Consider the following 217,491-nt stretch of genomic DNA (forward strand, 5'->3'; position numbering starts at 1 on the left):
TCGAGATCGCAGCTCCGGACAGCCCCGTTCCGCTGAGCTGACACGCTCACAGCGAGTCACCAACTTGGGTTGACAACTCCATTGGGAATCCTTTCCGTCCGACGTGATCAACGAGCTAGGCCGCCGCAAGTTCGCACCACACGAACTTCCCCCGGTTCCCGAACCGGGCCGACGGCTGCCAGCCCCAGTAGTCCGCACACGCCCTGACCAGCGCCAGCCCCCGCCCCTCCTCCACCAGCTCGGCGACCTGCTCCAACGGCCGCGGAGGCTCCGGCGGCCCCGGGTCCGTGTCCCACGCCCCGATCCACACCACCCCCTCCGGCGAGCGACGCACCCTCAACGCCGCCGGCCCCTTCGTATGCCGCACCGCGTTCGAGACCAGCTCCGTCGCCAACAGCTCCGCCGTGTCCACCAGGCCAGTCAACCCGTGCAGGGTCAGGATCAGACGCAGAGTGCGGCGACAGACAGTCACCGCTCTGAGGTCGTTCGGGATGTAGAGCGTGTAGTCCCAGCTATCGGGCATGCGTCAACTCCGTTCAGAGACAAGGGAATGCGCGCGCGGTGGCATTGCCGCACCCGGCATGACAGGACGGAGCGGTGCGCTTCCGCTGCGTGTGCGTCGCGTGACTGACGGTAGGGCTCAAATTTGGTCCCGTGCAAGTCGTCCCGTAATCTCACCCCTGAACGAGTCACTCCCTCCCGGCAGTTGGGTATCTCAGGAGGAGCCATGCCACGCAGGCAGCAGGCGAGTGCACGTCAGCAGCGCCTAGGCGCCGAGCTGCGGAAACTTCGTGAGGCCGCGGGACTCAAGGGGCGCGAGGCCGCCGCGCTGCTCGGGACCGACTCCGCGCAGGTAAGTCAGATCGAGGCCGGCCTCGCAGGGGTCAGCAAGGTGCGCATACGGCGGATTGCGGCGCAGTACGCCTGCACGGACCAGGAGTTGGTCGATGCGCTGGCCGCAATGGCCGTCGGCCGGACGCAGGGTTGGTGGGAGGAGTACCGAGGCCTCCTCCCGACGTCGTTCCTGGATCTGTCGGAGTTGGAGCACCATGCCGCTTACCGATGGGACGTGGAATTCCTTTACGTCCCCGGGCTTCTTCAGACGGAGGAGTACGCTCGGGCGCTCTTCTCGTCCCGCGTTCCCGAACTGCCTGAGGAGGAGCTGGAGTTGCGGGTCCAGCACCGGATGCAGCGGCGGTCCATCCTTGGGAAGGGGCGGTTGATCCCGTACGACGCCTTGGTTCACGAGGCAGCGTTGCGCATCATGGTCGGCAGCCGCGCTGCGTCACGGGCCCAACTCGTTCGCGTCCTGCAGCTCTCCGAGGCGGACCATGTCACTGTGCGAGTGATCCCCTTCGATCGGGAGCACTTCACCGACGTCGGTGCCGCCATGGTGTACGCGGGCGGTGCCGTTCCGAAGCTGGACACCGTCGTACGCGATGGGCCTCACGGCACCGTCTTCATCGACTCCGAAGCGCAGTTGGGCGTGTTCCGAACACACTTCCGTAGACTGCAAGCAGTGTCACTTGACCCTGAGCGATCGCGTGACTTCATCCACAGGCTGTCAAAGGAGCTGTGAGGCACTCATGGCCAACCGCGATCACTGGCGCAAGTCGTCCTACTCCGGCGGCGGCGACGGCAACGCCTGCGTGGAGATAGCCGACCGCCGGACCCGCATAGCCATCCGCGACTCCAAGACCCCGGCCAGAGCAACCCTCACCTTCCCGACCGCAGCCTTCACCCCCTTCATAGACGCCCTGAAGGACACTCGCCCCTGACCCCGGCCGGGATCACAGGCCCGGCCGCCGCCGGGCGACGAGGGCCGCGATGTCGTCGTCGAGCGCGCCGCCGCTGTAGGCGATCAGGTCGCGGTGGAGATGGTCGAGGAGCTGGTGGGGGGCCTCGCCGCCCCACGAGCGGACGCGTTCGGCAAGGGGGTAGAAGGTGCCGGACCGGTCGCGGGTCTCGGTGACCCCGTCGGTGTACAGCAGAAGTTGGTCTCCGGGGTGGAAGGGGGTGAGGTCGACGTGGTAGCCGTCGCTCACCAGGTCGCCGAGGTTGAGCGGCGGCGAGGGAGCGGCGGGCTGCAGCTCTCGTACCTCGCCGCGGTGCAGCAGCAGTGGGGGAGGGTGGCCGCAGGTGAGGGTCCGGACGACCGGTTCGTCGTCCGGGATCTCGGCGAGGAGCGCGGTGGCGAAACGTTCGGCGACGACCTCCGAGCCGGGGACCTCCGGGTACTTGGCGGCGTTGCGACTCACGCTCGTCTCCAGGCGGCAGGCGAGGTGGGGCAGGTCGGGCGCGTCGTGGGCGTTCTCGCGGAAGGCGCTGAGCAGCATCGCCGCCGCCTGCATCGCGAGCAGGCCCTTGCCGCGTACGTCGCCGATGAGCAGCCGTACGCCGTGCGGGGTGCGGATCGCCTCGTACAGGTCGCCGCCGATCCGGGCTTCCGCCGCAGCAGCCAGGTACAGACTCTCGAGTGTGACGTGACCGAGGTGCCGTGGAATCGGATGCAGCACCGCCAGCTGGGCGGTCTCGGCCACTGAGCGGACCTGGACCAGCTGATGGGCGCGTCGGTCCAGCAGGCGGTTGAAGAAGACGGCGAACGCCGCGATCGCCACGAGGGTGGCCAGCTCGGAGTAGGCGGTCGCATCCCGCAGTGCGTCGAAGTCGGCCATCAGGCCGAGGAAGATGCCGCACGCGCCCACCCCGGTGAGCACGGTCGCCCACAGGGGCAGCAGTGCGGCGCCGGAGATCATGGCTGTGGCGAGGAAGGCGTCCGGCCTGACGGCACGGGGTGTGAAGAGGCCGATGAGCAGGCCGATGAGCAGCAGCAGAGTGGGCAGGAGGGGCAGCAGCCTGCCCCGCACACCAGCGCTCCGCGGGACTCCGCGTTTCTCAGGAGACCTCGCCATCATGCCGCTCCCCACGGTCACACGGGTCGGGTGCAGCCCAGGTCCGGAAGTCCGGCAACCGATTTGGGTAATTTTATCGCTTCTCGCCCGCGGTCCCCGAGCATCGCGTGAGGTGGTGGTGACGCACAGGCATCACAGGGTGGCGGGTGCCGAGGGCCGACCGATCCGAACGAAACCGCCTAGAGCAGCCCGGACCCCGCCAGGAACTTCCCCACCTTCGCCACCTCGTCCCCGGACAGCGGCACCTGCGGCTCCGCCGTCACCGGGCAGTCGATGATCCCGCGCAGGTGCAGTGCCGCCTTGAACGCGCCGATCGCCGACGAGCTGCCGCCCATCCGTGCCGGGGCCCCGACGCCGACCATGCCGAACAGCGTGCACAGCCGTTCCTGCTCGCTCCGGGCGCCCTCCCAGTCGCCCGCCCGGGCGGCGCGGTAGAGGCGGACGTAGCCGTGCGGGTCGACGTTGCCGAGGCCCGGCACCACGCCGTCGGCGCCGAGTGCCAGGGCCGAGTCGACGATCAGCTCGGAGCCGGTCAGCACGCTGAAGGCGGGGTGGGCGCGGGCACCGGTGACGACTTCACGGAAGGCGGCCAGGTCGCCGCTGGAGTCCTTCAGGCCTGCCAGTACGCCGTCGGAGGCGAGGCCCAGCACCAGCTCGGCTGGGAGCTTGGTGTGCACAGCGGACGGGATGTCGTAGGCGACCACCGGGACGGGGCTCGCGGCCGCGATACGGCGGTAGTGGTGGACGATCTCGGCGGGGTGGGTGCGGGCGTAGAAGGGGGCGGTGACGACGACCGCCCGGGCGCCGGCCGTGGTGACCGCCGAGACGTGGTCGAGGACGCGCGGGGTGGTCATGTCGATGGCCCCGGCGAGAACGGGCAGCTGACCGGCCACGTGGCCGACGACCGCCTCGACCACCAGCCTGCGCTGCGTGTCGGTCAGGAAGGCCGCCTCCGAGGTCGAGCCGAGCAGGAACAGCCCGTGCACCCCGCCCTCCACCAGGTGCTCCACCAGCCTGAGCAGCGAGGGGACGTCCACCTCGCGGTCCGGTGTCAGGGGGGTGCAGACGGGCGGTACGACACCGGTCAGCGGGGCGGGAAAGGTCATTCAGGGCTCCTGGCGTGCTAGGTCACGGGTCGACTCGTCCTCCTCCACAGGATGGTGGCAGCGGAATCGGTGTCCGGGCCGCGACGCGGCCGAGAAGTCCGGCATCGAACCCGCGCAGACCTCGTCCGCCTTCCAGCAGCGGGTGCGGAAGGGGCAGCCGCTCGGCGGGCGGGTCGCCGACGGCACCGGGCCGGTCAGCGGGATCGGGTCGATGGGGTCGAGCAGGCCGGGCGTGGCCGAGAACAGGGCGCGGGTGTACGGGTGCCGGGCCTGGCCGGTGACCCGGGCGGCCGGGGTCTCCTCCACGATCCGGCCCAGGTACATGGTGATCACCCGGTCGCTCATCCGCCGTACGGTCTGGATGTCGTGCGAGACGAACACCAGGGCGAGGCCGAGGCGTTCCTTCAGGTCCAGGAGCAGGTTGAGGATCTGTGCGCGGACCGAGACGTCCAGGGCGCTCGTCGGCTCGTCCGCGACCACCAGGCCGGGGTCCAGAGCGAGGGCGCGGGCGATGGCGACGCGCTGCCGCTGGCCGCCGGAGAGCTGCCCGGGCAGCGCGTCGGCGAGGGCCCGGGGGAGGCCCACCAGGGCCATGAGTTCCCGCACCCGGTCGTCCCGTTCGGCCTTGGTGCCGCGTCCGTGGACGTCCAGCGGGTCGCGCAGGACCCTGCGCACCGTCAGCCGGCGGTTCAGGGCCGTCGCCGGGTCCTGGAAGATCATGCCGGTGCCCGCGCCGACCGCGGCCCGGCGTTCGGCGGGCGGCATCGACCACAGGTCCCGGCCCCGGAACGACACCGTCCCGGAGGTCGGCCGCTCGATGCCCACCAGCACCTTCGCCAGCGTCGACTTCCCGCACCCCGACTCGCCGACCACCCCGACCGTCTCGCCGGGCGCCACGGTGAGATCGGCGCCGGTCAGGGCGTACACCCGGTCGCGGGTGAACAGGCCGCCGCTGCGGGCCTTGTGGACGACGTGCGCGTCCCGGACTTCCACGACAGCGGTCACTGCAGCGCCTCCTCACTCTCCGCCGACGTCAGCTGCACCGCCGGGTGGTGGCAGGCGGCGGTGTGGACGGGCGTTCCCGCGAGAGCGGGCGCGGTCGTGCGGCACACCTCGGTCGCCAGCGGGCAGCGGTCGGCGAAGCGGCAGCCCGCCGGGAAGTCGGCGGGGGACGGCACGACACCCTTGATCTGCGTCATCCGCTCCTCGGCGGACTCCAGCGAGAGCACGCTCCCGAGCAGGCCGCGCGTGTAGTGGTGGGCCGGTGCCTCCACCAGGTCCGCGGTCACACCCGTCTCCACGATCTGCCCGCCGTACATCACCACCACCCGGTCGGTGATGTCGGCGACCAGCGCCAGGTCGTGCGAGACGAGGATCAGCGCGAAGCCCAGTTCCGCACGCAGCCGCAGCAGCAGGTCCATGACCTGGGCCTGCACCGTGACGTCCAGGGCGGTGGTCGGCTCGTCGGCGACGATCAGCCGGGGCTCGCGCGACAGGGCCATGGCGATCAGGACGCGTTGGCGCTGGCCGCCGGAGAGTTCGTGCGGGTAGCTGCGCAGGGTGCGCTCGGGGTCGAGGCCGACCAGCGAGAGCAGCTCGTGCGGGCCGCGTCGGCCGCCGCGCCGGACGAGCTGTCCCAGCTGGGCGCGGATGGTCATCGCCGGGTTCAGCGAGGACAGGGCGTCCTGGTAGACCATCGCCATCTCGTGGCCGAGCAGCCGCCGTCGTACCCGCATCGGCTCGGCGAGCAGGTCCCGTTGCCCGAAGCGCACCTGCCCGCGCACCTGGGCCTCCTTCGGCTGCAGGCCCATGACGGTGAGCGCGGTCAGCGACTTGCCGCAGCCCGACTCGCCGACCAGGCCCAGCACCTCGCCGGGGTGCACCTCGAAGCTGACCCCGTCCACGATGTCCACGCCGCGGTGCCGGCCCGGGAAGCCGATGGCGAGGTTCTCCACCGCGAGCACCGGCTGACCGCCGCCGGCCGGCCGGGGCCGGGCCCGCGCGCGCAGCCGCCGGGCGGCGTCGGTCAGGCCGGGCAGCGGGAGCACCTCGCCGGTGCCGGGTTCCGCCGTCTCCAGGTGGTCGTCGGGCGTCGCCACCTCCCGGGCCGCCGGGGCCGCCCAGGCGTCCGAGACGCCCTCGGAGAGGATGTTCAGGGACAGGACGGTGAGCAGGATCAGCAGCCCGGGAAAGACGGTCGCCCACCAGCCGCCGGTCAGCACCATGTTCTTGCCGTCGGCGATGACACTGCCCCAGGACGGGTCCGGGGGCCGCACGCCCGCGCCGATGAAGGACAGCGACGCCTCGAAGACGATGGCCTCGGCGACCTGGACCGTGCAGAACACCAGGACCGGGGCGGCACAGTTGACGGCCACGTGGCGCAGCACGATGTGCGGGGTGCGGGCGCCGATCACGCGTTCCGCGGTGACGTAGTCCTCCCCGTACTGGTCGAGCACGTTGGCCCGCACCACCCGGGCGACCGGTGGCGTGAACAGGAAGGCGATCGCGCAGATCAGCACGTTGATCCCGCCGCCGAAGACGGCGACCAGCACGGCCGCGAGCGCGATGCCCGGGAACGCCATCACCACGTCCAGGCAGCGCATCAGCGTCTCGTCCACGGACTTGCGGGAGGTGGCGGCGAACGCCCCGACGACCGCGCCCACGACGAGTGCGAGCGCGGTCGCGCCCAGCCCGATCGCCAGCGACCAGCGGGCGCCGTACATCAGCCGGCTGAGGATGTCCCGGCCGAGGCTGTCCTGGCCCATCCAGTGCGCGGCCGACGGATGTCCGGTGCCGTCGACCGGGTCCTGCTGGTCGAGCGGATCGTGCGGGGCGAGCACGGGGGCGAGCACCGCGACCAGGACGACCAGAGCCAGGAAGCAGACGGCGACCTTCGACAGCGGCGGCAGCCGGCGCCGGCCGCGGAGCCGGACGCCGGGCCGGGAGAGCCGCTCGGTGAGCTCGGCGCGCGTGACCATCAGGCCGCCCTCAGACGTGGGTTGACGAGCAGGTAGAGGATGTCGATGACGAGGTTGACGACGACGAACCCGGTCGCGGTGGTCAGTACGACCCCTTGGACGACGGCCGGGTCGCCGTTCTGCACGGCGTCGATCATCAGCTTGCCCATGCCGGGCAGCGAGAAGATCGTCTCGATGACGACGGCACCGCCGAGCAGATAACCGACCCGCAGACCGAGCACGGTGAGCGGATTGACCAGGGCGTTTCTGAGGACGTTCCGGCCCACGACCACCCGGGGCGGCAGCCCGCTGCCGATCGCGGTGCGCACGTAGTCCTTGTCCAGCTCCTCCACCACCGACGTCCGCACGATCCGGGTCAGCTGGGCGGCCACCGGCAGGGACAGCGCGAAGGCGGGCAGGGCCATGGTCCTCAGCCAGCCGGTGAAGGAGTCGGCCGGGTTGATGTAGCCGCCGGTCGGGAACCAGCCCCGGTCCACCGCCAGGTACTGGATCATCAGCAGCGCCAGCCAGAAGCCGGGCGCGGCGACCCCGACGAGGGAGACGACGCGGATGACCTGGTCCGGCAGCCGGTCGCGGTACACGGCGGCGGTGACGCCACCCGCCAGCGCCAGGACGACCGCGAGGCCGAGGCCGAGGAAGGTCAGCTGGAGGGTGAGCGGCAGCGCGGTGGTGACCTGGTCGACGACCGGGGCCCGGGTCAGGGCGCTGGTGCCCAGGTCGCCGTGGAGCAGGTCGCCGACGAAGTGGACGTAGCGCACCGGGAGCGGGTCCAGCAGGCCGTTGCGCTCCCGGAAGTCGTGCAGCTGCTGCGGGGTCGGGTTCGCGCCCTGGAAGAACGCGGACGCCGGGTCGACGTCCGAGAACCGCATCACCAGGAACACGAACAGCACGATCCCGAGCAGCAGCGGCACGAGCAGGGTGACGCGGCGGAGCAGGATCCGTACGACAGCCGTCATGCCGTCAGGTCCACTGGGCTTGCAGGAGGTTGATGCCCGGGTAGGGCTGCGGCCTTATACCCGTGAGCTTGCGCGGGTCCCAGGCGGTCATCAGCTCGTTGTGGACGACCGGGTAGAGCACGGCCTGCTCGGCGACGACGTCGACGTAGTCCTGGATCATCGCCTTCTTCCTCGCCGGGTCCGGCTCCCGGGTCGCCCGGTCCATGTCCTTGAAGAGCTGCTTGGCGACCGGGTTGCCGGCCCACCGCGTGTACTGCATCCACAGGTTCTGGGGGCCGTAGTTGTAGTGCATGATCAGGTCGGCGTCGAGCCCGAACTGGTTGGGGTTCGAGGCCGCGGCCACCACCTGGTAGTCCTGCTTCTGGTCCATCTTGGTGAACACGGCCGTGGTCTCCTGCGGGGCCAGCGTCGTCTCCACGCCGATCGCGTCCCAGGAGGACTTGACGGTCGGCAGACAGTCCACGATCCAGCTGACGTTCACGGCGAGGATCTCGATCTTCAGGCCCTTGACCCCGGCGGCCTTCAGCAGTGCCCTCGCCTTCCCGGGGTCGTAGTCGTAGACGGTCCTGGCCCGCCGGTAGCCGGGGTTGGCCTCGTCGAGGAACGACGACGCGGGCTTTCCGTGCCCCTTCAGCGCGACCTGCACCATCTTCTCGGTGTCGATCGCGTAGTGCAGTGCCTGCCGCACCCGCACGTCGTCGAAGGGCTTGTGCCTGGTGTTGAACATCAGGAACAGGTTGTTCATCCCGGCGCCGCCCGCGACCTTCAGACCGCCCTGCTCCAGGCGGGGGATGTTGGCGTAGGGGATGTTGTCGGCGATCTGCGCGCCCGCGCCGGTGCCGGAGATCTTGGCCACGCGCGGGGCCGCGTCCACGATCGTCAGCCAGTTCATCCGCTTGAAGGCGGGCCTGCGCGGGCCGTTGTAGGCCGCGAACGCCTCGAAGGTGGTGTTCGACTTCGGGTGGTGCGCGGTCTGCCGGTACGGCCCAGAGCCCACCGCGAGACCCTTGATCGCGTCGTCCCAGGCGCCGGGCCTGGAGAACACGTGCTTGGGCATGATCTTGGCCAGCGTCAGCCGGGCGATCCCGTCCGGGAAGGGGAACTTCAGGACCAGCTCGACGGTCCTCGCGTCGACCTTGCGTGCCTCCTGCAGCCAGCTGACGAAGAAGCCCTTGGCGAGGGTCTGGGTCTTCGGGTCGAGGATCCGGTCGAAGACGAAGACGACGTCGTCGGCGGTGACCGGCTTCCCGTCGTGGAAGGTCGCACCGGACCGCAGCGTGAACCGCCAGGTCGTGGCGTTCGGGTCCTTCGGCACCTCGGTGGCGAGCGCCGGGTACGGCACCCGGGAGATCGGGTCGGTGTCCAGCAGCCCCTCGTAGATGTGGTTGTTCGCGGCCATGGCGAACGCCGACGCCGTCTGCGTCGGGTCCCAGCTGCCGTCGTTGCCGTACCCGATCACCGCGGTCAGCGTGCGGTTCCTGCCGCTGCCCCCGCTCCCGGTGTCGTTCGTGGACTCCGGGCCGGCGGAGCAGCCCGCCAGCACCGGCGGAAGGGCGGCGGCCGCGCCCAGGGCCCCCGTGTACTTCAGGAACGACCGGCGGCGCGGTGCCGGCACGTCGTGGGTCACGTCGTCGCGCACGGTTCCTCCAGCGAGGTCGGGGGGAGGGGGAGGTACGACGTCCTACGTCCGATCGGTCAGCGTGACCATAAGAGCGCCTGTGGGGGCGGTCAAGAGATCGCACACGAATGGCGTAGCCGCCACAGGTCACACCAATGACGGGGTGAAATCGCCTCGGCAGGAGGTGAGTTGACGCAGCTCACCGGGCGGCGTGGGACGCACTGCGCAGGGCAGACTCCGGTCGAGTCTAGGCACGCTGGGCCACCAGTGGCATGCGAAGAGTGAAATTGCCGGGGGCAGGGGAGCCACCGGAGGTGGACGCGATGAAACTCCCCGTCGGCTCCTGTGCCGTCGACACCCGTACCGGACGCCTCGGCATCGTCATGGGGCACGAAGGGCCGTACGTCCAGCTGCGACCGTACGGCGGCGGGCGGGAGTGGGACGCGAGACCGGAGGCCGTCCGCCGGGCCACCCAGGCCGAGCGGCTGAGCGCGGCCACGGCCCACGCCAATGCACGCAGCCGCGGAGAGGTGCCTTGAAGAGAGCGGGCAGAATGGAGCCATGAGTCTGTTCCGGGACGACGGCATCGTCCCTCGCACCCAGAAGCTCGGGGAAGCGGACCGCATCATGCTGTGCTGTCCCGGGGGTCTACCCCCGGACCCCCGGCCGACGGCAAGTGAGGGCCGGCTGTGAGTCTGTTCCGCGACGACGGCATCGTCCTTCGTACCCAGAAGCTCGGAGAAGCGGACCGCATCATCACGCTGCTCACGCGCGGTCACGGGCGGGTGCGTGCCGTGGCCCGTGGGGTGCGGCGGACCAAGTCGAAGTTCGGGGCCCGGCTGGAGCCGTTCTCCCACGTCGACGTGCAGTTCTTCGCGCGGGGCAGTGAGCTGGTCGGGCGCGGGCTGCCACTGTGCACGCAGAGTGAGACGATCGCTCCGTACGGTGGCGGGATCGTGACCGACTACGCGCGCTACACCGCCGGCACGGCCATGCTGGAGACCGCCGAGCGGTTCACGGACCACGAGGGCGAGCCTGCCGTGCAGCAGTACCTGCTGCTGGTGGGCGCCCTGCGCACGCTCGCCCGGGGCGAGCACGCCCCGAACCTCGTCCTCGACGCCTTCCTGCTGCGCTCGCTGGCCGTCAACGGCTACGCGCCCAGTTTCGGCGACTGCGCCAAGTGCGGAATGCCCGGTCCGAACCGCTTCTTCTCGGTGGCCTCCGGCGGCTCCGTCTGCGTCGACTGCCGGGTGCCCGGCAGCGTCGTACCCTCGCCGCAGACCCTGGTACTCCTCGGCGCGCTGCTTACGGGAGACTGGGAGACGGCGGACGCGTGCGAGGCGCGCCACGTCCGGGAGGGCAGCGGGCTGGTGTCCGCCTATCTGCACTGGCATCTGGAGCGCGGACTGCGCTCCCTGCGGTACGTGGAACAGTGAGCAAGGGAGACGAGAAGCACATGGTCGTACGCGGGATCCTGGGACGTCAGCGCCGCGAGTACAAGTCGCCGGAGCCGCACCCGTCCGGCGCCCGCGCACCGAAGCTCCCGGGCGAGCTGGTGCCGAACCACGTGGCGATCGTCATGGACGGCAACGGCCGCTGGGCCAAGGAGCGCGGGCTGCCCCGCACCGAGGGCCACAAGGTCGGCGCCGAGCGGGTGCTCGACGTGCTGCAGGGCTCCATCGAGGTCGGCGTCCGCAACATCTCCCTGTACGCCTTCTCGACCGAGAACTGGAAGCGCTCGCCCGACGAGGTCCGCTTCCTGATGAACTTCAACCGCGACTTCATCCGCAAGACCCGCGACCAGCTCGACGAGCTGGGCATCCGGGTCCGCTGGGTGGGCCGGATGCCCAAGCTGTGGAAGTCGGTCGCCAAGGAGCTGCAGGTCGCCCAGGAGCAGACCAAGGGCAACGACCTGCTCACGCTGTACTTCTGCATGAACTACGGCGGCCGCGCCGAGATCGCCGACGCCGCGCAGGCGCTCGCCGAGGACGTGAAGGCGGGCCGCCTCGACCCCTCCAAGGTCAACGAGAAGACCCTCCAGAAGTACATGTACTACCCGGACATGCCGGACGTGGACCTGTTCCTGCGCCCCAGCGGCGAGCAGCGCACCTCCAACTACCTGCTCTGGCAGAGCGCGTACGCCGAGATGGTCTTCCAGGACGTGCTGTGGCCGGACTTCGACCGCCGCGACCTGTGGCGGGCCTGCATGGAGTTCGCCTCCCGCGACCGCCGCTTCGGCGGAGCCGTCCCGAACGAGGAACTCCTCGCCATGGAAGCCGCGATCAAGGGTGACGACGCCACTTCGTAGCCACCGGCGGTTCACCCGGGCCGCCGAGGATGCGGGACTCATGAGACGTCTCACGCCTGTCCTCGCCCTCGGCGCCCTCCTGCTCACCGCGCTGCCGGCCCACGCGTCCGACGGTCCCGCGCACCGGGACTCCTACGGCACCAAGGCGCCCTACGTGCCCGGGCAGAACCCGCGCACCTACCAGCGGACCCCCGCCGGTTACACCCCCGTCTTCACCGAGAACGTCTCCCGGCACGGCTCCCGGGCCGCCACGGACAGCGAGGACGGCGACCTCGTCCTCGCCCTGTGGGACAAGGCGCAGGAGCAGGGACAACTCACCCGCAAGGGCCAGGAGTTCGGACCGGCGGTACGGGCCCTGCAGGCCGCCATGTCGCAGGTCGGCCACGGCAACCTCAGCGGACGCGGCAAGCAGGAACTGAAGGACACGGCCGCGCGCATGCAGCAGCGGCTGCCCTCCCTGTTCGGGAAGATCGCCGCGGACGGCGAGAAGATCGACGTGGTCAGCTCCGGCCAGGGCCGGGCCGTCGACAGCGGCAACACCTTCGCGGGCGCGCTCGCCGAGGCCGACCCGGCGCTGGGGCCGCTGATCGGGCCCACCCGCACCGACAAGGACCTGCTGTACTTCCACAAGGCGGCGGGCGGCGCTGCCTACCGCGACTACATCGCGCACGACCAGCGTCTCGCGGACACCCTGAAGTCGATCACCGACCAGCCCCGGACGCACGAGGTCGCCCGCAGCGTCCTGCGCAGGATCTTCGAGGACGACTTCGTCGAGGGGATCGCCGACCAGGTCCCGGCCGCGCAGGCCGTCTACAACCTGTACGCCATCGCGCCCGCGATGAGCGAGGAGAGCCCCGACGGGCAGGGCTGGGGCATGGAGCGGTACGTCTCCCGCTCCGACGCGGCCTGGTTCGGGTACCTGAGCGACGCCGAGGACTTCTACGAGAAGGGTCCCGGCTTCGCGGACAGCGACATCACGTACAAGATGGCCGGCGTCCTCCTGGACGACTTCTTCAAGCAGGTGGAGGCCAAGCGGGACGGCACGAGCGACCTCGGCGCCGAACTGCGCTTCACCCACGCCGAGGAGATCATCCCGCTGGCCGCGCTGATGGGCCTGCCCGGCAGCACCGACCCGGCGAAGCCCGGGGAGCCGTACACCTACGCCGGCAACCCCTGGCGCGGCGCCTCCGTGGCCCCCCTGGGCGCCAACATCCAGTGGGACGTCTTCCGCAACGGCGACGACTACCTGGTCCGCATGCTCTACAACGAGAAGGAGACGGCGTTCAAGGCGGGCTGCCGCCCGATCGCCGAGGGCAGCAAGTTCTACGACCTGGACGAGCTGGAGCGCTGCTTCGGGCGTGGCTGAAAGCTGCCTGTACGATCCCGCCTCATGGTCATGGACATGGGGCGGGACGCCGAACAGGGCGTGGTCGAGCTGGCGTACCAGCCGGTCGCGGGGGATTTCGCGGGGGCACTGCGGGAGCGCAAGCGGTTCAACCGGGTGGGGCGGATCCGGAAGTCGGCCCTGGTCGTGCTGGCCGTCACCTGGGTGCTGAACGTCGCGCTCGCGCTCCCCGACGGCGACCCCGACTGGTTCCTGCTGATCTACCTGCCTCTGGCCGTGGGACTGCTGCTCCTCATACCTCGGTTGCAGGCCCGCCAGCTCATGAAGGTCGTCGCCCGCAACGGGGTGCACCGCGTGACCGTCACGGACGCCGGGCTGACGATGACCACCGACAACAGCACGACGTCGGTCAACTGGGCCGCCCAGCCGTGCTACCGCGAGACCAAGGACGCCTTCTTCACCTTCAGCGACGACAAGAACGCCACCTGCTTCACCGTGCTGCCCAAGCGCGGCCTGCGCAACCCCGCCGACGCGGACAGGCTGCGGGAGATACTCGACCGCAACCTGACTCGGGCCTGAGCCTCAGTTCCCGGCGGAGGCGCAGTCCGCGCACGTACCGAAGATCTCCACGGTGTGCGCCACGTTGACGTAGCCGTGTTCCGCCGCGATGGCCTCGGCCCACTTCTCCACCGCGGGGCCCTCGACCTCGACCGCCTTGCCGCAGCCGCGGCAGACGAGGTGGTGGTGGTGTTCGCCGGAGGAGCAGCGGCGGTAGACGGACTCGCCGTCCGAGGTGCGCAGGACGTCGACCTCACCGGCGTCGGCGAGGGACTGCAGGGTGCGGTAGACCGTGGTCAGACCGACCGAGTCGCCCTTGTGCTTGAGCATGTCGTGCAGTTCCTGCGCGCTGCGGAACTCGGCCACCTCGTCGAGGGCCGCCGCCACGGCTGCGCGCTGCCGGGTGGAGCGGCCCTTCACGGGCGGTCCAGCGGTCGTCACCGTCGTCTCCTCACGTCTCGCGTCTGCCCGGGCCATTGTGCCAGCCCGGGCTGTGCGCGGTCAGGCGCCGACCTCGTCGGCCGCCCCTCGCGTGGCCGGAATCGAGCACTCGGCGGGGTCGCCCGTGGGCTGAGCCGCGGCGGACGCGCGGGCGCGTCGGCGGGCCAGTGGGGTGGCCAGGGCGGTGAGGACGACGAACGCTGCGATGGTCAGCAGGACGATCGTCGCACCGGGCGGAACGTCCTGGTAGAACGAGGTGACCGTGCCGCCGATCGACACGGTGACACCGATGGCGACGGCGATCGCGAAGGTCGCGGCGAAGCTGCGGGTGAGCTGCTGCGCGGCGGCGACCGGTACGACCATGAGCGCGGAGACCAGGATCAGGCCGACCACCCGCATGGCGACGGTCACCGTGACCGCCGCCGTGACGGCGGTGAGCAGGTTCAGGGCGCGCACCGGCAGCCCGGTGACCCGGGCGAACTCCTCGTCCTGGCTGACCGCGAAGAGCTGGCGGCGCAGTCCGAGCGTCACGGCGACCACGAACGCGGCGAGGAGCATGATCGCTGTCACGTCCGAGGGGGCGACCGTCGACAGCGAGCCGAACAGGTACGACATCAGATTGGCGTTGGAGCCGCCCGGAGCGATGTTCACGAACATCACGCCGCCGGCCATGCCGCCGTAGAAGAGCATCGCGAGGGCGATGTCGCCGCGGGTTTTTCCGTACCAGCGGATCAGTTCCATCAGCACCGAGCCGAGCGCGGAGACGGCGGTGGCCATCCAGACCGGCGAGGCGTTCAGCAGGAAGCCGAGGCCGACGCCGGTCATCGCCACGTGCCCGATGCCGTCGCCCATCAGGGGCTGGCGGCGCTGGACGAGGTAGATGCCGATGGCGGGCGCGGTGATGCCGACCAGGACGGCGGCGATGAGCGCCCGCTGCATGAAGGCATAGTCGAGGAGGTCCATCAGCTCAGCAGTCCCGTGCGGAGAGGTTCGGTGCCCGCGGGTGCGTGCGGGTGTACGTGGTCGTGGCCGGGCAGCGCGTGCTGGCCGACCGCCTGCGGGGGCGGGCCGTCGTGCAGCACACAGCCGTCGCGCAGGACGACCGCCCGGTCGATCAGGGGCTCGAGCGGGCCCAGCTCGTGCAGGACCAGCAGGACCGTCGTACCCGCCGCGACCTGCTCGCGGAGTGTGTGCGCGAGCACCTCCTGGCTGGCCAGGTCGACGCCCGCCATCGGCTCGTCCATGATCAGCAGCCGGGGCTCGGCGACCAGGGCGCGGGCGATCAGCACCCGCTGGTGCTGGCCGCCGGAGAGCGCGGTCACCGAGTCCTTGGCGCGGTCCGCCATGCCGACCAGCTCCAGGGCGCGCTGTACGGCCGCCCGGTCCGCCTTGCGGAAGACGCCGAAGCGGGTGCGGGCCAGCCGGCCCGAGGAGACGATCTCGGTCACCGTGGCCGGGACGCCGCCCGCGGCCGTGGTGCGCTGCGGTACATACCCCACGCGCGCCCAGTCCCGGAAGCTGCTGCGCGGGGTGCCGAACAGCTCGATCGTGCCGCCGCTGACCGGCACCTGGCCGATGATGCTGCGCACGGCCGTCGACTTGCCGGAGCCGTTCGCGCCGAGCAGCGCGAGGACCTCTCCGCTGTGCACGGTGAGGTCGATGCCGCGCAGGACCGGGCGCGAGCCGAGTTCCGCGCTCACGCCGCGCATGGCGATGACGGGCTCGCCCATGGTGGTCTCCTCCGTGCCGGTCACTTGGCGCCCAGGGCCTGCTGGAGCGCCTTGAGGTTGGCCTCCTGGACCGAGAAGTAGTCGGTGCCCCGGGACTTCTTCGTGATGCCCTCGAGCGGGTCGAGGACGTCCGTGCGCAGGCCCGCGTCACCCGCGACGGTCTTCGCGGTCTTGTCGCTGACGAGCGTCTCGTAGAAGACGGTGGTGACGCCGTCGGCCTTGGCCATCGTCTCCAGGTCCTTCACGCGCGCGGCGCTGGGCTCGGACTCGGGGTCGAGGCCGTTGATGGCCTCCTCGGTGAGGCCGTAGCGCTCGGCGAGGTAGCCGAAGGCGGCGTGCGTGGTGATGAAGACCTTCGTCTTGGTGTGCGCGAGGCTCTGCTTGAACTCGAAGTTCAGGGCGTCCAGCTTCCCGACCAGGTTCGCGGTGTTCTTCCGGTAGTCGGCCGCGTGCTTCGGGTCGGCCTTCTCGAAGGCCTTGCCCACGCCCTCGGCGACCTGGGCGTAGCGCACCGGGTCGAGCCAGATGTGCGGGTCCTTGCCGCCGGACTCCTCGCCCTCGTGCGTGTCGTGCGCGGCGGCGTGGCCGCCGACCTCGTTGCCGTGCTCCTCCAGCGTGGTCAGGGAGGCCGCGTCGATCTTCGTCCGCACCGGGGACTGGGCCACCGCCTGGTCGACGGAGGGCTGGAGGTTCTTCAGGTACAGGACCGCGTCGGACTCCTCGAGCCCGGCGATCTGCTGCGGGCTGATCTCCAGGTCGTGCGGCTCCTGGCCGGGGGAGGTCAGCGTGGTGACGTGGACGCGGCTGCCGCCGATCTGCTCGGCGAGGAAGGCCATCGGGTAGAACGACGCGACGACGTCGAACTTGCTCGTGTTGCCCGCGGCGCTCGCGCCGGAGCAGGCGGAGAGGGTGGCGAGGCCGAGGACGGTGACCGCGGTCGTCGCCACCGCGGGTATGAGCTGTCGTCGTACGTTCATGACAGTCATTTTCAACAAACATGGAAACCGTTGTCAACAAGCCCTGTCAGGGGTCCGAGATGGGGGGCCGATTTGGCCGTGGGGGAGCCTGCGCCGGTAACCTGAATCATTCGCTGGAAGCATCTCGCTTCAACGCCCGTCGTCGTAATGAAGAGAGCACCGTGGCCGCCGACAAGATCGACACCATCGTCAGCCTGAGCAAGCGCCGTGGCTTCGTTTTCCCCTGCAGTGAGATCTACGGCGGACAGCGTGCCGCCTGGGACTACGGACCGCTGGGTGTCGAGCTCAAGGAGAACATCAAGCGCCAGTGGTGGCGCTACATGGTGACGTCGCGCGAGGACGTGGTCGGTATCGACTCGTCCGTCATCCTGGCTTCCGAGGTCTGGGTCGCCTCCGGCCACGTCGCCACCTTCACGGACCCGCTGACCGAGTGCACCTCGTGTCACAAGCGGTTCCGCGCGGACCACCTCGAGGAGGCGTACGAGGAGAAGAAGGGCCACGCCCCGGCGAACGGCCTGGCCGACATCAACTGCCCGAACTGCGGCAACAAGGGCCAGTTCACCGAGCCCAAGCAGTTCTCGGGTCTGCTCTCCACCCACCTCGGCCCGACCCAGGACTCCGGCTCCGTCGCCTACCTGCGTCCCGAGACCGCGCAGGGCATCTTCACCAACTTCGCCCAGGTCCAGACCACCTCGCGCCGCAAGCCGCCGTTCGGCATCGCGCAGATGGGCAAGTCCTTCCGCAACGAGATCACGCCCGGCAACTTCATCTTCCGGACCCGCGAGTTCGAGCAGATGGAGATGGAGTTCTTCGTCAAGCCGGGCGAGGACGAGAAGTGGCAGGAGTACTGGATGGAGCAGCGCTGGAACTGGTACACCGGCCTGGGTCTCCGTGAGGAGAACATGCGCTGGTACGAGCACCCGCAGGAGAAGCTCTCCCACTACTCCAAGCGCACCGCCGACATCGAGTACCGCTTCCAGTTCGGCGGCAGCGAGTGGGGCGAGCTGGAGGGTGTCGCCAACCGGACCGACTACGACCTCGGCGCCCACTCCAAGGCCTCCGGCCAGGACCTCTCCTACTTCGACCAGGAGGCCGGCGAGCGCTGGACGCCGTACGTCATCGAGCCCGCGGCCGGTGTCGGCCGCACGATGCTGGCCTTCCTGCTCGACGCCTACGTCGAGGACGAGGCGCCGAACGCCAAGGGCAAGATGGAGAAGCGCACGGTGCTGCGCCTCGACCACCGTCTGGCCCCGGTGAAGGTCGCGGTGCTCCCGCTGTCCCGCAACCCCGAGCTGTCCCCGAAGGCCAAGGGCCTCGCCCACGCGCTGCGTCAGTACTGGAACATCGAGTTCGACGACGCGGGCGCCATCGGCCGCCGCTACCGTCGCCAGGACGAGATCGGTACGCCGTACTGCGTCACCGTCGACTTCGACACCCTCGAGGACAATGCGGTGACGGTCCGTGAGCGTGACTCCATGAAGCAGGAGCGCGTGTCGCTGGACCAGATCGAGGGCTACCTCGCCAGCCGCCTGCTGGGCTGCTGACCCCAAGCCCGTCCCGGTGCCGGGTCCCTGTTCACAGGGGCCCGGCACCGCTGCGTTTCACAGGTCCAGGTCCACGAACAGCGCCGCGTGGTCCGAGGCCGCGTTGCCCTTCGACGTGACGGTGTCGAAGGACTTGATGCCCTTTGCGAAGATTCCCCGGGTCTCCACCCCGACGTGCTGCACCTCGGGCCACAACGACGGCGGCAGCAGTATGTAGTCGAGCTTGTCCTGCTCGCTCCTGCACTCACCGTGGGTGCCCGGCACTCCGCGATAGGCGTGATGGCTCATCACGTCACGCAGACCCGTTTCCCCCAGTTCCACGGCCGGCGCGCTGTTCGGGTCGTCGTTGAGGTCTCCGGCGACGACGACGTACGGGGTGCGCTCCAGTGCGGCCTGGTAGATCTCCGCGACCCGCCTGGCCTGGGCCAGCCGCAGTTCCGGATCGTCCTGGAACTTGCTCTTGAGATGGTTGCCGAGGAGCACGAGGGGGGATCCGTCGAGCCGGATCTCGAACTCGGGGCAGTCACGGCTGAAGAGGCGCTGGTCGGGGCGTTCCGGGTTGGTGTCGAAGATGTGGGTCCGCACGGACGTGATCGGGTGACGGCTGAGGATCCCGACGTCGATGCCCCGGGCGTCGTTGCCGTCGATCAGCAGGTTGTACGGGTACGGCCGCCTGCCCAGCGCCCCGGCCAGGACCTGCGTGTTGAAGCGCTCCAGGGTGAGCCGGTCCTCGACCTCCGCCGTGAGCAGGATGTCCGCGTCGACCTCGGAGACCACCCGGCCGGTGTTGCGCACCACGTCCAGATCGAGGTCGTCCTGGCCCAGTTCGGCCCAACCGGCCCATCCGGAGCGGCCGTCGGCGGTGATCTCGACGGTGGTGTCCTTCCCCGAGCCGTGCGTCCTGAACAGCCCGGAGCCCGCGCCCGGGCGGGACTGGTTCACGAAGATCAGCGGCGGGTTCACCGGGTCGATGGCGTACGCCCGGTGCTTCTGGATGAGCCCGGCGATCTCCGCCTTGTCGGCGGCCTGATACACCGGCAGGTCGAGGAGGGTGACCAACCTGGCGAAGTCGCTGAGGACTTCCTCGCGCTTGGCCGTGTCCGAGAGGCGGAACGCCGTGGGCCGGCGGAAGAGGTTCTCCATGTTGAAGGTGGCGATACGGATGCTCATCGCGGGCCTCCTCGGCGGCGCGAGAGCACCGCACGGCCGACGGCAGGCGCCGCCTGAGAGACTGCTCGCCGGCAGTTCCATTCTCCGAGCCCCGGCGAACCGTGTCCAACGGAGCCGGTCTTCCGAATTGGTCCTCCATGAAGGCCCGGGATTGGCCCTGTCCGGGCATCGCCCGGGTCACCAGGGTGGCCTCATGAGCCTTGCCTTTCTGCTGACCACCCTGGTGGTCGTCGCCACCCCCGGTACCGGCGTCGTCTACACCCTCGCCGCCGCCCTCTCCCACGGCCGCCGCGCGAGTGTCGTCGCCGCCTTCGCCTGCACGCTCGGGATCGTCCCGCACGTTCTCGCCACCGTCACCGGGCTCGCCGCGCTCCTGAACGCGAGCGCCGCCGCCTTCCAGATCCTCAAGTACGCCGGTGTCGCCTACCTGTTGTACATGGCGTGGGCCACGCTGCGGGACAAGGAGGCGATCGTCGTCGAGCGGGACAGCGGGCCCCGGTCGGCGGCGCGGGTGATCGTCCGGGGCGTGCTGGTCAATGTGCTCAACCCCAAGCTGACGATCTTCTTCTTCGCCTTCCTGCCCCAGTTCGTCAGCCCCGACGAGCCGCACGCCCTACCGCGCATGCTGGGCCTGAGCGGTGTCTTCATGCTGCTGACCTTCGTCGTCTTCGCCCTGTACGGCGTCCTGGCCGCCTCCGTGCGCGACCGTGTCACCTCGCGCCCGAAGGTCATGGCCTGGCTGCGGCGGAGCTTCGCGGGTTCCTTCCTCGCCCTCGGTGCCAAGCTCGCCCTCACGGCTCGGTAGCGGAGGTCGGTCCTGTCGGCACCGCTCGCTCAGCGGCCCTGAAGCGCCTTCACGTTGTCGCCGAAGGTCCAGTTCTTCGAGCCGTCCCAGTTGACCGACCAGGTCATCAGGCCCTTGAGTGAACTGCCGTAGTGCTTCCAGGCCTGGGAGACCAGGGACGCTGACATGTAGCCGCCGCCCGCGCCCGGCTGCGCCGGCAGCCCCGGCACCTGCTTGTCGTAGGGCACCTTGACGGTGGTGCCCTGCACCACCAGGCCCTTGTCGAGGCAGTCGGTCTGGGCGGTGAAGCCCGCGACGGTGCCCGCCGAGTAGGAGTCGCCCGAGCAGCCGTACATGCTGCCGTTGTAGTACTGCATGTTCAGCCACCACAGCCGGCCGTTGTCGGCGTACTTCTTGATGATCGGCAGGTACGCGCCCCAGATCGAGCCGTAGGTGATGCTGCCGCCGGTGACGTAGGCGGTCTCCGGGGCCATCGTCAGGCCGAAGCCGGACGGCATCCGGGCGAGAACGCCGTCGATGATGCGGATCAGATTGGCCTGGGACGTCGACAACTGGGAGATGTTCCCGCTGCCCACCAGCCCCGTCTCGATGTCGATGTCGATGCCGTCGAAGTTGTACTTCTTCAGGATCGGGACGATGGTCGCCACGAACCGGTCGGCGACCGCGCTCGAGGAGAGGTCGATGCCGGCCGCCGCGCCGCCGATCGACAGCAGGATGGTCTGGCCGGACGCCTTGGCCGCGCACATCTCGGCGGGCGTGGCCACCTTCACGCCGCTGTCCATGCCGTCCTCCCACAGGGCCGTGCCGTCCGAACGGATGACCGGGAAGGCCGCGTTGACGACGTTGTAGCCGTGCGCGGGGATGCGGGAGTCGGTGATGGGGGTCCAACCGAAGGGCGGATGAACGCCGTTGGCCGAGCCGTCCCAGTTCTCCCAGTAGCCCTGGAGCACCTTTCCGGCCGGGCGGGACTTCAGCGCGCAGGTGTCGGCGGCCGAGGCGGTGGGGGCGGCGGCGATCGCGAGGGGGGCGAGGACGGCCGTGGTGAGCGCTGCGGTGAGCAGCCCGAGCGTGCGGCGGAGCATGCGGATCCTCCCGGTGGGGGTGCGGCGAGGTGTCGTAGGCATGTCGGTGCGTCGTCCCGTGGGGGTGCACTGTCCATGACAGTGCATGTGGTCCAGACCTCTAGTCAATAGGTCTGGACCAAGTGGCTCCAGGAGGGGCTGACAACTATGGACTGACAGATATTGAAATCTGTCAGCTGTCATGACAGGGTGGAGGCCATGACGATGCGAACCCGAACCCTCGGAACCACCGGCCCCCAGGTCTCCGCCCTCGGCCTCGGCTGCATGGGCATGTCCGCGTTGTACGGCGACGCCGACCGCGCGGAGTCCGTCGCCACCATCCACGCCGCCCTGGAGGCGGGCGTGACGCTGCTGGACACCGGCGACTTCTACGGCATGGGCCACAACGAGATGCTGATCGGCGAGGCCCTGCGCTCCGCGCCCGCCGCCCGGCGCGAGCAGGCACAGGTCAGCGTGAAGTTCGGCGCCCTGCGCGGCCCCGACGGCGGCTGGACCGGCTACGACGGCCGGCCCGCCGCGGTGAGGAACTTCGCCGCCTACTCGCTGCAGCGCCTCGGCGTCGACCACATCGACGTCTACCGGATCGCCCGCCTCGACCCGGACGTGCCGATCGAGGAGACCGTCGGCGCGATCGCCGAACTGATCGAGCAGGGGTACGTCCGGCACGTCGGCCTGAGCGAGGTCGGCGCCGAAACCGTCCGGCGGGCCGCCGCCACCGCGCCGATCGCGGACCTGCAGATCGAGTACTCGCTCATCTCCCGCGGGATCGAGCAGTCGATCCTGCCGACCACCCGTGAGCTGGGCATCTCCGTCACCGCGTACGGAGTCCTCTCCCGCGGCCTGATCTCCGGCCACTTCTCCCGCGACCGGCAGCTGGCGGCGAACGACTTCCGCGCCTACTCGCCCCGCTTCCAGGGCGACAACCTCCAGCACAACCTGAACCTGGTCGACGCGCTCCGCAAGATCGCCGAGCAGAAGGGCGTGACGGTCGCGCAGATCGCCATCGCCTGGGTGCTCACCCGTGGCGAGGACATCGTGCCGCTGATCGGCGCCCGCACCCGCGAGCGGCTGAGCGAGTCGCTGGGCGCGCTGGACGTGACCCTGGACGAGTCCGACCTGACGGCGATCGAGCAGGCCGTACCGGCGGACGCCGCGGCCGGCGACCGCTACCCGGCCGCCGCCATGGCTCACCTCGACAGCGAGCGCTGACCATGACGCCGGGTACGGTCTAGCCATGGCACCGCCCACCGAGACCCTGACCGCCGAGCGCATCCTCGAAGCGACCGAGGAGGTGCTGCGCCGCCACGGCCCGGCCAAGGCCACCGTGGTCGACGTGGCCCGCGCGCTCGGCGTCAGCCACGGCAGCGTCTACCGGCACTTCCGTACCAAGGCGGCGCTGCGTGAGGCGGTGACCAAGCGGTGGCTGGACCGGACCTCGCAGCAGCTCGCCGGCATCGTCGCCGCGGACGGCTCTCCCGAGGACCGGCTGCGGGCCTGGCTCGCGGCCCTGTTCGAGGCCAAGCGGCACAAGGCGGGCGACGACCCGGAGCTGTTCCGGACGTACACGGTGCTGACCGAGGAGAACGTCGCGGCGGTCGGCGAGCACATCACCGACCTCACCGCCCAGCTCACCCGGATCATCCAGGACGGCGTCGCCGCCGGCGCCTTCACCGCCCCCGGCCCGGCCGCCACCGCCCGCGCGGTCTTCCAGGCCACCGGCCGCTTCCACGACCCGGGCTACGCGCGCGAGTGGCGGCAGCCCGGAGTCGAGGAGGAGTTCACCGCGGTGGTGGACCTGCTGCTGCGCGGTCTGCTCACCTGACGGTGACTTTGAGGATCTTGTCGAGCTGGTAGCCGTTCCGGTCGGTGCCGAGCCACAGCTCGTTCGTGCCGGGGACCTTGGCGAGGGCGCGCAGCTTCCCGTAGGCGCCGTTGTAGAACGCGGTCAGCCTGCCGACGCTCCGTCCGTCGGCATTGATCGGCAGCCGCCACAGCCGCTCTCCGCGCAGCGTCGACGCGTAGACGGAGTTGTCGACGACGGCCAACTGGGCGGGCACGCCTCCGTCGCCCGGCTTCCACACCGCCTTGGGGTTGGTCATGCCCGCGGCGGAGCAGCCGCCCTCGCAGGCGGGCCAGCCGTAGTCGGCGCCCGGCTGGATCAGATTGAGTTCGTCCCAGGTGTCCGCGCCGATCTCGGACTCCCACAGCCTGCCCCGGGCGTCCCAGGCCAGACCCTGCGGGTTGCGGTGGCCGAGGCTGTAGACACGGTTGCCGAACGGGTTGCCGGGCGCCGCGGCGCCGGTCCTGGTGATGCGCAGGATCTTCCCGTTGAGCGAGTTCCTGTCCTGCGCCAGGGCGCCCTCGCGGGCGTCGCCGGTCGTGACGTACAGGTATCCGTCGGGGCCGAAGGCGATACGCCCGCCGTTGTGGTCGCCGCCCCGCCGGATCCCGCCGAGGACGACCGTGTAGCCGCTGAGCGAGGTGCCGTCGAAGCGCATCTTCACGACCCGCGTGCCCTCGGCGGCCGTGTGGACGAAGAACACGTCCCGGTCCGTCGTCCCGTTCCAGGTGGGGGAGGGGGCGACGCCCAGCAGCCCGCCGTTGCCCACGCCGGCGCCGGCGGTGCCGTTGACCGTGTTCGGCACCGCACCCACCTTCTTCTTGGAGCCGTCACGCCCCTGGAGCCACACCGTGGAGCTGTGGCGCTCCGTCACCAGCGCCCTCTTTCCGCCGGGCAGGAAGGAGATGCCCCACGGCTCCGTCCAGCCTGCGGAGAGAGTGGAGGCCCCGGCCGGCGCACTGCCGCCGGCCGGGGCCCGGGCCGCCACGGCCGCCGGCGCCCACTGCACGGTGCAGGCGGCGAGGACGGCGGTGGCGGTGGTGAGGGCGGCTGCGCCCGGGCGGACACGGTGCACTGAATGCGCCAAACGTGACATCAGGTTCCCTTTTCTGACGAGGTGTAGGGAAATGCCATTGGAGTATCGAAGGCCCGCGGACAGGCGGGCCACCTGAACTCCCCCAACCGGAGGCCACTCGTTCCCCGCACGGACGAAGCTCCCTAGGTCCTGTCGTCAAATTCCCGTCGTCGCCCGAAGGGCGGCCTCGCGGCGTCTGGTGCGTGCTCTCGGCGTGCCGGGCGGAAGTCCTCGTACTGGACGTACTTGGGCTTTCGCCCGGTGCGGCGAGAGTGCGTGCCAGGCGTCGTGGGGCAGACGGGAATTTGACGACAGGGCCTAGCCCCCTGCCGTGCACCTCCAGAAGTCCCGCATCAGTGGTGTCGGGGTCGGGTCGGCCATGCCCACCTGGGTCAGGAGCAGCGTGATCGTGCCGGTGGCGGGGACGAGGTGGGCCGTGGTCCCGGTGCCGCCGACCCAGCCGTAGCGGCCGGGCACGTTCCAGGGGTCGCCCGGAGTGACGTCGACCTGGCCGCCGTAGCCCCAGCCCTGCCCCTCCAGGAAGAGCCGGCCGATCTCCCGCTGGGGGGCGCTGAGGTGATTGCTCGTCATCCGGCTCACCGAGGTGGGCGACAGCAGCCGCCGTCCGTTCGCCTCACCGGCACCCAGCAGCATGCGGGCGAAGGCCAGGTAGTCGTCGGCCGTCGAGGCGAGACCCCCGCCGCCGGACGGGAAGGCGGGCATCCGGCTCCACTCGCCGTCCGGGGTGTCCGCGACCTCCAGGGCGCCGCCGGTGCCCTGCCGGTAGTACGTGGTGAACCGGTCCCGTCTGTCCGCGGGCACCTCGAACGCCGTGTCCGTCATGCCGAGCGGCTCGAAGACGCGCTCGGCCAGGAACTCCGGGAGGCCACGGCCCGACACCCGCGCGATCAGCACCCCCTGCAGATCGGAGCAGGTGCCGTACAGCCAGGCCTCGCCCGGCTGGTACAGCAGCGGCACCCGGGCCAGGTCTGCCAGCCAGACGTCCGGGGCCGGACAGGCCTGCGGGGCACGGCCGTCCTTCTGGACCTCGAACAGGGCCCGCACCGCCGGCAGGGCGAAGTCGGAGGGGAAACCCCAGCCGGCCCGGGAGGAGAGCAGGTCCTCCACCGTGATCGGACGGGCCGCCGGCACCAGGTCCTCCGGCGGGCTCGCGGGCGTCCGCACGGCCATCGGCGCCGCCAGCTCCGGCAGCCACTCGGCCACCGGATCGTCGAGACCGATCCGGCCGTCCTCGACCAGCATCAGCACCGCCGCCGCGGTCACCGGCTTGGTGATCGAGGCGATCCGGAAGAGGGAGTCCCGCGCCATCGGAGCCGAACCGCCGGCGTCCGCGTGGCCGACGGTCACCACCTCCACCTCGTCCCCGCGGGCGACCAGGGCCACCGCGCCGGGCACGGTCCCGTCGTCCACGTACCGGTGCAGGGTGTCGTGCAGTGCGGTCATGGCCCTCGGACCTCCGGTCAGCCGTCGTCGTCCGTACGACTCCTGCCACCGCCGGAAGTCATCGCCCGGGCCGGCCGTCAGCGGGACGGCTGCCCGCTGCCCGCCGGGTCCACCGTCGCCTGATGGGCCTCGGCCAGATGCTCCTCCGCCTTCAGCCAGGGCAGGAACTGGACGCTTCTGCGCCAGCCGCAGGTGTCGCATCTGATCGTGCGCTGCACGCCCGTGCGCCGCACCCGGACCACGTGCTCCCGGCCGTGCTGGTCCCAGCGGCTGACCTTGCTCGTGCTGTTGTCCTGCGGCATGACGCCTCCCCGCGTCCGGCACACCTCGACGCCAGGAGTGTGCAGCAGGAACAACATCGACAGGGAGACGTTCGCGGCGAGTTGACCGAGCCGTGTCCCGGCTCAGCCGACCGTGCGGGGCAGCCGCAGGCTGAGCAGACCGGTCAGGACGATCCCGGCCAGCTGTACCAGCAGGGTGATGACCAGCGCGTCCCGCATGCCCTGGTGCGGCACGAGGGTGAGGAAGAGGGTGCCGAGGGTGGCCACGCCCAGGGCGAGCGCGGACTGCTGGGTGGTCACCATCACACCGCTGCCGACACCCGCCCGGTCCGGCGGCATCTCGGACATCACGATCCGCATCAGGTTGGGGAGCTGCAGCGCCTGCCCGGCCCCGGCCACGGCCGCGCCCGGCAGCAGCGAGCCGAAGTCCAGATGCGGCCAGTCGCGCCAGGCGGCCAGGACGATCAGCAGCACGCCCACGCCCTGCACGGCGGCGCCGGCGGTGACCGCCCGGGTGCCGAACCGGGCGATGAGACGCGGCCCGGCGAGCGAGACGAACAGGAACACCACGGCCATCGGCACGAGCGCGAGCCCCGCCCGCACCGGCCCGAGCCCGGCGCCCTGCTGCAGCGCCAGCGCGATCACGAACATGAACCCGCTGAACCCGATCGAGAACGGCAGCATCAGCACCAGCCCCCGCCGCAGCGACGCATGCGCGAACAGGCTCGGCGGCACCAGCGGCGTCCGCCCGCGCCGGTCCGCCCGCCGTTCCACCGCGTAGAACGCGGCCGCGGCGATCGGGAACGCGGCCAGCGACAGCCACGTCCACAGCGGCCAGCCCGTCGCCCGGCCCTCGGTGAGCGGGGCCAGCAGGGTCAGCAGGGACACCGCGAGCAGGACGGTGCCGGGCCCGTCGACGGGCTCCGGGCGCTGTGACCGGGTCTCCGGTACGAACCGCACGGCCAGCACCAGCCCCAGCAGCACCACCGGCACATTGACGAGAAAGATCGACCGCCACCCGCTCCCGGCGATGTCCGCGGCGACCAGCACACCACCGAGGATCTGCCCCGCCACCATCGACAGCCCGGCCGTGGCGCCGTACAGACTCATGGCCCTGGCCCGCCGGCCGCCGCTCGTCGCGGCCTGGATCGTGGCGAGCACCTGCGGCAGCATGGCCGCCGCCGACGCGCCCTGCGCGACCCGCGCCGCGACCAGGCTCCAGGCCCCCGGGGCCAGCCCGCACGCCAGCGAGGTCAGCCCGAAGGCGGCCATACCGCCGAGGAACAGCCGCCGCCGCCCGAACAGGTCCCCGAGCCGCCCGCCGAGCACGAGCAGCACGGCGTAGGCGACCCCGTACCCGGCCACGACCAGTTCGAGCACGGCCTCACCCGCGGCGAGATCGGCACCGATGGTGGGCAGGGCGACATTGACGATGAAGAAGTCGACCAGCGGCAGCGCCGCGGCCAGCAGAACGGTGAACAGCCCCGGCCCGCTCAGCACGGGGGATTGCGCCCGGGTACGGACGGCGGTGGTCGTGACGGTCTCTGTCATGCCTCCGAGCCTGCGCGCGGCCTCAGACTGGTACCAGAGCCTTCTTGTCCTGGTACAAGAACCACCTGGAAACAGTTTCCGCGCGACGGCACCCTGGAGGCATGACCACGATGGCTCAGGAGACCGCCGCCCCGGTGACACGGGGTTCGGAGATCCGCCGGCACGAGCTTGCCGCCTTTCTGCGCAGCAGGCGCGAGCGCATCCCGCCCGAGCAGGTCGGGCTGCCCCGCGGCACCCGGCGCCGCACCCCCGGTCTGCGCCGGGAGGAGGTCGCCCAGCTCTCCGCGGTCGGCGTCACCTGGTACACCTGGCTGGAGCAGGCCCGCGACATCCAGGTCTCCGTGCAGGTACTGGACGCCCTGGCCCGCTCCCTGATGCTGGACGCCAGCGAGCGCGCCCACCTGTTCCAGCTGGCCGGTGCCACCGACCCGACCCCGGCCGCGAGCTGCCCCAGCGTCACCCCGGCCCTGCGCGAGGTGCTCCGCACCCTGGAGCCGATCCCGGCCTGCGTCCAGAACAGCCGCTACGACATCCTCGCCTACAACCGCACCTACGCCCGTCTCCTGGGCGACCTGGACGCGATCCCGCCCGAGGACCGCAACTGCATGCTCCTCGTGCACACCAACTCCGACTGGCGCGCGGCCATCGTGCACCTGGAGGACTCCCAGCGCCTGATGGCCGCCCGCCTGCGCGCCGCCATGGCCGGCCACCTGGGCGAGCCCGCCTGGAAGATGCTCCTCAAGCGCCTGATGACGGTGTCACCCGAGTTCCGCGAGAACTGGGAGCGCTACGAGGTGGTGGGCACCCGCACCAAGACCAAGGAGTTCCTCAACCCGTACGTGGGCCACCTGACCCTGGAGCACACGGATCTGTGGCTGGGCCCGGAGGCGGGGGCGAGGATGATCACCTACTCCCCGAAGAACGAGGAGACCCGGGAGCGCCTGGAGAAGCTGCTCGAAATGGCCCGGGGCGAGATGACGTCCTGAGTCGCAGCGCCGCAGCTAGGCACGCTCAGAAGCCCCCACAACCTGTCGCACCTCGGCCGAGGACAGGGTCTCGGCCGTACGCTCGGCGGTCCGCCGGGCCCACCGCCCACTGCTGACCAGACCGAGCACCAGCACGGCCAGTCCACAGGCCGTCAGAATCCACCAGCCGGGCCGGGCCGCGGACACGAACGTGTCCTTGTACGACGACGAGCCGACCCCCGCGGCGAGGACCGCGCCCACTATCGCCACGCCCAGCGTCTGCCCCAGCTGTCTGCTGGTGGAGGCGACGGCGGCCGCGACCCCCGCCTGAGCCCGGGGCATCCCCGACACCGCCGTGTTCGTGATCGGCGCGTTCACGAACCCGAACCCGATCCCGAACAGCACGTACCCGGCGAAGAGCGTGGCATCGGAGGTCTCCGCCTCGAACGCGGCGAACAGCAGCCCGCTCGCGGTCATCGCGGCGCCGGCCACCAGCAACGGCAACCGCGGGCCGCGGCTGCCCACCAGCCGTCCGGACAGCGGCGCGCACAGGAACGTCGGCCCGGCCAGCGGCAGCATCCACAGGCCCGCGTGCAGGGCGTCGAGGCCGCGCACGTTCTGCAGGTACAGCGTGGACAGGAACAGGAAGCCGCCCAGCGCGGCGAAGGCGCTGATCGCGATCACGGTGGCCCCGCTGAACGGAGCGGAGCGGAAGAAGCGCAGGTCGATGAGGGGTTCGGCGCGCCGGGGCTCGTACCAGAGCAGTGCCAGCAGCGCGGCACAGGCCACCGCGGCGAACGGCAGGACCGTGCCGGGCCCGGAGTCCGGAGCCTCGATGATCGCGTACGTCAGCGAGCCGAACAGGGCGATCACCAGCACCTGGCCGACCGGGTCGGGGCGGCGGGGCCTGGGTGCGCGGGACTCGGGGACGAAACGCAGGGTGAGCAGCAGGGCGGCGAGGCCGACCGGGAGGTTGACCCAGAAGATCGAGCGCCAGCCGACCGACTCCACCAGCAGGCCGCCGGCGATGGGGCCGGCCGCCATGGAGATACCGACCACGCCGCCCCAGACGCCGATCGCGCGGGCGCGCTCGCGTGCGTCGGTGAAGGTGTTGGTGATGATCGACATGGCGACCGGGTTGAGCATCGAGCCGCCGACCGCCTGGACCATGCGGAAGGCGACCAGCAGCTCCAGGCTCGGCGCGAGGGAGCACAGCAGGGAGCCGATAGAGAAGACGACCAGGCCCGCCATGAACACCTTCCGGCGGCCGATCCGGTCGGCCGTGGAGCCCGCGAGCATCAGCAGCGAGGCCAGCACCAGCGTGTAGGCGTCGATCGTCCACTGCAGACCGGAGGTGGGGGCGTTCAGATCCCGCTGCAGCGAGGGCAGCGCCACGTTCAGGACGGTGTTGTCGAGGCTCACGATCAGCAGGCTCATGCAGCAGATCGCGAGTACGAGCAGACGTCGGCGGTGACTGAGCTCGGGCATGGGTCTCATCGTACGCCGATTTCGATAGTGCGTCTAACTAATGAGCGTTACACGATCATGGTGATCACGGCGATTATGGCGAGGACGCAGGGGGTGGCTCCGGCGGCTCGCGGAGCTGTCCGGCGGGTGAGGGACAATGGGTCCTTGCCTGTTGTCGCAGCCCGTCCCGGAGTCGTCTGATGACCCACCCGCTCACCATCGGCCCGCACGCCGTCGTGCCGCCCGTCGTGCTCGCACCCATGGCGGGGATCACCAACGCGCCCTTCCGCACGCTGTGCCGGGAGTTCAGCGGCGGCAAGGGGCTGTTCGTCAGCGAGATGATCACGACTCGCGCGCTGGTCGAGCGCAACGAGAAGACCATGCAGCTGATCCACTTCGACGCGACCGAGACGCCGCGCTCGATCCAGCTGTACGGCGTCGACCCGGCGACCGTCGGCAAGGCCGTCCGCATGATCGCCGAGGAGGACCTGGCCGACCACATCGACCTGAACTTCGGCTGCCCGGTCCCGAAGGTGACGCGCAAGGGCGGCGGCTCGGCCCTGCCCTACAAGCGGAACCTGCTGCGCGCGATCCTGCGCGAGGCGGTCTCCGGCGCGGGCGACCTCCCGGTCACGATGAAGATGCGCAAGGGCATCGACGACGAACACATCACCTTCCTCGACGCCGGCCGCATCGCCGTCGAGGAGGGGGTCACGGCGATCGCGCTGCATGGTCGTACGGCCGCCCAGCACTACGGCGGCACGGCCGACTGGGACGCCATCGCCCGCCTGAAGGAACACGTCCCGGAGATCCCGGTGCTCGGCAACGGCGACATCTGGTCGGCGCAGGACGCGCTGCGGATGGTGCGGGAGACCGGCTGCGACGGCGTGGTCGTCGGGCGGGGCTGCCTGGGCCGGCCCTGGCTCTTCGCCGACCTGGTGGCCGCGTTCGAGGGCCGCACGGAAGACATCGAGCGGCCCACGCTCCGCGAGGTGGCCGACATCATGGTCCGGCACGCCACCCTCCTCGGCGAGTGGATCGGCGACGAGTCGAAGGGCGTCGTCGACTTCCGCAAGCACGTGGCCTGGTACCTGAAGGGCTTCTCGGTCGGCTCCGAGATGCGCAAGCGTCTCGCGATCACGTCCTCGCTGCAGGAGCTGCGGGCCGGCCTGGACGAGCTGGACCTCGACCAGGCCTGGCCGGCCGGCGCGGACGGCCCCCGCGGCCGCACGTCCGGCAACAACCGAGTGGTGCTGCCGGACGGCTGGCTGAAGGACCCGTACGACTGCGCGGGCGTCAGCGAGGACGCGGAGCTGGACACCTCCGGGGGCTGACCCCGGAGCCGGTCTCAGCCGTTCTTCGGGTGCGGGGTCGAGCCGTATGCCGTCAGGAAGCGGTCGCGGAACGCGCTCATCTTCCAGACCGGGGCACTGTGCGCGGGGCGGAGGCCGTCCGTCCAGCCCCAGCCGGCGATCTTGTCCAGGACCTTCGGGTCCTTGGCGACGATCGAGATCGGCACGTCACGGCTGGCGTGGTTGCCGCTGACCCGGGCGATCGGCTGGTGGTCGCCGAGGAAGACCAGCACGGTGTCGTCGGTGCCGTAGCGCTCCAGCCACTCGGTCAGCGCGGTCACCGAGTACTGGATCGACTTGCCGTACTCCTCGCGGGACTTGGTGGTGTCGGCGATGACGTCGGCCGGCTTGTTGCCCGCTGCCTGGATGCCCTTGAAGATCGAGCCGTCGCCCAGCTGGTCCCAGCCGACCATCTTCGGGATCGGCGCCCACGGCTGGTGGCTGGAGGTCAGGATGATCTCCGACATCATCGGCTTGTCGTGCTTCCTGCCGTGCACCCGCTGCTGGAACTGCTCGAGCGCGTACTGGTCAGGCATGGTCGACCAGCTGAACTTCGGTCCCTTGTAGCCGAGTTCGAAGGCGTTGTAGACCTTGTCGAGGCCGTAGAAGCTCTGCTCCGGCCAGGCCTTCTGCACGCCCGGCATCACACCGACCGTGTTCCAGGCGCCCGTCTTCTTGAAGGCCTTGGTGAGGCTGAGGTGGTCGCTCGCCATGACGGTGCGGTAGCGCTGCTGGTTGTTGATCCACAGCCCCGACAGCGTGGTGGAGTGCCCGAGCCAGCTGCTGCCGCCGTAGGTCGCCGAGGTCAGCCAGCCGCTCTTGGCGTGGTAGCCGGCCTTGGCGATGGCCTTGGTGCGCGCGTCCAGGGTGCTGTCGACGCCGGGCGCCATGATCGGGTCCTCGATGGCGCTGCGGCCGTAGCTCTCGATGAACGTGAAGATCATGTCCTTGCCGCGCAGGTCGGGCACGAGCTGGGAGGCGGGGGTGTTGCCGAAGGCGTCCACCTTGGCCACCTTCTGGAACTCCGCCTCGTCCCGCAGGGTGTCCGCCACCCGGCGGGCCTGGATCTTCACACCGGCGGCCGTGCGGTCCGAGGCGATCGGCACGCCGGAGATCTGCAGGCCGAGCGAGGAGCAGGTGATCCAGACGACGCCCGCGACCAGCGTGCCGCGGGTCGCGGTGCCGGTGTGCCGGGCGAGCAGGTTGCTCAGCCGGACCGTGGACAGCGCCAGCAGCACGAACAGCAGCAGGATCACCGCGATCAGACCGGCGGTGGCGGCGAGTGTGGCCGTGCGGCCCAGCGAGTCCTCCAGGTACGACTGCGCGTCGCCGAGCAGGCTCCAGTCGAGAACCAGGTTGAAGCTGCGGCCGAGATACTGGTTGAACCCCATGTCGAGCAGGTTCAGCACGGTCATCGCGCCGAGCGCGACCCCGGACACGGCGGCCAGCACGATCCGGGGCCGGCGCGGCAGGGCGAGCATCAGCGCGGCGCCGATGACGGCCTCTCCCGGTATGCGCAGGAACTTCTCGGGCCCGAGCCGGACGACACTGTTGGGCATCACGAGCGCGGCGACCACGAGGAGCGTGGCCAGCACGTTGACGCTCACGGAGAGGACCTGCGCGGCAGTCGGGTGCGCCTCCCGCCAGCGCCGCGTCCGCGAGGACCAGAACACCCGACTGCGGCGGGCCGGGCGGGGGGTGGCTTCTTCGGCGGGCTGCTCGGGGGCGTCCTTCCGGGCGTCCGCACGGGATTCCTCGACGGTTTCCGCGGCGGTGGCCTCGGGCGCATCCGAACCCGTTTCCGCCAGGGTTGCAGCGGCGGGCTTCTCGGCGGCTTCCTCGGGCGCTTCCGTGGAGGTTTCCGGGGTGGCTTGAGCGGTTGCTGCCGCGCCGGTTTCCGTCAGGGGTGCAGCGGCGGTTCCCTCGGGCGCTTCCGCCACGGTTTGCGGGGCAGCTTCGGTGGGCGCTTCCGCCAGGGTGTCCGGGGCAGCTTCAGCGGGTGCTTCCGCTGTGGGTTCCACCGGGGTTTTTGCCGGGGCTTCCTCGGCGATCCGGCCGGTGGCTTCCCGGGGTGCTTCCCCGGGCGCTTCCTCGGCTATGGAGTCCGCGACCGTGGCTGCCGGTGCGGGCTCTTCACGGAGGTCTTCCGCGGTCTCCGTCGTGCCGGCGGCTTTCGCCGCCGGCGTTCGCTCGTCGTCCCGTTCGTCGAGGACAGCCTCGGCTCCCCCTGCCGTACTCGATGACTGGCGCGTGCTCGTGTGCTGAGGCAACCCGGAGGTCCTTCCGTGCGAGACCCGTGACGGAGTCGGCGGGCCACGCTGGGGAGGCTGGACAGGGCCGGATGAACCCCGGCCCGCCTGGCCCGCCGTCATCCGGTACGGCCCGCCCGAGTCCGCTGTTCACGGCCCTCGGCAAACACCGGGCAAACGCCCGGTCAAAGTCCCTTCTCTCGCCGCGACTAGGCTCCGCCGACCGCCGTGAGCAGCGCGAGCGGCGCCGCCGCCGAACGGGATTCGCGGATGCACGCGTGCGGGTATGGAACGGGCACGGGATGGGTGTCGCGGCCGTAGCCCGCCAGCACCTCGGGCAGCCGGTGTCCGGCGGCCGTCGCCGCGTCGACCAGGGCGTGCGCCACCGTACGGGCCTCGTCGTGCAGGCCGTAGCGGGCCAGACCCAGCGTGATCAGCGCGTTGTCGTGCGGCCAGACCGAACCCCGGTGGTAGGAGAGCGGGTGGTACGCCGGCTGGCCGGAGGCGAGGGTGCGGACGCCCCAGCCGGAGAAGAAGTCCGGTTCCAGCAGCCGCCGGCCGACGACCTCGCCGTACTCCTTGTCCAGCAGCCCCGACCACAGCAGATGCCCCGCGTCCGAGGCCAGCGCGTCGACCTGGTGGCCCTCCCCGTCCAGCGCGAGCGCCGGGAAGGAGCGATCCTCCATCCAGAAGTCCCGCTGGAAGCGGTCCCGGAGATCGGCCGCCGCCTGCTCCAGCAGGGCGGCGTACGTCTCGTCGGCCCACACCGTGCGCGCCACCCACGCCGTGCGGCGCAGCGCGTCGTACGCGTAGCCCTGGGCGCCCGCCGCCATCACCGCGCCGGTGGGCCGGGTGCCGTCGGACCAGCAGATCGCGCCGGGGGAGTCCTTCCAGTTCTGGTTGGCGAGGCCCCCCTCGTCGGCGCGGTAGACGAGATAGCCGCGAGAGGTCAGCCCGCCGTGGTCCAGCATCCAGCCGATCGCCGCGCGGGCGTGCGGTTCGAGGCGGCGGGCCAGGACGGCGTCGCCGGTCTGTTCGACGTACGCCCCGAGCAGGATCAGGAACAGCGGGGTCGCGTCGACCGAGCCGTAGTACCGCCCGAACGGCACCTGCCCGAAGTGCGCCAGCTCGCCGTGCCGCACCTCGTGCACGATCTTGCCGGGCTGGGCGACCCGGGACACCGCGGTCCCGGTCGCCTGGGTGGCGGCCAGCGCGGGCAGGGTGGCCGCGGCCAGCTGAGGGCGGTACTGCAGGGCGAACAGGGCGGTGAGCAGGGCGTCCCGGCCGAGCAGGGTGAGGAACCAGGGGGCGCCCGCCGCCGGGACGCGCAGTTCCTCGCCGTCCGGTCCGGTCGCCGGGACCTGCAGCGCGGCCAGGTCGGACAGGCCGCGGGCGCAGGCCGCCGCCAGCTCCGGCCAGCCGGTCGGGAAGGCCACTCCCTCCACGAACCTCTCCTCCAGCGCGAGGACCTGCTCGTTCACCGAGGCGGGGGAGCGCGGCACGCGCAGGGCCCGCCTGTCGCCGTGCGGGCGGGCCATCACGCGCAGCACCAGCTCGGTCGTGCCGTGGGGTTCCAGGTCCAGGGTCCACACCAGGCGGCGCGCACCGGTGCCGGTCTCCTCGACGGCTTCGGGCGCGGGGTCGGCCGTGATGGTCGTACAGGACCGCCATTCGGCCCGCCGGTAGGTGAACTCGATGCCGTCGTCGAGGACGTGGCGGGAGCGTACGGCGCCTGCCTTGACGTAGGTGCGGTGGTCGGCGCGCAGCTCGAACTGGTCGGTGAAGTCGGCGTCGGCGGTGATGGCGAGCCGGACGGTGGTGGGCGCGGGACGGTTGCTGGTCACCCGCAGGGACTCGACGAACGAGCTGTCGCCGACGGCCTGTTCACGGAAGAGGGTGTGTGCGGGCGGCTCCTGCCGGCCGCCGCGCGGCACCAGCACGCACCGGGTCGTGTCGCCGTCCGTGACCGGCGTGAGCACCTCGGGCACCGCGCCGTCGACGGTGAGCTGCCAGCGGCTGAGGTGCCGGGCGTCCCGTACGAATAACCCGTCCGGGGAGCCGCCGCCCCGCACCCCGCTGATGTCGCCCCGGTCGCCCACGGCGGCGAACGTCGCCCCGTGCACGAGCAGATGATGCCGGTCCGTCATGCCCGGTCCCCTCCCTTGTCACTTCTGTCGAACGTGCCGGGGCCCGTGGGGGACACGCCGTGTCCCACGGGCCGGTGGAGCAGGTCGAGCGTGAGTGCGGCGGTCCAGCCGAAGCCGGTCGCGCCGCATGCCTCGCCGGTGTACGGGTCGACGTACTCGGCGAAGCCGGTGGCCCCGGCGAGGCTCAGCACCGCCTCCCGCAGCGCGTCGGCCCGCTCCCGGTCGCCGTGCGTGCGCAGCCCGCGCTCCAGCAGCCAGCTCGTGTTGAACCAGGCCGGGCCCCGCCAGTACCGGTGCGGGTCGAAGGCCTCACCGAGGAGGTCGTAGCTCGGCACCAGCCTGGTGTCGCTGCCGAGCCCGAAGTGCGGGCCGCCGAGCGTACGGACGAGGGTCGCGACCAGCTCGCGCGCTAGGCCGGGGAGGAGGAGCGGGACGAGGCCGGAGACGCTGCGCTCGGGAACCAGCCCGCCGCCCCGCAGGTCCCGGCACAGGAACATCCCGCTGGCCGGGTCCCACAGCCGCTCGGCCAGGGCCGCCGTCAGCCGTTCGGCGCGCGCGTGGCGGGCGGTGCCGGGCGCGCCCAGTTCCCCGGCGATCCGCGCCAGCGCATGCTCGGAGGCGATGAGGAGGGCGTTGAACGCCGGGTCCTCGACGGCGAACTCGGCGTGCCCGTCGGCGTACCCGGCGTCCCGGTAGTCCGAGGCCAGCCGTACGTACCGCCCGTAGTCCAGATCCGTCGGCCGGTCCTCGGCGGCGCCGTGGTCGAGGTCGGCGCGCCGGAAGGAGCGGGCCGGGGCCGGGGTCACGCGGGCCAGCGGGGCGTCCCAGCAGGGGCTGTTGTCCATTCCCTGCTCCCAGGGGTGCACGACCGACACCAGACCGCCCCCGCCCAGGTCCCGCCGGTGCAGCAGATACCGGTGCCAGGCGGCCAGCCGCGGATACACCCCCGCGAGGAAGCCGCGCGCCCGCGACAGACCGGGGTCGGCGCAGTGCACCAGCCAGGCCGCCAGCGCGTGCACCGGTGGCTGCACGATGCCGGAGGTCTGTACGGTGCGCGGGGCGCCCGCAGCACGCCCCGCGGTCGAGGAGCGCCAGAAGTCGGGGCTCGGGAAGTACGCGTCGAGGCGTACGGAGGGGTTGAAGACGATGTGCGGGACGCGCCCGTCGCCCCACTGGGCCGCCAGCAGCGTCTCCAGCTCCGTCTGCGCCCGCAGCGGCGAGAGGTGCCTGAGGCCGATCGCGATGAACGCCGAGTCCCACGACCACTGGTGCGGATACAGGCTCCGGGAGGGCACGGTCGAGCTGCCCGTCCAGTTCGCCTCCAGCACCTCGGCGGCCCTGACGTGCAGGGATGTGTACGCGGCCGGCGGATCGTATGCGATCTCGCGCTCCGTGACACGGGCAGTGAGCTGGGCAGTGCGATCCACTCGGGGCTCCCCGAAGACATCCGGCCGACCGGGTTTGGTTGTGGCTACCGCAGGGTTACGTCTATTTAACACGCAAAACTCAATATGTAAGGCAAACTTGAGAAACACAAGGGGGTGTGCATGACCGGACGGCCCGGCAGAACCGGCAAGGCCACGAAGGGCAGCAGTCAGGCCAGCGCCGGCGATCTGCTCGAACTGGTGCGCAGCGGGCGAGCCGTGACCCGCGGCGCGCTCCAGCAGGCCACCGGACTCTCCCGTGCCACCGTCGGCCAGCGCCTCGACCGGCTGTTCCGGGCCGGCTGGCTGCGCGAGGGCGCCGGCGGCCCGGTCGACTCGCCGCTCGGCGGGCGCCCCTCGATCACCCTGGAGTTCGACGACGCCCACGCGATCGTGCTCGCCGCCGACCTCGACACCCGGCACGCCCGGGCGGCCGTCCTCACCCTGACCGGCGAGATACTCGCCGAACACTCCGGCACCCTGGCCGTCGAGGACGGACCCGAGGCCGTCCTGGGCGAACTCGGCCGCTGGTTCGGCGAGCTGCTGGTCAAGGCGGGGCACCGGGCGGAGGAGGTGTGCGGCATCGGGCTCGCGGTGCCCGGTCCTGTGGACAGCGAGACCGGCCGGGTGGTGCAGCCGCCGATCATGCCGGGCTGGGACGGCTACGACATACGGGGCCGCCTCTCCCGCGCCTTCACCGAGCACACCGGCGCCCCCGCGGTCCCGGTGCTGGTGGACAACGATGCCAACCTCATGGCCTACGGCGAACAGCGCACCGGACACCCCGACTGCTCGGCATTCGTGCTGGTCAAGGTGTCCACGGGTATCGGCGCCGGAGTCGTCGTCGACGGCTCGATCTTCCGGGGCGTCGACGGCGGGGCGGGCGACATCGGACACATTCGGGTGGGCGCCGAGGCGCTGTGCCGGTGCGGTTCGTACGGCTGTCTCGCCGCCGTCGCCAGCGGTGGCGCCGTGGCCCGGCGGCTGGCCGAGTCCGGGGTGCCGGCCGCGTCCGGCTCGGACGTGCGGGACCTGCTGGCCGCCGGGCACCCGGAGGCGGCCGCACTGGCCCGGGAGGCCGGGCGCCAGGTGGGGGACGTGCTGGCGACGGTCGTGACCCTGCTCAACCCCGGCGTCCTGATGATCGCCGGGGATCTGGCCGGAACCCCCTTCCTCACCGGTGTCCGGGAGCTGCTCTACCAGCGGGCGCTGCCCCGCTCCACCGCCCACCTGGACGTCGTGACGTCCCGGCTGGGTGAGCGGGCCGGGCTGCTGGGCGCCGGGGCGCTGGTCGTGGAGCATCTGTACGCGCCGGAGCGGGTGGAGGCGCGACTCCTCGCACTGGGCGTGTGACGTGTGCGTTTCCCTCTGTTTCCGGTCTCAGATGACGTCCGCATGGTGAAATCCGGCCCGCTGTGGCAGCGTGATTCTCGCCACCCTTGATAAGGGTTGCGCTCAGATGAGCGGATCATGAGCGACTGCACTTCTCCAAGGGGTGGCACTCCGTGCCACCCCTTGATCGTTCATCGATCGAAATCAGATGTGCTGTAGGTGCGCTCACCTGAGCGGAAAAACGGCCCTGTGGGCCTCGCTGTCTTCAAGAAGTGAAAACATCAGCCGCGCTCTGCTTGTCAAGCTTTGACTTTCGATCCACTGGCGGACGACTGGTTACAGGCCCATGACGCACAAGTGGACGTACCCAGGCGCCTTCGATCTGGGTATGTTCCTCGCCGTCAGGGCAGCCACCGCGGCCTCAAGGAGTCGAGACCCGTGTCGGAAAACAAAGAACCCCACGTAGCGAAGTTCGTTTACGACTTCACCGAGGGCAACAAGGACCTCAAGGACCTCCTCGGCGGCAAGGGTGCCAACCTCGCCGAGATGACCAACCTGGGTCTTCCGGTCCCTCCCGGCTTCACCATCACCACGGAGGCCTGCAAGGTCTACCTGGAGAGCGGTGAGGAGCCCGCGGCACTGCGTGACGAGGTGAGTGCGCACCTCGACGCCCTCGAGCAGAACATGGGCAAGAAGCTCGGCCAGGCCGACGACCCGCTGCTGGTCTCCGTCCGCTCCGGCGCGAAGTTCTCCATGCCCGGCATGATGGACACGGTCCTGAACATCGGCCTCTCCGACAAGTCGGTCCAGGGCCTGGCCAAGCAGGCCGGCGACGACCGCTTCGCGTGGGACTCCTACCGCCGTCTCATCCAGATGTTCGGCAAGACCGTCCTCGGCGTCGACGGCGAGCTCTTCGAGGAGGCCCTCGAGGCGGCCAAGGCGGCCAAGAAGGTCACCGTGGACACGGACCTCGAAGCGGCCGACCTGAAGAAGCTGGTCACCAAGTTCAAGAAGATCGTCAAGACCGAGGCCGGCCGGGACTTCCCGCAGGACCCGCGCGAGCAGATGGACCTCGCCATCGAGGCGGTCTTCAACTCGTGGAACACCGACCGCGCCAAGCTCTACCGCCGCCAGGAGCGCATCCCCGGTGACCTGGGCACCGCGGTGAACGTCTGCTCCATGGTCTTCGGCAACCTGGGCCCCGACTCCGGCACCGGCGTCGCCTTCACCCGCGACCCCGCCTCGGGCCACCAGGGCGTCTACGGCGACTACCTCCAGAACGCCCAGGGCGAGGACGTGGTCGCGGGCATCCGCAACACGGTCCCGCTCGCGGAGCTGGAGTCGATCGACAAGAAGTCGTACGACCAGCTCATGCAGATCATGGAGATCCTGGAGAACCACTACAAGGATCTCTGCGACATCGAGTTCACCATCGAGCGCGGCCAGCTCTGGATGCTCCAGACCCGAGTCGGCAAGCGCACCGCCGGTGCCGCCTTCCGCATCGCCACCCAGCTGGTGGACCAGGGCCTGATCGACGAGACCGAGGCGCTGCAGCGCGTCACCGGCGCCCAGCTGGCGCAGCTGATGTTCCCGCGCTTCGACGAGCACGCCAAGGCCGAGCAGGTCGGCCGGGGCATCGCGGCCTCGCCGGGCGCCGCGGTCGGCAAGGCGGTCTTCGACTCGTACACCGCGGTGAAGTGGTCCCGCTCGGGCGAGAAGGTCATCCTGGTCCGCCGGGAGACCAACCCCGACGACCTCGACGGCATGATCGCGGCCGAGGGCATCCTGACCTCCCGCGGTGGCAAGACCTCCCACGCGGCCGTCGTCGCGCGCGGCATGGGCAAGACCTGTGTCTGTGGCGCCGAGGAGCTGGAGGTCGACACCAAGCGCCGCCGTATGACGGTCCCCGGCGGTCACGTCGTCGAGGAAGGCGACCTGATCTCCATCGACGGGTCGAGCGGCAAGGTGTACCTCGGTGAGGTCCCGGTGGTCCCGTCCCCCGTGGTGGAGTACTTCGAGGGCCGGATGCACCCGGGCGCCGACGACGCCGACGAGCTGGTCGAGGCCGTGCACCGCATGATGGCCTTCGCCGACCGCAAGCGCCGCCTGCGGGTGCGCGCCAACGCGGACAACGCCGAGGACGCGCTGCGCGCCCGTCGCTTCGGCGCGCAGGGCATCGGCCTGTGCCGTACCGAGCACATGTTCCTCGGTGAGCGCCGCGAGATGGTCGAGAAGCTGATCCTCGCGGACACCGAGGAGGTGCGTGAGGCCGCCCTGCGGGAGCTGCTGCCCCTGCAGAAGAAGGACTTCGTCGAGCTGTTCGAGGCGATGGACGGCCTGCCCGTGACCATCCGCCTCCTCGACCCGCCGCTGCACGAGTTCCTGCCCGACATCACGGAGCTGTCGGTCCGTGTCGCCCTGGCCGAGTCCCGCCAGGAGCCGCACGAGAACGAGCTGCGGCTGCTCCAGGCGGTCCACCGCCTGCACGAGCAGAACCCGATGCTGGGTCTGCGCGGTGTCCGCCTCGGCCTGGTCATCCCCGGTCTGTTCACGATGCAGGTCCGCGCCATCGCCGAGGCCGCGGCCGAGCGCAAGAACGGCAAGGGCGACCCGCGCGCCGAGATCATGATCCCGCTCGTCGGCACGGTCCAGGAGCTGGAGATCGTCCGCGAGGAGGCCGACCAGGTCATCGCCGAGGTCGAGGCGGCCACCGGCACCCGGCTGAAGCTGGCGATCGGCACCATGATCGAGCTGCCGCGAGCGGCCCTCACGGCCGGCCAGATCGCCGAGGCGGCGGAGTTCTTCTCCTTCGGCACGAACGACCTGACCCAGACGGTGTGGGGCTTCAGCCGCGACGACGTGGAGGCCTCGTTCTTCACGGCCTACCTGGAGAAGGGCATCTTCGGCGTCAGCCCCTTCGAGACGATCGACAAGGACGGCGTCGGCTCCCTGGTGAAGGCGGCGGCGAAGGCGGGCCGCGAGACCCGTCCCGACCTGAAGCTCGGCGTCTGCGGCGAGCACGGCGGTGACCCCGAGTCGGTCCACTTCTTCCACGAGGCCGGCCTGGACTACGTCTCCTGCTCCCCGTTCCGCATCCCGGTCGCCCGCCTCGAGGCAGGCCGCGCGGCCACCCAGTCGGAGGGCAGCGACCACCGCTGACCCCCGCCGGAGGCCCGGCCCCTGCGCCCGGCCTTCCCCGACCCCGGAGCCGCCGTCGGTCCCCGACCCTCAGACCGATCGGCGGCGGCTCCGGCGCACGAGAAGGAGGGGCGCCACCCTGTGCGGGGGTGGCGCCCTTCCGTGCATCGTCTGGAGAGACGGTCGAGCTACGTCGCTGAGCGGGCCAGATGGCGATTGCCGGCGCTGGTTGCCGTTGATCCTGCGTGACGTTGCTGTGCCCTGGGTGTGCCCTCCAGGAGCTGGCCGGGTCCCGCCTGCCGACGGTCGGCAGCTCTACAACGGGCTGGGTCCGCTATCCGTGACCTCGGGGTCTGTTCCAGGTCTGCTCTGTGCCGCGAACAGCCGGTGGCCGGGGTGGGTGCGCGGGTACGGTCGGGGTGATGGATCCGGCCGTGTTCGAGGGGGCTTTGGTGGCGGGCGGGGAGGCGCGGTACGGCGCTGAGGGCGGGGATCACGTCGATTTCCGCCGTGGTGTGTTCACTGGTCCGGTCACGGGCAAGGGCGATCACCATCACGGCGACCACCATCACTACTACGGGGCCCGGCGGCCTGCGGCCGGGTGGCCGCATCAGGTGGGGGTGATCCCGCCGAGGGCGGGCTGTTTCCAGCCCCGGGCCGAGGTGGTGCGGCTGCGTGAAGCACTGGCGGGTGGCCGGGCCGCGGTCCTGGTGGGGCAGGACACGGTGCGTGGTCAGGTGCTGGCCGGGATGGGCGGGGTGGGCAAGACCCAGCTGGCCGCGGACTATGCCCGCACGGCCTGGCAGGCCGGTGAGCTGGACGTGCTGGTGTGGATCACCGCGAGCAACGCCACTGCGGCCGCGTCCGGGTATGCGCAGGCTGCCGTGGAACTCTTGGGCGCCGATCCGGCGGACCGGGAGACGGCCGCGCGCGCGTTTCTGGCCTGGCTGGAGCCCAAGGCGAACGCCGAGCCGTGCCGGTGGCTGGTCGTGCTCGACGACGTGACGGACCCGGCCGATCTGAACGGTCTGTGGCCGCCGGCCGGTCCGTACGGCCGGACCCTGGTCACCACCCGTCGGCAGGATGCCGCCCTGGCCCTGGCCGGCCGCCTGATCAAAGTCGGCCTGTTCACCGAGGCCGAGTCCCTCGCCTACCTCAATGCCACATTGGGTGCATGCGAGCGCCGTGAGCCGGATGAACAGCTCGCCGCGCTCGCCCAGGACTTAGGGCATCTGCCGCTCGCGTTGTCGCAGGCGGCCGCCTATCTCATCGACGCCGGTATCAGCGCCGCCGCCTACCGGCGGCTGCTGGCCGACCGTAGTGCCTCGCTGACCGATGCAGCCCCCGAGGTCCTCCCCGACGGCCAGACCCAGACCGCGGCGGCGGCCTGGTCGCTGTCCGTCGAGCGCGCCGACACCCTGCGCCCGGTGGGTCTGGCCCGCCCGATGCTCCAGCTCGCCGCGTTCCTCAGCCCCAACGGCATCCCCCAAACCGTCCTGACCGGCGAACCCGCCCTCACCCACCTGACCCGGCACCGCAACACTCCCGTGTCCGTGACTGCGGACGAGGCAGTCGGTGCGCTGCGGGCGCTGGGCCGGCTCAGCCTCATCGACCACACCCCCGCCACCCCCCACCAGGCCGTCCGCGTCCACCAGCTCATCCAGCGCGCCATCCGTGACACGCTCACCCCCGGCCGGCACGACCAGCTCGCCCGCACCACCGCCGACGCCCTGACCATGGCCTGGCCCGCCATCGAACGGGACACCGAACTCGCCCAGGCCCTGCGCGCCAACACCACCACCCTCACCCGCACCGCCGAAGACGCCCTCCACCGGCCCGACGTGCATGCGGTGCTGTACCTGGCCGGACGCAGCCTCGGCGAGGCCGGTCAGGTCACCGCCGCCACAGCCCATTTCCAGCGCCTGACCGAAACCACCGGCCACCGCCTGGGCCCCGACCACCCCGACACCCTGACCGCCCGCCACAACCTCGCCTACTGGCGGGGGGAGGCGGGGGACGCGGCCGGTGCCGCTGCCTCGTTCGAGCAGCTGCTGGCCGACCGGCTGCGGGTGCTGGGCGAGGACCACCCCGACACCCTGGCCACCCGCCACGAGCTCGCCCGGTGGCGGGGGGAGACGGGGGACGCGGCCAGTGCCGCTGCCGCGTTCGAGCAGCTGCTGGCCGACCGGCTGCGGGTGCAGGGTGAGGACCACCCCGACACCCTGGCCACCCGCAACGAGCTCGCCCACTGGCGGGGAAAGGCGGGGGACGCGGCTGGCGCCGCTGCCGGGTTCGAGCAGCTGCTGGCCGACCGGCTGCGGGTGCAGGGTGAGGACCACCCCCACACCCTGACCGCCCGCAGCAACCTTGCCCGGTGGCGGGCGGAGGCGGGGGACGCGGCCGGCGCCGCAGCCGCGCTCGAGCAGCTGCTGGCCGACCGGCTGCGGGTGCTGGGCGAGGACCACCCCCACACCCTGACCACCCGTCACAACCTCGCCCACCTTCTGGGCGAGACAGGAGACCCGGCCGGCGCCGGAGCCGCGCTCGAGGAGCTGCTGGCCGACCGGCTGCGGGTGTTGGGTAAGGACCACCCCCGCACCTTGACCACCCGCAACAACCTCGCCCACTGGCGGGGGGAGGCGGGCGACGCGGCCGGCGCCGCAGCCGCGTACGAGCAGCTGCTGGCCGACCAGCTGCGGGTGCAGGGTGAGGACCACCCCCACGCCTTGGCCACCCGCAACAACCTCGCTCACTGGCGGGGGGAGGCGGGGGACGCGGCCGGCGCCGCTGCCGCGTTCGAGCAGCTGCTGGCCGACCAGCTGCGGGTACTGGGTGAGGACCACCCCGACACCCTGACCACCCGCAACAACCTCGCCCACTGGCGGGGGAAGGCGGGAGAGACACCCCACGCCTGAGGGTCCCGTTGCCCTCCGGGGACGCCGCTCCTCACGGCCTCGCACTACGGCGGCTTTCAGGACCGCCGCGGCCTTGCGCTGCCCCCGTTCCCTGACCTGCACTGATGCCCCAAACTAGCCATGGGAGCGGTACGTTGGCCCAGAGATGGTCCACGGCGTGGACGGCGAACGCCCATGAGGCTGACGCTGGGGTCTCCCCCCAGGGGGCACGGGTCCCGGTATTCGTCAGTGCTCGCTGGTGGCGATGTAGGTGCCGTGCCAGGTGTGGTCCCACACGGCGCCGGTGGAAGCGTTGACCGACAGCATTCCGTTGATCTTCCCGGAGCGCACGGTGTGCAGGGTGTAGTAGCCCGGGAACGCCTCTGCCTCACCGGCGGTCAGGCCGCTGCCCTGGTCGCGCAGCCACTGCTGAGCGCGGTCCTGGGCCTGCTCGCGGGAGAGCCGGGGCTGGGTCCGGCCGCGGGGGTGCATGCCGTAGTCGGTGTTCCACATCATCGCCGGGCCGTACTCGATCCCGGTGTCACCGTCGGCCGGGTCGACGAGGATCTCGGTGGCCGGCTTCCCCGAGGGGGTCTCCAGTTCGGCGTAGAAGTTCTTCGAGAACTGCATGACCTCGCCGACGCGCAGGTTGAGCAAGCCGGCGAAGGCGTCGGCGCGCTGTCGGGCCTGGTCCATGGTCTTCACCGGGGTGCCGTTGCCGCGCTGCCAGTAGCGACCGCCCATCATGCCGGGCCCCCACGAGCAGTCGTTGCCCATCATGCCCGACCCCATGCCGGGCCCCCACGAATCCCAGTCGTCCCAGTTGTCGCCCGACGTGCCCGACCTCCAGCAGTCGCTGCCGGAGAGGCTTGGCGCGGCGGCCGGGCGGAGGGAGGCGCCCCTGGAGGCGCTGTCGCCCGCCGCGCATCCGGCGGCCAGCGTGCCCGCCAGCGCGAGGGCCGCGAGCGCGGCAGCGGTCCGCCTGTTCGTACTGGGCATGATCATCACCCCTTCGGGCTGTCCCTGCCGCGACCGCCCGACCCGGCGGACGCGGGTCTGTTGCATTCAGCCTCCCGCCAGGCGCGGGAACCGCCCAGGGGCCGTCCGGGCCCACCGGTGCACCGACCGGCCTGCGCATGCAGCGAGAAAGATGATCTTCGGCACTTCTACGCCTCAGCGCTGATCAAGAACGGCCCGTCGGGGCGGCACCCTGTGCGCGGGTGCCGCCCTCTGGTGCTGCTCGACGGTGCTGTCAGATGGTGCCGTCGTTGTTGACCGGGCCGACCTGGAAGCTGTTGGAGCAGATGGTCCAGCGAGCCGGGACGAGGGCCGCCGTGTGCGAGGCCGGCGGGTAGATCCGCAGGTAGGTGCCGGTGCGCAGACAGGGCCCGCCGACGGGGCCGTTGGTGGTGCGGATGACCGCGCCGGTGGAGTGGGCGGGGGCGAGCGTCACCGTCGAGTAGGACTCGCCGGTGCGGGTGGCGGCGGGTCCGATCTGCCGGTGTGCGGTGTCCAGCGCGCTGACGCCCGGGTAGCCGCGCAGCGCGCACTTGGTGGTGCTGGTGTTGGTGAACCGGATGGTCCAGTAGAGAGAACCGGCCGCACCCTCCTTGCGGCCCATGGAGAGGTAGAGGTCGCTCGTGGAGCAGGTACGGACCCCGGCCGACGCCTGCGCCGCCGCCGAGGTCACGCCCCAGGCGGCCCCGCCGGCCGTGAGCCCGGCGAGCGCCGCGGTCAGCAGGGCGACCGTGCCGCGACGGGACAAGTGGTGAGAGAACAGAGACATGGCGCATCCGCCTCCAATGAAGGTCATTGTGTTGGATGCGCCTTCGCCCGGAAAAGTTGTGCCGTTCACCGGGAAAACTCCGGCACGGCCGGGGCTCACCACCCCTCCACACCCGACGCGAGACGCCGGTGCCACCACGGTTCTGTCGGTGTCGCCAGTGGGTCGGGGAGTGTGAGGCGCAGGTAGCGGTGGTCCAGGGGGGTCAGTGTGCGTTGCAGTTCGGCTCGTGCGCGGGGTGGCAGCAGGGGCAGGATCTCGGCCAGGGCGTCCCGGGCCTCGCGTACGTCGTCGAGGGCGCAGCCCGGGCAGCCGGCGCAGTAGGACTCGCGGGGGTAGCGAGGGCGGCGTCCCGGTGGGTGGAGGAACGCACGGTAGCGCCGCAGGGCGGTCTCGGTCGCGCCGGGTGAGAACCAGCGGCCGGGGGAGAGGCGTTCCGCGCGGTGGATGGCGAGGCTGGTGCGGCCGGACAGGCCGGGTATGCGGGCCGGAGGGGGCCCTTCCCGGACGCGGGGGCCCGGAGTGGTTCGGTGGGCGCCGCGCAGGGCGCCGGGCCGGTTACGCGGCATCGGCCTTTCGGGGTGCGGTCATGAACTCCATGATGCCTCAAGGGGCTTCGTGGCCTCATCGCGGGTTCTGAGGGGGCGCAGAGTGCGGTCCGGGGGCCGCGGCAGGCGCAGGGACTTCGCCCGTCGCCGGGTGCAGGCGGCACGGCGTCGGGGCAACCGTCGGGCTCGCGCCTACGCTGGACCCCTCAGCCCAGGGCCGAGCTGTCGGTCCGTCCCACGAGTGCCGCCTGGAGGAGCCCCATGGGCTGGACCGCGCAGGACATCCCCGCCCAGACCGGCCGCCTGGCCGTCGTCACCGGAGCCAACAGCGGCCTCGGCTACGTCACCGCGCGGGAGCTGGCCCGCAAGGGAGCCCGGGTGGTGCTCGCGTGCCGGAGTGAGGCGCGGGGGCGTGACGCCGGGGAGCGGATCGTGGCGGAGGTGCCGGGGGCCGAGGTCGAGGTGGAGCGGCTGGACCTCGGGGACCTGGCGTCCGTGCGGGACTTCGCGGACCGGGTGTCGTACGAGCGGATCGACCTGCTCGTCAACAACGCCGGCGTGATGGCGCCGCCGTACGGGACGACCGCCGACGGGTTCGAGACGCAGTTCGGGGTCAATCACCTTGGGCACTTCGCCCTCACCGGGCTGCTGCTGCCCGCCCTGCTCGCCACCCCGGGCGCCCGCGTCGTGACCGTCTCCAGCATGATGCACGCCCTCGCCAACATCGACATCAACGACCTCAACAGCGAGCGCAGGTACCGGCGTTGGGTCGCCTACGCCCGCTCCAAGACCGCCAACCTCCTGTTCACGCACGAGTTGTCGTGGCGGCTGACCAGGCACCACGCCGACCTCGTCGCGGCCACCGCCCACCCCGGGTACGCCGCCACCAACCTCCAGACCGCCGGGCCGCGCGCCGAGGGGCGCAGGGGCGCCGAGCGGGCCATGGAGATCGGCAACCGGGTCTTCGCCCAGCCGGCGGAGGCGGGCGCGCTGCCCACGCTGTACGCGGCGACCGCGGCCGGCGTACGGCCGGACACCTTCTTCGGGCCCTCGTTCGCGATGTGGCGGGGCGCGCCCGTGCCGTCCTGGCGGGCGCCCTGGACGCTCAACGACGAGGTGGCGAGCATGCTCTGGGACGCCTCGGTGCAGCTGACAGGTGTGGAATTCGGCGCTCTCAAGGTGTGACACACCGTCGCAACACCCCCCTTCGTAATCCCGGCGCATGGTTGATCGTTGGGCCGTGCAACGACGACCGACGTCAGGGGGCACACGATGAGGAGCATCAGCCGTAGGACGCTGCTGACGGCAGGCGCGGGCGCCGGACTGCTCACGGCGTGCGGGGCCGACAACGGGCGCGGGGGCGGCTCGGGTCCGGCGCTGTCGCAGTGGTACCACCAGTACGGCGAGGCCGGCACCCAGCAGGCCGTGCAGCGGTACGCCGCCGCGTACGAGAAGGCCGACGTCGCCGTGCAGTGGCGGCCGGGCGACTACGACCAGCAGACCGCCGCCGCCCTGCTCACCGACTCCGGGCCGGACGTCTTCGAGGGCAGCCCCACGCTCGACCAGATCCAGGGCGGCCAGGTCGTCGACCTCACCGATCTCCTCGACGGCGTCGAGGACGACTTCAACCCGGCCGTTCTCACGCCCAAGACGCACGACGGGAAGATCTGGGGCATCCCCCAGGTCGTCGACACACAGCTGCTCTACTACCGCAGAAGTCTGCTCGCGGACGCGGGAGTCGAGCCGCCCACCACCCTGGACGCCCTCGTCGACGCCGCGAGGAGACTCACCGGCAGGACGGTCAAGGGGCTCTTCCTCGGCAACGACGGGGGAGCGGGGGCACTCGGTGCAACGCCCCTCTACGCGGCGGGACTTCGGCTCGTCACCGACGACGGCAGGGTCGGCTTCGACGACCCCTCCGCCGCCCGCACCCTCGGCAAGCTCCGCCGGCTCTACGCCGACGGGTCCCTCCTCCTGGGCGCACCCGCCGACTGGTCCGACCCCTCCGCCTTCCTCCAGGGCCTGACCGCCATGCAGTGGTCCGGGCTGTGGGCGCTGCCCCAGGTGCGGAAGGCCTTCGGTGACGACTTCGGGGTGCTGCCCTTCCCGAAGGACGGCGGCGCCGGCCGGCCCGCCGTTCCCGTCGGTGCGTACGGTGCCGTCGTCAGCGCGCGCAGCAGGCGGCAGGAGGCCGCCAAGGCGTACGTGAAGTGGCTGTGGGTCGAACGCACCGACTTCCAGGAGGACTTCGCCCTCTCCTACGGCTTCCACATCCCCGCCCGGCTCTCCCTCGCCAGGAAGGCCACCAGGCTGAAGTCGGGCGCGGCCGCGGACGCCGTCCGCTTCACCACCGAGCACGGCTACGCCCAGCCACTGCTGTGGACCCCGGCCTGCCAGATCGCCTACCAGGACGCGCTCAGCCGGATCATCAAGGGCGGTGCCGGTCCGGAGAGCGAACTGCGGGCCGTCGTAGGGAAGGTGTCGGCCGAGCTCGACCGGGTGAAGAAGAACGCGAAGAAGGCGTCGTGAGCCGGCGCAACGGTCTGTGGTTCTGGGTCTTCGTCGGGCCCTTCGCCCTCGGCCTCGCCCTCTTCACCTACGTTCCGCTGCTCTGGAGCGTGGCGCTCAGCTTCTTCGACGCGCACAACACCGTCACGCCGACGCACTTCGTCGGGCTGGACAACTACACGGCGATGACGGGTGACGACGCGTTCGTCGACAGCCTGCGGACCTTCCTCGTCTTCACCGCGTTCATCGTGCCCGTCACGTACGTGTTCTCCCTCTCCCTCGCGCTGATGGTCAACCGGCTCACCCGCGCCCGGGCCTTCTTCCGGTCCGTGTTCTTCCTGCCCGCCGCGTGCAGTTATGTCGTCGCGGCGCTCGTATGGAAGATGTCCCTGTTCAACGGGGTGCGGTTCGGGCTCGCGAACACCGTGCTGGGGTGGTTCGGCGGTGATCCCGTCGCCTGGCTCTCCACCACCGAGCCGCCCTGGTACTGGCTGGTCATCGTCACCGTACGGCTGTGGCTGCAAGCCGGGTTCTACATGATTCTCTTCCTCGCCGGGCTGCAGCGGATCGACCCCGCGCTGTACGAGGCGGCCGCCGTGGACGGGGCCCGGCCGGGCTGGACCGTGCTGCGGCACATCACGCTGCCCCAGTTGCGGGCCACCTCGGTCGCGGTGGTACTGCTGCTCGTCGTCAGCGCCTTCCAGGCCTTCGACGAGTTCTACAACCTGCTGTCCGACGCCAGGGGGTATCCGCCGTACGCCCGGCCGCCGCTGGTCTACCTCTACTACACCGCCCTCGGACAGGGGCAGAACCTCGGGCTCGGCAGCGCGGGGGCGGTGATCCTCGCACTGGTCGTCGCCGTGGTCACCGTGGGACAGGCGCGGTGGCTGCGGCTGGGGAGGACGGACGCCGATGGATGACGCCCTGGTGCGGGCCGGGCGGGCACTGCGGCTGGTGCTGCTGATCGCGCTCGCCCTGCTCTTCCTGATCCCCTTCTATCTGCTGGTCCGCAACGGCCTGTCGAGCGAGCAGGACATCACCTCACCGGAATGGACCTTCCTGCCGGGGGAGTTGAGGTGGGGGAACGTCCGGGAACTGTTCGACGATCCCTCCGTGCCCTTCGCGCGTTCCCTCCTCAACTCCGCGCTGATCGCCGTCGCGGCCACGCTCGGCACCCTCCTCCTCGCCTCCCTCGCCGGCTACGGCCTCGCCCGCATCCCGTACCGGCACGCGAACAAGGTCTTCCACGCCGTCCTCGGCACCCTCCTGGTCCCGGCCGCCGTGACGTTCGTGCCGAGTTTCGTGCTGGTGTCCTCGCTGGGCTGGATCTCCACGCTCCGCGGACTGGTCGTCCCGACGCTGTTCTCGGCCTTCGCCTGCTTCGTCTTCCGGCAGTACTTCCTCGGTTTTCCCCGGGAGCTGGAGGACGCGGCACAGGTCGACGGGCTCGGGCACTGGCGTACGTACTGGCTGGTGGTCGTGCCGAACACCCGGCCGGTGTTCGCCGCCGTCGGGACCATCGTCTTCCTCGGCGCGTGGAACTCGTTCCTGTGGCCGCTGGTCATCGGGCAGGACCAGAGCGCCTGGACCGTGCAGGTGGCGCTGTCCTCCTTCACGACGTCCCAGGTGATCCGGCTGCACGAGCTGTTCGTGGCCGCCGCCGTGTCGATCCTGCCGCTGCTTGCGGTGTTCCTGTGCCTGCAGCGGTGGATCGTGGCAGGGGTGGAGCGGTCGGGGATCGACTAGGGCCCGTATGGTTCCGGGCATGCGGTGCTGGATATGCGGCTCGGACCGGCTGAGTCCGGTCGGGGAACTCAGCTCGGGTGAGCGGTGGGGCGAACGCCTTCGGCTCAAGTTCCGCCGCCCGGGACTCCTCAAGCCCCGGCCGGTGTTCGACGCCGGGCTCGCCCGGGCCTGCCGGGACTGCGGAGCCCTGTTTCCGTTCCTCGACGAGTACGCCCGGCGGGAGCTGGACGCGGTGGCCGACGAGCTGACCGACGTCGAGGGGGCCGGGACGCACCACTACGGGGAGTCCGAGGGCTCCGGCCCGTGAACCCGCGTGCTCACAGTGAGCCGCCGCTGTCCACCACCAGGTCGGTGCCGACGACCGAGGCCGCGTCGTCGGAGGCCAGGTAGAGGACGGCGGCGGCGACCTCCTCGGTGGTGGAGATCCGGCCGAGCGGGAGGGTGGCCTTCGCGCGCTCGGTGCGGTCGGCGTCCGTCTCGCCGGCGCGCAGCGACATCGAGGTGGCGGTGGCGCCCGGGCTGACCACGTTGATGCGGACGCCGTCGCCGATGTGGTCCAGGGCGGCGCCCCGGCTGAGGGCGGTCACGGCGGCCTTGGTCGCCGAATAGGCGGCGGCTCCGGCGGAGGTGGCGTGCAGGCCGAACGTGGAGGACACGTTCACGATCGCGCCGCCCGACGGCTGGGTGCGCATCCGGCGGATCTGGGCCTGCAGGGCCAGGTGGACGCCGGTGACGTTGGTCGCGAGCTGGGTGTGCCAGTCCTCCTCCGGCAGTTCGGCGAGAGGCTGCCCGCCCCGGAAGACGCCGGCGTTGTTGACGGCCACGTCCAGCGAGCCGAAGGACTCGACGGCGGCCCGGACCAGCGCCTCCGCGTCGCCGGACCGGGAGACGTCGGCGGTCACCGCGAGGGCCTTGCCGCCCTGCTCCTCGATCAGCCGGACGGTCTCGTCCAGGGGCTCCCGCCTGCGCCCGGCGACGACGACACGCGCCCCCTGCGCGGCGAACGCGAGGGCGACGGCCCGTCCGATGCCGGAGCCGGCGCCGGTGACGAGGGCGGTCCTGCCGGTGAAACGGGTGGCGGTCATGATCTCCCCTTTTTCTTGACCGATCGGTTCAGTTTGAGGACGGGAAAAGGGCCCTCTCGAGGAGGGCTGTGCGTCAGTCCAGCAGGGTCAGCGCCTGCTCCGCCGCGTCCCGCACGCGCGCCGGGTCCGCGGACGCCTTGCCGACGACCCGCAGGCCCTGCATCAGCACCAGCAGTGTGCGGGACAGGGCGAGCGGGTCGCGGTCGGACGGCAGCTCGCCCTGGGCCCGGGCGCGGACCAGCGTGGTGTGCAGGACCGTCTCCAGGTGGTCCCAGTTGCGCTCCACGCGCCGGGCGGCGGCCGGATCGTGCGGGGCCAGCTCGGCCGCCGTGTTGGTGACCAGGCAGCCGCTGCGGCGCAGTTCCCCGTGGGCCGCCTCGTCCGCGTAGCGCCGTACGACCGCTCGGACGGCCGGCAGCGCCGGGCCCGGCTGGGACAGCTCGTGCACGATCCGCGCGAGTCCGGACTGCTCGTACCGGTCGAACGCCTTCAGGTACAGCTCGTGCTTGCTGCCGAACGTCGCGTACAGGCTCGCCCTGCCGATGCCCAGGTGCTCGACCAGGTCGCTCATCGACGTCGCCTCGTAGCCGCGCCGCCAGAACAGCTCCAGGGCCGACTGCAGCGCGGCGTCGGGGTCGAATTCCTTCGTCCTGGCCATGCACCGCAGCCTAGGCATTTCTGGAACGACCGGTCAAGCGATCTGGCTGCTACGACGTCCGTGCGGCGGCCCGGCCCCTGCAGAGGAGCGTGCGCAGGCGGTCCGGGAGCTCGGGGCCGTGGGCGCGGGGGGTGCACAGGGGCAGTGCGCCGGTGCGGCCGTCGCGGCCGGTGGCCGTTCCCGGTGCCGTGTGGCCCGGTGCCGTGTGACCCGGGGCCGGTTTCGTGGCGCGGCCGGGCAGGGCCTGGACACGGCCGACGGCGTTGCCGAGCAGCTCCGTGAACCACAGGTGCCGGTCGGGGCCGGCCGCGATCTGGAAGGGAACCTTGTCCACGGCGTCCGGCACCGGGAACTCGGTGATCCGGCCGTCCGGTGTCACCCGGCCGACGCCGCTGGACTGTTCGGCGAACCAGAGGTTGCCGTCGGGTCCTTGGGTGATGCCGTCCGGGCCGGCGTCGGCGGACGGCAGCGGGAACTTCGTGATGTGTCCCGCGTGGTCGATCCGCCCCACCGCGTCGGCGCCGGGAGCGGTGAACCACATGGCGCCGGGGCCCGCGGTGATGTCGAAGGGGAAGTCGTAGTCGCCCAGGGGGAATTCGGTGACCCGGCCGGCCCTGTCGACCCGGCCGATCCTGCCGCTGATCGTCTCGGTGAACCACACGGTGCCGTCCGGCCCGGCGGCGATGCGGTAGGGGTCGCTGTCCGGCGTCGGGATCGGGTACTCGGTCACGGTGCCGTCGGGTGCCCGCCGCCCGATCCTGTTGGTCCCGGATTCGGTGAACCACACCGCGCCGTCGGGTGCGCTGGTGATGCCGGTCGGGGCGCTGTTCGCGGTCGGCAGCGGGAACTCGGTCACCTGGCCCTTCGTGGTGATCCGGCCGATCTTGTTGCCGAAGATCTCGGTGAACCACAGGGCGCCGTCGCGTCCCCGGGTGATGTCGAAGGGAAAGCTGTCCGGGGTCGGGACCGCGTAGTCGGTGACGGTGCCGCCGGTCGTGATGCGCCCGATCCTGGACGCCCCCGACTCGGTGAACCACAGTGCCCCGTCCGCCCCCGCCGTGATGGCGGCGGGGAAGCTGTCGGCGGTGGTGGTGATCGGGTACTCCGTCACATCCCCCGTGCCGGCCCGGGCGGGGGCGGCCACCGCCGTGGCGCCGATCAGGCCGCTGACGAACGCCGTGATCAGCCGGGGCGTACGTCGTCGAGACCTCGGACGGTCGGGCATGGGGGCAACCCTTCTCCAGGAACACCGAATCCGGACAGGCGGCCAGGAATCTGACTGTATGTCCGGATTCAGACTAGGGTTCGCCTCCGGGCCGCACGAGTCGGCTGATCCAAGCGGCTGACCGGCTCCAGGCCAGGCGGGTCCGCACGGAGCTCGTCAGGCGCTCGGCAACAGCGCCTTCAGGTGCTCCGCACAGCGCTCTCAGGTGCTCCGCACCTGGTAGGCCGTCACCCGCACCGACTCGTCGTCCAGACACTGCCCGGACTCCAGGTCGAAGCGCTGCTTGAGCAGCGGGGACGCCACGAACGGGCGGCCCCGGTGGGTGCCGGTCAGGCCGCGGGAGAGGACAGCCGCGCCGCCGAACGGGTCGCGGTTGTCGATGCCGTACAGCCGGCCGCCGCGGTCGCGGAACAGGGCGACCTGGCGGCCGTCCGGCAGCAGGGCGGCCACACCACGGCCGGGCAGCAGCCGGCTCAGGTCGCAGACCGTGAACCACGCGCCCTCCGGGGAATCCAGCCGGATCTGAACCTTCAGGTCGGTCGTCTCGGGTGCCAGGGTCATCGCTGGGCGCTTCCTTCCAGGGGGCGGTGGCCGATGGTCAGCAGCGGCAGGTCGGGCTTGATCTGGTCGCGCTCGGGCACGAAGCCGACGACCGGGTCGGGGGTGTCCGGCGCGTTGACGAAGGACACGAACCGGGCGAGCTTCTCGGGATCGCTGATGGTGGTCGCCCACTCGTCGGCGTAGTGGGCCACGTGGTCCGCCATCAGGGACTCCAGCTCCTCGCAGATGCCGAGGGAGTCCTCCACCACCACGTCGCGCACATGGTCCAGACCCCCGGGGATCCGCTCCAGCCAGGTCGAGGTGCGCTCCAGCCGGTCGGCGGTGCGGATGTAGAACATCAGGAACCGGTCGATCAGACGGACCAGCTCGGCGTCCGACAGGTCCTGGGCCAGCAGGTCCGCGTGGCGCGGGGTGGCGCCGCCGTTGCCGCCGACGTACAGGTTCCAGCCGTTGGAGGTGGCGATCACGCCGAAGTCCTTCGACTGGGCCTCCGCGCACTCGCGGGCGCAGCCGGAGACCGCCGACTTGAGCTTGTGCGGGGAGCGCAGGCCCCGGTAGCGCAGCTCCAGGTCGATCGCCATGCGGACCGAGTCCTGGACGCCGTAGCGGCACCAGGTCTGCCCGACACAGGACTTCACCGTGCGCAGCGCCTTGCCGTAGGCGTGGCCCGACTCGAAGCCGGCGTCCACCAGGCGGGTCCAGATCAGCGGGAGCTGCTCGACCCGGGCGCCGAACATGTCGATCCGCTGACCGCCGGTGATCTTCGTGTAGAGCCCGAAGTCGCGGGCGATCTCACCGATCACGATCAGGCCCTCGGGGGTGATCTCACCGCCGGGGATGCGCGGGACGACCGAGTACGAGCCGTTCTTCTGCAGGTTGGCGAGGAAGTGGTCGTTGCTGTCCTGCAGGGCCGCCTGCTCATCGTCCAGGACGTAGCCGCTCACGCCGATCGAGGGGGCGAGGGAGGCGATGACCGACCCCACCGCCGGCTTGCAGACCTCGCAGCCGTCGCCGCCCCGGGCGTCCTCGCGGCCGTAGCGGTCGAGGAGGTCCTGGTAGGTGCTGATGCGCAGGGCGAGGACGATCTCGTACAGCTCCTCGCGGGTCTGGGAGAAGCAGCCGCACAGACCCTTGTCGACCTCGACGCCGGAGGCCTCCAGTTCGGCGGTGACCAGCTGGCCGAGCACCTTGACGCAACTTCCGCAGCCCGTGCCGGCCTTGGTGCACTTCTTCACCTCGGGCACGGTCGTGCAGCTGTGGCCGGTGACCGCGCCACGGATCGTGCCCTTGGAGACGTTGTGGCAGGAACAGATGATGGCCTCGTCGGGCAGTGCGGACGGGCCGAGCTGGGCCCCCGAGCCCGCTCCGGCGGGCAGGACGAGCGACTCGGGGGAGACGGGCGGGACGGAGCCGGTCAGGGCGCGCAGGGTGCCGTAGGCGTCCGCGTCGCCGACCAGGATGCCGCCCAGCAGCGTGCCGTCCCGGCCGATGACCAGCTTCTTGTAGAGGCCTGCGCGGGAGTCGGAGTAGACGACGTCCAGGCAGTCCTCGGTGGTGCCGTGCGCGTCACCGAAGGAGGCCACGTCCACGCCGAGCAGCTTCAGCTTGGTGGACAGGTCGGCGCCGGTGAACGTCGGCTGATCGGTCTCGTCGGCGGCGATGGCGGCCGCCGCGGTCTCCGCCTGCTCGTAGCCGGGCGCGACCAGGCCGTACACCCGGCCGTCCGCGGCCAGCGCGCACTCGCCGATCGCGAACACGTGCGGGTCGGAGACGGTACGGCACTGCTCGTCGACCGTGATGCCGCCGCGCTCGCCCACGGTCAGGCCGCAGTCGCGGGCCAGCTGGTCACGGGGGCGGACACCGGCGCTGAACACCACCAGGTCGGTGGCCAGCTCCGAGCCGTCGGACAGCTTCATGCCGGTGACGGCGCCGGCCTCGTCGACCACGATCTCCTGGGTGCCCACGCCCGTGTGGACGGTCAGGCCCATGTCCTCGATGGTGCGCAGCAGAGCCGCGCCGCCGCCCTCGTCGACCTGCACCGGCATCAGGCGCGGTGCGAACTCCACGATGTGGGAGGTGAGTCCGAGACCCTTCAGCGCGCCGGCCGCCTCGAGCCCCAGCAGACCGCCGCCCACCACGGCACCCACCTGGGCCTTCGCCTTCGCGTACGCCTCGATCGCGAGCAGGTCCTCGATCGTGCGGTAGACGAAGCAGCCCTCGGCGTCCTTGCCCGGGACCGGCGGCACGAAGGGGTAGGAGCCGGTGGCGAGGACGAGGGTGTCGTACTCGAAGACCTGGCCGGACCTCGCCGTGACCTTCCGCGCCGCGCGGTCGATCGTCTCCGCCGGGTCGCCGACGTACAGCTCGATGCCGTGCGCCTCGATGAACTCCGTGTCGGTCATGGAGAGTTCCTCGGGTGTCCGGCCCGAGAAGTACGAGGTGAGGGCGACGCGGTCGTACGCGGGACGGGGTTCCTCGCACAGCACGACCACGCGGTGCGTGGCGGTCAGGCCGCGCTCGCCGAGTGCTTCGAGGAAGCGCTGGCCGACCATGCCGTGGCCGACGAGCACGATCGTGGGGGTGGCCCCCGGGGTGGCGGTCATTCAGGAGCCTCCATCGTTGGTGAGCAGGTGCAGCAGAGAGCCTTCGTCGGGGAGCGGCTCTGCTCCCTCCCAGGCGCGGGCGAGTGCGCCGACGGTGCCGAGTTCACCGACGAGCACCCCGCCGACCAGGCGGTCGTCGCGGACGACGACCTTGCGGTAGGTGCCCCGGGTGGCGTCGGCCAGCTGCACGACGTCGTCGCCGGGGCGGGGCTCGGTCTCGCCGAACGCGGCGAGGTCGAAGGGGGAGGCGCGGCCGGTGAGGGTCAGCCGGGTCAGCGCGCGGGTGCCGGTGTACCGGGCGTGCGGGGCGCCCGCGAGCAGTTCGGCGAGCAGCTCGGCCTGTTCGAGGGCCGGGGCGGCGAGGCCGTAGACCGTGCCGTCGTGTTCGGCGCAGTCGCCGATGGCGTGGATGTGCGGGTCGGCGGTGCGCAGCTCGTCGTCGACGAGGACGCCCCTGCGGACGGCGAGGCCCGCCTGCTCCGCCAGACCGGCGCGCGGCCGCACCCCGCAGGCGAGGACCACGAGGTCGGCGTCGAGGGCGTACCCGTCGGCCATCTCCACCGAGCGGACCGCGCCGCCGACGCAGCGCACGTCCCGCACCCGGCACTCGGTGTGCACCTCGACGCCCAGGTCCAGCAGGTGCCGCAGGACCAGCCGGGAGGCGTTCGGGTCGAGCTGGCGTTCCATCAGCCGCTCGGCCTGCTGGGCGAGCACCACCTGCGCGCCGCGCACGGCCAGCGCGCGGGCCGCGGAGACCCCGAGCAGCCCGCCGCCGATGACGACCGCCCGCACGCCCGGGCGTACCGCCTTGGACAGGCCCAGGCAGTCGTCCATCGTGCGGAACGCGTGCACGCCCTCCGGGAGCTGGTGGTCCGCCGTGAACAGGCCGCGCAGCGGCGGCAGCACGGGGTTGGAGCCGGTGGCCAGCACCAGCGTGTCGTATGCGATCGACGAGCCGTCGGCGCAGTGCAGCTGCCGCGCGGTGCGGTCGATGCCGGTGACCCGGGTGCGCACCAGGCCGCCGGGCGCCGGGAGGGAGATCACCTCCGGGGCGTACCGGCCGGCCAGCACCTCGGCGAGCAGCACCCGGTTGTACGGCCGGTGCTCCTCGTCGCCGACGAGCAGCGCGGGCGTGCCCAGCTCGCCGAGCCGCCGGGCGAGCCGTACGCCCGCGAGGCCGGCGCCGATCACCACCACATGCGTATTCGAGGTCATGCAAAGGAGCGTGCGGCCCCGACGTTACCCGGCCGCATCACTCCTGTTTCCCGTGAGGAACGCTGCCCTCAGCGGGGGCGGACCGGCGGTGTGAGGGTCCCGTGCGCGTACCTCGGAGCGCCGTGAGGGTCAGCGGCTGCCCGTCAGATGGGCGAAGACCACCACGTTGCCCTGGTAGCCGGTGGCCCGCGAATAGGCGCCGCCGCAGGTGATGACCCGCAGCTCGGGGCGCCTGGCCGCGCCGTACACCTTCTCGTCGGGGAAGTTGCGGGCCGCGTACACCTCCACCGCGTCCACGGTGAACACGGCAGTGCTGTTGTCCTCGCGGTCCACCTCGATGACGGCGCCCCGCTTCAGGCCGCCGAGGTTGTAGAAGACGGCGGGGCCCTCGGTGTTGTCGACGTGGCCCGCGACGATCGCGGTGCCCGTCTCGCCGGGCGTGGTGCCGGCCTCGTACCAGCCGGCGAGGTTCTTCTCCGCGGCGGGCGGTACGTCCAGACTTCCGGCGCTGGTGAGCGCGAGGCCCATGAGCGGGGCGCTCACCCTGATCGCGGGGATGCGGATCCGGGTGGGCGGGGACGGATCGAGCGCGGGCGCCGTGAGCCGTTCCTCGCCCGGGTCGGGGCGGCCCTCGGCGGCCGTCGGCTGCGGGGGCGCGTGCGTCGCGGATCCCGTGCCGAGCAGCCACACCGCCGCGCCGAGGGCCACGACGGTGACCGCGGTTATCGCGGTGTCCCCGATCCTTCGCATACGAAACCCTCTCCGGAGGCGAACCTCCCGCGAGGCGGGACCTGGGTGGAGTCCTGGAAGGGATCCCGTCAAAGGGACCCCCGTCCCCCTCCGGGCCACGAGGGGCATCGGACCCGGAGGGGGCGGGACTTGCGGTACCGGCGGACGGACAGCGGAGGGTGTCCGTCAGATCCCGTCGCCTCTCGCCCGGCGATGCAGGAGCCAGGTACCGCCCGCGGCGGCGACGGCCAGAGCCGCCACACCCGCCGTGGTATGCACGGGGTCGGTGCCGAGTGCGCCGCCGACCCCCGTCTTCACGCTTCCCCGCGGCTGCACCTGCTCGTGCGCCGCGCCCAATGCCACGACCAGGTCGCCCGTGACCTGCTTGGTGCCCTCCGCGCACTGCGCGACGATCTCGTACGTCCCCGGCTGCGCGCTCGGTGGCACCCGGAACTGTCCGATCGCCTCGCCCTCGTGCGTACTCGGCGCCAGCGGGAAGGTGCCGGCGCCGACCGCGCCCGCGTCACCGACCGCCGTGCCCCGGTCCCCGCAGGCCGCCGTGTTCACGGTGACCTGGCTGCCGGGCATGGTGGTGGACGGGTACACCTGCAGACTGCCGGTCTCGCCGTAGGCCGGTGCCGTGGCGAGTCCTGCCGCGGCGACGGCGAGCGCGGTACCGGTCAGCAGACGGGCGGTGCGTCGCATGGTGCTCCCCAGGGCTGGTCCGACTCGTTGATCCGACTCGTACAGGGGGCGCGGCCCCTGCCCTTCCGAGGAAAGTCGCACTCGGGCCCTGCCGCTTCCTGACGGTGCGTCAGAAATGCGATGAACGGGTGGCGCCCACGGCCCCCGCACGGGCTAGCCGGGACGAATTCCGGCAGGTCATGGAGGTGCGCGAGAACAAGTATGAAAAGAACACAAATGGCTCCGCGCTCGAGTGTGAACGGGTGACCGGGCGACCGGCGCACTGCGCCCCACGGATCGTCAGACCTGTCCAACCACCCCCGGGGCAGGGGTACCTGACTTGGCGGGACCAGGGGGTTTCGTTTGGATCAGGTCGGATCGGGCCGCGGCGTCCGGTGCGGTGCATCGCAAGGCGGAGGAGCACCCGCGTACTGGGCGTACTCGGGTGGTCCGACAACGCGGCGAGGTGTCGTGCCGGGCGTCGCGGACCCGGGCTGATCCAAACGAAACCCCCTAGCGCGGCAGGCGCTGGGCCAGTCCGTCGAGGACGACGTCCAGGCCGTAGTCGAACTTGGCCTCGCGCTGCCGTGCGGGGTCGGCGGTGGCGGCATCGGTGGAGGCGTAGGAGGCGGCGAGGTTGCTGTGCTCTGCCGCGGCCTGCTGGGCGGCGGGCAGCAGGCGGGCGACGAACTCGGCCTCGGTCTGCCCCGAGCGGGCGACCGTGGTGAGCCAGGCGGCCTCGGTGGTGCTCATGCCGATCACGTACGCGAGCAGTGCGCTGATCGCTCCCTCGGGGTCGGGGAAGCCGGTCTCGACGAACAGGGCGGCGAGCCGTTCGTTGAGGGCCATCAGGTTGGGGCCCAGATAGGCGAGTCCCGCCTGGCCCATGACCGTGGAGAGCCAGGGGTGTCGCAGGGCGGTGGCGCGGAAGGCGTGTGCGGTCTCGGCGGCGGCCGCCCGCCAGTCGGGGCTGTCGGCGGGCGGGACCCGGATCTCGGCGGCGACCTCGTCCACGGCCAGCTCCATCAGCTCGTCCTTGGTGGCCACGTGCCGGTACAGGGAGGTCGCGCCGGCGTTCAGCCGGGCGCCGAGCTTGCGCATGCTGAGCGCCTCGATGCCGTCGGCGTCCAGCACGGCGATGGCCTCGCGGACGATCGCGTCCCGGCTGAGGGAGGGCTGGTCGGGCTCGCGCCGCTGCCGGGCCCAGACGGAGGGGATCGGGTTCGGCTCGGTCCTTGCGGCCATCGGCGGACTCCTCTGTGTGCGTACGTCGTTCGCATCAAGCGTACAGAGTTCAAGGGTTGCGCACACTGTTCCGGCCTGCGTACAGTGTTCGCATCGAACGGAACAGTGTTCGCGACATCGGAACGCTGTACGCAGCACGGCGTACGGCGACACAAGGGGGAACTCCCATGGAAGCCCGCAACCCACGTCGCTGGTGGATCCTCGTCGTGCTCTGCCTGAGCACGCTGGTCCTGGTGGTCGACAGCATGGCGCTCACCGTCGCGGTGCCCGCGATGACCGAGGACCTCGGCGCGAGTGCCCAGGCCGTCCAGTGGATCCTCGACTCCTACGTCCTGGTCTTCGCCGGCCTGCTGCTCACCTCCGGCAGCCTCGGCGACCGCTTCGGCCGCCGGAAGGTGATGCTGATCGGCCTGCTGCTGTTCGGCGCCGCCTCACTGGCCGGCACGTTCGCCGCCGACCCCGGCCAGGTGATCGCGGTCCGCGTGGCGATGGGCGTCGGCGGGGCGCTGATCATGCCGTCCACCCTCTCCATCCTCATCACCGTCTTCGACGAGGAGGAGCGCGGCAGGGCGATGGCGGCGTGGGGTTCGGTGTCGATGCTCGGCCTGGTCGGCAGCCCGGTGCTGGGCGGTGTGCTGGTCGACCACTTCTCCTGGCACTCGATCTTCTTCCTCAACGTCCCCGTGGTCGCGCTGGCCGTCCTCGCCGGTGTGACCCTGATGCCGGAGTCGAAGGCCCCCTGGCAGAAGGCCGATCCGCTGGGCGCGGTGCTGTCCGCGGCCGGGATGACCGCGCTGGTCTGGTGGATCATCGAGATCCCGCAGCACGGTGCCTTCGGCGGCCGCTCACTGGTCAGCCTGTCGGTCGCGGCCGGCGCGCTCGCCGCCTTCGTGGTCTGGGAGAACGTCACCGAGTCCCCGATGGTCCCGCTGGTCCTCTTCAAGCACCGCAACTTCACCGGTGGTTCGCTCTCCCTGGCCCTGGTCCAGATCGGCAACGGCGGCCTGCTGCTGGTCCTCACCCAGTACCTGCAGTTCGTCCTCGGCTACTCGGCCATCAAGGCGGGCCTGGCCTTCCTGCCGCTGGCCGTGACCGCGATCGTCGGCAACACCGTGGGTGTGAAGGTGGCCGCGAAGATCGGCAACCGCTTGGTGATCCTGACCGGCATGCTGATCATGGTGGCCTGCTTCGCCCTGCTGACCACGGTCGACGCGGGCTCCGGCTTCACCGTCCCGGCGATCGCCCTCGGCCTCCTCGGCCTCGGTGCCGGTGCGGCCATGCCGGCCGCGGTCGGCGCCCTGATGGGCACCATCCCGGCGGACAAGGCAGGCGTCGGCTCGGCCCTCAACGACACCGTCCAGCAGGCCGGTACCGCCCTCGGTATCGCGATCCTCGGCTCGCTGCTCTCCAGCGGCTACACCGGCCGGATGCCCGCCGACGCCCCCGCCCAGGCCCGCCAGTCCATCGCCGGTGCCGTCGCCGCGGCCCACCCGGGCCTCCTCGGCACCGCCCGCGAGGCCTTCACCTCGTCGATGTCCACCACCTTCGCGCTCAGCGCCCTCGGGGTTCTGGCGGCGGCGGTCCTGGCCACGGTGGTGATGCGGGACGCCGAGCCGGAGCAGCCCGTCGAATCCCCTTCCCGGGAGCAGGAGTTGGCGGTCTGACCGGAGCGCACACCAGAAGGCCGGTGCCCGGACGGGCACCGGCCTCGTGGTGTTCCAGGGGCTCAGCTCACGTTGACCGCGCTCCAGGCCGCAGCCACCGCGTTGTACTCCGCACTCCCCGCGCCGTAGAGGTCCTTGGCCGCGCTGAGGGTGGCCGTGCGGGCGCCCTTGTAGTTCGTGGAGGACGTCATGTAGACCGTCAGCGCCCGGTACCAGATCTTGCCGACCTTGTCCCGGCCGATGCCGGTGACCGTCGAGCCGTTGTAGGTCGGCGAGTCGTAGCTGACCCCGTTGATGGTCTTCGCGCCGCTGCCCTCCGCGAGCAGGTACGCGAAGTGGTTGGCGACACCCGAGGAGTAGTGGACGTCGAGGTTCCCGACCGACGAGCTCCAGTAGTCGGCGGAGTTCCCGTCCTTGGACGGCTTGTCCATGAAGCGCAGGGCGGGCTTGCCGAAGCCGGACTTCACGATCTTCTCGCCGATGAGGTAGTCACCGGGGTCGGACGGGTTGTTGGCGTACCACTCGACCATCGTGCCGAGGATGTCGGAGGTGGCCTCGTTGAGTCCGCCGGACTCGCCCGAGTAGGTCAGCCCGGCCGTCTTCGAGGTCACGCCGTGGGACATCTCGTGCCCGGCCACGTCCAGCGCGACCAGCGGCCCGAAGGTGCTGCCGTCACCGTCGCCGTACGTCATGCAGAAGCAGCTGTCGTCCCAGAACGCGTTGTTGTAGTTGTTGCCGTAGTGGACGCGGTTGTACGAGCCCTTGCCGTCGCCCGCGATGCCGCTGCGGCCCTGGACGTTCTTGTAGTAGTCCCAGGTCTCGTTGGTGCCGTACTGGGCGTCGACGGCGGCCGAGGAGCGGTCGGAGTTGGCGCCCGTGCCCCAGTGGTTGTCGGCGTCCGTGAACAGGGTCGCGGGCGCCCGGCTGAAGCAGATGCCGAAGAAGCACAGGTCGGTCTTGTTCTCCGCGTCACCGGTGTAGGTGTTGCCGCGGGTCGGGTCCTTCAGCTGGTACGACGACCCGGACTGGGTCGTCTCCAGCGGCACGGTCCCGCCGTACAGCGACTTGCCGTCGCCGGTGGCCGTCTCGATGCTGTCCCAGGCGTCGATCTGGGCGCCGGTGCGGGCGTCGGTCAGCACGGTCCGGGCGACCGGGTTGCCGAGCGAGTCCTGGCCGACGGCGTTGGTGCGCCAGGCGAGCTTCGGCGCGCCGTGCAGCGCGTCGACGATCAGCTCGGGCCTGGCCTTCAGGTTCTTCAGCGCGTCACCGAGGTTGACGGCGCGCAGCGCGTTCACCGCGAGGTCGGCGGCCTTGGGGCCGGACACCTTGGGGACGATCGAGGACAGGGCGATCCGGCTCCGGGTCGCCCGGTCGGCGCTGCGGAAGGCGCCGCTCGGAGCGAGGTGGACCACGAAGTCGCCGCCGAGCACCGGGAGTCGGTGGTAGGTGCGCTCGTAGCGGACGTGCTGGGTGCCGTTCCGGTCGACGATCACGTCCCGGACGCTGGTGTCCTGGGCGGAGGTCAGGCCCAGGCTCGCGGCGTGCGCCACGAGGGCCGAGGCCGCGTTCGCGATGGCTCCGGCGCGCGTCGGCCGGACGTCGGCGTGGGCGGCGGGGGAGAGCGCGGCGGCCAGCAGGGTCGCGGTGGTGGCGGCGACGCCGGCGGTGGCGAGACGACGGGTTCCTCGGACGTGCAGACGTATCCGACTCATCTGTCTCCTTGGGGAGGCGCCTTCGAGGCGTGGGGGCGAGGCGTGGGGATGGCGCTGAGTTCGACTGAGATTTAAGAGGCCATGACATGTCATGTCCATAGCGGCGTCATGGAGATGTGTGCGGAGTCGAAGGGGGTACAGAATCGTTTCCGTGATCACCCCGGACCCGCGAGACGCGCTCCCCTTCTTCGTCTACGGCACCCTTCGCCCCGGCGAGCCCAACCACGACCTGTTCCTGCGCGGCCGCACGCACACGGAGGAACCGGCCCGCCTCCCGGACGCGGTGCTCTACGACGGCCCCGGCTACCCCTACGCCGTCGAGGCCCCCGGGGAAGCGGTCAGCGGCGACCTGGTCACCGCGCTCCCGGAGGCCTACGCCCGCTTGCTCGCGGAACTGGACCGGCTGGAGGAGTACGCCCCCGGCGACCCGCGCAACCTGTACGAGCGCGTCGCCCGCGACGTCGTACGCGCCGACGGCACGGCAGCCCGGGCCTGGGTCTACGTGGCCGCGCCGCGCATCGCCGCCCGGCTGCGGGCCCGGGGGCGGCTGATAGCGGGCGGGGACTGGCTCGCCCGCCGCTGACTCAGCCCAGCAGCCGCAGCCCCTCGGGCACGGCGATCCCGAACTCCTCCTCCACCACGCGCCGCGCCTGAGCCTCGTCGGCGAGCGTGCGCTCGGCCACCGTGCCGTCCGCCCGGGTCTCGACCAGCCGGTCGCCGTCGAGGGCGAGGTGCCGTTCGGGAGTCGTCCGCTGCAGATAGGGGCGGTGGGTGAAGGGGGAGCGCGGGTTGGTGCCGACGTGCCAGTTGAACACCTCGAAGTCGGGCGCGACGAACGGCTCCAGGGTGAACGCGTACTGGCTCACCCAGTCCCGCGCTTCCCGGTCGTACGTCTGCAGCGCCCACAGCTCAAGCGGCCCGCCGTGCGGCAGATGCACGAACCGGTGCCGGCGCCCCGCACCCTCGAACTCCTCGCCGACGGCCAGCGGCACCGGCGCCAGCAGCGCCCCGGCCGCCCCGAACCCGACGTCCGCCAGGTACGGCCGCGGCTCACCCGGCACCTCCACCCGCAGCGTCATGTGCGTACGCGGCCGGCTCTCGGGCTCCTCCGCACCGAGGACGACCCGGCCCGCCAGCCCGGTCACGCCGAAGCCGAGCGCTTCCAGGGCCAGCCTGAGCAAGGTGTTGTGCTCGTAGCAGTAGCCACCGCGCCGACCTCGGACGATCTTGGCCATCAGATCCCCCGGGGCGAGGGACGGAGCCCTGCCGGACAGCGGGTCCAGATTCTCGAAGGGCAGGGACAGCGCATGGGCCAGGTGCACGCCCCGCAGGGTCGGGAGATCGGCCCGCCTGCCCCCCTTCCATCCGATGCGCTCCAGGTAGGCGTCGAGGTCGAACTGCTCGGTGTCGGACATACCGCGAACCTACGCGAGCCCCACCCGCAGCCACCGCGTCCCGCGGACGGAACCGCACTACTCCGGTGGACCTAGGGCTCGCGTCACCCGGGCCTGACGGCCTCCACCCGCACCGCACACGTCTTGAACTCCGGCATCCGTGAAGTCGGGTCCAGGGCCGGGTTGGTGAGGGTGTTGGCGCGGCCCTCGCCCGGCCAGTGGAAGGGCATGAAGACGGTGTCCGGGCGGATGGCGGTGGTGATGCGGGCGGGTGCCACGGCCCGGCCGCGCCGGGAGACCACCGCCAGCGGATCGCCCTCGGCCGCCCCGAGCCGGGCCGCCAGACGCGGGTGCAGCTCCACGAACGGGCCGGGCGCGGCCGCGTTCAGCTCCGCGACCCGCCGCGTCTGCGCGCCGGACTGGTACTGCGACACCACCCGGCCGGTCGTCAGCAGCAGCGGATACTCCGCGTCCGGCTCCTCCGCACTCGCCCGGTGCGTCACGGGCACGAACCGCGCCCGGCCGTCCGCGGTGGCGAACCGGTCCAGGAAGAGACGCGGGGTTCCCGGATGCACGGAGGTCCCGGCGTCCTGGGCCGGATCGTCGGGGAGCGCGTCGAGCACCGCGTCCTCGCCGTCCTCGGCAGCCGCGTCCGGCACCGACGGACACGGCCAGAACACCCCGTTCTCCTCCGCCAGCCGCCGGTAGGTGATGCCCGAGTAGTCCGCAGGGCCGCCCGCGCTGGCCCGGCGCAGCTCCTCGAAGACCTCCTCGGGGTCGGTCGGGAAGCCCTTCTCCACGCCCAGCCGGACGGCCAGCTCGTGCAGGACGTGCAGGTCGCTGTGGACCTCCGGCGGCGGGGCGACCGCCTGCCGGCGCAGCAGCACCCTGCCCTCCAGGCTGGTCGTCGTGCCCGTCTCCTCGGCCCACTGGGTGACCGGCAGCACGACGTCCGCCAGCTCCGCGGTCTCCGACAGCACGACGTCCGCCACGGCGAGGAAGTCCAGCGACCGCAGCCGCTCCTCGACATGGGCCGCCCGCGGCGCCGACACCACCGGGTTGGACCCCATCAGCAGCAGGGTCCGGATGTCCGTGCCGAGCGCGTCCAGCAGCTCGTACGCGCTGCGCCCGGGCCCGGGCAGCGAGTCGGGGTCCACGCCCCACACCCCGGCCACGTGCCGCCGCGCCGCCGGGTCGTCCAGTTTGCGGTAGCCGGGCAACTGGTCCGCCTTCTGGCCGTGTTCCCGCCCGCCCTGCCCGTTGCCCTGCCCGGTCAGACAGCCGTACCCGGACAGCGGCCGGCCCGCGCGGCCGGTCGCCAGGCACAGGTTGATCCACGCGCCCACTGTGTCGGTCCCCTTGGCCTGCTGCTCCGGCCCGCGCGCCGTCAGCACCATCGCCGACTCCGGCTCGCAGAACAGCCGTACCGCCTCCCGCAGTTGTGGCACGGACACCCCCGTGATCCGCTCCACGTACTCCGGCCAGTGGGCCATCGCCGCCGCCCGGGCCTCCGCCCAGCCGGACGTGCGCTCCCGGATGTACGCCTCGTCCGTCCGGCCCTCCGCCACCACCAGATGCAACAGGCCGAGCGCCAGTGCCAGATCCGTGCCCGGACGGGGCGCCAGGTGCAGGTCCGCCTGCTCGGCGGTCCGCGTGCGCCGCGGGTCCACGACGATCAGCGTGCCGCCGTTGTCCCGCAGCTCGCTGAAGAAGCGCAGCGACGGCGGCATGGTCTCGGCGAGGTTGGAACCGACGAGGATCACGCACCCGGTCCTCGGGACGTCCTCCAGCGGGAACGGCAGCCCCCGGTCCAGACCGAACGCCTTCGTACCGGCGGCCGCCGCCGAGGACATGCAGAAGCGGCCGTTGTAGTCGATCTGCGAGGTGCCCAGCACCACCCGAGCGAACTTGCCGAGCGTGTACGCCTTCTCGTTCGTCAGCCCGCCCCCGCCGAACACCCCCAGCGCGTCGGGGCCGTACCGCTCCCGCACCGTCCCGAGCCGCTCCGCGATCAGGTCGAGCGCCGCCTCCCAGGAGGCGGGCACCAGCCGGCCGCCGGACCGCACCAGCGGCGAGGTCAGCCGCACCGCCGACGACAGCACCGCCGGAGCCGTACGCCCCTTGCCGCACAGCGCGCCCCGGTTCACCGGGAAGTCCGCGCGTTCGGTCACCTCGACGCCCCCCTGCGGCAGGGGCGTGATGTTCATCCCGCACTGCAGGGCGCAGTACGGGCAGTGGGTGGGCGTCGAGGTGGTCTCCATGCCGACCAGGGTGCTTCGGGCGTGTTACGTCCCGTGAGGCTCCCTGTTACACGGCCGGGAAGCCGGCCTCCCCGCGCCGGTGCGCGCACCGTGAGGCGGCCCTCAGCGCCCCGCGGCGAGCGCCCGCGCCACCCCGGACTCCTTCGGCCCGAGGAACGTCGGATCGGGACGGAACACCGCGTCCAGCGCCGCCTTGCCCGCCGCGAACACCTCGCGCGTGCCCCCGTAGTACCAGGTCGCATCGTGCTTGGCGGCGACCCCGATCCCGTACGAGTCCACCCCCGCGGCCTCGCACAGCGCCACCGCCCGCCGGATGTGGAACCCCTGGCTGATCAGCACCGCCCGGTCCACCCCGAAGATCTTCCTGGCCCGCACACAGGAGTCCCAGGTGTCGAACCCCGCGTAGTCGCTGACGATCCGGTCGCCCGGCACCCCGTGCTTCTCGAGGTAGGCGCGCATGGCGTCCGGCTCGTCGTAGTCCTTGCGGCTGTTGTCCCCGGTGACCAGCACGACCTTGATCCGGCCCGCCCGGTACAGCTTCGCCGCCGCGTCCAGCCGGTGCGCGAGATACGGCGACGGCTCCCCGTCCCACAGCCCGGCCCCGAACACCACGGCGACGTCGGTGCGCGGCACGTCCGCCGTCGTCCGCAGCCGGTCCGCCGTCGACACGTACAGCCAGGTGGCCGGCAGCAGCGCCAGCACACACACGGCCATCACGGCCTGCACCAGCCGCCGCTGCCCCCGGCGCGTGCGCGGCAGCCGCGGTCGACGGATCTTCATGAAGTCTCCCGGTGATCGGTCCCCAAGGGATCGGTTCCGACCTTGGAGGACGCACGGGGCACGGATCCGGTTCGCCTCACATCGAGCATCCGTGCGAAGTGAACGCACGGAAAATACCCGTGACGGCCCGGCAACGGCGGCGCAACCTCCCGGGGCCAGGATCCTTCCATGACGGCGTCGAACCCTCCCCGCGACGAGCCCCGCATCCACCTCGACAGCACGGCGCACATCATGAACAGCATCAGCAGCCAGCTCGCCGGCCGGCTCCGGCTCGTCCCGCCGATCGGCCGTCGCCGCCCGGCCCAGCCCGCCCTGGTCCTGGTCGCCCACGGCAGCCGCGACCCGCGCGCGCTCGACACCGTACGGGCCCTGACGGACCGGGTACGCGGACTGCGCCCCGCCCTTCCCGTCCACCTGGGCCACATCGAGCTGAACGAGCCCCTGCTCCCCGACACCCTCGCCGCCCTCGGCGACACCCCCGCCGTCCTCGTCCCGCTGCTCCTCGGCCGCGGCTACCACGTCAAGCAGGACATCCCCGAGATGGCCGCCGCCGCACCCGCCCGCACCCGCGTGGCCGCCCCCCTCGGCCCCCACCTGCTCCTGGCCGACGCCCTGCACACCCGTCTGACCGAGGCCGGCTGGCCCGCCACCATGGACGCCGCCATGCGCCGCTCGACCGCGGTGGTCCTCGCGGCGGCGGGCTCCCGCGACCCCGACTCGGCCACCGACACCCGCCGCACGGCCCGCCTCCTCGCCGACCGCCTCGGCGTCCCGGTGGTCCCCGCGTACGCCTCGGCGGCGACGCCCACGATCGGGACGGCCCTGCACGCCCTGGCCGCGAGGGGCCGCCACAGAGTGGCGATCGCCTCCTGCTTCACGGCCCCCGGCCGCTTCGCGGCCCAGTGCGCGGCCCAGGCCCCCTGGCTGGCCTCCGCCCCGCTCGGAGCCCAGGAGCCGATGGCCCGGCTGATCCTGCACCGCTACGACCGGAGCCTCACGGCATGGTCGGCGGAAGCTGCCTAGGTCCTGTCGTCAAATTCCCGTCGTCGCCCGAAGGGCGGCCTCGCGGCGTCTGGTGCGTGCTCTCGGCGTGCCGGGCGGAAGTCCTCGTACTGGACGTACTTGGGCTTTCGCCCGGTGCGGCGAGAGTGCGTGCCAGGCGTCGTGGGGCAGACGGGAATTTGACGACAGGGCCTAGGGGAGGGGGTTGAGGCGAGCCCTGAGCAGGCAGAACTCATTGCCCTCGGGGTCGGCCAGAACGTGCCAGGACTCCTCGCCGGTCTGGCCGATGTCGGCCGGACGCGCCCCGAGCTTCAGCAGGCGTTCGAGCTCGGCGTCCTGATCGCGGTCGGTGGCGTTGACGTCGATGTGCAGCCGGGACTTCCCCTGCTCCGGCTCGTCCCTGCGGCTGAGGAAGATCGTCGGCTGCGGGCCGCCGAATCCTTCGCGCGGCCCGATCTCGATGCTGCCGTCCTCTTCGCGGCCGAGCACCACGAAGTCCAGGACCTCACACCAGAACCGCGCCAGCACCTCGGGGTCGCGGCAACCGAGCACGAGCTCACCGATACGACATGCCATGGACGAAACCTGCTCTCAGCGTGGTGACTGCCGGGGCGGCCGCGCACGGAGCCCCCGGGCTCCCCGCAGTGGGAACGCGCTCGAGACCGTACTCGGCGAGGTGATCAGGCGCGAAGGGTTTTGGGGCCGGACGAGCCCCGGGGGCGCGGGGAACCGCGCGACCGGCCACCACGCAGCCGCACCCGCGGCACAACCCGACTCGGCCGACGAGCAGCCACCCGGCACCCCCCATTTGTCACTGCCGACCCTTACTGTCGAATCATGGAAGGCACCGCACCCCTCGACAGCTACGACCCGACGTCCGTCGAACGCTGGGCCCCCGAACCCGACAAACGCCCAGGCCGCACCGCCTTCCAGCGCGACCGCGCCCGCATCCTCCACTCCGCGGCCCTGCGCCGCCTCGCGGGCAAGACCCAGGTGGTCACCCCGGGGACCCGCACCCAGGCATGGGACGCCAGCCCCCGCACCCGCCTCACCCACTCCCTCGAGTGCGCCCAGGTGGGCCGCGAGCTGGGCGCGGCCCTCGGCTGCGACCCCGACCTGGTGGAGGCGGCCTGCCTCTCGCACGACCTGGGCCACCCGCCCTTCGGCCACAACGGCGAGGTCGCGCTGAACGAATTCGCCGACGACTGCGGCGGTTTCGAGGGCAACGCCCAGTCCCTGAGGCTCCTCACCCGCATCGAGCCCAAGCGCTTCACCCCCGAAGGCTCCGTCGGCCTCAACCTCACCCGCGCCGCCCTGGACGCCGCCACCAAGTACCCCTGGCAGCGCGGCGACCGCCCCACCGACCCGGCGTCCCCCAAGTTCGGCGTGTACGAGGACGACCGCCCGGTCTTCGACTGGGTCCGCAAGACCGCCCCCGGCACCCGCACCTGCTTCGAGGCCCAGGTCATGGACTGGTCGGACGACGTGGCCTACTCCGTGCACGACGTCGAGGACGGACTGCACGCGGGCCACATCGACCCCAACTGCCTGCACGCGGAGCCCGAGCGGCAGGCGGTGTTCGAGGTGGCCGTCGGCCGCTACGTCCCCGCGGACACCGACCCGGCGGAGCTGGCCGCCGCCCTCGACCGCCTCCAGGACGCGGAGTGGTGGCCGCACGGCTACGACGGCACCGCGGTCGCCCAGGCCCGCCTCAAGGACGCCACCAGCCAGCTCATCGGCCGGTTCTGCCTGGCCGCCGAGACCGCCACCCGCGCCGCGTACGGCACCGGCCGGCTCACCCGCTACGGCGCAGAACTCGTCGTACCCCGCGAGACCCGCATGGAGTGCGCGGTGCTGAAGGCGGTCGCCGACCGGTACGTCATGCAGCGCGCCGAGCAGGAGCGGCTCCGTGCCGACCAGCGGGTGGTCGTCGCCGAGCTGGCCGAGGCACTCACCGCCCGCGCGCCGGACGGTCTGGAGCCCCAGTTCCGGGCGCTGTTCGAGGAGGCACCCGACGACCACGCGCGCAAGCGGGTGATCGTCGACCAGATCGCCTCCCTCACCGACGCCTCCGCACGCTCGCTGCACGCCAGACTGACGGGGCATATGTGAGAGGAACGTGACCCGGGGTGGCCTGATCGGGGCACTCCCTCTTCCCGCAGCACGCCGCGTGCGGGACGCTCGCATGTGGCGGCACCCTTACGAGGAGGCATCAAGTGGTCGACGCGGATCAGACATTCGTCATCGTCGGAGGCGGTCTCGCCGGCGCGAAGGCGGCCGAGACGCTCCGGGCGGAGGGCTTCAGCGGCCGGGTGATACTGATCTGCGACGAGCGTGACCACCCGTACGAGCGACCGCCCCTGTCCAAGGGCTTCCTGCTCGGCAAGGAGGAGCGCGACAGCGTTTTCGTGCACGAGCCGGCCTGGTACGCGCAGAACGACGTCGAGCTGCACCTCGGCCAGACCGTCGACCGGATCGACCGTGTCGCGAAGACCGTCCGCTTCGGCGACGACGGCACCCTCGTCCACTACGACAAGCTCCTGCTCGCCACCGGCGCGGAGCCCCGCCGCCTCGACATCCCCGGCACCGGCCTCGTGGGCGTCCACCATCTGCGCCGCCTCGCCCACGCCGAGCGGCTCAAGGGCGTCCTCCAGCGCCTCGGCCGGGACAACGGGCACCTCGTGATCGCGGGCGCCGGCTGGATCGGCCTGGAGGTCGCGGCCGCGGCCCGCGAGTACGGCGCCGAGGTCACCGTCATCGAACCGCACCCGACCCCACTGCACAGCGTGCTCGGCCCGGAGCTGGGCAACGTCTTCGCCGAGCTGCACCGCGAGCACGGCGTCCGCTTCCGCTTCGGCGTCCGGCTCACCGAGATCGTCGGCCAGGACGGCATGGTCCTCGCGGTGCGCACCGACGACGGCGAGGAGCACCCGGCGCACGCCGTCCTCGCGGCGATCGGCGCGGCGCCGCGGGCCGCGCTCGCGGAGTCGGCGGGGCTGGAGATCGCCGACCGGGCGCACGGCGGCGGTGTCGTCGTGGACGAGCGGCTGTGCACCTCCGACCCGGACATCCACGCGGCCGGGGACGTCGCCGCGTTCCCGCTGGCGCTCTTCGGCACCCGGATCCGGGTCGAGCACTGGGCCAACGCCCTCAACGGCGGCCCTGCCGCCGCCCGCGCCATGCTCGGCAGCGACCTCGTCTACGACCGGCTCCCCTACTTCTTCACCGACCAGTACGACCTCGGGATGGAGTACAGCGGCTGGGCGCCGCCGGGCTCCTACGACCAGGTCATCATCCGGGGCGATGCGGGCAAGCGGGAGTTCATCGCGTTCTGGATCAAGGAGGGGCGCGTCCTGGCCGGGATGAACGTGAACGTGTGGGATGTCACAGAGCAGATCCAGAACCTGATCCGCTCCCAGGCCCAGGTGAACACGGAGTCGCTGGCGGACCCGCACATTCCGCTCGAAAGCCTCGTCTCATGAGTGTCGGTCCGCCCCCGTAGAATCACCTCGTGGCAGGACGGATCAACGACGAGGACGTGAAGGCGGTACGGGACGCGGTCCCGATCGACGCCGTGGTCTCCGAGTACCTCCAGCTGCGCAACGCCGGTGGCGGCAACCTCAAGGGGCTGTGCCCCTTCCACGACGAGAAGTCGCCGTCCTTCCAGGTCAGCCCGAGCAAGGGACTCTTCCACTGCTTCGGCTGTCAGGAGGGCGGCGACACCCTCACCTTCGTCATGAAGGTGGACCACCTCTCCTTCTCGGAGGCGGTCGAGCGCCTGGCCGCCCAGGCCGGCATCACGCTGCGCTACGAGGAGGGCGGGTACAACCCCGCCCACCAGCGCGGCGAGCGCATCCGCCTGGTCGAGGCACACAAGATCGCCGCCCAGTGGTACGCCGAGCAGCTCGCCACCAGCCCCGAGGCCGAGACCGGCCGGATCTTCCTCGCCGAGCGCGGCTTCGACCAGGCCGCCGCCGTCCACTTCGGCGTCGGCTACAGCCCCCAGGGCTGGGACCACCTCACCCGCTACCTGCGCGGCAAGGGCTTCACGGACAAGGAGCTGGTCCTGTCCGGGCTGTCGCAGGAGGGCCGCCGCGGTCCCATCGACCGGTTCCGGGGCCGCCTGATGTGGCCCATCCGGGACATCGGCGGCGAGGTCGTCGGCTTCGGCGCCCGCAAGCTGTACGAGGCGGACAACGGCCCGAAGTACCTGAACACGCCCGATACGGCGATCTACAAGAAGTCCCAGGTCCTGTACGGCATCGACCTCGCCAAGCAGAACATCGCCAAGGCCAGCCGGGCCGTCGTCGTCGAGGGCTACACGGATGTCATGGCCTGCCATCTGGCCGGTGTGACGACGGCCATCGCCACCTGCGGTACGGCCTTCGGCGGCGACCACATCAAGATCCTCCGCCGGCTCCTCATGGACAACGGCTCGGCCCGGGTGATCTTCACCTTCGACGGCGACGCGGCCGGCCAGAAGGCGGCCCTGCGTGCTTTCGAGGACGATCAGAAGTTCGCCGCCGAGACCTACATCGCGATCGCGCCCGACGGCATGGACCCCTGCGAGCTGCGCCTGGCCAAGGGTGACGAGGCGGTCGCCGACCTGGCCGAACCCCGCACCCCGCTCTTCGAGTTCGCGCTGCGCCAGATCGTCAGCCGCTACGACCTCGACACCCCGGCCGGCCGCGCGGCCGCCCTGGACGAGGCCGCGCCGATCGTGGCCCGCATCAAGAACAGCGGCGCCCAGCACGAGGTGGCCGTCGAACTCGCCGGCATGCTCGGCATCCTCGACACCCAGTTCGTGGTCAAGCGCGTGGCACAGCTGGCCCGCTGGGCCCGCGAGCGCGGCGGCAAGGGACCGGTCCCCTCGTCTTTGAAGCCGTACGAGACCGCCCCCCGGCCCGCTTCCGGGGGCCCCGCGCTCCAGCTCCGCAATCCCGTCTTCGCCACCGAGCGTGAACTTCTCAAGCTCGCCCTGCAGCGCCCGGAACTGGTCTCCCCGGCCTTCGACGCGTATGGCGTCGACGAGTTCACCGCCGCCCCGTACGCTGCCGTGCGCCAGGCCATCCTGGACGCGGGTGGCGCCGAGTACGGCATGCAGGACGCGCAGGAGTACCTGATGCGGGTCCGCGAGGCGGCTCCTGAGGACACGGTCCGCGCCATGGTCACCGAACTGGCCGTGGAAGCGATCATGCGCAGGGCGGTCGACGAGAACTACGCCGGTGAGCAGCTCGTGACCGTACGCCGCCGTGCCGTGGAGCGCCGTGTCCAGGAGATCCAGATCACCGTCAGACGGCTGGAGGCGGGGGGCGACCCGGCCCAGCTGGCCGCGGCACGGAACGAACTGTGGGTCCTGCAGCAGTACGACCAAGCCCTAAAGACGCGGGGCCCCGCCGCCCTCTGAGGTGTCCTCGAACGCCGGTGCCACCGCCCGCACCAGCCGCTCCGCGAACTCCTGCCCCCGCTCGGCGAACTGCGGGTACTCGGTGACGAAGTGCTGCCACTCCGCGTGCCCGGCGGCCTGTACGACCTCTGCCAGGGGGATCGGCCGCTCCAGCGAGGGGTTCGGCCACTCGCCCGACTCCCGGACCACCTCCTGCAGCAGCTCGTGGGAGAGCGGATGGCGCTCGGCGAGGAGGACCGCGTCGTACAAGTCCTTGCCCTGCGGGTGGATGTCTGTGATCAGCCACATGAGCTTCCAGGCGAGAGACAGCCCGGGCGTCGCGGCGAGCAGGGTCGCGCCGCCCGGCAGCTCCACGGGCTCGGGCGCCTGCGGCAGCCGTTCGTTGAAGACGAAGTCGAGCTGGACGTGCCCGCCGGGCAGCCCGGGTGCCGACCAGGGCAGGACCACACGGCGGCCGGGCACCCTCTCGTAGGTCCAGATGTCCTCCACGACGGCCTTCCGCGCCGAGAAGCGAACGGCGCCTTCCCGGGCCTCGGCTGCCTCCGCGATGCCGTCGAGCATGCGGGCGGTGCGCTCCTCGTCGATCCGCCAGGCGGCCGGTACGACGACGAAGTCCAGGTCACCGGGGTCTCGGGCGGACTGCCCGAACCACATCGACATCAGCATGCTGCCGCGCAGCACCAGCGCCTCGGCCCACTCGGATTCCGAGATCGAGGCCAGCACGAGATGCAGCGCCTGCCGACGGGCCGTACGCCATGCCTCGCCGCGCGCCGGGTCGGTGAAAACGGGGTCGGTGGCCCGGTAGGCGTTCTGGTACTGCTTCAGGGCCGGCTCGAAGACAGGCCGCTGTGTCACTCCGCCGCCGGGCACCCAGGTCAGCGTCCGGGGCAGATCCTTCGCCTGTCGCGTCGCCTCGTCCAGCGGCTCGTGCGGGATCTCCTCACTGCGATATCCGAACTCCCGCCATGTTCCGCTCATCCGCGCACCCCCTGGGACACCGGCTCCTCGAGCCACCCCTCGTCCACCGACTCGTCACTGTCGTGGAGCACGAACTCCCGCTCCACGGACAGCACGTCGAACCCGTCCAGCTCCGCCAGCAGCCGCTCCAGCGCCCGCCCCGCGGCCTCGTCCGCCACGCCCCGGCAGCGCTGCGTCACGAACCGCTCGTGCCGTCCGCCCCGCTGCACCCGCCGGGCGTTCCACGACAGGTGCGCGCCGTGCGGGACGACCCGTGCGGTCAGTGCGCCGAGGTCGGTGTCCGCGTCCAGCAGCAGCTTCACGTGGTGCTCGAAATACTGTCCGGCGGACCACCCGTCCCCACACGGCCCGGCCGGCACCTCCGGCGCCCACGGCACCGACTCGATCTTCACCCGGACCGGCACGAAACCGTCCGCCCGCAGCGCCGCCACGGTCCGCTCCGCCCGCGCCGACTCCTCGGCGTACGACGTCGATCCGGCGAGGGTGAGCATCGGCTGCTGCCGCATCCGGCCGCGGGCCAGCACGATGTGCGTCAGCTTCAGCCCCGCGGCAGCCGCCCAGACGCTCAGCCGCTCCGCCTCGGCGGGGGCCGCGCAGTCGACGGTCACATGGGTTTCGTACAGGAGTCCGGACACCGGGAGATCGTCGCAGACCGGCCGGGGTGCGGCACCCGGGTTTCCGACCCTGGTCACCAACCGGTCACGAGCCGGATGCAAAAAGTCACCGCAAGCCCCTCGTGGCGGAGATGTGTCTTCCCCCACACTGGGGGCGGTGCCGAGTCCCCAGGGCCTGTCCAGGAGCGCAGGCCGTCGACTCTCCGCTCCCGAAGTACCGCTGCCGCACACCTTGAGCAGCGATCATCCTGGAGGTCGCCCCCGTGCAGACCCAGACCCTCAGCCAGACCGACAGCAGCACCAGCAGCACCGCCGACGAGTCGGACGCCGAGTCCGACGTCCTCGTGGCCGTGCCCCCGCAGGGTCGCGCCCTCGGACACCCGGAAGGCGCCCCCGAGCCCGCGGAGCCGTCCGCCGAGGCGCTGCGTGAGGAACCGGACGAGCCCGAAGCGGCGGAGGAAGCCCCCGAACCCGTCGAGGCCCCGCCCGCCGCCCGCGCCGACACCGGCGGGCCGTCCTCGGACCTGTTCCGGCAGTACCTGCGCGAGATCGGCCGCATCCCGCTGCTCACCGCGGCCGAGGAGGTCGAACTCGCCCGCCGGGTGGAGGCGGGGCTGTTCGCCGAGGAGAAGCTCGGCAGCGCTGCCGACCTGGACAGTCGGCTCGCGCTCGACCTGGACCGGCTCGTCGTCATGGGCCGGATGGCCAAGCGCCGCCTCATCGAGGCCAACCTGCGGCTCGTGGTCTCCGTCGCCAAGCGGTACGTCGGCCGCGGTCTGACCATGCTCGACCTGGTGCAGGAGGGCAACCTCGGGCTCATCCGGGCCGTGGAGAAGTTCGACTACGCCCGCGGCTACAAGTTCTCCACCTACGCCACCTGGTGGATCCGGCAGGCCATGTCCCGCGCCCTGGCCGACCAGGCCCGCACCATCCGGGTCCCCGTGCACGTGGTGGAGCTGATCAACCGGGTCGTCCGGGTCCAGCGCCGCATGCTCCAGGAACGCGGCTACGAGCCGGCACCGGAAGAGGTCGCCGCGCATCTGGACCTGCCCCCCGAGCGGGTCGGCGAGGTGCTGCGCCTGGCCCAGGAGCCGGTGTCCCTGCACGCCCCGGTCGGCGAGGAGGACGACGTCGCGCTCGGCGACCTCATCGAGGACGGCGACGCCACGAGTCCTGTCGAGTCGGCGGCGTTCCTGCTGCTCCGCGAGCACCTGGAGGCCGTGCTCTCCACCCTCGGCGAGCGGGAGCGCAAGGTCGTCCAGCTCCGCTACGGCCTGGCCGACGGCCGCCCGCGCACCCTGGAGGAGATAGGGCGCCTGTTCGGCGTGACCAGGGAACGGATACGGCAGATCGAGTCGAAGACGCTGAACAAGCTCAGGGACCACGCCTTCGCGGACCAGTTGCGGGGATACCTGGACTGAGGGGGCCGCCCACCTGGCGTGAGCGACCCCCCGGGATTCAGTCGACCTCGGCCACGGCCTGCGCGAACTGGGCCTTGTACAGCCGCGCGTACGCGCCGTCCGCCGCCAACAGCTCCGTGTGGGCGCCCTGTTCGACGATCGAGCCGTTCTCCATCACCAGGATCGTGTCGGCGTCCCGGATGGTGGAGAGCCGGTGTGCGATGACGAACGAGGTCCGCCCGTGGGCGAGTTTGGCCATCGCCTTCTGGATCAGCACCTCGGTGCGGGTGTCGACGGAGCTGGTCGCCTCGTCCAGCACCAGGATCGTCGGGTCGGACAGGAACGCCCGCGCGATGGTGATGAGCTGCTTCTCACCGGCGCTGACCCCCGTGCCCTCGTCGTCGATCACGGTGTCGTACCCCTCGGGCAGGGTGCGGATGAAGCGGTCCGCGTGGGCCGCCCGCGCCGCCTCCTCGATCTCACCCCGGGTGACCTCGCGCGAGGCGCCGTACGCGATGTTGTCCGCGATGCTGCCGCCGAACAGCCAGGTGTCCTGCAGCACCATGCCGATCCCGGAGCGCAGTTCGTCCCGGGACATCTTCCGGATGTCCACGCCGTCCAGGGTGATCCGGCCGCCCGAGACGTCGTAGAACCGCATCAGCAGGTTGACCAGCGTGGTCTTGCCGGCCCCGGTCGGGCCGACGATCGCCACGGTCTGACCGGGCTCCACCGTCAGCGACAGGTCCTCGATCAGAGGCTTCTCCGGGTCGTACCGGAAGGACACGCCCTCCAGCGCCACCCGTCCGCGCAGTTCCGCCGGCCGCTCGCCCGGTACCGGATCCGCCTCCTGCTCCTCCGCGTCCAGGAGTTCGAAGATCCGCTCGGCCGAGGCGACACCCGACTGCACCAGGTTCGCCATCGACGCGACCTGCGTCAGCGGCATCGAGAACTGCCGCGAGTACTGGATGAAGGCCTGCACGTCACCGATGGACAGTGCGCCCGACGCGACCCTGAGGCCACCGACGACCGCCACCAGCACGTAGTTCAGGTTCGACACGAACATCATCAGCGGCTGCATCACACCGCTGTTGAACTGCGCCCTGAACCCGGCCTCGTACAGCGCCTCGTTCTGCTCGGCGAACTGCTTCGCCGACTCCTGCTGCCGCCCGAACACCTTCACCAGGGTGTGCCCGGTGTACATCTCCTCGACGTGCGCGTTCAGCTTGCCGGTGGTGCGCCACTGCTGCACGAAGTGCGGCTGCGACCGCTTGCCGACCCGGGTGGCGACCACGAACGACAGCGGCACCGTCACCAGCGCGACCAGCGCGAGGATCCAGGAGACCCAGAACATCATCACGAGCACGCCGATGATGGTCAGCACCGAGTTGATCAGCTGCCCCATCGACTGCTGGAGCGTCTGCCCGATGTTGTCGATGTCGTTGGTGGCCCGCGAGAGAACCTCGCCGCGCTGGCGCTTGTCGAAGTACGACAGCGGCAGCCGGGACAGCTTCTTCTGCACGTCCTCGCGCATCCGGTACATCGTGCGGTTCACGGCCCGGTTGACCAGCCGGGTGGCGACCGCCATCAGCACACCGGCGACCAGGAAGGTGCCCAGCGCGAGCAGCAGGACGTTCCCGACGGCATCGAAGTCGATGCCCTTGCCGGGGGTGAAGTCGGTGCTCTTCAGCATGTCCGCGATGGAGCCCCGGCCCCGCTCGCGCATCGACTGGAGCACCTGCTCCTTGGTGGCCCCGGCCGGCATCCGCCGGCCGATGATGCCGGCGAACACCAGGTCGGTGGCCCTGCCGAGGATCTTCGGGCCGATCACGCTCAGGGCGACGCTGACGACCACGCACAGCAGCAGGGCGTAGATGGTGACCCGTTCGGGCCTGAACCGGGCGACGAGCCGTTTGCCCGACCCCTTGAAGTCCATCGAGCGCTGGTCGGGGCCGCCCCCGGCCATCATGCGTCCCATGGGCCCGGCCATCAGGCAGCCTCCGCTTCCGTGAGCTGGGAGAGAACGATCTCCCGGTACGTCTCGTTGCCCGCCATCAGCTCGTGGTGCCGGCCGGTGCCGACCACCAGGCCCTCGTCCAGCACGACGATCCGGTCCGCGTCCCGGATGGTCGCCACACGCTGGGCGACGATGACGACGGTCGCCTCGGCGGTCTCCTGGGCGAGAGCCGAGCGCAGCGCCGCGTCCGTCGCGTAGTCGAGCGCGGAGAAGGAGTCGTCGAAGAGGTAGATCTCCGGGCGCTGCACGAGGGTGCGGGCGATGGCGAGGCGCTGGCGCTGACCGCCCGACACGTTCGTGCCGCCCTGCGCGATCGGCGCGCCCAGGCCGCCCTCCAGCTTCTGTACGAAGTCCTTGGCCTGCGCCACCTCGAGCGCGTGCCACAGTTCCTCGTCGGTGGCGTCCGGGTTGCCGTAGCGCAGGTTGGTCGCGACCGTCCCCGCGAACAGATACGGCTTCTGCGGCACGAGCCCGACGGTCTTCGCGAGCAGCGCCGGCTCGACCTGCTGGACGTCCACACCGTCCACCAGGACCTCGCCCTCGGTGGCGTCGAACAGCCGCGGGACCAGACCGAGCAGCGTCGACTTGCCGCTGCCGGTCGAGCCGATGACGGCGGTCGTCTCGCCCGGCCTGGCCACCAGCTCGATGGACTTCAGCACCGGCTCCTCGGCACCCGGATAGCGGAAGCCCGCGCCCCGGATCTCCAGATGCCCGTGCCGGCGCAGCTCGACGACCGGGGAGAGCGGCGGCACCACGCTCGAGTCGGTGTCCAGGACCTCCTGGATGCGCTCGGCGCACACCTCCGCGCGCGGCACCATCATGAACATGAAGGTGGCCATCATCACGGACATGACGATCTGCATCAGATAGGCGAGGAACGCGGTCAGGTCGCCGATCTGCATTCCGCCGCTGTCGATGCGGTGCGCGCCGAACCACACCACCGCGATCGACGACAGGTTCACCACCGTCATGACGATCGGGAACATCAGCGCGAGCATCCGGCCGGTGGCCAGCTGCATCTCGGTCAGGTCGCCGTTCGCCTTCCCGAACCGGCCCTGCTCGTACTCGTCCCGGACGAAGGCGCGGATCACCCGGTTGCCGGTGATCTGCTCGCGCAGCACCCGGTTCACCGTGTCCAGACGGACCTGCATGGCCCGGAACAGCGGTCGCAGCCGGCGCACGATCAGCGTCACGGAGATGCCGAGCACGGGCACGACGGCGACGAGCACCGCGGACAGCGGCACGTCCAGGCCGAGCGCCAGCACGATCCCGCCGACACACATGATGGGCGCCGACACCATCAGCGTGAACGTCATCAGGGCCAGCATCTGGACCTGCTGCACGTCGTTGGTCGTACGGGTGATGAGTGAGGGCGCCCCGAAGTGACCCACCTCACGCGAGGAGAAGGACTGCACCCGGTCGAACACGGCGCCGCGCACGTCCCGGCCGAGGGCGGAGGCGGTGCGGGCGCCGTAGTACACGGCACCGATGTTGCAGACGACCTGGGCCAGCGAGATGCCGATCATCAGGGCGCCGAAGGACAGGATGTAACCCGTGTCCCCCTTCACGACGCCGTTGTCGATGATGTGGGCGTTGAGTGTGGGCAGGTAGAGGGTGGCGCAGGTCTGCAGGAACTGCAGCAGCACCAGAAGAGCTATGGGTTTCCTGTAGGGCCTGAGGTAGGTCCGCAGAAGTCGTATGAGCACGCTACGTCTCTCGGAGTCGGCGGTGGAGGCTGGACGGTTGCCCCTGGCCCCTATCGTCGAACACTCCACCCGCGTTACCTCAACCGATTAACCCAACAGCGGTGCCCGTACGGCCTTATGGGTTTGCAGCGCTATGGGCGAAATGCCCCGGGATGGGTCTGCTCCCGCACGGACACGAACTGCTGCCGCACGGCCTGCCCCACAGCCAGTTGGTCGCCCGGCTCCAGAACCTGCGCGGCCGGCCCCGGCCAGCCCGGCGGGGTGCGCGGGTCGAGTGTGCCCTGCGACACGCCGATCGCCCACGCGGCCTGCCGGGCCGCGCCGATCGCCGCGTAGTCCGCGGGCTGCGGTACGACGACCTGCGCGCCGAACAGCGAGGGCGCCGCGGCCTGCACGGCGGGCAGCTCGGCGGCCTGGCCCAGCAGGAAGACCCGCCGCACCTCCACGCCGCGCCCGCGCAGCACGTCCAGCGCGTCGGCCAGCCCGCACAGCATGCCCTCGAACGAGGCCCGCGCCAGATGCTCGGGCTTCATCGACTCGCGCCGCAGCCCGGCGAGCGTCCCGGCGGTGTGCGGCAGGCTCGGCGTCCGCTCGCCCTCCAGGTACGGCAGGAGCACCAGCCCGTGCGACCCCGGAGTCGACTTCATCGCCAGCTCGGACAGGCTCTCCAGGTCCGGCAGGCCGAGGAGTTCGGCGGTGCCGCGCAGGGTGCGCACGGCGTTCAGGGTGGTGACGACCGGCAGGTGCATGCCGGTGGCGTCGGCGAGGGACGTGATCATCCCGGTCTGGTCGGCGAGTGCCTCCGGGTGCACGGCCATCACGGACCCGGAGGCCCCGAGCGACACGACCGCGTCGCCGAGCCCGATCCCGAGCCCGAACGCGGCCGCCATGGTCTCCCCGGTGCCGGCCGAGATCAGCAGCCCCTCCGGGGTCGTGCCGGCCGCGTCCGCCGGGCCGATCACCTCGGGCAGCATCGCCTGGTGGCCGAGCGCCAGCTCGACCAGGTCGGGCCGGTAGCCGCCGGTGCCGGCGGACCAGTACCCGGTGCCGGAGGCTCCGCCGCGGTCGGTGGTCCGGCGCACGGGCCGCCCCAGCAGCTGCCACACCAGCCAGTCGTGCGCCTGCAGCAGGGCGGCGATCCGGTGCGCGTTCTCGGGTTCGTTCTTCGCGAGCCAGCGCAGCTTGGTCACCGGCTGTGCGGCCTGTGGCACACAGCCGACCGCCTGCGCCCAGGCCTCCCGGCCGCCGAGCGCGTCGATGAGGTCGGCCGCCGCGACCTGTGCCCGCTTGTCACCGCCGACCAGCGCCGGACGCACGGTGTTGCCCTGTGCGTCCAGCGGGACCAGCGCGTTCTGCTGCGAGGAGACACCGATGGCCTGCACGCCCTCCAGCAGGCCGCCTCCCGCGGCCTCGCCCAGGGACAGCAGCCAGGCCTGCGGATCCACGTCGCTGGGCCGCCCGCCCGCGCCGTCCGGTGCCTCCACCGGATGCGGGGCGTACCCCTGCCTGAGTACGGCGCCCGTGTCGGCGTCACAGACGACGATGCGCGTGAAATCGGGCGAGCTGTCCAACCCGGCGACTATCCCCATGTCCGAAATTCTGCCGCATCGGCGCGCTTGGTTTGGCCGTGGGCGCCGAGGGAGTTGCTGTCCCCGGCCGGGCGTGGGCGCGGCTACGTGTTGCTGGTGCCCCAGTCGTCCTCCGGGAAGCCGTTGGTGTTGCGCTCGCGGAGCGAGCGGACGCGTTGGGTCACCGACTCGGGGACATGGTCCCCGACCTTGTGGGTGACCGTGTGGAAGGCCTTGCCCGCGTAGACACGGCCCTGCTGGGCGGCGGTCTCCGCGGTGTTGCGTACGGCTGGGTTCTGCGCGATCTGACGAGCGGACTTCTTCAGCTGCTCGTAGCGCTCGCGCCCGGCCCTCGTGCCGAGTACGTAACCGAGGGCCAGTCCGGCGACGAACGTGAGCCGGTAGCGCATGGCTGCCACCTTTCCCTGGGGTAGGTCTGTGGTGCGGCGTCGGGACCGGGGGGAACCGATTGGCGGAGCACCCCCCTGCTTGCGCTAATGTATGTGTCGCAGCGAGCGACCGCCGCCTGGTGAACACCCAGGTAGGTACGTTCGATGCAACGAGGCGATCCTCCGTAGCTCAATTGGCAGAGCAGCCGGCTGTTAACCGGCAGGTTACTGGTTCGAGTCCAGTCGGGGGAGCTTCGGTCCTCCGTAGCTCAATTGGCAGAGCAGCCGGCTGTTAACCGGCAGGTTACTGGTTCGAGTCCAGTCGGGGGAGCACGCTGAACGAGGACCCTTCGGGGTCCTTTTTCATGCCCGCGGGAACCACGGTGCACGCGCCGAAGTCCTTCAAGGTCAGGAAGCAGCGCAGAAGCCGACCATCCGAAGCAGGAGATCGTATGAGCGGCTATGCTGCGGCAGACGGCGCGCACACATGTACGCGACACGCCGCTATGGGGCGGTAGCTCAGCCGGTTAGAGCAGCGGACTCATAATCCGTCGGCCGTGGGTTCGAGTCCCACCCGCCCCACCAGGCGCCGCAGGCGCAGAAACGATGTGACGTCTCCGGACGTCAGGACGGTGGCCGACACGCCGAGGCGGCGGCCACCGCTCACCCGCCCGGGCCAGGATCGGCGAGACCGCCGTAGCCCGCGATTCAACCCGCAGCGGTGAATGTCCGTCGAATTGGCAGTGCATTGTTCGCGGCTATTGCCGGGCGCTTTCCGGTGCGCAGAACCCTTTCCTGGTCCGATCCTGCCCGGTGCCCGCGGCGCCCGCGGTGCCCGCGGCGCCCGTGCGGGCCGCTGGAGCAGCTCGTCGAGGGTGGTGCGGTCGGGGCGGCCGTCCTCGGCCCACGGAGCCGGGACGGAGCGGCTGGACGTCCATCGGACAGCCGATCGGCCGACCCCGCCCGGCGGCATACTGTGCGCATGGAACGCATAGGGGGCTACCTCGTCGAGCGGAAGCTCGGTGAGGGAGGGATGGGGACCGTCTTTCTCGCGCGGACGCGGGGCGGCCGGGCGGTCGCGCTGAAGGTCGCCAAGGCCGAGCTGGCGGCGGACCCGGTCTTCCGCGAGCGCTTCCGCAGCGAGGTCGAGGCGGCCCGTATGGTCGGCGGCTTCCACACGGCGCCGGTGGTGGACGCGGACGTCGACGGCGACCCCCTGTGGCTGGCGACCGCCTACATCCCCGGCCCCACCCTCGCCGCCCGGCTCGCCGCCCAGGGCGCCATGGACGAGCAGCAGTTGCGGTCGCTGGCCGCCGCCCTCGCCGAAGCGCTGGAGTCCATCCACTCCCGCGGTCTGGTGCACCGTGATCTCAAGCCCGGCAACATCATCATGGCCGAGGACGGGCCGCGGGTCCTCGACTTCGGCATCGCCCGGGCCGTCGAGTCCACCCGCCTCACCGCCACCGGCACCGCCTTCGGCACACCCGGCTTCCTCGCCCCCGAACAGGCCCTGGGCAACGATGTGACCGGCGCCGCCGACGTGTTCGCCCTCGGCGCCGTCCTGGTCGCCGCGGCCGGCGGCAGCGCCTGGGGCGAGGGCACGCCCATGGGGCTGATGTACCGCTCCGTGCACGAGCCGCCGAACGTGTCCGCCGTACCCGCCGCGCTGGTCGACCTGGTGTCGGCATGCCTGGCCAAGGACCCCGCGGACCGGCCGACACCCACCGGACTGCTGGACCGGCTGACCGGGGAGCCACCGGACCGGACCCCGCCGGCCGCGACGCCGTACACCCCGACGGTCGCCGCGCCCGCGACGCCTCCGCACGCCCGGGCGGCACCGCCCGCGTCGTCCTGGACGCCTCCGCACCAGGCGGCGACGCCCGCCCGGCCCGCGATGTCCCCGCACCTCCCCCTGCAGCCCGCGACCCCGCCGCAGGTTCCGTACGGCTTCGGGCCGCCGCTTCCGTACGGCGCGCCGGAGGTCGAGTTCACCGACCGGGATTCCCGGGTCGTGGTGAACGCGACCGGGGTGGTCCTCGAAGTCGCCGGTGCCGCGGCGGACTTCGAGTGGGCGGAGATCGCCGGTGTCGTACGAACGCCCTCCCCGCGCGGCAGCCGGCTCACCGTGACGGTGCGGCTGTGGGACGGCGGTGTGTACTCCTGCGAGCTGAACGCCCGCCGCTCGGCCCGGCTCACCGAATGGATCGCCCACCTCGACCACGTCCTCGGCTGCTACCTGGCCGGCCGGTAGCCGTTCAAGAACCAATACGTGGCCTGTACTTGGCTTGGACATGCCCTGTGCTGGGCACGCACCTCCTACGGGAGCTGCCGAAGGGGCGGTGCCGGCAGTAGGAGGGCGTCATGGACCGTCGGATCCGGGTACGTGTCATTCGTCGGCCCGCCGCCCCGCGTGGGCAGGAGATCGACCGCAGGACGCCCTCGGGGCGCATCCTGCCGTACTGATGACCTGAAGAACGAGGAAGCCCGCCCGCGCGGGGCACCGCGGGCAGGGCACGAACCGCCGGGCCGTCTCAGGCGGCCAGCGGGTCGAGCAGCAGCGGATCGACGCGGCCCTCCAGCATGGCCCCGAGACCCTCTACGGCGCACAGGTCGGGCCGTTCGGCGATGTGCACCGGAACCCCGGTCGCCTGCCGCAGCATCTGGTCCAGGCCGGGCAGCAGCGCCGAGCCGCCGACCAGCACGATCCCGCGGTCGGCGACGTCGGCCACCAGGTCGGGCGGGCATTCGCGCAGCACCTTGCCGATCCCGTCCAGGACGGCCGTCAGCGGGGTCTGGATGGCGTCGCGCACGGCGGCGGTGTCGACGTGCACGCTGCGCGCGAGCCCCGTGGCCACGTCCCGCCCGTGGATCTCCGTCCAGGCCGGACCGTGCGAGGTGAGCCCGTTGCCCGACAGGGCGAGCTGCAGCGGCCGTACGGCCTGGCTGGGCAGCATCAGCTCGTGCTCGTGCCGCAGATGCTGCACGATCGCGTTGTCCACGGCCTCACCGCCCACCGGGATCCGCTCGGCGACCACGATGGATCCCAGCGACAGCACCGCCACCTGTGTGGCCGCCGCCCCGCACACCATGATCATCGTGGCCTCGGGCCGCTCCACGGGCAGCCCGCACCCCACCGCGGCCGCGACGAGCGTGTCCACCAGCTCCACCCGCCGCGCACCCAGCCCGACCAGCGTCTCGATCGTCGCCCGCAGGGCCAGCGGGTCCGCGCCGTGCGGGGTGCAGGCCGCCGCGCGCAGCCGGGGCTTGCGGCGCAGCGCCCTGCGCATCTTGTCGCCGAGCAGGTGACGCAGCATGCGCTGGGCCATCTCGATGTCGACGATCGTGCCGCCGGAGACGGGCCGCTGGACGCTGATGTAGGCCGGCGTCTTCCCGGTCATCTGCTCCGCGAACTCGCCCACCGCGATGAGGCCACCGGTACGAATGTTCACGGCCGCGACCGAGGGCTGGTCGACGACGAGACCGGCACCCTTCACATACACCCGGGTACGGGCCGCACCCAGATCGACGGCGAAGTGGCAACGGCGCAGCTGGTCCAGACTGACGGTCACGGCAGATCCTCCCGAGTGCGCAGGCCTTGCGGCCGGACGGCGGCTTCTTTCGATCCTCCGGGGGAATTCGGCGGCGCGCCTTCGGGAGGGGGCCGGGCGGGGCGCGGCTGAATGGGGGGTTTCAGAGAGAGCGGGCGGCTTCCAGGAGAGGCTCCAGGGACGAGACGGTGACGTCGCCGCCCTCCTCGCGCAGCCGCCGGCGCCCGGCGGAGGTGGGGGCGTATCCGACGAAGGGGAGACCGAGCTGCTGGGCGGCGGTGAGCTCGGCGATCGAGGAGCTGATCAGGAGGCCCGCGGCGACCGGTGTGCCCTGGGAGTCCAGAGCGCGCTGGAGGCAGTCGGGGTGGGGCATCAGCAGGCCGAGGTCGTCGTGGCGGCTGTGGATCCCCGCCAGGGGCAGGCGGTAGGGCTCCAGGTAGCGGTGGACGGCCTGTGCGCCCACGTCCGTCACCACGCTGACGCGCCGGCCGGAATGGTGCAGGGCGCGGACGAGCGCGACGGAGCGGTGCGTCGTGGGCGCGTCCGGAACGGCATCCAGTTCGAGGTCGTCGAGGCGTGCCCGCAGCTGGGGGCCGAGCGGGTCACGGGCGAAGGCGCGCAGCAGGTCCAGCGGATGCACGAACGTCTCCCGGCCGGCGGTGCCCGCGACGGCCGGCGGGCGGCCCCGCAGCGCGTGTTCGGGGTCACGGTGCTCGACGACGACGGACAGCAGGTCGAGGGCCGCCGCACGTGCCGTCTGCGCGGAGAACAGCCGGGCGAGGGGACCGTCGAAGCCGATCAGCACGGTTTCGGCGTCGGCGAGCACGGACGACAGCCGGCGCGGCGACGCAGCCGACTGCTCCGGCACCGGCGCGGCCGTCCCCTCCGGGGCCAGCTGCACGGCGTACGACACCGACAGCCCCGGCACCGGCCAGTTGCCCACTCCCGCGTTCACCGCCCGCTGGGCCGCGCCGGCACGGCGCAGCGGATGGCCGCGGGTGATGCGCTCCGCCGCGTCACGCAGATGCTCCAGCAGAATCCCGGAGATGCCGTCGGTCTCACCGCGGACGAAGGCGACCGGGTCGTCGACATGCCAGGACAGCTCCACCACGGCGGTGAACGCGCCCTTGCCGGAGCTGGGCAGGGACATCGTGTGACGGGCCTGCTGCGGGGTGAGGTCGACCGAGTAGCAGGTCACCGGGCGGGGCGGCCGCGTGCCGTACGGCCGGACCGGGTCGAGCAGGGTGAACGGGCCGTCCTGCTGGGAGTGGACGACGGCCGTGCGGCCCGGGGTGGGGACGCCGAGCTGGTGCAGGTCGTGCGTGATGAAGGGGCCCTGGACCAGGTCGTGTTCCACCGGTTCGGCGGACGCCGGCAGCAGGAGGCAGTACCAGCCGCTCGGCGGGGTGTCCGTGGCGTCGTCGGGAAACAGCGGTCTGAAGCGCACGGACCCCTGGGCGGCGGAACTTGCCGCGAAGTCCTCGTACAAGGCGGGCGGTACGACCACCACCACGTCCCAGGCCGCGCTCGGCGTCCGGTCGTAGGACTGCGGCCCGAACGTCACCTGGAGACGCGGACGATCGGCCGGCCGGGCGAGCGCATGGGGGAGTTCACGCAGGACGGCCACCAGGACGGGGAGCAGAAAGACGCCGGGCTCGATACGCACCAGGTAGCCGTCCGGGCGGACGAGCACCGCGTACTGGCGGGGAGTGAGGGAGCCGCGCGCGAGGATCTCGTGCACCGTGGCTTCGAGGGTGATACGGGCTTCGGGGCGGCCGGCGAGTTCGTCGGTCCTGAAGTAGATCTCCGGGCGGTTCTCCGGCTCTGCGGCCAGGGCACCGAGCGTACGGCGGAGGGCGTTGAGGTCGTCCCGGGTGTGCCGGGCGACCGGTCCCGGAACGCCGTCGAGCGGCTCGCCCCGCCACAGCCCCAGCGCCTCCTGCGCCAGCAGGCGGCTGCGCGCCGGGTCTCCGGCGGTGCGGGACCGCTGGGCCTCGTCGGCCAGGCGGCGGACGCGGAAGACGTCGTAGTCGTCATGGCCGGACACACGGTCCAGCCGCAGGGCGTATCCGCCCTCTACGGTCACCGCGTCCGGCCCGAGCAGGTGACGCAGCCGGCTGAGGTATGTGTCCAGGAGGTCACGTGAGCCGTGGCGGTCGGGCGGCCCCCAGAGCCCGGTGGCCAGCTCGTCGTGCGTGGCGGGCTCGCCGTGGTGGAGCAACAGCACACACAGCAGCGCCTGTTCTTCGGGGTGGTCGAGGGCGAGGGGCACTCCGTCCCGGGTGACGCGGAGCGGGCCGAGGAGGGAGAAGCCGAGGGTGCGCTCCCGGTGCGGGGGCAGACGGAGGAGCCGGTCGGCGCCGCACAGCTGGGTCTCCAGGCTGTCGGAGAGGAGTTCCGTGACGGCCGTGTCCAGTTCCTCCTCCAGCTGCCGGGGAAGAGGCAAGTTCTCCGGAGGCAGCGGGTGTTGCCGAACGCCGGACGGGCCCCGGTGCATGGCGCGCACGATGTGCCCCAGCACCCGTAGATCGTCCCCGCGGCCTCCGATGCCGAAGGAACTGACGTCCAGGACCGGTCCGCGCGGTGTGAGGATGACGTGCGACGCGACCAGCCCCCCATGCGGCCCCGCCTGCGCGTGCAGGGCGTTCACGGCCTCGACGAGAGAGGGGACGAGGGCGACGAGTTCGCCTGTGGGCAGGCCGTGCGGTGCGCTCCTGAGCCGCTGGTACAGACTCCGGCCGTCAAGGAACTCCCGGACCAGGTAGGGGACATCGCCCTCCGTGCCGCAATCCCTGACGGCCGCGATCCCGGGATGGTCGACCTGGCTGAGCCGCTGGGCGATGTCCGCGAAGCCGATACGGAGCCAGTCCGGCGGACGCAGGTACAGCCGCACCAGGACCGTCTCGTCCCCCCGCCGGGTGTCTTGGGCGACCCAGTCCGTGCCCTGCGATCCTGTCGGTCTGACCAGCAGGTACCGCCCCGCGAACAGCCCGCCCCGCCCGGCGGGCTCGGACAGGCGCCGCAGGCTGTCCTGGCTGACCGTCGCGAACGCCTCGCCGTCCACGTCGGTGCCGGTGCCCGACGGCGCCGCCGTCGAAGCCCGGAACTCGCCCGGCGCCCGCCCCGCTCGCCGGTCGATCGGTTCGCCGATGCGGTCCAGGAGTTCGGTGGTGCGATGGCGGGCGGTGCGCGGCAGGCTGAGCAGGAGCAGGTCCCGCACACCGTCCCGGAAGGCGTAGGAGCCGGGCGGGCCGCCGGGGACCGCGGCGAGCATGCCGCTGAGGATGACCTCGGCCAGGTGCTGGGGGCGCGGATCCGGTTCCAGGGCGGCCTGGACCAGGCGCATGACGGGCAGGTCGGGGCGGCCCACCGCGAGATGGCCGGCCAGCCGGAACGCCTCCGGGGAGGCGGTCGCGCGGAACCGCAGGACCAGCTCCTCGGCGGACAGCAGACCGACGTCCGTACGGTCACCGGAGCGGGCCGGCAGCGGGCGGCCCAACTCGGCGACCGCGGCCGGGAACTGAGCCCCGCCGGCGGTCGTGAGCAGCGCGGCCCAGTGCGCCAGCCACGCCGGCTCGGACTCCAGCACGGGCACGGGCACGGGGGCGGGGCCGAAGGTGCCATGGAGACCCCTCGGCCCGTGCGGCACCGCCCTGTCGCACGGCACCGTGGAGTCGTAGGACTCGTGGTGCTCGTGCTGCTCGCGCCGTTCGTACGGCGTGAACGTGAGCGTCGCCGCCGGGGCCGCGGGGTGCGGTGCCGACAGCCGGCCCGGCGTCGTCGGCAGGGCCGTGTCCCGCCACAGGCGTTCCGGGAGCGGCTGTACGACGGCCAGGGGCATCCGGTGCGCCCAGCGGAGCAGGCTCTCGTACCAGATGGCGCCGGCGGGGCCCTCCCGCCACTGCGGGCCCATGCAGTCGCTGATCACGAGGGTGACCGTGCGGCCGTCGGCGGGGGCGTGCGCGCCGTGGCCGTGGACCGTGCCGTCGGGTGCGGCGCGCAGCAGCGTCACGGTGCGGAAGATGCCCGACTGGGCGAGCGCCGTGTGCAGTTCGTGGACGAGGGGCCGCCACACGGGCATCGTCGGCCCGGTGTCGTACACCAGGTTCAGCCGCAGCCAGCGCTCCTGGGCGGGGCGCAGCACCGGCAGCCAGAACTCCGGGGCCGCGCCGAGACGGGCGATGCGGTCGGCCGTGGCCCGTTCGTCCAGCCGGTGACCGGAGGGGGCGTCGGTACGGCGCTTGAGGGGGCGCAGTGCACGTTGCAGACCCAGCGGGTGGCGGAGCATCGGGGGCGCCGGTGCCAGCAGGGAGGTGTGCCCGCCCGGCGCGGAGGGGGCCCGGGACGGCAGGTGGAGCGGGACGCGGGGCGGATCGTGGGGTGCGGGCGGGGCGGGCTCAGGGGCCGCCGGGGATTCCTCCTGCCCGGGCGGGGATTCCTCCCGCGCGGGCCGGGGCTGCTCCTGCGGCAGGTCCGGGGCGGGCTCCGCGGCCGGGAGGGCCGGCCGCTCCTCGTCGCCCGGACCCAGCTGCCGGGCCAGCCAGAGCAGTTCCGCCAGCTCCAGCGGGGTCGGGCGCACGCCGTCCGCCGCCGTGGCCAGGACGTCGGCCAGGCGGGCGAGCGGGTCCGGGGAGCCGATGGGGGTCCCCCCGCGCGAGCGGAGCCGAGCGTGGGGGAGGTCAGAAGGCATCGGAGCGCTGGGCCTCGCCGAGATAGGGCATGAGCTGTTCCGCCAGCTCGGCCAGGGAGTCCGCCGGCAGGTCGGAGGAGCGGGCCAGGTAGATCGCGTTGAGCAACTGGTCGGTGGCCAGGTCGCCGCCGCTCGCCCGGGACAGGAACCGGTCGATCAGGTCCTGTGCGTAGCCGCCGGGTTCGCCGTCGAAGTGGGCGCGGACGATGTCGGCGAGATGCGAGTCGTCGGGCCGGCGCAGCCGCAGGGTGACGCAGCGCCGCAGGAAGGCGGGCGGGAACTCGCGCTCGCCGTTGCTGGTGAGGACGACGAAGGGGAAGGCCCGGCAGCGGACCCGGCCGCGTGCGACCGGCACGCGTTCGTGGGTGCCGTCGACCATGACCATGGCCTTCGGGTCCTCGTCCCCGGGCCCGGACGACCGGACCAGCTCGGGGATCTCGTACTGGCCTTCCTCGAGGACGTTCAGCAGGTCGTTGGGCAGGTCCAGGTCGCTCTTGTCGATCTCGTCGATGAGCAGGGCGCGGGGGCGGGCGTACGGGAGGAGCGCGGTGCCGAGGGGACCGAGGCGCAGATGGTCCTCGATACCGGATTCGGGTGCGGTGCTGCCACGGGTCCCGGTGGCCGCCGCCTGGCGGGCCGCGTACAGGCGGGAGAGGGGGTCGTACTGGTACAGGCCGTCGTGCAGGGTGCTGCGGCTGGTGACGTTCCAGCGCAGGACCGGGCCGAGCTTCAGCTCGCGGGCCACCGCGTAGGCCAGGGAGGACTTGCCGGTGCCGGGCGGGCCGGTGACGAGGAGGGGGCGGCGCAGGTAGAGGGCCGCGTTGACCAGCTGGACGGTCTGCGCGGTGGCCCGGTAGGTCGCGGCACGGTGGGCGCGGTCGGGTGAGGTGGCCGCGGTGTCGGCATCGTCGGCGGGCGTGTCCAGCCCGGGGCCGCCGTCGAAGGCCCGCCAGGGCGGGGGAGCGGGCAGCTCGGTGATGCCGTCGTGCGGCTCCTTCGTACCGGTGTACACGGGCCACAGGGGCATGGGTTCGTTCTCCGTGGGGGTGTTCAGGCGACGGGGGTGTGCAGGCTGGCCGGGGGTTCGGGGAAGCAGCGCGGGTCGTCCCACAGGAGCTGGACCTCCCGGGCCCAGTGCCGGCCCGGGTCGTCGGCGGCCTCCACCTCCTCCCGCAACGCCTGGATGAGACGGGGAAGTTCGGCGGGCGAGGCGCCGCGCAGGTACGGGACGAGTCCGTCGAGGAAGGCGGTACCCGCGCAGGGCGTGCCGTGGTCGGCGCCGGGGCAGCCCGTGCGCGGCCAGAGGAGGACGGGGACCGGGGTGTTCAGACCCGCCTCGAAGTGGTCCGGCGCGGCGACGGGCGGGGTGGCGTACAGCGCCAGCTCGGCCTCCGTGTCCCGGAGCCGCTTGCGCAGGCCGGCCGGGCGCTCCCGGTTGCCGCAGTCGACGCGGTGCACGGCCGGGGACGTGAGCCCGGTCCCCGCCTTCTGCCACTTCTTGCCCAGTTGGTGGCGCAGGCGGGCGCTGCGGTGGCGGGACCGGTCCGCGACGACCAGGGGGTGGGCGCAGCCCAGGGGCGTGGAGTCGTCGGGACCGCACTCCCATTGGGCGACCGGCTCGTTCAGCCACTCACGCGGCAGTACGAACGTGATCAACTCGTCGGCCCCGGGGGCCAGGTGGGTGAACGCCTCGTCCACACACTCCTGTACGTAGGCCCGTACACGGGCCCGGGGCAGCCGGACGGCGCCCACGGGCCGGCGCAGTCCGTCGCGGTACGCGGACACCTCGACCGTGACCTGGTCGGCGCCGGCGCCGCTGCGGTCCAGCTCGACCAGGATGGGGGACCAGGAGACCGCGGCGGAGGCAGCGGGAGCGGACAGCAGCTCCTCCAGCCGGTCGGCGAACCTCGTCACCGCGTCCGGGTCCTCGACCTCCCAGTGCACATACCCGGCCGCCGACCGCACGGAAGCGAAGCCGTCCGGGGGCAGCGGCGGGCCGAAGGGACCCACGGCGTCCAGGTACAGCCGGTCCGGGTCGCAGTCCAGAGCGGCGTCCGCCGCCCGTCGCACCAGCCCGTACAGCCGCCTCGCCGCGTCGGGGGAGTCCCCGTGGGCCGGGACCAGCTCGCCGAAGCCCGGCCAGTGGCGGGCCAGCACCTCCGTGGGCAGCATCCGGGCGACCCGTACGCCGTGCTCGCCGGCCACCTGCGCGATCATGCCGACCACCCTGCCGTCCGGGAGGGTGGCCGCGGCCCCGCTGAAGCCGTGCGTCAGCGGCTGCCCGTGTGCCGTGACGGCCTCCAGCTGCACCCACTCGCCGGCGATCCGGGTGGCGGACACGGCCCGGTACTCGGCCAGCTGCCCCTCGTCGTACCCGTCCGGGAACCCGTAGGCGACCAGGACCTGGGTGGCGAGCGCGAGTTCGATGCCCGGGGGAGCGAACCGGGCGGCGCTCAGCGGCACTTCATCGGCCAGTTCGAGCACGGCGAGGTCGCCCGGGTCGGTCACGCCGCCCGCCCAGCCGCCGTGCGCCGACACGGCCGCCGGCAGCACACCGAGGTCCGGCCGGTTCGGGAACGACACCGTCAGCAGCCCAGGCTCACTGTCCCGCACGACGTGCGCGCAGGTCAGCACCGTACGGGGGGCCACCAGAAAACCCGCCCCCGCGACCGCGCCCCGGTACTCGATCCGGGCGTGCCAGGCGTTCCTGCTCATGACCCGGGGGCCGGCTCCGGATCCGCGTCTGCGGCGGCAGCCGGTCTCGCGTCCTTCGAGGACCAGCTCAACTTGACCACCAGCTGCCCCTCCGCCGCCCCCTTGGCGATGACCGCGCCCGCCTCCGCGCTCAGCTTCACGCCGAACTCCAGCTCCACGGAGTCGGGTCGCAGTGTGCCGTCGCGGAAGACGCGGAGGGCGGACTGGGCCGCCGAGCGGACGCCGTCCAGGGTGCCCTCGAAGGTGCGGGCGGCCTGCGCCGCCGGGCCGCCGTTCTCGCCGCGGGAGACCAGCCGGGTGCCGCTCGCGCCGTCCGTGGCCTCCACCACGACGACGGCGCCGTCCTCCGTGGTGAATTCCATCAGCTTGTTCATGGCGTCTTACCCCCGTGTTCCTGATCGACCGCCAGGTCCATTGTTGCGGACGGGGAGCGAGGCTGTCCCCGGTTCGATTTGCGCCGCGCGTCGCCGGTGGCGGGAATCCGCCAGGACGCCTTTCCGCCACCGACGGTCAACACCCCTGCAACACAAGGCACATGACACTCGTCCCAGCACTCGACGCACTCGACACGAGAAGAGGCGTGGATGACCAGAGGACCAGTCAGAAGCGGGGCGGCGCTGCTCGCGACGGGGCTCGTGATCGCCCTGTCGCCGACCGCCCCGGCGGTCGCGCAGCAGGCCGCCACCGCGGCCCTGCGCACCGCCGACGCCGCCACCACCGTCACCCTCGTCACCGGCGACCGGGTGACCGTCACCGACCTCGGGCAGGGGAGGAGGACGGTCGCCGTGCAGCGGCCCCGAGGGGCCACGGGTGCCGTACGGACGCAAGTGAGCAACGGCGACATCAGCGTCGTACCGGACGAGGCGCTGCCCCATCTGCGGGCCGGCACCCTGGACCGGCGGCTGTTCGACGTGAGCGGGCTGATCCGGCAGGGGCTCACGGACGCCAAGGCCGACGCGCTGCCGCTGATCGTGACCTACGGGAAGGGAGCGCGGGCCGTCACCCCGGGCGGGGCCGAGCGGACCCGGACGCTGCCCAGCCTGCGGGGGGCCGCCGTCGAGGCGGAACGGGGGCGTGCCTTCTGGCGGTCCTTCACGCTCCGGCACAGTGTCGGCAAGGTCTGGCTCGACGGACGGGTCAAGGCCGACATGGCCGAGAGCAACGCGCAGATCGGTACCCGGGCCGCCTGGGACGCGGGGCTCACCGGCAAGGGCGTCACGGTCGCCGTCCTCGACACCGGTGCCGACCTGAGCCACCCCGACCTGACCGGCCGGGTCGCCGCCACCAAGAGCTTCGTCGACGGGCAGGAGGTCGCCGACCGCAACGGGCACGGCACCCACGTCACCTCCACCGTCGGCGGCAGCGGAGCCGCCTCGGACGGCAAGGAGAAGGGGGTCGCGCCCGAGGCCGCCCTCGCCGTCGGCAAGGTGCTCAGCGACCAGGGCTCGGGCAGCGAGTCCCAGATCATCGCGGGCATGGAGTGGGCGGCGCGGGACGTGCACGCCCGGGTGATCTCCATGAGTCTGGGCTCGACCGAGGCCAGCGACGGCACCGACCCCATGGCCCAGGCGGTGAACACCCTCTCGAAGGAGACCGGGGCCCTCTTCGTCATCGCCGCAGGCAACACCGGTGCCCAGTCCTCCATCGGCTCGCCCGGCGCCGCCGACGCGGCCCTCACCGTCGGCGCGGTGGACTCCGCCGACCAGGCCGCCTACTTCACCAGCGCCGGACCCCGGTACGGCGACAACGCCCTGAAGCCGGACATCTCGGCGCCCGGCGTCGACATCCTCGCCGCCCGCTCCCAGCTCGTCCCCGGCAGCGGCTCCTACACCTCGATGAGCGGTACGTCCATGGCGACCCCGCATGTCGCGGGAGTGGCGGCCCTGCTCGCCCAGGAGCATCCCGACTGGACCGGCGCGCAGTTGAAGGACGCGCTGATGTCCAGCAGCCGGCAGCTCGACGCCTCCGCCTATCAACTGGGTGCGGGGCGGGTGAGCGTGCCCGACGTCGTGAAGGCCCGCGTCACTGCCACCGGCAGCGCCGACCTCGGCTTCTACGGCTGGCCCTACGAGGCGAACCAGCCGGTCACTCGGACCCTCACCTACCGCAACTCGTCCGACGAGGACGTCCGGTTGAAGCTGTCCGTGCAGGGCGGGCCGGACGGCGCTGCCGCTCTCGCCGACTCCTCGCTCACCGTGCCCGCGCACGGCACCGCCTCCACCACCGTCACCGGTGACGGGGCGAAGGCGCCGGTCGGGGAGAGCAGCGGGCAGATCGTGGCCACCGGGCCGGCCGGGACCGTGCTCGCGCACACCGTGTTCGGGCTGGTCAAGGAAGAGGAGCGGTACACGCTCACCGTGCGCGTGAAGGACCGCGACGGCGCGTCCACCGCCGCCGACCTCGCCGTGCAGCGGCTCGCCGCGGGCGAGGACGCCCAGCCCGCGCACGTCGGTGACTCCGGCACCCTGAAGCTGCGCCTGAAGCCGGGCACGTACAGCCTGGCCTCCTTCCTCGACGTGCGCGGCAGCCACGGCGCCGACTCGCTCGGCCTCGGCTTCCTCGCCGCCCCCGAGATCACTCTCGACCGGGACCGCGAGGTCACCCTGGACGGCAGGAAGCTGCGGGAGGTCAGGGCCGGTGTCGGCCGGCGCACCGAGACCCGTCAGCTGCTCATGGAGTACGACCGGACCGCGAACGGCGCCGACCTGTTCGGCGCGGTCCAGGTGCCCCTGACCTACGACAGCGTCTTCGCCGCGCCCACCGCGAAGGTCGCCCGGGGCGGCTTCGAGTACCGGACCGTGTGGCGGCTGGCCAAGCCGCTGCTCGAGGTCCAGGGGACGGGCGAGGCGACCGTGCAGGCGGGCGGCACGCTCATCGAGGGGCGCACCAGGCTGCCGCTGGCCGACGTCGGGGACGGGCCGTTCACCGGGGTGGCGGGCAAGGCGGTGCTCGCGCACCTCGCCGACGGCGCCGACCCGGCCGCGCTGGCCCAGGCCGCCCAGGACGCGGGCGCCAAGGCGCTGTTCGTGACGGACGACGCCCCCGGCCGGCTGATGGCCTGGTGGGGCACGGACGACAACGCCGAACGGCCACTGCAGATCGCCACGGTGAACAGGGCCGACGCGGCGCGGCTGCGGGCGGCGGGACACGTCGACATGGTCGGCACCCGTAACTCGCCCTACGTGTACGACCTGTCCGAGGGGCACCCGGGCGCGATCCCGGACCGGGACCTCACCTACGCCCCTTCGCGACACCAACTGGCCGCCGTACACGTGAAGTTCCACGCGGCCCGGCCGGTGAGCGGCGGCGAGTTCCGGTACTCGATCACCGGCACCTTCCCGATCGGGCTCGGCTTCCAGGAGCGCGTCGACCTGCCCGCCGAGCGGACCGACTACGTCTCCACCGGCCCCGGCCAGCTGTGGCACGAGTCCGTCACCGCCCGTGACGGGGCGCTGGAGGAGCGCAGCGGTCTGGTGCGGTACGACGGCGGGTCGCGCCCGGAGCTGAACTGGTTCCGTCCGGTGTGGCACCCGTGGCTGGGCACCGGCCTGGGCTGGGGGCAGCAACGGGCCGGGAACCAGATCCAGTTGAACACCCCGGGCTGGGGCGACTCCGGGCCCGACCACACCGGCTTCGGCGACGTGTGGAGCGACGGCAGCGGGATGAGCCAGACCACCGCCGTCTACCTGGACGGCACGCTGGTCGACCGCCGCAAGAGCTCCGGTGTCTACGTGTGGGACGCGCCCGCCGACGAGCACACCTACAAGGTGGTCACCGACACCGCCCTGGACGTCGGCCAGTGGCGGCCCGCCACCGAGGGCCACACCGAGTGGACCTTCCGGTCCGCGGCCACCCCGGAGGACCGCTGGACCTACCTGCCGCTGATCAACCTCGCCTTCGACGTCGACACCGACCTCGCGGGCAGGGTGCGCGGCGGACAGCGCGTCCCGGTCCGGATGGGCGCCGAGTACGTGGCGAAGGCGGCCGGCACCGGAACCCTCGGCGGCGGCCGGCTGGAGGTGTCGTACGACGACGGCACGACCTGGCGGACGGTCCCCCTGACCACCGGCCCGGGCACCTCCTGGCGTGGCACGCTGACCGTGCCGCGCGGCGCCGCCCATGTCTCCCTGCGGGCCTCGGCCCACGACGACAGGGGCGGCTCGGTGACCCAGGAGGTCATCCGGGCGGTGGCCGTGCGGTAGCTCAGGGCCGGGGGTGGTCCGCGGTGGCGGTGATGTCGACGATGCCGCGGACCACCCCCAGCTCCACCAGGTCCTGGGGCCGGATGCGCAGCTGCCCCGCGGTCGCCTCCACCTCCCCGGGCGGGCGCTTGAGGATCGCCGCGGCGAGTTCCGGGGCGATCACCGAGAAGTAACTGTCCGGCGTGGCCCAGGTGTTGTCGGGAGCGGCCAGCGCGAGCGCCCCGCCGGAGCCGCCCTCGCCGATCACGAGCGTGGTGACCGGAACCCGGGCGGCGGCCACCGCCCCGAACACGTCGGCGATCGCCGCCCCGGCGCCCTGCCGCTCCGCCTCGGCGTCGTTGGCCGCACCCGGTGTGTCCACCAGCGTCAGCACCGGGACGTCGAGCCGGTCCGCGAGCCGGATCAGCCGGGCCGCGGTGCGGTATCCGGCGGGCCGGGTGGCCGCCCCGGTCTGCGCCGCGTACGCCACGGTGCGGCCGTCCCGCTCGCCGAACCCGCACAGCATGCCGTCGGGATCCGTACCGCCGCAGCGGTCGCCGCCGAGCGAGACCCGGTGGGTGAAATAGGCGTCCAAGTAAGCCTGTGCGCGAGGGCGTTCGGGGGAGCGGGCACGGCGGACGGCCTCCCAGCCGGTGCCCGGGAGGTCCGGGGCACCGAGGGCCCGTGGTGCCGGGGCCTCCGCCGCCGGGGTGGTGAGCAGCCGAAGCCAGCGCCCCAGCGTCTCGCGCAGCTCCTCGGGGCGTACCACCGCGTCCGCCGACCCCACCGCCACCTGCGCCTCGGCCGTGTAGGCGGCCGGGTCCGCGTCCGGGGGCCGGACCCGGGAGCCCGCGAAGCCCACCTGGGCGCCCGGGAGTGCCAGGATCACATCGGCTCCGGCGCCGAGGGTGGCCCAGCCGCCGCCGGTCGTGGGGTCCCACAGCACCGCGATCTGCGGCAGGCCCGCCTCCCGGGTGAGCACCGACTCGCGGGCCACGCGCTGCAGCTGGGTGAGTGCCAGCATGCCCTCCTGCATCCGGCTGCCGCCGGTGGCGACCAGCGGCACGACCGGGAGCCGGTGGGCGCGGGCGTGGTGGTAGGCCGCCTCCAGGCGGTCGCCGGTGCGTTCGCCCAGGGAACCGCCGAGGAAGCCGAACTCGAACGCGATCAGCACGGCCCGGGTGCCCCCGACGCTCGCGGTGCCGCAGACGACGGACTCCTCCTCGCCGGTGCGCTCGGCGGCACGGGCGCGCGAGGCGTCGTAGCCCTCCCAGCCGAGCGGGCCGTCCGCCTGCGGTGCCCTTATCAGGCCGGGGAGTTCAGCGAAGGTCGACTCGTCCGCGACCAGGGCCAGGATCTCCCGCGCCGACAGTCGCTCAGGCATCGGCCACCAGCGCCCGCTTCATGATCTTCCCCATGTCGTTGCGCGGGAGCGCGTCCAGGTAGTGGACCACGCGCGGCCGCTTGTGCGGCGCCAGCCGGCGGGCCACATGGCCGGCCAGCTCCTCGGCGGCGGGCGGCGCCTGCGGGTCCGCCGGGACGATCCACGCCACGATCCGCTCGCCCAGGTCCGCGTCCGGCTCCCCGGTGACCGCGGCCTCCCGCACCCCCGGATGCTCCAGCAGCGCGTTCTCGATCTCGCCCGCCCCGATCTTGTAACCGCCGCTCTTGATCAGGTCGGTGGCCTTGCGCCCGACGATCCGGACGTATCCGTCGCTCTCCCGCACCGCCATGTCGCCGGTGCGGAACCAGCCGTCGGCGGTGAAGGCGGCGGCGGTCGCGTCGGGCCGGTTGAGGTACTCGGTGAACAGGTTCGGGCCGCGCACCTGGATCTCGCCGACGGTCTCCCCGTCCGGCGCGGCCACCTCCGTGCCGTCCTCCTCCACCAGCCGCAGCTCGACCCCGGGCAGCGGCACACCGACGGTCCCCGCACGGGCCTCCCCGTCGGCCCGCACGCTGGTGTTCATCAGGGTCTCCGTCATGCCGTAGCGCTCGATCACCCGCCGGCCGGTCGCGGCCGCGATCCGCTCGTGGTCGTGCACGGGCAGCGCGGCCGAGCCGGAGACCAGCAGCCGGGCCCCGGCCAGGGCCTTGGCCAGCTCCGGGTCGTCCGGGAGGGCCTCGGCGATGCGGTGGTACATCGTCGGCACCCCGAACAGCATGGTCGCGCCGCCGTTCAGCTCCCGGGCCACGGCCTCGGTGCCGAACCGCCCCAGGTGCCGCACCGAGCCGCCGCGCCGCAGCGGGCCGAGGACGCCCAGCACGAGCCCGTGCACATGGAACAGGGGCAGCCCGTGCACCAGTACGTCGTCCCCGGTCCACTGCCAGGCGTCGGCGAGCGCGTCCAGGGTCGCGGCGAGCGCCCGGCGCGGAATGACCGCACCCTTGGGCGGGCCGGTGGTGCCGGAGGTGTAGACGACCAGCGCCGGGTCACCGGCCGAGGCCACCTCCTCCGGGACGGTGCCCGCCTCGGACGCGTCCACGTCGAGCCGGGCCAACTCCGCGAGCGCTTCCGGAAGTTCCGCGCCCGGCGCCGCCAGGATCAGGTCCGGCGCGCTGTCGTGCACGATGTGCGCCAGCTCCTTCTCGCCCGACTTGGGGTTGAGCGGCACCGCGGCCACCCCGGCGAGCAGCGCGCCCGTCACCGCCACGGCGGTCTCCAGCTCCGGGGTCGCCCACACGGCCACCCGGCCCGCGCCGCGGATCCGCGTCGCGAGCGCGCCCGCCGCGCCCGCGAGCCCGCCGTACGTCAACGACCGTTCGCCGAACCGCAGGGCGACTCTCCCCCGGACTTCGTCCGGGGGGACACCCATCTCGCTGCGCTCACCGGGACCGTCCGCCAGGGCGGGAAAGAGGGAGGACACGCGGCGCACTCCTTGGCTGTCGGAAAAGCTCTCGGAAAGGCTCTCGGAAAAGCTCTCGGCACCCTTCCTACACCAGGAGTCTCGTCCCCACGACCGTGCTCAGGTCGGGTGCGAGCCGCAGTTCCGTCGCGCGGAGGGCGGGATGTTCCAGCCAGTGCAGCCGGGCGAGGTCGGGCCCGCCCCCGTGCAGCGGAGGCCAGCCGGTCGCCGGGGTGAAGTCGTCGACGACGACCGTCCCGCCCGGCGCGAGCAGCCGCTCGACGTCGGCGGGCGCGTCCCCGGGCACCTTGCCCTGCCCGCCGCCGTCGAGCACGAGGAGGTCGAAGGGGGCGTACTCCTCGATGCGCCGCCAGTCGCCGGTGAGCACGGTGACCTCGGGGCGGTCGGCGAACACCCCGGCGGCGAGCCGGGCCCGCTCGTGGTCCCGCTCCACGCTGTACAGCTGCACTCCCGGGGCAGCTCCCGAGGCCAGCCAGGCCAGGCCGACGCCCAGCCCCGTCCCCGTCTCCCCGATCCGGGCCCGGGCACCGCCCGCCAGGGCGTGCAGCAGGCGGCCCTGTTCGGGGCGGCAGGAGCAGGGGAAGCCGGAGGCGCGGGCGGCGGTCAGGGCGTCCCGCACGAGGGGCGGGACGTCGTCCGCGCCGGTGTACGCGTCAGTGCCGAGTATCGCCATACGACCACTACTACCCGACGGACACGGGTGGCCGGGTGGGCAGAACGACATCAGCGACGACACAGCTCACGTTGTCAGGGCCGCCGGCCGCGTTGGCCTCTGCGATCAGCGCGGGAACGGCGTCCTCCAGAGCGAGCAGCTCCTTGATCCGGGAGTCCGGCACCACGCCGGTCAGCCCGTCGGAGCACAGCAGATAACGGTCACCGACCCGAGCCTCGTGCAGCCGCAGATCCGGAACCGGGGCCATGCCGCCGCCGAGAGCCTTCAGCAGCAGAGCACGCTGCGGATGGCTCTCCGCCTCCTCCGGCGTCAGCCGCCCCTCGTCGATCAGGGACTGCACGACACTGTGGTCGTGGGTGATCCGGAACAGCTCCCCGTCCCGCAGCAGATAGGCCCGTGAGTCCCCGATGTGCACGAGCGCCAGCTTCGTTCCGGTCCACAGCAGCGCGGTCAGCGTGGTGCCGACGTCCTCGCCTTCGCCCGCCAGGTCCTGGACCGCCTCACCGGCGGAGCGCACCGCGTCCTCCAGCAGGTTCAGCACGCTGCCGGCCGCGATCTCCTCTCCCTCGTCCAGAAACCTCAGCGCCTCCACGGCCGCGCTGCTCGCCGGTGCCCCCGCCGGCCCGAACCCGTCGGCCACGGCGAGCAGCCTGCGGCCCGCGTACACCGTGTCCTGGTTGGCGGGGCGGACCTGCCCACGGTCGGAGTGGGCGGAATAACGCAGTTCCAGCATGGTGGTGTGATCCCTTCTCGACTCACCGGTCAGCTGGTCGACGAGGAACGCGGCGAGATCCCGCCGTGCGGCCGTCTCCGCCTCGACCCGCGCCCAGTACGCCCGGATCTCCGCCGCGGCATCCGGCGGGTCCAGCGCGCACACGGCGCGGATCTCGGCCAGCGGCATGCCCAGCCGCCGCAGCCAGGCCACGAGCCGGGCCTGCCGAAGCTGCCCGGCGGCGTAGTACCGGTACCCGGTGCCGGGGTCGACCCGGGCCGGCCGCAGCAACTCCAGCTGGTCGTACAGCCGCAGCGCCTTGGGCGACAGCCGGCTCGCCCTGGCGAAGGCACCGATCGTCAGCAGTTCCATGAGGCTCCTCGCGTTCCCCGTCTTCCGCCACCGATGCTGGGGCTTCACCAAAGGTGAAGGTCAAATGCGCTGTCGTGGTTCCTCCGCCGCTTGTTAGCCTCACAGCCGATCGAACCGTCGTACGACAGGGAGCCCGCCGTGCCCCGAATAGCGCTCGCCACCTACGACCCCGGAGCCGAGCCGGCCAAGGACAGCGACCTGCCGGTGCTGGTGCGGGCGCTGACGGACGCCGGGGCCGAGGCGGAGGCCAGGCACTGGGACGACCCGGACGCCGACTGGGGCGCCTACGACCTGGTCGTCATCCGGTCGACCTGGGACTACAGCTGGCGCGCCGAGGAGTTCGCGGCGTGGGTGGAGCGGGTCGGCGCCGTGACGCGTCTGGCCAATCCGCCCGCCGTGGTGCGCTGGAACTCCGACAAGCGCTACCTCGGCGAGCTGGCGGCGGCCGGTGTGCCGACCGTACCCACGCGCTACATCGCTCCCGGCGAGCCCGCCGACCTGCCCGACGGCCACGAGTACGTGATCAAGCCGACCTCCGGCGCGGGGGCCCGGTTCGCCGCCCGCTACACCCCCGCCGAGCAGGAGACGGCCGTACGCCAGCTGGCGCGGATGCACGCGGAGGGCTTCACCGCGATGGTGCAGCCGTACGTGCGGAACATCGACGTCAGCGGGGAGCGGGCGCTGCAGTTCTTCGGCGGCGGCCTCCTGCACGCCAGCCGCAAGGGCGCCGTCCTGTCCTCCGGCACCCCGTACGACGCCGACAAGGTCGCCCACCCCGATCTGGAGCCCTGGCAGCCCACGGACGAGGAACTCGCCGTGGCCGAGAAGGCGTTGACGGCCGTACCCGGCGCACCGGGGCTGCTGTACGCGCGCGTGGACCTCGTGGACGGGGAGGACGGACAGCCCAGGGTGATGGAGCTGGAGCTGGTCGAGCCCAACCTGTTCCTGTTCCTGCACCCGGCCTCGCTGCCGCGCGTCACGGAGGCGATCCTGGCGGCGGCCGCGACGGCCTAGGGCTGCCCGGCGCATCAGGCCCGGGCCGATCGGACCGAGGCTCGGCAGGCCTCGGCGTACGCCCGGACCAGGGGCTGTTCCCCGTCCTCGCGGCGCCAGGCCAGGGCGTAGCGGCTGGGGCCGATGCCCCGGACCGGGCGGGTGGTGACGCCGCCCAGGCTGATCAGCGCGGTGTTGCCCTCGGCGAGCAGGCAGACGCCGAGGCCGGCCACCAGTGCCTCGTACGTCTCCTCCGCCCCGGCGATCTCCGCGCCGATGCGGGGCGGGCGGCCCGCCCGGGCGTCCAGGGCGAGCCAGTAGTCGCGCAGCGGGCCGGCGGTCCTCGGCAGGGCGAGGAACGGTTCGTCGAGCAGGTCCGCGAAGTCGATCTCGGCGCGGGCCGCGAGCGGGTGCGTGTCGGGAAGGGCGACCAGACGGGGCTCCTCGGCCAGCACCGTCCAGGCGTAGCGCTCCGGGTCGGGCAGCGGCAGCCACACGAAGGCGACGTCCGCGCTGCCGTCCGCGAGGCCCGCCGTCGGGTCCTCCCAGCTCACCTGGCGCAGCCGGGTGCCGGCCCCGGGGTGCGCGGCGGTGAAACGGGAGCGGATGGCCGGCAGCAGTCCGCCCCGGCCGGGACTGGTGCTCATGCCCACCACCAGCGTGCTGCGCTGCGCCGCCTTGGCCGCCTCCACCGCGGCCGCGCCCTCCTCCCACGCGGCCAGCACCAGCCGGGCGTGTGGCAGCAGCGCCTCACCCACGGCCGTCAGCGCCACCCCGTGCTGATCGCGCTGCAGCAGTTCGGCCCCCAACTGGCGCTCCAGCGCCCGGATCTGCTTGCTGAGCGCGGGCTGTGACACGTACAGCTGCTCGGCGGCGCGCGTGAAGTGCAGCTCCTCGGCGACCGCGACGAAGTAGCGCAGGTCCCGGGCGTGGACGTCCATCGTCATAACCATTGGCTATCACCATGTGTCTTGGACGGGCAACGGCATCCGGCGGCAGGCTGGTTCGTGTCAGAAAGCAGCAGGAACTACGGGGAGTTGCCGTGAACAAGGTATGGCTGGTGACCGGTGCGAGCAGCGGCTTCGGGCGGGCGATCACACAGGCGGCGGTCGCCGCGGGCGATGTGGTGGTCGGCGCGGCCCGGCGGCCCGGGGCGCTGGACGACCTGGTGGCCGCGCATCCCGACCAGGTGGAGGCGCTGCGGCTGGACGTCACGACGCGGCCGCGATCGAGGAGGCCGTACGGGACGTGGTGGCCCGGCACGGGCGGATCGACGTGCTGGTGAACAACGCGGGCCGCACCCATGTCGGCGCCGTCGAGGAGACCACGGACCAGGAGCTGCGGGACCTGTTCGACCTGCACGTGTTCGGTCCGGCGGCCCTGGTGCGGGCGGTGCTGCCGCACATGCGGGAGCGGCGCTCCGGCGCGATCGTGCAGATGAGCAGCATGGGCGGGCAGATGTCCTTCGCGGGTTTCGGGGCGTACAGCGGTACGAAGTTCGCGCTGGAGGGCATGTCCGAGGCGCTCGCGGACGAGGTGCGGGAGTTCGGCGTCAAGGTGCTGATCGTGGAGCCGGGAGGGTTCCGGACCTCGCTGATGGAGCCCGCCCGGGCCGGGGTCAGCGCGGACAGCGGGGTGTACGCCAGGGTGAGCGAGACCCGCGGGTTCGTCGCGGGCGGCGACGGTACGCAGCCCGGTGACCCCGCCAAGGCGGCGGCCCTCATCCTGGCCGCGCTGGAGGCGGAGCGGACCCCGCTGCGGCTGCCGCTCGGCGACGACGGGGTGAGTGCCGTCCTGACCCACCTCGACCAGGTCCGCGAGGACGTCACGGCCTGGGAGAAGCAGGCCAGGGCGACGGCCTTCGACGCGTAGGTCCGCGGGGATCCGCTACGTGCGGATCGCGGTCCGCTGGAGCAGCCCCCAGGTGAACTCGGCGACGACCTCGTGCCGTACGCCGTCCCGGTCCGGAGCGGTGAAGGCCAGACCCCAGCGGGTGGGGGCCGTGCCCTCCAGCGGGCGGGCGGGGGCGAAGGCGCGGGCGGCCTCGTCCACCGTGCAGGACCACGGGGTGAGGTCGTCCAGGGTGCGCAGCGCCGGGGCCGGGGCGCCCGGCGCGCGTACCAGCCACTCGTTCCAGACCGCGCCGTCGGGGGAGACCAGCACCTCGAAGCGCAGACCGGGCCAGAGGGGCAGCGCCCACTGCCGGGCCTCGCAGTCGACGTCGCCGAGGCGGCGCCGGACGACGGCCTCGGGCTCCCCGAGGACCGAGCGGTACCGGGCGGCCGCGGACCGCGACCTCGGCGACCGGACCATCGCCTGCCACCGCTTGTTGGTCTCCCGCATGTCCGCGAGCGACGCGCCGAGCGTGCGCCGGGCGTCCTCGACCAGGTCCGGGTTGTGGTCCGCCATGCGGCGCAGCAGCACCAGCTGGAAGTCGAGTTGCATGGACCCATGGTGCCCGGCTCGTTCCCGACCATTGCCCGCGCACCCGACGATGACTAGCCTGTGTTCGTCATGCCGATCGCCTGTTGAAATCTCGAACATAGGCGCTTAGACCCAAGGGAGGGGGCCGGACGTGGGACGTCTCGTGCCTGCCGTGACCCGGGCTCTCGACATTCTTGAGCTGTTCCTGGACGGGGACGGGACGCTCTCCGCCCCCGACATCGTGCGCAAGCTGCAGCTGCCGCGCACCACCGTGCACGAGCTGGTCACCACGCTCGCCGCACGCTCGTACATCGTGCAGGTGCCGGGACAGCCCGGACGGTACCGGCTCGGCGTACGCCCGTACCAGCTCGGCAGCCGCTACGCCGAGCAGCTCGACCTCGCGGCCGAGGGCCAGCAGGTGGCCCGCTCGGTCGCGGAGACCTGCGACGAGACGGTCCACGTGGCCATCCTCGAGGGCACCGACGTCATCTACATCGCCAAGGTCGACTCCACGCACGCCGTGCGCATGGTCTCGGCCGCCGGCCGCCGGCTGCCCGCCCACTGCACCTCCGTCGGCAAGATGCTGCTGGCCTCGCTGCCGGAGCAGGAGCTGGCGGCGCGGATCCCGGACGGCGCCGAGCTGACCGCGATGACGCCCAACAGCATCACCGATCCGGCCGCGCTGCGCGAGGCCCTTGCGGAGATCCGGCAGCGGGGCATCGCGGTGGAGAGCCGCGAGTCCAACCCGGACGTGTCGTGCGTGGCCGCACCCGTGCACGACCGCGCGGGCCACGTGGTCGCCGCCCTGTCCATCTCGGTCCCCATGATCCGCTGGAGCGACGAGCGGATGGCCGAGCTGGAGGAGCTGGTCGTGAAGGGCGCGGCGGAGCTGTCGGAGCGCCTCGGCCACCGGAGCGTGGCATGACGTCGTACGAGGTCGCCGTGCGGGCGGAGGCGGCGCTCGGCGAGGGCCCCACCTGGGACCCGGCAACGGGGCGCCTCATCTGGGTCGACGTCCTGGGCATGCGTGTCCACACCTACGACCCCTCCTCCGGCCGCCGCACGATCCGTACGACGGAACAGCACGTCGGCGCGGCGAAACCCCGCGCGGGCGGCGGCCTGGCGCTGAACCTGCGCGACGGCGTCGGGCTCCTCGACCCCGACGACACTTTTCGCTGGCTCCACCACGAGCCGGTCCCCGGCCGTCGCGCGAACGACGCGGCCGTCGCTCCCGACGGGTCCCTCTGGGCGGGCACGATGCGCTACGACGAGGCGACGGGGGGCGGCACGCTGTCCCGCCTCACAGGCGCCGGGGAGACACGGCTCGCGCTCCCCGGCGTCACCGTCAGCAACGGCATCGGCTGGAGCCCCGACGGCCGCCTCATGTACTACGCCGACACCCCGACCCGGCGCGTGGACGTCTTCGACCACGACACCGAGGGCATCCGCAACCGGCGCACGCTGGTCGAGATCGAGCAGGACGCCGGCTTCCCCGACGGCCTGACGGTCGACGCGGAGGGCTGTGTGTGGGTGGCGCTCTGGGACGGGGGAGCGGTCCGCCGCTACACGCCGTCCGGCGACCTGGACCGCGTACTCACCCTGCCCACCCCGCGTACGACGGCCTGCACGTTCGGCGGCCCGGACCTGACCGACCTGTACATCACGACAGCTCGCACAGGACTGCCGGCACCGCACCCGGTGTCGGGTTCGGTACTGGTGATTCCGGGTGCGGGCAAGGGCCTGCCCCAACCGGCGTTCGCCGGCTGAGCGGTACTGGGGTGCTGCGACTCCCCGGGGGTGCGGGGAACTGCGCGACCAGCCCTCACCGGCCCGCGGCCTACGAAACCCCCGCAGCCTTCCGCTCCTCAACAGTCAGCGGCGGCCCACCGAGCGGGGGCTTCAGGGGCCCCACCGCGGCAGCGACCAGCATGCTCGGGGTCAGCAGGGACTCCGCGCCCCGCTGCAGAGCCGTCACGTCCGTGACCCGGCGGGCGATGCGGCCGTTGCCCGTCGCGGTGTACAGGAGGCGGTCGACGTAGGCGGACAGGAGGCGGTCCCGGAGCGTGGGGCCCGTCTCGGTCGCGCCGGGGTAGAAGACGTCCGCCCCGATGGCCAGGTCCCAGGCCGCCCGTACCGTCCGCCCCACCGCCTTCTGGATGTGACGGGAGAGGCCGGGGGTGTCCAGCGCAGGGCCCTGACGGCGGACCACGTCCCGCAACGCCAGGGCCGACTGGGCCGACACCGCCATCCCGTGGCCGTACAGGGGATTCAGTGCGCACACCGCGTCCCCGAGGACCACGAAGTTCTCGGGCCACACCGGCATCCGCTCGAAGAAGTGGCGCCGGTTCGCGGTGGTCCGGGTCAGCGCCACCTCGGTCAGCGGCTCCGCGTTCGCCAGCAGCTCGCCGATGATCGGATGGCGCAGCTCCTCGCGGGCGTACCGGGCGAAGTCGTCCGCGGTCGTGGGCATTTCGTCGCCTCGGCCGCCGAACAGCGTGACGATCCACTTGCCGTCCTCGACCGGCATCAGCGCGCCCCCGCGCCCGGTCCCCGTGCCCCGCGGATCGGGCTCGATGTTGACGACGGGGAAGCCGTCCCGCGCCGCCTGGTCGGGCGCCCTGAACAGCCGGCTGGCGTACACCAGCCCGGAGTCGACCTCCCGCCGCTCCGGTCCGGGCAGCCCCAGCCCGGCCAGCCAGTGGGAGGCGCGGGAGCCGCGTCCGGTGGCGTCCACGACGAGGCCGGCCGGCAGGGTGCGCTCAGCGTTGTCGCGGTCCCGGATCCGTACCCCGGTCACCGCCGCGTCCGTGCCCGTGAGGGCGACCGCCTCGGCCCGCTCCACCAGCTCGATGTCCCCGTCGGCCAGCACGAGTTGCCGTACCACCCAGTCCAGCAGGTCCCGGCTGGCCGGCAGCATGAACGCCGACTCGGCCCACCGCCGGTACCAGCCGTGCGGTGACAGGGCCACCATGTCCGTGGTCATCGGCACCCGGCTCACCCCGGCCGCCCGCAGCCGCCCGATCGCCCCGGGCAGCAGCTGCTCCAGCGCCCGCGCCCCTCCCGACCACAGCTGGTGCACGTGCCGGGCCTGCGGCAGTCCCCTGCGCGGTTCGGGACCCGAGGGCAGGGCGTCGCGCTCGACCACGGTCACCCGGGCACCCGTCGAGGCCAGGGCGCGGGCCGCGAGCAGACCGGCGAGAGAGCCGCCGAGCACGACGGCGACGGGCTTGCGTTCAGTCATGTACGGCAACGCTCTCTGCTGGGACGGCCGCACGCGCGCGAACCGCCTCGATGTCGTCGGGACGGCGCAGGGCCCGGGAGACGGCCCCGATCTCCTGGAGCAGGCTCGTGGTGTCGGGTCCGGCGGCCGGCTCGGACGGCTCGGGGTCACGGGCCTTCGTCTCGATCGCGTCGAGGATGCTCACCGCGGCCGCCAGCGCCCGGGCCCGGGCCGGCGGATGCCCGAGGTCGAGCGCGGCGTCGTACGACCGCCTGCTCAGGCCGGTGTCGATGTGCCGGGCCAGCGGCAGCAGCACGTCCCGGATGAACGTCTCGCGGCGGGTCAGCCGCAACTCGGGCGTGGCCCGCAGCACGAACGGCACGCCCTCCCCGCTCGTGGACCGCATCAGCTGGTACAGCGGCCGCAGTTCGCGGTGGGCGAGCCGGACCATCCAGCGGTCGTGCAAGTACTGGCCGGCGTGCGGCAGGATGAAGCCGACGGCGATCAGGATGGCGGACAGGGCGGCGACCGGCGGGGCGAGGTTGGTGCTCAGCCAGTCCAGGTCCTGCCCGAACCAGCGCGCGATGACGGCGATCAGCTTGCTCGCGTCGAAGATCAGGTTCAGTACGTAGCCCGCGCCCAGCAGCTTCAGCCCCCAGCGCAGCCACGCGTCCAGGCCCTCGGTGCGCACCCAGTTCCAGATCAGCCTGGAAGTGACCAGACAGGCCGCGGCGTGCGCGACGAGGTAGAGCAGGATCTCCTCGCGCATGAACGGGGTGGTGGCGTAGTACGTGTCCAGGTCCCGCAGCCGCTCCACGGGCGCGTCGGCGAGCAGGAACAGCACCCACAGCGCGACGACCACCCCGGAGTACACCGAGACGACCCAGCGCATCGCGCGCCGGGTGGCGGCCGAGCGGTCGGACAGGCCGTTGCGCCAGGTGATGATCAGCAGCAGACAGGACCCGCAGAACGCGGTGATCAGCGAATAGCACCAGGGCGCCGAGACGTTGGGGACGCCGGTGAGCCGGTTGACGGCGGCGATCGTGGACGGGGTGCAGAACACGAACACCCCGCAGGCGAGCAGCAGCAGTCCGCCGACCGCGCGCAGCAGCGGGTCCCGCCACAGCCGGATGATCGTGGGCAGTTTGATCACCAGGGCCGCGGTGAGCACCGCCGTGGGGATCCAGAAGGAGATGTAGAACTCGCTGAGGAAGTCCGAGGGGTCGAGTGCCAGCAGGGTCACCGTGCGGCTCCCCCTTTTCCGGCCGCTCGGTTCGCCCGGTCGCGTCCGCGGTAGCCGAGGGAGCGCTGGACCGGATCGAGCGGCGCCTCGGTGCCCGGACCGGTGAGAGAGGACCGGAACAGGGTGGCCAGGCGGTGGCCGAAGTCGTCGGCCTCGGCCTCGTCCACCTCGCGGGAGCCGTTGCGGGCGGCCACCGTCAGGACCATGTCGCGCCGGCGGTGCTCGCCCGCGAGTGCGCGGGCCGCCGCGGCCCCGGCGAGGTGGTGGTGCCGGTGCCCGGCGTGCAGGTGCCACAACTCGTGGCCGAGTATCACCAGTTGCTGCAGGGCTTCGGCCCGTTCCTCCACGATGACCAGGTCGAAGTCCTGGAACTCCACCCACAGGCCGGTGACCTCGATCTCGTCCGGGAAGCGCTCGAAGCGCAGCTCCACCGGCCGTCCGGACCGCCGTACGGTCATCTCCTCGCACAGCGCCCGGCACAACTCCCGCACGCCGTCGGGTTGTTGTGGCCGCGCGCGGACGGCGGTGGCGAGGCCGGCGGCCAGGGTGCGCATCGCCGGGCCCGAACGGGAGCCGCACAGCCATGCGGCCAGCCGCGCCGCCCGCTGCCGCGCACCCGCGATGGTCATCGGTCCCCCTTCTCGCCGCCGGTGTGCGGTTCGTCCGAGCGTACGCGCCTGGATGTGTCCGCGTCAGGTGATCGGGCGAGCGTCGTTCAACGCGGAACGACCACCTCCGCCCCCGTGGCGAGCGAAAGTCTGCGTCCAACCCATTGACGCGCAAGCGCTTCGATTCTACGGTCCGTTCGACGCTACGGGCAGCATTCGATATCCCGAACGATGGCACGTTCGGCTGGACGAGCAACGGCTGGCCGGAGCTTCAGGGGCGCGGGGAACTGCGCGCCCAGCCCCCACGCACCCGCACCCGCCGACGATCGACAAGCCACCCACCCCGAAAGGCGACCATGCGCACCGCCCGCTTCACGCTGGACCCCGCCTTCGCCATCGGCGAAGTGAACCCCCGCCTCTTCGGCTCCTTCGTGGAACACCTCGGCCGCTGCGTCTACACCGGCATCTTCGAGCCCGACCACCCCACGGCCGACGCCGAAGGCCTCCGCACCGACGTGCTCGACCTGGTGCGCGAACTCGGAGTGACCACCATCCGCTACCCCGGCGGCAACTTCGTCTCCGGCTACAAGTGGGAGGACTCCGTCGGCCCGGTGGAGGAGCGCCCCCGCCGCCTCGACCTCGCCTGGCACTCCACCGAGACCAACCGCTTCGGCCTCTCCGAGTACATCGCGTTCGTGCGGAAGCTCGGCCCCCGCGCCGAACCCATGATGGCCGTCAACCTGGGCACCCGCTCGGTCGCCGAGGCCCTCGAACTCCAGGAGTACGCCAACCACTCCGGCGGCACGGCGCTCTCCGACCTCCGGGCGGCCCACGGCGACAAGGACCCCTTCGGGATCAGACTCTGGTGCCTCGGCAACGAGATGGACGGCCCCTGGCAGACCGGCCACAAGACGGCCGAGGAGTACGGCCGGGCCGCCGCCGAGACGGCCCGGGCCATGCGCCAGATCGACCCGTCCGTGGAACTGGTGGTCTGCGGCTCCTCCAACCAGTCCATGTCCACGTTCGCCGCCTGGGAGGCGACCGTCCTGCAGGAGACGTACGAGCTGGTCGACCACATCTCCCTGCACGCCTACTACGAGCCGGCCGACGGCGACCTGGACTCCTTCCTCGCCTCCGCCGTCGACATGGAGTCCTTCATCGAGAACGTGGTGGCCACGGCCGACCACGTGGGCGCCCGTCTCAAGTCCGGGAAGAGGATCAACCTCTCCTTCGACGAGTGGAACGTCTGGTACCTCTCGCGCTGGCAGGAGTACGCGAAGACCATCGACAGGACCGGCTGGCCCGAGGCCCCCCGCCTCCTGGAGGACAACTACAGCGTCACCGACGCAGTCGTCCTCGGCTCCCTGCTCATCGCCCTGCTCCGGCACGCCGACCGCGTCACCGTCGCCTGCCTCGCGCAGCTGGTCAACGTGATCGCACCGATCATGACCGAGCCGGGCGGCCCGGCCTGGCGGCAGACGACGTTCTTCCCGTTCGCGCAGGCCTCCCGGCACGGCCGCGGCGAGGTCCTCGACGTCCGCGTGGACTCGCCGACGTACAAGACGCGGAAGTACGGCGAGACGGACCTGCTGCACGCCACCGCGGTCCGCGCGGCCGACGGCACGGTCACCGTCTTCGCCGTGAACCGCGGCCGCGGCGAGCCGCTCCCGCTCGAAGTCGCCCTGAACGGCCTCGGCCTGACGTCCGTCGTCGAGCACAGCGCGCTCGCGGACGCCGACCCCGACGCCCGCAACACCCTGGACGACCCCGAGCGGGTCGCCCCGCACCAGGTCGAGGGCACCGCCCTGCGGGACGGCACCCTCACCGCCGTGCTGGAGCCCCTGTCCTGGAACGTGATCAGGCTCGCCTGAGCGGTCTCAGCGGCCGGGGGAGAGCACCGGAGTCACCGGTGTCCCCCCGGTCGCCCGGCCCAGCAGGGTCAGCTGGACGTTCCCCGGGCCGGACAGCGTGGTGAACTCCGAGAGGACCGCCAGCGCCAGGGTGTTGGAGCCCCGGGTGCGCAGGATGCCGTTGGGCAGGACGAAGGTGTGCTGCGGGCCGACGTTGTTGATGTACTGGCCCATGTTCCAGCCGTTGAGGAAGATCTGCGCCCGGTAGGCCCGGTACGGGTCGTCCTCCAGGGTCAGACCGATCGAGGCGTCGATGTCGGCCGGCACCGACAGCCGGAAGCCGGTCCGGTACCAGGTCACCCCCTGGCGCCGCTCGGCCCGCGGGAAGGTGACCGCCTTCCAGTCGCGGTCGCGGAAGCCGGGCAGGTGCCAGCCCTCGCGCTCGCCGTACAGGCCGCCGTTGTTCAGCGGTCCGCGCACCGGGTCCGGTGCCGCCTCGCCCTGGATCCGCCAGGCCACCTTCGGCGACGCCCCCTTGAAGAGGGCGGCGGTGAGGCCGCGGGCCACCTTGTGGGTGTCCAGCGCCTTGCCGTCCTGGTCGTGCTGCATGCGCCGGACCAGGACCGACAGCACGTGCCGGCCGGGCGAGCGCAGCCGTTCGTCCACCGGGAAGGCCGCGGTGGCGTCCCAACTTCCCTTCCTGACAGTGGTGTTCTTGTCGGGCACCGGCATCCGGTGGGTGCCCAGCGGCTCCCCGTCCAGCCACGCCATCAGCAGGCCCTGGGTGCCCGTGGTGTAGGCGAGCGAGACCTCCTCGACGGCCGAGGAGTCGCTGAACGTGCCCCGGTACCAGACGTCCCCGTAGTGGAAGCCGTAGTCGTCGGCGAACAGCACCGGCTGCCCGTCCGGAACCGGAGTGACGCTGTACGACGACGTCCTGTCCGCCTTCTTCCACGACGAGTCGTCGAAGTTGGGTCCGGCCTCCGGGTTCTCGGTCCGCATCCGCCAGCGGCCCAGCCGGGGCAGCGCCACCTCCGGCACGGAGGGCAGCATCCCGGTCGTCATCACGCTCTGGGACATGGTGATCCGGGTCGGCACCCTGCGCCCGTTCCACACCAGGCTCGTGATCCCGCGCGGCCCCCACACCTCCACGCTGGTCTCCCCGGTGACGTCACCTGTCAGGTGGACCTCGGAACCGCGCACCTCGGCGTGGCGCAGCAGCGACGGGCCGTACACCAGCAGGGTGCCGGACGGGGTGTCGAACGGGAAGATGCGCACGGCGGTGGCGTCGTCGGCGAAGAGCAGCAGCAACGGGACGTCGCTCTCGCCCTTGGCGACCAGCACCCGGGTGAGACCGCCCTGCCCGAGGGGCGCGTTGACGTGCAGTTCGTTGCTGTCGTAAGCCCAGGCGCCCTCCGGGTCGAGCCGGGTGACGAACGGTTCCTCCGGGCACTTCAGGACCAGGTCCGCCATGTCGTCGCGGCGGCCCGCGAACACGGCGATGTCCTGCCGCCCGGCCGTCACGCACAGCATGGGCTGGGCGGTGGAGTACTTCAGGGTCCGGTGGCCCAGGCGGAGTCCGGTGGTGAGCATGCGGGCGTCGCGCGCGGGCACGGTGATCTTCAGGTTCCCCGCGTTGGTGGGCAGGTCGGTGGTGACCTGCTCGGTCCCGTCGTTGCGGGCCACGTACACATGGGTGCCGGTGTCCGGGTTGGACAGGTGGTAGACCTTCAGCCCCTCGGCCTTGACCTCCGCCGCCCGGTCCAGCCGGGCGAAGTCGGGTACGCGCTGCAGCAGATGCCCGAGCTGGTGCATCGGGGCGATCTTGTCGGTGACGTTGCGCGCCTCGTCGATCGCGGCCCCGTAGTCGTACGACGTGTAGACGACCGGCGCGGGCAACCAGCCCCACGACGTGCCGCCGAACGTCATGTACACGTTGTGCAGGGTGATGCCGTTGGCGAGGTTGGTGAGGTAGAAGCGGCGCTCGTAGGCCGCGTCCCGGGTGCGCCGCGACTCGGCGTATCCCTTGCCGTCGAACCAGGAGCCGCCCCACGGGTCGAACCAGCCGCCCCCGAACTCGGGCATGAACCCGGGCGTGCGCGGCGAGGCGGTGGCCCCGCCGGTCGGTCCGCCGGGCCCGAAGGTGCCCCAGTCGGGCGGCGTCTGGGACGGCGACGGATAGCCGTCGAACCCGTACAGCCAGCCGCCCTTCTCCCCGCCCGTGTCGAACGCGCCCGGGACCCAGTGGCCGTTCCTGCCCTTGTCGTTGTGGAAGAGCGGGACGTCGATCCCGTCCGCCCTGACCTTCTTGTACAGGTGGGACATGTAGTCCCGGCCGGTCGCCTCGTCGACGTGGGAGTCGTACTCGTTCTCGATCTGGTAGAGCAGGATCGTGCCCTTGCCCTGGGTGAACAGGTGCCGGCGGGCGATCCGGTTCACGTGGGTCAGCCACTCGTCGACGTGCGACAGATAGGCCGGGTCGGTGGTGCGGGCCGTGCCCTTCGTCGCCGTCAGCCAGCCCGGGAAGCCGCCGCCGTCGATCTCGGCGTTGATGTACGGGCCGGGCCGCAGGATGACGTACAGCCCGGTCTCGGCGGCCGTCCGCAGGAAGAGGTCGAGATCCCGGACCCCGGTGAAGTCGTACCGGCCGGGCGCGGGGGAGTGGTAGTTCCACGACACGTAGATGCTCACGGCGTTGTACCCGTGCGCCCGCATCTTCTGCAGCACGTCCCGCCACAGGGACGGGCTCGGCAGCCGGAAGGGATGCATCTCGCCGGACCACACGACCAGCCGCCGGCCGTCGACCAGCAGCGAGTAGTGGTCGTACCCGATGGTGTGATGCTCCCCGTCGGCGCGCGGCGGGGCGGGCGCCGGACCGGTCGGCACGCTGCGCGCCGCGTACGCCGAGGGCGCCCCGGGGCCGCCGCTGCCGCCCAGGGCGAAACCGAGCGCGGCCGAGCCGGCCAGGGCACTGAAGGTACGTCTGCTGAGCGCCAAGGTGGATCCTCCCGGGCGATCTTACGGGGGCGCGGTCCGGTCATTCTCCATGGAGATACGCCCCACAATGGACCCATGAGGATCTCGGCGCGGGCGGATTACGCGGTACGGGCGGTGCTGGAGCTGGCCGTACGGGAGGGTGACACCCCGATGAAGGCCGAGGAAATCGCCGCTGTACAGGACATTCCGCACAAGTTCCTGGAGGGCATCCTGGGCGATCTCCGGCGCGCCGGGATCGTCGACAGCCGACGCGGCGGGGGCGGCGGCTACCGGCTGGCCCGGGCCGCGGCCGCGGTCACTGTGGCGGACGTCATCCGGGCGGTGGACGGTCCGATCGTCTCGGTGCGCGGGGAACGCCCGACGGACCTGTCCTACACGGGCACGGCCCAGCCGCTGCTGCCGCTGTGGATCGCCCTCCGTGCCAACGTCCGCCGCATCCTGGAGGGCGTCACGATCGCCGACCTCGCGGCGGACGCGCTGCCCGAGCCGGTGCGGGCCCTGTCGGCGGAGCCGGCGGCGTGGGAGAACCCGTAGCCCGCCCGGCGGCGTGTGAACGGTCCGAAGTGAATGGCCGGAGTTCGCCCTGCCGGGGCGGAGCGGGGCTTCCTACGATTCCCTCGCCTCCCCTTCCTTCACAGGTTCCACACAGCTTCTTCAAGGTTGAACGGACGGACCGGAGGCCGAAACCCCCCACTCGACAACTGGAGAAAGCATGGCTGGTGGACTCCTCCTGAGCGGTGCCGTAGCCGCTCTCCTCACCACCGCGATACCCGCTTCGACCTCCTCCCCCGTCTTCGACGACCCGCCCCCGGACAAGATCGTCATCGACGTCGCCACGGTGAACGGCTCCGGCTGTCCCGCGGGTACGGCCGCCGTGGCCGTCTCCCCGGACAACACCGCCTTCACGGTGACCTACAGCAACTACCTGGCCCAGGCCGGCGGCAACTCCGACCCCACGGCCTTCCGCAAGAACTGCCAGCTCAACCTCGTCGTGCACGTCCCACAGGGCTTCACCTATGCCGTCGCCAGCGCGGACTACCGGGGCTTCCTCTCGCTCCAGTCGGGCGCGTCGGGCACGCAGAAGGCGTCGTACTACTTCCAGGGCTCCCCGAACACCGCGGCCAAGACCCACCCCTTCAGCGGCCCCTACAACGACGACTGGCAGGCCACCGACAGCACCGACTGGTCCCAGTTGGTCTGGGCTCCCTGTGGAGTGCTGCGCAACTTCAACATCAACACCGAGCTGCGGGTGACCGCGGGCAGCACGCCGAGCAAGGTGAGCTTCATGACGATGGACTCGACCGACGGGGACATCAGCACGGTGTACCACTTCGCGTGGAAGCACTGCCCGGGCTCGTAGCCGGCTGTGACGTGAGACCGCGTCGCCCGCTGGTAGCGCCGGGCGGCGCGGGCACGGCCACCGCACCGTCGGCAGCGTCTAGGTGGCGTTCGGGGCGTCGTACTCCCGGGACACCACCTCGACCCGTCCGGTGGCCCGGTCGGACCGTACGGTGTCCAGGCCCATGGGCTCCAACTCGGCGATCGTGACCGCGTGTTCGGTGGTGTTGAGCGGAAGCAGGGCCACCTGGGGGCTGCCTTCGCCGAGCACCACGTCCTCGGTCATCAGGGTCTCCATCATGCGGTGCGCGGAGGCCGACGGCAGCGGCTCGTCCACGGCCACGTGCAGCATCAGGTGCTCCATGCCGGTGTCGACACGTCGCGCCTGCGACACCCAGACCGTGCGGACCGCCGGGAACTCCCGGATGCGGCGGGCCGCCGCGTCCCGCAGGGCCCGCGCCACCGGATGGGTGGACCAGCTGAGCCTCAGCTGCTCACCCCCGGATCGCTGACCGCGTTCACGCATGGTCCGGTACAGCAACGGCATCGGTACGCGGGCCCATTCGGCGCTGGAGAAGAGCCCGAGGACGCCGACGCCGGTCTGCTGGGCGATGTCCATCAGCCGCAGGGCGTCGCAATGGACCGCGCCCGAGGCCTGCGGGAGCCGTTCGGCGCGGCACGCGTCGCTGACGTAGCCGGGGAGCAGGGGGCTGCCGTCCTCGTTCCGCAGGAACATCACCGACCCGTTCGCCTGCACGGGCACGAAGACGCCGTGGTCGACGAGGGCGGCGAGGAGCTGGTCCGGCTCCGTCGCGGCGGCACCCCGGTCGAGTATGTCGGCGAGCGCCGTGTTCACGGTCACGCGGGTCGCTGCGCGGCGTAGGTGAGGAAGCCGGCCCAGGTGGTGGGGGAGAGGGCCAGCTGGGGGCCCTGCTTGTCCTTCGAGTCGCGGACGTGGATGGTGGCGGGGGTGTGGGCTACCTCGACGCAGTCGCCGGAACCGCTGCTGCTGTAGCTGCTCTTGAACCAGGCCAGTTCGGAGGTGCTCATAGGTCTCCTCGCATTTGTTCCAGCAGGCTCTCCGAGTCCTCGGCCGACAGAGCCTGTGAACGCATCCTGGCATACCGGCGATTGAGAACGCTGACCACCTTCGCGTCGGAGACGAGCTGCCCGCACTCCGGTGCTTCCATGTAGCCGAACCATTTGTTGTCCGGGCTCTCCAGCAGTTGCATGGGCCCGTGCAGTCCAGCGTGTGATTCGCGCACCAGCGGCATGATCTGGACTTCGACGTTCCGCAGCCGCATGACGTCGAGCAGGTGGCCGATGGCCTCACGCATGACCTCCCTGCCGCCGGTCCGGCGCAGGAACAGCTGCTCTTCGACGATGAAGCTGAAGGCGGTGTTCGGCCGCTCCCTCAACAACTGCTGACGTTCCGCCCGCGCGGTCCAGTTGGCATCGATCTGTTCGTCGGTCAGTGGCGGCAACTCGTCGACGAACAACTGTCGCGCGTACGCCTCCGTCTGCAACAGCCCCGGAATCATCCGGCATTCGTACGTGTAGAGGGTGATCGCCAGCTTCTCCAGCCCGGCCCACCGCCGGAACCAGGCCGCCAACCCCGCCTGTCGCTCCAGGCACCCGGCCGCCTTCTTCAGCGCCCCGGTGTTGCCCAGGACCCTCTCCGCCGCCTCCACGAATCCCACATCCGGCATCCGCCTCCCCAACTCCACCGACGCCACCGTGTGTTTGGAGAACCCCACATGCCGGCCGAACTCCTCCCTGCTCAGCCGGTGATACTCGCGAAGCGCCTGCACCACCGCCCCGAACGTCCGCATGCTGTCCGAAGACTCCGGCTCGCCCACCCGCCCGTCGACCACCGCGGTCACCTCCCGGGCCCATGGTCACGGCCAGTCACCAGTACTGTCCAGTCCGTAACCGCGTACGCTCGCGGAGCGTATGCGCGCCGTACCTGGTGAAGTCCTGCCCCCACGCCCCACATTGGGCTCATGCTCACCCAACGCCTCAGCCCGACTCCCCGCGGCGCCCGCCTGGCCAGGCACCTCGCACTCGCTCAACTCGACGCCTGGGGAATCCCGCACGGCACCGACACCGCCGACGCCGTGGCGGGGATCGTCGCGGAGCTGGCCGCCAATGCCGTGATCCACGGGCGCGTGCCCGGCCGGGACTTCGAGCTGAGACTCTCTCTGCTCCCCGGACGGGTCCGGGTCGAGGTGACCGACACGCGCGCCGAACGCCGTCCGCCCGGCCCCCGGGACGTGTGCGCACCCGCGCCGCTCGCCGATACGGGGCGCGGGCTCGTGCTGGTCGACGCGTTGGCGGATCGGTGGGACGTGGTGGACCGCGACCCGCCGGGGAAGACCGTGCGGGCCGAGGTCGACCTGCCGTTGCCCCGGCGGAAGCCGAATACTTTGCGTGCCTGACCCTCGCACGAGTGGTTGGCGGTTGGACGTTGACCGGTAGGTGATCTGAGCAGCGATTCCGGCCGTTCGGGGCGCGTGGGGGCGCGAGTTGCGAGTGGGACTCCCCTCGCGCGCCGTCCGTTTTGCTTACTCAACGTGACGGCCGCTCTGATAGCACTGTGCACGCATCGTGACGACGTCGAGTCGTCGCACTCTCATGTGCCACGGGATACGAGGGAGAGTCATGCCACTCGAGACGACGACAGCACCGGATGCGGGCGCGGAGTCGGCCCAGCGGCGGGAGCAGCAGAGCCTCAGCACCGCGGCGGCGCGCAATCTCGCCACCACCACCAAGTCCGAACCCCAGATGCAGGGCATCAGCTCGCGCTGGGCCTCCCGCATGCTGCCCTGGGTGAACGTGCCCGGTGCGACCTACCGGGTCAACCGCCGCCTGTCGTTCACCGTGGGGGACGGCCGGGTGTCGTTCGTGAAGACCGGCTCGAAGGTCCAGGTGGTCCCCGCCGAACTGGGCGAACTGCCTTTGCTGCGCGGCTTCTCGGACACCGGCGTGCTCGGCGCGCTGGCCGACAGGTTCGTGCAGAAGGACTTCACGCCGGGCCAGGTCATCGCCCAGGCGGGCCGCAAGGCCGACCACGTGTACCTGATCGCGCACGGCAAGGTCGAGAAGATCGGCGAGGGGCCGTACGGGGACGAGTCCGTGCTCGGGCTGATGGCCGACGGGGACACCTTCGGCGGTCAGGTGCTGGCCGGGCAGGACGGGAAATGGGAGTTCACGGCCCGCGCGACGACGGCCACCACGGTGCTCGCGCTGCCGATGACGGCGTACAAGGCGGTGGCGGAGCGGCACGAGGCGCTGCGCAGGCATGTGCAGCAGATCAGCTCCGACGGCCACCGCAAGGTGAACCGGTCGGGCGAGGCGGTGATCGAGCTCAGCTCGGGACACGTGGGCGAGGCAACCCTGCCGCACGCCTTCGCCGACTACGAACTCTCTCCGCGCGAGTACGAGTTGAGCGTGGCGCAGACCGTGCTGCGGGTGCACAGCAGGGTCGCCGACCTCTACAACGAGCCGATGAACCAGACGCAGCAGCAGTTGCGGCTCACCATCGAGGCGCTGCGGGAGCGGCAGGAGCACGAGCTGATCAACAACGAGGAGTTCGGCCTGCTCCGCAATGCCGACTTCGACCAGCGGATCTCCACCTACTCGGGCCCGCCGACCCCGGACGACATGGACGAGCTGCTGAGCATGCGGCGCAAGACCCGCTGCTTCCTCGCCCACCCCAAGGCGATCGCCGCGTTCGGCCGCCAGTGCAACAAGCGGGGCCTCTACTTCGGCGGCATCGAGCTGCACGGCAACCACCTGCCCGCCTGGCGCGGGGTGCCGCTGCTGCCGTGCAGCAAGATCCCGGTCAGTGAGCAGGGCACGTCGTCGATCATCGCCATGCGTACCGGCGAGGCCGATCAGGGTGTCATCGGCCTGTACCAGACCGGGATCCCGGACGAGGTGGAGCCGGGCCTGAACGTGCGGTTCATGGGCATCGACGAGAAGGCGGTCATCTCGTACCTGGTCAGCACCTACTACTCGGCCGCGGTCCTGGTGCCCGACGCCCTCGGTGTCCTGGAGAACGTCGAGATCGCCCGTACGAACGGCAGCTGACGTGGAGCCCGGGCCCGGACGGGCCGGCTCCACGAGACGGTCGCTCAGGTGCGCCTTCGGTCAGCCGGACACGCCCAGGGTGAGGGTGCCGGTGTAGCCGGAGGAGGCCGGGCCGCCCACGGCGGTGAGGGTCAGCAGGCCGGAGGAGGCGCCGCCGCCGTCGTAGACGGAGTCCTGGGAGAGGGTGGTACGGGTGACGGTGTTGGCCGAGTACGGGGAGACCTCCGCCACCGCCGACGTGACCGTCTCGCTGAAGAAGAGCTGGCCGGTGTGGAGGGTGGAGCCGCCGGTGAAGGAGCCGTCGGAGGTGAGCGTGACGCCGGTGTGGACCTTCACGTGGATGTGGCTGCAGCGGCCCCGGTACCAACCCGGGTAGACCGTGGTGATGTCGGCGACCCCGCTGGAGTCGGTGAGGACGCCGCCGCGCAGGAAGATGCCGTCGTCCGACTCGTTGTGACCGTTCCCGCCGACGTAGCCGGAGTACTCGCCGAGCGCGTCGGCGTGCCAGATCTCGACCAGGGCGTTGCCGATCGGGGTGCAGGCGGAGTCGACGACGGTCAGGGCGAGCCCGAGCGGGACACCTGCCTTGCCCTCGGTGATGTCGGAGCGGACGAGCGCTCCGTCGAGGTAGTAGGGGCCTTCGGTCATCTCCTTCGTGAGGGTGCAGACCGCCGCCGCCGCGTCGGCGGGCGCGGAGGCGGCGGTGCGGGTGGCCGCTGGGGCCTGCTGGGCCGTCGCGGCACCCACGGCCAGGGCGATCAGTACGGTGCGGCGCCCGACCGGGCTGGTATCTGAGTGTTCTGTCATGGACGCGGCACCGTGGAAACGCTCGCTGTCCGCAGGCTGTCGGTTGTGCAGAGCGGCGGACCGGCACGGTCATAGGTGACGTCGTCGTCCATGACCCCACCCTGATCCGTACCTCCGTCGGCCGCTACTTGCTCTACTCCACTCGTCCTCGGCCGACGGCGGCGGGCCTGCTAGCCCGTCTGCCCCATGCCCGCCGCGTTCGGCCAGCTCTGCGCGTTGGGCCAGCCGGTCGCCGGGGCCGGGGTCAGACCGGCGGCCGGGGTGCCGGGGGCGGTCATGCCGCGTACCTGGGCCGCCGTGAGGCCCCCGCGGGCCGGGACGCCCGGCGGGGTGGGGCCGAGGACGGCGGCCGGGGCCGCGACCGGGACAGGAGGCGCGGCCGGGACGGGGACCGGAGCCGCGGGTACGGGCGCGGGCGCGGGTACCGGTGTCGGGTACGGCGCCGGTGCGGGCACCGGAGTCGGGACGGGGGCCGGCGCCGGGACGGGGGCCGGCGCGGGTGCCGGCGCCATCGGCTGCTGAACCGGTACCGGCATCGGATCCGGCTGAGCCGGTACCGGCTGCTGCACCGGCATCGCTTGGGCTGCCGCCGGCATCGGCATCCCGCCGCCGGTCGGCGCTGCGGCGGCGGGGAGCGGCATGCCGGTGCCGGCGGCCGGGGCGGCGCCGGTGCCGAGGGCCTGCGCGGCAAGCCCCGGCATTCCGGCACCGTTGGTCGCACTCACCAGCCGATCCACGGCCGCCGTACCCGAGCTGTAGCTGGTCCCTGTGCCCAGCTCGGGTACGGCGGCTCCCCTCCTGGACCCGTAGAGCACCTGCTCCAGGCCGGACACCAGGCGACGCACGTCGACCTGGGGGCGCACCACGAGTCTCAGGAAGCGGCTGGAGGAGCCGATCTTGTTGCCGCACTCACGGACCAGGATCCGGTGCTCGGTGAGCATCCGGTCCCGGACCACAGTGCCCTCGGCTCCCACGGGGAGGCGCACGAACAGGAAGTTGCCCTGGGAGGGATAGACCGTGAGGCCGGGCAGGGCGGAGAGATGACTGGCCATCTCCAGACGGTCCCGGCGCACCTGCATCAGGCTCTGCGCGTACTCGGCACCGTGCTCCTTCAGCATGAACACCACGTGCTCGGCGAAGGAGTTGAGGTTCCATTTCGGCAGCATCGAGCGGACCCGCCCGGCCAGGGCCGGGTTCGCCACCAGATAGCCGAAGCGGATGCCGTGCAGGCCGAAGTTCTTGCCCAGGCTGCGGAGCACGACCACGTTGGGCCGGAGCATGGCCTCCTGGACGACGCTCGGGTCGGCCTCCGCGTCGGCGAACTCCAGGAACGACTCGTCCACGACCACCAGGTCCAGGTCCGCCATCGCGTCCATGAACTGCACCACCGACTGCTTGCGCAGATAGCCGCCGTCGGGGTTGTTCGGGTTGCAGATGACCGCCACACGGGTGCCGCGGGCGCGGATGAAGTCGGCGTACTGGGCGAGGTCGAGCGCGAAGCCGTTCGCCTCCTGCAGCGGGAACATGTCGACCCGCTTGCCGGTCTCCATCGGCTGGTCGGTCCAGCGGCCGAACGTGGGGACGGGGACGGCCAGCGACTCGCGGACCAGGAGATGGTCGATCCAGGTGATCAGTTCCGTCGAGCCGTTGCCCATCGCCACGCACTGCGGCGGCAGCTGGAGCAGACTGCACAGCTCGGCCGTGATGGTGTCGGCGCTGCTCGGGTAGTACGTGATGATCTCGCGCAGCCGGACCGCCATCTCCTCGAACATGGCGGGAGTGGGGAAGTACGGATTGCACGGGATACAGAAGTCCACCGGGCCCGACCCGTCGCTCTCCCGCGTCAGCGCCGCCATCGAAGGGCTGTGCGCGGCGGTGTTGCGGAACAACGAGGTGACGTTGTCAGGCAAGGGAACCTCCGTCCATGGGTGGCCCGGGCGGGGGAGCCCGGGCCACCCATGGATACGGAGGAGGCAGCAGTGGCGTTCAACTCGCCTGCTGTGTGAGCCGCTTCACGCCGAGAACGTGTGGACCGTCGTCGTCCGGTAGGTCTGGCCCGGCCGCAGCACGGTCGACGGGAAGTTCGCGTGGTTCGGGGAGTCCGGGAAGTGCTGGGTCTCCAGGCACAGGGCGTCCCCCTGGCGGTAGGTGCGGCCGCCGGTGCCGGTCAGGGTGCCGTCGAGGAAGTTGCCGGAGTAGAACTGCAGGCCCGGTTGGTCGGTGGCGATCTTCAGGGTGCGGCCGGAGCGCGGGTCGCGCAGCGTGGCGACGTGCACGGGCTCGGCGGTGATGCCCTTGTCCAGGGCCCAGTTGTGGTCGTAGCCCTTGGCCTGCACCTGCTGCTCGTGGCCGGCGCGGATGTCCCGGCCGATCGGCTTGGCGTGCCGGAAGTCGAAGGGGGTGCCCGCGACCTCGGCCAGTTCACCGGTGGGGATCAGACCCGAGTCGGTGGGGGTGTAGCGGGAGGCGGCGATGCGGAGTTCGTGGTCCTCGATCGTGCCGCTGCCCTCGCCGGCCAGGTTCCAGTAGACGTGACTGGTGAGGTTGACGACGGTCGCCCTGTCGGTGGTGGCCTCGTAGGTGATGCGCCACTCGCCGTGCCTGGTGAGGGTGTACGTCACCGTCGCCCTGAGCGTGCCGGGGTAGCCCATCTCGCCGTCGACGCTGGTGTAGTGCAGGTGCAGGCCGACGTCGGTGCCCTTGGTGAACGGCTCCACGTCCCACACATGCTTGTCGAAGCCCTGCTTGCCGCCGTGCAGGCTGTTCACACCGTCGTTGACGGACAGCTGGTGGGTCGTGCCGTCGAGGGTGAACCGGCCCTGCGCGATGCGGTTGCCGTAGCGGCCGATGAGGGCGCCGAAGTACGGGGTCTTCGCCACGTAGTCGTCGATGTCGCCGAAGCCCAGCGAGACGTTGGCGTAGTGGCCGTGCCGGTCGGGGATCTCCAGGCTCTGGACGACTCCGCCCCAGTTGAGGACCTTCAGCCGCGTGCCGCCGTTCTCCAGCGACCAGCGGTAGATCCTCGTGCCGTCGGCGAGCTTCCCGAAGGGCTCCTTCACCGGCTTCCTGCCGCCCGGGGCGGCCTCGGCACTGCCCGCGCCGAGGGTGGTGGCGGCGAGGCCTGCTGCTGCCGCGCCCGCAATGACCGTGCGTCTGTTCAGTTCCATCTAGCGGCTCCTTGAGAAGAGAGTTGAAAGACGCCCGCTGAGCCCCGCGCCCCAGAGGGGCGCGGGCCGTACCGAATGTGCGGCTGCCGCCGCGTGGGCGCGACCAGCCCCCGACGGCCCGCAGCTCTGATCCGGCCTTCCCAGCGGAGCGTTCGCGCTGACTTACGAACCGGACTTGCGCTTGTTCCACACGTCGAAGCCGACCGCCGCCAACAGGGCGAAGCCCTTGATGACCTGCTGCCAGTCGGTGCCGACGCTGAGGAGGTTCATGCCGTTGTTCAGCACGCCGAGGACGAGACCGCCGATGATCGCGCCGAGGACGGTGCCGACACCGCCGCTCATGGACGCACCACCGATGAACGACGAGGCGATCGCCTCGAGTTCGTAGTTCAGGCCCGCCTTCGGCGAGGCCGCGTTGAGGCGGGCGGCGATCGCCAGACCCGCCAGGGCCGCGAGCGCGCCCATGTTCAGGAAGACGTAGAAGGTGACCTTCTTGTCCTTGATGCCGGACAGCTTCGCCGCGGGCAGGTTGCCGCCGATCGCATAGATGTGACGGCCGAAGACGGCGTTGCGCATGACGTAGGTGTAGGCGACCACCAGGACGCCGAGGATGATCAGCACGATCGGGGCGCCCTTGTAACTGGCGAGCAGCATCGTCAGGGTGAGGATCGCGGCGACCAGGGCGACCAGCTTGAGCAGGAAGAGGCGGCCGGGCAGCACCTCGAGCGCGAACTCCTGCTGGCGGCGCCGGTCCTGGACCTCCTGCCACACCACGGCGACGATCAGGACGAGGCCGAGGAGCAGCGTGAGGTTGTGGTAGTTGGTGTTCGGGCCGACCTCGGGCAGGAAGCCGTTGCCCATCTTCTGCACACCGTCGGGGAAGGGGCCGAGGGTCTGGCCCTTGAGCAGGATCTCCGTGAAGCCGCGGAAGATCAGCATCCCGGCGAGGGTGACGATGAACGAGGGTATGCCGAGGTACGCGATGAAGAACCCCTGCGCCGCGCCCGCCGCCGCGCCGGCCAGCAGACACAGCACCACGGCGATCGGCCAGGGCACACTGTGCTCCACCGTCAGCAGTGCCGCGAACGCGCCCACGAAGGCGGTCAGCGAGCCGACCGACAGGTCGATGTGACCCGCGATGATCACCAGCATCATGCCGATGGCCAGGATCAGGACGTAGGCGTTCTGCAGCACCAGGTTGGAGACGTTGTGCGGCAGCAGCAGGTCGCCGTCGGTCCAGACCGCGAAGAGCAGGACGATCAGGCCGAGCGCGAGCAGCATGCCGTACTGGCGCATGTTCGCGCGCAGCCCGTCCAGCATCAGCTGGAGCAGGCCCTCGCCGGTGCCCGATCCGCCCTTGCCCGGCGGCGCGGAGGCCGGGATCTTGTCGGTCACGTCGGTGCTCATCGCGTTACCTCTTTGTCCTTCGTCATATGGCGCATCAGCACTTCCTGCGTGGCCTCGGCCCGCGGCACCTCACCGGTCAGCCGTCCCGCGGCCATCGTGTAGATGCGGTCGCACATGCCGAGCAGCTCGGGCAGCTCGGAGGAGATGAAGACGACCGCCTTGCCCTGGGCGGCCAGCTGGTCGATGACCGTGTAGATCTCGTACTTGGCACCCACGTCGATGCCGCGCGTGGGCTCGTCCAGGATCAGCACGTCCGGACCCGAGAAGATCCACTTGCTGAGGACGACCTTCTGCTGGTTGCCGCCGGACAGCTTGCCCACCGGCTCGAAGACGGTCGGTGCCTTGATGTTCATGGACTTGCGGAAGCCCTCGGAGACCTGCCGCTCCTCGTGCTCGTCGACGACGCCCCGCTTGGCGACCTTCTTCAGCGCGGTCAGCGAGATGTTGCGGTTGATGGTGTCGATGAGGTTGAGGCCGTAGTGCTTGCGGTCCTCGGTGACGTACGCGATGCCGTGGCCGACCGCCTCCGCGACGGTCTTCGTACGGATCTCCTCGCCGTTCTTGAGGACCGTGCCGCCCGCGTACCGGCCGTAGGCCCGCCCGAAGACGCTCATCGCGAGCTCGGTGCGGCCGGCGCCCATCAGGCCCGCGATGCCGACGATCTCCCCGCGGCGCACGTTGACCGACACGTCGTCGACCACCTTGCGCTCCTGGTCGATCGGGTGGCGCACGGTCCAGTTGCGGATCTCGAGCGCCGGGGCGGCGCCCTCCTCCGCCTCGTGCGGAGTGCGCTCGGGGAAGCGGTGGTCCAGGTCGCGGCCCACCATGCCGGAGATGATCCGCTCCTCGGTCATCTCCTTCGCCTTCACGTCGAGCGTCTCGATGGAGTGCCCGTCGCGGATGATCGTCACCGAGTCGGCGACCCGGCGGATCTCGTTGAGCTTGTGGGAGATGATGATCGAGGTGATGCCCTGCTTCTTCAGCTCCAGGATGAGATCGAGGAGTTTGCCGCTGTCCTCGTCGTTCAGGGCCGCCGTCGGCTCGTCGAGGATGAGCAGCTTCACCGACTTCGACAGCGCCTTGGCGATCTCCACGAGCTGCTGCTTGCCGACGCCGATGTCGGCGACCCGGGTCTCCGGGTGCTCGTCGAGCCCGACCCGGCGCAGCAGTTCGGTGGCGTGCCTGAGGGTCCTGTTCCAGTTGATGAAGCCGCGCGCGGCATGCTCGTTGCCGAGGAAGATGTTCTCCGCGATGGAGAGGTACGGCACCAGTGCCAGCTCCTGGTGGATGATGACGATGCCGTGCTGCTCGCTCGCCCGGATGTCCTTGAAGCGGCAGACCTCTCCCTCGAAGAGGATCTCGCCCTCGTAACTGCCGTGCGGATGGACGCCGGAGAGCACCTTCATCAAGGTGGACTTGCCGGCGCCGTTCTCACCACAGATGGCGTGGACCTCGCCCTGACGGACGGTCAGTGTGACGTCCGACAGCGCTTTGACACCGGGAAAGGTCTTGACGATCGAGCGCATTTCCAGGACGGGTCCCGCCATGGTCGTGCCTTCCAATCAGTGTGGGGTCGGTCGGTCGCGGACTACTTCAGCTGGGCGTCGGTGTAGTAACCGGTCTTGACCAGCGCGTCCTCGTAGTTGGTCTTGTCGACGCTGACCGGCTCGAGCAGGTAGGCGGGGACGACCTTGGTGCCGTTGTCGTACGACTTGGTGTCGTTGACCTGCGGCTTCTTGTTGTGGAGGACGTCGTCGACCATCGTCGAGGCGACGTCGGCGAGCTTGCGGATGTCCTTGTAGACGGTCTGCGTCTGCTCACCGGCGATGATCGACTTCACCGAGGCCAGCTCGGCGTCCTGGCCGGTGATGACCGGCAGCGGCTTGCTCTTGGTGCCGTAGCCGTCCGACTTCACGGCGGACAGGATGCCGATGGAGATGCCGTCGTACGGCGACAGGACCGCGTCGACCCGTTCGCTCTTGTAGGAGGAGGTGAGGATGTCGTCCATGCGCTTCTGCGCGGTGGCGCCGTCCCAGCGCAGGGTGGTGACCTTGGTCAGCTCGGTCTGGCCGGAGCGGACGACCAGCTGCTTCTTGTCCATGTACGGCTTCAGGACGCTCATCGCGCCGTTGAAGAAGTACCGGGTGTTGTTGTCGTCGTTGGAGCCCGCGAACAGCTCGATGTTGAACGGGCCCTTCTTGCCGCTGTCCAGGCCGAGCTTGTGCACGATGTAGGTGCCCTGCAGCCTGCCGACCTTCTCGTTGTCGAAGGAGGCGTAGTAGTCGACGTTCTTGGTGCCGAGGATCAGGCGGTCGTAGGAGATGACCGGGATGTCGGCGTCCGCGGCCTCCTGGAGCACGCTGTTCAGGGACTTGTTGTCGATCGCCGCGATGATCAGGCCCTTGACGCCCTGGGTGATCAGGTTCTCGATCTGCGAGACCTGGGTCTCCGGGTCGTCCTCGCCGTAGACCAGCTTGGTCTTGTAGCCCTTGGCCTCGAGGTCCTTGACGACGTTCTTGCCGTCGGCGATCCAGCGCTCGGAGGACTTGGTCGGCATGGCGATGCCTATCGTGCCGCCCTTGGTGCTGCCCCTCTCCTCCTTGCTGCCGCCCTCGCCGCTCTGGCCGCAGGCGGACAGGGTGAGGGCGAGGGATGCGGCTGCGGCTGTCGCGGTGAGTACTGCTCTGCGGTTGCGCATGGTGATCGGTCCCTGTTCTTCTCGTCGTTGAGATGTTCTAGCGAGGTCGGTGAAGCGCCCCGAAGGGGCGCGGGGCTGTATCGATCTGCGGCTCCGCCGCGTGGGCGCGACCAGCTACGGACGGCCCGCAGATTCATCGGCTCATCCCGCGGAGCGCTCGCTCGGGAAGCGGTTGAGCGCGCCGGGCAGCCGGGAGCCGAGCGGCGCCATGTCGCCGTCCGCGCCGTGCCGGGCGAGCAGGTCGAGGGCGAGCCGGCCGCGCCGCACCCGCTCCCGGGCGGTGTCCAGGGTCACGTCCCGCAGGTGGGTGCCCCACGGGTAGATGCCGGGAGCCTTGGACAGGCCGAACTTCAGGTAGAGCGGTGCGCCGCGCCGGATCAGCTCGGCGACCTCGTACATCCGCACGTAGCCGCCGAGGTCGTCGGGAGCCTCGATGTACATGTCCATGGGGGCGCCGGACACCCGGCGGATCTCGGTGAGATGATCCAGCGTCAGATCGCTGGGCACATTGATCGAGTCGGCCCCCAGCCCCTCGTACACCGCATACGAGGCGGGGTTGACCGGTCCGATCAGCGCCGAGACCTTCAGGGTGGTGTCGGCCGGGATGATGCCCTCGCGGCGGGCCCGGTGCAGGGTCCACAGCACGCCCTCGTCGGCGACGAGGAGGCACTTGACGCCCAGCTCGGTGGCCCGGACGGCGTCCTCGACACAGCCGGCCACGGCGTCGTGGCCACGGGCGCGCAGTCCGGCCCCGCGGGAGTCGGTGCGCACCGAGCCGCCGATGTCCCAGGTGCCGCGCGGGCCGGTGAACAGGCAGAGTTCGATGTCACGTTCGCCGGTCGCGTCGACCATCTCGGTGATCTCGGCGTCGGTCAGCATCCACACGCCGCTGCCCTGGCTGATCCGGTGGATCGGCACGTCGAGGCGGGAGGCCTCCTTCAGTACGACCGCCAGCGCCTCGGGACCCTCGCACGAGGGGATCTCGGTGCGCCAGCGGCCGCCGCCCGGGAAGCTGTGGGCGGAGGTGTCGGCGGGGTCGAGGGCGGGCGCGCCCAGGCCGAGTGCGGCGAGCACCTGCTCGCCGGGCCTGCGGGCTGCCGGGGCGGAAGCGTCGGTCACAAGCTGTCCTTCGTGTTCGGTATTTCGGACAAGGTTCGCGTCTCTGGGTGGAAAAAGGCCCTTGTTGTACGCCGGCCGGGGCGCCGTCAGGTCACGCCCCGGCCGGCGTACGGTCAGGGACGGAGCAGCACCTTGCCCACCTTCGGATCGCCGGCTCCCACCAGCTCGATGGCGCGCGGGAACTCGGTCAGCGGCAGCTCGTGCGTGACCAGTGGCAGCGGGCCCAGCAGCCCGGCGCCGAACACCCGCACGGTGTGCGCCCAGGCGTCCGGCGGTGCCCCGAAGACGGTGTGCACCTCCAGCTGCCGTACGACGAGATCGGTCGGGTCGAGCCCCTCGGCGCCCGGCGCCGGGATGCCCGTCAGGACCAGGCGTCCGCCGCGCCTGAGCAGGGCGGCTGCGGTGCGCGCGGCGGACGCGGACCCGGCGGTCTCGATCACCACGTCGAAGTCGTCGGGCAGGTGCTGGTCCCTGAGCCGGAAGTCGCTCGCCCCGAACTGCCGGGACAGCGCCTCCCGGTCGCCCCGGGTGCCCACGACGAGCAGCTCCACCGGCGAGACCGCCTTCAGGAACTGCACGGCGAACATCCCGAGCGTCCCCGTGCCCACCACCGCGACCCGCTCGCCCGGCCGGGCGTTCGCCTTCAGCGCGGCGGCCGCGATGCACGCGGCCGGCTCCAGGAGGGCGGCGGCGGTCAGGTCGGCGTCGTCCGGCAGCGGGTGCAGCAGCCGGGCGGGCAGGGTGAGGGTGGCGGCCATGGCACCCGGCTGGGTGAACCCGGTCTCCTCGTACCCGGCGGTGCACAGCGTGGTCTCGCCCGCGTGGCAGCGGTCGCACACCTGGCAGTTGCGGAAGCCCTCGCCGACGACCTTGCGGCCGGTCAGGCTCTCCGGCACGCCCGCGCCCACCGCGCGCACGGTCCCCGACCACTCGTGGCCGGGCGTGAGCGGATAACGCACGTACCCCTCGGGCCGGTTGCCCTGGTACACCTCGCGGTCGCTGCCGCAGATGCCCACCGCGTGCACGGCGACCAGCGCCTCGCCGGGACCGGGGTCCCGGGGCGTGTGCTCCTCGACGCGGTGCGCGCCCGGCGCCTCGACCAGGACCTGGGAACTCACTTCGAACCCTTCGGCCTGCGCTGCTCCCAGCCCTCGGCCCACAGGTCGAACCGGGCCTGCTGCTGCGGGAACTCGGCGGCCGCGTCGGTGTCCAGCTCGACGCCGAGACCGGGCTCGTCGGAGAGGTGGAAGTAGCCGTCGACGACCTCCGGCGCCCCCTTGACCACCTTCTTGATGTCCGCGTCCGCGAAGTCGTTGAAGTGCTCCAGGACCTTGAAGTTCGGCGAGGTGAAGCCGACCTGGAGCGAGGCGGCGGTCAGCACGGACCCGCCCACGTTGTGCGGGGCGACCAGCATGTAGTGGGTCTCGGCGGTGGCGGCCAGCTTACGGGTCTCCCAGATGCCGCCGATGTGGCCGACGTCGGGCTGGAGGATGTCCGCGGCCTGGCTCTCGAACAGCTCGCGGAACTCGATCCGGTCGTGGATGCGTTCACCGGTGGCGACCGGGATGTCCACCTTGGCCGCGACCTTCTCCAGCGCCTTCAGGTTCTCCGGCGGCACCGGCTCCTCCAGCCAGGCCGGCTTGAACGGCGCCAGCTCGTGGGCGAGCCGGACGGCGGTGGCGGGGGAGAAGCGGCCGTGCATCTCCAGCATCAGCTCGGCGTCCGGGCCGATGGCGTCGCGCACGGCCTCGATGAGCGAGACGGCGTACAGGGTCTGTTCGTGGTCCAGCTCGTAGTGCCCGGTGCCGAACGGGTCGATCTTGAGCGCCTTGTACCCGCGCTCCATCACCCCCTGGGCGGCCTTGTGGTACGCCTCGGGCGTTCGCTCGGTCGTGTACCACCCGTTGGCGTACGCCTTGACCCTGTCGGTGACCTTGCCGCCCAGCAGCTGCCACACCGGCACACCGAGGGCCTTGCCCTTGATGTCCCAGCACGCCATCTCCACGACCGCGATGCCGGACATGACGATCTCGCCGGCCCGGCCGTAGTCGCCGTACTTCATGCGGCGGACGAGGTCCTCGACAGCGAACGGGTCGGATCCGAGAATGTGGTTGGCCTCGGCCTCCCGCAGATAGCCGATCAGCGCGTCGGTGTGACCGAGCATCCGGGTCTCGCCGACTCCCGTGACCCCTTCGTCGGTGTGCACCTGGACGTAGGTCAGGTTGCGCCACGGCGTCCCGACCACGTGTGTGCTGATTCCGGTGATGCGCACGGCAGTTGCCCTTCAGCTGTTCGATATTTCGTCACGCGTTCGAAATGCTGGCGTGACAGTAAGGACGGCGCGGCGAGGGTGTCAATGGGTCGAACGGGTAACGGTTTCGGCAAGACTTTCGAGAACCTTTTCGGTCCCGCACAAAACCTTCACAGCGGCGCCTAGGAACGTGACCGATAGGGAATCTAGTCTTCCGGCGTCATGGACTTCTGCCACCCGTGCCAACGGCACCTCAACGGCGCCCTGGCCTGCCCTGGGTGCGGCGCGCCGGCGCCCTCCCTCGCCGCACACGGACACGCGGGCGCGACGGCGGGTCCGTACCGTCAGGAAACCTTCACGAGTGCAGCGGCCCAGCAGTACCCCGCGCAGGCCGCCTACTACCCCCATGAGTCCCCGCGCGTGCCCACGCAGTTCGGTGCGACGGAGGCGGCGGACGCCTACGCGAGCACCGACGAGTACGCGTACGACGGCTCGGACGGCCGCACCGGCCCGGACGAGCACACCGGCCGGGACGCCCCCGAAGACGTTCATGACGAGGCGCACGGCGGCGACGACGACGCCGACGACGCCTCCGGCAGCTCCGGTGAAGCCGGGGGCCGCGCAGCCCGGCGCCAGTCGCGCGGCCGGGGCCGTGGTGGACCCACGGGCGGCGACGCGGACAGCGGCCCCGGCGCCGTCGACGCCAGCCGTCGCGATCGCAAGGCCGCCGCGCACCGGCGCCGCCGCCGTCGTACCGTCCTCATCGCCGCCGGCCTCGTGCTGGCGGCCGGCGGCCTCAGCGTCGCCGAACTCGGCACGGACGCCCCCTTCTCCCCGTTCTCCAGCGACGAGCCGGCCGCGTCGGCGGACACGTCCGCGGACGGCGGCACCTCCTCCGCGTCCCCGGACCGCACGGCGAACCCCCTCGAGGGCACCTCGGGCGCCGCGGGGAAGGCGGGCGCCTCCGCATCCCCGGACGCCTCGGCCTCGGCCTCCGCCTCCAAGTCCCCCAAGGACAAGGCGTCCGATTCCCCGTCCGCCACGGACCAGGCGGAACAGTCTTCGGCGTCTGGCGCGGGCAAGCCTTCCACGGCGCCGACCGCCACGGCCACCTCCCGTCCGGCGTCCACCCCCACGACCGCCCCGACGACCGCGGTCCCGACCCCGGCGCCCTCGCCGACGAAGACGTGCAACCGCTTCCTGTGGTGGTGCACGTAGACGGCCGCTTCCGGCGCGCGCCGCACGGCTTGACCCTCCCCTGATTCCTCCTGCGATCCCTCCCCCTGCTCCCTCACCGGAACACCCCCTGTCACGCACTGCCCCGTGCCATCGGCCATCCGGGGTATCGATGACACCAACACGCCTCCGAGGCGGTTGAGTCGGACAGGTATGTCTCGCCGTACACGATCTAGGGAACGCGCGACGGCGGAACGGGCGTCGTACACAGGGGGAGCAGCGAGCAGCGGCTCAGTGGAGGAGAGCGGATGACGCAGGGGACCACCGTGCACGGCACGGTCGCCGAGGGATTCGAAGCGGTGCGCGCGGAGTTCGCCGCCTTCGTCGCCGGGGAACGGGACGACTACGAGGGCCAGTTGTGCGCCTACGTCCACGGCCGGCGGGTCGTCGACCTGTGGGCGGGCGAGGGCGCCGACGGGGACTCGCTGTACGGCGTGTTCTCGTCCACCAAGGGTGCCGCCCATCTCGTCGTGGCCCTGCTCGTGCAGGAGGGCACGCTGGAGCTTGACCGCAAAGTCACCTACTACTGGCCGGAGTTCGGTGCCGAGGGCAAGGGCGCGCTGACCCTGCGCGACGTGCTCGCGCACCGCGCGGGCCTGGTCGGCACCGACACCGGCTTCAGCGCGGCCGAGCTGGCCGACGACCGTGCGCTGGCCGAACGTCTCGCCGACCAGCGGCCGTTCTGGCGGCCGGGCACGGCCTTCGGTTACCACGCGCTGGTCATCGGCGCGCTGACCGGCGAGATCGTCCGGCGCGCGACGGGCCGCACGATCCAGGAGCTGTACGAGGAGCGGGTGCGCGCCCCCTACGCCCTGGACTTCCACCTGGGCCTGCCGGTCTCCCGCGAGTCCCGTTTCCGCACGGTCCAGCCGATGCTGCCGACCCCCGAGCAGCAGGCGGTGCTCGACGGGCTGTCCTCCGGACCGCACAGCCTCTCCGCGATCGCCTTCAACCGGCACACGTCCGAGCCGACCGACCTGGTCGCCCTGCCGAACGAGCGCGGCGTCCGCGCCAAGGGCCCGGCCTCGGTGGGCGGTGTCGCCTCGGCGCGCGGCCTGGCCGGGATGTACGCGGCGATGATCAGCGAGGTCGACGGCAAGGCGCCGCTGCTGAAGGAGGACACGGTCGCGGAGTTCGGCCAGCTGCACTCCGTCGGGTACGACCTGGTGGCCCGCACCCACAAGTCGTACGGGCTCGGCTTCCAGGCCACGGCCGACACCTGGTACCCGTTCCTGGGCGCCGGCGCGATCGGCCACAGCGGAGCAGCAGGCTCACAGGCCTTCGCGGACCCCCGCAGCGGCCTGGCATACGGCTACACACGCAGACGGTTCGCATTTCCAGGAGGCGCGGCGCCGGAGAACGAAAAGTTGGTGGCGGCACTACACCGGGCGGCGCTGACTCCCTGAGGGGCGCGGGGTCGTATCGATAGGCGGCTCCGCCGCGTGGGCGCGACCAGCCACGACGCACCCGCACCCTGACTCTCACCGCACCCGGCAGACGCCACCCGCGCCAAAGACAGCGCAGCGCAGCCGCATCCCACGTCCAAGGATGCGGCTGCCGTTGTGCGCAACGACGGTTCTCAGACCAGCGTCACGGTGATGTTGCCGCGAATCGCCTTCGAGTAGGGGCACACCTGGTGCGCCTTCTCGATCAGCTCCCGCGCGGCACTCTCCTCGACGTTCGGGATGTTCGCGGAGATCTCCACGATGATCCCGAATCCGTCCTCGTTCCGCCCGATCCCCACCTTCGCGGTGACGGTCGAGCCGGAGACGTCGGCGCCCTCCTGCCGGGCGACCACGCCGAGCGCGCCCTGGAAGCAGGCGCTGTACCCGGCGGCGAACAGCTGCTCGGGGTTGGTGCCGGCGCCGTTGCCGCCCATCTCCTTGGGCGGGTTCACGACGACGTCGAGCTTGCCGTCGTCGGTGGCGACCCGGCCGTCGCGGCCGTTCTCCGCGGTGGCGACGGCGGTGTACAGGACGTCGGAACGACTGATGGGGCTGCTGGGCATGCGGTTGTCTTCCTCCTCGGTCCGCCGTGACTCGCGCCCACGATCGACGGCAGATTTCGGAAAGAAGTTACCGCATGCCGGAAAGCTCGGGCTAGGGGTCCGGGCTTGTCAGAGCTTGACGATCATCTTGCCGGTGTTGTCGCCGCGCAGGACCCCGAGGAACGCCTCCAGGTTGTTCTCGATGCCCTCGACGACCGTCTCGCGGTACTTCAGCTGCCCCGAGGCCACCCAGGGGCCGACCTCGGCCACGAACTGCGGCTGCAGGTCGTAGTGGTCGCCGACCAGGAAGCCCTCGATACGGCCGCGGGTCTGGATCAGCCGGGCGAGGTTCCTCGGGCCGGGGGCGGGCTCGGTGTTGTTGTAGACGGAGATCATGCCGCAGACCGCGATCCGGCCGCCCTCGTTGAGCGAGCCGATGGCCGCCTCCAGGTGGTCGCCGCCGACGTTGTCGAAGTAGACGTCGATGCCGTCGGGGGCGGCCTCGCGCAGCTGCTCGGCCACCGGGCCGTTCTTGTAGTTGAAGGCGGCGTCGAAGCCGTACTCCTCCACCAGCAGCTTGACCTTCTCGTCGGAACCGGCCGAGCCGATGACCCGCGAGGCGCCCTTGAGCTTGGCGATCTGCCCGACCTGGCTGCCCACGGCACCCGCGGCGCCGGACACGAACACGACGTCGCCCTCCTTGAGGGAGGCGGTGCGCAGCAGGCCGGCGTAGGCGGTCAGGCCGGTCATGCCGAGCACGCCGAGGTACGTCGACAGCGGCGCGGCCGCGGGGTCGACCTTGACGGCGTGTTTCGCGTCCAGGGCCGCGTACTCGCGCCAGCCGAAGAAGTGCAGGAGGTGGTCGCCGACCGCGACGCCCTCGGCGTTGGAGGCGACGACCTCGCCGACCGCGCCGCCCTGCATGACCTTGCCCAGCTCGAAGGGGGCGGCGTACGACTTCGCGGCACTCATCCGGCCGCGCATGTACGGGTCCACGGACAGGTACTTGTTCCGTACCAGCACCTGGCCCTCACCCGGCGTCGGGACCTCCGTCTCGACCAGGGCGAAGTCCTCGGGCTTCGGCCAGCCGACCGGGCGGCTGAGCAGGTGCCATTCGCGGTTGATCATGACAGTGCCTTTCGAGATTTACTTCAGTATCTGAAACAATCATGCGCCTGAATATTTCAGAATGTCAAGCAACCGAGTATCCTGGGGACCATGTCCACCCCAGAGAAGACCCGCCGCCCCGACGCCGTGACCATGGAGGTCGTCGAGCTGATCGGGGACGTCGTGGCCCGCTTCTACGCGGACTACGAGCTGGCGGCGGGCGAGCACGCGCTGACCGGTCCGCAGGCGCGCCTGCTCGGCCTGCTGTCGCTGGAGCCGCTGCCGATGCGCAAGCTGGCCCAGAAGCTGAAGTGTGAGCCGTCGAACGTGACCGGGATCGTGGACCGCCTGGAGGCGCGCGGCCTGGTGGCGCGCCGGCCCGACCCCGCCGACCGCCGGGTGAAGCTGGCCGCCCCCACCGACGAGGGCCTCCGGGTCGCCCGCGACCTGCGCGAGGGCCTGCGCTTCGCCCGCGAGCCCCTGGCCGGCCTCACCGACGAGGAACGAAGCTCCCTGAGGGACCTGCTGCGCCGCATGCTGGACGCCTAGGGGGTTTCGCCCGCAGGCCCGGACAAGGTCATGAACAAGCAAACGGCGTCCCCCGATAGGGTTTCCCCATGCGCGATCTCGGGGTGGGTTTCGGTTATCTCCTCAAAGGCCAGCGGTGGGTGGGCCGGCACGGCAGGCAGTACGGCATCGGCCTGCTGCCCGGCCTGATCGCGCTGGTCCTGTACGCGGCGGCGCTGGTCGCGCTCGCCGTGTGGGGCGAGAGCGGCGTCGCCTGGGCGACCCCGTTCGCGGACGACTGGTCGAGCCCCTGGCAGGGTCTGTTTCGCGGCTTCCTCACGGTCGTCCTCTTCGCGCTCGGCCTGCTGCTGGCCGTCCTCACCTTCACGGCCGTCACCCTGCTGATCGGCCAGCCCTTCTACGAGAACCTGTCGGAGAAGGTCGACGAGGACGTCTCGCCCGACGGCACCGCGCCCCGCTCCGGCCTCCCGCTCTGGCGCGAGCTGTGGATCTCGGCCCGCGACAGCCTGCGGATCCTGGTCCGGGCCATGCTGTGGGGCGTCCTCCTCTTCGGTCTCGGTTTCCTGCCCGTGGTCGGCCAGACGGTCGTCCCGGTGCTCGGCTTCTTCGTCACCGGTTTCTTCCTCACCGAGGAACTGACCGCCGTGGCCCTCCAGCGCCGCGGGGTCGAACTCCGCGCCCGCCTCACTCTGCTCCGCTCCCGCAAGAGCCTGGTCTGGGGCTTCGGCACACCCCTCGGCCTGGCCTTCCTGGTCCCGTTCGTCGCGGTGTTCCTGATGCCGGGCGCGGTCGCCGGCGCCACGCTCCTCGCCCGTGACCTGCTGGGCGAGGAGAGCGCCGAGGAGGAGGACGCCGAGGACGGCGAGCGGGTCACCTCCTGAACGTGGCCTGTGCCGCCACCGTCACGATCGACCGCACCTGCGCGATGATGTCCAGCCGGTTCCGGACGAACTCCGGGTCGGTCACGGTGCCCGTCGCCGGGTCGGTGTTGCCCGCCCCGAACTGCAGCACGGGCGTGTGCACATGGCCGCCCGGCAGCGTGTCGTGCAGGCCCAGCCGGTCCCGGAGCAGGGTCGCGCGGTAGGCGATCTCGTTGGAGAGGTAGTCGCCGCCGCCGCCCGCACGGGCCGTGGAGCCGGCGGTCGGGCCGTCCGGCCGTACGACGGGATCGGTGCCGCCCGCCGGGATTTCGGTCACCTCCGTGTGGTCGTACACCGGGAACCGGCCCGTGTCCGCGGCCGTGATGGCGGCGTACGGCAGGGTCGTCGTCGTCCACTGGGGCTGTGTGGCCGGATCGCTGACGGGGACGGTCCCGGTGCGGGAGGCGTTGTCGTTGTCCGGGAAGCCGCCCCGCCAGGCTCCGTTGCTGCGCTCGATGTCGAACCGCCCGACCCGGCCCTGGCTCACGGTCGTGAACAGGTCGGCCTTCGGCAGGCAGGGCCGGAGCGTCCGCTCCACCGTGCCGTCCGCGAAGTCCTGCCAGCGCACCGGGAACACGGCCGTCTCCACCCGGGCCGGACCCTCGGCCGTCTCGATCACCGTGCCGTCCAGCGCCAGCGCGCTCGCCCCGGAGGGGTTGGAGATACGGATGTCCCGGTCGAGCGTGAAGGGGTCGAAACCGGTGAGGAGGATGCGCCTGACGTGCGGCTGCCCGGAACAGCGGATGTCGGTCTCACCGCGTGAGGTGCGCTCCAACTGCTCCAGCAGGGCGGAACGCTGGGCGTCGTCGAGGCCGAACTCCGGCTCCCAGGTGCGTACTTCCCGGGTCAGTCCGAGGCGCGCCCAGTACAGCGGCCGGTCGTCGTCCCGGCTCAGATCGCCGTCCGCAGGACCCCGCCCCTGTGCCCGCTCCACGGCCCGCCGCCACAGCGCGGACCCCTCGTGCACGACGATGCGCCGGGCCTGCGTGTAGGAGTGCGCGCCCGCCAGGGCGTCGGCGAACTCCGGTGCCACGCCGTCGAATCCGGAGCGGCGCAGGATCTCCTGCGGTACGGCCGCCGTGAGCCGCTGCTCCTCGACGGTGGGGGAGGGGGCGGCTGCCTGGGTGGCGCAGGCCGTCGTCGCGGGGGTCGACAGCCCGGCCAGCAGGGCCATGCCGAGCACGGCGGTCCGTATACGTAACGAGGTCACGGCAGTTGGAGTCCTTCCGTCGCTGCGGGACGCGTGGTGCGGCGGAAGTATCGCGTGCGGGGAGTGGTCTACGCCATGGTGCGAAAGGGAAAACGGTTCCTCACTCCACCGGTTCGCCCAGCAGGTGCAGGAAGTCGCGGAACGCTCCCGGCATGTCGACCGAGTCCGGGTCCAGCAGCCACTGGTACTGGAGGCCGTCCATCACCGCGATGAGCAGTGGGGCGGTGCGCTCGGGAGTGAGCCCGCTGGGCAGCCGGTCGCCGTACTCGGCGCGCAGGACCGCCGTCATGTTCTCGCGGACCTGGACGTAGCGCTCGGTGAAGTAGGAGCGCGCCGGGTGGCCCTCCGTCACGCTCTCGCCGAGCAGTGCGGAGAAGGTCTGGATGATGGCCGGGCGCATCGCGTTGTACTCGACCAGCGAGGCCAGCAGGTCGACCCGCCACCGGGTGTCCGGCACCGCGTCCCACCGGTCCCGCTCCTGGAGCACGGCCACCAGCAGGGCGTCCTTCGTCGGGAAGTAGTGCAGCAGCCCCTGCTGGGTCAGCCCGACCCGCTCGGCCACCGCGGCCAGACTCGCCCCCCGGTAGCCGCGCTCGGCGATCACCTCCAGGGCCGCCCCCACGATCTCCGAGCGCCGCTCCTCGCTCCTGACCCTCGCGTTCATGACGTCACCGTACGACATCCCCACCTCGTGAACATAACGGCAAGATAACAAAACCTACCGCTCTACAGGTAACGGATGCAGGATGAGAGGGACCCAAGGCACTCAGCGAGGAGGCACCGCCGTGGCGGAGACGGACAAGGCGCGAGCAGACGAGGCCCGCGAGACGGCCGTGGAGGCCGCGCTCGCACGGCTCGACCTCGACGCCAAGGCACGGCTGCTGGCCGGGCAGGACATGTGGACCCTGCCCGCCCTGCCGGAGATCGGCCTGAAGTCCCTCGTCATGTCCGACGGCCCGATCGGCGTCCGGGGCGTGCGCTGGACCGCCGACGACCCGTCCGTCGCCCTGCCCTCGCCGACCGCGCTCGCCGCCACCTGGGACCCGGACCTCGCCCGCCGCGCAGGCGTGCTGCTCGCCCAGGAGGCCCGCCGCAAGGGCGTCCACGTGCTGCTGGCGCCGACCGTGAACCTGCACCGCTCCCCGCTCGGCGGCCGCCACTTCGAGGCGTACAGCGAGGACCCGTACCTGACCGGCGAGATCGGCTCCGGCTATGTGACCGGCGTCCAGTCCGGCGGCGTCGGCGCCACCGTCAAGCATTTCGTCGCCAACGACGCCGAGAGCGACCGCTTCACCGTGAACAACCTGGTCTCCGAACGCGCCCTGCGCGAGCTGTACCTGGCCCCCTTCGAGGCGATCGTCGCGAACGCCCACCCCTGGGGGATCATGACCGCCTACAACCAGGTCAACGGCACGACGATGACCGAGCACCACCACCTGGTGAACGAAGTCCTGCGCGGCGAGTGGGGCTTCGACGGCTGCAACGTCTCCGACTGGATGGCCGCCCGCGACACCGTCGGCGACATCGAGGGCGGCCTCGACGTCGCCATGCCCGGCCCCGAGACCGTCTACGGCGAGGCCCTCGCCCGGGCCGTCCGGGACGGCCGGGTCGCCGAGGCCACCGTCGACGCGGCCGTACGCCGGGTGCTGCGCCTCGCGGCCCGCGTCGGCATCCTGGACGGCGCCGAACCCGTCGTCGCCGAGCCGCCCGCGCCGGTCGACGGCGAGGCACTGGCCCGCGAGATCGCCCGCCGCTCGTTCGTCCTCGTGCGCAACGAGAACGGCGCACTCCCGCTGAAGGCCGGCACGGTCGCCCTGATCGGCGCCGCCGCCCGCGACGCCCGCGTCCTCGGCGGCGGCTCCGCCACCGTCTTCCCCGCCCGAATCGTCTCCCCGCTCGACGGTCTCACCGCCGCCCTCCCCGAGGGCGCCCTCACCTGCGCCGTCGGCGCCGACCCGGCCACCGAACTCGCCCCCGCCGGCCAGGGCTTCGCGCTCCGCGCGGTCTGCCGCGACACCGACGGCGGCGTCATCGGCACGGGCACCGCCCCGGGCGGCCAGATCCAGTGGATGGGCGCCGACCTCCCCGAGGGCGTCACGCACGAGACCCTCCACACCGTCGAGCTGACCGGCACGTTCACCCCGCGCGAGTCCGGCCCGCACACCTTCGGCATCAAGGGCATGGGCGCCTTCACCCTCGTCATCGACGGGACGACGTACTACGACGACGTCCAGCGCCCCGAGAGCGAGGACCCCTTCGAGACCCTCTTCGCGGCCCCGGCGCCCCGCGCCCAGGCCGAACTCGTCGCGGGCGAAACGGTCGACGTGTCCCTGACCTACGTCGTCCGGTTCCCCGAGAACATCCCCATGAAGGTCGTCACCTTCGGCCTCGCCCACTCCGGCCCCCGGCGCGACCCCGACGAGCTGATCGCCGAGGCCGTCGAGGCCGCCCGCGGTGCCGGCACGGCCGTCGTCATGGTCGCCACCACCGACCGCGTCGAGTCCGAGGGCTTCGACCGCACCGACCTGCGCCTCCCCGGACGCCAGGACGACCTGGTCCGCGCCGTCGCCGCCGCCAACCCGAACACCGTCGTGATCGTCAACTCCGGCTCACCGGTCGAACTGCCCTGGCGCGACGAGGTCGCCGCCGTGCTGCTGACCTGGTTCCCCGGCCAGGAGGGCGGAGCCGCCCTCGCCGACGTGCTGACCGGCGCCCACGAGCCCGGCGGCCGCCTCCCCACCACCTGGGGCTCCCTCACCGACGCCCCCGTCACCCAGGTCGTCCCCACCGACGGCGAACTGTCCTACACCGAGGACCTGCTCATCGGCTACCGCGCCTGGGAGAAGGCCGGACGCACCCCGTCGTACCCCTTCGGCCACGGCCTCGGCTACACCGACTGGGCCTACGAAGCCCTGGAGACGGACGGCACCACCGCCCGCATCCGGCTGCGCAACACCGGCGAACGGCCCGGCCGCGAGGTAGTCCAGGTCTATGTCGCCCCGGCCGAGCCCGGCCCCCGGCGCCCGGCACGCTTCCTGGCCGGATTCGCGGGTGCCGAGGCCGGACCCGGCGAGAGCGTCGAGGTGAGCGTCGAACTGCCCCGGCGCGCCTTCGAGGTCTGGGACGACACGACGAAGGCCTGGGCATTTGTGAAGGGTTCGTACGAGATCACCGTCGCCCGCTCGATCGCCGACCACAAGCTCGCCGCGCCGATTAACGTCTGATCCGGGACAGTCCCCACACACCGGGGACAAAGCCCCCCACGAGCCGCCCCGGTCCGGGACCTGACCCCTGGACCGGGGCAATCGTGCCTGCCCCCTAGGGGGTTTCGTTCGGATCGGCCCGGGTCCGCGGCGTCCGGCACGGCACCTCGCCGCGTTGTCGGACCACCCGGGTACGCCCAGTACGCGGGTGCTCCTCCGCCTTGCGATGCACCGCACCGGACGCCGCGGCCTGATCCGGCCTGATCCAAACGAAACCCCCTAGCCCTGCACGCCGAAGCCGTACACCGTCTCCGAGCGGAAGACCCGGCCCGGCCGCAGTTCGGTGCTCGGAAAGTCCGGGTGGTTCGGGGAGTCCGGGAAGTGCTGGGTCTCCAGGGCGATGCCGTCGCCGGGGGCGAAGGGGGCCGCGAGGTGGTCGGCGGTGTAGAGCTGCAGGCCCGGCTCGGTCGTGGCCACGGTGAGCACCCGGCCCGACGCCGGGTCGTACAGCTCGGCCACCTCCTCGGCCGCCTCGGTCACGCCCTTGTCCAGCACGAAGTTGTGGTCGTAGCCGGAGCCCACCTTGCGGGCCGCACGGAAGTCGAAGCGGGAGCAGGAGACGTCCGCCAGCTCCCCGGTGGGAATCAGGTCGCCGTCCACCGGGGTGTACCGGGAGGCGGCCAGCCGCAGTTCGTGCCCGCCCGCGTGGCCGGAGCCGCTCAGGTTCCAGTACGTGTGATTGGTGAGGTTGACGACGGTCGGCGCGTCCGTGACGGCCTCGTAGGCGATCCGCAGCGCGCCGGACGCGTCCAGCGTGTACGTGGCCGTCACCTCCAGCCGGCCCGGGAACCCCTCCTCGCCGTGCGGGCTCACCCGGCTCAGCCGCAGCCCGTCCTCGACCGGCTCGGCCTCCCACACCCGCTTGTCGAACCCCTGTGAGCCGCCGTGCAGCGAGTTGGGGCCGCTGTTCTGCTCCAGCGCGTACGTGCAGCCGTCCAGCGGGAAGCGGCCGCCCGCGATGCGGTTGGCGTACCGGCCGACCAGAGCGCCCAGAAACGGCTCCGGATGCTCCCGGTAGCCGTCGAGCCCCGGGAACCCCAGCACCACGTCCGCCGTACGCCCTCCCCCACTCTCGGCTTCGCTCGAGCGGGGGGGACCCCCATCGGTCCGGGACCTCGACCGACTGCACGATCCCGCCGTACGACAACACCCGCACCCGCACCCCGGCCCGCTCCAGCGTCCAACGGTGCACCGGCGTGCCGTCGGAAAGTGTGCCGAAAAGTTCGCTCATGTGGGAAACCCTAGGTCACGGCCGCTCCGCGGTCACCGTGCGGTAGGCGATCTCGGCGAGCCGTGCCTGGCCGTTCCGGCTCGGGTGGAACCAGTCCCAGTGGCTGAGCTGTTCCGTGTCGAAGCGGTAGTCGAAGACCGCGTTCCGGTCGAAGCGGCAGCGGCGGTCCTTCGCGCACACGTCCTTCAGCACCGCGTTGTAGGCCTCCACCCGCTTCTGCACCTTGTCCCGGCGCAGCGTGGCCCGGACGGTCAGGTCGTCCGCGTCCCCCAGCATCGACGGGCAGATGCCCAGCTTCCAGACCTGCTTGCCCAGGGGGTTCGTCCGGCCCTGCGACCACAGCCGCTTCAGGTTCGGCACGCTCGCCACGTACACCTGCGTCTTCGGCAGCGCCGCGCGCAGGGTGGCCAGCGACTCCTCGAAGTCCGTGCGGAAGGAGGCCACCGAGGTCATCGCCCGGGCCGACGAGCGGCACGCGTCGTTCGCGCCGATCATCACCGTCACCAGCTGGGGGGCGCGGGTGGCCGCCTGGGCCACCTGCTCCGGCAGGTCGGACATCCGGGCACCGGTCACCGCGTAGTTCCAGCTGCGCTCCGCCGCCCCTGTCACCCCCAGCAGCCGCACCGCCAGGCTGTCCACCGTGGCGTCGCTGCCCGTCGCCCACGACACCTCGGGGCAGTCGGAGAGCACCGTGCACGCGTCGAACCCGCGGGTGATGGAGTCACCGACCGCGGCGATCGAGTCCGGGCTGCGGTTCCACACCGGTGTGGGCCGGGGCGAGGGACGGGACACGCTCGCCCCGGAATCCTTCGTACCGTCACCGCCACCACCGAAGGCGTCACACCCCGCCGTGCTCAGCACGGCCGCCGCCACGACGGCAAGGGCAGCCCGCGCACGGTGCCTTCGCTTCCGCATCCCTGCTGATCCCCTCGCTCGACGTGCAGTGCTCCCTCCCATAACAACGCGCGAGGGTTCCCGGCCCGGGGACCTTGGAACGGCTCACCCCCGTACAAGCGTCCCCATGGGTGAATGGCGGGAGTTTCCTGGCACTGGGACCGACGGTACGTCACACTCCTTGCGCCGCCGCAGGGTAGCCTCGCCATCAACGCGGCCGTCGCGCCACAGCCGCCCAGCCAGTCCGCAAGATGTCCCGCTCTGCCCGGAGGTTCCGGTGACGACACGTGGAGTTCTGTACGTGCACTCCGCGCCGCGCGCGCTGTGCCCGCACGTCGAGTGGGCCGTCGCCGGGGTGCTCGGCACGCGCGTCAACCTCGACTGGATCCGGCAGCCCGCGGCCCCCGGCACCTGGCGCTCGGAGTTCTCCTGGCAGGGCGAGGTGGGCACGGCCTCCAAGCTGGCCTCCGCCCTGCGCGGCTGGCACCTCCTGCGCTTCGAGGTCACCGCCGAGCCCTGCCCCACCGCCGAGGGCGAGCGCTACAGCTGCACCCCGGACCTCGGCATCTTCCACGCCGTCACCGGCATCCACGGCGACATCCTCATCCCCGAGGACCGCCTGCGCGCGGCCCTGCTCCGCAGCCAGCGCGGCGAGACCGACCTGGAAGCGGAGCTCTCCAAGCTCCTCGGCAAGCCGTGGGACGACGAACTGGAGCCGTTCAGGTACGCGGGCGAGGGCGCGCCCGTGCGCTGGTTGCACCAGGTGGTCTGAGCACCGGGACATGAGGAAGGGCCCCCGCCGGCAGGCGGGGGCCCTTCCTCATGTCACTCAGATGGTCCGGAACGCCAGGACCACGTTGTGCCCGCCGAACCCGAACGAGTCGTTCAGCGCGGCGATCCGGCCCTCGGGGAGAGCACGCGCCTCACCGACGACGACGTCCGCGTTGACCTCGGGGTCCAGCTCGCGCACGTTGATCGTGGGCGGAGCCGTACGGTTCACCAGCGCCAGGATCGACGCGACCGTCTCGATACCACCGGCGCCACCGAGCAGGTGACCCGTCATCGACTTGGTCGCGGAGATCGCCATGTGGTCGACGTCGTCGCCGAACACCTTCCGCAGGGCCTTGATCTCGGCCACGTCACCCTGCGGCGTCGAGGTGGCGTGCGCGTTCACGTGCACGATCTCGGCCGGCTTCAGGTCCGTGTTGTCCAGCAGGTTCTGCAGCGCGTGCGCGATGCCGTTGCCGGACGGCTCGGGCTGCGTGATGTGGTGGCTGTCGGCGGAGATGCCCTGGCCGACCGCCTCCGCGTAGATCCGGGCACCGCGGGCCTTCGCGTGCTCCTCGGACTCCAGGACGATCACACCGGCGCCCTCGCCGAGCACGAAGCCGTCCCGGCCGGAGTCGTACGGACGCGAGGCGCCCTCGGGGTCGTCGTTGTTCTTGGACATCGCCATCATGTTGCCGAACGCGGCGATGGGAAGCGGGTGGATGGCGGCCTCGGTACCACCGGCCACGACCACGTCCGCACGCCCGGTGCGGATCATCTCGATCGCGTACCCGATGGCCTCCGCGCCCGAGGCGCAGGCCGAGACCGGGGTGTGCACACCGGCGCGGGCACCCAGCTCGATACCGACGTTGGCCGCCGGGGAGTTGGGCATCAGCATCGGCACGGTGTGCGGGGAGACACGGCGTACGCCCTTCTCCTTGAGCACGTCGTACTGGTCCAGGAGCGTCGTCACACCGCCGATTCCGGAGGCGATGACCGCACCCAGCCGGTCGGGGTTCACGGACACGTCCTCACCGGCCTTGGCGGTGAATCCGGCGTCCTTCCAGGCCTCCTGGGCGGCGATCAGCGCGAACTGCGCGGACCGGTCCAGCTTGCGGGCCTGCGGGCGGGGGATGATCTCGCCCGGCTCGACGGCGATCTGCGCGGCGATACGGACCGGCAGTTCGGCCGCCCAGTCCTGTTCGAGGACACCGACGCCGGACTTGCCGGCGAGCAGGGCCTCCCAGAACGAGGCTGCGTCGCCACCCAGCGGTGTGGTTGCGCCGATACCGGTGACGACCACGGTGCGATTGGTCGGGCTCACGGGAATTCTTTCTCCAACGGATGCGGGATTCATACGGCGCCACCGCCGGGTGGCGGGGCCTTGCAGCCTGTTGCCTAAGGGGTGGCTCAGGCCTGGTGCTTGAGGATGTAGTCGGTCGCGTCGCCGACGGTCTTGAGGTTCTTGACGTCCTCGTCGGGGATCTTGACGTCGAAGCGCTCCTCGGCGGCGACGACGACCTCGACCATGGACAGCGAGTCGACGTCCAGGTCGTCGGTGAAGGACTTGTCCAGCTGGACGTCCTCAACCGGGATGCCGGCGATCTCGTTCACGATCTCGGCGAGACCTTCGACGATCTCTTCCTGAGTGGCGGCCATGTTGGCGCTCCTTCTTCGATAATCCAGACGGTTTGTGGCAGATGATCCCGTACCGGACGCATGATCCGGCACGGAGTGCCTAGGGGAGGGTAACGACCGTGGCGGCGAAGACGAGACCCGCCCCGAATCCGATGACGAGCGCGGTGTCGCCGCTCTTCGCCTCCCCGGTCGCCAGGAGCCGCTCCATCGCGAGCGGAATCGAGGCGGCCGAGGTGTTGCCGGTGGTGCGGATGTCACGGGCGACCGTGACGTGCTCCGGCAGCTTCAACGTCTTCACCATCGAGTCGATGATCCGCACGTTGGCCTGGTGCGGAATGAAGACGTCCAGGTCGTCCGGGGTGATTCCGGCCGCGTCCAGCGCCTGCTGGGCGACCTTCGCCATCTCGAACACGGCCCAGCGGAACACCGCCTGGCCCTCCTGCGTGATCGCAGGGAACTTGATGTTGCCCTCGCTGTCCAGGGGCAGCGTGGTGACGTCGCCGACGTGGAAGCGGTCCCAGGGCACGGTCTGCTTGATGGTCTCGGACTTGTCGCCCTCGGAGCCCCAGACGGTCGGGCCGATCGCCGGCTCCTGGGAGGGGCCGACCACGACCGCGCCGGCGCCGTCACCGAACAGGAAGGCCGTGGCCCGGTCCTCCAGGTCGGTCAGGTCGCTCAGTCGCTCCACACCGATGACCAGCACATGCTCGGCGGAACCTTCCACCACCATGCCCTTGGCGAGGGTGAGGCCGTAGCCGAAGCCCGCGCAGCCGGCCGAGATGTCGAAGGCGGCGGCCTTGTCGGTGCCCAGCTTGTCGGCGATCTCGGTGGCGACGGCCGGGGTCTGGCTGAAGTGCGAGACGGTCGAGACGACCACGGCGCCGATCTGCTCGGCGGTGATGCCCGCGTCGGCGATCGCCTTGCCGGAGGCCTCGATGGCCATCGCGGCGACCGTCTCGTCGGGGCCGGCCCAGTGCCGGGTCTCGATGCCGGAGCGCGAACGGATCCACTCGTCGGACGAGTCGATCTTCTCGAGGATCACCTCGTTGGGCACCACGCGGACCGGCCGGTAGCCGCCGACACCGAGGATGCGCGCGTACGGGGCGCCCTTGCTGGGCTTGATCTTCGCCATGATCGGTACGGCTCCTTAAGCGTCGGCGCCCGCTGCGGCAGCAGCGGAATCAGCTGCTGCGGCGATGAGCTCGCGGGCCGCGTCGAGGTCGTCGGGGGTCTTCAGGGCCAGCGTCCTGACGCCCGGAAGGGCCCGCTTGGCCAGGCCGGTCAGCGTGCCGCCCGGGCACACCTCGATGAGCGCGGTGACACCCAGTGCCTTGAACGTCTCCATGCACAGGTCCCAGCGCACCGGGTTGGCGACCTGGCCGACCAGCCGCTCCAGCACCTCGGCGCCGGTGGCGACGGCCTGGCCGTCCTTGTTGGAGACGTAGGTGACCTTCGGGTCGCCGGGCGTCAGCTCGGCGGCGGCCTTGGCCAGCGCGTCCACGGCAGGAGCCATGTGGTGCGTGTGGAAGGCGCCGGCGACCTTCAGCGGGACGACCTTGCGGACGCCCTCGGGCATGTCCTCGTTCAGCACGGCGAGCTGCTCCAGCGTGCCCGCGGCGACGATCTGGCCCGCGCCGTTGACGTTCGCGGGGGTCAGGCCCAGCTTCTCCAGGTGCGCGACGGAGACCTCGGGGTCACCGCCGAGCAGCGCGGACATACCGGTCTCGGTGATCGCGGCGGCGTCGGCCATGGCCAGACCGCGCCTGCGGACGAGGCCGAGCGCGGCGGTGTCGTCCAGGACGCCCGCGAAGGAGGCGGCGGTGATCTCACCGACGCTGTGACCGGCGACGGCGCCCGGGGCGATCTCGGCGATGTCACCGAGTGCCGCGGCGGACAGGATGCCGGCGGCGACCAGCAGCGGCTGCGCCACCGCGGTGTCGCGGATGGCGTCCGCGTCGGCCTGGGTGCCGTAGTGGACGAGGTCCAGTCCGATGGCGTCCGACCACGCGGCGACGCGGTCGGCGGCACCGGGGAGGTCGAGCCAGGGAGTCAGGAAGCCGGGCGTCTGGGCGCCCTGGCCGGGAGCGACGAGTACGAGCACTCTCACACTCTCTCTTGGGGACGGCCGGGGCCGCCCGTGGGGACAGGGACGAAGAACACGGGGGGCTTTTGTGGGGCCCCGACAAAAGCCTAGGGTTGGGCGTCTCCATCGGCCAGACGCCCCAGGATCAGCGCGATCCGCAGTGTGAAGGCGGATCGTACATCCGAAGGCGACCAACCGGTGACGTCTGTCACACGTCGGAGCCGGTAGCGCACGGTGTTCGGGTGAACGAAGAGCATCCGGGCCGCGCCCTCCAGGCTGCTCGCCTGCTCCAGGTAGACACTCAGCGTTTCCAGGAGCGCCGAACCAGCTTCCTCCAGCGGTCTGTAGATCTCCTCCACCAGCTGCTCGCGGGCGCTCGGATCACCCGCGATGGCGCGCTCCGGCAGCAGATCGTCCGCCAGCACCGGCCGCGGCGCGTCCTGCCAGGCGGAACACGCCTTCAGCCCCGCGGCGGCGGCCTGCGCGGACCGCGTGGCGGCCAGCAGATCGGGTACGACGGGCCCGGCGACGACCGGTCCGGCCGCGAACGGCCCGATCAGCGACTTGGCGACGGCGAGCGGATTCGAGCTGCCGCCCGCGATGACGACCAGCCGGTCGCCGAGCACCCCGGTGAGCACCTGGAGCTTGGCGTGCCGCGACGCCCTCCTGATCGCCTCCACGGTCAGCTCGCTGTCCCCGTCGGGAGCGGTTCCGAGCACGACACACACATGCTCGGGCGAGTTCCAGCCCAGCGCTGCGGCCCGGCTCACGGCCCCCTCGTCGGCCTCCCCGCTCAGTACGGCGTTGACGACGAGCGACTCCAGCCGCGCGTCCCAGGCACCGCGTGCCTCGGCGGCCTGGGCGTACACCTGGGCGGTGGCGAAGGCGATCTCCCGGGCGTACACGAGCAGTGCCTCGCGCAGCACGTTCTCGTCGCCGGGCGCCGCCACCTCGTCGATGGCGCTCTCCATGACCTCGATGGTGGTGCGCACCATCTCCACGGTCTGCCGCAGCGTGATGGCCCGGGTCAGCTCACGGGGCGCCGTCCCGAAGACATCCGTCGAGATCGCCTGCGGAGCGTCGGGATGCCGGAACCACTCGGTGAAGGCGGCGATGCCCGCCTGGGCCACGAGCCCGATCCAGGAACGGTTCTCCGGGGGCATGGCCCGGTACCACGGCAGGCTCTCGTCCATGCGTGCGATGGCCTGCGCGGCGAGGCTCCCGGAGGACTTCTCCAGCCGCTTCAGGGTCGCGGAGTGCGGGTGGACGGCGCGTGCTGCGTGTTCGCTGTGGCGGGATTCGGGTTCGGGCACGTGGACAAGACTGCCTTATCCGGACCTGAGCGTGCGCCGCCGGGGTCAGCAGGTGAGACGCCCCCGCCGGGCCCGGCAGGTGTGCGCGCGGTCTACGGTGGTGCCGTGATGGACGTACGGCGCGCCGCGGAGCGCTACCCCGGAGGGGACCCCGGGACCGGGATCGACACCCGCCACGCCTTCTCCTTCGGCCCGCACTACGACCCCGGGAACCTGCGCTTCGGCGCGGTGATCGCCTGCAACGAGGAACGGCTCGCCCCCGGCGCCGGCTTCGACGAGCACCCGCACAGCCACACGGAGATCGTCACCTGGGTCGTCGAGGGCGAACTGACCCACCGCGACTCCACGGGCCACGAGACCCGGGTCCGCGCCGGAGACGTCCAGCACCTCAGCGCGGCGGCGGGCGTCCGGCACGTGGAGCGCAACGACGGCTCCACCCCCCTGGTCTTCCTCCAGATGTGGCTGGCCCCCCTGACGCCCGGCGGCGACCCGTCCTACTCGATCGTCCCGGGCATCGCCGACTCCACCCCGTACGCCGTCCCCGCCGCCGGTGCGATGCTCCACGTCCGCCGCCTGGCCGCGGGGGAGCGGACGGCCGTGCCGGACGCGGCGCAGGTCTACGTCCACGTGGTGCGCGGCGAGGTCCGCCTGGCGGGGGAGACGCTGGGCCCGGGGGACTCGGCCCGGATCACGGCCGCGGAGGGCCTGGAGGCGGTCGGGGTCACGCCGGCGGAACTGCTGCTGTGGGAGATGGCGCCGTAAGGGGGCCGTTCGGCCGTGGGTGCCCGTGGGCTGGGCGGGGGTGCCGCTGCGCATGCCGGTACGGGCGCTGCAACTCCCCAGGGTGCGGGCAGTGTTCGACATGCGGCTCCGCCGCGCGGGCGCGAGGGGCCCCCACCGGCCCGCAGCCGAAAGGTCAGCCGCGCAGCTCGGAGAGCACCGCGTCCGTGAACGCCGGCCACACCTCGGTCGCCCAGGAGCCGAACGCGCGGTCCGTCAGGGCGACGGCGGCCACACCCGCGGCCGGGTCGATCCACAGGAACGTGCCGGACTGGCCGAAGTGTCCGAAGGTGCGCGGCGAGGACGAAGACCCCGTCCAGTGCGGCGACTTGGAGTCACGGATCTCGAAGCCCAGCCCCCAGTCGTTGGGGTTCTGGTGCCCGTAGCCGGGGAGGACACCCTTCGTCCCCGGGTACTGCACCGTCATCGCCTCGGCGACCGTACGCGGGTCGAGCAGCCTCGGCGCCTGCACCTCCGCCGCGAACCGCAGCAGATCGTCCACCGTCGAGACGCCGTCCTTGGCGGGGGACCCGTCCAGCGAGGTCCGCGTCATCCCCAACGGCTCCAGCACCGCCTGCCGCAGATACTCCGCGAACGCGATGTCCGTCGCCTTGGCGATGTGATCCCCGAGCTGCTCGAACCCGGCGTTGGAGTACAGCCGCCGCTCCCCGGGAGGCGCCATCAGCTTGTGCTCGTCGAAGGCCAGCCCGGAGGTGTGCGCGAGCAGATGGCGGACGGTCGCACCGGCCGGCCCGGCCGGCTCGTCCAGCTCGACGGCACCCTCCTCGTACGCGACCAGCGCCGCGTAGGCCGCCAGCGGCTTGGTCACCGAGGCCAGCGGAAACCGGTGCCCGACGGGCCCATGGGTCCCGAGGACGGTCCCGTCGGCCCGTACGACACCGGCCGCGGCGGTGGGAACCGGCCAGTTCTCGATCAACGCGAGGCTCTTCAGTGACATGCCGTCGAGCCTAAGCGCTCAGAGCTTCAGCTCCATCAAAGGCTCGGGCTTGGGGCTGAAGCCGAGGTCGGCGTAGAGCGGCGCGGCCTCGGCGGACGAGGTGAGGTGGACGCGGCCGGCGCCGCGCTCGCGGAACCAGTCCAGCAGCGTGTCCATGCACGCCCGCGCGTACCCCCGGCGCCGGGTGCCCGGGTCGGTGGCCACGCTGAAGACGAACCCGACCGTCCCGAACGGATCGCCCGCCTTCCCGATCCGGTAGTCGACCGTCCCGGCCACCAGCGCGGCCAGTGCCCCCGGCCGCTCCGGGTGGTCCACGACGAAGGCGGCGAAGCCCCCGTCCGGCTCGCCCAGCCGGGCGCGCAGTCCCGGCAGGGACTCCTCGTGCCAGTCGGTGGAAGGGTCGCCCGACATCGAATCGATCATCACCTGCCGCAGTCGCAGCACTTCCTCGGCGTCCTCGGGCAGCGCCCGGCGTACGGGAATCATGTCCCACACGCTAATGACCGCGCCCCGGGCCCGTCGCGGGGGTTTCTTACCGGGTTTCGCTTGCCTGGAGTGCACTCGAAGGCCATAGCGTGGGGCCATGACGGTGATGCAGACCGAGGAGAACGCGAACCGGACCGACATCTGCGCAGCCCCGCCCCGGCGGCACCCACGCCCCGACGGACAGGACCGCTACACGATCAGCGAGGTCGTCGCCTTCACCGGCCTGACCGCACACACCTTGCGCTGGTACGAGCGGATCGGGCTGATGTCCCACATCGACCGCTCCCACACCGGCCAGCGCCGCTACAGCAACCGCGACCTGGACTGGCTGGACTTCGTGACCAAGCTCCGCCTGACCGGCATGCCGGTTGCGGACATGGTCCGCTACGCGGAACTCGTGCGCGAGGGCGAGACGACCTACCCGGAGCGCCAGGCCCTGCTGGAGTCCACCCGTCGGGACGTGCTGGCCAGGATCGCGGAGCTGCACGACACCCTCTCGGTGCTGGACCGGAAGATCAGCTTCTACGCCACGGAGCGCTGACCGCGCAGGGCGCCGACTACAGCTCGGCCAGCAGTTCCGCCTTCTTCTGCGAGAACTCCTCGTCCGTGAGGAGCCCCGCCCGGTGCAGCTCCCCGAGGTGGCGGATCCGCTCGGCGATGTCGGCCGGGTCCCGGCGTGCCGGGGCCGGGACCGCCGGTACCGGCCCGCGGGTGCGTGCGGCCTCCAGGACGGCCGCCGCGAACGGCAGCGACTCGTGCACCGGGCCGTAGCCGAGCCCGAAGACGACGGACGCCGGATCCTGGTCGGGCTGCGCCGGCCGGGCGGAGCCGCCCTCGCGGGGCAGCAGCCGCAGATGTCCCTCGAAGACCTCCGGCGACCGCCACTCCACCCCGCTGAGGCCGCTGACCGCGAAGCTCTGGTCCCCGGCCTTCCACTTCGCCGAGGAGGCTCCCGTCCAGGACCACCGGAACTGCACGGTGGTCCCGTCGAAGGAGGCCTTCCCGTCGTACGCCTTGAACTGCAGCGGTGCCGTCGGCGCGGCCACCAGGTACCGGTCGGTGGGCCCGGACTCGGTCAGCAGCCCCTTCAGTTCGTCGGCGTAGTACTCCGCGAGCGTCGACCGCTCGGCCGGCAGCGCCAGCCGGTACGGGTCCGATCCCTCGCGCAGCTGCCCGGACGCCGCCTCCCACAGCGGGTCGGCGCCGACGCGCGGCCGCAGCCGCAGTGCGACGGTGCCGCGCTTGCCCGGCGTGAGAGCCACTTCCTCGACCGCCGACAGCGGGATCCGCCGTTCGCCCAGCGCCTGGAAGAGCTTCGGTGTTCGAATCCCCCGTTCGTAGCGGATGAGCACGGAGTCGGACTCGAACTCCCAGACGGCATGAAAACCCGCCAGTACGTCACCCATGCGGCTCATCGTATGCGGCACGTGCTCCTCCGTCGCCACCCGCGCAGACCGCACTTCCTGCTGTTTCTACGCGCGTTGGGCCATCGACGTGCGGGGCAGACCGGCCCGGCACGCATCGTTCTCGCGTGCGCAGGTGACCGCGTCGTACGCGCCCACCCCGATGTCGGCGAGGTTGCGCAGGCTGTCCGTGCCCGGCTGGAAATAGCCCGCGTGACCCTGCGCGTCCTGCGCCGACAGCACCCGTGCGCCGAACGCGGAGGAGACCGGGTCGGCGCCGTGCCCGAGCCCGCCGACCTCCAGGTACGGCACGTCCTGCACCCAGTCGGTGGCGTCCCGCATCGCCCATACCCGGGCCGAGGTGCCCAGGCCGGAGGCCTTGCCGACGCGCATGCCGGGGCTCGCGGCCACCGCTATGTCGGTCACCCGGCGGGGCATGCCGTGCGCGGCGACCCCGCAGACCACCGAGCCGTAGCTGTGGCAGAACATCGACACCGGAGCCTTGCCGGGCAGAGCGTCCAGCAGCGCGTTCAGGCGCAGGGCGCCCTCCGCGGCGCGCAGCCCCGTGGCCGCGTCCACACCGAGTCCGTCCGGCGCGGTGTAGTCGGCCCAGGCGATCACGGCCGTACGGGTCGTGGGGCTCTGCTCCCGCTCGGCCGCGTACAGGGCCTTGGCCATGCCGACCGGGGCGCTGTACCTGCGGTTCGTGCGCTGGAAGGTGAGCAGGTCGGTGGCGACGCCGGGGACGACGACGGAGATCCGCTCGGCCTCGGTGAGGTTGCCGACGACCTCGGCGATCCGGCCCGACCCCTCCGGGTCGAAGGCGAGGATCTGCCGTCCGGGGTTCAGCAGCGACTCGTAGCGGTGCATACGACGCCCCGCGTCCTGCTGTCCGGCCGCGCTGAGCCGGCTGTCGTGCATGCGCTTCTTCTCGACCTTGCGCGCCTGCTCCAGTGCGACGTGGTTGGCGCGGTAGCGCAGCGAGACGGGCGCGCCGTTCATGTTGCCGACCGCGAGGGGGTAGCGGTGGGCGAGGCGGTCCTGCTCGTGCGGGGTGAGCGAGGCGAAGAAGTGGGCGAGCCGCGCCGGGGAGCCCTTGGGGTCCGGCAGGTGCAGGCCGTGGATGCTGCCGTGCTCCCACTTGGCGAGCGAGGCCTGCAGAGCGCTCGCTTCCCGGTGGCTGCGCAGCGCGGTCCAGCCGGTGGTCGCGAGCATCACGAACACCACGGCCAGCGCGAGCAGCATGCGCCAGACGTTGAATTGCGGGGAGGTGTCGAAGGAAGTCACTGGGAGGACACACTAGGAGAACGGGAGGGTCTCGGGGTAACCGAGTGACAGGTATCACGTTTCGTTAGGTGTCGAACGAACCCTGAACGACCTCAGGTGATACGCCAGTTCCCGGTGAGCGCGGAACCCACCTGATCGAGGTACGACGCGGTGAGTTCGCGGATCGCCTCCATGCTGAAGTCGTCGCCCGTGCTCCACTGCCGCTCGGTGACCCTTATCACCCCGCCGAAGACGGCCACGGCCAGCCGCGGCCGCGGGTCGGCGTCCACGTCGACGCCCTCCCGTTCGGCGAGCAGCCGCGCCAGGGTCTCCTCCGTGGCCGCGGAGCGCAGCAGATGGGCGGCGAGCAGGGACGGGGTCGACTCGATGGTCCGGTACATACGCACGTACAACTCGACCGGTACGACCGCCTCGACGGCCTCGCTGAGCCCGTCCCAGCCCTCCAGCACGGCCTGCCGCAGCGTCTCCATCGGGGTCTCGTGCGCCGGCCGTTCCCGCACCGCGGTCACGAAGCGGGCCTCCGCCAGGTCCTGGACGGCGAACGCCGCGTCCTCCTTGCCGGCGAAGTAGCGGAAGAAGGTGCGCTGCGAGACGCCTACGGCCTCGGCGATCTCGTCGACGGTCGTGTGCTCGTAGCCGCGGGTCGTGAACAGTTCGAGGGCGGAGCGCAGCAGGGCGTCCCGGGTGCGCTGCTTCTTGCGCTCACGCAGTGTTTCCATAATGTGTCAGTTACCGACTTGTGAATTGGTTTGTCAATTGTCAGTGGCTGTCACTAGCCTCGAACGCATGACTAGTCAGACCACCATCGACACGACGGGGCCGGAGGACAGGACGCCGGCAGCCCCGCCGGAGGCGACCCCGGCCGCGGGGCTGCGCGGGCACCCGTGGCTCACCCTCATCACCGTCGCCGTAGGGGTCATGATGGTGGCCCTCGACGGCACCATCGTGGCGATCGCCAACCCGGCCATCCAGAAGGACCTCAAGGCGAGCTTCGCCGACGTCCAGTGGATCACCAACGGGTACTTCCTCGCCCTCGCGGTCTCCCTGATCACCGCGGGCAAGCTCGGTGACCGCTTCGGCCACCGGCAGACCTTCCTCATCGGCGTGACCGGCTTCGCCGCCGCGTCCGGCGCCATCGGGCTGTCGAACAGCATCGCCGCGGTGGTCACGTTCCGCGTCTTCCAGGGCCTGTTCGGCGCGCTGCTGATGCCGGCCGCGCTCGGTCTGCTGCGGGCCACCTTCCCGGCCGAGAAGCTCAACATGGCGATCGGCATCTGGGGCATGGTGATCGGCGCCTCCACCGCGGGCGGCCCGATCCTCGGCGGTGTCCTGGTGGAGCACGTCAACTGGCAGTCGGTGTTCTTCATCAACGTGCCGGTCGGTCTGCTGGCCCTGGTCCTGGGCGTGCTGATCCTGCGCGACCACCGCGCCGCCCTCGGGCGGAGCCCGGAAAATGGACACAGCGCCCCGCGCTCGTTCGACATCCTCGGCATCGTCCTGCTCTCCGGCGCGATGTTCTGCCTGGTGTGGGCCCTGATCAAGGCGCCGAGCTGGGGCTGGGGCTCCGGCCGGACATGGCTCTTCATCGCCGCCTCGGTGCTGCTCTTCGCCTTCTTCGCCTTCTGGGAGACGAGGGTCGCCGAACCGCTGATCCCGCTGGGTCTGTTCCGCTCGGTGCCGCTGTCCGCGGGTGTCGTGCTGATGGTCCTGATGGCGATCGCCTTCATGGGCGGCCTGTTCTTCGTGACGTTCTACCTCCAGAACGTGCACGGTATGAGCCCCATCGACGCCGGTCTGCACCTGCTGCCCCTCACCGGCATGATGATCGTCGGCTCCCCGCTCGCGGGCGCCGCGATCACCAAGCTCGGCCCGCGCATCCCGCTGGCCGGCGGCATGGCCGCGACCGCGATCGCCATGTACGGCATGTCGACGCTGAAGGCCGACACCGGCAGCGGTGTGATGTCGATCTGGTTCGCCCTCCTCGGCTTCGGCCTCGCGCCGGTCATGGTCGGCGCCACCGAGGTCATCGTCGGCAACGCGCCCATGGAACTGTCCGGTGTGGCGGGCGGCCTCCAGCAGGCGGCCATGCAGATCGGCGGCAGCCTCGGTACGGCGGTGCTGGGTGCCGTGATGGCCTCGAAGGTCGACAGCGACCTGCCGGGCAACTGGACCGGCGCGGGGCTGCCGCCGCTGACCCCGGCTCAGCTGGACAAGGCCTCCGAGGCCGTTCAGGTCGGTGTGGCCCCCGTCGCCAAGGGCACCCCGGAGCCGGTCATCGCTAAGATCACCGGCGTCGCCCATGACACGTTCATCTCCGGCATGAGCCTCGCGTCCCTGGTCGCGGCGGGCGTGGCGGCGGTCGCCATCCTCGTCGCGCTGCTCACCAAGCGCGGGCAGAACGCGGAGGCGGGCGCGGGAGTCGGCCACATCTGAGGACCCGTCCGGGGCGGATTTCCCCTATCAGGGTGACTCCGCTAAAGATTCCTCGCACTCGGCACGCGCCGCAGGTCACAGTGGGTCAAGTCCTCCGCAGGACATGGGAGGACGACCGGGCCGCGGCGCGCGCTGCGGAGGGGGCTGCGCGCGCCTTCGCCTTCGGCGATGTGGCTGTGCTTCGTCTGCGGCCCGGTTGGGGCTGGTCGCGCCCGCGCGGCGGAGCCGCACATCGATACAGCCCCGCGCCCCTGGGATGTCGCAGTCGCCGCACCCGCACAGTGCATGCGCGTAGCTGCGGGCACTCGTGCCGCTGGGGCGGCACGGGTGGGCGCAGCGGCACCCCGCCGGCGCGGGCCGGCGAGGGGTGCCGGGTCAACTCCGTTGTTCTTCACGGTCCGCAGCCAACCGAGCCACTTCAGCTCGCAGCAGCCGAACCTCCTCCGCCAAAGAGGCGATCGCCTCCGTCTGCCGCCGTTCCTCCACGTCGTCCTTCTCGAACCGCGAGATGAACCACGCGGCGATGTTCGCGGTGACGACACCCAGCAGCGCGATCCCCGACAGCATCAGCCCGACCGCGATCATCCACCCCAGACCGGTCGTCGGCGCATGGTCCCCGTACCCCACGGTCGTCATCGTCGTGAAGGACCACCACACCGCATCACCCAGCGTCCGGATGTTCCCGTTCGGCGACTCCCGCTCCACCGACAGCACGGCGAGCGACCCGAACATCAACAACCCGACCACCGACCCCACGACATACGTCGTCAGCCGGATCTGCGGAGCCATCCGGGCCCGCCGCCCCACCAGCATCAGCGTCGACACCAGCCGCAACAGCCTGAGCGGCTGCAGGACGGGCAGCACCACCGCGCACAGGTCGAGCCAGTGCGTCCGCACGAACTCCTTGCGCCGGGGCGTGAGCGTGAGCCGTATCAGGTAGTCCACGGCGAACGCGCCCCAGACCACCCACTCCACCACCGTGCACACGACCGTCAGGTCCTGCCCCGCGGAACTGTCCACGATCGGCACGGCATACGCGACGGCGAAGGCCACGGCCAGCGCCAGCAGGGGCCGTTGGGTGCGCCGCTCCCACCGCGTCTGCGCCGATTGCTGCTGCATGTCCGCATCGTAAGGAAAACGCAAGGGCGGTGGAGAATCGAAATCCACCGCCCTCGGCCCGCGCAGGCCGTACAGCGTTACGCGTCGCCGCCCGCGGCGCCCGGGTGCGCCGCCGAGACGTCCAGCAGCTGGTACCGGTCGATGGCCTGCTTCAGCACGGACCGGTCGACCTTGCCCTCCCGGGCCAGCTCGGTCAGCACCGCCACCACGATCGACTGGGCGTCGATGTGGAAGAAGCGGCGGGCCGCGCCACGGGTGTCCGCGAAGCCGAAGCCGTCGGCACCCAGCGACTGGTACGTGCCGGGCACCCACCGGGCGATCTGGTCGGGTACCGATCGCATCCAGTCGGACACGGCCACGAACGGTCCCTCGGAACCGCTCAGCTTCTGCGTCACGTACGGCACCCGCTGCTCCTCCTCCGGGTGCAGCAGGTTGTGCTCCTCCACCGCCACGGCCTCGCGCCGCAGCTCGTTCCAGGAGGTCGCCGACCAGACGTCGGCCTTCACGTTCCAGTCCTCGGCGAGGAGCCTCTGGGCCTCCAGCGCCCACGGCACCGCGACACCGGACGCCATGATCTGCGCCGGGACCGAGCCCGCCGCGCCCTCGCTGATCCGGTGGATGCCCTTGAGGATGCCCTCGACGTCCACGTTCGCCGGCTCGGCCGGGTGCTGGATCGGCTCGTTGTAGACGGTGAGGTAGTAGAAGACGTCCTCGCCGTGCGGGTGCTCGGCGTCGCTGCCGTACATCCGGCGCAGGCCGTCCTGGACGATGTGCGCGATCTCGTACGAGTAGGCCGGGTCGTAGGCCACGCACGCCGGGTTCGTCGAGGCGAGCAACTGGGAGTGGCCGTCCGCGTGCTGGAGGCCCTCACCGGTCAGGGTCGTACGGCCCGCGGTCGCACCCAGTACGAATCCGCGCGACAGCTGGTCGGCCATCTGCCAGAACTGGTCGCCGGTGCGCTGGAAACCGAACATCGAGTAGAAGACGTAGACCGGGATGAGCGGCTCGCCGTGCGTGGCGTAGGCCGAGCCCGCCGCGATCAGGGAGGCCGTGCAGCCCGCCTCCGAGATGCCGTCGTGCAGCATCTGGCCGGTCGGCGACTCCTTGTACGCGAGCAGCAGGTCACGGTCGACCGCCTCGTACTGCTGGCCGAGCGGGTTGTAGATCTTGGCGCTCGGGAAGAACGAGTCCATGCCGAACGTGCGGTACTCGTCCGGTGCGATCAGCACGAACCGCCGGCCGATCTCCTTGTCCCGCATGAGGTCCTTGAGGAGCCGGACAAAGGCCATCGTGGTGGCGATGGACTGCTGACCGGTGCCCTTCTTCACGGTCGCGTACGTCTTGTCGTCGGGCAGCTGCAGCGGCTGGGAGCGCACGACGCGCGTCGGGACGTACCCGCCGAGCCCCTTGCGCCGGTCGTGCATGTACTGGATCTCCTCCGAGTCCCGGCCCGGGTGGTAGTACGGCGGCAGGCCGGACTCCAGCTCCTTGTCGGAGATCGGCAGGTGCAGACGGTCCCGGAAGCCCTTGAGGTCGTCGACCGTCAGCTTCTTCATCTGGTGCGTGGCGTTGCGGCCCTCGAAGTTCGGGCCCAGCGTCCAGCCCTTGATCGTCTTCGCGAGGATGACCGTGGGCTGGCCCTTGTGCTCGACGGCCGCCTTGAAGGCCGCGTAGATCTTGCGGTGGTCGTGACCGCCGCGGCCCAGGTGCAGGATCTGGTCGTCGGTCATGTTCTCGACCATCGCGCGCAGCCGGTGGTCGTCACCGAAGAAGTGCCGGCGGATGTAGTCGCCGGACTCGGTGGCGTAGGTCTGGAACTGGCCGTCCGGGGTCGTGTTCATCTTGTTGACCAGCACGCCGTCGCGGTCCTGGGCGAGCAGCGGGTCCCAGGTGCGGTCCCAGACCAGCTTGATCACGTTCCAGCCGGCGCCCCGGAAGACCGACTCCAGCTCCTGGATGATCTTGCCGTTGCCGCGCACCGGGCCGTCCAGGCGCTGCAGGTTGCAGTTGACGACGAAGGTCAGGTTGTCCAGGCCCTCGCGCGCGGCGATCGTCAGCTGGCCGAGCGACTCCGGCTCGTCCATCTCGCCGTCGCCGAGGAACGCCCACACGTGCGACTTGGAGGTGTCCGCGATGCCGCGCGCCTGCATGTAGCGGTTCATCCGGGCCTGGTAGATCGCGCCCAGCGGGCCGAGGCCCATGGAGACGGTCGGGAACTCCCAGAAGTCCGGCATGGAGCGCGGGTGCGGGTAGCTGGACAGCGCGTTCGGGTACTTCGACTTCTCCTGGCGGAAGCCGTCGAGCTGCTCCGCGCTGAGCCGGTCGAGCATGTACGCGCGCGCGTAGATGCCAGGGGAGGCGTGGCCCTGGAAGAAGACCTGGTCGCCGCCGTCGCCCTCGTCCTTGCCGCGGAAGAAGTGGTTGAAGCCCACGTCGTACAGGGAGGCGGAGGACGCGAAGGTGGCGATGTGGCCGCCGACGCCGATCCCGGGGCGCTGCGCGCGCGAGACCATCACGGCCGCGTTCCAGCGGGTCGCGTTGAGGATCCGGCGCTCGATCTCCTCGTTGCCGGGGAAGAACGGCTCGGCCCGGGTGGGGATCGTGTTGACGTAGTCCGTGCTGCGCATCTCCGGCACGGCCACGCGCTTCTCGCGGGCCCGCTCGATCAGGCGCAGCATGAGGTAGCGGGCCCGCTCACGGCCGCGCTCGTCCACGGCGGCGTCGAGGGAGTCGAGCCACTCCTGGGTCTCTTCGGGATCGAAGTCAGGAACCTGACTCGGAAGGCCGCCAATGATGATCGGATTGCGATCGGATCCGGAAGCCACGCTGTTCCTTACCTGTCAGAGGGCCACTTTTTTCCTACTGCCTACACCGATCCCCATCGTGTACCTCGGGAAGGCCCACGTCATCTCTACCGTGGGGTAACCAAGGCGTGGGTCCGGCCAAAACGCAACGATACGCCCGGGCTGTGACGGACTTGGCAAACTTGTTCGAGGGCCGTAGTGCCGGATGATTCCGAACGGCGCAAACCGGGCGCACCGGTGTGATGTGGGTCATGGCGAATCGGGGTACGGTGCCAGAAGTTGCGGCGACACGGCCAGGAACGTCACCGTTTCGGCGGTCTGAACGGCCGGGTACTTGCGCGATCCGTCCCGCCCGTGTGGACTACGGCCAATGCTTCGCGCACGCGCGTGGCTGAGACATTCACCAAGACATGATCAGGAGGCAACCCGTGAGCGCGACCGCGGACCACGCGGAGGAGCGGACGAACCCTGCCGCCAGGCTGGGGTTCCAGCCCGGGCAGGTGGTCCAGGAGATCGGCTACGACGACGACGTCGACCAGGAGCTCCGCGAGGCCATTGAGGAAGCCATCGAAGGCGACCTCATGGACGAGGACTACGACGACGTGGCCGATGCCGTCGTGCTGTGGTTCCGTGACGAGGACGGCGACCTGACCGATGTGCTCGTCGATGCCACCACGTACATCGAAGAGGGCGGCGCCATCCTGCTGCTCACGCCGAAGACCGGCCGTACGGGCTACGTGGAGCCGAGCGACATCTCGGAGGCCGCGACGACTGCCGGTCTGACCGCGTCCAAGAGCGTCAGCGTCGGCAAGGACTGGAGCGGCTCGCGTCTGGCGACGCCGAAGGCCGCGAAGTCCGGCAAGAAGTAGACGCCTCGTCCCAAGGGCATCGGACGGGCCGGGGGTACCCGGCCCGTCCGAAAGTCCGCGCTGAACCCGCGGTGATCGCTGCGTAGGGTGGTTCCGAGCGTTCGCACGCTCTCACCCGATCAGCCCACCGAAGGGATGCAGGACGATGGCGATCCAGGTCGGCGACAAGGCGCCCGACTTCGAGCTCAAGGACAACCACGGCCGCACCGTGAAGCTCTCCGACTTCCGCGGCGAGAAGAACGTGGTGGTGCTCTTCTACCCCTTCGCCTTCACCGGCGTGTGCACCGGCGAGCTGTGTGAGCTGCGCGACAACCTGCCGCAGTTCTCGGACCGTGACACCCAGCTGCTCGCCGTTTCCAACGACTCCATCCACACCCTGCGCGTCTTCGCCGAGCAGGAGGGCCTGGAGTACCCGCTGCTCAGCGACTTCTGGCCGCACGGCAACGTCTCGCGCGCCTACGGCGTCTTCGACGAGGACAAGGGCTGCGCCGTCCGCGGCACCTTCATCATCGACAAGGAGGGCGTCGTGCGGTGGACCGTGATCAACGGCCTGCCGGACGCGCGCGACCTGAGCGAGTACGTGAAGGCGCTCGACACCCTGTGATCCGGCCTCGGGGCCGACACCTGTGAGTCATCGGGTCCAGGGTCTGCGGGGGGCGGGAACCCGTCACTAGGATCGGCACGTTGATCCCATATCCGAGCACGACGGGGCTCCCCGCCCCTGGACACCACATGGAGGACTCGTGGGAGTCAGCCTCAGCAAGGGCGGCAACGTATCGCTGACGAAGGAGGCCCCGGGCCTGACCGCCGTCATCGTCGGTCTGGGGTGGGACGTGCGCACCACGACCGGCACCGACTTCGACCTCGATGCCAGTGCGCTGCTGCTGAACACTTCCGGCAAGGTCGCGAGCGACCAGCACTTCGTCTTCTTCAACAACCTCAAGAGCCCCGACGGCTCCGTGGAGCACACCGGTGACAACCTCACCGGTGAGGGCGAGGGCGACGACGAACAGATCAAGGTCAACCTGGCCGGCGTCCCGGCCGACGTGGACAAGATCGTCTTCCCGGTTTCGATCTACGACGCCGAGAACCGCCAGCAGTCCTTCGGGCAGGTCCGCAACGCGTTCATCCGCGTCGTCAACCAGGCGGGCGGGCAGGAGATCGCACGCTACGACCTGAGCGAGGACGCCTCGACCGAGACCGCCATGGTCTTCGGCGAGCTGTACCGGAACGGCCCGGAGTGGAAGTTCCGCGCCATCGGCCAGGGGTACGCCTCGGGGCTGCGCGGCATCGCCCAGGACTTCGGCGTCAACGTCTGATCCCAGCAGGGTTCCGACGCCCATACCGTCCGGCGCCGCACCGTTTACGGTCGGCGCCGGACGCGCAGGACAACCAAAGAAGCACCGCAAGGGGAGGACCAGCATCATGGGCGTCACGCTCGCCAAGGGAGGCAACGTCTCCCTCTCCAAAGCCGCACCGAACCTCACCAACGTCCTGATCGGACTCGGCTGGGACGCGCGCTCCACCACCGGCGCCCCCTTCGACCTGGACGCCAGCGCCCTGCTGTGCGGCGCCGGGAACCGGGTGCTGGGCGACGAGTGGTTCGTCTTCTACAACCAGCTCACCAGCCCCGACGGCTCGGTCGAGCACACCGGCGACAACCTCACCGGTGAGGGCGAGGGCGACGACGAATCGATCCTGGTGGACCTGACCAAGGTCTCGCTCCAGTGCGAGAAGGTCATCTTCCCCGTCTCCATCCACCTGGCCGACGAGCGCGGCCAGACCTTCGGACAGGTCTCCAACGCCTTCATCCGCGTGGTCAACCAGGCCGACGGCCAGGAGCTGGCCCGCTACGACCTCAGCGAGGACGCCTCCACCGAAACGGCCATGATCTTCGGAGAGCTCTACCGCTACCAGGGCGAATGGAAGTTCCGTGCGGTGGGTCAGGGGTACGCGTCCGGGCTGCGCGGCATCGCTCTAGACTTCGGAGTCAACGTTTCGTAAAGCTGAGTACGGCGCGGGGGAGACCCGTACCAACACGATGGGGTAGCCAGTGCTTCTGAAAACCTTCGGCTGGTCGTTCGCGGTCACCGCGATCGGTCTGGTCGCTGCGGTCCTCTACGGGGGGTGGGAGGCCTTCGGCATCGTGGCGATCCTCTCCGTCCTGGAGATCTCGCTCTCGTTCGACAACGCGGTGGTCAACGCCGGAATCCTGAAGAAGATGAACGCCTTCTGGCAGAAGATCTTCCTCACGGTCGGCGTCCTCATCGCGGTCTTCGGCATGCGGCTGGTCTTCCCCGTCGTCATCGTCGCGATCAGCGCCAAGATGGGCCCGATCGAGGCCGTCGACCTCGCTCTCAACAACAAGGACCGCTACCAGGAGCTGGTCACGGACGCCCACCCGGCGATCGCGGCCTTCGGTGGCATGTTCCTGCTGATGATCTTCCTCGACTTCATCTTCGAGGACCGGGACATCCAGTGGCTGCGCTGGATCGAGCGGCCCCTGGCCAAGCTCGGCAAGGTCGACATGCTGTCGGTCTGCATCTCCCTGATCGTCCTGCTCATCACCTCCTTCACCTTCGCCACCCACGCCCACCAGCACGGCGGCGCCCACGTCGACAAGGCGCAGACGGTCCTGATCGCCGGCATCGCCGGCCTGATCACGTACATGATCGTCGGCGGTCTCTCCGGCTACTTCGAGGACAAGCTGGAGGAAGAGGAGGAGCGCGAGCACGAGGAGGAGGAAGAGGCCGCCCGCACCGGGAAGAAACGTTCTCCGGTGGTCCTGGCCGGCCAGGCCGCGTTCTTCATGTTCCTCTACCTCGAGGTCCTGGACGCCTCCTTCTCCTTCGACGGCGTGATCGGCGCCTTCGCCATCACCAACGACATCGTCCTGATGGCGCTGGGCCTCGGCATCGGCGCGATGTACGTCCGTTCGCTGACGGTCTACCTGGTCCGCCAGGGCACCCTCGACGACTACGTCTACCTGGAGCACGGCGCCCACTACGCGATCGGCGCCCTGGCCGTGATCCTCATGGTCACCATCCGGTACGAGATCAACGAGGTCATCACCGGTCTCGTCGGCGTCGTCCTGATCGCCTGGTCCTTCTGGTCCTCCGTCCGCCGCAACCGCGCACTGGCGGCCGCGGAGGGTGAAGCGGGCTCGGACGAGAAGGCCGAGATCCCGTCCGGCGTCTGACGTCCGGCGACCCCGAGCGCCCTTACGGGCAAGATCAGGGACGTGACGGGGTGTGACAGCCCGTCCGGTGAGGAACGCTCTGTTCGGGGCGGCCGACGTGGTCGGCCGCCCCGACGGCGTTTCGGGACGAGTACGTGGGGGCGGGAATGGGGTTCTTCGACGGGCTGCGGGGCAGCCGGGCCGAGTTCGACTCGGGCAGCGCGGCGAGCAACGCGATCGAGCTGACCGGACGTCACCATCAGGTGTCGCTCACCAAGCAGGACGCGGCCACCGGCCATCTGCGCGTCAACCTGACCTGGCGGATGCGGACCACCGACTTCGACAGCAACCAGCGCACCAGCCTCTTCCGGCACCCCTTCAGGGCGCTCAAGCCGCCGGAGGTGCTCGGGCACGGGCAGAGCATGGTCAACGTCGACCTCGACCTGGGCTGTCTGTACGAGCTGACCGACGGCACCAAGGGGGTCGTCCAGCCGCTCGGCGGCTACCTCGGCGATGTCAACGCACCGCCGTACATCAAGCTCAGCGGGGACGACCGGTTCGGATCGGCGTCCGGCGAGACGATGTACATCAACCTGGACCACCGGGACGCGATCAAGAGGCTGCTGGTCTTCGTGTACATCTACGACCAGACACCGGCCTTCGACCGTACGCACGCGATCGTGACTCTCTACCCGAGCAACGGGCCTCGTATCGAGATAGGCCTGGACGAGCGGCATCCCCAGGCCCGGTCATGCGCGGTCGTGATGATCGAGAACGTGAAGGGGGAGCTGATCGTCCGGCGCGAGGTGAAGTTCGTGTACGGATTCCAGGGGGAGCTGGACCGGTTGTACGGGTGGGGGCTGACCTGGGGGCGCGGGTACAAGTCCAAGGTGGAGAAGTGACGCCGCGCCCCTGAGCCGGCCGACCCTAGCGGCCGATGAACTGCGGCCCTTGAGGGGGCAGCCGGAAGTTCGGGTCCGGGGCTGTCAGGGCCGGCTGGGGCTGGGGATAGCCGTAGGCCGGCTGCTGCGGTGACGTCGGCTGGGGGTAGCCGTAGGCCGGCTGCTGCGCCGACGCGGGCTGCGGGTAGCCGTAGGCCGACTGGGTCGGGACCGTCGTCGGCTGCTCGGGAGGCAGCGGCTGGGACGTGGTCTCGGGCAGGGGCAGGGGCTGGTGCGCCTCCTCCTCCGGCTCCGACTCGTCCACCGAGATGCCGAAGTCCGTGGCGAGGCCCTTCAGACCGTTCGAGTAGCCCTCGCCCAGCGCGCGGAACTTCCAGCCCTCCCCGCGCCGGTACAGCTCGCCGCAGATCATGGCGGTCTCCGCGCCCGTCTCCGGCGTGATCTCGAAGTGGGCCAGCGGCTCGCCGTCGACGACGGCAGCGTCGTACAGCACGATGCACAGGGCCGGAACGCGGTCGAAGGACTCGCCGTCCGCGGAGGCGACCAGCAGGATGCGGCCGACGTCGGTCTCGACCCCGGAGAGATCTGACTGGATGGTGTCGGTCAGGCCCTCGGTGATCCGCTTCTTGCCCAGCCGCCAGACCTTGCCCGAAGGGTGCCTGGGCTGGTTGTAGAAGACGAAGTCCTCGTCGGAGCGCACACGGCCGTCGGTGCCCAGCAGCAGCGCCGAGGCGTCCACGTCCGGGACCCCCTGTCCGGGGGTCCAGCGCAGCACGGCGCGCACCGTGGTGGCTTCGAGCGGGACGTTCGACCCCTTCAGCATCGCGTGCGTCATGTGGTCATCCTGCCTTCTTGGTCCTGGCCACGACAATGCGGGGGGTGTCGGCGCCGACACGGGTGAGTTACCGGAAATTCATGCCCGAGGGGAACCTTCGACATGGATCCCTACGTACTATTACCGGCCACCCTTTACCCAATCCACAAGCTCGGCTTGCGCGCACTGAGGAGCCATATGCGTCATTTCGGGCACATCGCCCCCGAGGTGCGGCAGCGCCTGTTCCACCAGGAGCCGTGCGCGTTCACCGCCGATTCCCCGGCCCGGCTGCTCTCCGCGGCCCTGGGCGCCACGCTCTACAGCCCGGCGACCCGGCCGCGGCTGGCCGACGACATCGTCAAGCAGACCGGCAACGGCGTGGTCTCGATGGTGCTGTGCCTGGAGGACTCGATCGACGACGCGGACGTCGTGGCCGGCGAGGAGAACCTCGTCCGGCAGTTCGCCGCTCTCGACCGCGCGGGCGCGGAACCACCCCTGCTCTTCATCCGGGTGCGCGCCCCCGAGCAGATCCCCGACCTCGTGCGACGCCTCGGTGCCAGTGCGCGGCTGCTGTCCGGGTTCGTCATGCCGAAGTTCACCGAGGAGCGCGGCCTCCCCTTCCTGGAGGCCCTCGCCACCGCCGAGGCCGAGAGCGGGCGCCGGCTGTTCGCCATGCCCGTCCTGGAGTCGCCCGAGCTGCTGTACCGCGAGTCCCGGGTGGACACCCTGGAGGGCATCGCCCGCGCGGTCGACAAGTTCCGCGACCGTGTGCTGGCCCTGCGCCTGGGCGTCACCGACTTCTGCTCCTCCTACGGCCTGCGCCGGGCCCCCGACATGACCGCCTACGACGTCCAGGTCGTCGCCTCCGTGATCGCCGACGTGGTCAACATGCTCGGCCGGGCGGACGGCACCGGCTTCACCGTGACCGGGCCGGTCTGGGAGTACTTCCGGGTCCCCGAGCGCATGTTCAAGCCGCAGCTGCGACAGAGCCCGTTCCTGGAGGTCCAGGCCGTCGAGCTGCGCGAGAAGCTCATCGAGCACGCGATGGACGGCCTGCTGCGCGAGATCTCCCTGGATCAGGCCAACGGCCTGCTCGGCAAGACCTGCATCCACCCCTCCCACGTGCTGCCCGTGCACGCACTGTCCGTGGTCAGTCACGAGGAGTTCAGTGACGCCCAGGACATTCTGCGGCCGGAACGCGGCGGCGGGGGTGTACTCCGGTCGGCCTACACGAACAAGATGAATGAAGTGAAGCCGCATCGCGCCTGGGCCGAGCGGACCCTGCTCCGCGCCGAGGTCTTCGGCGTGGCACGCGAGGACGTCGGCTTCGTGGAGCTGCTCGCCGCCGGCATACCCGGCTGACCCTCTTCAACCCAAGGAACGCATGAAGAACGCAGTGAACGACGGGGTCTGGTCCGGCACCTGGGTCGCCGAGCGGCTCGGAGTCGGACTGGAGGGCGACGACGGGCTCCGGGACCTGCTCGGGCTGGCGCTGCGCCGCAACCCCAAGCGGGCCCACCTGCTGGTCTCCCACGTGCTCGGCAAACACGTACCGCAGTCGCCGTCCGTGGTCTACGGCCACGGCTTCCGCCTCGGCCGCCGGGTCCGCGAGCTGCTCGGCGAGACGGAGACCGCCTCGGCGGTCGTCCTCGGCTACGCGGAGACCGCCACCGGCCTCGGCCACTCGGTCGCCGACGGTCTGGGTCTCGCCCCGTACCTGCACTCCACGCGTCGCCCGGTGGCCGGGGTCGCCCGGGCGGGCGGCTTCGAGGAGTCCCACTCCCACGCCACCTCCCACCTGCTGCTCCCCGAGGACGCGGCGCTCCTGGCCGGAGATGGCCCGCTGGTCCTGGTCGACGACGAGTTCTCCACCGGGAACACGGTTCTCAACACCATCCGTGACCTGCATGAACGCTATCCGCGGCGGCGGTATGTGGTGGTGGCCCTGGTCGATATGCGTTCTGCTGAGGACTCCGCCCGTCTGGCCCGGTTCGCCGCCGAGATCGGGGCGCGGGTGGATGTCATTGCCACGGCGTCCGGGACTGTGCGGCTGCCGGACGGTGTCCTGGAGAAGGGGCAGGAGCTGGTTGCGCGGCACGCGTCTGCCGAGGAGGCGTCGACGGCCGGGTGCGGGTCCGTCGTGGCTGGTCGCGCCCGCGCGGCGGAGCCGCACGATGCCTCGCCCCGCGCCCCTGAAGGTGAGCACCAGCCGGACCACGTCGCATCGGCGCCGTCGCCTCGGCACGGCGGACGGATCACCCGCGTCGACCTCCACTGGCCCCCCGGCCTGCCCGACGGCGGCCGGCACGGGTTCACCCCCGCCCACCGGGCCCGGCTGGAGGCAGCGCTGCCCGCCATGGCCGCGCGGGTCGCCGAGGCGCTGCCCGCCGACGCCCGGCGGGTGCTCGTGCTCGGCTTCGAGGAGCTGATGTACGCCCCGCTGCGGATCGCCGGCGAACTGGAGCGGGTGATCCCGGCCGAGGTGCGCTTCTCCACCACCACCCGCTCGCCCGTCCTCGCGGTCGACGACCCCGGCTACGCGATACGCACCCGCCTGGTCTTCCCCGCCCACGACGACCCGGCCGACGGCCCCGGCGAGCGGTACGCCTACAACGTCGCCGGCGCCGGTTTCGACGCCGTCGTCGCCGTGGTCGACTCGGTGGCCGACACCCCCGCGCTGCACGCCCCCGACGGTCTGCCGGCCCGCCTGGCCGCCCACACCCCGCGCGTCCTGCTCGCGGTCGTCCCCTCGTACGCCCCCGAGCCCCTCTCCTCTCCCGAAAGGCCGGCCATGCTGCCCGAGCCCCTCCGCGGCCCCGCCTTCTCCTCGTACGCCCCCGAGGAGGTCGGCTGGCTGCTGCAGGACCTCTCGGACGTGACCCTGGAGGCGCCGACCGAGGAGCGCGAGGAGGCCATCCAGAGCGGCGGCGCCCACTACGCCGAGTCGCTGCCGGTCGAGTACCAGCCCAGCGAGCAGTACCAGGAGCTGTTCCACAGCGCCCTGGACGCCTCCGCCGCCCGGATCGCCCAGGCCGTCGGTGTCGTGACCGAGACCGTCATCGCCGAGCGGTCGCCCCGCCCGGTGCTGGTCTCCCTGGCCCGCGCGGGCACCCCCGTCGGCGTGCTCATGCGCCGCTGGGCCCGGTTCCGGCACGGCCTCGAACTCCCGCACTACGCCGTCTCGATCGTCCGCGGCCGCGGCATCGACGCCAACGCCCTGCGCTGGCTGGCCGCCCACCACGACCCCCGGGACGTCGTCTTCGTCGACGGCTGGACCGGCAAGGGCGCCATCACCCGCGAACTCACCCAGGCCATCGAGGAGTTCGAGGAGAAGGAGGGCGTCACCGGCTTCGACCCGGAGATCGCCGTACTCGCCGACCCGGGCTCGTGCGTGCGCACCTACGGCACCCGCGAGGACTTCCTCATCCCGTCCGCCTGCCTCAACTCGACCGTGTCCGGGCTCATATCCCGTACGGTCCTGCGCGCGGACCTGGTCGGCCCGGACGACTTCCACGGCGCGAAGTTCTACCGCGAACTCGCCGGCGCCGACGTCTCCGTGGCCTTCCTCGACGCCGTCTCCGCCTGCTTCCCCGAGGTCGCCGACACCGTCGACGCGGCGGCCAAGGAACTGATGGCCGAGGACCGCACCCCGACCTGGGAGGGCTGGCGGGCCGTCGAGCGGATCAGCGAGGAGTACGGCATCCACGACGTCAACCTGGTCAAGCCCGGCGTCGGCGAGACCACCCGGGTGCTGCTGCGCCGGGTGCCATGGAAGATCCTGGCCAAGGCCGGTGCGGGCGCCGACCTCGACCACGTACGGCTGCTGGCCGAGCAGAGAGGGGTTCCGGTGGAGGAGGTCGGCGAGTTGCCGTACACCTGCGTGGGTCTGATCCACCCCAAGTACACCCGGGGTGCCACGGGCGCCGACGGCAGGGCGGTGAACGTCTGATGCCGGTGCTGGTGGCGAGCGATCTCGACCGTACGCTGATCTACTCCTCGGCGGCCCTCGCGCTGACCATGCCGGACGCGCGGGCGCCCCGGCTGCTGTGCGTCGAGGTCCACGAGAGCAGGCCGCTGTCCTACATGACAGAGGCGGCCGCCCAGTTGCTGACCGACCTCGGTGACGCGGCCGTCTTCGTGCCGACCACGACCCGCACCCGCAAGCAGTACCAGCGCATCAACCTGCCCGGCCCGCAGCCGGCCTACGCGATCTGCGCCAACGGCGGGCATCTGCTGGTCGACGGCGTCACGGACCAGGACTGGCACGCACAGGTGCTGGCCCGGCTCGCCGAGGAGTGCGCGCCGCTGGAGGAGGTCCGCGAGCACCTGATGGCCACCGCCGACCCCGTCTGGGTGCGCAAGCACCGGGTCGCCGAGGACCTGTTCGCCTATCTCGTCGTGGAACGCGAGCTGCTGCCCGAGGAGTGGGTGAAGGAGCTGGCGGCCTGGGCGGAGAACCTGGGCTGGACGGTCTCGCTCCAGGGCCGCAAGATCTACGCCGTCCCCAAGCCGCTCACCAAGAGCGCGGCCGTACGCGAGGTGGCCCGGCGCACCGGCGCCCACCTCACGCTGGCCGCCGGCGACTCCCTGCTCGACGCCGACCTGCTGCTGGCAGCCGACCGCGGCTGGCGCCCCGGCCACGGCGAGCTGGCGGACAGCGGCTGGAGCGCACCGGAGATCAGCGCGCTCCCCGAGCGTGGCGTGCTGGCCGGGGAGCGGATCGTACGCGAGTTCCTGCGGGCCTCCCGCCCGAAGGCCTGACCCGCACGGTCGGCGTCAGCCGCAGCAGCCTCCGCCGCAGCAGCCGCCCCCGCCCCCGCCCGCCCGGGGCGCCGGGGCGGGTGCTGCGGAGGTGCCGCCCACGGCTACCGTCGACAGCAGCTTGACCGTGTCATCGTGGCCCGTGGGGCAGGCGGCCGGCGCACCGGACTCCGCCATCGGACGGCTCAGTTCGAAGGTGTCGCCGCAGGTGCGGCAGCGGTACTCATAGCGAGGCATGCGCACAGGTTAACCGGAGTGGCGCTTGTCACAGCACTCCAAAGTTTTATGAGTGTTCGCTTCTGCCCGAAACTGGTGCGGAGATTTTGAAAAGATCGCTGATAACTTAGCTTAGCCGCGAGGAGCCGTAAGACCGGGGGAAAAGGGGGGTTCACCGCACCGCGATGACCATTGCGGCGGTGTCCACCTTGCTGAGTCTGAACCGCGCGCGCAAGGACCAGTGCGAGGGGAGACGCAGCCTTGGCCAAGTCATGGCAGCGGCCGGAAGGCAGCGGGGACGAAAAGAGTCCCAGGCCCGAGGAGCGGCAGCCGCAGGAGACGGACGCCACTCTGCATCTGAAGGTCGACGCCCTCCGTGCGGACGTCACCATGCAGCTGCGGGTGCCTCCGCCGCCGGAGCCTGCTGCCTCCGGCGGCCGCGCGCAGCGCCGGCGCAGCGCCCGCCTCCCGGCCCGCGCCCGTCTCACCGTCGCCGCCACGTCCGCCCTCGCCCGGCTGCGTGCCGTCGCGGGCCCCCGGCTCGCGCCGCTGGCCCCGTACGCCCGCCGCCTCAGGCCGCTGTACCCGCGCCCCGGCCGTATCGGCTGGCGCCGCTGGATACCCTCCTGGCGCCAGTGGCTCGGCGCCGTGCTGTCCGGCTTCGTCGTGATCAGCCTGTCCCTGTTCATCGCCTACGAGATGACGGACATACCGAAGAACCTCAACACCTTCGCCACCCAGCAGGACAACGTCTACTTCTGGTCCGACGGGACGCCGATGGCCCGCACCGGCTGGGTGCGGCGTCAGGACATGCCGCTCAAGGACATACCCGAGCAGGTCCGCTGGGCGGTGCTCGCCGCGGAGAACGCGAGTTTTTACTCGGATCCCGGTATTTCCGTCAAAGGCATCACCCGGGCCGTATGGCGCACCATCGGACAAGGGGACACCGAGGGTGGTTCCACCATCACTCAGCAGTACGTCAAGAACGTCTACCTGAATCAGAATCAGACCGTAAGCCGCAAGTTCACCGAGGCGATGATCTCGCTCAAGCTCGACAACAAGATGAGCAAGGACGAGATCCTTGAGGGCTACCTCAACACCAGCTGGTTCGGCCGCGGCACCTACGGCATCCAGCGCGCCTCCCAGGCCTACTACGGCAAGGACGTCAGCCGGCTCAACGCCAGCGAGGCGGCCGTGCTCGCCTCCATGCTGAAGGGTGCCGCGCTCTACGACCCCACCGTCAGTGCAGCCAACCACAAGCGGGCCGTCGAGCGCTGGTCCTGGATCCTGGACCGGATGGTCGACATCGGCAAGCTGTCGCCGGCCCAGCGGGCCAAGTACAAGACCTTCCCCGAGCCGCTCAAGTCGGGCCGCGTCTACGACACCGGCACGCAGAGCGACTACCTGGTGGAGCTGGCCCAGCAGTACGCCAAGAAGGCCGCCCGCATCTCCGACCGGGACTTCGACCTCGGCGGCTACCAGATCTACACGACCTTCGACCGCAAGCGGGAGACGGCGCTGACCGCCGCCGTCACCAAGGCCCGTGAGCAGGGGAAGAAGGTCCACCCCGAGCAGGCGAAGACCGCCCACTACGGCGCCGCCTCGGTCGCCGCCGACGGCCGGATACTCGCCGTCTACGGCGGTCCCGACCACCGCAAGCAGGGCTACAACGAGTCCAATGCGACCACCGTCAAGGCCGGCTCGGCGTTCCTGCCCTTCGTCTACGCCGCCGGTCTGGAGCACGGGGTCCACAAGACCCGCGGCGGAGCCGCGACGCCCGTCACGCCCGAGACCGTCTACGACGGCGACGACGGCGTCCCCGTCACCACGCCCGAGGGCCCCTACTGGGACCGCAGCGGCAAGAAGGTCGCCGCCCACAACGACGGCCAGAAGTCCTACGGGCAGATCACCCTGGACAACGCCCTCGCCAAGTCGGTGAACACGCCCTTCATGCAGCTCGGCATGGACACGGGTCTGGACAAGGTCAGCGAGACCGCCGTGTCGGCGGGCCTGCTCTCCTCCAGCATGGGTCCGCAGGTGCCCGCCCTGTCGATGGGCAACTCCACACCCAGCGCGATCCGGATGGCGAGCGGATACGCCACCTTCGCCGCCTCCGGCACGCACACCGAGCCGTACTCGGTGCGCCGCATCACCCGCAACGGCACCCAGGTGGCTCTGGCCACCCCGCGCCCGCAACGGGCGGTGGGCGCGGGTGTCGCGGAGAAGGTCGAGCGGGCGCTGGCGGAGTCCTACCGCCTCGCCCACCCCACGAGCACGGCCCAGGTGTCGGGCAAGGCAGGCACCACCGACGACGACAGCGCCGCCTGGTACGTCGGCACCTCCGCGTCCGTGTCCACCTCCGTCGTCGTCTACCGCATCGACCTGACCAAGTCCCTGGAACCCCTCTCGCTCGACGGGTTCGCCGGAACCACCACCGACGACGTCGACGTCCCGTACGGCATCTGGGCGCACGCCACGGGCCTCGGCTGACCTCCGAGGCTCCCCGCCGACCCCCCTCCCCTCGCACCAGAATGAGCCGCATGAACAAGAAGCCGCAGACCGGCCGTCGCCGCCGGGCAAAATCCAGCCCCCGTCCCAACGGCGTCGGGATGCGGATGCTTGCTGCCCTCCTCGCCGTCGCGTCGGCGATCGCGGGCTACCTGGTGCTCAGCCACCGGGACAACACCGCGCCCACCGCCGCCAGCAAGGACACCTCCGGAAAGGCCGCGCCGAAGCCCGCCAGGACGCCCGCGTGGGACGGCAGGACGAAGATCCTCGGCGACGGCTCCACCTCCTACACCGGCCCCCAGAAGGGGCAGTTGGTACCCAAGCCGCTCAAGCCCGGTGAGAAGCCGCCCCAGTTCGTCGTCTTCTCCTGGGACGGTGCGCTGGAGGGCAGCGACCACCTCTTCTCGCACTACCGGGAGCTGGCCAAGGAGTACAACGCCCACATGACCTTCTTCCTCACGGGCATCTACCTGCTGCCCAAGGACAAGAAGACCCTCTACCACGGCCCGCAGCACGAGCCGGGCGACGCCGCGATCGACTACGCGACCGACGACCACATACGCACCACCCTGGAGCAGCTCCGCCAGGCCTACGACCAGGGCAACGAGATAGGCACCCACTTCAACGGCCACTTCTGCGAGAAGAAGGGCGGCGGCGACTGGAGCGTCGAGGAGTGGAAGAGCGAGATCGACCAGTTCTACGACATCGTGGAGCACTGGAAGACCAACACCGGCTTCAAGGACATCGCGCCGCTGCCCTTCGACTTCAAGAAGGAGGTCGCCGGCGGCCGTGCGCCCTGCCTGGAGGGCCAGAAGAACCTGCTGAAGGCCATCAAGGCCTACGGCTACGGCTGGCGTTACGACGCCAGCTCCACCGGCGACTTCCAGATATGGCCCGCCAAGAAGAACGGCGTCTGGAACTTCCCGCTCCAGCTGCTCCCCTACGAGGGCGGCGACTACCAGGGCCTGTCCATGGACTTCAACTTCCTCGCCAACCAGTCCGACGGCCAGACCGACGGCAACCCCGCGGACTACCCGAAGTGGGAGCAGGAGACCGTCGACACCTACATGGCCGGCTTCAACCGCGTGTACTACGGCAGCCGGGCACCGCTGTTCATCGGCAACCACTTCGAGTCCTGGAACGGCGGCATCTATATGAAGGCCATCGACCAGGTTGTGAAGAACGTGTGCACGAAGAAGGGCGTCAAGTGCGTGTCCTTCAAGGAACTGTCCGACTGGCTCGACGTGCAGAAGCCGGCGACCCTGGAGCAGCTGCGCGCTCTTGACCCTGCGCAGTCGCCGCGTGACTGGTCGGCAGTGGTCAAGTGACGTTCGGGCGCCGCAAGTTCCACTTGTGCAACCCTCTTCACAACTGGCCCACACGTCATGCGAAGATGCCCTCGCCCGGTCGGTGTGCCGGTGTAGAGGGGAACATCATTGAAATCGAGAAAACTGAGCCGTAAGGGGCGTCGCGCCGGCATAGTCTCGGTGGCGGCCGCCTCGGTCGTCGCCGGTGTGGCCCTGGTGCCCAACTGGAGCGCGGGCGCGGCGGTCGTGGACGACCCGACCGTGGACGCCGCGACCAAGGCGACCTTCCAGAAGCTGGCCGACGCGGTCTTCACGGACCGCACGGACGCCCTGGTGGACCGGAGCGACCAGCACCGCTCCAAGCCGCTGGCCGCCACTTTCTCCGGAGACGTCAAGCTGTCCTCGGGGCAGTCGCGCCAGGAGAACTCCGCGCTGACCGAACTGCGCGGCCGCCAGTCCCGCCTCGCGAAGCTGGGCGAGAAGTACAGCAAGGCCAGCACCCGCGTCACGCTGGACGCGACGCGCGTGACCGGTCGCACGGCCAAGGCCGATGTCACCGAGACCACGGCGCTGACCTACGCGAAGGTCAAGGGCACCGAGCCGAAGACCACCGGCTTCCAGGCCCACCACGAGCTGACCTTCAAGGCCGACCAGCAGGGCAACTGGCAGCTGACCGGCGTCCGCGACACGGACGGCGGCTACCTCGCGGTGAACCAGGTCGCGAAGCCGTCCTCCGTGAAGGCCACCCCGGCCGACGACGGCCCGCCCAACGCGCCCCGTGCGGCCACCACGTGGCCCGCCCCGGCCAACCAGAAGAACATCACCACCGGCGCCTACGACTACAAGGCGATGGTGGCGTACGCGACCAAGTACTGGAACAACTACAACCCCGGCTACCCGGACTACAACGGGCAGGGCGCGGGCGGCGACTGCACCAACTTCGTCAGCCAGTCCCTGAAGGCGGGCGGCTGGAAGCACGTGCCCGGCTACACGAACGACTTCCACAAGTGGTTCGGCAACGCCGACATCCAGTCGGACTCGTTCGTCGGCGTCAACGAGTTCTCCTGGTTCGCCCTGTCCTCCAAGCGCGTCACCAGCCTGGCGAACGTCTACCAGCTGGACATCGGTGACGTGCTGCAGATGGACTTCAACAGGGACGGGTCCAAGGACCACTCCATGATCGTCACGTACCGCAGCCCGCAGGGCCTGCCGTACGTGACGTACCACTCCAACAACACCTACAACCGGTCGGTGGCGAGCCTCGTCGCGTCGTACCCCAGCGCGGCTTTCTACGCCTACCGCACCTGATCCCCGGTCGCATCGGTCCGCTGCCCCGCCTCGGGGTGGCGGGCCCGCCAGTACGGGTTGTCGTGCGGCAGGGTCGAGCCGACTCTGCCGTACATCCCGAACACCATGAGCAGCACGCCGACCACGAAGCTGAACAGCACGTTCTGGATCTTGAAGGCCAGGAAGTTGTAGTCGCCGTCGAGCAGGGCCAGGTTCAGGAAGCCGCTCAGGATGAACAGGATGCCCAGCGTCATGTTCAGCGTCGACGCGAAGTTCCCGCCGATCACCATCCCGACGCAGAGCAGCAGCCCGACACAGACGGACAGGACGCTGAGCGTGCCGTTGGTGTTCAGGCCAAGGGTGGTGTTCCCGCCGGTGTCGAAGAAGCCGATGTTGTTCGTGAGGCCGAGAATGCCGAAGGCGAGCAGGAACAGGCCCATCAGGCCCGCGCCGATCCGGTAGACGGTGTTCAGGCGATGGTCGACGGGGAGATGGTCGTCGAACCGGATCCGGTGACGCTCTCCCGTGTGCATGGTGTGTGAGGCCATCTTCGCCTCCCTGTGCGTGCTGGCGGCGGCCCTACGTACCTCCACCCAATATCCGCCCGACGCGGCCCGGCGGCAACGGCTCAGTGCCCGGGGCCCCCGCGTTCCTCCCGGATCTGCGCCACCACACGGGCCGTGCTCTGCCGCACCGCGTCCGTCTCGGTCAGGAAGTGCCAGTAGTCGGGGTGCCGGCCCTCCAGCGTGCCGATCGCCCGGTCCAGCCGTGCCACCGCGTCGTCCAGCGGCCGCGCGTGCCGCGGATCCGGGGTCGTACGGCCGGTCATGGCCAGCCGCTGGGCGTCCCGGATCGCGAACCGGGTCCGCTGGATCTCCTGCTCCGGATCCTTCTGCACGGCGTTCAGCCGGGTCAGCCGGTCACCGGCGGCCGACACGGCCTCGTCCGTGGTGTTCAGCAGTGCCCGTACCGTCGACAGCAGCGAGGTGGCGTCCGGCCAGCGCTGGGTGTCCCGGGCGGCCTGGGCCTCGCGCAGTTTCAGCTCGGCCTGCCGCACGTTCTCCGCGGCCTGGGCCGGCACCTGCTGCAGGTCCTGCCAGCACGCGGCGGCGAACCGCCGCCGCAGCTCGCTCAGCACCGGGTCCACCTGACCCGCCCGGGTGGTCAGCGCCTGGGCCCGGGTGCGCAGGCTCACCAGCCGGTGGTCGATCTCGGCCGCCTTCTGCGGCAGCCGCTCCGCCTCGGCCCGGATCGCCGCGGACTCCCGCTGCACCCGCTCGGCCCGCTCCAGCGTCGGCGCCACCCCGTGCTGACCGGCTCCCTGGTTCAGCCTGGTCAGCTCGGGCGAGAGCGCGGCGAGCCGCGCGGCGAGGTCGTCGGCCCGCAGGCCCTTCTCCCGTACGGCGTCCAGCGCGTTGCTCGCGCCCAGCAGCGCCTGCCGGGCCCGCTCCACGGCCGGGGCGAGCCGGGCCAGCTGGGTCTCGGCCTTGCCGAGCAGCGGCCCGAGGGAGCTGCCGAAGCGGTCCAGCTCCTGCTTGACCCGCACCAGTTCGTCCTTGGCCGCGGTCAGCTCGCCGCGCGCCCGGGCGGCCGCCGCGGCCTCCAGGTCGTCCCGGTCCAGGTCATGGGCGTCCACGGCCTGGATGTAGTGCTGACTGACCTCGTCGATCCGGCCGCCCAGCGCCGCGAAGTCGGCCACCGCGCGCCGGGCGGCGGGGGAGTCGTCGACGGCCGAGATGGTCTCGATGGAGATCCGCAGGTCCCGCTGGGCCGTGTCCAGCTCGTAGAACGCGGCCGCGGCGGCGTCCTTCGCCGCCTGCGCCTCGGCCCGCTGGCTCTCCGCGCGGCCGCCGAACCAGCGCCGGGTGCCGCCGCCTGCGAACGCGGCGGGCAGCGCGAGCGCGGCGAGCACCGGCAGGCTCATCAGGATGAGGGTGTCGCGCAGAGCCGAGGGGGCGCCCGAAGGAGGGTGCGACCTCGTCGCCGGCGTGCCCGGTGTCGCCGTCACATCCCTCTCCCGTGCTGTTGTTCGCCCTGGGTGGTGTCATTCTCCCACCCGTTCAGGACGAACACACGGGCCGGTCAGTTCGCCGTGTGCACCGTCACTTTTCCGCCCCTCGGGAGCCGTCCCCGCCCCGGACGGGGTTTGCGGCACAGCCCCCCTGGCCATGTAGGCTGTCGACCTGTCCCGGGTGCGTAGCTCAGGGGTAGAGCGCCTGCCTTACAAGCAGGATGTCGGCGGTTCGAAACCGTCCGCGCCCACCAGAAGAAACGAGAAGCCCCCCGACCGGTCCCGGTCGGGGGGCTTTCGTGTGTGACCCCTCGTCCCCGGCTCACTCCTGGTCGGCCGCCGCCTCGCGGGCGTGCTTCAGCTTCGTGCGGGCCTCGACCCGCTCCGCCGCCGTGACCTCGGACCAGAAGCGGTGGCCGCTGACGAACACCGCCAGCTCGTGCTCGCGCCGGCGCAGCTTCTCCACCTCGGCCTGCTCGTCCGGCGTCCAGCCGGGGGAGGCGGGCCGCTCCACCTTCCGCCAGCCGCTGTCGTCGCTGAAGCCGTCCATCGGCTCGACCGACCAGGGAAGCCGCTTGAGCAGGGCCGACAGCTCGGCCCGGACCTGATGCAGCTCCTCCTGACCGGCGAGGAGGTCACTGGGGAATTCATAGGTCGTAGCCACGCGGCAATGCTACGCCTGTTCGATTTTGGGTGGCGAGTTCGGTTGCGAGGTTCACGCGAACGAGTAGCGCCCGCCCCCGGCTCAGTGGCCGGCGGCGCGCAGTTCCCGCACCAGGCGGGCCGCCACCGGCACCGGCACGCCGTGCCGGTCCGCCGCGCGCAGCAACGCCCCGCCGATGGCGTCGAGTTCGAGGGGCCGGCCCGCCTCGGCGTCGCGCTGCATGGAGGACTTGGCGGCCGGCGGGAAGGCGTCGTACCGGGCCAGGGCCCGGGCCGGGTCCGTGGGGGCGCCGCAGGCCCGGCTGACCGCGGTGGTCTCGGCGACCAGCGCCTCCAGCTCCTCGCGGTGGCGGGTGCGGATCTCACCGAGAGGGAGGCCGTAGCGGGTGGTGAGCAGGGCGAAGGGCGCCAGGAACGACATCTTCGACCAGAGGGCCGTCGTCTCGTCCTCGAGCACGCGGGTGGTCACGCCCGCGCCGGAGAGGGTGGCGGCCAGGGCTTCGAGGCGGGGGCGGGCCGCCGTGTCGCCGGTCAGGTCCACTTCGACGAAGTCGCTCCCGTGTTCGATCAGGCCGGGGGTCAGGCGGGTCGACTCCACTCGGATCACCGCGGGGGCCACCTGGCCGGGCCGGTAGCGGGCGCGCAGGGCCGCGGGGTGTTCGACGCCGTTCAGGAGCGGTACGACGAGGGCGTCCCCGAGGACGGCGGACGGGACGCGGGTGAGGGCGGCGTCCAGGGTGGTGTGCTTGACGGCGATCACGCAGGCGTCGACCGGCTCGCGCAGCTCGGTGTCCGCCTCCACCGGTGCGGTGAACTCGCCGAACCGGCGGCTGCGGACCCGGATTCCGGTGTCGCGCAGGGTGTCGGCGGTGGCCTGCCGGGCCAGGCAGACGACGCGGTTGCCGGCGCGGGACAGGAGGGCGGCGAGGAGGCCGCCGGTGCCGCCGGGGCCCAGGATCGCCACGGTGTGCTTCGTCATGAGGATGTTCCTCTCGTCGGTCGGCCCCGGGAGTCGGTGGCCGCCTTCGGTGCGATCCTCGCAGGGGCGCGCGCCGTGCGTGAGACTGGGGGCATGTGCCGGAGTATCAAGACGCTGCGTCCGCCCGTACTGCCCGGAGATGCCACCGAGGACGACATCCACGCCGCCGCGCTGCAGTACGTGCGGAAGGTCTCGGGGTTCCGGGCGCCTGCCGCCCACAACCGCGAGGTGTTCGAACAGGCCGTGCGGGCCGTCGCCGAGGCCACGGCGGAGCTGCTGGGCGGGCTGGAGGTGCGGGGGCAGTCCGTGCGGGGCGCGGCGGGGTAGGACCCGCGTCCACAGGTGCCCGGAGCGGGGGCCGGTCGCCGCGCGGTCCGGTCACGCCGCCCGTGCCGTCGCCGGGCGCGGTCCGAGGGCGCCGTCGTGCCGCCACGACCGGACGTCGTCGCCGTCTCCCGCGATGTCGTGGCGGCCGCCGTGTCCTTGGGGGGTCGAGCCGCGGTCTGCGCAGGCCGAGCCCGTCGTCGCACGGCTCACCGCGGCCCGCGCGGGCGCCGTCGGCCGGCCCGACGGCGCCGGGCCGCGCAGCGCGCTCCCGGCCGGACCGGTCCCGCTCGGCCGGCCCATGACCAACACCCGGGTCCACGTCCTCGACGCCCGGCTCAACCCGGTGCCGGACGGTGTCACCGGTGACCTGTACGTGGCGGGCACCGGCGTGGCCCGCGGCTACCTCCACCGCCCCGCACCGACCGGCGAGCGGTTCGTGGCCGACCCGGGCCGGTGCGTCACCCGGCCGCGTTGGACGATCCCCGCCGCAACCGGTACGGCCGGCTCCTCGCCCTGATCAACGGCCGGCCCGTCCCGGACCCGCTGACTCCCGTGATCGAATGGGCAGTTGCGGCGCTGACACGGGAACGGACCGGTGACAGGGCCGTCGAGCGATCGGGAGGACCGAATGTCCACGACACGGCTGGACGTGGCCGCCACCCCCTCGGGCCCCGCTCTCCTGCTGAGACCGTGGTGCCCGGCGGACGCGGCCGCGCTGGTCGAGGCGTACCGCGACGCCGCCCTGCGCCGCTGGACCAGCGGGGTGGTGGAGGACGAGGCGGGCGCGGTCCGGTGGATCGGGGCGCAGGCGCGCGGGTGGGAGGAGCGGCGTCGGTTCGCCTTCGCCGTCGTGGAGTCCGGTCCCGAGCCGGAGCGGGTGCTGGGGCACGCGGTCCTGAAGTTCGCCGAGGCCCCGGGCGCCCCCTCCGCCGAGGTCGGCTACTGGACGGCGGCCCCCGCGCGCGGCCGGGGGGTGGCACCGCGCGCGCTGCACGCGCTGACCGACTGGGCCTTCGCGGCCTTCGGCGGGGACGGACTGACCCGCCTCGAACTGCTCCACCAGGCGGACAACGCGGCCTCGTGCCGGGTGGCGCGCAAGTGCGGGTACGAGCTGGCCCGGCTGCTTCCGGCGGCGCCGCCCGCCTTCCCGCTCGACGGGCATGTGCATGTGCGGGAGTTCGGCCGGGAACCCGGAGCCGGCGCGCCCTGAGTGTGCGGCCATGACCGGAATGACGGACAACCCGGGCCGGGGAAGAGCTGCTTGAGGCGGACGGGCCCGGGGGGCGCACCGCCCGGCGGGCCCCGGACAGGCATGATGAGGCGGACCGTCCGCTTCCAGTCGGCGGTCTGCTGCCATGCGCCCCACACGCCCGGGAGTCACGTCGTTGTCTGCACCGATCCAGGAATCCCCCACGGTCTCCGTCGCCCTGGTCGGGGCCGGACCCCGCGGAACCAGCGTCCTGGAGCGCCTCTGCGCCTCCGCGCCGGAACTCCTTCCGCCGGGCGTCCGGCTGACGGTCCACGTGATCGACTCGGCGCCGCCCGGCCCGGGCCGGGTCTGGCGGCCCACGCAGTCGGCCGAGCTGCTGATGAACACCGTGGCGAGCCAGGTGACGCTGTTCACCGACGCCAGCGTGGACTGCTCGGGCCCGATCCGCCCCGGCCCCAGCCTGCACGAGTGGGCGGACGGAACGCTGGGCCCGGACGACTACCCCTCCCGCGCCCACTACGGCCGCTACCTGGAGTGGGTGTTCGCGCGGACCGTCCGGGCGGCCCCGCACGCGGTGCGCGTCGAGACCCACCGGGCCCGCGCCGTACGGCTGGACGACGGACCCGGCGGCGGCCAGACGCTCACCCTCGACGACGGCCGGGTGCTGTCCGGGCTGGCCGCGGTGGTGCTGGCCCAGGGACACCTGCCGACGGCGCCGGACGCGGAACAGGAGCGGGCGGCCGGACACGCCGAGCGGTACGGCCTGCGCCACATACCCCCCGCCAATCCGGCCGATGTCGACCTCTCCCCGCTCGCGCCCGGCGAACCGGTACTGCTGCGCGGCCTGGGCCTCAACTTCTTCGACCACATGGCCCTGTTGACCACGGGCCGGGGCGGGCGCTTCGTCCGCGCCGCCGACGGCGCCCTGCACTACCGGCCCTCCGGACAGGAGCCGCGCGTGTACGCGGGTTCACGGCGGGGGGTGCCGTACCAGGCGCGCGGGGACAACGGGAAGGGCCCGTACGGCCGCCATTTTCCGCTGGTGCTCACCCCCGAGGTCACGGCGGGCTTCCGCAAGCGCGCCGACTCCGGTGAGCCGCCCGACTTCCTCTCGGAGATATGGCCGTTGGTCGCGAAGGAGGTGGAGACGGTCTACTACGGAGCGCTGACCGGCCGGCCCGACTTCACCGGCCGCTTCCTCGCCGTGCCGCACGGGGATCCCCGGGAGGCGGAGCTGCTGGAGGAGTACGGGGTCGGCGCCGGGGACCGCTGGAGCTGGGAGCGGATCTCCCGGCCGTACGGGGAGCGGGAGTTCGCGGAGAGCGGGCAGTGGCGGGCGTGGCTGCTGGCGTATCTGCGCGAGGACGCGACGCAGGCCGCCCTGGGCAACGTGCGCGGACCGCTGAAGGCGGCGCTGGACGTGCTGCGTGATCTGCGCAACGAGATACGCCTGGTGGTGGACCACGGCGGCCTGACCGGCGACTCCCGGCGTGCCCACCTGGACCGCTGGTACACCCCGCTCAACGCCTTCCTGTCCATCGGCCCGCCGCGGCGCCGGATCGAGGAACTGGCGGCCCTGGTCGAGGCGGGCGTGGTCGAGGTGCTGGGGCCGCGTCTGGAGGTCCGGGCCGGGCAGGGGGCGTGGGTGGCCCGCTCGCCGGCCGTGCCGGGGTCGGCGGTGCGTGTGACGACCCTCATAGAGGCGCGTCTTCCGGAACCCGATCTGCGGCGCACGTCCGACGAGTTGCTCGCCGGGCTGCTGGCGAGCGGCGCCTGCCGGCCGCACATCGTGGACGGTTACGAAACCGGAGGGCTGGACGTGACACGGCGTCCCTATCGTCTGATTGATCGTCAGGACCAGGTGCACGCACGGCGGTTCGCACTCGGTGTGCCGACGGAGGGTGTGCACTGGGTGACGGCAGCGGGCGCTCGTCCAGGGGTGGATTCGGTCACGCTTTCGGATGCCGACGCGGTGGCGCGAGCCGTCCTACGTGCGGCCGCGGCCGATGCGGAACCGCAAGCGGAAGCGGAACCATGGCCAAATGTTGAACTTGCAAGCATGAATTAGGTACGCCTAACCTGGATCCCTCGTTCGGTACCGCCGCCCCCACGACCGGCCCCGTCCCCGGCCGGCCGGCCACACCGACACCGAAGAGGAGCCCCCTCATGTCTGCACGTCTCAACTCCGCTCAGCCGTACGTCATCGGCCTCTTCCGCATCGTCATCGGCCTGCTGTTCGCCGTGCACGGTGCCGCCTCGCTCTTCGGCGTCCTCGGCGGCGCCGTCGGCACCGACGGCGGCACGATCCCGTCCGGCACCTGGCCCGGCTGGTACGCGGCCGTGATCCAGCTGGTCGCCGGCGGCCTGGTCCTGCTCGGCCTCGGCACCCGCGGCGCAGCGCTGATCGCCTCCGGCTCGATGGCGTACGCGTACTTCGACGTCCACCAGCAGGCCGCCCTGTGGCCCATCCAGAACGGCGGCGAGCTGTCGGCCCTGTTCAGCTGGGCCTTCCTCCTGCTGGTCTTCACCGGCTCCGGCGCCTTCGGTCTGGACCGGCTGTTCGCACGGCGCGCGGACGAGACGCGGCAGTCGGCCACGGAACGGGCCCCGATGGCGGCCTGACCGCCCCGCCGGGCGACGGCGCCCTTCCCCTGTCGAGCGGGGAGGGGCGCCGTCGCTCATGTGCGGGGGTGCCGTCGCCGTCGAGCACGTGCGTGAACACGCTGTGTCGACACATGTGCCCCCCCGAACCCTCCTGTCACACCCCCGGCGTACGCTGTATGGCTGTCATGGGGGAGCAACGGGGGAGTTGTCGTGTGGGAGAGCGTGGGGGCACTGGCCGCCGGTCCATGGATCTACGCCATGGTGGCCCTGTCGGTACTGCTCGACGTCTTCGTGCCCGTGCTGCCGAGCGGAGTGCTCGTCATCACGGCGGCCACGGCAGCGGCGGCGGGTACGGGCGCGGCGACGGGTGACGTGCCGGACATCTTCGGCCTGATCCTCTCCGCCGCGACGGCCTCGGTCCTCGGTGATCTGGTGGCCTACCGGCTGGCCTGGCGGGGCGGTGAGCGCCTGGACCGCGCGATCGCCCGGTCCCGCCGCCTGACCGCCGCGCAGGAACGTCTCGGCGAGGCCCTGTCCCGGGGCGGTGGCGCCCTGGTCGTCCTGGCCCGCTTCGCGCCCGCCGGGCGCTCGGTCGTCTCGTTCTGCGCCGGTGCCGCCCACCGCCGCGCCCGCGACTTCGTCCCCTGGTCCGCCCTGGCGGGCCTGTCCTGGGCCGCCTACAGCGTCGCCCTCGGCTACTACGGTGCCCGCTGGCTGGGCGCCACCTGGCTGGCCACGGGTGTGTCGGTGGCGGCGCTCTTCGGTGCCGGTGCCGCGGCCGGGTTCCTGATGCGGCGGCGGCCGGCGTAGCCGTCCGGACACCCGGCCGCCCCCCCGCGACGGCCCGCCCGGGGGCGGGGCCGAGGAGGGCGGAGGAGCGGCAGCGGTCAGCAGCTCGCCAGGTCGTTCGTCAGCGCGGTCTTCTCCGCGGAGTCGACCGAGAGGTCGTAGTAGTACTTCACCTGCACCCAGGCGCGGACGTAGGTGCAGCGGTAGGACGTCAGCGAGGGCATCCAGGTGGCCGGGTCCTGGTCGCCCTTGGCCTGGTTCACGTTGTCGGTGACGGCGAGAAGCTGGGGACGGGTGACGTCGTTGGCGAAGGCCTGGCGCTGGGCGGTGGTCCACTTGCTCGCCCCGGAGTCCCAGGCCTCGGCGAGCGGCACGAGGTGGTCGATGTCGAGGTCGGAGGCGGCCGTCCAGGTGGCGCCGTCGTACGGGGAGTACCAGCTGCCGCTGGTGGCGGTGCAGGAGGAGTTGGTGACGACGTTCGAGCCGTCCCGCTTGAGGATCCACTCGCGGGTGTTGCAGGTGCCCGAGATGGTGATCCAGGTCGGGAAGAGGTCGCGGTTGTAGCCGGTGCGGTTCTCGGTGGCCACGGTCAGCTGGGAGAGGTAGCTGCGGGCGGTGGCGGCGCTGACCGGCGTGGGGAGCGCGGCGGAGGCGCTCGGGGAGTTGAGCAGGGCGACGGAAGCTATGAGTCCGGTAAGGGCGGAGAGTATGCTCAGACGTCGACGCGCGTAGAACTTCGGCATGCGAACTCCCTGGTGGGGTGGGGGTGTTGGAGCGCGAGCGAGGGAATGCTCGCGGTGCCGTGTTGCCAGAGGGTGAGCGCCCGGTAAGAACTTAGTGACGTGTCCATGACACGACAAGCTTTACGGCGGAACTTTCGCGTCGCGTACTATGGGACGCGCAGAAGGGGAGTAGCTCTTCGCCGGACCGTCGACATACTGCTCAGCCAGCCTGAGCCGGCGCCCGGAGGCGGATCCCTGCAGGACCGCCCAGCGAGACCTTCGGCAAGCAGTGCACGCCCATGCCCCACGGCATGGGCGCCGAGTGTGCTGCCATGCCGAGGTGTCTCATGTGAGGTTCAGCACTCTCGGCGGGGCAGCCCCCGACCGATTGAGGAATGTTGATCAGCATCACCGTGACGGCGCTCGTGTTCGGCGTCATCTTCCTTGCCGAACTGCCGGACAAGACCGCGCTCGCCGGCCTCGTCCTCGGCACCCGCTACCGCGCCTCGTACGTCTTCGCGGGTGTCGCCGCCGCCTTCCTGCTCCACGTCGTGCTCGCCGTCGCGGCCGGCAGTGTGCTGACCCTGCTGCCCCAGCAGATCGTGCACGCGATCACCGGTGTCCTCTTCCTCGGTGGGGCCGCGGTGCTGCTCATGAAGAAGGATGAGGACGAGGAGGAGATCCGCAAGCCGGCCGGCCAGTCCTTCTGGAAGGTCGCGGGCACGGGTTTCATGCTCATCCTCGTCGCCGAGTTCGGTGACCTCACCCAGATCATGACCGCCAACCTCGCCGCCCGTTACGACGACCCCGTCTCGGTCGGCCTCGGCGCGGTACTCGGTCTGTGGGCGGTTGCCGGGCTCGGCATCGTCGGCGGAAAGGCCCTGATGAAGCGGGTGCCGCTGCGGCTGATCACGCAGATCGCGGCCCTGCTGATGCTGGGGCTCGGCGTGTGGAGCCTGTACGAGGCCGTGGCGGGCTGAACTGAACGTTCGGTGAACCCTCACCGACGGTGGTGGCGGACCCGCGCCATGTTTTGTACCGTGGAGGAACAAAGTGGTTCCCGCCCGTTTTCCCTGACCGGCGGGCGGGGCCGCCTTGTCCCGTTCTCCCCTTTTGGAGCTGCCGATGCCGGCCACCGTCCCCACCGTGCTCACCGCCCGTGCCCTCCTGCTCGACATGGACGGCACCCTCGTCAACTCGGACGCCGTGGTCGAGCGCCTCTGGCGGCGCTGGGCCGAGCGGCACGGACTGGACGGCGACGAGGTGATGGAGGTCGTCCACGGGCGGCAGGGCCACGCCTCGATGGCGGTGCTGCTGCCCGGGCGGCCGGTGGAGCAGAACCTCGCCGACAACGCCCGCATGCTCGCGGAGGAGACCGCCGACGTGGAGGGCGTGGTCGAGGTCCCGGGTGCGGCCGCGTTCCTCGCCTCGCTGCGGGGTGTGCCGCACGCGCTGGTCACCTCCGCAGACGTCGCCCTGTCCACCGCGCGCATGGCCGCCGCCGGGCTGCCGCTGCCCGAGGTGCGGATCACGGCCGAGTCGGTCGGTGCGAGCAAGCCCGACCCCGAGGGCTTCCTGAAGGGGGCTGCCGAGCTGGGGATCGATCCGCGGGAGTGTGTGGTCCTCGAGGACTCCGGCGCCGGTATCGCGGCCGGCCTGGCCGCCGGGATGCAGGTCGTGGGCGTAGGGCCGCGGGCCGCCGCCCATGGGCCCGACGTGGTCGTGCGGGACCTCATTCAGGTGCGGGTGGAGGTCGTGGGGGATGGATCCATCCGTCTGCACGTGGGATAAGAGGGTTTCTCGCCCCCGCCGCCCCTACCCGTCCCATCCCCAGGGGCTCCGCCTCTTCGCCCCCGCCAGGGGGCTCCGCCCCCTGAACCCCCGATCGGCCTGAACGGCCTCGTCCTCGAACGCCGGACGGGCTGAGACGAGGCCGGCCTTTCGGCTTGCCGAGTCGGGTGGTGGGTGGGCAAAGGCCGGGGGTCCAGGGGGCGGTGGCTCACGGGGCCGTCGTCTCCGACTCCAGGCTCTCCCGGGTGGTCGGCCCGTACACGCCGAGGGGGTCGTCCGTGAGACCCCGGGCCCACTGGTACGTGCGTACCGCGTCCTCCACGGGGCGTGCGAAGACGCCGTTCACCGCGTCGTCGTAGAGGTTCAACTGCTTCAGGCGAAGCTGGAGTTCCGTGACCTCCGGCCCCTTGTCGCCGCGCTGCAGCACCGGCGCGGAGGCGGTGGGCGCCGCGTTCGGGGTGCCCTTGGCCGTCGCCGAGGGTGTTGCGGAGGAGGAGGGGGACGCGCTCTGGGAGCTGGTCGGGGTCGGGGTCGGAGAAGCCGACGTGGCCGTGGCCGTGGCGCTCGGGGTCGGGTCCGGCGACGGGGACACGGGCGGTGAGGAGGGGTGGGGCGAGGCAGGCGCCGCCGCGGCCGACGAGGTGCCCGGTGCCGTCGTCGCGGGGACGCTCGGGCGTACCTCCTGAGCCGCCCGGTCCCGGGCCGGCGGGTGGTACGAGAACAGCCCGCTCGCCATGCCTGCCGCCGCCACGACCGCGATCGCCGCACCGGCGACGGACAACAGGACCGTACGGCGGGAACGACGCGGTGGCTCCTCGTCCGCCGGGCTCGCGCCGGGCCCGTGCGGTGGCTCCTGCTCGAAGAGGCTCAGGTCGGCGGTGCTCGCGCCGGGCATCGGTCGCAGGGGAAGAGTGGCCTCGACGGCCGGCACCGGGCGTGTCTCGGCCGCCGCACCCTCGTCCGAGGCACCCGCGACCTCCACATACGGGCGGATGCGCAGCGGGTCGAAGTCCTCCGCCGCTGCCGCCTGCGCCGTACGCGCCTCGCGCAGGGCGTCCGACGCCCGCTGGGTGCAGTCGCAGGACGGGGTGTTGTCCGCCCCCCTCGGCGCCCCGCATTCCGGGCAGGTGTGGCCCGTCGGTTTCGTCACGCGTAAGTCCCCTCCCCTCGGGAACTCCCGAGTTTATGCAGACGTCCTCCACAACCACCGAACCGGGACACGCCGCAAACCGGACACAGAGGGACCTCAACAGGCCATAAACGGCAACACCGCCGAGGATGGTAGGAGTCCCAGAGCCCCGGGAGGTCCCCATGCCCCTGGAAACGCACGCCACGGCGAAGGAGATGAAGGCCGCCGAGCAGGTCCCCGGCAACGTCTTCGTCTCGATCGGTGCCCTCCTGCTCGGGCTGCTGCTCGCCGCGCTCGACCAGACCATCGTGTCGACCGCGCTGCCCACCATCGTCAGCGACCTCGGCGGGCTGGAACATCTGTCGTGGGTCGTCACCGCCTATCTGCTCGCCTCGACCGCCGCCACCCCGCTGTGGGGCAAGCTCGGTGACCAGTACGGGCGCAAGAGGCTGTTCCAGACCGCGATCGTGATCTTCCTCATCGGGTCCGCGCTCTGCGGCATGGCGCAGAACATGCCGCAGCTGATCGGCTTCCGGGCGCTGCAGGGGCTGGGCGGCGGCGGGCTGATCGTGCTGTCCATGGCGATCGTGGGCGACATCGTGCCGCCCCGTGAACGCGGGCGCTACCAGGGGCTGTTCGGTGCCGTGTTCGGCGCGACCAGCGTGCTCGGGCCGCTGCTCGGCGGGCTGTTGACCGAGCACCTGAGCTGGCGCTGGGTGTTCTACGTCAACCTGCCCGTCGGTGTCGTCGCCCTCGCCGTGATCGCCACGGCCCTGCACATCCCGCGCCGGGGCGCGCACCACGTCATCGACTACCTCGGCACCTTCCTGATCGCCGCGGTCGCCACCTGTCTGGTGCTGGTCGCCTCCCTCGGCGGTACGACGTGGGCCTGGGGCTCCCCGCAGATCGTCGGGCTCGCCGTGCTGGGCGTCGTCCTCGCCGTCGCGTTCGTCGCCGTCGAGCGGCGGGCCGCCGAACCGGTCCTGCCGCTAGGACTGTTCCGCATCCGCACCTTCACCCTCGCCGCCGTCATCAGCTTCATCGTCGGCTTCGCCATGTTCGGCGCGATGACCTATCTGCCGACCTTCCTCCAGGTCGTGCACGGCATCTCGCCGACCATGTCCGGTGTGCACATGCTGCCGATGGTGATCGGCCTGCTGCTGTCCTCGACCGCCTCCGGGCAGATCGTCAGCCGCACCGGCCGCTGGAAGGTCTTCCCGGTCACGGGCACCGCCGTCACCGCCATCGGCCTGCTCCTGCTGCACCGGCTGGACGCCCACAGCTCGACCGCCCTGATGAGCGTCTACTTCCTCGTGTTCGGCCTGGGCCTCGGCCTGGTCATGCAGGTCCTCATCCTCATCGTGCAGAACGCGGTCTCGTACGAGGACCTGGGCGTCGCCACCTCCGGCGCCACGTTCTTCCGTTCCATCGGGGCCTCGTTCGGCGTCGCCATCTTCGGCACCGTCTTCGCGAGCCGCCTCGGCGACCAGCTCACCGAGGCCTTCCGGGGCGTGCGTCTGCCGCCCGGTGTCTCGGCCGACGCGCTCCAGTCCGACCCGCGCAGCATCGCCGCCCTGCCGGCCTCGCTGCGCCCGGCGGCCCTGGACGCCTTCGCGACCTCCATCACCGACGTCTTCCTGTACGCCGCCCCGGTCGCCTTCCTCGGCTTCGTGCTGGCGTGGTTCCTGAAGGAGGACCCGCTGCGCGGCTCGGTCACCGCACCGGACGTCTCCCAGACCATCGCGCCCAACCCGGTCGAGCGCTCCTCCTACGACGAGGTGTGCCGCGCGCTGTCCGTGCTCGGCACCCGCGAGGGGCGCCACGAGATCTACCGGCAGATCACCGACCGGGCGGGGTACGACCTGCTGCCGGCCGCCAGCTGGATGCTGCTGCGCATCCGCAGGTACGGCTCGGTGGAGCCGGGGCAGCTCGCCGAGCGCACCGACGTCCCGATGGGGGCCGTCCTCGCCGCCGAACGCCAGATGGAGGAGCGGCACCTGGTCGACCGCGAAGGCCTGGACCTGACCCTCACCGAGTCCGGCCGCGAGGCCGCCGAACGCCTCGCCAGGGCCCGCGAGGAGTCCCTGGCCGAGCTGCTCGGCGACTGGTGGCAGCCGGGCCGCTCCACCGACCTGGCCCAGCTGGTGAAGGAACTCACCGGCGAACTGTGCGGCTCGGAGCGCGAGCGCCCCCACGACGGGGCGCCGACCAGGCTCAGTTGACGGTCCCGGGGTCCGACAGGTCCTTGCGGAACCAGTGTTCGGCGTACCGGTCGTCGTTGTGGGGCCCGGTCTCCGCGTAGCCGAGCCGGGCGTACAGGGCGCGGGCCTCCACCAGGTCGCTGCGGGTGTCGAGAATCAACTGCCGGGCCCCCAGGGCGCGGGCGGCCTCCTCGGCGGCGGCGACCAGGAGCGCGGCCCCGCCCCGGCCGCGCATCCCCTCGTACACGAACACCCGGGTGAGTTCGGCCGTGTCCGCGTCCAGCAGCCGTACGCCCGCCGAGCCGGCCGGCTCACCGTCGTACCGGGCGATCAGCAACTGTCCGGCGGGCGGGGCGAGTTCGGCGCCCGTCCCGGCCGCGACCTCGCGCTCCAGCTCGTCCGGGTCGGTGCGGCGCCCCTCGTGCAGGAGGTACCAGCGGTCGCTGACCTCCGTGTAGTACGCCCGCCACAGTGCGGCGGCGGCCGGGCAGTCGTACGGTTCCGGGGCGATCTTCCAGGTCATGCGGGCCATTCTCGGGCGCCGTCACGGACCCTCCGCAAGCGAATATGAGAGACCTCCGACGGGTCCCGGACGGCTGCTGCCCAGGTGTGCGCACCGGAGACTGTCCGTTGTGAACCGAACCGATCGTCTCTACGCCCTGGTCGAGGAGTTGCGCGCCGCCGCACCCCGTCCGCGCAGCGCCCGCGCGCTGGCCCGGCGCTTCGAGGTCAGCGTGCGCACCATCGAGCGCGACCTGCTGGCGCTGCAGCAGTCCGGCGTGCCGATCCACGCGGAGCCGGGCCGCACCGGCGGGTACGTGCTCGACCGGGAGCGCACCCTGCCCCCGCTGACCATCACCCCGGCCGAGGCGACCGCCCTGGCCGTCGGGCTGCACGCCCTCGCCGGGACGCCGTTCGCGGCGGACGCGCGCAGCGCGCTGCACAAGGTGCTGGCCGTGATGCCCGGCCGGGAGCGGCGGGCGGCGGCGCAGCTGGCCGGCCGGGTGCGGCTGCTCGTGCCGGCCGCGCGCCCGGCCCGGAGCGCCGAGCCGGTGGTGCCCGCCGCGCTGCGGGAGGCGCTGTCGGCGGGGAAGGTGCTGCGCCTCGCGTACGCCGACGCGACGGGCGCGGCCACCGCCCGCGACGTCGAACCGCTCGCCTTCCTCGGCGGCGAGGAGCACTGGTACCTGGCCGCCTGGTGCCGGCTGCGGGACGCCCCGCGCGGCTTCCGCCTGGACCGCATCCGTACGGTCACGGCGCTGGACGAGCGGGCACCCGAGCGCGCCGTCGACCTGGCCGCGCTCGACACCCTCGGCTCCGACCTCGTCCCCCTCGGCGAGCTGGGAATGTGACGGCAATCACCGACAGGGGGGTGTCGCGGGCGAGGCGGAGGCTGGTGCCCGTTCAGATCAGCGACGGCTCGCACCGGAGGCACCAGAAATGACGACCACGGCATCCCCGAACCCGACGGCCGGCGACACCCTCACGCCCGCCACCGGCAGCGCCCTCTTCGACCGCTGGACCGCCCTGTGGAACGGCGACTTCGACGACCCGGAGGCCTTCCTCGCGCCCGGCTTCCGCATCCGCTTCGGCAACGACCCCGACGACGCGGCCACCGACGAGATCCACGGCCCGGCCGGCATCGTCTCCTTCATCTCCGCCTTCCGCACGCAGAGGCCGGGGCTGACGTACGCCGTCGAGGGGACCCCGCTGGTGGACGGTGCTCTGGGGCAGGTCGCCTCCCGCTGGTACGTGACCGGGCCGGGCGGGCTGCACAAGAGCGGGATCGACCTGTTCGAGGTGACGGACGGGCGCATCGCGACCGTGTGGTCGGTCACCGGGCTGCGCCGCTTCGCGCCCTGACGGCCGTTTGTGGTCCGCCCGCCGGGGTCACCCGGGGGGAGAACCGGCCGAAGGAGAGGTGGGCCATGGTCAAGCACCGGGAGACCGGACCCGTGCGGCCCGCACCCGCCGTGGCGGGCCTGGCGGCGGATGCCCGTGGGGAGCAGGTCCTGCGTGGCGTCGCGCCGCACCGGCGGGGCGGCGCGACGGACGACGAGATGCCCGAGGACGGCCTCGGCGTGCCCTCCCCGGGTGAGATCACCGCACGCGAGGCGGCGACGACGGAGGGCCGGGCGCCGGACGCCTGGCCGGCGCCGCCCGGCCCGGCGGGAATCGGGCTGCGCGTCCCGCTGCTGCCGCACGACGAGCGGGAGCAGTGGGAGACACGGCTGCTGCAGACGGCGGCCGGGTTCGTGGACGCGCCGCGTGCCGCGGTCGAGGAGGCCGACCGGGAGCTGGAGGAGATCGCCACACGGTTCACCGAGGCCGTGACACGGCGCCGCCGGACCCTGCGCATGTCCTGGCAGGAGGGAGTGGAGAGCGACACGGAGCAGCTGCGCCTGGCCCTGCGGGACTACGAGGAGCTGGCCGGGCGCCTGCTGCACTTCTGACCGGCTACCCCTTCGGCGCCGGCACGTCTCCCGTGGCGGCAGCCCTCCGCTGCCGCCACTCCCGTACGACCTCCTCGACGTCGTACGGCTTCTTGCCCAGCGGCGGGCCGGGCGGCGGCTTGAACATCATGTCGCGGATCTTCACGTTGACGTCGGTGATGATCTTCCGGACGATCCGCTCCGAGGGCGCCGCCCAGGCAGCCTCGAGCGCGTCCTCGGCCTCCTTGCGCAGCGCCAGCGCCGGCGGCAGCACCGCCAGCCCCTCGCGGGCCATCTTCCGCTTGACCCACCACAGTTCGTCGTACCCGGAGTCGACGTCGGCGGGCAGCGGCTCGCCCGCGCCCGGCAGATGGTCGAACTCGCCCCGCTGCTGGGCGACGCGGATCTGGTGATCGACCCAGGACTCGAACGGGACACCCGGTGGCTTTCGCTCGGTCATGAACCCATTGTGCCGGACGCGGCCCGGCCGGGCGTTTTATCATGCGGCGGCGGTGCACACAGGCACCGCACAAGGACGTTTCCGACGTCTCGGCTTATTCGGGTTCTCCAGGGGGAACGCACGTGCTCGAACTGACCATGGCCACCGTCTCCGGGGCCGACGCGGGCGCCACGGCCGGCATGACGATGGCCGACGCGCCCAGCGAGCCGGGTGCCGTGCTCCGGGTGGGCCGGGACGCGTCCGTGTGCCGGCTGGTCACGCCCGAGGACTGGCTGTTCGTCTCCCGGGTCCACCTGGAGTTCCTGTGCGGCCCCGACGGCGGCTGGCAGTTGTCCTGGCTGCGCGGCTCGCAGGCCGAGCCGTCCGCCGAAGTCCGGCTGATCGTCGGCGAGTACGCGCAGACCGTCGCCTACGGCGGGGTCGTGGCGCTGCCGCGCGGCGGCGCCGGCGAGGTCATCGTGCAGGACCGCACCGAGCCGCGCAGCATCAACGTGGGCTTCTACCACGAGGCGTGAGCCCCGGCCCGCAGGGGCCTGCTTGTCAGCCCAGCACCCGGGCCAGCGCGAAGCCGTCGTACCCCTTGCTGCCCACCGTCTGGACCGCGGTGCCGGTCAGCCTGGGGTGGGCGGCGATCAGTTCGACGGCGGCCCGGGTGCCGACGATGTCCGGTTCGGTGCTGTCGGCGTCGGCGATCCGGCCGCCGCGCACCACGTTGTCCACGATGATGAGGCTGCCCGCGCGGGAGAGCCGCAGCGCCCACTCCACGTAGTGCCGGTTGTTGGCCTTGTCGGCGTCGATGAAGACCAGGTCGAAGGGGGCCGGGTTCTCGTCGGCGAGCTTGGGCAGCGACTCGAGGGCCGGGCCCACCCGCACCTCCACGATCCGCTCCAGGCCCGCCCGGGCGATGTTGCGGGTCGCCACCTCGGCGTGCTTCGCGCTGTACTCCAGCGAGATCAGTCTGCCGTCCTCCGGCAGGGCGCGGGCCAGCCAGATCGTGCTGTAACCGGCGAGCGTCCCGATCTCCAGGATGTTCCGGGCACCCTGGATCTCGGCGAGCAGCTGGAGGAACTTGCCCTGCGGGGCCGTGACACTGATGTGCGGCAACCCCGCGGCCTCGCTGTCGCGCAGGGCAGCCTGGAGCACATCGTCCTCCGGTGAGAGATGGCTGCTGAAGTAGAAGTCGACGTCGTCCCAGAGCTGCGACCCGCTCATGGCCTGCTGCCTTTCCCGAGTGTCCCCTCGAGTCTCTTCCCGAGGCTTCCTGGCTTCACCTCGAATGATCTCAGCCGATCGGCGCGGACGGGGGGAAGGACGGCGGGGAGTGCACGGGCGGCGGGGGAGTCACCGGCCGCCGCGAGCGTCGTACGACGACCAGCGTGACGGCTGTGAGCGCCGCCGCCAGACCGCCACCGACGGTGATCAGCCACGCCGGGATCCCGGCCACCTCGCGCAGCCGGTCCTCGTAGATCACTTTCTGGACCCGGGTGTCGACGCCCGCGCGGCGCAGCTCGTGGTCGCCGGAGATCCGGGCCGGGTCCGGGAACTGCTGGGTCAGGGCCGTCAGGTACGGCGTCCCCGAGGCGAGCCTGCCCAGCGCGCCGCCGGGCTTGCCGATCCGGCCCGCGAACACGACCTCGGGCTGCGCCCCGCCGATCGTCGTGCGCGTCGCCATACGGTGGGCGGCGAGCACGTACAGGCCGAGGGACTGCGGGGTGCGGGCCAGGCGGGACAGGCGCATCGGGTAGACCGCGCGGTCGCTGGCGAACGTGAGGTGGAGCGGGTCGAGGGCGCCGTTGAGCGGGGTGCGCGAGGCCTTCGGTGCGAGCCGAACGGCCACGTACTCCCAGTGCCGGTCGACGTACGGCTGCAGTGCGGTCCTCAGCCTCGCCGGGAAGGTGAAGCCGTGCTCGTGCAGCCAGGTGTCCAGCGCGGCCGGGTCGGTCGCGGTCAGCCGGGCCACGTCGAAGGGGCCCAGCCGCTGTCGGCCGACCACGCCGACGCCGCCCGCCGCGGGGGGCGCGGCGGGGCCGACCCCGTCGTGGCGGCTGTCGAAGGGCCAGTCGCCGTTCTGCGGCCAGAAGTGGTGGCGCGTGCGGTGCACGGGGGCCATGGCGGCGGCCAGCTGGTCGAAGAGGGCCGGATCGCCGAGGCGGACTGTCGCCCGGTGCGGGACGGGCATGATCCAGGCGGCGCGGTCGGCGTCGCCGGCGACCGTCAGCCGCATGACGATCTGCTCCTGCCGGCCGTCCCAGCGCAGTACGGACTGCTCGCTGGAGACGGCGATCCGCTGCGAGGGGTAGGGGACCATCGCACCGCACCCGCAGGCGTAGGCGGGGGCGATCAGCCAGCTCAGCTGGACGCCGAGGAGGGCGAGGACAACTGCGAGTATGCGGCCGCGTTTCACGGGGCTACAGACGGTGCCGGTGCGTGATCGGTTCCGGCGCCGGAGCGGGCTGGTGGCGGGGTCGGCGGACGGGACGTGTACCGGGAAGCGGCTCGGGACGCGGGTCGGGACGCAGGTCGGGACGTCCGTGGGACGCGCATGGGACACCGCGGGACGGACCGGGCGCGAGGTGGTCCGCAGGACGGGCGGAGCCCCTCGGACCTGCGCACGGCCTTCGACCGAGGTCGTCCCGGCGTCCCTTCCCGGGACGCCGGCCGGGCCCGGGACGCCCCGTGGCAGGCGGAATCGGGGGTGCCGGTTCGCGGCTAGGTTTCTCGGCGTCGGACGGCAACTCGTCGACCGCTCATATCCGTTCGCATCCGATCGCTTCGGCTCGCATCGGACCGCACCGCATCCAGGGGGACGACCCACCATGAAGCTCAAGCGCATGCTCGCCACGCTCGGCTCCGCCGCAGCGCTGACCGTCGGCCTCGTCGGCCTCAGCCCGGCCGCACACGCAGCCACCCCCGGCTGCACCGACTACACGACCTACTTCAGCGGCTCCAGCAACGCCTGGTACACGAAGGTCCCCACCATCGGCACCGGCGGCACCAACTTCTGCACCCTGCGCTCCGGCGCCAGCGGTATGCAGGTGTACTACCTCCAGGACACCCTGAACTACTGCTACGGCCAGGACCTCGGAACGCTCGACGGCAAGTTCGGCCCGAAGACGGCGGCCGCCCTCGCCCGCGTCCAGAAGAGCCTCGGCCTCGACCCCGACGGCGTCTACGGCCCGCAGACCCGCGACAAGCTCAAGTGGCACTGGATGACGCTGCAGGCCGACAACCACTGCACCACCCTGTACGACGCCCACGCGCACTGATGATCTCCCCCGCCCGGGGAAACGCCGACCTCCCCGGGCGAGGACGGGGCCCGCAGCCCGGAGGCGCTTACCCCGCCGCTTCCACGGACGGCGCCGAACCGGGCAGCGGCCGCCCGGCCGACTCCGCCATCCGCCACACCGCGAACCCGCCCACGACAGCCGCGGCCATCATGTAATAGGCGGGCATCATCATGTTCCCGGTGGCGCCGATGAGCGCCGTGACGACCAGCGGGGTCGTCCCGCCGAACAGCGACACCGAGACGTTGAAGCCGATGGACAGGGAGCCGTAGCGCACCCGGGTCGGGAAGAGGGCGGGCAGCGCGGCCGGCATGGCCGCCGTGAAGCAGACCAGCAGCAGACCCAGCGCCCCCATGCCGAGGGCCACGGCGAGCAGGCTGCCCTCGCGGATCAGGAGCAGCGCCGGGACGGACAGCAGCAGGAAGCCCGCGCAGCCCGCCGCGATCACCGGGCGGCGGCCGATCCGGTCGGTCAGCGCGCCGGCGAACGGCTGCACGATCATCATCAGCGCCATCACACCGAGCACCACCAGCAGGCCGTGCGTCTCGTCGTACTTCAGCTCACTGGTCAGATAGCTCGGCATGTACGACAGCAGCATGTAGTCGGTGACGTTGAAGACCAGGACCAGGCCCATGCAGATCAGCAGTGCCTTCCACTGGCCGGCGACCATCTCGCGCAGCGGCACCTTCGGCCGGGCGGCCTCCGCCTTCTCGACCTCGGCGGCGAACGCCGGGGTCTCCTCCAGGCGCATCCGCAGGTACAGGCCGATGATGCCCATCGGGCCCGCGATCAGGAACGGGACGCGCCAGCCCCAGGAGAGCAGGTCGTCGGAGGACAGCAGAGCGGTCATGAGGGTGACCAGACCCGCGCCGCCGATGTAGCCGGCCAGCGTGCCGAACTCCAGCCAGCTGCCGAAGAAGCCGCGCTTCCTGTCCGGCGCGTACTCGGCGATGAAGGTCGACGCGCCCGCGTACTCGCCGCCGGTGGAGAAGCCCTGCACCAGGCGGGCGGCGAGCAGCAGCAGCGGCGCTCCGACGCCGATCGTCGCGTACGACGGGATCAGACCGATCGCGAAGGTGCCCGCCGCCATCATGATCATGGTGAGGGCGAGGACCTTCTGGCGGCCCACGCGGTCGCCCAGCGGACCGAAGACCATGCCGCCGAGCGGGCGGACCAGGAAGGCCGCGGCGAAGGCGCCGAACGTCGAGAGCAGCTGCGCGGTCGGGTTGCCGGAGGGGAAGAAGACCTTGCCCAGGGTGACCGCGATGTAGCTGTAGACACCGAAGTCGAACCACTCCATCGCGTTGCCGAGCGCGGCCGCCTTCACGGCGCGCCGGACGAGGGCGGGGTCGGTGACGGTGACCTCGGCGTGGGCCTGTGCGGCCCGCGGGGTCTTCGGATGCGGGGTGACGGCTGTGGCGGTCGCCAAAACGGGGCTCGCCTACCTTTCGACGGGGACGGGACGGAAAAAGACCTTAGGTGCACTTCACCCCGTTACGCGTCGTACGCGAATCGATGCAGAGTGCAGCTAAATGTGCCGTACGCAGCTACGTGTGCCCGCTCCCACGGCCGTGACCGGGCCTTGCACTGTGATCCTTGTCGCGCCCGACCCGGGCGATACGGCCGCTGCGGCACCGCACTCGAACCAGATCGTCTTCCCGCCGCCGGGGCTCGGTGCCACGCCCCACTTGTCGACCACGGCATCGAGCAGGCTCAGGCCCCGCCCGCCTTCCGACTCACGGTCCGCGTCGGCTGCCAGGCGGGGGAGCCGAGCGGAACCGTCGGCCACTTCGACCCGCACTCCCGCGGTCCGCCGTGCCATGACGAGCGTGCAGCGGCGGTCGGGCACATGCCGTACGACATTGGTGACCAGTTCGCTCGCGCCCAGTTCGACGGCGAACGTCAGCTCCGTCAGCTCCCACTCGTGCAGCAGTGAGCGGACGATGCGACGGATGTGCCGCACCGAGTGCTCGCCGACGGTGAGGCTCATGCGGTAGTGGGGGATGTGGTTGTTCACGGTACGAGACTGACCTCGCGCAACTACTCTCGGCTACGGATCGGATACAACAGGTCCCGCCGTGGACCGAGTTGCGCGAGAGGGGACCGCCGTGGCCCACATCAACGCCCTCGATCCGGGGGCCTCTCCGCTCGATTACTACGGCTATGAGCTGCGCCGCTGCAGAGAGGCGGCCGGCCTGACGCAGCGGCAGCTCGGGGACATCGTCAATTACACGGGGTCCTTGGTGGGACAGGTGGAGACGGCGAGGAAGCTGCCGACGCAGGAGTTCAGCGAGCGGGTGGACGCGGCGTTGGGGACGGGCGGGTTACTGTCCCGGCTCGTCACGCTGGTGATGAGGAGCCAACTTCCGGCGTGGTTTCAGCAGGTGGCGGAGCTGGAGGTGCGGGCGGTTGAAATCTGCTCCTTCCAGACACACATGATCCTCGGTCTGCTCCAGACTCCGGCATACGCACGTGCCGTGCTCGGAGCGGTGGACCGAAGCGACCTCGATGACCGCACCGCCGTCCGTCTGGCGCGTCAGCGCATCTTTGACAAGGAGGAGCCGCCGGTTTTCTGGGCCGTCCTCAGCGAGGCAGCACTGCACCTGGAGATTGGCGGTCCGGAGACCATGCGAGGTCAACTGGCCCGCCTGTTGGCCTTCGAGGACAATCCTCGGATCAACATCCAGGTGTTGCCGTTCTCCGCCGGATCGCACGCGGGCCTCACCGGCTCGTTCGACCTCTACCGCTTCGTTGGCGACCCGACCATCCTCTATACCGAGAGCTACGGGAGCGGGTGTCCGACGGCTCATCCGGACACGGTCAGAGACTGCTCGCTCCGTTACGATCATCTTCGGGCCGCCGCACTCTCCCTCAAGGACTCGGCGGATTTGATCCGGCGCGCGATGGAGGACCGCTATGGAGAGCAACTGGCATAAGTCCAGCTACAGCAGCGACCAGGGTGGCCAGTGCGTCGAGATCGCCGAATTCCCCGGCGCCACCGTAGCCGTGCGCGACTCCAAGAACCCCACCGGCCCGCGGCTCGACTTCCAGTCCCAGGCCTTCAACGCGTTCCTCGGTTGGACCACCGAGGTCGGCTGATCACTTCGCCGGCCGGGCCAGCCGTTCCTGCAGGCGGGCGTGGCGGAACTGGTACACCGGTCCCGTCGCGCGCAGCAGGTTGCGTTCGTGGGCGTCCTTCAGGAAGGACATCAGGCGTACGGGGGTGCCTTCGCTCCGGGACAGCTGTACGGCGGTGAGGGTGGTGGCGACGGCGAGGTTGGGAACCAAGCCGCATCTGAGAGCGGGCCCGACAGCGGTGAACACTCCGACGATGATGCCGGACACGAGCCCGCCCGCGTCCCCGGTCACGCAGCCCCAGAACGAGCCGATGGTCACGCCGACCATCAGGCCGAGGGGCAGCCGCAGCCGGACGTGGTGCCGCCACACGTCGGTCGGGTCGATCACCCGGCTCTCGGCCGTCGGGCTCGGCAGGAACTCCTCATCTCGGAGCTCGTACGGAGAAGGCGCCCAGGGCGCGAGCATGGTCCGGCCCATCAGCGTGTCACCGCGGCCCCTGAACATGGCCGTCCCCAGTCCGAAGGGAGCGGTGATCAGGAACCACATCCACACCGGGGCGGGGCTGCTCCAGAACCACCGTGTGGCCCCGTACCAGGCGGCCATCGTGAGCCAGGCGAGGATGCCCGTGGTGATCGCTCTGCCGGGGAACACGTCCCGCCAGCCCGCGCTCTCCAGCGGCTGCGGGTAATTGAGCCGCCGCAGCCGCAGGGCCAGATCGACGCCGGCTGCGACCGGCACTCCCAGAGCCACGGCGACGGTCAGGAAATTCGTCGCGGACGTCAGCATGTACGCCATGAGCACCAGATAGAAGCAGATGGAGAGCGACCAGGTGACGGCCGCCCTGGCCCGCGGGCGGCCCCAGCAGGGGATCTGCCACCACCGCAGGTCGAACGTCTCCTCCGCGGTGAGCCGCTCGGCGATGTACCTGAGCGTGCGCTCCGCCTGCTCGGGGGAGTAGCGGGGACGCTTGCAGCCGGGTCTCGGGGTGTAGGCGGCCCGGACCGCGTGGTCGAGCAGGCGGTCCTCGATGGCGAGGGGGTCGCCCAGGCCGAGGATCTCCTTCACCGTCCCGCTGTCGGGCCCCAACTCCCACACCAGGCTGATGCCCAGGGGTTTGGTCAGCGCCTCGGCCACGGCGCTTTCCGGCTCCTCCACCAGGCGGCGAGTGAGTTCCTGCCAGGCATCGGGTACGGGATCGGGCAGTGGCAGGCTGAGCAGATGGTCGGCCGCGTCGGCGGGACGGACCGGCTGGAGTTCCAGGGCCACCGCGTCGCTCAGTGGCGCCTTCGCGGTGCGGGAGACCAGCAGCACACGGTACGGGGCTGCCGCCAGCGCGGCGACCGCGTCGCTCTGCACTTCCTCGGCGACTTCGTCGAAGCCGTCCAGCAGGAGAGCGATCCGGCCGGTCTTCAGTAACTCACGGACGTTGTGCCCGTGCCGTCGGGACAGTTTCTTGATCGCCCAGTCGATCGGCCGCTCCTCCAGCGGCTCCCACCCGTTCAGTGACATCGGCACGGGCACCGGGATGCGCGCGCGGCGCTGCGGGTCCGACTCGTTCCGCCGGTGTCGCAGAGCCTCCAGAAGCAGCAGGTGGACAGCTGCCGACTTGCCCGATCCCTCGGGCCCGACCAGCAGGATCCGGCCGGAGGCCAGGCCCGCGTAGATCTCGAACAGCTCGGTGAGGCTCCCGCCCGCACGAAGCTGCTTTCTGGTGACCGTCGTGGCGCCGGGCAGCGGAGCGAAGCGGCTCCGGGTGCCCTTGGCGGTGGCCGCGGCGACCTTTGCCGTGCTGCCCGCTGTGCTCAACTGCCAGCGGACGGGCAGCGGAGGCGGGCTCAGCAGGCCCCGGTTGCCCGCTTCCTCGTCCCACCAGGCGTACACCTTGTCCATCAGGTCGTCGGCCGCCCGGTCGAGCGGAGAGGCGGCGAGCGTGTAGCTCGTGCTGATCTCCTGGACGCTGCCGTGGCCGTACTGGACGAAGGCCGGACCGTGGAACTCGTGGTTCGAGCCGGTCATTCGGCGGCTCCGAAGCGGATGTTCTGACGGCTGTGGTGGCCGTACTGGACGTTGGCCGGGCCGTTGAAGGTCGTGTTGACGATGGACTGCCCCGCCGAGCTCGGCTGGGAGCCGAACTCCTCGGCGAGGGTGCGGAGTTCGGTCATCACCTGGTCGATGTCCGCGGACCCGGGCGCGGTGAGCAGGCCGGCGAACTCGTCCCGCCACAGGCGCGCGTGCTCCGCCCCCACCCGCTCCCGCTCGTCCTCGTCCGAGGCGGCCCGCAGGGCGGCGGCCGTGCGGGCCAGGCGCTCGGCGGCCGCGCCCTCCAGAGCGGGATCGCCCCGCCCGAGGAGGCGCGCGGCCCGGTCGCTGAACCGGTGCCACCCGTCGGTGGCCGCGGCCGCCAGGACCGCCGCTCCTCCGGCCTGTGCCAGAGCCGTCATCTCGTCGAGCAGCGCCATGCGCACTCCCCCCAAGTCGGATCACCCGCTACGCGCACCACGCGGTCGTCGCGTCTTCACCCCCCGGTGAAACGCCCCCCGCCGACCGCGATGCCGAGCACAGTAATCCCTCGGGTACTCTCCGTCCCCGGAATGGGGGAATGCGCGACAGTCGTCCGTTACAGGCGCTGGATGATGGTCCCGGTCGCCAGTCCGCCACCCGCGCACATCGTGATCAGTGCGAACTCCTTGTCGGCGCGCTCCAGTTCGTGCAGCGCGGTGGTGATCAGCCGTGCCCCGGTCGCCCCGACCGGGTGCCCGAGGGCGATCGCACCGCCGTTCACGTTCACCTTCTCCAGGTCCTGCTCGAACACCTGGGCCCAGCTCAGCACCACGGACGCGAAGGCCTCGTTGATCTCGACCAGGTCGATGTCCTTCAGGGACATCCCGGCCTTGCCCAGCACCGCCTTGGTCGCGTCGATCGGACCGTCCAGATGGAAGTGCGGGTCGGCGCCCACCAGCGCCTGCGCCACGATCCGTGCCCTCGGCTTCAGCTTCAGTGCGCGCGCCATCCGCTTGGAGGCCCACATGATCGCGGCCGCGCCGTCCGAGATCTGTGAGGAGTTGCCGGCCGTGTGGACGGCCGTGGGCATCACCGGCTTCAGGCCGCCGAGCGCCTCCATCGACGTGTCCCGCAGCCCCTCGTCCTTGTCGACGAGCCGCCACATGCCCTGCCCGGCGTGCTGCTCCTCCTCGGTGGTGGGCACCTGCACGGCGAAGGTCTCCCGCTTGAAACGTTCCTCCGCCCACGCGTGCGCCGCCCGCTCCTGCGAGAGCAGGCCCAGCGCGTCCACGTTCTCGCGGGTCAGGCCGCGGTGCCGGGCGATCCGCTCGGCCGCCTCGAACTGGTTGGGCAGGTCGACGTTCCACTCGTCGGGGAAGGGCTTGCCCGGGCCGTGCTTGGAGCCCGAACCCAGCGGTACGCGGGACATGGCCTCGACCCCGCAGCTGATGCCCACGTCGATCACGCCCGCCGCGACCATGTTGGCCACCATGTGCGAGGCCTGCTGCGAGGAGCCGCACTGGCAGTCGACGGTCGTCGCCGCGGTCTCGTAGGGCAGCCCCATGGTCAGCCAGGCGGTGCGCGCGGGGTTCATGGACTGCTCGCCGGCGTGGGTGACCGTGCCGCCGACGATCTGCTCGACCGCGTCGGCGGGGATGCCGGTGCGGCCGAGGAGTTCACGGTAGGTCTCGCCCAGGAGATAGGCGGGGTGCAGATTGGCGAGCGCGCCGCCGCGCTTGCCGATGGGGGTGCGTACGGCTTCGACGATCACGGGTTCGGCGGCCATGGGTGCGGGTCCTCTCCGAGAGGGCTCTCCTCCAGAACTAGTACGCGTTCTAGTTCTCTGTGCAGTCTGCTGACGTGACGTCCATCACCGCAAGGGTCTTGCAGGTGCCGAAGTCACGATCTGCACGAACTCCGCACGGATTGGGGGTGCCGCACCTCTTGCCAGTTCTAGAACCCGTTACTACGTTCACGACACTTGCTGATGGACCGTCAGATGGCTGGGAGTCGCCGATGCACTGCCCCGCGCTGCCCGACGGGTTCGACTTCACCGACCCCGACCTGCTGCACCACCGGGTGCCCCTCCCGGAGTTCGCCGAGCTGCGCCGCACCGAACCGGTCCGCTGGATCCCGCAGCCGCACGGCCTGGCGGGCTTCGCCGACGACGGCTACTGGGCCGTGACCCGGCACGCGGACGTCAAGTACGTCTCCACGCACCCCGAGATCTTCTCCTCGACCCTCAACACCGCGATCATCCGCTTCAACGAGCACATCGAACGCGACGCGATCGACGCGCAGCGGCTGATCCTGCTGAACATGGACCCGCCCGAGCACACCCGGGTGCGCCAGATAGTGCAGCGCGGGTTCACGCCCCGCTCGATCCGCGCCCTGGAGGAGCGCCTGCGGGCCCGCGCCGGGGCGATCGTCGAGGCGGCCCGCGCCCGCTCAGGGCCCTTCGACTTCGTCACCGAGGTCGCCTGCGAACTGCCCCTGCAGGCCATCGCCGAGCTGATCGGCGTACCGCAGGAGGACCGGTCCAAGATCTTCGACTGGTCCAACAAGATGATCGCCTACGACGACCCCGAGTACGCCATCACCGAGGAGGTCGGCGCGCAGTCGGCCACCGAGATACTCGCCTACGCGATGAACATGGCCGCCGAGCGCAAGCAGTGCCCGGCCCACGACATCGTGACGACACTGGTGGCCGCGGAGAACGAAGGCAACCTGAACTCCGACGAGTTCGGCTTCTTCGTGCTGATGCTGGCGGTGGCGGGCAACGAGACGACCCGCAACGCCATCACCCACGGCATGCACGCCTTCCTCACCCACCCCGACCAGTGGGACCTCTTCAAGCGCGAGCGTCCGGCCACGACGGCCGAGGAGATCGTCCGCTGGGCGACCCCGGTCAACGCGTTCCAGCGCACGGCCACCCAGGACACGGAACTCGGCGGAGTGCACATCGGGAAGGGCGACCGGGTCGGCCTCTTCTACGCCTCCGCCAACCACGACCCGGAGGTCTTCGCCTCACCCGACGACTTCGACATCACCCGTGACCCCAACCCGCACCTCGGCTTCGGCGGTGGCGGCCCCCACTTCTGCCTCGGCAAGTCCCTGGCGGTCCTGGAGATCGACCTCATCTTCACCGCGATCGCCGACGCCATGCCGGACCTGCGCCTGGTCGGCGACCCCCGCCGGCTGCGGTCGGCCTGGATCAACGGCGTCAAGGAGCTCCAGGTCACCACGGCCTGACCCACCGATCGGGGCCGACGGCTCCCGAGCCGCCGGCCCACCCCGAGGGAGGCAGGAACATCCCGTCCCTATGCCCGGTTCCTGCCTCCCCCGAGGTCGGGGTGCGGCGGCACGCGCGGAGTCGTCGGCCTGCCGGGCCGGGGCTCGGCGTCGCCGAGGTCGTAGACGGCTCCGGACTCACGACGCGGTGTGCGCACGAGCAGCCAGCCGGCGATCCGCCCCCGCGTGTCCCGGACCTGCCAGGGATCGGAACCCGGCCCCCAGTACACCCGCTGCACGGAGCGTTCTCCGGGGGCGAGCCGGCCGCTCATGTCGTGGCAGCCGCGCCCACGGCTGTCGCCGCACTCGAACAGGACGGCCGGGGAGCCGGTGTCGTTGACGAAGACGACCGAGCTGAAGTTGCTGGGGTCCGTGGGATCCAGGCCTCCCGGATCGCAGGCACTCAGAACCAGCGCGGCGAGTGCGACGGCCGGCCAGACCCTGCGCGGACAAGTACCCAAGTTCAAAATCCCGTTCGGTAACAACGCCAGAGTCTGGGCCCGACGGATCGCCCTGGGGCGGCGATCCCGGTCACAGGGGGAGTGTGCACATGGGGAATCGGGCGGCGAGACGCGGGGTGCTCGTCGCGATCGGAGCTGTTCTGGCCGCGGGGTGCGGGGACGGGCACGGAAGGCCGAGCGCGACCGAGGCGGCCCGGGCGCGGGCGTCGCAAGCCGCGGACGGAGCGCCGCTGAGCGTTCGGCAGCTCAAGGCCCTCGCCTTCCGCGACGGGGAAGTGCCTCAGGTGCAGGGCGGTCAGGTTCCGTTCGAGCCGAGCCATGCGGAAAAGGGCGGTGGCGGCGGGACGTTCCCTCCGGCGTCGGATCCGGCGTGCCAGGTCGTGATCGACGCACGTGACGCGAAGGGGGCAAGTGCGCCTCGTTCCCGGCCGGCCTGATCCGGAAGCAGGTCGAGCGGATCGGCGCCGCGCGGCGCACACGCTGAAGTCCGGCCCGCTGCTCCCGGTTTCACTCCCGGCCCGACGCCACCACGGCCAGCACCCCCGACAGCGCCGCCGCGATCAGCAGGGGGATGCCCAGGCCGTGGTGGAGGACCAGCCAGGCGCCCAGGGTGGCGCCCACGAGCATCGCGATCACCGATGCCGTGCGGCGCGGGGAGCGGTGGCCCGTGGCGTCGCCGAGGCGGGACTCGGAGGCCAGGCCGGTCAGGGTCATGGTGAGGACCGTGGTCGTCAGGTCGGGGACGCCCAGTTTGCGGACCGTCGCGTTGCGCAGGCCCATCGCGAACGCGGTGAGGGCGATGAGCGCGTAGCGGGTGCCGTTCGTGTCCGGCCAGGCGAAGGCCACCGCCGCCGACGCGCCGACCAGGAGTGCCTCCGCCGCCAGGGTCAGCCGGGCCCACCTGCGCCGCGAGCCCTTGCCGTACCGGGCCGCCACCCGGCCGCCGGCCACCGCGCCCAGCAGGAAGGCGGCCAGCGAGGTCGCGGTGTGCGGGACGGAGAAGCCGGGCGCACCGGCCGCCGCGAAGCCGAGCACCACCACGTTGCCGGTCATGTTGGCCGTGAAGACCCGGCCCAGGCCCAGATAGCTGACCGCGTCGATCAGGCCGCTGACCACGGTCAGTACCAGGAGCACGACCACCAGCCGCACCCCCCGCGCCTCCGGGTCGGGAAGGGGCGGTGGCGGCGTCGTCATGCTTCCTCCGGTCAGCCGGACGGGCAGGGTGGTGACAAGTCCACCACGGGCGCGGGGGACTCTCGGATGCCCCGCCGAAGCGTGCGTCCGTAGCGTTCGGAACATGACAGAAGACACGCGCAAATCGGCAGAAAAGCAGCCCAGTTGGCGTATGCGGAAGGTGGGTGCCGCCGCGGCCGCAGCGCTGCTCGCCGGCCTGGCCGCCGCTCCGGCCGCCGTCGCCGGACCGCGATCGGCAACCCCCGGACATGCGCGCGCACCCTCGCCGAGCAGGGGGCGAGGGTGCGGGTGCTGGATATGGGGCCCGTCGACCACGGAGGGTCGTACCGGGCGGCGCTGGCCGGCATCGCGCGCTTCTTCGGCGGCGCGGTGGCCTGGCGCGGGGTGGCCTGAGGCCGGCTGGCCCAAGGCCGGGGGGCCGGGAGCCGGGTGGCTCAGTACCAGCCGTTGGCCTGCCAGAAGCTCCAGGCCTGGACCGGGCTGCCGTAGCGGGAGTTCATGTAGTCCAGACCCCACTTGATCTGGGTGGCCGGGTTGGTCTTCCAGTCGGAACCGGCGGCGGACATCTTCGAGCCCGGCAGGGCCTGGACCAGGCCGTAGGCGCCGGAGGAGCTGTTGGTGGCGGCGGGGTTCCAGCCGCTCTCGTGCTCGACGATCTTGCTGAAGGCGTTGAACTGCGCGGCGTCCGGGATCATCTTGTGCGCGATCGCCTGGGCGGAGGAGGCCTGGGTGGTGGCGGCCTGGGCGGGCGCCGCGGTCAGGGCCAGACCGGCGGCAGCGGCGGCCACGGCGGCGGTGGTGAGGGCCTTCTTCGGGGAAGCGATGCGGCGGATGAAGGAGACGGACACGGAGAACCTCTTACGTCGGGGACAAGGAATCGCCTGTATGTCGCAGCCCCCTGGGTGGGGGCCTGCCGCATACGTCGGCACCGCGACCCGGTCGGGCTCGTGGTGCCTGGCGACGTCCACTACAGAAGCAGGCTTGAGAAGCGTCCGCAATGACCCCTTTTACTAGTTGTGGCCGGATCGGTGACAAAGGTCGCTTGTGTGGCGTGGGTCTCAAAGTGCAGGTCGGAAGGGGTGCACGAAGGGACGAATCGGACATAGTGAACAACGATCCCGGATCGTAGGTGACCTGCGTCATGTGGGGTGCTTCACCGGGGAGCTGACAGCCCGGATACGGCCCCTCACGCAGCGGGTGCGTCGAATGTGACCGCGGTCTCGAAAGCGGCCCGCCTGGTGGCCCGGCGGAGCGCGCGCAGCAGCGCCGGGCCGAGAACCAGGGTCAGGACGACCGTGCAGACCGCCCGGCCCAGGTCCCAGCCCATGGACGTGGTCAGGCAGTAGGCGACGAACCGGGCCAGGTTGGCGCGGACCGTCCCGTCCGGGTCGAAGGCGATGTTCGAGGTCAGGGCGCCCATGAAGGGCCAGCCGGCCAGATTCATGATCGTGCCGTAGGCGAAGGCCGCGAAGAAGCCGTAGGCCGCCAGCAGGAGCCGCTCGCCCCGGCCGCGCAGCCGGACCTGGCCCGGGAGGAGCCCGGCGCCCATGGTGAACCAGCCCATCGCCAGCATCTGGAACGGCATCCAGGGGCCGACACCGCCCGTGAGCAGCGCGGACGCGAACATCGTCACCGAGCCGAGCACGAAGCCGAAGCCGGGGCCGAGCACCCGCCCGCTCAGCACCATCAGGAAGAACATGGGCTCGATCCCGGCCGTGCCCGCGCCGATCGGGCGCAGCGCCGCCCCGGTCGCGGCCAGGACGCCCACCATCGCGACGGCCTTCGGGCCGAGACCGGACTCGGAGATCGTCGCCGACACGACCGCGACCAGCAGGATCAGCAGGCCCGCGAACAGCCAGGGCGCGTCCTCGGCGTGCGCGCCGATCTGCGAGCCGGGCGGGGCGAGGAAGGGCCAGCAGAAGCCGACCACGCCGACCGCGCTGACCAGGACCAGGGCCGCGAGGGAGCGGGGGCCGAGCCGGACGGCGCGGACCCGGGCCCGCGAGGTGGTGGTCATGCCAGGGCCTCCCGGACCTCGGCGACGGTCAGCCAGGGCTGCGGGGCCAGGATCTTGGTGACCTGCGGGGCGAAGGAAGGGGAGGAGACCACGATCTCCGCCGTCGGGCCGTCGGCGATCACCTCGCCGTCGGCGAGCAGCACCACCCGGTGCGCGATCTCCGCAGCCAGCTCCACGTCGTGCGTGGCCAGCACGATCGCGTGCCCCTCGGCGGCCAGCTCCCGCAGCACGGCGACCAGTCGGGCCTTGGCCGCGTAGTCCAGACCCCGGGTCGGCTCGTCGAGCAGAAGAAGGGGAGGCCGGGCGGTCAGTACGACCGCCAGGGCGAGCGCCAGGCGCTGGCCCTCGGACAGGTCACGCGGGTGGGTGTCGTCCGTGATGTCCGGCAGCAGCTCGGACACCAGGGCCCGGCAGGTGCCGGGCGCGGCGCCCGCGTCCCGGTCGGCGGCCGTGCACTCGGCCGCCACCGTGTCCGCGTACAACAGGTCCCGCGGCTCCTGCGGCACCAGACCGACCCGGCGCACGAGGTCCCGGGGCTGGGTCCGGTGCGGTACGGCCCCGCCGACGCGGACCGTACCGGCGGTGGGCTCCACCAGCCCGACGAGCGAGCCGAGCAGTGTGGACTTCCCGGCGCCGTTGCGCCCCATCAGCGCGACCGTCTCACCGGGGGCCACGGTCAGGTCGATGTGCCGCAGGGCCGTGATCCCGCCCCGGCGGACGGCCAGGGAGCCGACCTCGGCGATCTGCGCGGGAGCGGGGGAGCCGGGGGTCGCGGCCCGGCGGAAGAGGCGGCGCCGGGGGGACGGCAGCGGGATGTGCGGGGCGGCGGGGGCGGCGGGCGCGTACTGCCGTGGCAGTACGCCGGTCTGCCGGGCCTTGGCCAGTCGTTCCCGCAGGCCGGCGGCCTGGCGGCGGGCGTTGCGCACCGTCAGGGGAAGCGGGGTCCAGCCCGCCAGGCGGCCCAGGTCCACCACCGGTGGGCAGACCGGGGAGACGGACATCACTTCGGCCGGGTCGCCGTGCAGCGGGGCGGCGCCCGGGGCGGGCATCAGCACGACCCGGTCGGCGTACTGGATCACGCGCTCCAGGCGGTGCTCGGCCAGCAGGACCGTCGTACCCAGGTCGTGGACCAGGCGCTGCAGTACCGCCAGGACCTCCTCCGCGGCGGCCGGGTCCAGCGCCGAGGTCGGCTCGTCGAGGACCAGCACCCGCGGGTGCGGGGTGAGGACCGAGCCGATCGCGACCCGCTGCCGCTGTCCGCCGGAGAGCGTGGCGATCGGACGGTCCCGCAGATCGGCCAGGCCCAGCAGGTCCAGCGTCTCCTCCACCCGGCGCCGCATCACCTCCGGGGCGAGCCCCAGCGACTCCATGCCGTAGGCGAGTTCGTCCTCCACCGTGTCCGTCACGAAGTGCGCGAGCGGGTCCTGCCCCACCGTGCCGACCACGTCCGCGAGTTCGCGCGGCTTGTGGGTCCGGGTGTCCCGGCCGGCCACCGTGACCCGGCCGCGCAGGGTGCCGCCGGTGAAGTGCGGGACCAGCCCGCTGACCGCGCCCAGCACCGTCGACTTGCCGACCCCGGACGGACCGACGAGCAGCACGAGTTCGCCCTCGGGGACCTCGAAGTCCACGCCCTGGACGGTCGGTTCGGCCGCGCCCTCGTAGGTGACGCTGACCTCCTCGAAGCGGATCACGACGGCTCCTCGGGGGCCTGGGGTTCCTTGGGGACGATGAAGGCGGGCAGCAGGGCCACCAGGACCGCGGCCGCGGGCCACAGCGGGAGGGTGGGGGCCACCAGGGGTACGACGCCGGGGTACAGCGCGTCCGGGTCGCGTACGGAGGCGAGCGCGAGCAGCCCGGCGACCGCGGCACCCGAGCCCGCGACCAGCCACGCGTGCACACCCCACGGCTCCGGGCGGTACCGGGTGCGCGGAGTGCGGCGGCCGCCCAGGCGCAGGCCCGCGAGCGCGGCGGCGGCCCCGGCCCCCAGCACCGGCAGCCCGTACACGCCGCCCTCCGCGGTGAGCAGCCCGTACGTCCCCGCGCACACGCCGAGCAGACCGCCGAGGGTGAGCGCGGACGTCGTACGGCGCACCCGGGCGGGGACGGCGGCGGTACGGCCGTAGCCGCGGGCGTCCATCGCGGCGGCCAGGGCGACCGAACGCTCCAGCGCGCCCTCCAGGACCGGCAGTCCGACCTGGAGCAGGCCCCGTACCCCGCGGTCCGGGCGGCCGCGCAGCCGGCGGGCGGCACGCAGCCGCTGGACGTCGGCGATCAGATGCGGCGCGAAGGTGAGCGCGACGACCACGGCCACGCCGATCTCGTACAGGGCACCGGGCAGGGACTTGAGCAGACGCGCCGGGCTGGCCAGGGCGTTGGCGGCGCCGACACAGATGAGGAGGGCGGCGAGCTTCAGGCCGTTGTAGCCGGCGAAGAGCAGCGCCTCCGCGGTGACCTCACCGCCGAGCCGGATGCCCTGCGCCCAGTGCGGGAGGGGCACTTCGGGAAGGGTGAACAGGACATGCGTACCGGGGACGGGAGAGCCGAGGGCGACCGTGAACGCGAGGCGGATGAGCAGCACGGCGACGGCGAGCTTGGCGAAGGCGGGGTAGGAGCGGGCCCAGGGCGCGCTGGAGCGGTGGGTGGCCACCACGTAGCCCGCCGCGCCCACGAGGAGGCCGAGGAGGAGCGGGTTGGTGGTCCGGGTCGCGGCGGTGCCGAGTCCGAGGGACCAGAGCCACCAGGCGCCGGGGTGGAGCGGTGCCACCCGCGCCCGGGGACTAGGCATTCCCGCGCCGCCGGGCCTGCCACACCGCCGCCCCGCCCAGGAGGACGACCGCGCCCACGCCGATCGGCAGGCCGAGAGAGGGGCCGCTGTCCTTCTGCCGGGGCTCCCCGCCGGCAGTCGTCGGCTTCTTCTCCGTGCCGTCGGCGGACACCTGCTCCCCGCACCCCTTGCGGGGATACCCGGCGATCGCGCACAACAGGGCGTTGGTGTCGTAGCGCAGCGGCTTGGCGACGGCTGCCAGGGCCTCGGCCGTCGTCGCGTCGGGAGAGACGCGCGCGCAGGCCGTGCGCCGGGTGGGCGGGGTCTCGCCGGACGGGGCGTCCGCGGGCGTGCCGGAGTCGATGACGAGGGCGACCCGCTTCGTACCGGGTTTCGCGGGCGTCCCCGCGCAGATCGCTGCGAAGTCCGCCGTGCCGCGCGGCCGGCTCGCGTCCGCGGAGTCCTCGCTCACCGCGAACCGGAAGCCCTGGACCGCGCCGTCGTCGGGACGCGCGGTCGACGGGCCCTGGGTGGCGTACGTCCAGCGGCCGCCGTCCCGCTCCCAGAACGACCAGTAGCGGTAGCCGGTGGCGTGTGCCTGGGCGGCCCCGGCGACGAGGACGAGCGCGGCGAGCAGCAGGGCCGCGGCACGGCGGACGGCGGTCACAGCTGCTGCCGCTTACGGCGGCCGCTGAGCAGGATGCCGATGCCGACGCCGAAGACGAGGCCGGCACCGACGATCCACCAGACACCGATGCCCGAGTCGTGCTCGGCGCGCTTGCCGGGCTCAGCGGTGCGGGCGGCCTTCTGCGGCGCCGGACCGGTCGCGTCGAGCGCCTGCACCAGGTCCGTGCCGCCGAAGTCGTGCGGGTCGTCACCCATCGCGTGCGCGGCGAAGACCAGTTCGGCGTAGGCGGCCGGGCCGCTCTGCTGCGCCCACTTCACCGCGTTCTTCTCCAGCCAGGCGTACGGCTTCTTCGCCAGGCGCGTCCAGCCGTTCGCGGCGAGGGCGACGACCGAGTCCGCGGTGTTGCCGTAGTCGGGCTGGTCCTTGGCCCCGGGCAGGGCGGACTTCAGGTACCCGCCGTCGGTCATGGCGTCCCCCAGGTAGGCGGAGCCGTTGTCCGCCACCTCCGCCGGGGTGAGCGGCTTGTCGGAGTTGGCGCAGGCGTAGCCCTGCTCCGGGGCCTTCCCGGCCTTCGGCGCGAACCCCTTGCCGAGCGCGCCCAGCACGCCGGCCGCCGTCGCGTCCGCGTTGGCGGCCAGCTTGCCCTTCTTGTCCGGCTGGTAGGCGAGCGCCCCGCCCCCGGTGCCGTCGCACGGCAGCGACCACTTGGCCAGCAGGTCGTACGGGCTCTTGCCCTTCAGGTGCAGCTGGGCGGGGTCCTGGCCGACCGCGGCGAACGCGCCGACCACGACGCCGGTGGAGTTGGTGTCGCTCGGGGCGCCGGGCGAGTAGCCCCAGCCGCCGTCCTTGTTCTGCAGCGTCGTCAGCCAGACCAGGGCCTTGCGGACCTCGGCGTCGTGACCGCCGACCGCCTGCAGCGCCTGGACGGCGGCGGCCGTGCTGTTGGTGTCGGGCTGGGCGCCGCCCTTGCCCTCGCAGGCCTTGGCCGTGTCGGCCCGGAACGCGGCGAAGCCGCCCTTGTCGCACTGCTGCCCGACCAGCCAGTCCACGGCCGAGTCGGCCGGACGGTAGCCGAGCGTCCGCTGGGCGAGCAGGGCGAGCGACTGGCGCCAGACGCCGTCGTACGTGGGGTCGGTCCTGCCGAACAGCCCGGCCGGGATCGTCACCTTCGGGGGTGCGGACGGGGACGGGCCGGCGGCCATGGCGGGTGCGGCGGTGGCCAGCACACCTACGGCGGCGAGAGCCGCTGCACTGCGGCGGACGTTCATGGTCGGCGACTGCCTCTCCTGCGGGGAACCGGCAGCGCACGGGAACACCCGGGCGGCTCGGCTCCGTAAACCTCGACGGTGCCGTGCGCTGCGGGTCGCCGCGCACGCGAGCCGGTCAACGTCCCGGGCGGGGCAGTCCGGCTCACCGTCCAGGGCGGACGATTCACGATTGGGGTATCCCCTGCTCGAGCGAAGTCGAGAGCTTGGGGAAGGGCCAGCGCCGGAATTGCACCGGCTTCCCCCCGTACAGGTGTGATGACGACCCCGCCACTTTACCGGCAGCGGTGCGCGGCCCGAGGGGTGGCTGTGGGCACACGGAGACGGTGACCGGGGTCACGGTCCCCGCGGCTGCGGGACGAGTGCGGGAGGCGTGGCGCCCGGGCGGCGGATACGGGACCGAAGGGGCCTGGCTGCCGCGGGTGTTGGCCGGCCAGGGCCTGTCGTCACCTGCCCGTCGTGGTCCGAAGGGCGGGCCCGCGGCGTCCGGTGCGTGCTCTCGGCGTGCCAGGCGGAAGTCCTGGTACTGGGGTGTACGGGGTGTACCGGGGGCTTTCGCCCGGTGCGGCGAGCGGGGGCACCTCCCACGCCCCTGGGCAGTGGGGGAGCGTGCCAGGCGTCGTGAGGCTGACGGGAATGCGGCGGCAGGTCCTAGGTGTATTGATCACGAGCGTTGTTGACACTGGGTCTTGATCATGGCGAAGACCTCCGGTGTGGTGGAGCTGTCTAGGAACGCACCACAC

Annotated in this window: 188 protein-coding genes, 4 tRNA genes and 3 pseudogenes; 81 read left to right on the forward strand and 114 right to left on the reverse strand. The window is 71.5% G+C overall.

Going from position 1 to position 217,491, the window contains the following annotated elements; genetic code table 11:
* Positions 1-115: 115 nt before the first annotated feature.
* Positions 116-523, reverse strand: coding sequence for an ATP-binding protein (locus tag FB157_RS26775; RefSeq protein ID WP_145883216.1), 408 nt, complete (start codon positions 521-523; stop codon positions 116-118).
* A 204-nt stretch (positions 524-727) separates the two neighbouring features.
* Here FB157_RS26775 and FB157_RS26780 point away from each other — a divergent pair, with 204 nt between their 5' ends.
* Together FB157_RS26780 and FB157_RS26785 are read left to right on the forward strand one after the other, a co-directional pair.
* The gene (locus tag FB157_RS26780; protein WP_145883217.1) at positions 728-1,579 is read left to right on the forward strand and encodes a helix-turn-helix transcriptional regulator; all 852 of its coding nucleotides are present in this window, start codon (positions 728-730) and stop codon (positions 1,577-1,579) included.
* A gap of 7 nt (positions 1,580-1,586) precedes the next feature.
* Complete coding sequence (locus tag FB157_RS26785; protein ID WP_145883218.1) at positions 1,587-1,778, forward strand: DUF397 domain-containing protein; 192 nt, start codon at positions 1,587-1,589, stop codon at positions 1,776-1,778.
* 12 nt (positions 1,779-1,790) lie between these two features.
* Here the strand turns inward: FB157_RS26785 and FB157_RS26790 are convergent, their stop codons facing one another.
* The 6 genes from FB157_RS26790 to FB157_RS26815 form a co-directional block, all read right to left on the reverse strand.
* On the reverse strand, positions 1,791-2,867 hold the full coding sequence (locus FB157_RS26790; protein ID WP_261386562.1) for a PP2C family protein-serine/threonine phosphatase: 1,077 nt from the start codon (positions 2,865-2,867) through the stop codon (positions 1,791-1,793).
* 224 nt (positions 2,868-3,091) lie between these two features.
* A complete protein-coding gene (locus FB157_RS26795) occupies positions 3,092-4,018 on the reverse strand; it encodes a dihydrodipicolinate synthase family protein (protein WP_145883219.1) in 927 nt (308 codons plus the stop codon).
* The gene (locus FB157_RS26800; RefSeq protein ID WP_145883220.1) at positions 4,019-5,023 is read right to left on the reverse strand and encodes an ABC transporter ATP-binding protein; all 1,005 of its coding nucleotides are present in this window, start codon (positions 5,021-5,023) and stop codon (positions 4,019-4,021) included. It abuts the gene before it with no gap.
* Positions 5,020-6,996, reverse strand: coding sequence for a dipeptide/oligopeptide/nickel ABC transporter permease/ATP-binding protein (locus FB157_RS26805; protein ID WP_145883221.1), 1,977 nt, complete (start codon positions 6,994-6,996; stop codon positions 5,020-5,022). Before FB157_RS26805 ends, FB157_RS26800 begins: the two co-directional genes overlap by 4 nt.
* The gene (locus FB157_RS26810; RefSeq protein WP_145883222.1) at positions 6,996-7,952 is read right to left on the reverse strand and encodes an ABC transporter permease; all 957 of its coding nucleotides are present in this window, start codon (positions 7,950-7,952) and stop codon (positions 6,996-6,998) included. The genes FB157_RS26805 and FB157_RS26810 overlap by 1 nt, the downstream gene beginning before the upstream one ends.
* 4 nt (positions 7,953-7,956) lie before the next feature.
* Positions 7,957-9,591, reverse strand: coding sequence for an ABC transporter substrate-binding protein (locus tag FB157_RS26815; protein WP_145883223.1), 1,635 nt, complete (start codon positions 9,589-9,591; stop codon positions 7,957-7,959).
* 302 nt (positions 9,592-9,893) lie between these two features.
* Between FB157_RS26815 and FB157_RS26820 the strand changes: the two genes are divergently transcribed.
* The 5 genes from FB157_RS26820 (at position 9,894) to FB157_RS26840 (ending at position 13,802) form a co-directional block, all read left to right on the forward strand.
* Positions 9,894-10,109, forward strand: a complete 216-nt coding sequence (locus FB157_RS26820; protein ID WP_145883224.1) for a hypothetical protein — start codon at positions 9,894-9,896, stop codon at positions 10,107-10,109.
* 150 nt (positions 10,110-10,259) lie between these two features.
* Positions 10,260-11,006, forward strand: a complete 747-nt coding sequence (recO, locus tag FB157_RS26825) for a DNA repair protein RecO (RefSeq protein WP_145883225.1) — start codon at positions 10,260-10,262, stop codon at positions 11,004-11,006.
* A 20-nt stretch (positions 11,007-11,026) separates the two neighbouring features.
* Complete coding sequence (locus FB157_RS26830; protein WP_145883388.1) at positions 11,027-11,878, forward strand: isoprenyl transferase; 852 nt, start codon at positions 11,027-11,029, stop codon at positions 11,876-11,878.
* A 40-nt stretch (positions 11,879-11,918) separates the two neighbouring features.
* The gene (locus tag FB157_RS26835) at positions 11,919-13,244 is read left to right on the forward strand and encodes a histidine-type phosphatase (RefSeq protein WP_145883226.1); all 1,326 of its coding nucleotides are present in this window, start codon (positions 11,919-11,921) and stop codon (positions 13,242-13,244) included.
* A gap of 24 nt (positions 13,245-13,268) precedes the next feature.
* Positions 13,269-13,802 (forward strand): YcxB family protein, encoded by a 534-nt coding sequence (locus FB157_RS26840; protein ID WP_145883227.1) that lies wholly within the window; start codon positions 13,269-13,271, stop codon positions 13,800-13,802.
* Positions 13,803-13,805: 3 nt separating this feature from the next.
* On the opposite strand, the gene FB157_RS26845 is transcribed toward FB157_RS26840, so the two are convergent.
* The 4 genes from FB157_RS26845 to FB157_RS26860 are packed head-to-tail and all read right to left on the reverse strand — an operon-like array spanning position 13,806 to position 16,929.
* Positions 13,806-14,222: a Fur family transcriptional regulator gene (locus tag FB157_RS26845; protein WP_145883228.1), complete on the reverse strand. Its 417-nt coding sequence runs from the start codon at positions 14,220-14,222 to the stop codon at positions 13,806-13,808.
* 60 nt (positions 14,223-14,282) lie between these two features.
* Positions 14,283-15,185 (reverse strand): metal ABC transporter permease, encoded by a 903-nt coding sequence (locus FB157_RS26850; protein WP_145883229.1) that lies wholly within the window; start codon positions 15,183-15,185, stop codon positions 14,283-14,285.
* Entirely contained in the window at positions 15,185-15,952 is a 768-nt protein-coding gene (locus FB157_RS26855) for a metal ABC transporter ATP-binding protein (RefSeq protein WP_145883230.1), read from the reverse strand. Before FB157_RS26855 ends, FB157_RS26850 begins: the two co-directional genes overlap by 1 nt.
* A 20-nt stretch (positions 15,953-15,972) precedes the next feature.
* Positions 15,973-16,929 (reverse strand): metal ABC transporter substrate-binding protein, encoded by a 957-nt coding sequence (locus FB157_RS26860; RefSeq protein ID WP_145883231.1) that lies wholly within the window; start codon positions 16,927-16,929, stop codon positions 15,973-15,975.
* Positions 16,930-17,090: 161 nt separating this feature from the next.
* Between FB157_RS26860 and FB157_RS26865 the strand changes: the two genes are divergently transcribed.
* Positions 17,091-18,473: a glycine--tRNA ligase gene (locus tag FB157_RS26865; RefSeq protein WP_145883232.1), complete on the forward strand. Its 1,383-nt coding sequence runs from the start codon at positions 17,091-17,093 to the stop codon at positions 18,471-18,473.
* Between the two features lie 57 nt (positions 18,474-18,530).
* Here the strand turns inward: FB157_RS26865 and FB157_RS26870 are convergent, their stop codons facing one another.
* Positions 18,531-19,643 carry an endonuclease/exonuclease/phosphatase family protein gene (locus FB157_RS26870; RefSeq protein ID WP_145883233.1) on the reverse strand — a complete coding sequence of 371 codons (1,113 nt, stop codon included), beginning with the start codon at positions 19,641-19,643 and terminating at the stop codon, positions 18,531-18,533.
* A gap of 193 nt (positions 19,644-19,836) precedes the next feature.
* On the opposite strand from FB157_RS26870, the gene FB157_RS26875 reads away from it, so the two are divergent.
* Positions 19,837-20,448 carry a LysE family translocator gene (locus tag FB157_RS26875; RefSeq protein WP_145883234.1) on the forward strand — a complete coding sequence of 204 codons (612 nt, stop codon included), beginning with the start codon at positions 19,837-19,839 and terminating at the stop codon, positions 20,446-20,448.
* 29 nt (positions 20,449-20,477) lie between these two features.
* Here the strand turns inward: FB157_RS26875 and FB157_RS26880 are convergent, their stop codons facing one another.
* Positions 20,478-21,530 carry a chitinase gene (locus FB157_RS26880; RefSeq protein ID WP_145883235.1) on the reverse strand — a complete coding sequence of 351 codons (1,053 nt, stop codon included), beginning with the start codon at positions 21,528-21,530 and terminating at the stop codon, positions 20,478-20,480.
* A gap of 198 nt (positions 21,531-21,728) precedes the next feature.
* Here FB157_RS26880 and FB157_RS26885 point away from each other — a divergent pair, with 198 nt between their 5' ends.
* Together FB157_RS26885 and FB157_RS26890 are read left to right on the forward strand one after the other, a co-directional pair.
* Positions 21,729-22,739 carry an aldo/keto reductase gene (locus tag FB157_RS26885; protein WP_145883236.1) on the forward strand — a complete coding sequence of 337 codons (1,011 nt, stop codon included), beginning with the start codon at positions 21,729-21,731 and terminating at the stop codon, positions 22,737-22,739.
* A 25-nt stretch (positions 22,740-22,764) separates the two neighbouring features.
* Positions 22,765-23,352 carry a TetR family transcriptional regulator gene (locus tag FB157_RS26890; protein ID WP_145883237.1) on the forward strand — a complete coding sequence of 196 codons (588 nt, stop codon included), beginning with the start codon at positions 22,765-22,767 and terminating at the stop codon, positions 23,350-23,352.
* Here FB157_RS26890 and FB157_RS26895 read toward each other — a convergent pair.
* The 4 genes from FB157_RS26895 to FB157_RS26915 all read right to left on the reverse strand — a co-directional run bounded on the left by FB157_RS26895 (position 23,345) and on the right by FB157_RS26915 (position 27,741).
* Positions 23,345-24,466: a sorbosone dehydrogenase family protein gene (locus FB157_RS26895; RefSeq protein WP_145883238.1), complete on the reverse strand. Its 1,122-nt coding sequence runs from the start codon at positions 24,464-24,466 to the stop codon at positions 23,345-23,347. The genes FB157_RS26890 and FB157_RS26895 overlap by 8 nt on opposite strands.
* 297 nt (positions 24,467-24,763) lie before the next feature.
* Complete coding sequence (locus FB157_RS26905) at positions 24,764-25,909, reverse strand: serine hydrolase (protein ID WP_145883239.1); 1,146 nt, start codon at positions 25,907-25,909, stop codon at positions 24,764-24,766.
* A gap of 77 nt (positions 25,910-25,986) precedes the next feature.
* Positions 25,987-26,211, reverse strand: a complete 225-nt coding sequence (locus tag FB157_RS26910) for a hypothetical protein (protein WP_145883240.1) — start codon at positions 26,209-26,211, stop codon at positions 25,987-25,989.
* 102 nt (positions 26,212-26,313) lie between these two features.
* Positions 26,314-27,741, reverse strand: coding sequence for an MFS transporter (locus FB157_RS26915; protein ID WP_145883241.1), 1,428 nt, complete (start codon positions 27,739-27,741; stop codon positions 26,314-26,316).
* Between the two features lie 101 nt (positions 27,742-27,842).
* Between FB157_RS26915 and FB157_RS26920 the strand changes: the two genes are divergently transcribed.
* Entirely contained in the window at positions 27,843-28,727 is an 885-nt protein-coding gene (locus FB157_RS26920) for a helix-turn-helix transcriptional regulator (protein WP_145883242.1), read from the forward strand.
* A 15-nt stretch (positions 28,728-28,742) separates the two neighbouring features.
* Here FB157_RS26920 and FB157_RS26925 read toward each other — a convergent pair whose 3' ends face one another.
* Positions 28,743-30,194 carry an MFS transporter gene (locus tag FB157_RS26925; protein WP_145883243.1) on the reverse strand — a complete coding sequence of 484 codons (1,452 nt, stop codon included), beginning with the start codon at positions 30,192-30,194 and terminating at the stop codon, positions 28,743-28,745.
* A 179-nt stretch (positions 30,195-30,373) separates the two neighbouring features.
* Here FB157_RS26925 and dusB point away from each other — a divergent pair, with 179 nt between their 5' ends.
* Positions 30,374-31,507, forward strand: coding sequence for a tRNA dihydrouridine synthase DusB (gene dusB, locus FB157_RS26930; RefSeq protein ID WP_145883244.1), 1,134 nt, complete (start codon positions 30,374-30,376; stop codon positions 31,505-31,507).
* 14 nt (positions 31,508-31,521) lie between these two features.
* Here dusB and FB157_RS26935 read toward each other — a convergent pair whose 3' ends face one another.
* The 3 genes from FB157_RS26935 to FB157_RS26945 all read right to left on the reverse strand — a co-directional run bounded on the left by FB157_RS26935 (position 31,522) and on the right by FB157_RS26945 (position 37,348).
* Entirely contained in the window at positions 31,522-33,132 is a 1,611-nt protein-coding gene (locus tag FB157_RS26935; RefSeq protein WP_145883389.1) for a sulfatase-like hydrolase/transferase, read from the reverse strand.
* Between the two features lie 851 nt (positions 33,133-33,983).
* A complete protein-coding gene (locus FB157_RS26940) occupies positions 33,984-35,921 on the reverse strand; it encodes a glycogen debranching N-terminal domain-containing protein (protein WP_145883245.1) in 1,938 nt (645 codons plus the stop codon).
* A complete protein-coding gene (locus tag FB157_RS26945) occupies positions 35,918-37,348 on the reverse strand; it encodes an MGH1-like glycoside hydrolase domain-containing protein (protein WP_145883246.1) in 1,431 nt (476 codons plus the stop codon). The genes FB157_RS26940 and FB157_RS26945 overlap by 4 nt, the downstream gene beginning before the upstream one ends.
* Before the next feature lie 120 nt (positions 37,349-37,468).
* Here FB157_RS26945 and FB157_RS26950 point away from each other — a divergent pair, with 120 nt between their 5' ends.
* The 3 genes from FB157_RS26950 (at position 37,469) to FB157_RS26960 (ending at position 44,730) form a co-directional block, all read left to right on the forward strand.
* Entirely contained in the window at positions 37,469-38,698 is a 1,230-nt protein-coding gene (locus tag FB157_RS26950) for an ROK family transcriptional regulator (RefSeq protein WP_186581699.1), read from the forward strand.
* Between the two features lie 417 nt (positions 38,699-39,115).
* Complete coding sequence (gene ppdK, locus FB157_RS26955; RefSeq protein WP_145883248.1) at positions 39,116-41,836, forward strand: pyruvate, phosphate dikinase; 2,721 nt, start codon at positions 39,116-39,118, stop codon at positions 41,834-41,836.
* Between the two features lie 401 nt (positions 41,837-42,237).
* Positions 42,238-44,730 carry a tetratricopeptide repeat protein gene (locus tag FB157_RS26960; RefSeq protein WP_145883249.1) on the forward strand — a complete coding sequence of 831 codons (2,493 nt, stop codon included), beginning with the start codon at positions 42,238-42,240 and terminating at the stop codon, positions 44,728-44,730.
* 225 nt (positions 44,731-44,955) lie between these two features.
* Here the strand turns inward: FB157_RS26960 and FB157_RS26965 are convergent, their stop codons facing one another.
* From FB157_RS26965 to FB157_RS26975, 3 genes are all read right to left on the reverse strand, one after another.
* The gene (locus FB157_RS26965; RefSeq protein WP_261386564.1) at positions 44,956-45,708 is read right to left on the reverse strand and encodes a hypothetical protein; all 753 of its coding nucleotides are present in this window, start codon (positions 45,706-45,708) and stop codon (positions 44,956-44,958) included.
* Positions 45,709-45,961: 253 nt separating this feature from the next.
* Positions 45,962-46,495 (reverse strand): DUF4232 domain-containing protein, encoded by a 534-nt coding sequence (locus FB157_RS26970; protein WP_186581700.1) that lies wholly within the window; start codon positions 46,493-46,495, stop codon positions 45,962-45,964.
* A gap of 95 nt (positions 46,496-46,590) precedes the next feature.
* Positions 46,591-47,061 carry a hypothetical protein gene (locus tag FB157_RS26975; protein ID WP_145883251.1) on the reverse strand — a complete coding sequence of 157 codons (471 nt, stop codon included), beginning with the start codon at positions 47,059-47,061 and terminating at the stop codon, positions 46,591-46,593.
* 240 nt (positions 47,062-47,301) lie between these two features.
* On the opposite strand from FB157_RS26975, the gene FB157_RS26980 reads away from it, so the two are divergent.
* The 5 genes from FB157_RS26980 to FB157_RS27000 all read left to right on the forward strand — a co-directional run bounded on the left by FB157_RS26980 (position 47,302) and on the right by FB157_RS27000 (position 51,601).
* Complete coding sequence (locus FB157_RS26980) at positions 47,302-48,225, forward strand: oxidoreductase (RefSeq protein WP_145883252.1); 924 nt, start codon at positions 47,302-47,304, stop codon at positions 48,223-48,225.
* An 87-nt stretch (positions 48,226-48,312) separates the two neighbouring features.
* A complete protein-coding gene (locus FB157_RS26985; RefSeq protein ID WP_186581701.1) occupies positions 48,313-49,569 on the forward strand; it encodes an ABC transporter substrate-binding protein in 1,257 nt (418 codons plus the stop codon).
* Positions 49,566-50,468, forward strand: coding sequence for a carbohydrate ABC transporter permease (locus FB157_RS26990; RefSeq protein ID WP_145883253.1), 903 nt, complete (start codon positions 49,566-49,568; stop codon positions 50,466-50,468). Before FB157_RS26985 ends, FB157_RS26990 begins: the two co-directional genes overlap by 4 nt.
* The gene (locus FB157_RS26995; protein WP_145883254.1) at positions 50,461-51,294 is read left to right on the forward strand and encodes a carbohydrate ABC transporter permease; all 834 of its coding nucleotides are present in this window, start codon (positions 50,461-50,463) and stop codon (positions 51,292-51,294) included. The genes FB157_RS26990 and FB157_RS26995 overlap by 8 nt, the downstream gene beginning before the upstream one ends.
* Before the next feature lie 19 nt (positions 51,295-51,313).
* A complete protein-coding gene (locus tag FB157_RS27000) occupies positions 51,314-51,601 on the forward strand; it encodes a hypothetical protein (RefSeq protein ID WP_145883255.1) in 288 nt (95 codons plus the stop codon).
* A gap of 10 nt (positions 51,602-51,611) precedes the next feature.
* On the opposite strand, the gene FB157_RS27005 is transcribed toward FB157_RS27000, so the two are convergent.
* The 9 genes from FB157_RS27005 to FB157_RS27045 form a co-directional block, all read right to left on the reverse strand.
* On the reverse strand, positions 51,612-52,379 hold the full coding sequence (locus FB157_RS27005; RefSeq protein WP_145883256.1) for an SDR family NAD(P)-dependent oxidoreductase: 768 nt from the start codon (positions 52,377-52,379) through the stop codon (positions 51,612-51,614).
* Positions 52,380-52,452: 73 nt separating this feature from the next.
* On the reverse strand, positions 52,453-53,037 hold the full coding sequence (locus tag FB157_RS27010) for a TetR/AcrR family transcriptional regulator (RefSeq protein ID WP_145883257.1): 585 nt from the start codon (positions 53,035-53,037) through the stop codon (positions 52,453-52,455).
* Positions 53,038-53,086: 49 nt separating this feature from the next.
* A complete protein-coding gene (locus tag FB157_RS27015) occupies positions 53,087-54,262 on the reverse strand; it encodes a hypothetical protein (protein ID WP_145883258.1) in 1,176 nt (391 codons plus the stop codon).
* Between the two features lie 201 nt (positions 54,263-54,463).
* Positions 54,464-54,823, reverse strand: a complete 360-nt coding sequence (nirD, locus tag FB157_RS27020; protein WP_145883259.1) for a nitrite reductase small subunit NirD — start codon at positions 54,821-54,823, stop codon at positions 54,464-54,466.
* The gene (nirB, locus tag FB157_RS27025) at positions 54,820-57,426 is read right to left on the reverse strand and encodes a nitrite reductase large subunit NirB (protein WP_145883260.1); all 2,607 of its coding nucleotides are present in this window, start codon (positions 57,424-57,426) and stop codon (positions 54,820-54,822) included. The genes nirD and nirB overlap by 4 nt, the downstream gene beginning before the upstream one ends.
* Positions 57,427-58,641 (reverse strand): NAD(P)/FAD-dependent oxidoreductase, encoded by a 1,215-nt coding sequence (locus tag FB157_RS27030; protein ID WP_145883261.1) that lies wholly within the window; start codon positions 58,639-58,641, stop codon positions 57,427-57,429.
* A 129-nt stretch (positions 58,642-58,770) separates the two neighbouring features.
* Complete coding sequence (locus tag FB157_RS27035) at positions 58,771-59,391, reverse strand: class F sortase (protein ID WP_145883262.1); 621 nt, start codon at positions 59,389-59,391, stop codon at positions 58,771-58,773.
* A gap of 165 nt (positions 59,392-59,556) precedes the next feature.
* Positions 59,557-60,075, reverse strand: coding sequence for a hypothetical protein (locus FB157_RS27040; protein WP_145883263.1), 519 nt, complete (start codon positions 60,073-60,075; stop codon positions 59,557-59,559).
* A gap of 492 nt (positions 60,076-60,567) precedes the next feature.
* Positions 60,568-61,299, reverse strand: coding sequence for a TetR/AcrR family transcriptional regulator C-terminal domain-containing protein (locus FB157_RS27045; protein WP_145883264.1), 732 nt, complete (start codon positions 61,297-61,299; stop codon positions 60,568-60,570).
* Between the two features lie 167 nt (positions 61,300-61,466).
* Between FB157_RS27045 and FB157_RS27050 the strand changes: the two genes are divergently transcribed.
* Complete coding sequence (locus tag FB157_RS27050) at positions 61,467-62,963, forward strand: MFS transporter (RefSeq protein WP_145883265.1); 1,497 nt, start codon at positions 61,467-61,469, stop codon at positions 62,961-62,963.
* Positions 62,964-63,025: 62 nt separating this feature from the next.
* On the opposite strand, the gene FB157_RS27055 is transcribed toward FB157_RS27050, so the two are convergent.
* Positions 63,026-64,675, reverse strand: coding sequence for a M4 family metallopeptidase (locus tag FB157_RS27055; protein WP_145883266.1), 1,650 nt, complete (start codon positions 64,673-64,675; stop codon positions 63,026-63,028).
* 151 nt (positions 64,676-64,826) lie between these two features.
* Between FB157_RS27055 and FB157_RS27060 the strand changes: the two genes are divergently transcribed.
* Positions 64,827-65,258 (forward strand): gamma-glutamylcyclotransferase family protein, encoded by a 432-nt coding sequence (locus FB157_RS27060; RefSeq protein WP_145883267.1) that lies wholly within the window; start codon positions 64,827-64,829, stop codon positions 65,256-65,258.
* A 1-nt stretch (position 65,259) separates the two neighbouring features.
* On the opposite strand, the gene FB157_RS27065 is transcribed toward FB157_RS27060, so the two are convergent.
* The 3 genes from FB157_RS27065 to FB157_RS27075 all read right to left on the reverse strand — a co-directional run bounded on the left by FB157_RS27065 (position 65,260) and on the right by FB157_RS27075 (position 69,110).
* Positions 65,260-66,090 (reverse strand): arylamine N-acetyltransferase, encoded by an 831-nt coding sequence (locus FB157_RS27065; protein ID WP_145883268.1) that lies wholly within the window; start codon positions 66,088-66,090, stop codon positions 65,260-65,262.
* Positions 66,091-66,173: 83 nt separating this feature from the next.
* Positions 66,174-68,330 (reverse strand): molybdopterin oxidoreductase family protein, encoded by a 2,157-nt coding sequence (locus FB157_RS27070; RefSeq protein ID WP_145883269.1) that lies wholly within the window; start codon positions 68,328-68,330, stop codon positions 66,174-66,176.
* A 102-nt stretch (positions 68,331-68,432) separates the two neighbouring features.
* The gene (locus FB157_RS27075; RefSeq protein WP_145883270.1) at positions 68,433-69,110 is read right to left on the reverse strand and encodes a vancomycin high temperature exclusion protein; all 678 of its coding nucleotides are present in this window, start codon (positions 69,108-69,110) and stop codon (positions 68,433-68,435) included.
* A gap of 168 nt (positions 69,111-69,278) precedes the next feature.
* On the opposite strand from FB157_RS27075, the gene FB157_RS27080 reads away from it, so the two are divergent.
* Entirely contained in the window at positions 69,279-70,133 is an 855-nt protein-coding gene (locus FB157_RS27080; protein WP_145883271.1) for a sirohydrochlorin chelatase, read from the forward strand.
* A 171-nt stretch (positions 70,134-70,304) separates the two neighbouring features.
* On the opposite strand, the gene FB157_RS27090 is transcribed toward FB157_RS27080, so the two are convergent.
* The gene (locus tag FB157_RS27090; protein WP_145883272.1) at positions 70,305-70,688 is read right to left on the reverse strand and encodes a VOC family protein; all 384 of its coding nucleotides are present in this window, start codon (positions 70,686-70,688) and stop codon (positions 70,305-70,307) included.
* A 261-nt stretch (positions 70,689-70,949) separates the two neighbouring features.
* On the opposite strand from FB157_RS27090, the gene FB157_RS27095 reads away from it, so the two are divergent.
* The 3 genes from FB157_RS27095 to dnaG all read left to right on the forward strand — a co-directional run bounded on the left by FB157_RS27095 (position 70,950) and on the right by dnaG (position 75,519).
* The gene (locus FB157_RS27095) at positions 70,950-72,224 is read left to right on the forward strand and encodes a deoxyguanosinetriphosphate triphosphohydrolase (protein WP_145883273.1); all 1,275 of its coding nucleotides are present in this window, start codon (positions 70,950-70,952) and stop codon (positions 72,222-72,224) included.
* Between the two features lie 104 nt (positions 72,225-72,328).
* Entirely contained in the window at positions 72,329-73,594 is a 1,266-nt protein-coding gene (locus tag FB157_RS27100; RefSeq protein WP_145883274.1) for an NAD(P)/FAD-dependent oxidoreductase, read from the forward strand.
* A 29-nt stretch (positions 73,595-73,623) separates the two neighbouring features.
* On the forward strand, positions 73,624-75,519 hold the full coding sequence (gene dnaG, locus FB157_RS27105; RefSeq protein WP_145883275.1) for a DNA primase: 1,896 nt from the start codon (positions 73,624-73,626) through the stop codon (positions 75,517-75,519).
* Here dnaG and FB157_RS27110 read toward each other — a convergent pair.
* Together FB157_RS27110 and FB157_RS27115 are read right to left on the reverse strand one after the other, a co-directional pair.
* The gene (locus FB157_RS27110; protein ID WP_145883276.1) at positions 75,490-76,497 is read right to left on the reverse strand and encodes a nucleotidyl transferase AbiEii/AbiGii toxin family protein; all 1,008 of its coding nucleotides are present in this window, start codon (positions 76,495-76,497) and stop codon (positions 75,490-75,492) included. The genes dnaG and FB157_RS27110 overlap by 30 nt on opposite strands.
* A complete protein-coding gene (locus FB157_RS27115; protein WP_145883277.1) occupies positions 76,494-77,132 on the reverse strand; it encodes a hypothetical protein in 639 nt (212 codons plus the stop codon). Before FB157_RS27115 ends, FB157_RS27110 begins: the two co-directional genes overlap by 4 nt.
* A 127-nt stretch (positions 77,133-77,259) precedes the next feature.
* Between FB157_RS27115 and FB157_RS27120 the strand changes: the two are divergent.
* Positions 77,260-78,532: pseudogene (locus FB157_RS27120) on the forward strand (RNA polymerase sigma factor).
* Between the two features lie 37 nt (positions 78,533-78,569).
* On the opposite strand, the gene FB157_RS27125 reads toward FB157_RS27120, so the two are convergent.
* From FB157_RS27125 to FB157_RS27140, 4 genes are all read right to left on the reverse strand, one after another.
* Positions 78,570-80,498 carry an ABC transporter ATP-binding protein gene (locus FB157_RS27125; protein ID WP_145883279.1) on the reverse strand — a complete coding sequence of 643 codons (1,929 nt, stop codon included), beginning with the start codon at positions 80,496-80,498 and terminating at the stop codon, positions 78,570-78,572.
* A complete protein-coding gene (locus FB157_RS27130) occupies positions 80,498-82,231 on the reverse strand; it encodes an ABC transporter ATP-binding protein (protein WP_145883280.1) in 1,734 nt (577 codons plus the stop codon). The genes FB157_RS27125 and FB157_RS27130 overlap by 1 nt, the downstream gene beginning before the upstream one ends.
* 131 nt (positions 82,232-82,362) lie before the next feature.
* The gene (locus FB157_RS27135; protein WP_145883281.1) at positions 82,363-83,820 is read right to left on the reverse strand and encodes an FGGY family carbohydrate kinase; all 1,458 of its coding nucleotides are present in this window, start codon (positions 83,818-83,820) and stop codon (positions 82,363-82,365) included.
* A gap of 83 nt (positions 83,821-83,903) precedes the next feature.
* Complete coding sequence (locus tag FB157_RS27140; protein ID WP_145883282.1) at positions 83,904-84,209, reverse strand: YtxH domain-containing protein; 306 nt, start codon at positions 84,207-84,209, stop codon at positions 83,904-83,906.
* Between the two features lie 158 nt (positions 84,210-84,367).
* Here FB157_RS27140 and FB157_RS27145 point away from each other — a divergent pair.
* The 4 genes from FB157_RS27145 to FB157_RS27160 all read left to right on the forward strand — a co-directional run bounded on the left by FB157_RS27145 (position 84,368) and on the right by FB157_RS27160 (position 86,439).
* Positions 84,368-84,440 (forward strand) — tRNA-Asn (locus FB157_RS27145).
* Positions 84,441-84,446: 6 nt separating this feature from the next.
* A tRNA-Asn gene (locus tag FB157_RS27150) sits at positions 84,447-84,519 on the forward strand.
* A 177-nt stretch (positions 84,520-84,696) separates the two neighbouring features.
* Positions 84,697-84,773 (forward strand) — tRNA-Ile (locus FB157_RS27155).
* Between the two features lie 397 nt (positions 84,774-85,170).
* Positions 85,171-86,439 (forward strand): serine/threonine-protein kinase, encoded by a 1,269-nt coding sequence (locus FB157_RS27160; RefSeq protein WP_145883283.1) that lies wholly within the window; start codon positions 85,171-85,173, stop codon positions 86,437-86,439.
* A 280-nt stretch (positions 86,440-86,719) separates the two neighbouring features.
* Here the strand turns inward: FB157_RS27160 and FB157_RS27165 are convergent, their stop codons facing one another.
* The 5 genes from FB157_RS27165 to FB157_RS27185 form a co-directional block, all read right to left on the reverse strand.
* A complete protein-coding gene (locus FB157_RS27165; protein ID WP_145883284.1) occupies positions 86,720-87,757 on the reverse strand; it encodes a rod shape-determining protein in 1,038 nt (345 codons plus the stop codon).
* 121 nt (positions 87,758-87,878) lie between these two features.
* Positions 87,879-92,426: an SAV_2336 N-terminal domain-related protein gene (locus FB157_RS48680; RefSeq protein WP_145883285.1), complete on the reverse strand. Its 4,548-nt coding sequence runs from the start codon at positions 92,424-92,426 to the stop codon at positions 87,879-87,881.
* A complete protein-coding gene (locus tag FB157_RS27175; protein WP_145883286.1) occupies positions 92,416-93,453 on the reverse strand; it encodes a MoxR family ATPase in 1,038 nt (345 codons plus the stop codon). Before FB157_RS27175 ends, FB157_RS48680 begins: the two co-directional genes overlap by 11 nt.
* Before the next feature lie 23 nt (positions 93,454-93,476).
* Positions 93,477-95,141: a trypsin-like peptidase domain-containing protein gene (locus FB157_RS27180; protein WP_145883287.1), complete on the reverse strand. Its 1,665-nt coding sequence runs from the start codon at positions 95,139-95,141 to the stop codon at positions 93,477-93,479.
* Entirely contained in the window at positions 95,138-95,515 is a 378-nt protein-coding gene (locus FB157_RS27185) for a CU044_2847 family protein (RefSeq protein WP_145883288.1), read from the reverse strand. Before FB157_RS27185 ends, FB157_RS27180 begins: the two co-directional genes overlap by 4 nt.
* 210 nt (positions 95,516-95,725) lie before the next feature.
* On the opposite strand from FB157_RS27185, the gene FB157_RS27190 reads away from it, so the two are divergent.
* A complete protein-coding gene (locus FB157_RS27190; RefSeq protein ID WP_145883289.1) occupies positions 95,726-99,343 on the forward strand; it encodes a S8 family serine peptidase in 3,618 nt (1,205 codons plus the stop codon).
* 1 nt (position 99,344) lies between these two features.
* On the opposite strand, the gene FB157_RS27195 is transcribed toward FB157_RS27190, so the two are convergent.
* The 4 genes from FB157_RS27195 to FB157_RS27210 form a co-directional block, all read right to left on the reverse strand.
* Positions 99,345-100,706, reverse strand: a complete 1,362-nt coding sequence (locus FB157_RS27195) for a carboxyl transferase domain-containing protein (protein ID WP_145883290.1) — start codon at positions 100,704-100,706, stop codon at positions 99,345-99,347.
* The gene (locus FB157_RS27200) at positions 100,699-102,186 is read right to left on the reverse strand and encodes an acyl-CoA synthetase (RefSeq protein WP_398947328.1); all 1,488 of its coding nucleotides are present in this window, start codon (positions 102,184-102,186) and stop codon (positions 100,699-100,701) included. The genes FB157_RS27195 and FB157_RS27200 overlap by 8 nt, the downstream gene beginning before the upstream one ends.
* A 67-nt stretch (positions 102,187-102,253) precedes the next feature.
* A complete protein-coding gene (locus FB157_RS27205; RefSeq protein ID WP_145883291.1) occupies positions 102,254-102,859 on the reverse strand; it encodes an O-methyltransferase in 606 nt (201 codons plus the stop codon).
* 10 nt (positions 102,860-102,869) lie between these two features.
* Positions 102,870-103,943: a MerR family transcriptional regulator gene (locus FB157_RS27210; protein ID WP_145883292.1), complete on the reverse strand. Its 1,074-nt coding sequence runs from the start codon at positions 103,941-103,943 to the stop codon at positions 102,870-102,872.
* Between the two features lie 138 nt (positions 103,944-104,081).
* Here FB157_RS27210 and FB157_RS27215 point away from each other — a divergent pair, with 138 nt between their 5' ends.
* Entirely contained in the window at positions 104,082-104,957 is an 876-nt protein-coding gene (locus FB157_RS27215; RefSeq protein WP_145883293.1) for a RimK family alpha-L-glutamate ligase, read from the forward strand.
* 14 nt (positions 104,958-104,971) lie between these two features.
* Here the strand turns inward: FB157_RS27215 and FB157_RS27220 are convergent, their stop codons facing one another.
* Entirely contained in the window at positions 104,972-105,889 is a 918-nt protein-coding gene (locus tag FB157_RS27220) for a LysR family transcriptional regulator (protein ID WP_145883294.1), read from the reverse strand.
* 89 nt (positions 105,890-105,978) lie between these two features.
* On the opposite strand from FB157_RS27220, the pseudogene FB157_RS27225 reads away from it, so the two are divergent.
* Positions 105,979-106,808: pseudogene (locus tag FB157_RS27225) on the forward strand (oxidoreductase).
* A gap of 15 nt (positions 106,809-106,823) precedes the next feature.
* On the opposite strand, the gene FB157_RS27230 reads toward FB157_RS27225, so the two are convergent.
* The gene (locus FB157_RS27230) at positions 106,824-107,381 is read right to left on the reverse strand and encodes a hypothetical protein (RefSeq protein WP_145883295.1); all 558 of its coding nucleotides are present in this window, start codon (positions 107,379-107,381) and stop codon (positions 106,824-106,826) included.
* Between the two features lie 130 nt (positions 107,382-107,511).
* On the opposite strand from FB157_RS27230, the gene FB157_RS27235 reads away from it, so the two are divergent.
* Entirely contained in the window at positions 107,512-108,285 is a 774-nt protein-coding gene (locus FB157_RS27235; RefSeq protein WP_145883296.1) for an IclR family transcriptional regulator, read from the forward strand.
* A complete protein-coding gene (locus FB157_RS27240) occupies positions 108,282-109,127 on the forward strand; it encodes an SMP-30/gluconolactonase/LRE family protein (protein WP_145883297.1) in 846 nt (281 codons plus the stop codon). Before FB157_RS27235 ends, FB157_RS27240 begins: the two co-directional genes overlap by 4 nt.
* A 70-nt stretch (positions 109,128-109,197) precedes the next feature.
* Here FB157_RS27240 and FB157_RS27245 read toward each other — a convergent pair whose 3' ends face one another.
* Genes FB157_RS27245 through FB157_RS27255 form a run of 3 tightly spaced genes read right to left on the reverse strand, consistent with a single transcriptional unit; the run spans position 109,198 to position 112,452 of the window.
* A complete protein-coding gene (locus FB157_RS27245; RefSeq protein ID WP_186581703.1) occupies positions 109,198-110,601 on the reverse strand; it encodes an NAD(P)/FAD-dependent oxidoreductase in 1,404 nt (467 codons plus the stop codon).
* Positions 110,594-111,823, reverse strand: coding sequence for an MAB_1171c family putative transporter (locus FB157_RS27250; RefSeq protein WP_145883299.1), 1,230 nt, complete (start codon positions 111,821-111,823; stop codon positions 110,594-110,596). The genes FB157_RS27245 and FB157_RS27250 overlap by 8 nt, the downstream gene beginning before the upstream one ends.
* Positions 111,820-112,452 carry a toxin-antitoxin system, toxin component family protein gene (locus FB157_RS27255; RefSeq protein ID WP_186581704.1) on the reverse strand — a complete coding sequence of 211 codons (633 nt, stop codon included), beginning with the start codon at positions 112,450-112,452 and terminating at the stop codon, positions 111,820-111,822. The genes FB157_RS27250 and FB157_RS27255 overlap by 4 nt, the downstream gene beginning before the upstream one ends.
* Positions 112,453-112,787: 335 nt before the next feature.
* On the opposite strand from FB157_RS27255, the gene FB157_RS27260 reads away from it, so the two are divergent.
* A complete protein-coding gene (locus FB157_RS27260) occupies positions 112,788-114,302 on the forward strand; it encodes an alpha-N-arabinofuranosidase (RefSeq protein WP_145883300.1) in 1,515 nt (504 codons plus the stop codon).
* 6 nt (positions 114,303-114,308) lie between these two features.
* Here the strand turns inward: FB157_RS27260 and FB157_RS27265 are convergent, their stop codons facing one another.
* Positions 114,309-117,278, reverse strand: a complete 2,970-nt coding sequence (locus FB157_RS27265) for a beta-galactosidase (protein ID WP_145883301.1) — start codon at positions 117,276-117,278, stop codon at positions 114,309-114,311.
* Between the two features lie 75 nt (positions 117,279-117,353).
* On the opposite strand from FB157_RS27265, the gene FB157_RS27270 reads away from it, so the two are divergent.
* Both FB157_RS27270 and FB157_RS27275 read left to right on the forward strand, forming a co-directional pair.
* Positions 117,354-117,812 (forward strand): Rrf2 family transcriptional regulator, encoded by a 459-nt coding sequence (locus FB157_RS27270; protein WP_145883302.1) that lies wholly within the window; start codon positions 117,354-117,356, stop codon positions 117,810-117,812.
* Between the two features lie 178 nt (positions 117,813-117,990).
* Complete coding sequence (locus tag FB157_RS27275) at positions 117,991-118,638, forward strand: DUF4360 domain-containing protein (RefSeq protein ID WP_145883303.1); 648 nt, start codon at positions 117,991-117,993, stop codon at positions 118,636-118,638.
* Between the two features lie 78 nt (positions 118,639-118,716).
* Here FB157_RS27275 and FB157_RS27280 read toward each other — a convergent pair whose 3' ends face one another.
* From FB157_RS27280 to FB157_RS27290, 3 genes are read right to left on the reverse strand one after another with little or no spacing between them, the layout of a single operon-like run.
* On the reverse strand, positions 118,717-119,478 hold the full coding sequence (locus tag FB157_RS27280; RefSeq protein WP_145883304.1) for a hypothetical protein: 762 nt from the start codon (positions 119,476-119,478) through the stop codon (positions 118,717-118,719).
* Entirely contained in the window at positions 119,475-119,666 is a 192-nt protein-coding gene (locus FB157_RS27285) for a DUF397 domain-containing protein (protein WP_145883305.1), read from the reverse strand. The genes FB157_RS27280 and FB157_RS27285 overlap by 4 nt, the downstream gene beginning before the upstream one ends.
* On the reverse strand, positions 119,663-120,490 hold the full coding sequence (locus FB157_RS27290; RefSeq protein WP_398947358.1) for a helix-turn-helix transcriptional regulator: 828 nt from the start codon (positions 120,488-120,490) through the stop codon (positions 119,663-119,665). The genes FB157_RS27285 and FB157_RS27290 overlap by 4 nt, the downstream gene beginning before the upstream one ends.
* A gap of 129 nt (positions 120,491-120,619) precedes the next feature.
* Between FB157_RS27290 and FB157_RS27295 the strand changes: the two genes are divergently transcribed.
* Positions 120,620-121,054 (forward strand): ATP-binding protein, encoded by a 435-nt coding sequence (locus FB157_RS27295; RefSeq protein WP_145883306.1) that lies wholly within the window; start codon positions 120,620-120,622, stop codon positions 121,052-121,054.
* Positions 121,055-121,277: 223 nt separating this feature from the next.
* A complete protein-coding gene (locus FB157_RS27300) occupies positions 121,278-122,708 on the forward strand; it encodes a family 2B encapsulin nanocompartment shell protein (RefSeq protein WP_145883307.1) in 1,431 nt (476 codons plus the stop codon).
* A 60-nt stretch (positions 122,709-122,768) separates the two neighbouring features.
* Here FB157_RS27300 and FB157_RS27305 read toward each other — a convergent pair whose 3' ends face one another.
* The 9 genes from FB157_RS27305 to FB157_RS27345 all read right to left on the reverse strand — a co-directional run bounded on the left by FB157_RS27305 (position 122,769) and on the right by FB157_RS27345 (position 134,178).
* On the reverse strand, positions 122,769-123,515 hold the full coding sequence (locus FB157_RS27305; RefSeq protein WP_145883308.1) for an intradiol ring-cleavage dioxygenase: 747 nt from the start codon (positions 123,513-123,515) through the stop codon (positions 122,769-122,771).
* 170 nt (positions 123,516-123,685) lie between these two features.
* Positions 123,686-125,425 (reverse strand): histidinol-phosphate transaminase, encoded by a 1,740-nt coding sequence (locus FB157_RS27310; RefSeq protein ID WP_145883309.1) that lies wholly within the window; start codon positions 125,423-125,425, stop codon positions 123,686-123,688.
* A gap of 102 nt (positions 125,426-125,527) precedes the next feature.
* The gene (locus FB157_RS27315; protein WP_145883310.1) at positions 125,528-126,682 is read right to left on the reverse strand and encodes an aldose epimerase family protein; all 1,155 of its coding nucleotides are present in this window, start codon (positions 126,680-126,682) and stop codon (positions 125,528-125,530) included.
* A 162-nt stretch (positions 126,683-126,844) separates the two neighbouring features.
* On the reverse strand, positions 126,845-128,089 hold the full coding sequence (gene mmsB / locus FB157_RS27320; RefSeq protein WP_145883311.1) for a multiple monosaccharide ABC transporter permease: 1,245 nt from the start codon (positions 128,087-128,089) through the stop codon (positions 126,845-126,847).
* Complete coding sequence (gene mmsA / locus FB157_RS27325) at positions 128,086-129,636, reverse strand: multiple monosaccharide ABC transporter ATP-binding protein (RefSeq protein WP_145883312.1); 1,551 nt, start codon at positions 129,634-129,636, stop codon at positions 128,086-128,088. The genes mmsB and mmsA overlap by 4 nt, the downstream gene beginning before the upstream one ends.
* 41 nt (positions 129,637-129,677) lie before the next feature.
* A complete protein-coding gene (gene chvE / locus FB157_RS27330; RefSeq protein WP_145883313.1) occupies positions 129,678-130,787 on the reverse strand; it encodes a multiple monosaccharide ABC transporter substrate-binding protein in 1,110 nt (369 codons plus the stop codon).
* Positions 130,788-130,928: 141 nt separating this feature from the next.
* Complete coding sequence (locus tag FB157_RS27335; protein ID WP_145883314.1) at positions 130,929-131,906, reverse strand: hypothetical protein; 978 nt, start codon at positions 131,904-131,906, stop codon at positions 130,929-130,931.
* Positions 131,907-132,019: 113 nt separating this feature from the next.
* The gene (locus FB157_RS27340) at positions 132,020-133,024 is read right to left on the reverse strand and encodes a zinc-binding dehydrogenase (protein ID WP_145883315.1); all 1,005 of its coding nucleotides are present in this window, start codon (positions 133,022-133,024) and stop codon (positions 132,020-132,022) included.
* A complete protein-coding gene (locus FB157_RS27345) occupies positions 133,021-134,178 on the reverse strand; it encodes a mandelate racemase/muconate lactonizing enzyme family protein (protein WP_145883316.1) in 1,158 nt (385 codons plus the stop codon). The genes FB157_RS27340 and FB157_RS27345 overlap by 4 nt, the downstream gene beginning before the upstream one ends.
* A 201-nt stretch (positions 134,179-134,379) precedes the next feature.
* Here FB157_RS27345 and FB157_RS27350 point away from each other — a divergent pair, with 201 nt between their 5' ends.
* Entirely contained in the window at positions 134,380-135,375 is a 996-nt protein-coding gene (locus FB157_RS27350) for a hypothetical protein (protein ID WP_145883317.1), read from the forward strand.
* A 266-nt stretch (positions 135,376-135,641) separates the two neighbouring features.
* Positions 135,642-136,799, forward strand: coding sequence for a serine hydrolase domain-containing protein (locus FB157_RS27355; RefSeq protein ID WP_145883318.1), 1,158 nt, complete (start codon positions 135,642-135,644; stop codon positions 136,797-136,799).
* 173 nt (positions 136,800-136,972) lie between these two features.
* Here FB157_RS27355 and FB157_RS27360 read toward each other — a convergent pair whose 3' ends face one another.
* Both FB157_RS27360 and FB157_RS27365 read right to left on the reverse strand, forming a co-directional pair.
* Positions 136,973-137,401 carry an organic hydroperoxide resistance protein gene (locus FB157_RS27360; protein WP_145883319.1) on the reverse strand — a complete coding sequence of 143 codons (429 nt, stop codon included), beginning with the start codon at positions 137,399-137,401 and terminating at the stop codon, positions 136,973-136,975.
* 108 nt (positions 137,402-137,509) lie between these two features.
* Positions 137,510-138,508 carry an NADP-dependent oxidoreductase gene (locus FB157_RS27365; protein ID WP_145883320.1) on the reverse strand — a complete coding sequence of 333 codons (999 nt, stop codon included), beginning with the start codon at positions 138,506-138,508 and terminating at the stop codon, positions 137,510-137,512.
* A gap of 90 nt (positions 138,509-138,598) precedes the next feature.
* On the opposite strand from FB157_RS27365, the gene FB157_RS27370 reads away from it, so the two are divergent.
* Both FB157_RS27370 and FB157_RS27375 read left to right on the forward strand, forming a co-directional pair.
* Entirely contained in the window at positions 138,599-139,036 is a 438-nt protein-coding gene (locus FB157_RS27370) for a MarR family winged helix-turn-helix transcriptional regulator (RefSeq protein ID WP_145883321.1), read from the forward strand.
* A gap of 68 nt (positions 139,037-139,104) precedes the next feature.
* Positions 139,105-139,896 (forward strand): EI24 domain-containing protein, encoded by a 792-nt coding sequence (locus FB157_RS27375; protein ID WP_145883322.1) that lies wholly within the window; start codon positions 139,105-139,107, stop codon positions 139,894-139,896.
* Here FB157_RS27375 and FB157_RS27380 read toward each other — a convergent pair.
* The gene (locus FB157_RS27380; protein ID WP_186581705.1) at positions 139,886-141,145 is read right to left on the reverse strand and encodes a pyroglutamyl peptidase; all 1,260 of its coding nucleotides are present in this window, start codon (positions 141,143-141,145) and stop codon (positions 139,886-139,888) included. The genes FB157_RS27375 and FB157_RS27380 overlap by 11 nt on opposite strands.
* A gap of 100 nt (positions 141,146-141,245) precedes the next feature.
* The gene (locus FB157_RS27385) at positions 141,246-141,827 is read right to left on the reverse strand and encodes a TetR/AcrR family transcriptional regulator (RefSeq protein ID WP_145883397.1); all 582 of its coding nucleotides are present in this window, start codon (positions 141,825-141,827) and stop codon (positions 141,246-141,248) included.
* A 64-nt stretch (positions 141,828-141,891) separates the two neighbouring features.
* Here FB157_RS27385 and FB157_RS27390 point away from each other — a divergent pair, with 64 nt between their 5' ends.
* Complete coding sequence (locus FB157_RS27390) at positions 141,892-144,369, forward strand: glycoside hydrolase family 3 C-terminal domain-containing protein (RefSeq protein ID WP_145883323.1); 2,478 nt, start codon at positions 141,892-141,894, stop codon at positions 144,367-144,369.
* Positions 144,370-144,627: 258 nt separating this feature from the next.
* Here FB157_RS27390 and FB157_RS27395 read toward each other — a convergent pair.
* Positions 144,628-145,639: pseudogene (locus FB157_RS27395) on the reverse strand (aldose epimerase family protein).
* A gap of 15 nt (positions 145,640-145,654) precedes the next feature.
* Positions 145,655-146,554 carry an SGNH/GDSL hydrolase family protein gene (locus FB157_RS27400; RefSeq protein WP_145883324.1) on the reverse strand — a complete coding sequence of 300 codons (900 nt, stop codon included), beginning with the start codon at positions 146,552-146,554 and terminating at the stop codon, positions 145,655-145,657.
* A gap of 256 nt (positions 146,555-146,810) precedes the next feature.
* On the opposite strand from FB157_RS27400, the gene FB157_RS27405 reads away from it, so the two are divergent.
* The gene (locus FB157_RS27405) at positions 146,811-147,305 is read left to right on the forward strand and encodes a DUF3145 domain-containing protein (RefSeq protein WP_145883325.1); all 495 of its coding nucleotides are present in this window, start codon (positions 146,811-146,813) and stop codon (positions 147,303-147,305) included.
* 57 nt (positions 147,306-147,362) lie between these two features.
* Here FB157_RS27405 and fabF read toward each other — a convergent pair whose 3' ends face one another.
* The 5 genes from fabF to fasR form a co-directional block, all read right to left on the reverse strand.
* A complete protein-coding gene (gene fabF, locus FB157_RS27410; RefSeq protein ID WP_145883326.1) occupies positions 147,363-148,625 on the reverse strand; it encodes a beta-ketoacyl-ACP synthase II in 1,263 nt (420 codons plus the stop codon).
* Positions 148,626-148,711: 86 nt separating this feature from the next.
* A complete protein-coding gene (locus FB157_RS27415) occupies positions 148,712-148,960 on the reverse strand; it encodes an acyl carrier protein (RefSeq protein ID WP_046425089.1) in 249 nt (82 codons plus the stop codon).
* Positions 148,961-149,039: 79 nt separating this feature from the next.
* Positions 149,040-150,071: a ketoacyl-ACP synthase III gene (locus FB157_RS27420; protein ID WP_145883327.1), complete on the reverse strand. Its 1,032-nt coding sequence runs from the start codon at positions 150,069-150,071 to the stop codon at positions 149,040-149,042.
* A gap of 15 nt (positions 150,072-150,086) precedes the next feature.
* Positions 150,087-151,040, reverse strand: coding sequence for an ACP S-malonyltransferase (locus FB157_RS27425; RefSeq protein ID WP_145883328.1), 954 nt, complete (start codon positions 151,038-151,040; stop codon positions 150,087-150,089).
* Between the two features lie 89 nt (positions 151,041-151,129).
* A complete protein-coding gene (gene fasR, locus FB157_RS27430; RefSeq protein WP_145883329.1) occupies positions 151,130-152,335 on the reverse strand; it encodes a fatty acid biosynthesis transcriptional regulator FasR in 1,206 nt (401 codons plus the stop codon).
* Positions 152,336-152,443: 108 nt separating this feature from the next.
* Between fasR and FB157_RS27435 the strand changes: the two genes are divergently transcribed.
* Entirely contained in the window at positions 152,444-153,097 is a 654-nt protein-coding gene (locus tag FB157_RS27435; protein ID WP_145883398.1) for a pirin family protein, read from the forward strand.
* A gap of 154 nt (positions 153,098-153,251) precedes the next feature.
* Here FB157_RS27435 and FB157_RS27440 read toward each other — a convergent pair whose 3' ends face one another.
* Positions 153,252-154,073: a serine hydrolase gene (locus tag FB157_RS27440; protein ID WP_145883330.1), complete on the reverse strand. Its 822-nt coding sequence runs from the start codon at positions 154,071-154,073 to the stop codon at positions 153,252-153,254.
* Positions 154,074-154,091: 18 nt separating this feature from the next.
* Positions 154,092-154,559, reverse strand: coding sequence for a GNAT family N-acetyltransferase (locus FB157_RS27445; protein ID WP_145883331.1), 468 nt, complete (start codon positions 154,557-154,559; stop codon positions 154,092-154,094).
* Positions 154,560-154,656: 97 nt separating this feature from the next.
* Here FB157_RS27445 and FB157_RS27450 point away from each other — a divergent pair, with 97 nt between their 5' ends.
* Positions 154,657-155,100 carry a MerR family transcriptional regulator gene (locus tag FB157_RS27450; RefSeq protein ID WP_145883332.1) on the forward strand — a complete coding sequence of 148 codons (444 nt, stop codon included), beginning with the start codon at positions 154,657-154,659 and terminating at the stop codon, positions 155,098-155,100.
* Positions 155,101-155,116: 16 nt separating this feature from the next.
* Here FB157_RS27450 and FB157_RS27455 read toward each other — a convergent pair whose 3' ends face one another.
* From FB157_RS27455 to FB157_RS27465, 3 genes are all read right to left on the reverse strand, one after another.
* Positions 155,117-155,965 carry a DUF4429 domain-containing protein gene (locus FB157_RS27455; protein ID WP_145883333.1) on the reverse strand — a complete coding sequence of 283 codons (849 nt, stop codon included), beginning with the start codon at positions 155,963-155,965 and terminating at the stop codon, positions 155,117-155,119.
* A 66-nt stretch (positions 155,966-156,031) separates the two neighbouring features.
* Positions 156,032-157,249 (reverse strand): alpha/beta hydrolase, encoded by a 1,218-nt coding sequence (locus FB157_RS27460; protein WP_145883334.1) that lies wholly within the window; start codon positions 157,247-157,249, stop codon positions 156,032-156,034.
* A 92-nt stretch (positions 157,250-157,341) separates the two neighbouring features.
* On the reverse strand, positions 157,342-157,968 hold the full coding sequence (locus FB157_RS27465; RefSeq protein ID WP_145883335.1) for a TetR family transcriptional regulator: 627 nt from the start codon (positions 157,966-157,968) through the stop codon (positions 157,342-157,344).
* A gap of 67 nt (positions 157,969-158,035) precedes the next feature.
* Here FB157_RS27465 and FB157_RS27470 point away from each other — a divergent pair, with 67 nt between their 5' ends.
* Positions 158,036-159,682: an MFS transporter gene (locus FB157_RS27470; protein WP_145883336.1), complete on the forward strand. Its 1,647-nt coding sequence runs from the start codon at positions 158,036-158,038 to the stop codon at positions 159,680-159,682.
* Positions 159,683-160,057: 375 nt separating this feature from the next.
* On the opposite strand, the gene FB157_RS27480 is transcribed toward FB157_RS27470, so the two are convergent.
* Positions 160,058-160,801, reverse strand: a complete 744-nt coding sequence (locus FB157_RS27480) for a potassium channel family protein (protein ID WP_145883338.1) — start codon at positions 160,799-160,801, stop codon at positions 160,058-160,060.
* Positions 160,802-160,878: 77 nt separating this feature from the next.
* Positions 160,879-163,626, reverse strand: coding sequence for a pyruvate dehydrogenase (acetyl-transferring), homodimeric type (gene aceE, locus FB157_RS27485; RefSeq protein ID WP_145883339.1), 2,748 nt, complete (start codon positions 163,624-163,626; stop codon positions 160,879-160,881).
* Between the two features lie 407 nt (positions 163,627-164,033).
* Between aceE and FB157_RS27490 the strand changes: the two genes are divergently transcribed.
* The 6 genes from FB157_RS27490 (at position 164,034) to FB157_RS27515 (ending at position 168,554) form a co-directional block, all read left to right on the forward strand.
* Entirely contained in the window at positions 164,034-164,474 is a 441-nt protein-coding gene (locus FB157_RS27490) for a DUF3052 domain-containing protein (protein ID WP_186581706.1), read from the forward strand.
* A 145-nt stretch (positions 164,475-164,619) separates the two neighbouring features.
* On the forward strand, positions 164,620-165,078 hold the full coding sequence (locus FB157_RS27495) for a peroxiredoxin (protein ID WP_145883341.1): 459 nt from the start codon (positions 164,620-164,622) through the stop codon (positions 165,076-165,078).
* A 139-nt stretch (positions 165,079-165,217) separates the two neighbouring features.
* Entirely contained in the window at positions 165,218-165,793 is a 576-nt protein-coding gene (locus FB157_RS27500; RefSeq protein WP_145883342.1) for a TerD family protein, read from the forward strand.
* Between the two features lie 106 nt (positions 165,794-165,899).
* Positions 165,900-166,478, forward strand: a complete 579-nt coding sequence (locus FB157_RS27505) for a TerD family protein (RefSeq protein ID WP_145883343.1) — start codon at positions 165,900-165,902, stop codon at positions 166,476-166,478.
* Between the two features lie 49 nt (positions 166,479-166,527).
* Entirely contained in the window at positions 166,528-167,673 is a 1,146-nt protein-coding gene (locus FB157_RS27510; RefSeq protein WP_145883344.1) for a DUF475 domain-containing protein, read from the forward strand.
* A 146-nt stretch (positions 167,674-167,819) separates the two neighbouring features.
* On the forward strand, positions 167,820-168,554 hold the full coding sequence (locus FB157_RS27515) for a Tellurium resistance (RefSeq protein ID WP_145883345.1): 735 nt from the start codon (positions 167,820-167,822) through the stop codon (positions 168,552-168,554).
* A 25-nt stretch (positions 168,555-168,579) separates the two neighbouring features.
* Here FB157_RS27515 and FB157_RS27520 read toward each other — a convergent pair whose 3' ends face one another.
* Positions 168,580-169,389 (reverse strand): TerD family protein, encoded by an 810-nt coding sequence (locus tag FB157_RS27520; RefSeq protein WP_145883346.1) that lies wholly within the window; start codon positions 169,387-169,389, stop codon positions 168,580-168,582.
* A 177-nt stretch (positions 169,390-169,566) separates the two neighbouring features.
* On the opposite strand from FB157_RS27520, the gene FB157_RS27525 reads away from it, so the two are divergent.
* From FB157_RS27525 to FB157_RS27535, 3 genes are read left to right on the forward strand one after another with little or no spacing between them, the layout of a single operon-like run.
* Complete coding sequence (locus FB157_RS27525; RefSeq protein ID WP_145883347.1) at positions 169,567-170,730, forward strand: HpcH/HpaI aldolase/citrate lyase family protein; 1,164 nt, start codon at positions 169,567-169,569, stop codon at positions 170,728-170,730.
* Between the two features lie 22 nt (positions 170,731-170,752).
* Entirely contained in the window at positions 170,753-173,317 is a 2,565-nt protein-coding gene (locus FB157_RS27530; protein WP_145883348.1) for a phosphoribosyltransferase, read from the forward strand.
* Entirely contained in the window at positions 173,317-174,129 is an 813-nt protein-coding gene (locus FB157_RS27535; protein ID WP_145883349.1) for an HAD family hydrolase, read from the forward strand. Before FB157_RS27530 ends, FB157_RS27535 begins: the two co-directional genes overlap by 1 nt.
* Before the next feature lie 15 nt (positions 174,130-174,144).
* On the opposite strand, the gene FB157_RS27540 is transcribed toward FB157_RS27535, so the two are convergent.
* The gene (locus FB157_RS27540; RefSeq protein ID WP_145883350.1) at positions 174,145-174,366 is read right to left on the reverse strand and encodes a zinc ribbon domain-containing protein; all 222 of its coding nucleotides are present in this window, start codon (positions 174,364-174,366) and stop codon (positions 174,145-174,147) included.
* Positions 174,367-174,606: 240 nt separating this feature from the next.
* On the opposite strand from FB157_RS27540, the gene FB157_RS27545 reads away from it, so the two are divergent.
* The 3 genes from FB157_RS27545 (at position 174,607) to FB157_RS27555 (ending at position 179,468) form a co-directional block, all read left to right on the forward strand.
* On the forward strand, positions 174,607-176,835 hold the full coding sequence (locus FB157_RS27545) for a transglycosylase domain-containing protein (RefSeq protein WP_392283138.1): 2,229 nt from the start codon (positions 174,607-174,609) through the stop codon (positions 176,833-176,835).
* A 50-nt stretch (positions 176,836-176,885) separates the two neighbouring features.
* On the forward strand, positions 176,886-178,181 hold the full coding sequence (locus FB157_RS27550) for a hypothetical protein (RefSeq protein ID WP_145883351.1): 1,296 nt from the start codon (positions 176,886-176,888) through the stop codon (positions 178,179-178,181).
* A gap of 159 nt (positions 178,182-178,340) precedes the next feature.
* Positions 178,341-179,468 (forward strand): amidase domain-containing protein, encoded by a 1,128-nt coding sequence (locus FB157_RS27555; protein WP_261386566.1) that lies wholly within the window; start codon positions 178,341-178,343, stop codon positions 179,466-179,468.
* On the opposite strand, the gene FB157_RS27560 is transcribed toward FB157_RS27555, so the two are convergent.
* Positions 179,456-179,995: a DUF4383 domain-containing protein gene (locus FB157_RS27560; protein WP_145883352.1), complete on the reverse strand. Its 540-nt coding sequence runs from the start codon at positions 179,993-179,995 to the stop codon at positions 179,456-179,458. The genes FB157_RS27555 and FB157_RS27560 overlap by 13 nt on opposite strands.
* An 80-nt stretch (positions 179,996-180,075) precedes the next feature.
* On the reverse strand, positions 180,076-181,455 hold the full coding sequence (locus FB157_RS27565; RefSeq protein WP_145883353.1) for a hypothetical protein: 1,380 nt from the start codon (positions 181,453-181,455) through the stop codon (positions 180,076-180,078).
* Positions 181,456-181,637: 182 nt separating this feature from the next.
* On the opposite strand from FB157_RS27565, the gene FB157_RS27570 reads away from it, so the two are divergent.
* Positions 181,638-181,712 (forward strand) — tRNA-Val (locus FB157_RS27570).
* 68 nt (positions 181,713-181,780) lie between these two features.
* Here FB157_RS27570 and FB157_RS27575 read toward each other — a convergent pair.
* On the reverse strand, positions 181,781-182,122 hold the full coding sequence (locus FB157_RS27575) for a hypothetical protein (protein WP_145883354.1): 342 nt from the start codon (positions 182,120-182,122) through the stop codon (positions 181,781-181,783).
* Positions 182,123-182,203: 81 nt separating this feature from the next.
* Entirely contained in the window at positions 182,204-183,100 is an 897-nt protein-coding gene (locus FB157_RS27580; RefSeq protein ID WP_145883355.1) for a ketopantoate reductase family protein, read from the reverse strand.
* 93 nt (positions 183,101-183,193) lie between these two features.
* Between FB157_RS27580 and FB157_RS27585 the strand changes: the two genes are divergently transcribed.
* The 6 genes from FB157_RS27585 (at position 183,194) to FB157_RS27610 (ending at position 188,051) form a co-directional block, all read left to right on the forward strand.
* Positions 183,194-183,427: a DUF2277 domain-containing protein gene (locus FB157_RS27585; protein WP_145883356.1), complete on the forward strand. Its 234-nt coding sequence runs from the start codon at positions 183,194-183,196 to the stop codon at positions 183,425-183,427.
* A gap of 133 nt (positions 183,428-183,560) precedes the next feature.
* Complete coding sequence (locus FB157_RS27590) at positions 183,561-183,944, forward strand: AMP-binding protein (protein WP_145883357.1); 384 nt, start codon at positions 183,561-183,563, stop codon at positions 183,942-183,944.
* 111 nt (positions 183,945-184,055) lie between these two features.
* Complete coding sequence (locus FB157_RS27595) at positions 184,056-184,637, forward strand: GNAT family N-acetyltransferase (protein WP_145883358.1); 582 nt, start codon at positions 184,056-184,058, stop codon at positions 184,635-184,637.
* A 145-nt stretch (positions 184,638-184,782) separates the two neighbouring features.
* Positions 184,783-186,705 carry an FAD/NAD(P)-binding protein gene (locus tag FB157_RS27600; RefSeq protein ID WP_145883359.1) on the forward strand — a complete coding sequence of 641 codons (1,923 nt, stop codon included), beginning with the start codon at positions 184,783-184,785 and terminating at the stop codon, positions 186,703-186,705.
* A gap of 98 nt (positions 186,706-186,803) precedes the next feature.
* Positions 186,804-187,259: a DoxX family protein gene (locus FB157_RS27605; RefSeq protein ID WP_145883360.1), complete on the forward strand. Its 456-nt coding sequence runs from the start codon at positions 186,804-186,806 to the stop codon at positions 187,257-187,259.
* Between the two features lie 192 nt (positions 187,260-187,451).
* Complete coding sequence (locus FB157_RS27610; RefSeq protein ID WP_261386568.1) at positions 187,452-188,051, forward strand: DedA family protein; 600 nt, start codon at positions 187,452-187,454, stop codon at positions 188,049-188,051.
* 77 nt (positions 188,052-188,128) lie between these two features.
* Here FB157_RS27610 and FB157_RS27615 read toward each other — a convergent pair whose 3' ends face one another.
* Entirely contained in the window at positions 188,129-188,773 is a 645-nt protein-coding gene (locus FB157_RS27615; RefSeq protein ID WP_145883361.1) for an HNH endonuclease family protein, read from the reverse strand.
* Positions 188,774-189,150: 377 nt separating this feature from the next.
* On the opposite strand from FB157_RS27615, the gene FB157_RS27620 reads away from it, so the two are divergent.
* The gene (locus tag FB157_RS27620) at positions 189,151-189,732 is read left to right on the forward strand and encodes a TMEM165/GDT1 family protein (protein WP_145883402.1); all 582 of its coding nucleotides are present in this window, start codon (positions 189,151-189,153) and stop codon (positions 189,730-189,732) included.
* A 145-nt stretch (positions 189,733-189,877) separates the two neighbouring features.
* Positions 189,878-190,543: an HAD-IA family hydrolase gene (locus tag FB157_RS27625; protein WP_145883362.1), complete on the forward strand. Its 666-nt coding sequence runs from the start codon at positions 189,878-189,880 to the stop codon at positions 190,541-190,543.
* Positions 190,544-190,751: 208 nt separating this feature from the next.
* On the opposite strand, the gene FB157_RS27630 is transcribed toward FB157_RS27625, so the two are convergent.
* Positions 190,752-191,693, reverse strand: coding sequence for a peptidoglycan-binding protein (locus FB157_RS27630; RefSeq protein ID WP_145883363.1), 942 nt, complete (start codon positions 191,691-191,693; stop codon positions 190,752-190,754).
* A gap of 161 nt (positions 191,694-191,854) precedes the next feature.
* On the opposite strand from FB157_RS27630, the gene FB157_RS27635 reads away from it, so the two are divergent.
* On the forward strand, positions 191,855-193,894 hold the full coding sequence (locus tag FB157_RS27635) for an MDR family MFS transporter (RefSeq protein WP_145883364.1): 2,040 nt from the start codon (positions 191,855-191,857) through the stop codon (positions 193,892-193,894).
* Here the strand turns inward: FB157_RS27635 and FB157_RS27640 are convergent.
* Positions 193,887-194,405: a GNAT family N-acetyltransferase gene (locus tag FB157_RS27640; protein WP_145883365.1), complete on the reverse strand. Its 519-nt coding sequence runs from the start codon at positions 194,403-194,405 to the stop codon at positions 193,887-193,889. The two genes, FB157_RS27635 and FB157_RS27640, sit on opposite strands and share 8 nt — an antisense overlap.
* Before the next feature lie 100 nt (positions 194,406-194,505).
* Between FB157_RS27640 and FB157_RS27645 the strand changes: the two genes are divergently transcribed.
* The 3 genes from FB157_RS27645 to FB157_RS27655 all read left to right on the forward strand — a co-directional run bounded on the left by FB157_RS27645 (position 194,506) and on the right by FB157_RS27655 (position 196,326).
* Positions 194,506-195,225, forward strand: a complete 720-nt coding sequence (locus FB157_RS27645; RefSeq protein ID WP_145883366.1) for a YafY family protein — start codon at positions 194,506-194,508, stop codon at positions 195,223-195,225.
* An 88-nt stretch (positions 195,226-195,313) separates the two neighbouring features.
* Complete coding sequence (locus FB157_RS27650) at positions 195,314-195,736, forward strand: nuclear transport factor 2 family protein (protein ID WP_145883367.1); 423 nt, start codon at positions 195,314-195,316, stop codon at positions 195,734-195,736.
* A 65-nt stretch (positions 195,737-195,801) separates the two neighbouring features.
* A complete protein-coding gene (locus FB157_RS27655) occupies positions 195,802-196,326 on the forward strand; it encodes a hypothetical protein (protein WP_261386570.1) in 525 nt (174 codons plus the stop codon).
* Positions 196,327-196,330: 4 nt separating this feature from the next.
* Here the strand turns inward: FB157_RS27655 and FB157_RS27660 are convergent, their stop codons facing one another.
* Positions 196,331-196,765 carry a DUF1992 domain-containing protein gene (locus FB157_RS27660; RefSeq protein WP_145883368.1) on the reverse strand — a complete coding sequence of 145 codons (435 nt, stop codon included), beginning with the start codon at positions 196,763-196,765 and terminating at the stop codon, positions 196,331-196,333.
* 122 nt (positions 196,766-196,887) lie between these two features.
* Between FB157_RS27660 and FB157_RS27665 the strand changes: the two genes are divergently transcribed.
* Positions 196,888-197,280: an FHA domain-containing protein gene (locus FB157_RS27665; protein WP_145883369.1), complete on the forward strand. Its 393-nt coding sequence runs from the start codon at positions 196,888-196,890 to the stop codon at positions 197,278-197,280.
* 25 nt (positions 197,281-197,305) lie between these two features.
* Here the strand turns inward: FB157_RS27665 and FB157_RS27670 are convergent, their stop codons facing one another.
* Positions 197,306-197,977 (reverse strand): O-methyltransferase, encoded by a 672-nt coding sequence (locus FB157_RS27670; protein WP_145883370.1) that lies wholly within the window; start codon positions 197,975-197,977, stop codon positions 197,306-197,308.
* Positions 197,978-198,047: 70 nt separating this feature from the next.
* Positions 198,048-199,169, reverse strand: a complete 1,122-nt coding sequence (locus tag FB157_RS27675; RefSeq protein WP_261386571.1) for a DUF2330 domain-containing protein — start codon at positions 199,167-199,169, stop codon at positions 198,048-198,050.
* Positions 199,170-199,581: 412 nt separating this feature from the next.
* Here FB157_RS27675 and FB157_RS27680 point away from each other — a divergent pair, with 412 nt between their 5' ends.
* A complete protein-coding gene (locus FB157_RS27680; RefSeq protein WP_145883371.1) occupies positions 199,582-200,031 on the forward strand; it encodes a peptidoglycan-binding protein in 450 nt (149 codons plus the stop codon).
* 67 nt (positions 200,032-200,098) lie between these two features.
* Here the strand turns inward: FB157_RS27680 and proP are convergent, their stop codons facing one another.
* Together proP and FB157_RS27690 are read right to left on the reverse strand one after the other, a co-directional pair.
* Positions 200,099-201,478, reverse strand: a complete 1,380-nt coding sequence (gene proP, locus FB157_RS27685) for a glycine betaine/L-proline transporter ProP (RefSeq protein WP_145883372.1) — start codon at positions 201,476-201,478, stop codon at positions 200,099-200,101.
* A gap of 99 nt (positions 201,479-201,577) precedes the next feature.
* Complete coding sequence (locus FB157_RS27690; RefSeq protein ID WP_315903844.1) at positions 201,578-202,066, reverse strand: ATP-binding protein; 489 nt, start codon at positions 202,064-202,066, stop codon at positions 201,578-201,580.
* A 91-nt stretch (positions 202,067-202,157) separates the two neighbouring features.
* Between FB157_RS27690 and FB157_RS27695 the strand changes: the two genes are divergently transcribed.
* The gene (locus FB157_RS27695) at positions 202,158-202,985 is read left to right on the forward strand and encodes a helix-turn-helix transcriptional regulator (protein WP_145883373.1); all 828 of its coding nucleotides are present in this window, start codon (positions 202,158-202,160) and stop codon (positions 202,983-202,985) included.
* The gene (locus FB157_RS27700; protein WP_145883374.1) at positions 202,966-203,148 is read left to right on the forward strand and encodes a DUF397 domain-containing protein; all 183 of its coding nucleotides are present in this window, start codon (positions 202,966-202,968) and stop codon (positions 203,146-203,148) included. Before FB157_RS27695 ends, FB157_RS27700 begins: the two co-directional genes overlap by 20 nt.
* Here FB157_RS27700 and FB157_RS27705 read toward each other — a convergent pair whose 3' ends face one another.
* The 3 genes from FB157_RS27705 to FB157_RS27715 form a co-directional block, all read right to left on the reverse strand.
* Positions 203,149-205,143: a hypothetical protein gene (locus tag FB157_RS27705; RefSeq protein ID WP_145883375.1), complete on the reverse strand. Its 1,995-nt coding sequence runs from the start codon at positions 205,141-205,143 to the stop codon at positions 203,149-203,151. It lies immediately after the preceding gene.
* Positions 205,140-205,586, reverse strand: a complete 447-nt coding sequence (locus FB157_RS27710) for a hypothetical protein (protein WP_145883376.1) — start codon at positions 205,584-205,586, stop codon at positions 205,140-205,142. The genes FB157_RS27705 and FB157_RS27710 overlap by 4 nt, the downstream gene beginning before the upstream one ends.
* 158 nt (positions 205,587-205,744) lie before the next feature.
* Entirely contained in the window at positions 205,745-206,914 is a 1,170-nt protein-coding gene (locus FB157_RS27715) for a steroid 3-ketoacyl-CoA thiolase (RefSeq protein WP_145883377.1), read from the reverse strand.
* A 230-nt stretch (positions 206,915-207,144) separates the two neighbouring features.
* On the opposite strand from FB157_RS27715, the gene FB157_RS27720 reads away from it, so the two are divergent.
* Positions 207,145-208,380, forward strand: a complete 1,236-nt coding sequence (locus FB157_RS27720; RefSeq protein WP_145883378.1) for a cytochrome P450 — start codon at positions 207,145-207,147, stop codon at positions 208,378-208,380.
* 68 nt (positions 208,381-208,448) lie between these two features.
* Here the strand turns inward: FB157_RS27720 and FB157_RS27725 are convergent, their stop codons facing one another.
* From FB157_RS27725 to FB157_RS27765, 8 genes are all read right to left on the reverse strand, one after another.
* Positions 208,449-208,880 (reverse strand): hypothetical protein, encoded by a 432-nt coding sequence (locus tag FB157_RS27725; RefSeq protein WP_145883379.1) that lies wholly within the window; start codon positions 208,878-208,880, stop codon positions 208,449-208,451.
* Positions 208,881-209,387: 507 nt separating this feature from the next.
* Positions 209,388-210,074 carry a YoaK family protein gene (locus tag FB157_RS27730; RefSeq protein ID WP_145883380.1) on the reverse strand — a complete coding sequence of 229 codons (687 nt, stop codon included), beginning with the start codon at positions 210,072-210,074 and terminating at the stop codon, positions 209,388-209,390.
* Between the two features lie 434 nt (positions 210,075-210,508).
* Positions 210,509-210,922 (reverse strand): transglycosylase SLT domain-containing protein, encoded by a 414-nt coding sequence (locus FB157_RS27740; protein WP_145883381.1) that lies wholly within the window; start codon positions 210,920-210,922, stop codon positions 210,509-210,511.
* 338 nt (positions 210,923-211,260) lie between these two features.
* Positions 211,261-212,091 (reverse strand): ECF transporter S component, encoded by an 831-nt coding sequence (locus FB157_RS27745; RefSeq protein ID WP_145883382.1) that lies wholly within the window; start codon positions 212,089-212,091, stop codon positions 211,261-211,263.
* A complete protein-coding gene (locus tag FB157_RS27750; RefSeq protein WP_145883383.1) occupies positions 212,088-213,782 on the reverse strand; it encodes an ABC transporter ATP-binding protein in 1,695 nt (564 codons plus the stop codon). The genes FB157_RS27745 and FB157_RS27750 overlap by 4 nt, the downstream gene beginning before the upstream one ends.
* On the reverse strand, positions 213,779-214,876 hold the full coding sequence (locus FB157_RS27755) for an energy-coupling factor transporter transmembrane component T (protein ID WP_145883384.1): 1,098 nt from the start codon (positions 214,874-214,876) through the stop codon (positions 213,779-213,781). Before FB157_RS27755 ends, FB157_RS27750 begins: the two co-directional genes overlap by 4 nt.
* Positions 214,869-215,522: an SCO2322 family protein gene (locus FB157_RS27760; RefSeq protein ID WP_145883385.1), complete on the reverse strand. Its 654-nt coding sequence runs from the start codon at positions 215,520-215,522 to the stop codon at positions 214,869-214,871. Before FB157_RS27760 ends, FB157_RS27755 begins: the two co-directional genes overlap by 8 nt.
* Positions 215,519-216,751 (reverse strand): prenyltransferase/squalene oxidase repeat-containing protein, encoded by a 1,233-nt coding sequence (locus FB157_RS27765; protein ID WP_145883386.1) that lies wholly within the window; start codon positions 216,749-216,751, stop codon positions 215,519-215,521. The genes FB157_RS27760 and FB157_RS27765 overlap by 4 nt, the downstream gene beginning before the upstream one ends.
* Positions 216,752-217,491 lie beyond the last annotated feature (740 nt).

Origin of the sequence: Streptomyces sp. BK340, assembly GCF_007827595.1 — a bacterium.
Classification (GTDB): Bacteria; Actinomycetota; Actinomycetes; order Streptomycetales; family Streptomycetaceae; genus Streptomyces.

Coding starts and splice junctions, on each gene's coding strand:
- FB157_RS26775 (WP_145883216.1), bottom strand. CDS start 523: ATGCCCGATAGCTGGGACTACACGCTCTACATCCCGAACGACCTCAGA.
- FB157_RS26780 (WP_145883217.1), top strand. CDS start 728: ATGCCACGCAGGCAGCAGGCGAGTGCACGTCAGCAGCGCCTAGGCGCC.
- FB157_RS26785 (WP_145883218.1), top strand. CDS start 1,587: ATGGCCAACCGCGATCACTGGCGCAAGTCGTCCTACTCCGGCGGCGGC.
- FB157_RS26795 (WP_145883219.1), bottom strand. CDS start 4,018: ATGACCTTTCCCGCCCCGCTGACCGGTGTCGTACCGCCCGTCTGCACC.
- FB157_RS26805 (WP_145883221.1), bottom strand. CDS start 6,996: ATGGTCACGCGCGCCGAGCTCACCGAGCGGCTCTCCCGGCCCGGCGTC.
- FB157_RS26810 (WP_145883222.1), bottom strand. CDS start 7,952: ATGACGGCTGTCGTACGGATCCTGCTCCGCCGCGTCACCCTGCTCGTG.
- FB157_RS26820 (WP_145883224.1), top strand. CDS start 9,894: ATGAAACTCCCCGTCGGCTCCTGTGCCGTCGACACCCGTACCGGACGC.
- FB157_RS26830 (WP_145883388.1), top strand. CDS start 11,027: ATGGTCGTACGCGGGATCCTGGGACGTCAGCGCCGCGAGTACAAGTCG.
- FB157_RS26835 (WP_145883226.1), top strand. CDS start 11,919: ATGAGACGTCTCACGCCTGTCCTCGCCCTCGGCGCCCTCCTGCTCACC.
- FB157_RS26840 (WP_145883227.1), top strand. CDS start 13,269: ATGGTCATGGACATGGGGCGGGACGCCGAACAGGGCGTGGTCGAGCTG.
- FB157_RS26850 (WP_145883229.1), bottom strand. CDS start 15,185: ATGGACCTCCTCGACTATGCCTTCATGCAGCGGGCGCTCATCGCCGCC.
- FB157_RS26855 (WP_145883230.1), bottom strand. CDS start 15,952: ATGGGCGAGCCCGTCATCGCCATGCGCGGCGTGAGCGCGGAACTCGGC.
- FB157_RS26860 (WP_145883231.1), bottom strand. CDS start 16,929: ATGAACGTACGACGACAGCTCATACCCGCGGTGGCGACGACCGCGGTC.
- FB157_RS26870 (WP_145883233.1), bottom strand. CDS start 19,643: ATGAGCATCCGTATCGCCACCTTCAACATGGAGAACCTCTTCCGCCGG.
- FB157_RS26875 (WP_145883234.1), top strand. CDS start 19,837: ATGAGCCTTGCCTTTCTGCTGACCACCCTGGTGGTCGTCGCCACCCCC.
- FB157_RS26880 (WP_145883235.1), bottom strand. CDS start 21,530: ATGCTCCGCCGCACGCTCGGGCTGCTCACCGCAGCGCTCACCACGGCC.
- FB157_RS26885 (WP_145883236.1), top strand. CDS start 21,729: ATGACGATGCGAACCCGAACCCTCGGAACCACCGGCCCCCAGGTCTCC.
- FB157_RS26890 (WP_145883237.1), top strand. CDS start 22,765: ATGGCACCGCCCACCGAGACCCTGACCGCCGAGCGCATCCTCGAAGCG.
- FB157_RS26895 (WP_145883238.1), bottom strand. CDS start 24,466: ATGTCACGTTTGGCGCATTCAGTGCACCGTGTCCGCCCGGGCGCAGCC.
- FB157_RS26905 (WP_145883239.1), bottom strand. CDS start 25,909: ATGACCGCACTGCACGACACCCTGCACCGGTACGTGGACGACGGGACC.
- FB157_RS26910 (WP_145883240.1), bottom strand. CDS start 26,211: ATGCCGCAGGACAACAGCACGAGCAAGGTCAGCCGCTGGGACCAGCAC.
- FB157_RS26915 (WP_145883241.1), bottom strand. CDS start 27,741: ATGACAGAGACCGTCACGACCACCGCCGTCCGTACCCGGGCGCAATCC.
- FB157_RS26920 (WP_145883242.1), top strand. CDS start 27,843: ATGACCACGATGGCTCAGGAGACCGCCGCCCCGGTGACACGGGGTTCG.
- FB157_RS26925 (WP_145883243.1), bottom strand. CDS start 30,194: ATGCCCGAGCTCAGTCACCGCCGACGTCTGCTCGTACTCGCGATCTGC.
- dusB (WP_145883244.1), top strand. CDS start 30,374: ATGACCCACCCGCTCACCATCGGCCCGCACGCCGTCGTGCCGCCCGTC.
- FB157_RS26940 (WP_145883245.1), bottom strand. CDS start 35,921: ATGACGGACCGGCATCATCTGCTCGTGCACGGGGCGACGTTCGCCGCC.
- FB157_RS26950 (WP_186581699.1), top strand. CDS start 37,469: ATGACCGGACGGCCCGGCAGAACCGGCAAGGCCACGAAGGGCAGCAGT.
- FB157_RS26960 (WP_145883249.1), top strand. CDS start 42,238: ATGGATCCGGCCGTGTTCGAGGGGGCTTTGGTGGCGGGCGGGGAGGCG.
- FB157_RS26965 (WP_261386564.1), bottom strand. CDS start 45,708: ATGCCCAGTACGAACAGGCGGACCGCTGCCGCGCTCGCGGCCCTCGCG.
- FB157_RS26970 (WP_186581700.1), bottom strand. CDS start 46,495: ATGTCTCTGTTCTCTCACCACTTGTCCCGTCGCGGCACGGTCGCCCTG.
- FB157_RS26975 (WP_145883251.1), bottom strand. CDS start 47,061: ATGCCGCGTAACCGGCCCGGCGCCCTGCGCGGCGCCCACCGAACCACT.
- FB157_RS26980 (WP_145883252.1), top strand. CDS start 47,302: ATGGGCTGGACCGCGCAGGACATCCCCGCCCAGACCGGCCGCCTGGCC.
- FB157_RS26985 (WP_186581701.1), top strand. CDS start 48,313: ATGAGGAGCATCAGCCGTAGGACGCTGCTGACGGCAGGCGCGGGCGCC.
- FB157_RS26995 (WP_145883254.1), top strand. CDS start 50,461: ATGGATGACGCCCTGGTGCGGGCCGGGCGGGCACTGCGGCTGGTGCTG.
- FB157_RS27000 (WP_145883255.1), top strand. CDS start 51,314: ATGCGGTGCTGGATATGCGGCTCGGACCGGCTGAGTCCGGTCGGGGAA.
- FB157_RS27005 (WP_145883256.1), bottom strand. CDS start 52,379: ATGACCGCCACCCGTTTCACCGGCAGGACCGCCCTCGTCACCGGCGCC.
- FB157_RS27010 (WP_145883257.1), bottom strand. CDS start 53,037: ATGGCCAGGACGAAGGAATTCGACCCCGACGCCGCGCTGCAGTCGGCC.
- FB157_RS27015 (WP_145883258.1), bottom strand. CDS start 54,262: ATGCCCGACCGTCCGAGGTCTCGACGACGTACGCCCCGGCTGATCACG.
- nirD (WP_145883259.1), bottom strand. CDS start 54,823: ATGACCCTGGCACCCGAGACGACCGACCTGAAGGTTCAGATCCGGCTG.
- nirB (WP_145883260.1), bottom strand. CDS start 57,426: ATGACCGCCACCCCGGGGGCCACCCCCACGATCGTGCTCGTCGGCCAC.
- FB157_RS27030 (WP_145883261.1), bottom strand. CDS start 58,641: ATGACCTCGAATACGCATGTGGTGGTGATCGGCGCCGGCCTCGCGGGC.
- FB157_RS27035 (WP_145883262.1), bottom strand. CDS start 59,391: ATGCGAAGGATCGGGGACACCGCGATAACCGCGGTCACCGTCGTGGCC.
- FB157_RS27040 (WP_145883263.1), bottom strand. CDS start 60,075: ATGCGACGCACCGCCCGTCTGCTGACCGGTACCGCGCTCGCCGTCGCC.
- FB157_RS27045 (WP_145883264.1), bottom strand. CDS start 61,299: ATGGCCGCAAGGACCGAGCCGAACCCGATCCCCTCCGTCTGGGCCCGG.
- FB157_RS27050 (WP_145883265.1), top strand. CDS start 61,467: ATGGAAGCCCGCAACCCACGTCGCTGGTGGATCCTCGTCGTGCTCTGC.
- FB157_RS27055 (WP_145883266.1), bottom strand. CDS start 64,675: ATGAGTCGGATACGTCTGCACGTCCGAGGAACCCGTCGTCTCGCCACC.
- FB157_RS27065 (WP_145883268.1), bottom strand. CDS start 66,090: ATGTCCGACACCGAGCAGTTCGACCTCGACGCCTACCTGGAGCGCATC.
- FB157_RS27070 (WP_145883269.1), bottom strand. CDS start 68,330: ATGGAGACCACCTCGACGCCCACCCACTGCCCGTACTGCGCCCTGCAG.
- FB157_RS27075 (WP_145883270.1), bottom strand. CDS start 69,110: ATGAAGATCCGTCGACCGCGGCTGCCGCGCACGCGCCGGGGGCAGCGG.
- FB157_RS27080 (WP_145883271.1), top strand. CDS start 69,279: ATGACGGCGTCGAACCCTCCCCGCGACGAGCCCCGCATCCACCTCGAC.
- FB157_RS27090 (WP_145883272.1), bottom strand. CDS start 70,688: ATGGCATGTCGTATCGGTGAGCTCGTGCTCGGTTGCCGCGACCCCGAG.
- FB157_RS27095 (WP_145883273.1), top strand. CDS start 70,950: ATGGAAGGCACCGCACCCCTCGACAGCTACGACCCGACGTCCGTCGAA.
- FB157_RS27110 (WP_145883276.1), bottom strand. CDS start 76,497: ATGAGCGGAACATGGCGGGAGTTCGGATATCGCAGTGAGGAGATCCCG.
- FB157_RS27125 (WP_145883279.1), bottom strand. CDS start 80,498: ATGGCCGGGCCCATGGGACGCATGATGGCCGGGGGCGGCCCCGACCAG.
- FB157_RS27135 (WP_145883281.1), bottom strand. CDS start 83,820: ATGGGGATAGTCGCCGGGTTGGACAGCTCGCCCGATTTCACGCGCATC.
- FB157_RS27140 (WP_145883282.1), bottom strand. CDS start 84,209: ATGCGCTACCGGCTCACGTTCGTCGCCGGACTGGCCCTCGGTTACGTA.
- FB157_RS27160 (WP_145883283.1), top strand. CDS start 85,171: ATGGAACGCATAGGGGGCTACCTCGTCGAGCGGAAGCTCGGTGAGGGA.
- FB157_RS48680 (WP_145883285.1), bottom strand. CDS start 92,426: ATGCCTTCTGACCTCCCCCACGCTCGGCTCCGCTCGCGCGGGGGGACC.
- FB157_RS27175 (WP_145883286.1), bottom strand. CDS start 93,453: ATGCCCCTGTGGCCCGTGTACACCGGTACGAAGGAGCCGCACGACGGC.
- FB157_RS27180 (WP_145883287.1), bottom strand. CDS start 95,141: ATGAGCAGGAACGCCTGGCACGCCCGGATCGAGTACCGGGGCGCGGTC.
- FB157_RS27185 (WP_145883288.1), bottom strand. CDS start 95,515: ATGAACAAGCTGATGGAATTCACCACGGAGGACGGCGCCGTCGTCGTG.
- FB157_RS27190 (WP_145883289.1), top strand. CDS start 95,726: ATGACCAGAGGACCAGTCAGAAGCGGGGCGGCGCTGCTCGCGACGGGG.
- FB157_RS27195 (WP_145883290.1), bottom strand. CDS start 100,706: ATGCCTGAGCGACTGTCGGCGCGGGAGATCCTGGCCCTGGTCGCGGAC.
- FB157_RS27205 (WP_145883291.1), bottom strand. CDS start 102,859: ATGGCGATACTCGGCACTGACGCGTACACCGGCGCGGACGACGTCCCG.
- FB157_RS27210 (WP_145883292.1), bottom strand. CDS start 103,943: ATGGAACTGCTGACGATCGGTGCCTTCGCCAGGGCGAGCCGGCTGTCG.
- FB157_RS27220 (WP_145883294.1), bottom strand. CDS start 105,889: ATGGTTATGACGATGGACGTCCACGCCCGGGACCTGCGCTACTTCGTC.
- FB157_RS27230 (WP_145883295.1), bottom strand. CDS start 107,381: ATGCAACTCGACTTCCAGCTGGTGCTGCTGCGCCGCATGGCGGACCAC.
- FB157_RS27240 (WP_145883297.1), top strand. CDS start 108,282: ATGACGTCGTACGAGGTCGCCGTGCGGGCGGAGGCGGCGCTCGGCGAG.
- FB157_RS27245 (WP_186581703.1), bottom strand. CDS start 110,601: ATGACTGAACGCAAGCCCGTCGCCGTCGTGCTCGGCGGCTCTCTCGCC.
- FB157_RS27255 (WP_186581704.1), bottom strand. CDS start 112,452: ATGACCATCGCGGGTGCGCGGCAGCGGGCGGCGCGGCTGGCCGCATGG.
- FB157_RS27260 (WP_145883300.1), top strand. CDS start 112,788: ATGCGCACCGCCCGCTTCACGCTGGACCCCGCCTTCGCCATCGGCGAA.
- FB157_RS27270 (WP_145883302.1), top strand. CDS start 117,354: ATGAGGATCTCGGCGCGGGCGGATTACGCGGTACGGGCGGTGCTGGAG.
- FB157_RS27275 (WP_145883303.1), top strand. CDS start 117,991: ATGGCTGGTGGACTCCTCCTGAGCGGTGCCGTAGCCGCTCTCCTCACC.
- FB157_RS27285 (WP_145883305.1), bottom strand. CDS start 119,666: ATGAGCACCTCCGAACTGGCCTGGTTCAAGAGCAGCTACAGCAGCAGC.
- FB157_RS27295 (WP_145883306.1), top strand. CDS start 120,620: ATGCTCACCCAACGCCTCAGCCCGACTCCCCGCGGCGCCCGCCTGGCC.
- FB157_RS27300 (WP_145883307.1), top strand. CDS start 121,278: ATGCCACTCGAGACGACGACAGCACCGGATGCGGGCGCGGAGTCGGCC.
- FB157_RS27305 (WP_145883308.1), bottom strand. CDS start 123,515: ATGACAGAACACTCAGATACCAGCCCGGTCGGGCGCCGCACCGTACTG.
- FB157_RS27315 (WP_145883310.1), bottom strand. CDS start 126,682: ATGGAACTGAACAGACGCACGGTCATTGCGGGCGCGGCAGCAGCAGGC.
- mmsB (WP_145883311.1), bottom strand. CDS start 128,089: ATGAGCACCGACGTGACCGACAAGATCCCGGCCTCCGCGCCGCCGGGC.
- mmsA (WP_145883312.1), bottom strand. CDS start 129,636: ATGGCGGGACCCGTCCTGGAAATGCGCTCGATCGTCAAGACCTTTCCC.
- chvE (WP_145883313.1), bottom strand. CDS start 130,787: ATGCGCAACCGCAGAGCAGTACTCACCGCGACAGCCGCAGCCGCATCC.
- FB157_RS27350 (WP_145883317.1), top strand. CDS start 134,380: ATGGACTTCTGCCACCCGTGCCAACGGCACCTCAACGGCGCCCTGGCC.
- FB157_RS27355 (WP_145883318.1), top strand. CDS start 135,642: ATGACGCAGGGGACCACCGTGCACGGCACGGTCGCCGAGGGATTCGAA.
- FB157_RS27360 (WP_145883319.1), bottom strand. CDS start 137,401: ATGCCCAGCAGCCCCATCAGTCGTTCCGACGTCCTGTACACCGCCGTC.
- FB157_RS27365 (WP_145883320.1), bottom strand. CDS start 138,508: ATGATCAACCGCGAATGGCACCTGCTCAGCCGCCCGGTCGGCTGGCCG.
- FB157_RS27370 (WP_145883321.1), top strand. CDS start 138,599: ATGTCCACCCCAGAGAAGACCCGCCGCCCCGACGCCGTGACCATGGAG.
- FB157_RS27375 (WP_145883322.1), top strand. CDS start 139,105: ATGCGCGATCTCGGGGTGGGTTTCGGTTATCTCCTCAAAGGCCAGCGG.
- FB157_RS27385 (WP_145883397.1), bottom strand. CDS start 141,827: ATGTCGTACGGTGACGTCATGAACGCGAGGGTCAGGAGCGAGGAGCGG.
- FB157_RS27390 (WP_145883323.1), top strand. CDS start 141,892: ATGAGAGGGACCCAAGGCACTCAGCGAGGAGGCACCGCCGTGGCGGAG.
- FB157_RS27400 (WP_145883324.1), bottom strand. CDS start 146,554: ATGCGGAAGCGAAGGCACCGTGCGCGGGCTGCCCTTGCCGTCGTGGCG.
- FB157_RS27415 (WP_046425089.1), bottom strand. CDS start 148,960: ATGGCCGCCACTCAGGAAGAGATCGTCGAAGGTCTCGCCGAGATCGTG.
- FB157_RS27420 (WP_145883327.1), bottom strand. CDS start 150,071: ATGGCGAAGATCAAGCCCAGCAAGGGCGCCCCGTACGCGCGCATCCTC.
- FB157_RS27435 (WP_145883398.1), top strand. CDS start 152,444: ATGGACGTACGGCGCGCCGCGGAGCGCTACCCCGGAGGGGACCCCGGG.
- FB157_RS27440 (WP_145883330.1), bottom strand. CDS start 154,073: ATGTCACTGAAGAGCCTCGCGTTGATCGAGAACTGGCCGGTTCCCACC.
- FB157_RS27445 (WP_145883331.1), bottom strand. CDS start 154,559: ATGATTCCCGTACGCCGGGCGCTGCCCGAGGACGCCGAGGAAGTGCTG.
- FB157_RS27450 (WP_145883332.1), top strand. CDS start 154,657: ATGACGGTGATGCAGACCGAGGAGAACGCGAACCGGACCGACATCTGC.
- FB157_RS27455 (WP_145883333.1), bottom strand. CDS start 155,965: ATGGGTGACGTACTGGCGGGTTTTCATGCCGTCTGGGAGTTCGAGTCC.
- FB157_RS27465 (WP_145883335.1), bottom strand. CDS start 157,968: ATGGAAACACTGCGTGAGCGCAAGAAGCAGCGCACCCGGGACGCCCTG.
- FB157_RS27470 (WP_145883336.1), top strand. CDS start 158,036: ATGACTAGTCAGACCACCATCGACACGACGGGGCCGGAGGACAGGACG.
- FB157_RS27480 (WP_145883338.1), bottom strand. CDS start 160,801: ATGCAGCAGCAATCGGCGCAGACGCGGTGGGAGCGGCGCACCCAACGG.
- FB157_RS27495 (WP_145883341.1), top strand. CDS start 164,620: ATGGCGATCCAGGTCGGCGACAAGGCGCCCGACTTCGAGCTCAAGGAC.
- FB157_RS27505 (WP_145883343.1), top strand. CDS start 165,900: ATGGGCGTCACGCTCGCCAAGGGAGGCAACGTCTCCCTCTCCAAAGCC.
- FB157_RS27515 (WP_145883345.1), top strand. CDS start 167,820: ATGGGGTTCTTCGACGGGCTGCGGGGCAGCCGGGCCGAGTTCGACTCG.
- FB157_RS27520 (WP_145883346.1), bottom strand. CDS start 169,389: ATGACGCACGCGATGCTGAAGGGGTCGAACGTCCCGCTCGAAGCCACC.
- FB157_RS27525 (WP_145883347.1), top strand. CDS start 169,567: ATGCGTCATTTCGGGCACATCGCCCCCGAGGTGCGGCAGCGCCTGTTC.
- FB157_RS27530 (WP_145883348.1), top strand. CDS start 170,753: ATGAAGAACGCAGTGAACGACGGGGTCTGGTCCGGCACCTGGGTCGCC.
- FB157_RS27535 (WP_145883349.1), top strand. CDS start 173,317: ATGCCGGTGCTGGTGGCGAGCGATCTCGACCGTACGCTGATCTACTCC.
- FB157_RS27540 (WP_145883350.1), bottom strand. CDS start 174,366: ATGCCTCGCTATGAGTACCGCTGCCGCACCTGCGGCGACACCTTCGAA.
- FB157_RS27550 (WP_145883351.1), top strand. CDS start 176,886: ATGAACAAGAAGCCGCAGACCGGCCGTCGCCGCCGGGCAAAATCCAGC.
- FB157_RS27560 (WP_145883352.1), bottom strand. CDS start 179,995: ATGGCCTCACACACCATGCACACGGGAGAGCGTCACCGGATCCGGTTC.
- FB157_RS27580 (WP_145883355.1), bottom strand. CDS start 183,100: ATGACGAAGCACACCGTGGCGATCCTGGGCCCCGGCGGCACCGGCGGC.
- FB157_RS27585 (WP_145883356.1), top strand. CDS start 183,194: ATGTGCCGGAGTATCAAGACGCTGCGTCCGCCCGTACTGCCCGGAGAT.
- FB157_RS27590 (WP_145883357.1), top strand. CDS start 183,561: ATGTCGTGGCGGCCGCCGTGTCCTTGGGGGGTCGAGCCGCGGTCTGCG.
- FB157_RS27595 (WP_145883358.1), top strand. CDS start 184,056: ATGTCCACGACACGGCTGGACGTGGCCGCCACCCCCTCGGGCCCCGCT.
- FB157_RS27600 (WP_145883359.1), top strand. CDS start 184,783: ATGCGCCCCACACGCCCGGGAGTCACGTCGTTGTCTGCACCGATCCAG.
- FB157_RS27605 (WP_145883360.1), top strand. CDS start 186,804: ATGTCTGCACGTCTCAACTCCGCTCAGCCGTACGTCATCGGCCTCTTC.
- FB157_RS27615 (WP_145883361.1), bottom strand. CDS start 188,773: ATGCCGAAGTTCTACGCGCGTCGACGTCTGAGCATACTCTCCGCCCTT.
- FB157_RS27625 (WP_145883362.1), top strand. CDS start 189,878: ATGCCGGCCACCGTCCCCACCGTGCTCACCGCCCGTGCCCTCCTGCTC.
- FB157_RS27635 (WP_145883364.1), top strand. CDS start 191,855: ATGCCCCTGGAAACGCACGCCACGGCGAAGGAGATGAAGGCCGCCGAG.
- FB157_RS27640 (WP_145883365.1), bottom strand. CDS start 194,405: ATGGCCCGCATGACCTGGAAGATCGCCCCGGAACCGTACGACTGCCCG.
- FB157_RS27650 (WP_145883367.1), top strand. CDS start 195,314: ATGACGACCACGGCATCCCCGAACCCGACGGCCGGCGACACCCTCACG.
- FB157_RS27655 (WP_261386570.1), top strand. CDS start 195,802: ATGGTCAAGCACCGGGAGACCGGACCCGTGCGGCCCGCACCCGCCGTG.
- FB157_RS27660 (WP_145883368.1), bottom strand. CDS start 196,765: ATGACCGAGCGAAAGCCACCGGGTGTCCCGTTCGAGTCCTGGGTCGAT.
- FB157_RS27670 (WP_145883370.1), bottom strand. CDS start 197,977: ATGAGCGGGTCGCAGCTCTGGGACGACGTCGACTTCTACTTCAGCAGC.
- FB157_RS27680 (WP_145883371.1), top strand. CDS start 199,582: ATGAAGCTCAAGCGCATGCTCGCCACGCTCGGCTCCGCCGCAGCGCTG.
- FB157_RS27700 (WP_145883374.1), top strand. CDS start 202,966: ATGGAGAGCAACTGGCATAAGTCCAGCTACAGCAGCGACCAGGGTGGC.
- FB157_RS27705 (WP_145883375.1), bottom strand. CDS start 205,143: ATGACCGGCTCGAACCACGAGTTCCACGGTCCGGCCTTCGTCCAGTAC.
- FB157_RS27710 (WP_145883376.1), bottom strand. CDS start 205,586: ATGGCGCTGCTCGACGAGATGACGGCTCTGGCACAGGCCGGAGGAGCG.
- FB157_RS27715 (WP_145883377.1), bottom strand. CDS start 206,914: ATGGCCGCCGAACCCGTGATCGTCGAAGCCGTACGCACCCCCATCGGC.
- FB157_RS27720 (WP_145883378.1), top strand. CDS start 207,145: ATGCACTGCCCCGCGCTGCCCGACGGGTTCGACTTCACCGACCCCGAC.
- FB157_RS27730 (WP_145883380.1), bottom strand. CDS start 210,074: ATGACGACGCCGCCACCGCCCCTTCCCGACCCGGAGGCGCGGGGGGTG.
- FB157_RS27745 (WP_145883382.1), bottom strand. CDS start 212,091: ATGACCACCACCTCGCGGGCCCGGGTCCGCGCCGTCCGGCTCGGCCCC.
- FB157_RS27755 (WP_145883384.1), bottom strand. CDS start 214,876: ATGCCTAGTCCCCGGGCGCGGGTGGCACCGCTCCACCCCGGCGCCTGG.
- FB157_RS27765 (WP_145883386.1), bottom strand. CDS start 216,751: ATGAACGTCCGCCGCAGTGCAGCGGCTCTCGCCGCCGTAGGTGTGCTG.